We start from the raw sequence: 230,686 nt of genomic DNA, 5'->3' as shown, positions 1-230,686 counted from the left end.
TAGAAAAGCCGCAATAACAATACTAATGGTCATCATGCGTGCAGAGGCATAAGCTTCGTCTGATTGCGCATTAGTTTCTTCTGCCAGCTTCACATTAATATCTATCAGCTTCGTTAAACTCTCCCTGACCTTGCTTCCTGCAAGAACTAATTCCGAGCTTTGATACTTTATGTATTCGCTTTTATCCTCTTTGTCAGCCAACTGCATCGCTGTGTCCATACTTTTCAAATAGGCCGTAAATACGGTGTCAAAGGTTTTGAGCTGTTCTTTCTCCGGTTGAGAAAGCGTTGTGCCGCGATAAACATCCATCTGTTCCTGTATTTCTTTTATGTATGTCTGAATATCCTTCTGCTGTTTATCCCTGTCCGCCATTGTTGCTGCCAAGCTAATGTCCCGCGTTGCAACACGAGCATTCTGGTAGCTGTATAACCCGGCCGATAACCTTTGAATCGACGTAAGATTGTTGTCATACATGACTTGGATAAGATTGTTCATCATCTTCAAGTTTGAAATCGCATACATACCGACAATAGCTACAATTATTGCTACAGTTACAAATGCTGAAATTAATTTTACCGACGTCTTCAAGTTCATAAACCACTTCATAGTATCACCCTCTGTAAAATAGTTGTTTAGCCGCATATGATTTCTAAATACACCTTACTCATGAAATCCTCTGATCCGTTTCTATTTTTTGGCGTTGCTCGGACACCATCCTCTACTTCAGATCCACATTTCGACCATATTCGACATTATACTACAAATTTAGATAAATTTTATCATGGACAAACACCGTTTTCAAGTGCTTAAATAGTTATTTATACCTGATTTTTAAATAAAAATTTACAGTTTTTATTCACCTAAAACCTAAAACTAAGGCTGCGAATTCATCTATCCCTCCACAACAAATATACCCCTCTGCAGTTTGCAGAGGGGTATTTGCATTTCTATGGGCAATTTCAATGTTAGATGAAGCTTTTGCCAATGGATTCGGCAGAGCGGTTCTGTGAGGATGCGGATGCCGAAGTACTGTCATTCTCATCGGATCCGCTCCAATTAAAGCTGTTACCACCCCGTTCAGCCGTTGACGAACTATAGTTATCCTGTGCGTTTTTGGAGAAGGAAGTATCCACGCTGCTGCTGTATTTATTTGTGCTATAGTCTTGATTAGCCGCAGCTGACATGGATGCTTGGCCAATCCTGGCCGTTGATGAGCTGCTGAAATCCTGCCCTCCAGTAAAAGAGCCCCTGGTACCCGAATAATCATTAACCTCGCTTTGTGAGCCGGATGATTGATTCAGGCTATAACCCGTATTCGAATTTTGTGTAAAGCCAAGGCTGGTATTTTGGATAGCTTGATTAAAATTCTGACTGTAGCCTGGGGTGCTGCCGATGCTTTGTCCATAGCTATTTCCGTAGCTCTGTCCCTGTCCACCTTGAGAGTACTGCGGATAAGAAGGCGATTGAATCGACTGTTGATAGGGCTGCGAGGTCTGGTATGCCGTATTAGCATATTGCTGCTGCCCTGTTCCCGCCATATTGCTCTGCACTGCCTGTTGAACGAAGGATTGGAGCTGCTCCGCTTTTTGAATTTGCTGTTGAAGCTCTTGCCGAATTTCTTGCTGATCGGCTGCTTTAATCGAACCGTAACCACTCAGCTGGGACAGAACTGCGAATAGCTCCGCCTGATCCTGCATGGTGTGCTGTGCAATTGTTTGGAAGGTTTGGCGAATAGCCGGATGTTCTGCTTCTAAAGCCGCCGTAGTATATTCACGCGCCGTTCGCTTTAATTCACTCAGCACCAGATTACCCCAGTCCTGTTCTTTTAGCTGTGTATTCGAATTGCTTTGCTGGTTATATTGATTTGTAGATGTTTGCTGATACATAGTGCTGCACCTCCTGTGCGATTAATGAGTCAATTGTGATTGCTGCTGCAGAGTTCTAAGCAGTTGATCCGTATGCTGCAGACGGTCTTGAGCAAGTTGGACCAGTACACGCTTTAACTGCGGGGATTGGCTGTCTGCTGCGGATTGTACAGCTAGCTTGGCCAGCAGGTCCTCATTTTTCAAGCAGTCTGTTATGTATGCCAACTCCTTAGAGCTGACCGTGCTTCCTTGTTGTTGCTGTTGTTGTGTAAACATCGATTGGCCTCCTTTCATGTTGTCAAAAGTAGGTTGTCCAGTTTGTGGAAGCCCTATGCATAATTTCCTTTTCCTTCTGAGCGAGCCACGTCCCCTAGCTATCTAATAGTAATAAAGCAAGATAACATGGGTTAAGTTTGGCATGTAACATGTTAAATCAAGCACATTAAGTGTGATAAACCGCGCTGCTAGTGCATGGTCATTAAGAAGTTAAATCCAGTGTCTGGCTTGAAGCCGCAATAAGATGGATAATATGGCGAGTGACTAAGATAAAGAAAAATCATAGTTTAAACTAGAGAAAAAAGGTGGAGAAACTAATGAACAAACAAAAAACTCTGGCATCCTTAAGTGTACTTGCTATGGCCGGCTCGATAGTTGCAGGCTGCGGCGGTGGAAAAGAATCAGCAGGTAGTCCCATTTCAGATACAACTCCATTTCCAGTTTCAATAGCTTTGACGCAAGTAGGAGACATTCCGAATGATGGAAACGAAATCAGCCAAGCCATTGAAAAGTATACAAATACAAAGCTAAACATTCAGTGGATTCCTAACTCCGCCTATGATGATAAGGTTAACGTTATGATCGCATCAAGCGAAATGCCTAAGCTGCTTAAGGTCCAATATGTACCTAATATCATCAGTAACATGCAATCCGATTTGTTCTGGGAGGTTGGTCCTTATCTGAAGGATTACAAAAACCTATCCGCTCAAAACCAACAGTTTTATGACAACATTAAAGTAGATGGAAAAGTATACGGAGTTCCTATTTTCTCCGAAATTGCTCGTGCAGCGATCGTTTATCGTAAAGATTGGCTGGATAACCTGGGATTGAAGGTTCCGAAATCCATTGATGACTGGTACAATGTAGCGAAAGCGATGACGTTGAACGATCCCGATAAAAATGGCAAAAACGATACTTACGGGGTTGTCTTATTTAAAAGGTACAATGAAGGTCAAACTTCTTTGACAACTCGTTTTGCAGTAGGTATGGGTGCACCTAACAAGTGGGAAATTACTAAGGACGGAAATGTCATTCCAGAATTCATGTCTGCAGAGTATACCGACGTTATGAAAATGTACCGCAAGCTTTATGAAGAGAAACTGCTTAACCAAGACTTTGCTGTTCTGGACTCCACTGAAGCGGATAAAATGTTCGATTCCGGCCGTGTAGGCATCAAAATTGCGGTTGCCAATACAGCAAAAAGCCAACAGGATCGTCTAACCAAAGTAGACCCTAAAGCCGTGGTAGATGTAGCTCCTCTTGAAGGACCTAAGGGCATTCGTGTAGCAGGTCAAACAGGCAACTCCGGTATTTATGTAATCCCGAAATCCTCGGTAAAAACAGAAGCAGAAGTGAAACGCGTTCTTAAATTTCTAGATCAGCTTATGGATCCAGAAATGGCTACATTGCTAATGCGCGGAATTGAGAACAAGCACTATGTAAAAACATCAGATAACCGCACTGAATTTACAGACTTCACCGCTTTCCAACGTGAGGTTAAGCCTTACCGTGATAACTTCCCTTATATCGAAGGCTATAACGTTGCACCTCTTAAAGACGTAGCGATCGGGGAAAAAGGAAACAAAGTTACTCAAGAAAATATGAAAAACGCTATTCCTAACCCGGCCTTGACATTCATCTCAGCTACTTACAGCGAACGCGGCAAAGAGCTGGAGCAAATGATTTATGACGCTCAAACCAAGTACATCATGGGTAAACTAGATGACGCTGGGTATCAAGCTGAGATCGAGAAATGGAAAAAATCCGGTGGTCAAAAGCTGATGGACGAGTATAAAGAAGAGAACGCTAAACGGACGAAAAAATAAGAAAAATGTAGGATAAGAAGATAACAAGAGAGGGACACCGGATGACCGGTGTTCCTCTCTATCATTAGAAAGAGGCGAAAATATGCGGCAGTTAACAGTGGCCCTAGACGGCAGCGGCGATTTTATTAGTGTACAGGCAGCTATTGATGCCATTCGTGTGCATTGGCAAGAGGATACCCGTATTCTCATTAAAAATGGGGTCTATCATGAGAAAATCATCATCCCTGATAACAAAACGAGAATATGGCTGGTAGGAGAAAGCCGCGAAGGTACCATTCTCAGCAATAATGAATTCGCACGGATTGTCGGAGCAGATGGAGAAGAGATCGGAACCTTCCTGACACCTGTATTAACGATGGCTGGGGATGATTGCCGATTGGAAAACCTAACCGTCCAAAACACAGCCGGATACGGTCCCGAGATTGGTCAAGCGCTGGCGCTTTACGTTGCCGGTGACCGCATTACCGTTCGTAACGTCTCTCTGTTCGGTAATCAAGATACGCTGTATACGTGCAAAGGCCGGAACTATTTCCACGGCTGCTACATTGAAGGACATGTCGACTTTATCTTCGGAGGAGCTACTGTCGTGTTCGAAGAATGTGAAATTCACAGCCTGCGCGACGGTTACATTACTGCCGCTTCCACCGAGCATTACCAGCCTTACGGCTATGTGTTTCTTAACTGCCGTCTAACCGGAGCTGCAGATAATGGCACTGTATTCCTCGGACGGCCTTGGCGTCCGTTCGCTCACACAGCCTTCATTAATACCTGGATGGGAGCTCATATTCATGCGGAGGGATGGGATCATTGGAATGATCCCAATAATGAAGCAACCGTGCGATATTACGAGTACGGCAGCACAGGTCCCGGAGCTAATCAGCCCGCTCGGGTCGGCTGGTCTAAGCTGCTGACGCAGGAAGAAGCCGAGCAGATGACTCCTGCGCGTATTTTGGCAGGTAGGGATGGATGGAAACCGAGCGGAGAAGAAGCTCCGGAATAATTGACTTGCAATTAAGAAGAGCACCCCAACACTTTAGTTTACAGTTAAGGCATTAAACTCTCTCAAGTAAAAAAACATCCCGGCTCCAGAAGGAGAACGGGATGTTTGGTTTTGCCGAAAATGTTGATCAATATCGGATAACGCGTTACTACACCGCCACACCCTTAAATCGCTACTCACAAGAGCTAAACAGCTTCTTGGGTGCTGAGCCAAGCTTGCACCTTCCAACGGAATCCCAACTGCGTTACGTCAACTGTAACGCATCCAAGCTGCAGCATGCCTTACTTGGTCGGTGGCTGTGCGGGAATCCCTGTTGGCGGTTGCATCAGAGTACCAGGTGCAAGGCCCGCAGGAGGCGTCTCCGCCTGAGGCTGCGCCAGATCTTTATTGGCCAGCTCTTGGATGGAATCAGCTGGTACGGCGTACGCCCACTCTGTGCCTTCCTTCATGAACCATACATTATCCTGTTCGACTTTACCCAGATATACGGTCGTTATCTCCTTTTGGGAGGCATCTACAGATTTAACCTCTACCTTCAGCTCAGGCGAATTCATCTTGATGCCGCTTGCCGGACGGGCAGGCTGTTCCGTCGAGAGGAATTTCAGCCTGCTAAGATATTCGTTTGCATCTGGCCCCTTGACGACTTTCTCATCCAGTTTCCAGTCGGATTCATATGCCTTTTTATCGGTATCCGTTTTTGTAATCGCCCATTTCTGACCCTTCCATTCCACGCTCATGCTGCGGATCTGGTCATACTCCAGCTTAACCGGACTTTTCTCCATAAAATCAATCGGAGTCATGGCCAGCGGCTTGGACTGGGAATCGCTCAGCCGGAATACTTCCGGTGATCCGCTGAGGATCGCATAACTGAAGCCTTGAATGGCTACCGGAGCACCGATACTGATCGTATGGGAGGAACCATTATTTAAAGTCACCTTGAACTGCTGGCTTGGTTTATCCAAACCAAACTGCGCCAGATCAGCTGCATTAGCATCAACGGTCTTGTCTTTACTAAGCGAATTGAACGATTCTATCCAGCCATCGGCACTGTAATCATTAAGGGGCAGAGGAGATGGCTTACTCATCGTCCATTTGCCATCTTTGCGCTGCAGCTCGATTTCGCCATCGGCCACTTTAATCGTGAAGCTTGCTACCTCATCCTTGTTCACCTTCACAAGTGAAGCAGCAGGAGCCTTGCTTTCCTTGAAAAAGTCTTTGCTGGACGCGTACCAGAAGCCCCCGATACAAATAATGACCAACAAGAGTGTCGGAATCAGCCGTTTCATCCTCTCCTCCTCCTCCACCAAACCGTCCCTCCGACGATCAGGAAGAGCAGTGGGAATAACAGCACGGTACCATAAAAGATTGAACTCGCCTGACTACCGGTAATCATGGCTTGCTTAATCGCATCGCCCTCACGTGGACGAATCGTGACCTGATCCTTCTGTTCCTGCAGCCAACCGACGCTGTTAAGGGCGAAATCACGGTTGCCCTGCTGCTGAATCACATTGTCAACGAGGAAGGACGAGCCTCCTAGCACAACTGCTTTTGGCTTGTTTTCTTTTGTTTCTGCGACATAGCCCAGATTTAATGGCCCTTTGATATCCTTATCATCTTTAGCTGTACGGCTCTTCGTTAAGGTCTCAATGTCTGTTTCCCCATAAGCGTTAGCTGTAGTCTTCAAGATCACCGTAGTCGTATAATCAGCCACAGGTTGCTCCGTATTCAACGTAACGGCCAGGTTCATCATGGTCAATAAATTGTAATCCTGAAGCTTTTTCGTAATGGCATGGGAACCATACTCGGGAATAATGGTCAATGGATCGAATAATTGGCTCTGTTTGGGCTCAATCGCAATCGCGTGCTGATCCTTAATGCCATACTGCGCCAGCAGTCCGTCAATATTTTTCCATTGCTTCTCCATATCTTTGTTAAAGCCTAGCGCCGCATAAAGCTTACCTTTTCCTTTTAAATACTCCTTAATGACTTCATTTTCTTTATCGCTGATGTCATTCTGCGGGCCAATGATGAACAGGACCTCTGCATCATCAGGAATTTTACCTTCACGAAGCAAATTCAGTTCCTTCACTTCATAATTTTCGCCTTCCAACCCGCTGCGCCATAGATTCAGTTGATTCAATGGGATTTCGTTATGGCCGGATAGGAAGTAAAGCTTGCTTTTTTCCTTCACATTTAAATTAACCAGCGCTTGCGTCAGCTTCTCTTCCCCACTGAACCTGTACTCGCCCTGCTGCTGTCCCGGGATAAACATGTCGGCATAATACAAGGTCTTCTTCACGGTTCCACTTTCCACCACAAGCGTTCCCGACGGATCGACTTCATACTGCTTGGCTAATGCAGGCTGTTTGACAATATCGTATTCATCGAACACGATTTTGCCGTTGCGCTTCTTATATTCCTGCACCAGCTCATCCACTTGGCGTTTAATATAAGGGTCGGTCTGATCACTCGTTAAAGAAATGATATGTACATCCTTATCGAGCGCCTTCAAGGTTTCTGTTGTTTTGTCGGATAGCGTAAACTTTTTATTTTGTGTTAAATCGATCTGCAAACTTTTCGTGGAGTTTAGAAAAATCGTCAGAACGATAAAAATGCCGATAACCGCCAGTGACAATACAACGGCATTCGTACCGCGAATCCACTTATTCAATGTCCTTTCCCCCTTAGAGTTTTGCGTAAGCAAAACTTTCTTCGAAAGCATAGTCTGAGCTTTGCATCGCAAAGCTTACTTCGAAAGCGTGTACTGAGTTTTGCGTAGGCAAAACCTTTTTCGAAAGCATAATGTCTCGTAAAACTTAGATTGCTTATTTCCAGCGCTTTCTTTCGAGCACTTGTATGCTTAATATGATAAACACGATGGTCAAGGTCACATAAAACAGAACGTCGGAGAAATCCAGAACACCCTTTTGTAAGTCAGAGGTTCGGCTAATAAGGGAGAACGTACCTAGATAGTCCTTGATTTTACCGCCGACACTGTCGCCTAACCACTCAATAGTCCAGAACATCAACAATATCGCAAACGCTGTAATCCCCGACACCATCTGGTGTGCGGACAACGAGGATGCGAACAATCCGACGGCCATCATAGCTGCCCCTACTAAAAACATACTCAAGTAAGAAAGCCACAGCACCGGTTGATCCAAGGTTCCATAGGAGCTCATAATCCAAGGATACAGCAGGCAGCCTACCACGAGGAGGAATTGCACGACTAACGCAGCCAAATATTTACCAACAATAATTTCGGTGATACTGACTGGAGATGTTAATAGCAGCTCATCGGTCCCTTGACGCAGTTCGTCGGATACCAGGCGCATAGTCAGCAGCGGAATAATTAGCAAAAACACAAAGGTTACGTTGCCCACAATGGGCCGAACATCAATGATATTGGGCGGGTACAGAAAATAGGAGCTGAAAAAGTAGCCCGATATTAGGAAAAAGAAAGCAAATGCCGCGTAAGCGGTCGGTGAGTAGAAGTACATTTGCAGCTCTTTTTTGCAAATGGCCCAGGTTCTACGCATGTGGATTCACCCCCTTGTCATTGGTATCTGTTGAGTCGGGCGAATGGGAAGAATCGTCGGACGAGCTGGAATCCCCGCTTCCGATGCCAGCATCGATGGTTTCGTTCGTGGTCAGCTTGAGGAAGATGTCTTCCAGACTCAAGCTTTCCTTCTTCATCGCAAGGATCGGATACCGCAGCTCGGCCATGCGGTAGAAGATCGCTTCGCGAAGGTCCGCGCGATCCGCCGCGGACACGAGGACCTTCACGGTCGGCGGCTCGGCGCCGTCCGTGAAGGTCTCTGCAGGCCACGCCGCAGGCTCGGCCTGCTCCTGCGCGCCCACGCCTTGCTCGGGCGCGTCTTGCTCCGGCTGCTGCGCAAGCGCAGCCGTTGCACTTGCTGCCGCGCCAGCAGCGGCAGCGGGCTCTTCCGCCAGCGGCTTCACGCTGGCGACCTGCGGCAGGCCGCGAAGCTCGGCCAAAATGGCCTCGCGCGGCCCTTTCACCTCAAGCGAGACCTCGAATGTCTCGCCCATCGATTGCGCCAGCTGGTCAGGATGCCCGTCCAGCACGATTCGCCCTTGATTGATAATTAACACGCGGTTACACAACGTGTTAATCTCGGGCAAAATATGCGTGCTAAGCAGCACCGTATGGTTCTCCCCCAGCTCGCGAATGAGCTGGCGAATTTCAATGATTTGCTTCGGATCGAGACCTGAGGTCGGCTCGTCGAGCACTAGCAAATCGGGATTGTGCAGGATGGCCTGCGCTAGTCCCATCCGCTGCTTGTAGCCTTTGGATAATCCGCGGATCACTTGCCGCTCCCGTCCTTGCAGACCAAGCCGCTCGATAACTTCGCCAATGCGACGCTTCTGCTCCTTGGCCGGAATGTCGCGCAAGTCAGCGATAAACTGCAGATAGGACTGCACTGACATTTCAGGGTACAGCGGAGGTGTCTCCGGCAAGTAACCGATCTTCTGCCTTGCTTTCTTTGGATGGTCTGCCATTGATAACCCATCGATTGCAATAGAACCATGGGTCGGGTTCAAATAACCGGTAATCATCCGCATCGTAGTTGTTTTACCCGCGCCGTTAGGACCCAGAAATCCGACAATCTCGCCACGCTTCATGGAGAAGTCGATGCTGTGAACCCCTCTTTGGTTTTCGTACAATTTACTAACCTGTTTTACTTCAAGCACGTCTTACAACCTCCATTCGAAACAAAATGTTCTACTATAAGCCATGTCCATTTTGATAGCAGCTTAACCACCCACAAAATATACAAGAGAAACAATAATGTAAGATTAAGCCAATCTGAAAATTAGCTTAAAGTTTTGTGTCTGAATTGTGAACAAGCATTACCCTGCTGCTCAACAAAAAAAGACGCTACCTTTCCGGCAGCATCCTCTAAGCTCTTAGCCCTATCCTCTAGTTAGTCTTAATCTTAATTTAATCCGCCACTCCCTCAACCCTTTGCAAAATCGAATACTCATCGGGGTAAATCATCATAAATTGCGTTAATCCAAGCAGCCGAAACAGCTTTTGGTAATGCTCCGCAACCCCATGTCCAAAAGCTTGATAATTACCCTCTGCCCCCCAACAGGCGATTCGCATTAATAGAGTAATACCCCTGCTGCTGATGGAAGACACCTGTTGGAAATCAAAGATCAACACTCTGACATTCTCACCAAGGCCTTGCTTCCAATCCCGCAAGCTCATCAGTGGCTGCTCCGCATCTTTCGTGAATTCACCTTGTAGTTCAATAATAAAAGCACCGCCTGAAACTCTCACTTCTTTGATCAAAGAGGGCTTCATTCTGCGAAACACCATCCTTTTTCACGCCATATTGAATCAAAGGGTAACCTTATCATGAGATCCACTTATTACAAAAAACGCTCCTCCAGCTCAGTAAAATCGGTCGCTCCCTGCTCCTCACTGACTAGCTTATCCCATTTACGCTGAACACGCTTAGCCTCTTGCTTACGCCCCGTAGCTATCAAATGCACGACATATTCTTGAAAGCCTTCCTCATCAGTTGGATTAAGCTCAAGCCATCGGTTGAAATAAACCTCTGCCTGTTCATGCTGTCCGATACCCTTATAATAAGACGCCAATTTCCGTATGATGACTACTTGAGTATGCTGCAATGTTTCTCTATAAGCATCTACCCAATCTAGATATCGGATTTCCGACATAAATTCCCCATACATGACATAAGCCTGTTCATAATAGCTCACAGCAAGAGCTGGCTTCTCGCTCCAGTGCTGATCCCCTTCATGAATATAAGACTGGTATTGCTCTAAATCGAGAGACTTTATCTGTCCCTTATGTAATCGGATAATTCCGTCTTTAATGATAATAGCAGGGTCAATTTGTAATTCCTGTTTAAGGGTTTGCTTCAACTGGTGCAGAATCACATACAGCTGGTTATTCATTTTATCTGCATACCCTTGTCCCAGCAGCATTTCCATAATATGCTCCTTGGGAGCTGAGTAGTCAGGTTGGATGAGCAGATAGAGGAACAGCTCCAGTGACTTTTTCCTTTTCCATTTCAAACCCTTAAACTCAACGCCCACACGAGTAAATGTCATATTCCCAAAGCAGCGTATTTCCCATCCATCCCTTTGCTCATTCGCTACATTGTGCGCTTCCCTTTTCATGTGGATCTGCTTCAGCCATTCAGCCTGGTTGGGGCTTCGAGTCAGCTCCTGCCATGCCATCAATTTATAAAGCACAGCCTCAGCAAGCTCTGCTTGCCCCCTGCTTTCAGCTTGTGTATAATGCAGCATGCCCAACTGAAATTGTAGATTCAAATCGCAGCCAAACGTGAGCTGAGCACGATTTAACTCATCCCATAGTGCACGTTCATCCTTCCAATTTGCCTTCATGCGGACTTCAAAACGCTGGATTAAGCAAAGGACAGCATGATAATAAGACATTTGCGATGTATCCACACCATCTAAAATCGCTGTAGCATCTCCCCACCTTAATTGGTCAGCACTTAGTAGACCTAAGGCCATGTTATGAACGGGAAGATATAAGGGATCGAGATTCATTTTCTGTTCTGCATAGTAGTAGATCTTCCTGCGCTCCTGCTCGCTCATTTCGGATCTCCAAGACAGAAGAAGGTCCAAGCATAAGTCAACAACCCCTTGGCTGTCACCCTCTTGTTTAAATTGCTCCCAAGCCTCCCTGAAATAGGTTTCCTCATGCCCAGCCTCATTCAGCAAATAACTGCCCCAAGCCAATGCTTGCAGTACCCGTCCGCTTGTTGGGGATTCCTTTCTCAGCCATTCTTCCTTTAAAAATCGAAGGATCGTCTTCGCATCCTGCCATTCCGCCAAGCTCAAATTAACCATCGCCAGTTGAGCCAGCGCGTCCAGCATCTGACTCTGAAAGGTTTGCCTCGCAAAGCCCTGTACAGCAGACAGCAGCACTTCTTTCGCTTCAACCAGCGCTCCTCGGCGCATTAACAGCTCCCCCTGCAACTTCAATAGCAAGGGTGACTTTTGTGCAATAGCCGCCGGAATTTGAGCAAGCTCATCCCCACTCACTTTACTCCCAGCCATAATGACAGACTCTATATGGAAAACCATGTTTTCATAATTAGTGTCGTGCTTTTGTTCAATATCAATGAAATCTAGAGGCTTCACACAATCACCCTTTATTTTTGCTTAATCTATGGTGTTGTCATTATTCTCGCTCTAAATAGAAAAGGAGTCAACCCGAAGGTTGACTCAGAGGATAAGACTAGTCTTGGTATACGTATACAGCTACGGAAAATGGACTATTATCCGACTTTATCCCGTTGATATCAATTGTATGCGCTCCAACAGGTAAAGTGCTCGAATACTTAATTATAAGATACGTATCATCTCTAATCGTGAATGCCAAATCTAAATCAATTGGGCTGGTGCGCAGCACCATATCAGTAACATCTGCTAAGCTATGGCTAAATTGTATGATTAAGAAGTTTCCAGCATTTTCTGCGGGAATATGAAGGGGGTTCCCGGGCCCATTATTTGTTTGTCCAGCGTACACAGAGCTTGTAACACTAGAAGTATTATAAGTAACATACGTCACGCTAGTTACGGAACCCACAGGCGCATTAACCGTTATCGGTACATTTACAAACTGTCCTCCGTAAGTAGCTGTAACAACCGTTGACCCGTTAGCAACAGCTAAAACTTCACCACTGCTGCTTACTTTTGCTACGAACGGATTATTACCGCTGTAGCCTACTTCATTACTATTTACGATTGCTTGAGTATTGTCTGAATAATTGGCAGTAATCACCAACTGCTTTGTAGCGCCATAAGTACTGAGGGATACACTGTTCGGCTCACTTGTCAGTGATACTAAAGTTGGCGTTCCTGCAGTATTGCCTGGTGCAGTAATTACAACAGTAAATACCTGTGTAACAGTCAATCCGTTTTTCGTAATCGTTGCAGTCAATGTTACCGTTACATTCCCCTTGCCTTCTGCCGGACGAGTAACAACACCGTTATTGCTGACTACATCAACATTGGAGGAAACCCACGCAACGGATGTACCATTCCCGGCCGTTTCTGGAAGAGTAAGGTTGGATTTCGCCCCCGAAGCGGAGTCACCAGAAACATAACCGATTGCCAATACTGCTTTTGCTGAATTTAGTTCAGCAACAACAGATGATTTTAAGGAGTAAATTAATGAGTACAAGGAATCGAACACGTTTAAGTTAGAAATATCCATATCCACTAAACCTAAATCTCTAGCACTCTTAATTTTTTGACCCACTGCTTTTATCTCATCTTCTTTGCTTACTGAATATTCGCTGAAGCTTTGAATAGCTGCAATGGCATCCATAACGAACTTTTTAATACTATCCTTGGATATACCGGCTGTACCACCGTCTTCAATAATATGATCCTTAATTTTAACAATTGCTTCTGGATCACCTGTCAATGTTACATTCGTTTGTAATACAAGGCTGCTAATATCTGAACCTGCTGAAAGGTTCAATGTAGATCCGATTGCAGCCTCAGTAACTGTAACCGAGTTAATTTCACCTGTACCGCCAAATGTAACACTTGTGCCTGGACCCGTAATACTCACAGAACCCAATGTAGTGTTCTCATTTGCTGTAACTGTTGCATTAGCTCCCAATTCAAGAGACGCAATGGAAGTTGCTGCTGCATTAAGCTCTTTTGGAGCCGCAATTGTAATAGTTGCCCCAGCTGCATTAACGTACACATTACCTGTAATTGTTCCTCTAAGCTCAATACCTTTTCCTGACGCGCCGGAACCAATGTTAATATTTCCAAGACTTCCTGCACCAGATTCTAAAATAACTTGAGACTGGACATCCGTATTCGTTATTTCTGTGCCCAATAGGGACAAAATACGAACCTGGCTAGTCTGACCATTTGCTGCTACTTTCAGCGTTTTAACTTTGGTTTTTTGGAATTTGATCGAGTTTTCGCTACCTGAAGCTACAACGATATTAGCCGCTTCTACGTTTTGCAACGAAATTTCGCCGTCTTTACCAGGGTCTAAGGTTAATGTGCCGTTAATCTTGGTAGTACCGCTAGCGGGTCCAATAGGAGTAGGACCTCCAGATGTAATAGTCAGATTATCAAAAACACCACCGCTGTTGATCTTTTGCAGATCCGTGGTTCTAGTCTCAGAACGGGAACTGCCGCCAGCACCGCCGCCGCTAGTAACAATGAAGGCTACTCCCTTGATGGTCTTGCCTGTGTCTTTGCCTTTGTAGCTAAGCTTGTACACTTGATCGATCGTTTGAACACTCGTAGTCAATAAGACTACGGATTTGCTATCGGATTTGTATGTGGCACCCGTTACTGACAAACCATTGTCAAATGTAAAATCCGACGCATTAAGTGACGGAATTTCCTTATTAAAGGCGATTTCTACGATCGTGTTATTAACAGCAGATACTGAGCTAACTTCTAGCAATGCATCAACTTTGACGATTTCTTTAGCTTTATCAACAAATTTGGACTTGTTTGTTTTGAACTCATAAGCTAAACGAGCCAAAGCTTGCCTCTCAGCACTTTCTTTTGGACTGAATTTCAATGTGCCGTCCTTATTTTCGATCCCGTTTACGAAACCGATTTTATAAGCTAACGATACATGTGCTTGTGCCCAACTCGATACTTCTTTCAAATCGGACAATTTTGCATCAACCGCTAATTTACCGGCACCTTCCTCAAGACCCAAAGCGCGAACAAAGAAAACAACTAGCTCTTCTCTCGTCACTTTCGCATCCGGTGAGAAGGATGTTGTTGAAGTTCCTTGTGTAATCCCGGATTCAACCAACGCTCCGACAAAGCCTCTATACCAGCTATTTTTATCCACATCTGTGAACGCAGACGCTTTTTCTGCATTTTCTTTCAAGCCTTGAGATAACACAATAATTTTAGCCAACTCTGCACGGCTCATCGCTTTAGTCGGTTGGAAAGATCCATCCTCATATCCGCTGATAATACCTCCGTCGACCAAAGATTGAATTTCTTTTTGTGCGTAAGAATCTGCGATATCTTTCAATTGAACTACAGTAGCGCCGAATGCCATAGCGGGCATAAGCATGCTAAATAGCAGCACAAAAGTAAGAACCGCGCTGATCTTACTGCGGCCTTCTTTTGACAACATGGTTTCTCCTCCTCTATATACTTATCAATGAACATAAACCCCCCTGCAAAAACAACATAGAGAAGAAACCTCCATGATCGCTCCCAAGAGTTTTACTGATTTATATTACTACATGCCCCCTTACAAAAACCTTACAAAACATACGATAATTAGGCATAAAGGACCTATTTTATATATTAAAAGTAACATTTCAAAATGCCCACTTACTTCGTTCGAACTATGCGAATCATATCCTTGCGCTGGTATACACTGCAGATCATCCCAACCGCCGCCAGCTGAATGAGCAGATGACTGCCACCATAGCTGACAAATGGAAACGCAATTGAAACGATTGGCAGAACTCCTAAGGACATTCCGATGCTCCAACCGAATTGAATGGTGAATAGCAAGCCTAAGCCGCAGACCAGCATTTTGCCGTATGAATCCCTGACTTGTAAGGTCATCCTTACCAGCTGCACTACAAACGATAAAGCACTGAACAATACAAAAGCTCCGGCGAACCAGCCTAGGCTGTAAATAATATAGGTGAAGACGGTATCCGAATAGGCATAGGGCAGCCTCTGGTTAAAGGAAGCAAAGCCGTGTCCCCACCAGCCCGCCGAACGGATAGCATTATCGATTTGTATGTACACCCAGCCTGCATCCGCTGAAGCTTCTTGGCGGTGGAGAAAAGCATTCAAACGCTGCTTGCTCCATGGATGCACAATGATAAAGCATACTGCTATAGCAAGGAAAGTAAATGCTTGCGGTGCAATGAACCGCCAATTGCGGCCTGATGCAATTAATAATAGTAGATAAGCAGGAATATACATAAAAAGCGCAGCAGTTGCAGGTGCTTTTACATATAACAATACGGGTATTAGAATGAACAAAATAATTTGCAGCATGAAAACCTTTTTACCCGTTCCCATATGGTTCAACATTCCAGCCGCTGCTATTAGAAGCAAGTAAGGGCTCGTTCCAACCACATCGATAATGAAAGGACCTATTGACAAATAACTGCTGCCACCATTAACCTGCGGACCCCATCCGATGGCAAGAATCATAAGCAAGATAGTGCCACCATATAACATTGAGGAATAACCCAATAGCTTGCGGTAATCGATCCTTGTCAGCACAAACAGTATAAGCAATCCAATACCAGTAAAGATAGCTTTGCTAAAAAACATACGTTCGTTGCCCATAGAGGTAGATTGCGCTGTATAGCTTAGATCTAAGGCGTACATGGTTACTAAGGCAACTGCTATTAATATCATCAGCCAACTGAGCAATCCCCATGGGATGCTTGGTTTATGTACATGGTTAAGTCCTGCAGCGACATCGGAGGCTTGCCCCATTTGTTCAATAGCAAAGCCTGCAGCAGCTTTCTCATCCATCCCCTGCTCCCGCTTCTCCGACATTAGCTCCTCCAGGTGTCCCTCCAACTCCTGCCGTATTTCCTTGCGAAGCTCCCTGGCTTTTATTTGCCGACAAACCTCATCCAAATACTCTAGCACCAGAGGATGCTGATTCCTCATGCCTGTCCCTCCCCCAATACACGGTCTACGGCATTACGAAATAATTGCCATTCTTGCTTTTTCTCCTGAAGCTGACGTCTGCCCGATTCTGTGAGCCGATAATATTTACGTTTACGACCTTCGGCCTCCTGCCAGTAAGCTTCCACCCACTGCTCCGCCTCCATCCCGTGGAGTATCGGATATAACGTGCCTTCTTTCAAAACAAATGTTCCATCTGAGCTTCGCTCAAGCTCTTTGATCAACTCGTAGCCGTATAGATCCTGCTTGTTTAGCAGGGTTAGAATAAGTGTACCTGTACTTCCTTTGAGCAGTTCTTTATTCACTTTCATACTCAGTCACCGCCTTTTTATACATAGTAATCATATGCATCGTATATCTATGTATACAATTATAAATTAAATCATTGTTGTTGGCAAACCTTAGTTCTTTTATTTTACTTTCATCGCTTGCAAGTCCGTTCCGCTTATTCGAGTTAAGGAGAATATAAAAGAAGACCCCGTAGGGTCCTCTTTTTATAAATAAATTATAAGTTAATTACTACCTACTACCTAACAGATACTCCAATAGATGCAGAAACACCATTTGGTGCTATTACGTTAACTGTAAAACCAGACACAGAATTGCCTTTGTAAGTAATCTTGCCGTTGTTATCAATGCTTACAGCTTTATTAACATCGCCCCACCCAATAATATCTGAGAGGTAGAATTTTAGTTTCAACAAGTCATTCGTTTGTTGACCAACCACGCCATTCTTGATCAAAAATTGATCAGAAATGTTACGTTCTTCATTTATATCACCAGGGCTAAACTCAGAAACAATTTCATCACCGAATTGATCAACTACAGTGATTTTTTCAGCAAGTGCTCTACTCCAAAGGAAAGCACCATCGATACTTGCAGCAGAAACCGCTTTGTAGGTTCTGCCCAGAACCATCTTTGCTACTGCAGGAGCTTCATTCTTTGTAGTTACATCAATAGTTTTGGTCTCTAGCTCGCCTTTGGCGTTTCTGTATATTACACTAACCTTTGCTGCTCCGGCATCCAAACCAACAATAAAGTTTTTACCGCTTGGAGTACCCATATTAGGTACATCGACAACTAATGGATTATTAGAAGTAACAGCTACGATAGTGCTCGAATTTGAACCTGTGTACACTCCTGATGCAATTGCAACTTCTTCACCACTGGCTTTTCTAGCTCTTAGCTTAATTTCTTTAGCAACCTTCCTGTAATTATCGTATACATACGTTGCCCCAGTTACATTTGACTTGTTACTTACATCATAGAAATCGTCGACCGCAAGAATCATATTGTTGACACTCTTATCGAGGTAAAGCTCATAAGTCAATTTGCTTTCAGTCTTATTAGGATCAATACGCTCAATAGTGGTCGAAATAGCGTCAACTTCAATCGCCTGTCCTGCCAGGTATCCAGTATTAGGATATTTAATAAGCGTTGCCTTCAAATTCCAAATTCCTTCAGGCGAATTGCTCGTGGAATAAAATTTGAAGGACTTGTCAAAGAAATTATCCCACGGGTTGTAAATAAATTGAGCGTTTTTGATCAAAGTAAACTCGTGAGAAGTTTCTGGTGCCCCGTGAACGGTAGAAAGAACGATTGCTCTATTATTATACAGGTTTGTATACGGTGTAGAATAAGGTAGTGTTGACCTCTCTTTAGAAGCAAAGTAAACCTCTTCAGCAGGAACACCCGCTCCAGGTGCAGCGATACCTACACCTGTGTAAGACAATTTAACTTTGTACGTTGCATCCATGTCATTAACATATTTCATCTCTGTACCGAATTGATCGTAAACTTTAAATTTTACTTCTGTATCAGTTCCTCCAAGAATGTACTTCTTAGGCATAGTGGTAATTTTAATGGAATCAGGTTTACGAGCTTCATATACAGGAATGTTTAATGTTGAAGTAACTGTTGGGTAGTCTTCCAATCTAACCGTAATATACTGAGGGCCCTTTCTGTCTATGCTAGTAACTACAAGATATCCTTTATAAGCACCCGTTTTTACGACTTGTGAACTCCTATCTCTTCCAAAAGTAATTCCACTCGAATAACTAATTATAAACTTGCTGTCTTTATCGCCGTTGCTATATGCATTTACGATATCATCCGCATCCAACAGCTCACCTTTGGAATTTTTCAGGATCAAAGGAATATAAAATTTCTTATCCACATCCTCATCGCCGGTAATAACGTCATCCTCAGCCAATAAGTAGTCATATGGGCCAAACTCTATAGCAGCGGGCATATTAGCAGCGAAAATGTGGACTGTTTTAGTTGTAACGTAACCAAATCTAGTGTGAATAGTAATAGTAATATCTTTTTCTACGTTGCTTACAGAACGAATTTGCATATCAGCTGAATCATCTCCAACTACGTCGTCAACGAATGGATCCAGCGGCAGATGGCCGTAACCTGATCCTGCCTCAAGATCACTGTCTGAGAAGGTTACAGTAATATCATCATTCAACGTTCCCTTATCTTCCACACGGAAACCGTATTGGTCATAAGCTCTAACTAGCAAAAAATTGTTAGCGCTCGTTGCTGCAATATCGACGATTTTTGTGCCTGAAGAGTTCACTAGGTCGACGACCTCAACTTTGTCGACAATCGAGTAGTCGCCAACAGTAAAAATTTTGTTGAGTTGCACTCCGCTGTCTTTGTGCACAATAGTAATGGAGATTTTGTCGTTTCTTTCAGTTCCCTGATCTTCCATTAATTGAATGGCTTGTTCATTAAAGACTTTGCTGAATGTACCCCCACTCACATCAATATCAAAGCTGCTTGAATCTAATTTAGCCTTCACACCATATTGGTTAATAGCTTTGAAATCAACACGTACTTTTCTTATCGGAACTCCTGCTTTGTTTGTTGTCAAAGGGAGTGTACCTGATGTCGTCAGAAATTCAATTTTTATGATTTTCTCTACAGATGTAGTAACAGAAGCTGTTTTATTAATGTTATCGATGTTGCTAAGCCCACTAATAGAAACATCATATTTAGACTCTTGGAACTTTGAATCAAAAGTTAAAGTGGCCACTGTTTTCTTGTCATCCCACTTCATAATGTAGCCAGAAGTAATTACGTTACCATCCTTTTTAAGCTCAACTTTTAGGTTTGCAGCAGCTTCTTCAGTCAATGCACTGTTCAACTCAAGACTCAGCACGTTAGCATCCGTTGCTTTGAAGGACGCAATTGCATATTTGCCCGTTATCGGTCCTGTACCATCAGATGGTGCCGTCGTAACTGTCGCCAGGTATACCGCCGAACTTACATTACCAGCCGCATCATACGCTCTAACGCTAAATTTCCCATCGTAGTTAGTGTTAGGACTTAACCCTGTTACAGCATAAGTTGAACCAGTAACTGAACCATTTAATAGATTTTCTACCTGATAAACCTTATAGCCTGTTACAGCTTTGTTATCCGTGAATCCAGTCCAACTTAATGTAAATCCAGTTGTATGAATGGCTAATGCTGACACTGTCCCACCCAATGGAGCAGTTGTATCAGCAACAGCAGTAGTATAAGCAAACGTCGATACCACACTGTTTGTCATCCCTGCTTTTACAGCAATTGCCTTAATAGTCATTGCTGAACTAACCGTTATAGGACCATTTGAATCGTAAGCAATACTTGCAGTAGTTGGATTACTACCGTCTTTAGTAAAGTAAACTGCTGCCCCTACTGTTGCTGAGCTCAATTTCACTTTTATTCCTGCATCTACCACCCCAGCCGCTGGGTCAGCAGTTGGCGCTGATACTTGATTAGCTGCTGGGGTGGTGGTGTTACCCTTGCTTGAGCCACCTCCACCACCGCCGCCGCCTCCAGTAACACCAGAACCTGTTGTCGAACCAGGGGGAGTAGAAAACGTTGAACCCTCGGCTCCTTTTTCAACAGTCGCTTTTCCAACCTTACCTTCGCCTAGAACCTTCAGTATAGCTTTCAGAACTAAGTCTAAGACCTTAGCTTCTTTACCCAGGTTTAACTGTGTATCCCCTGCTTTTTCCCCAACATCTAAATTCTTAATCTCACCACTCGGAACTTCGACTACTATAGCTTTTGCTGCAATAGAGACATTATCGAAGTTACCTAAAAGGGATACCTTAGAGCCGGCAGGAAGCTTGTCTTCCAGTTTCACGTTGGAAAATCCACCGTTAGTTGCCTTGGAGTTATCGATTTTCACTCCAGTTTGTACCGTTACTTGCTTCACAGTAGTTGTACCTTCAGCCAAGATACGTACTTCGCCGGTTTTCTTATTAACAATAATAGTTACAAGCACACTGTTTCTGAAATGAATCGAGTTAGCACCCCCGCCATTAACGAAAGTATCACCGCTAACCTTAACATTATTAAGATTAACATCGCCTTCTCCAATACCTTCTCCCAATGTCAGGTTACCGGTAATGGTAACGTTCTGAAGAGTAACCCCGCCTGTATTAATAACCACGTTACCCTCTAGGTTTTGGTTGCCGGATTCAGGCCCGTATGTACCTGCTTTATCATAGGTAGCCACGGCGCCACCGCCTGCTGCACGATCAAGAATGACGATTGCTTCTGCTCTAGTAATGCTATTCTCGAAACGAAGCGTTCCATCCTCGTAACCATTAAGAACTCCTATTGCTACAGAAGCTCCAATAGCGCCTTTACTCCAGCTTGGAAGGTTTACTGCATCTTTAAATTTACTAAGATCACCGCCTTTAGCGGTATCCAGCTTAAGTAATGCAGCGATGATAACAGCTACTTCCTGACGGCTTATTTTGCTGCCAGGTTTTACAGTTCCATCTTCATAACCACTGATGTAACCTGATTTCAATGCTATAGCTACCTGCTCGTATTCCCATCCATTTGGGTCTACATCTTTCGCTTTAACTTCTTCTTTATCCTTAAACCCGAACGAACGATTCACTATAGTCATGAATTCGGCTCTTGTAATCGAATTGTCCGGTTTAACCGTCCCATCTGCATACCCTTGAATGTTGCCCTTAGCGGTCCAATCTTTCAGTTGGTTTTCCGCCCAATGCCCCTTGATGTCTTTCGCGTCATCTGAAGCAAAAGCCATGCTGAAAGATGAAAAGATCAGACAGATGCTTATGATGATAGCGAATATTCTTGTGGATCTTGTTGAAATACCCGTACTACGCATGATTTTTCCCCCATTATATAGTTTTCAAATAAACCCCATACTTAAAACCAATAGAATAGGCCACAGATAACGGCCTATTCTATTGGTCTATAGCATGGAGCTATTGTACTATACAATATCTGACAGAACGACAATTATTTTGTCGATTACGCCCTAAAAAATCAATTATAAGGATATTTTGTGAAATATTTACCATTTTATATTCATTTCTCGATTACTTGACCAGTTGTCCTCTTGTCACACCCAACTGATTGGTTGCTTTCAGCTTCTTCCAGACTTGCGTACCGCTAATTTCGCCACGCAGCGCACGCTGGTACAGCGAAATGACCTCATGCACCTTGTCAGCCGTTTCTTCCAGAAACTCTACCCGGAATGATGCCACTCCCAGATCCATAAAATTGCTAACATATTCGGCTCCGGATTGGTCGATAGCATTGTACACCGTGTTGCGGCAGCCTTCATCAACTCTTACAGGATGAGACATGCCTACCCGGTCTTGCAGAGATACACGGTGATCCTCACAAGGGCGACCACAGTTCGTAAAGTCCGTGCCTTCGCTTAAGAAGGTACAATAGACGCAGTGCTCGGTATGAAACATCGGCATATGCTGATGAATAACGACCTCCAATTGGGAGGTATCTGTTCTTCCTAACAGATCAACCATCTGCTGGATATTAAGATCGTACGAAGGCGTCACTTTATCCAAACCCGCATCGAGAAACAAGGCAGCGGTTTTATGGTTAGCCACGTTAAGCGAGAAGTCCCCAATCAGCTCCGGGTGTTTCTCCTGCGGATGCTCAAGCCGCTGCTTCAAATAGTAGTAGACAGCTCCAGTATTACGGACCAGAACGGCGTCCGGCTTCAGGTTCGTTATGTTTTTGAAATAGCCGGTTTCTCCAGGCATATGAATACGCGGCGTAGCCAGCGCAATACGCTTGCCAGCTTTCCGTGCGGCTTCGACTGCGGCAGGAAACTGCTTAATAAACTCAAAGTCAGCATAGATCATGTCGACTTCTGTCTCCAGCGCGGCGTGCACCTGCTCCAGCGTGCGGCACAGCACAGTCAGCTTCGCAGCTGGGTCTCCAGACTGCTGCGGCGACGAAGCCGTGCGCACAGGCGTATCGGCATATGCGTCAACGCTGTGCTTGACGTAGGCTCTAGGCTGCCGGCGCTTCAACTCCAGAAGCTCGACCGCGCGGCGGCGCATGCCGTTCAGCTCGCGCATCGGCACGATCAACTCGCCGCTCAATTGCACATCGAGCTGTGAAAGCTCGAACACCGTACCGCCCAAACGGCCAAACTGTTCCTCGAACAACGCCGCGTCCATCGGGCGTTTCTCTGCCTGCGCAAGTGGCAGCTCAGACTCAATAAGCTCAGTATGTCCCGTCTGATCATCGGTCCACCAGCTTTTAAGCGGCTGTCCCAGCGTTCCCGTCACACGAATCGACACAGGGAAAGTCCAGTAAGGCTTATCTGTCTCGAACGATTGGCGAAGCCTTTTATCCAAATGCGGATCATTTGTTTTCCAAATCCGGTCGCCTACATGCAGCCGTCCTAAATCAACATCGTTACGTCCAGGCACAATCTCAATCAAGCCACCAGGCGCCTCGCCCTCCAGCTTAACGCCTTTGCGGCGGATGTCATAGACACGGCCACCTTCTTCTTTTTTCGTTGGGTCGCCAGCATCAAAGCAGATACCGTCACCGCGCTTCAACGGCGCTTCCAGCTCACAAACTACACCGTCACGCAGAATTTGCTTTATACGTCCTATAAAAACGCCCCGGCTCTTGGGATACGTACCCTCAACCAGCTTCTTATTATCCGTTCCCTTCAGGAAACCATAAGTGAAGCCACGAGAGAAGCTTTGTTCGAGCTCACGCAGCTCCTCCTTTGTCGGCTTAGCATCCCCATCCTCAAAGTAGCGATCAATCGCACGGCGGTATTTGCTGACCACGTTAGCGACATATTCAGGACTTTTCAATCGTCCCTCGATTTTAAAGGAGGTTACTCCCGCTTCGATCAGCTCCGGCACAAGCTCTAAAGCTGCCAAATCCTTCGGCGACAGCAGATAGGCAATATCGCCCATAGGCTTCTGCACACCATCGATCATCAGATCGTACGGCAGACGACAGGCTTGTGCGCACTCACCGCGATTGGCGGAGCGTCCGCCCCACATTTCGGAGGTTAAGCATTGACCCGAGTAGGAAACGCATAGTGCTCCATGCACGAATACTTCCATCGGCAGCTTCGCTTGATCCCCGATTTGTTTGATTTGCTTAAGGTTATTTTCCCGACCTAGAACAACCCTCTCAATATCAAAAGGCTTAGTAAACTCCACCGCCTCCGGCGAGGTAATCGTCATCTGTGTAGAGCCGTGAATCGGAAAATCCGGCGAGATCTCACGGATCATACGGACCAACCCCAGATCTTGAACAATAACCGCATCTACCCCAGCTTCTATACAGGCTTCGATCAGCTCTTTGGCCTCCCGCAGCTCTTCCTCAAACACCAAAATATTAAACGTCAAAAAACCTTTCACCCCATACAAATGAAGGAAAGACATAATATCCGGCAGCTCATCTGTATGAAAATTATTGGCTCTAGCTCTCGCATTAAATTTTTCCACTCCAAAAAAAACGGCGTCAGCCCCATTAGCAACGGCAGCCCGCAAACAATCCCAATCTCCGGCCGGAGCCAAAAGCTCCACATCTGTTTTTAAAATTTTCGTCATGCTGATTCCTCCGAATACTCTTCCATATTGATTCTTATAGTTTAACAGAAACGAGAGCGTTAAAGCCAATGAAACCGGAATTTGGAAGCCGGCACCGTTATTTGAAACCCGTTCAATTGGCATTAGAATCTCATTTCAGTCAAATTTTGCTGAATCCTACGATTTCTTGTCTAATTAATAGGAATGGATTATAATTTTATCCACTTACTTGATTGTTGAAATTAAGAAGAGGAGCTCCTTACGATGGTAAATGATTTTGTAATAAACGCCGCCATATTAATAGCTTCTTTCTTCATTATCGGGCAATTATTTAGAAAGTATCCTCTGCACCGCACCTCATTACTAAATACTCAAATATGGATTGGGATTTGCTATGGTCTCCAAGGGATTCTGCTAATGGTATATACGATCCGCCTTGATGCTCTTACCATCATGGACCTGCGCCATATTCCCATCATGATAGCTGCCCTGCAAGGCGGGCTACCTGCGGCACTCATCAGCTCATTTATAGTTGCGCTCGCTCGAATCGGACTATTCGGTTTTAGCTTCTCCTCGGTTACAGCCGCTTCTTGCATGTTGTTAATCGGTACCGGATGCGGTCTGCTGCTGAATAGGGTTAAGCCTGTTAAGCTAAGCTTTCCTCTATTAAATGTAGCAAGCCTACTTGTCATCTCTTCTACTATCTTCATTAACAGAGCCCATGCTGGTCTAAGCTTATCCACGCTTCAATCGTTGTTACTATTTTATTGGCTGGTTGCACTCTTATGCGGACAATTAGCCTATTATCTCTACCTATATATATATCGAATGAACACTTTATTCTTCAAGCTTCAAGAAAGTGAACAGAGATACCGTTCGCTTATCGAAAAATCCCCTGACGCTACTATTGTACATGATAGCAACACGATTTTGTTCGTCAATGGAAAAGGATTACAGCTGTTACATGCTGCATCTCCTAAAGAAGTCATCGGAAGTTCCCTTCAGCAGTTCATCCATCCTCTGTATCATAAAGAACCACAACAGCAGCCCCATGAAAGACTCAACAAAACAGCTGAGACGGAACGAATAGAACAGAAATATATTCGGTTAGACGGTGTGGAGATTGATGTTGAAGTATCTATGTCATCTATTTCCTATAAAGAACAGCCTGCTTTTGTAACAACAATTAGAGATATAACCGACCGTAAAATTACCGAACAAAAGCTGCAGCAAGCTATAACCGCGTTACAACGGCTGTCCGATCTGGACGGATTGACCGGTATAGCTAACCGTCGATCCTTCGACTCGTTTCTTGACCAATCATGGAAAATCGCTATGAAGAAGGACGAGCCGCTCTCCCTGATTATGTTCGATGCAGATGAATTCAAGGCATACAACGATGCTTATGGACATCAGGGCGGAGATGACTGTCTGCGCATGTTGGCCAGCCATACGGAGCATGCACTCGCTCACAGCAATCATATGGTTGCGCGCTATGGAGGGGAGGAATTCGCCGTCATCCTCTGCAACACAGACTTAGACGTCGCCATCGGTATTGCTGAGCAAATTCGCAGCCTTATTGAAGCATTGGCGATTCCACACAGCAGCTCTAAAGTTTGCAACGTCGTGACGGTTAGTATTGGGGTAGCGACCATTATGCCTCCGTTCTATATATCTCCTAGGGAATTGATAGAACGAGCGGACTCTGCCCTTTACCGAGCCAAAATCGAAGGCAGAAACCGAGTGAAGGCATACGACGATTAACCTGAGAAGCTTGTAAGACCTTACTGCCTATTTGTAAGTCAATCGGCTCTGCTGCTCCTATTCCAGGCTCCCTGCCGGACCGACAAAAGTTAACAAAGCCCGACATCCGTGCTATAATGGCAGGGTAGTCAACCAAGCTATTTTATAAATTGAGGGGTTTCCTTGAAGATTTCTATGGTCCGAATTGCAGGCGGCATTATTGCCCTCCTGCTGATCTTTGTATGTGTGCTAACCCTGTTAGACAAAAAACTATCTGTACGCATGCTGTATGTCTCGAATGGCGACAGCTTCGATCCGGCAGCCTATGGCCAACTACATCAATCACTGGTCGCAAACCTAGAGCTGGAACGTCAGTCTATGGATAAGCTAACGCTCCGACAATTACAAAAATATCATTCTATCTATCTGGATCCCTCTCTTCACGAAGCACTGACTAAGCAGCAGCTGGACTTGCTGCAAAGCTATGTAGCAGACGGAGGGCATCTGTTTTTAGAAAATCGTCTGGCTGCAGACTTCCCGCTCGCCTTTATCGGCGCCAAACAGCTGGTCGATATCGTTCCGCCGACAGCCATGAGCGCAAGCAGCGGCAAGAAAGCTCAAGAAGGGGTACCTACCTTCACATATCCTGAGGTTGAGCTGAACCTGCAATCCCTGCAGCAGCTATTTAGACAGTTCATGGACAACTACATTTCCCATGACGGACTGGCTGATCTCAAGCAATATTCCTGGGGTATAGGAATCATTCCTTCGACTGCGGAACCGATTGTACTGTTGAATGATTCAGCGCTGTCCGCATTGAACCGTTATGGTAAAGGGACCGTGATGCTAAGCAGCGCTTTGCTCCCGAACCGGTATCATATTACCGGCTACGATATGAGCAGCGGCATGGACCCCAGCCTTGGCTTTGCCAAATTAGCGGAATCGACTAACAGTGCTAAGAAGCCTGCGACTGGCGCTCTTTATTTTGACCGCAGACAGCTGCCGCTAGAGCCCTACTTTGACTTTACATACGCAGCAGGAAGTGCGCTGTTCCGCAGCGAATACGCAGCATTCGTATCCAAAGAACTGCTGGGCTACAGCGTGAAGAAGGTACTGGGTCCTTATGGGCGACCGGCGATGGCCCATCAGAATCATTTTGAAGCGATAGAGGCGATTCGAGATGGCGAAGGCATCCAGTGGGCTGAGCTGCTGAAGAAATACAACCAGCTGCCTTCCTTCACACTCGTTCGCTCTTCATTTCATTGGGGCCGATGGCAGGAGTCGGTCTCCGTACATTTGAACATCGGCAGTAACGAGAAGCCGCTGTTTCACGGAGAAACTCCGAATTCCTTCTATTCCAGCGGCACCCGCATTATGAGCGGCGATAAGCCGGTTCAGTTGGCTCTGTATCCCGATTACCGTTCACTCGGTGATCCCATACTAGAGCCTCACCGCGCTTATCCGGCGCTGGCGGATCTGAATGGCGACGGCCGACCAGAGCTGCTGGTAGGGTCGGCCGACGGAAGCATCTACGCTTACCCTAATCTCGGGGCGCAGCCGGACGCTTATGCCGGGCAGATGCTGCCCAGCAGTGTCAATGCGCCCGATGCCTTCGGTAAGCGCGAGCCTTTGCGGCTGAGCGACGGCCAGCCGCTGCAGAGCGGAGCCTACGCCAGCGTAGCGGCGTATGACCTGAACGGCGACGGCTGGCCGGACCTTGTCCTTGGCCGCGCCGATGGCACGCTCGCCGTCGCCTACGGCCAGGCCGGCGGCACGTTCGCTGCGCCCGCCGCACTGCTGGCGGGCGGCAAGCCGTTGCACGCCGGAGCGCCGATGGCTCCGGCTGTGGGCGACGTCACCGCCGACGGCGTTCCCGACCTGGTGGTCGGGGATGCCGCAGGCGGTGTGACGCTTTACCGCGGCCACCGCGCAGCGGGCCACGGCAGCGCCGCAGGCGCGGGCTCTGGCTCCTCCGGCGGTGCTGCCGCGGAACCACTTGCCTTTGACGCGGGCAGCCTGCTGTTCACGCTGCCTGCCCCGTTCGCCGCGCCATCGATACGCGACGTAAACGGCGATGGCCGACCTGATCTTGTGGTCGGCAACAGCGAAGGCGACCTGCGCGTGTATCTGCAGCAGGCCGATGGCACATGGCAGCCTTCCGGTGTACTGGAAGGCGCCACGACGAACCAACTCGGCAATCGTGCTCTCGTTGGCGGACATAATTCCGTGCCCCTATGGTACGACTTGAACCATGACGGCAAAGACGATCTGATCGTCGGACAGTTGGAATTCGGCATGCCTACAACCGTAGACGATCCGAAATTCCCTTACGCCGAGCAGTTGAAGACGTTTGTTCAATATAATAAAGATAACTACCTGGAGCTGTTTCCGCATATTTTCGTCCATAACTTTACAAGCGAACAGCAAGAAAAGGACGAAATAGCCCTGCAGCAGCAGTCCTTCAACAAATTAGGTATCCCGTGGAACATGCCTGGAACCAATCAGCATACCTGGCGAATCAATAACCCGAATCGCACGCAAACATTGCGTAACGAGCAGGATGCCGGTATTTGGTATAACTTTGGCTTTAAGCCGTCCAATGCTCCCGACGACCCCCGGCTAGGCTTGGCCTACAATTGGGGCATGCCATTTCTTATGACGGACCCGGCAACTGGAAAGCCTTCCAGCCCGCCGATGCTGCTTGGCACTCCGGCACCAGTACTACGGCTTGATTCTACTTACTCGACCGAGGATTTGTTTCAATCGTACATCAACTTCGATATGCCGATTGATTACTTTGAGCATATAGAGTATCATTTCCCGACTCGTGTCGGAGATCTGCTCGAGTTCGTTAAGTACTTGGATCAAATTCGTAATAAGCAAAGCTATAATTTCATGACGGAACCACAGATGGCACGCTCGTTCTTAAATACATTAACAACCCGTGTCACAATATCCCGGCCATGGACTGACGTAGTGTTAGACCGATTAAAGAATATCGTTGGCATCCACACTGAGCCTTCGATTCACATCAAACCTATAACGGATTATGTACCGCAGCAAGCAGCGGAATATAAAGGGACGCTAGGTCTGTCCATCGAACGAGGACAAGCTTATGCACAACGTTCCCTGAAGACGGACTCTGATATTTCCGATTGGCGCAACAACAAACTTTATCTCGGCGTACCAGAGACCACACAAATCCGATTCTTAAACGAGAAGACAGCCGTAACTGATGTCTCAGCGAACCCTACTTTAAGTGTTCCAGCAGGAGCACCTATTGATACCGTTCTGTCGTCTAGTTCGGCCGAACCGCATATGCTTCGCTCTAATGTGCCTTACAAACTGCACAAAAACAAGGACAGCTGGACCTTAGAGCTGAACGCAAACGGCATGCAGCAAGTACAGCTTCAGAGCGCGAAACCGCTTGTGATCGAAGGTGAACAGCTGCAAATTAACCAGCAGGAAGCCGAACAAACGTATACTATTACGCACTTCGGCGCTGCAACAACAATCACGATCCGTTTTTAACTCAGCTATTATTTAAGGAGGCTTATCCCATGCAGGACCTGCTGGAACAGCTCGAACAACATATCCGCACACGTTATGAGATTGAGTCGGATGATGATGATTTTACTGTTGATGTACATTTGTTCGATTACGGTTATATTGATTCTATTGGCGCTACAGCTTTAATCGCCCACATCGAGAAAACCTATAGCATCCAGGTGACGAATCAAGACCTGATGCTGTATTCTATGAATACAGTGCGAGAAATCGCCGATTTCATCCACAAAAAGATTGCGAGGTAATTACCTATGGAATGCGTCGTATCCCTTGAGGGACTGGCATCCAGCCAGCATGGTCAGGTGAAGTACGCTGCCGCCTTCATTGACGAGAATATCCGGGACATCCGGCTTGACAATAATCATATTTATATCACTCACGAATCTGCCAAGAGCAATGAAGTCATCGAAGCGCAAGTGCACCGCCTGATAGAGCGTTTCTCCCATGGCGATTTCGGATTTAAAGAAAACATATTATTTGAGCACAAGGTCAATACTCCTTATGAAGGCGACATTATTTCTGAACTCGTTGACCGAAAAATCATTAAAATACTAGAGCCAGGTTTATTCATTTTCCGGGAGCCCTTCTCCAGCCTAATGCGCTTCTTGGATTATTCGTTCGTAACGAAAATCGCTAATCGCTTCACCGATGTGAAGGAAGAAGCTTACCCAGCTGTGATTCACTGCGATACACTCAACAAAACAAATCACTTCACATCGTTCCCTGAGCATATTCATTTCCTGACCCATCTTCGTGAGGATTTGGATATTATTGAATCATTCTCCCAGGCTATCCGTGATGCAGGCGGTTGGAAGCAGGATGCACCGCTAGATCTTAATGCGAATATGCCTACGCCCAAGTTCACCATGAATCCTTCTACATGCTATCATTGCTATGAAGGCTTACAGAATGAAACACTCGAAGGTGATGGCCTTGTAGTGACAGCGATCTCCAAATGTCACCGCTTTGAATCACGTAACCACAGTGACTTCGGCCGATTGCTTGATTTCAGCATGAGGGAGATTATCTTTGTCGGTAAACCTGAGTTTGTAAAGGAAAACCGTCTCCGCTCTATCGAGTATATTAAAGAGCTCGCCGTTGAGTGGAATGTGGACAGCTTATTCGAGATTGCCAACGATCCATTCTTCACGAACGATTTCCAAACAAAAGCTTCCTTCCAGCGCAATCAGGAAATGAAATACGAGCTGCGCTTGAACATTCCATATATTAACAAATCAATTGCCTGCAGTTCCGTTAATTTCCATAGCAATACATTCGGCACTGCCTTTAATATAAAAATGGGCAAACGTAACGCAGTTACTGGCTGTGTAGGCTTTGGTATCGAACGCTGGGCATTCGCTTTCCTTGCACAGTACAGCTTGGATGAAGCCGCTTGGCCTGCCGCTTTCCGCGAGCAATATCATGCTTGGCAGCAAAAATCTTTATAAGTGTTTGATCACAGAACAACCCTCTATAAGCAAATGAAATCTAAAAAAATGTAGGTTCCATTATGAAACTGATAGCTTTTTTTCGCAAAAACAGCTTTGTGCTGCTGCTACTAGCCGCGTTTGTACTGTCGGATCTTCTCATCACCGCATGGGATCCGATGGTTACATCGCGGCGCTTTTATAAGAACGACTTTACCAAAACACTCTACCACCATCAGTGGCAAGATCGCGGTTCCGTATTTTACGGCAACTCCTCGGTAACAGGTGCATTTGTGGAGAAGGACTCCAAGTCCGGACTTGTAGAAATGGGTCTCTCTTACGGGAAGCTCACTGACCTGAAAGCCATTTTGGAGCAGAAGCGCTACCATTTCGAAGGCCCTCTAGTTATCGGTATCGATGTACATACGATGCTCGACAGCCTGGAAACAGACCCGACCTACCAATGGTTCAAACCATGGTATCAGCCTTATGTATACACTTACCGCGATTATTTCCGCGATTCGGGAACAGAGCTTGTGCGTCAGCTATACAAAGGGACACTGGAACTGAACCGCTCACAGCTGCTTGCTTACGAGCCGCGCTGGATCGATAAAGAGCTCTATTTCGGTCATAAAACCGACGCAGAACTACGTACGAAATGGGACGACTACGAGCAACGCTTCGGCTGGATGTCGCAGCGCGACTACAAGGACAATCTGCAAGCCCTTGAGTGGATTTTACAGTATGCCAAGGATAATCAGCTGCCGCTGCGTGTAGTTTGGATGCCATGGAATAAAGGATACGCACTTCCTAAGTATATGCCTGGACTACAAGAAGACGTAAATCGCCGTCTTGCGGCTTATCAGGTGCCCGTACTGGACCTGCTGCAAAAGTATGATCCGAAATATTTTCATGATCTCGTCCATTTGAGCCGCCAAGAGGGTGCTCCCGTATTTACGAAGGAGGTAGACGCATGGCTCCTTTCGCTCGCAAAATCTTCGAAATAATCGTCTATACAGCGATGCTGATCATGGTTTTGATTTATTTTACTGGTAAGGGACTTTTTATTTACGAAGGATTCTAGAAGTAAGTTAGCTCGGTGAACAGTAACCCGCTGCGGGCGGCGGATCATTCTTACAATAAATGTTGTCGAATTCTGACGTTTCTTAGGAATGATTCCGCCCTCTCTGCTGCTTATTCGCCGCTCTCCTAGAAGCCGCCGATTTTTTCACTAAGGGAGTATCGCTATGTGGTATTTGAACATGAACGCGGTTGTAGCGATGATCGGCATGGTCCTTATTCTGGCACTGACCCGATGGTGGCCGCACAATAAGCGCATTTTGCTGCTCGCGTTCAATCTTTGTTTCTTGCTGGTGTTCAGTAAGAAGCTTTTTGTCTTTTATGTGGTCTATACTCTGCTTAACTATCTAGGCTTCCTCTTTTTATGTCATGTTACCTCTTGGCGCAAGGGGTGGTTTATTACACTCATCGCGCTGAATGTGGCAGGAGTTTGCTGTTTAAGGCTGTTCGGTATGAAGGTATTCGAGAACCCTCTCTTCGATGTGGTCATACTACTCGGACTTGTTTACAATGTGCTGAAAGTTATCGATGCCTATTATTTCGCCTATTTTTTCGGCAAGGAGGCTCGAACGCCTGCGCTCGATTACGCCAATTACATTTTGTTCGTGCCGACCTTTACCTCCGGTCCCATTCTAAAGTTCCGCGACTTTATGGCTGACACCAAGCAGCCCTATCAGCTAAACTCAGGACAGGTAGAGGCTGCAGTCAAACGAATCATTCTCGGAATGTTCAAGAAGATTGTACTCGTCACCTGGATGACTGATTTGTTTAACCAGATGCAGCAGCAGGAGCTGCACACCCATGAATCATTATTTCTGATGATTTGGTTTTATGCTCTTATTTTCTTCGACTTTTCCGGCTACTCAGATATTGCTATCGGCTTTGGCCGACTGATGGGCTATAACATTCCGGAAAATTTCAAAAAGCCCTTCCAATCACCCACACTTACCCAGTTTTGGCGTAATTGGCATGCAACACTTGGTGACTGGTTTCGCGATCACATTTTTATGTTCTTTTCCCGAAAAGCCCCTAGCAAAGCAACCGCAGCCTGCTTGTCCATCCTCATCATGGTGCTGATTGGACTGTGGCATGGCTTTAGCTGGCTTTACTTTTTGTACGGCTTGTACCATGGCATTGTGATGGCCCTTGAAAATCTATTGGGCAAATCTACAGTCAACAAGAAAAAGGTCACCAAAGCCTATTTCTTCGCTCGCTGCGCGTTTACTCAATTGATTGTTACCGTCTCTGTTATTATTTACAGTGGTAGTGAGGAAACCGTGTTTAAAATTTACCGCGGCCTATTTAATTGGCCCTTCTGATCGACAATAAAAAGAGGAAGAGCACTTTCCGTAAGTAACGGCAAGTGAACTTCCTCTTTTTTCAATTTTTAAGGGCTTTCATATTTCCCCAAGCCTAACTATGCCTAGCCATGCAGGGCCAAGCAAACCCTTCCTGAAGCTGGACCCGCCTTAGAATATAAATACGCCTCATTTCCAACCACCTCTATACGCTCCAATTGCTCTAAATCGAATAATGTGCCTGGCCCCCCGGTTACTTTCCTCGTCTGCAGCACTTGAATGAGCCTGGGAATCATTTTATGATCGCTTGATAAGAACGTTACTGGGATTTCCATATCCTCAAATTTGATTCTCATGCCGATTCTCCCTTCTCTACCGATTTTGCATTATCGATCATTGAAACCTGATGCGCTGCTGTGAACAACGATTCCGAACGGTCGCTTATATGGGCTTGCAAGGTGGAACAATGGATTTGATTATGGATGGCCGTTATGAACACTTCTCCGAGATATTGATATACCTGATCGTGATCCTTCTTGTGAACCTGGACCTTACCGGTTTTCGAATCAATATTGAGGGAAATATGACTAGAAACTTCGACCAAGCAGGAGGACCTTCTAAAGCCTTTAGGGAAACGAAGCCATTGGCCTAAAGCTGTTTCTACAATTTGAGTTTCCTTATTGTGCATGCTGGTTCGTCCTCTCATCCAAAATTATGTACCCATTTGCAAGACAGCCCTTTGACAAAGTTAAGTCTCGGATTCGTGAATGCACCTCATTTCATGAAAATATACTTCTTCATTATTGTAGCGCGTCTTGTCTGCAAAGAAATGGGAACCGTGTCGAGACAACTGTCGAAGCATTTAATTTAAAAATGAACTAAGCTAGTTTGTCCGCATCTTATACTTTGAGAAGTAACCAAACAATGCTATACTTTGGGAGAGTCGCGTACACGCGTACATTTTTATCGGAGGTGTCTTATGAAGTTAGGCGTATTTTCAGTATTATTTGGACAAAAATCATTGGAAGAATCGCTGGACTATATTGCTTCAAAAGGCTTGGAAGCGATTGAAATCGGCACAGGCGGTTACCCCGGCAATGCTCACTGCAACCCTGAAGTGCTGTTAGCTGATGAAGGGAAATTGAAAGCATTCAAAAAAGCGGTCGAGTCCCGCGGATTAATCATCAGTGCTTTGAGCTGCCATGGGAATCCTTTACACCCACAAAAACCGATTGCAAAAGAGCATCATGATGTTATCATCCAAACATTGGATCTCGCTGAAAAGCTCGAGGTTCCTGTTGTAAATACGTTCTCGGGTTGCCCAGGCGACCATGAAGGAGCAAAATATCCGAACTGGCCGGTTGCTCCTTGGCCAACTGATTATCAGGAAATTCTAGACTGGCAGTGGGCTAACAAGGTCATCCCTTACTGGACTGAGACAGGTAAATATGCTTCTGACCGCAATGTAAAGATCGGGTTAGAGCTTCATGGCGGCTTTTCCGTACATACTCCTGGAACACTATTGCGCCTTCGCGAAGCTGCAGGCGATGTCATTGGCGCGAACCTTGATCCTAGCCATATGTGGTGGCAAGGTATTGATCCGGTGCAAGCTGTACAAATTCTTGGACGTGCAGGCGCTATTCATCACTTCCATGCCAAAGATACTTCAATCGATCCGATCAACATCAATAAGCACGGTGTTACCGATATGCAATCCTATACCATGATGCTTGACCGTGCTTGGCAGTTCCGTACTGTAGGCTACGGCCATGATATGAAAACATGGGCGGATATCATTAGCGCGCTTCGATTGGTTGGCTACGATTATGTAGTGAGCATAGAGCATGAGGACGGCTTAATGTCCGTAGATGAAGGTTTTACTAAAGCTGTTGAAAACCTGCAGCAGGTGCTGATCAAGGAACCACTAGCCCAAATGTGGTGGGTGTAATACTTAAAAGCCGGGGAGCACGCTCCTCGGCTTTTTTATTGAAACAATTATAACCTCTGAACAAAAAAGCCCTAAGACCACCGTGAAGTGGTAAGGGCTTCATTTACGTGCGTCGAAGCTTGCGACGATCGCAAGGATTCGATCTTTACAGTTTATCCATCCAATTGAGTACCATAACGGTATCCATAATCAAAAACACCAACAAGCTAACGCCACCAAAACCGATAGCAAAAAGATTTTTCTTAGGAGCAATCAGCAACCGAACAACACCAATAGCAATAATAATCGTGAACAATAACACGAATGGATCAAAGCCGGTAAATTTGCTCGCTGCTTGCGCTGCCTCTTCAGCTAAAAACATCGAGAGACCTCCTCTAGTATACGAAAATGCTTAGTTTCTATCTTATCTTGACTGGCTTTGAAGTGCAAGTAATTCAGCAAAGTGTAACAAGTTTGTCAACATTTGCGTTTGTTTCATACTTTCTTTGCCTTATCTAATGATTCCCCAATTTTCTCATTATAAATCGTTATCCTATGTACCACATATCAAATACTAGCCATAACCCGATCTCCATCTGAGTTAAGGCTAGTATTTGATTCTATTTTTAAGGCATATTTACCCTACCCTACACTACCACATCTTCCATCTGTTTAAGCCGCTGTGCATAGTCCTCAGAGCGAGCTTTATCTCTTTCAAGTATTGGTTTCAAGTAGCGACCTGTGTAAGAGCCTTCCACCTTCACGACTTCCTCCGGTGTACCTGTAGCTACAATGGTACCGCCTTTGCTGCCGCCTTCCGGCCCTAGATCGATCATATAATCAGATGTCTTAATGACATCCAGATTATGCTCAATTACAAGTACGCTATCGCCATTATCAACCAATCGATGCAGCACTTTAAGCAGCCTGTCGATATCGTGGATATGCAGCCCTGTCGTTGGCTCATCGAGAATATATATCGTCTTGCCCGTGCTTCTGCGATAAAGCTCAGCAGCTAGCTTCACGCGCTGCGCTTCGCCGCCTGACAGCGTAGTTGCCGGTTGTCCCAGGTCCATGTAGCCTAAGCCTACATCAAGCAAAGTGCTAAGCTTACGATGAATACGCGGAATGTTTTTGAAAAACTCGCAAGAATCCTCAATCGTCATTCCAAGCACCTCGGAAATGTTCTTCCCTTTATACTGCACTTCTAAGGTTTCCCGATTGTACCTTTTTCCCTTACATATCTCGCATGGAACATAGACATCAGGCAAGAAATGCATTTCGATCTTAATAATTCCATCCCCGCGGCAAGCCTCACATCGTCCGCCCTTTACGTTAAAGCTGAAGCGGCCTTTTTTATAACCACGCACCTTAGCTTCATTCGTATTAGAGTATACGTCGCGAATATCATCAAACACTCCTGTATAGGTTGCAGGATTAGAACGCGGCGTCCGACCAATTGGCGACTGATCAATATCAATAACCTTGTCGACATGCTCCAACCCAATGAAATCTCGGTATTCACCGGGACGAACCTTGGCACCATTCAGTTGTTTGGCCAACGTTTTGTACAAGATCTCATTAATTAATGTACTTTTACCTGAACCCGATACCCCAGTTACACACGCAAATACACCTAAAGGAATCTTTATGTTAACATTGCGTAGATTGTTTTCCTTGGCGCCTTTAATTTCAAGCCATTTTCCATTCGGCTTCCGGCGTTCAGCTGCTATAGGAATGAATTTCTTCCCACTTAAATATTGCCCAGTTAAGGATCCTGGATCATCCATAATTTCTTGCGGTGTCCCTTGGGAAACCACTGTACCTCCATGGATACCCGCTCCAGGACCAATATCAATAATATAGTCAGCTGCAAGCATCGTATCTTCATCATGTTCAACGACAATCAACGTATTGCCCAAATCGCGCATATGCTCCAACGTTTTAATTAAACGATCATTGTCCCTTTGGTGTAAGCCGATGCTCGGCTCATCCAGGATGTATAACACGCCCATTAAGCTCGAGCCAATCTGCGTAGCCAATCGTATCCGCTGGGCCTCACCGCCTGATAAGGTTCCTGCTGCACGATGCATGGTTAGATAATCCAGACCTACATTGACGAGAAAGCCAAGACGAGCATTGATTTCCTTAAATATTAAATGCGCTATCTGTAGCTCTCTATCGGTCAGCGTCAGCCCCTCAAACCATTCCTGCGAATCACCAATGGAGAGGGAAGTTACATGGGCAATATTCTTCCCATTGATTGTAACTGCCAACGATTCAGCCTTCAAGCGCTGCCCTTTGCATTTGCCGCATGGCTTCGAGCTCATGTAGGCTTCTATATGCTCACGAATGCCGTCAGAGAACGTATCCCGATAACGACGCTCCAAATTATTTATAATGCCCTCAAAAGGTACTAGCGCTTCCTTCTTGTGCCCCATATCATTCTCATAACGGAAACGGACCTTCTCACCACCAGTGCCATTCAAAAGCTTCTTCAGTTGCTCTGGCAGCAGCTCCGCAACGGGCTTGTCCGTAGGAATGTTGTAATGCTCACATACAGCAGCCAAAAACTGCGGATAATAGTTCGAAGTGCTGCCAGCCCATGCCTCAAATGCACCTTCTTCAATGGAAAGCGTCGGATTAGGGACAAGCAGATCAGGATCAACTATCATCTTGCTGCCTAATCCATCGCAATCAGGACATGCGCCGAACGGACTGTTGAAGGAGAACATCCTTGGCGCTAGCTCCTCAATGCTGAATCCGCATTCGGGACATGCAAGGTTCTGACTGAACAGCAGTTCTTCTTTCTCCAAAATGTCTACGATAATTCTTCCGTTAGCCAGCTTTAACGCTGTTTCCAATGAGTCTGCCAAACGGCTGTGAATATCGTCTTTCACAACAATCCGGTCAACAACCACTTCGATCGAATGCTTCTTGTTCTTATCAAGCTCAATCTTATCCGATATATCCATAGTCTCGCCATTTACACGAACACGAACAAATCCTTGCTTCGAAATATCCGCCAGCAATTTGGAATGCTCACCTTTACGTCCCGAGATGATCGGCGCTAATATCTGAAGCCGTGTCCGCTCCGGGTATTCCATAATCCGGTCAACCATCTGCTCGACCGTCTGAGATGTGATCTCTAACTTATGATCTGGACAGTGGGGACGGCCGATTCGTGCAAACAACAAACGAAGATAATCGTAAATTTCCGTTACAGTACCCACGGTGGAACGTGGATTACGGCTTGTGGTCTTCTGGTCGATAGAAATGGCTGGCGACAATCCTTCAATTGAATCCACATCCGGTTTATCCATCTGTCCTAAAAACTGACGTGCGTATGCAGATAATGATTCGACATACCTACGCTGGCCCTCGGCATAAATCGTGTCGAAGGCGAGCGATGACTTTCCAGAGCCACTGAGCCCTGTGAGCACGACAAAACGATCCCTGGGGATCGTAACGTCTATATTTTTCAAATTATGCGCTCTCGCGCCTTTGATTACGATATTATCTCTGACCACTTGGTTCCCACCATCCTTTATATATCACAAGAGAATCCTTCTACGGTGGATTCTCTATCTCATTATGCTTTTACCCATTATATCCAACTACTGGCCTGCTTTTAACTTTTTCTACAGCTCCGTTTTTAACTCCATCACCGCATCACGCAGTTCAGCCGCCCGTTCAAACTGCAGATTTTTGGCTGCTTCTTTCATTTCCACTTCCAGACGCTCGATCAACGAAATTCGATCCTTCTTGGACATCTTAGACTGCTTCACATCCGTTAAGTAATCGGCCTTCTGTTCAGCCACCTTGACTGCCTCAATAACGTCCCGAACCTTCTTCTGTATCGTTTGTGGAGTGATCCCGTGATCCTCATTATAGGCAATTTGGATCTCACGGCGGCGACTCGTTTCACGAATCGCTTTCTCCATCGAATCCGTTATTTTGTCTCCATACATAATAACCCGACCATTCGAATTTCTCGCTGCCCGGCCAATCGTCTGTATCAGCGATCGTTCCGAACGCAAGAAACCTTCCTTGTCAGCATCCAGAATGGCAACAAGCGATACCTCCGGCAAGTCCAAGCCTTCCCGCAGCAAATTAATACCTATTAACACATGGAATACGCCCAATCGCAAATCACGCAAAATAGACATCCGTTCCAGTGTTTTAATATCCGAATGCAGGTAGCGAACCTTAATCCCGATCTCCTTCAGATAGTCCGTTAGGTCCTCTGACATCTTCTTCGTTAAAGTAGTTATAAGCACTCGCTCGTCCTTGCGAATTCGGTCATGGATCTCCGCCAGCAAATCATCGATCTGACCTTTCGTCGGCCTTACCTCAATAATCGGATCCAACAAACCGGTTGGCCGGATTATCTGCTCTGCCATCTCAGGACAATGCTCCAGCTCGAAAGGGCCTGGTGTAGCAGAGATAAACACAGCTTGCTTCACCTTACCCTCAAATTCCTCGAATCGAAGCGGCCTGTTATCCATGGCCGATGGTAAACGGAACCCATGCTCCACCAACACTTCCTTACGAGCCCGATCTCCGTTGTACATCCCCCTGATCTGTGGCAGAGATACGTGAGATTCGTCCACCATCACTAGCATATCCTCTGGGAAATAGTCGAACAATGTATACGGCGTTGCTCCCCGTTCACGGAACGTCAAAGGCCCCGAATAATTCTCGATCCCCGAACAAAAGCCCATTTCCTGCATCATCTCGATATCATACCGCGTCCGCTGCTCCAACCGCTGAGCCTCCAGCAGCTTGCCGTTCTCACGCAGCTCCGTCAGTCGTTCCTCCAGCTCCCGCTCGATGTTAATAAGCGCGCGCTTCATCGTATCTTCATGGGTAACGAAGTGAGATGCCGGAAAGATTGCGATATGATCGCGTTCGCCCAGAATTTCGCCGGTCAGAACATTAATCTCCGTAATGCGCTCAATTTCGTCTCCGAACAATTCTACCCTTACAGCCTGCTCGCCATGCGAAGCAGGGAAAATCTCTACAACATCACCACGGACGCGGAACGTACCGCGGACAAAGTTCATATCGTTGCGCTGATACTGGATATCGATCAGACTATGCAGGATATCATTGCGCGACCGCTCCATACCGACACGTAACGACAGCACCAGGTTGCCATATTCTATCGGTGAACCTAAGCCGTATATGCAGGATACGCTAGCTACAACAATTACGTCTCGTCGTTCGAACAACGAGCTGGTCGCTGAGTGACGCAGCTTATCGATTTCCTCATTGATGCTTGAATCTTTCTCTATGAATGTATCCGAAGATGGAATGTATGCTTCTGGTTGAAAGTAATCATAATAGCTGACGAAATATTCCACGGCATTATTCGGGAAAAATTCCTTCAATTCGCTGCACAGCTGTGCAGCCAATGTTTTGTTGTGTGCGATCAACAAGGTAGGTCGGTTCAGCTTCGATATCACCTGAGCCGCTGTGAACGTCTTACCTGTTCCTGTAGCGCCCAGCAATGTCTGATATCTCGTCCCCGCTTGAATACTTTCTAACAGCTTCTCAATTGCCATAGGCTGATCTCCCTGCGGAGAGAAATCCGATATCAGCTCAAATGGTTTATTCCTTATCGTTACCTCGCTCATTCTATCACCCGCCTATTGAAAAAAGTCATGTTCTATTAACTTTTAAACAATTGTTTCCGATAAATAATATGATCTATCGACGTGTATTGACTCCGTTCGACTTTTTTCCTTATAGGAATACTTGTTCCCATATATTATACCTTTTTTCATCTTTTGTTGCAAACGATTAAAGCTTTCCTCAATTAGTGGGTTACAGGAATTTTAATCATATAGATCCGTATGAAGAGAAATATTAATTTATTGAATCTAGGGGTGGTAGGAACGTGGATTTAACAACGATTATAGGTCTTGTAATAGGTCTGGGGGCTTTGCTAGGCGGTTATATGTGGGACGGCGGCCATATTGGAGCTCTTATTGTTCCCAGCGCGATGTTAATTATCTTCGGGGGAACAGCAGGTGCTATCGCAATTAGCTTCCCCATGTCACGCCTGAAGGATATCGGCAAGGCCCTTAGCATGGCATTCAAGGAAACCAAAAGAGAACCTGGGACTATCATTGAGGAGCTCGTAGATATGGCCACGGTTGCCCGCAGAGAAGGAGTACTTGCTCTTGAGCAACGTGCCGTGGAGCATCCCAACAGCTTCTTACGCGGTGGGCTTATGATGGTTGTTGATGGTACCGATCCTGAACTAACTCGTCAAATTCTGGAGCTCGAAATGGACGCGCTTGAGCATCATCATGAGGGCTGGGCCAAAATATTTGAAACTGCCGGTGGTTATGCGCCTGCTATGGGTATTATTGGTACAGTTATGGGGCTGATACACGTTCTGGGCAACTTGGCTGATCCGAGCAGTTTGGGACCCGCCATCGCTGTTGCTTTTACCGCTACATTATATGGTGTCGCTTCTGCGAATGTGGTGTATTTACCTATAGCAACCAAAATAAAAATTCGTAGCAAAGAACAAATTTCTGAAATGGAATTGATGCTTGAAGGAATCTTAGCTTTGCAAGCAGGCGAGAATCCTCAGTTAATTCAAAAGAAACTGAAGTCCTTCCTCCATCAAAACCATAAGAATACGGAAGGTGATATCAGTGGCGAGGAGAAATAAGAAGCATGCCGAGCATGAAAATCACGAGCGATGGTTGATTACCTATGCAGATTTAATCACGCTGCTTCTGATCTTCTTCGTTATCATGTATGCGATGAGCAAGATCGATACAGAGAAATATCAAATCCTATCGCAAGCACTTAATTTCGAATACAAAAAAGCCGATTCCGTGCTTCCGCAAGGGCAAGGAGTCCTCGGTCGTGTCAGTACGGCCAAGGCTAACGAAGGCGACAAGTCCGAAAACGCCGAGAAGGAGAAAAAAGAGAAGGAAGAGAAAGAACAAAAAGAAATTCGTGAGAAGCAGCTGGAAAACTTATTGGAGAAGATACAGCAGTACATTCAGCAGCAAAACCTGCAAGCTCAGGTGTTCGCAGCCAATACGCCGAAGGGCATTTCAGTCACTCTAAACGACCTATTCTTGTTCGATCTTGGTAAAGCCGAGCTAAAAAAAGAAGCATTCCCCATTTTAAACCAACTGGCCACTCTCTTCCCGACCTTGAATACAACGATCAGCATTGAAGGTCACACGGATAACCTACCTTTGGCAACGGGGTCCTTATACAGGGACAACTGGGGACTTTCAAACGAGCGTTCACTATCGGTGCTTCGCTACTTCATTAATACGGCTGGGCTAGATCCGAAAAAGTTCATGTCTTCTGGCTATGCAGATACACGCCCTGTTGCCGGAAACGATACTTTGGAAAACCGCGCCAAAAACCGACGCGTTGAAATCGTTGTGCTGCGTGAATCGAATTAATCAGCCCTTCACCTCACATATAGATGATTCGCTTTAATCTTCATAAAAAAGAACCGTCAATCCTGACGGTTCTTTTTGTGTGCAAGCTCATGCGTTTGAGCGGTAAAATAACTTAAGTGTTATTAAAGCTGTACCCCTGCCTACATAGGTCTGCTGCCAGATCGGTTGCTAAAAACCCCTACGAGCTTTCTACCAAAGTATGAAAATATGTGCGATTGCTTCTCTTCCGCATAATACATGGCATCTTGGTCAGGCGCTAATATAATGCCTAATTGATGATGCTCGTCGGAAAACAATGCACGCTTCAGAAACTTGCTTTCCCCCGCTAAATTAAGCACCTCAAGCTTGCAAAATGCCGGGTTCTGCTGCATCGCTTGAAACAGCTCCTGCTTCGTCATTACCGCAATCCCATTCACCTTGTGTATGACTTCCCCTGCAGTCAGTCCCATTTCAGCCGCTGCGCTGCCAGGCAAGATGCCCAGAATCCTCAGCCCACGCTGGTCGTGAACATAATAGGGGATTCGCTTCGACTCATCCCACCTGCTGTAAACCCGTAGACCCTCATGAAGCAGTATGCAGCCTAAGGAAGCAACCACGGTCAATACCGGCCACACATAGGCCAAGAAGGCCAACAGCAGTACGGAGCAGGCGTATAAAGCCAACAGCTTCGCGGAAAGGCGCGCCTTCTCCTGCGGCAACCGAGACATAGTCATCTCAGCGAAGCCGATCATGACAGGGAAGCTTATAATAGTCCAGCCACCGTTCCACAGCCCTCCACCCACTAGAGGTGTCCATGGCAACGGAATGCCACTTCCTCCCTGCAGCGGGACTAGCAAGAATAACACAACCGGCCAGAACCCTTGCATATTATAGCCGCCGACTATTTTCCCCCGCTTGCTTGCATAAAACATCGGCGTAGCTGTTTTAGCCCCCTGCTGCCTCACTAGCAACGCTTCAATAAGATGAAGGATTGCAATAAGCGCAAGTAAGGACGGCATATTCAAACTGAGCAGCGTGTTCATAAACCATGCCATTATCCCCGATGTCGGCTCCAGCCTTGAGGCAAACGCGCCGCATACCACTTGCAGGACACCAATAATCCCAATAGCATAAGCCCAGCATAAAAATCTCACACGAATGAAAAGCAGCAGCAGCGATAAGACCCATAGTAAGAGTACCGCATCAGCTTGAATGGTAGCTCCAACAGCAGCCATGGCTGCAGAAGCAGTTAACCCACCGATCCAACCCCATAATAACGCTCGCCACGTTTCGGTTAATAAGGAATGCAGCTTCGTATGAAATAATTTGCGTTCGAATAATATTTGCCTGCGATATTGCAAGATGACAAATAAAATGCCTACATAATAAAACGGATGCATGAACAATTGAAGCAGGGCCTGAAGCCCTCTTTGTGCCACTTCCATGAACACGATCATTGGACTGCTCCTTCTTTAGGTACATTAAGAAAAGCTCCAATTCGAAGCATTTTCGGTGAAGATACATTCGTGTCTTAGCGATAACAATATCAGAATTGTTCAGCTCCGCTGAAAACTTATAAATTCTAATATTAGAAAAAGAAGGCTGGATGAATCCAACCTTCTTACTCTTTCGACGCTGCTTATTCAATTTCCTGCTCTTTACAAACATTCCCATCCAACTATTGGATTATAAAATCCATTGTTCTCCCTGGTTGGGCTCTACTTAGGCATTACAGATTGCAGGTGCTGCGTCGCCGCTTTTAGCTGCAGATCATTTTTGGGATCTTTGATTTCATTCAGAATCGCTTTTTCAATCCGGTTGGCTGTCTCTACGTCAACCTCGCCTGTAATCGGCAGGCTTTGCATCCGTTGAAACGCCTTGACAGCTAATGCCGTTTTATCACTGAAATAACCGTCTGTACGATCAGGAGTTAGTCCTAGCCCCGTCAGCATGGTTTGTAAATTTTTAACGTCCTCACTATTGGTATCCGGCTTCAGAGTCGTTTTCTTACTCAAAGGCGCTACCTTGAAAAAAGCAGGTTGTTCGACCGCGATATCCGGTGAAATGCCTTTTTTATGAATCCAGGTACCATTTGGCGTCAGCCACTTGTACACGGTCATCTTAATATTGCTGCCATCGGCCATTTCCTTCTCGAAGGTTACTTGAACCGTACCCTTACCGAAGGTCGTTTCACCGATCAGCTTGCTGCCGCTAGAGTCATGCAAGGCTCCAGCCAGTATCTCTGAAGCGCTGGCGCTACCTTTGTTAATCAAAACGGTGACAGGGTAATTCTTACCCGTACCCTGAGATGGCGTATCTTCCTGTTCACCTTTGCGGTTCTCAATCTTCACAATGGGCTTGCCTTTAGGCACAAAAGGTTCGACGATTTCTACAACAGCGGACAGCAGACCGCCCGGATCGTTCCGAACATCGATGATTAACCCCTTCATCCCTTTGGCTTCAAGACCTTTTAGCTCGTCTTTGAATCGTTTGGACGTGTTGCTGGAGAACTGGCGAATCTCGATTTTACCGATATTACCCTGCATCATTTCCGCATAGACGGTCTCAACATCAATATCGTCTCGTACAACGATCATCTGAATAGGCTCGGGTGAGCCAGGCCGTACAATTTCAAGCTTCGCCTGCGTACCCTTCGGTCCGCGAATTTTCATGATCGCTTGGTTCAGCGTCAATCCATCGAGCTTCTCGCCATTTACCGAAAGGATCACATCATGCGTGTGCAATCCCGCTTTCTCAGCCGGAGAGCCTTTGATAGGCGCCATGATAGTTACCTTGCCGTCTTCCGAGGAAACCTCAGCCCCAATTCCCTGAAACGAAGAAGTGATGCTCTCGTCAAACTGCTTCGCTTCTTTCTGGTCCATATAGACTGTAAAAGGGTCATCCAACGCCGACAGCATACCGTTAATCGCTCCGTTAACTACCTTATCACGGTCGATTTGCGATAAAAACTTGCTGTCAATCAGCTGGTACGTGGTGGCGATTTTATTCAAATCCTTGGTACTCAAGCCGGACTTCACGGTCGCCGTGCTGCTCTCTCCACCTACTGAAGCAAAAATCGATGGATGCACAATCGTTAGCGTCATAATGCTGCTGGCGAACATAGCCAACAAAATAAATGCCAAAACCGTACGTCCTTTAAATGTCATTGCTTTGTATACACCGCCTTTGCTACTTACCTTATCGACTGGCCGTCCGTTTAGTATATGACAAGCTATTTGAAATTATTAACAGCCATTATTTCAAAGTTACTTCAAATACGGTTTAGGATCTACCGGATTTTCGTTAATCCGAACTTCAAAATGCAAGTGGTTACCGGTCGATTCACCAGTTGATCCGACCTCTGCTATTTTTTGTCCTCTTTTTACCGTATCGCCTTTTTCCACATCGGTTCCACCGTTGCGGATATGGCCGTACAAGCTCCATACACCGTTGCCATGATCAATAATAACACAATTCCCGTATCCGCCCCACCAGGAAGCAACGATCACTTCGCCATCAGCTGCAGCTAATATGGAGGTTCCGTTGGGCGCACCGAGGTCAATCCCTTTATGAGTCGCTTTCTTGCCGGTGAATGGATCAGAGCGCGTCCCGAAATCGGAGGTCATAGGCGAAACCTTCGCCAATGGGTAACCCATCCTGCCGCCTGTGAACGCAGGGGTCGAGCTCGCGGCTGGAGCCGTTCCGCCTTCCTTCTTGGCTTTTGCCGCAGCCGCCGCTCTAGCTGCTTCCTCACTAGCCTTGCGTTTCTCAGCAGCCAAGGCGGATGCTTTGCGCGCATACTCAAGCAATACTTTCTCCTGATCCTCGCTTATGTCCTCTAGTTCCTTCTCCTTTTTGGAGAGGCTAGCTATTTTAACTTCTCTTTCTTTCTCTTTCGTCACCAAGTCGGCCTTAACAACCGTTGTCTGACTATAAAGATCCTTAACCTGATCCAGTTGCTTCTGAACCTGCTCCTGCTTGTCCGCTATCATGATACGGTCCTTCTGATTGGACTCCAATATCTTCTTATCTTGATCTACAATAGCCCTTAAAGCATTCAAACGATCCAAGAAATCGCCAAAATTCGTTGAGCTGAGCAGGACGTCTGCATAAGAAACAACTCCGTTCATATACATGAGACGAACCCTTGATTTCAGCAACTTATCTCTTGTTTCAACGCGCGTTTCAGCTTCCTCCAGCTGTTGGCCTGTTTCTTGCAGCGTATCCTTTACCGTTTTAAGTTGGGTATTCAGCTCATTGAGCTTCAGGTTCGTTGCCTCAATTTGACTGAGCAATGAAGTAATATCTGAGGTTGCCTGCTGCTTTTCCTGGTGAACCTTGCTTATTTCGGATTGCGCTTCGTTAGCTTTTTGCTGAGCGGTTGTTTGCATTTTTTTCAGCTGGGTTATCTGCTGCTCGATCTTCTGCGTTGCAGTCAGAGCGAATGCAAACTGCGGTACAATAAGTGTTCCTACCAATCCTGATGTTACGATTAGAGACAGAAGAGACTTTTTCAACTTTTCATTTCCTCCCCGATCCGTTTATTACACCCGTAAAAACTTGCGAACCGACAATGTGCTTCCCCATATTCCAATCATAATTCCAATTCCGAGCAGCAGCCCTGATATCGTGTAGTTAACCTGTTCAAATGGCAGCAGCTTGATCATAAGCAAGTTCAAATCCAGCTGGGTAGACTCCATTAACTGCCAGTAGCCGTACAACAGAATAACCACGGGTATTACCGAACCGATAATCCCTAGCAGCGCTCCTTCAATAAAAAACGGCCAACGGATAAAAGAATTCGTAGCTCCAACCAGCTTCATTATCGAAATTTCGCGGCGTCTTGCGACAATTGTAAGCTTGATCGTATTGGAAATAAGGAACATCGCCGTCAAAGCCAGCCCCACTACTAGAATGAGACCCGTATAACGTACGATTTCGGTTACCTTGAACATGGTTTCTACCGTTCCTTGTCCATAGCTGACGCGATAAATAGGCTTGGTTGGGAAACTGTTATTCATAGCACTAATCTTCTCAGCAACGCTTGCAACCTCACGCGGTTCCGTAACTTCTATTGTGAATGAATCGTTCAAAGGATTGTTCTCTCCATCAAACCCTTCAAGCAGCTGTTTTCCGCTATCACCAAGCTTCTCTCTTAAATAGATTAGCCCTTCTTCCTTTGATACAAATTTCACTTTGTCTACCATGGATAAGGTCACAATCTGATTCTGTAAAAGCTGCACCTGCTCCTTCGGAGTGTTCACTTCCAGGTAGACACGAATTTCAACCTGCTGCTCAATTTGCTGAGCAAGATAGTTTACATTCAAGGTCAGCAGCAAAAAAACACCTAATACAAATAACGAGATGGCTATCGAGCTCATTGATGCGAATGACATCCAGCCATTACGGACCACATTCTTCCCGCCTTCGCGTAAGTGGCGGAACCCTGTGCTAATCCTCATAGCCGTATTCACCCCTTACTTCATCACGGGCTATTTGGCCCTGCTCAATGGCAAGCACCCGCTTGCGCATCGTATTGACAATTTCTTTGTTATGCGTTGCCATAATGATGGTTGTGCCGCGGAAGTTAATCTCCTCCATCAGCTTCATAATTCCCCATGATGTGTCGGGGTCTAGATTTCCTGTCGGTTCATCCGCAATGATCACGGCCGGATTGTTAACAATCGCACGTGCAATAGCTACGCGCTGCTGCTCCCCTCCGGATAGCTGGGTTGGCAGAGAGCCCGCCTTCTCCCTCAGCTTTACCAGCTCTAACACTTCAAGCACGCGCTTCTTAATAATTTTCTTGGGTGCCTCAATAGCTTCCATGGCAAAAGCGACATTTTCAAACACAGACATTTTCGGTAAAAGACGATAATCTTGAAAAATAACGCCGATATTGCGGCGTACATACGGAATTTTCCGCTGCTTCAATTTCTCCAGATTAAATCCATTGACGAAAATACTCCCCTTAGTTGGCCGTTCTTCTCTATAAATCAATTTCATGAATGTCGATTTTCCTGCGCCTGACGGCCCTACGACATACAAGAATTCATTGCGGTCCACTTTTACGTTGATCCCTCTCAGCGCATTGCTTCCATCGGGATACGTTTTCCATACATCGTTCATTTCGATCACAATATCACATCCTGATTTTTTGAACTAGCTTATAACCTTTCGACATAAATAGGTAAAATCCTTCGTTTCGAAAATATTTCAACATTTTTTCACATTTTGTGCGAATTTTAGAAGGCTTTTTTGGAACAACCCCTTCAATTATTTTTATATAGGAAACTTCCTTTAGGCACTGCATATACATAATTCGTACGGCATGGCTTGTCAATGACTCAGTTCGAAGAAAAAGGAGACGTATCCCATGGTGCGTTATCGTAATCCCCTTCGTTTTCTCCTACTTGGCTTGCTGCTCTTTGCTGCGTCCGCCTGCGCTTCAATGGCCTGGTATGGATTGCGCGACGAGCTTCCCAATGGGCTAACCATAAATAATTGGAATGTAGGCGGCACTCCTCTTCCTGAGTTTGAGCGTCAACTTTTGCATAAAAGAGAGCTGATGCTGAAGCAGACCGTTCGTCTGATCAGTGCGCAGCCTAATGTCACTTTGCAGCCTGCCGATTGGACGATGGAGCAGCTGGGATTGGATATCCCGCTTCAGCCTTTGATAGCTCGTCTCGAACCGCTGCGATCAGGCTCTCCTTTTCAACGGGCCGTATATCGATGGAAGCTGCGCGATCAAAAGTGGACGCTCCCCTTCAACATGAATGCATCCTTACTGCAGCAGACGCTGAAAAGGGGTTTTCCTGCCCTTTATGAGGCACAGCCCCTGGACGCTCAAAGAATCATAGGCCCCAATGATACTGTCAGCTACGTTCCTGAAATTCCGGTTATGCGAATCAATGAGCAAGAGCTATTGAAGCAGTTAGAGGGAGTTATCCTTCCTATAGAGGCGGTGACGGGGAAGGGAGAGGCACCCCCAGTAATCGCCTTGCCCTTTATTAAGGAGGAGCCTAAGATTACCGTCCGTACACTGCAATCTCAGAAGGTGGAGCGCAAAATCAGTGAATTTACTACCGCTTTTCTGCAAAATGCAGAAGGACGCATTCATAACATCCGTTCCACCGCATCTTCCATCCACGATCTGATCCTAAAGCCTGGTGATGTTTTCGACTATGCAACCTATATTGCAGAAACGGAACAAAAGTTTGGATTTAAGGAGGCCCCGGTTATTTTGAACGGCAAGCTTGTACCAGGTATAGGAGGCGGTATCTGCCAAGTTTCTACCACCCTCTATAACGCTGTGCTGCGCGCAGGTCTTGATATTGTTGAACGTCGTAATCATTCGCTGCCGGTCAGCTACGTACCATTAGGTCAAGATGCTACCTTTGCCAGTGGATATATTAATTTCAAGTTCCGCAACAGCACTCCCAACTACTTGCTAATCCGCACTTCGACAGATGAACAAAAGATCACCGTTAAGTTATTTGGGCAAATCCCATCCGATCTGACCTATACCATTGAGTCAAAAACAGTTCAAACCTTGCCCTCCCCGATCAAATACGTGGTGAACCCAACACTGCCTAACGGGAAGCAAGAGAAAATTAGCGAAGGCAAGCCCGGTTATATAGTGGAAACGTTCCGTTATAAGATGAAGGACGGCGTGACCGTAAGCCAAGAGCGCATCTCACGCGATACCTACTCAGCTCAGCCTACAGTGATTGCAAGGAATCACTCCGGAGTCCCTGAAGGGCAAGAGGCTCCAAGTCCTTCCCAGCAGCAACCGCAAGCCCCCTTACTTGAAGACGGGATTAAGGGACCTATTTTCAGGTAGGTGTGTAACCATTCTGTCCGCAACAGTAAAGATGGAAATAAACCAAACAATAATCAATCTGTGGGTAACAATGATTTCGAGGTCGACTTATCCACAGAGTTGTCCACAATCCACAGTGATATATCCACAAAATATCCACATTTCCCACATGCTATGAACGCCTAACCAACAACAAATAACCCAAGCCAAGGATGCTTCCCTGCTTGGGTTATTATTTGGAAGGATCCCGTTAGGGTACCTGTACCTTATCTGCTTTTGTTAAAAAATTGCTCAAACCACTCATTCGTCTGATCCTTAACGGCTTCAGCGCGAGCGATCGCTTCACTCACTTGGTTCGTCGCCGTACCACCATACACGTTACGTGCATTTACTACTTGCTCTGGTTGAAGCACATCATAAATGTCTTGTTCAAACAGCTTGGAGAACTGGTGGTACTCCTCGAGCTTCAAGTCCAGCAAGAACTTCTGGTTCTGGATACAATACAGCACTGTTTTTCCAATGACCTCATGCGCCTGACGGAACGGAAGTCCCTTATTCACCAAGTAATCGGCGATGTCTGTCGCGTTGGAGAAGTCTTGATTCACCGCTTGACGCATCCGGTCCTTGTTCACCTTCATCGTGCTAACCATCGGCGCAAACAATTGGAGTGCACCCTGCAAGGTACGAACGGTGTCGAACATGCCTTCTTTGTCTTCCTGCATATCTTTGTTGTACGCAAGCGGCAAAGATTTCAGCACCGTTAGGAGGCCGAATAGGTTACCGTAAACACGGCCGGTTTTACCACGGACAAGCTCGGGCACGTCCGGATTTTTCTTCTGCGGCATGATGCTGCTGCCGGTGCAGAAGGCGTCATCGAGTTCCACGAAGCGGAACTCCGTGCTTGACCACAGCACCATTTCCTCCGACAAGCGGGAAAGGTGCATCATAATCATCGAGGCATTCGACAGAAACTCGATGATGAAGTCGCGGTCGCTTACCGCATCAAGCGAGTTCTCGTACACGCCTTCGAAGCCAAGCTGCTGCGCTACGTAGTGGCGGTCAATCGGGAACGTCGTTCCCGCAAGCGCCCCTGCTCCAAGCGGCAGCACGTTGATGCGCTTGTAGCTATCCTGCAAGCGCTCGATATCGCGCTGGAACATGGACACGTACGCCATCAGATGATGGGCGAACAAGATGGGCTGTGCACGCTGCAAATGGGTGTAGCCCGGCACAATCGTGTCCAGGTTGCCTTTCGCCTGCTCGATCAACGCATCCTGCAGCTTGTTCAGCAAGCCTACGAATTCAACCACACGCTTGCGCAGGTACAAATGCATATCCGTTGCTACTTGATCGTTGCGGCTGCGTCCTGTATGCAGCTTGCCGCCTACTGGCCCAACCTCATCGATCAAAGCTTTCTCGATATTCATATGAATATCTTCATCACTGACGGAGAACTCCATTTCACCGCGGCGAATGACGTTTTGAACCTTGTGCAATCCGTCCTTAATCTTCTCCACATCATCCAGCGGCAAAATACCGCATTTGCCCAGCATGGTTACATGAGCCAAGCTGCCTTGAATATCTTCCTCAGCCAGCTCCTTATCGAATAAAATAGAGGCTGTATACTCCTCCACCAGCTGATCCGTTTTCTTCGTAAACCGTCCACCCCAAAGCTTTGACACTCTTATTGCCCCTTTCTAAGCGTCTTCCATCAGGAAAACTTTCTGTACTTACGTACCAGCGTACCTGCGTATATTCGTATACACAATGCAAGGCCTCCCTACTTGGAGTAGGAAAGCCTGCATCGCTAAACCACTGCATGTCGGCAGCGTCGCATTCATTGCTTATTTCGCGTTTTGCTGTACCCCGGAGGATACCTTAAGCCGCAGCGCGTTCAAACGGATGAACCCTGTAGCATCGCCTTGGTTGTAAGCTTGTGTCGGGTCTGCTTCCATTGTCGCAATGTTCGGATTGTACAAGCTTACAGGGCTTTGTACGCCTGCGCCGATTACATTACCTTTGTACAGCTTCAAACGCACCGTACCGCTAACATTTTTCTGGCTTTCAGTTACCAGGGCTTGAACAGCCAAACGCTCTGGCGCGAACCAGAAGCCATTGTATACCAAGGTTGCATAACGGGAGATCAACGAATCACGAAGACTCATAACCTCACGGTCCATAGTCAACGATTCCATTTTGCGGTGAGCTGTGAACAAAATCGTTCCACCTGGAGTCTCATACACACCGCGGCTCTTCATGCCAACAAAACGGTTCTCAACCATATCTACACGGCCTACACCGTGCTTACCGCCCAGCTCGTTCAAGCGGTCCATTACTTGCAGTGGCTCCATGCGATCACCGTTCAAGCCCACGCAGTTGCCTTGCTCAAAATTAAGCTCCACATATTCCGCTTGGTCGGGAGCATCCTCTGGATCAACGCTCAATACGAACATGTCCTTGTTATCCGTTGCGCTTGGATCAAACCACGGATCCTCTAGCATACCGCTCTCAAAGCTGATATGCAGCAGGTTGCGGTCTGTCGAATACGGCTTGGAAGCAGATGCTGTTACCGGAATGTTATGCTTTTCCGCGTAAGCGATCATTTCCGCACGTCCCGGGAACGTCTCGCGGAACTCATCCAAACGCCAAGGAGCAATAACCTCCAGCTCAGGAGCCAATGCCGCGGCTGTCAGCTCGAAGCGAACTTGGTCATTCCCTTTGCCTGTAGCGCCGTGAGCAATTGCCGTAGCGCCTTCCAAGCGAGCAATCTCAACCATACGCTTAGCAATAAGCGGACGTGCAATACTAGTGCCGAGCAAATATTGTCCTTCATAGAGAGCGCCTGCTTGAAACATCGGGTAGATGAAATCTTTTGCAAACTCCTCTTGAAGATCATCAATGTAAATTTTCGAAGCGCCGGTAGCTAGAGCTTTTTCTTCCAAGCCATCCAGCTCATCCCTTTGTCCGATATCGGCCGTGAAGGCGATGATTTCTGCATCATAGGTTTCTTTTAACCATTTTAAAATAACCGATGTATCCAAACCGCCTGAATAGGCGAGTACGATTTTTTGCTTTGCCATTTTACTGGTCTCCTTTTAGTCTAAAATAATCGGGGATAATTTACATAATAGCTGCCATGATAGCCTTTTGAGCATGCAAACGGTTCTCTGCTTGATCGAAAATAATGGAATTTGGACCGTCAATGACGCCCTCACTCACTTCTTCACCACGATGCGCAGGCAGACAATGCATGAACAGGTAGTCTTTCTTAGCCAGCTTCACCAGCTCTTCGTTCACCTGGAAGTTCTGGAATGCAAGCTCGCGATCCTTCTGCTCTTCTTCAAAGCCCATGCTGGCCCATACGTCGGTATAGACAACATCTGCACCTTCAATAGCTTCCTTAGGGTCATAGCCTACATAGAGCTTAGCCCCATTCTGATTCGCAACGTCCTGCGTCGATTGGATAATCCGCTTATCCGGCTCATAGCCTTGCGGCGATGCCACAGCAAAATCAATTCCAAGCTTCGCAGCGCCCATCATCAAAGAATGCACCATGTTGTTGCCATCCCCGATGTAAGCTACCTTCAAACCACGCAAACGTCCTTTGTGCTCCAGAATCGTCTGGTAGTCCGCTAATGCTTGGCATGGGTGGGAGCGCTCCGTCAGACCATTAATAACAGGAATCGTCGCCCCTCTAGCCAGGTCAATGACCTTGCGATGCGCATGTGTGCGGATCATGATGCCGTCCAAATAACGGGACATGGTTTGTGCTGTATCATAGACCGTCTCGCCTCGACCCAGCTGCAGATCGTTTTTGCTTAAAAATAAAGCCTGACCGCCAAGCTGGTACATTCCCACTTCGAACGAAACGCGCGTACGCGTTGATGATTTCTCAAAAATCATACCGAGCGTCTTCCCCTTAAGTGGGTGGTACGTCTCGCCTGCTTTCTGCTTGCTTTTCAGCTCAATGGCCAAATCGATCAAATACTGGAGCTCCTCTGTCGAAAAATCAGACATCCCGAGGAAGTCTCTGCCTTTAAGCTCAACAGCCAATTGCTGCTTTGTTTCTGTTTCTGCCACTAGTCTCGCTCCTTTCGCCTTACGTGAATATCTTTCTTGCTGCTTTCATGCCTCAATTTCTTACACTGCAGCTGCTGCTTGCTTGCTCAACACCGCGCAGATCACATCTAAGCCACGATCTATATCTTCCTTAGAAATTACTAAGCTAGGAGCCAAACGAATAACATTCGGGCCCGCTGATACAACGAGTACGGCCTGCTCTTGAATCACAGTAATCAGATCCGCTACAGGCTGGGTGCACTCAATACCGATCAACATCCCCAAGCCGCGTATTTCCTTAACCAACGGGTTACCCGCTAATTTATTTTTTAATGAGCTTACGATATATCCACCCAGCTCTTCAGCGCGCTGCGGCAGCTTCTCTTCAAGCATTGTCTCCATAGTAGCAATTCCAGCCGCTGTAGACAAATAGTTACCGCCAAAGGTAGAACCATGACTTCCTGCCGAAAACGCTTGACGCAGCTTTTCTTTACCCAGCATCGCGCCGATTGGCATCCCGCTGCCAAGACCTTTTGCCAATGTAAAAATGTCCGGCTCAATACCAAAATTCTCGTATGCGAACATTTTTCCGGTACGACCTACGCCTGTCTGAATTTCATCGACAATCAGCAGCAAACCGCGTTGCTCGCAAAGCTCCGCCACCTTCTGTATAAAAGCAGGCTCCGCTGGAATAACTCCACCCTCACCCTGCACCATTTCGATCATGATCGCACATGTTTTGGGGCCAATCATTTTCTCCAAAGCTTCTGCATCGTTATATGGCGCATATACAAAACCTTCCGGCAGAGGCGCAAAGCCTTCCTTCACCTTATCCTGCCCAGTTGCTGTCAATGTTGCCAAAGTACGTCCGTGAAAGGATTGGTGGAAAGTGATGATTTCGTATTGATCAGGCTTGCCAACAATTTTCTGAAAATAACGACGCGCCAGCTTGATAGCCGCTTCATTCGCTTCAGCTCCGCTATTGCAGAAAAATACCGCATCCCCACAGCTGTTATCTGTCAGAAGCTTGGCGAGCTTTTCCTGATTCGGGATATGAAAAAGATTGCTCGTATGCCAGAGCGTATCGACCTGCTCTTTCAAGCGTTCTGTCACCTGCTTAGGAGCATGGCCCAGATTGGTAACGGCTAGTCCGCACATGAGGTCTAAGTATTCTTTGCCATTCTCGTCCCACAATCGACTGCCTTCCCCTTTAACAAACGACAATGCATAACGACCATAATTCGGAAACAGTGAGCTAGCTCCCTCTCCCATGCTTGAATCACTCCTTATTAATTATTTCACAATGCGTGTGCCAATCGCTGCGCCTTTGATAACTCGACTCAGCACCTCCGGCTCGGCCCCGTTCACGATAATCACTTCGCGCACCTTGCCTTGAATACATTGTACAGCTGCACGAACCTTCGGTATCATTCCGCCGTAGATTTCGCCGCTTTCGATCATTTCATCAATTTCCTGAACCGTTACGGAGGATAAGACCTTTTTCTCGCCATTAACAGTTTTCATGATGCCTGGAACGTCCGTTACTACGATCATCCGCTCCACGCCCAATTGCGATGCAACCGCTCCGGCTGCCGTATCCGCATTAATGTTATAACGCTGCCCACCGTCGGCTCCCAAACCAACCGGTGCAATGACCGGCATATAACCCATCTTGATAATGCCCTGAATCAGCTCCGCATTCACTTCAGTCACATCGCCAACAAGACCAACCTCATGGGCATTCGGCACAGGCTCGACCTGAATCAGACTCCCATCCACACCGGATAGACCTATAGCCTTCGCACCCGACAGCTGGATTTTACGCACGATCTCTTTGTTAATCTGGCCCGAAAGCACCATTTCAACCACATCGAGCACCGCTTCATTCGTTTTACGCAGACCATTAACAAATTCTGTCTCAATCCCGAACTTAGCCAACGCCTCGGATATCGCCGGGCCGCCTCCATGCACAATAACTGGGATAATAGCTTCATCCTGCAGCCGTTTCATATCACTGAAAAAAGAATCCGGAAGCGCAGCCAGCGTACTGCCGCCGCACTTCATGACGAAACACATTGCACTCATAGGTTCCCCCACCCAAACCCTCCCCGCCGGGAGGGCCCCAAGGGCTCCGCCCTCTGGACACCCGCCATGTTGGGGAGGGAGATTTGTTTATTGCTGCTTGTTTTTCCCCCACCCAAACCCTCCCCGCCGGGAGGGCTCCAAGGGCTCCGCCCTCTGGACACCCGCTAGATTGGGGAGGGAGATTTGTTTGAGCTGCTTAGATACTTTAACAGCTAACAGCTGCTTTCGTCCCTACGGGACACGCTCTACATTAGGTGCTCTTGCTTTGAAATAATCGGTTTAACTGGAATTTCTGTAGCTAATTCAGCCTTAACATCATTAGTAAGAAGATTAACTGGAGGTTTTCCTGCTAAATATGCACCTCTATAGAAGCTTACCAACTACCATAAACACCAATCTTAAGTCCGGTAAGCGGCATTGATACGTACGTAATCATACGTTAAGTCGCAGCCCCAAGCGGTAGCCGACTCACTACCCATGTTAAGATTAACAACAATCTGAACCAGCTCACCCTTCAAATAGTCAGCTGCGCGTTCCTCGTCGAACTTCACAGGTCGCGATTGCTCGAGAACTACGTTATCGCCTAAGCGAATATCGACAGTCTCCGTGTTAACCGGCTGACCCGAACGGCCAACTGCCGCAATAATACGGCCCCAGTTCGCATCAGCACCGAAGCAAGCTGTCTTCACCAAGCTTGAGCCGATGACTGTCTTCGCGATAGCGCGAGCCGCTTCTTGTGAAGCCGCACCCAGCACGCTCACCTCGATCAGCTTCGTTGCCCCTTCACCATCACGAGCAATGGCTTTCGCCAAGTATTCGCCGACGTATTTGAAGCCCGCTTCGAATGCCTCCCAATCCGGATGCTCCGGAGTTAGGATATCATTGTCAGCCAAGCCGCTGGCCATCACTACAACCATATCGTTGGTGCTTGTGTCGCCATCGACTGTAATCATATTAAACGTTGAGTCCGTTACGCCGTTCAACAGCTTTTGCAGCTGTGCGCTCTCAATGTTCGCGTCCGTCGTCATAAAACCAAGCATCGTCGCCATGTTCGGATGAATCATGCCTGAGCCCTTTGCCGCCCCGGCAATATGTACGGTCTTCCCTCCAACGGTCAGACGCACACATGTCATCTTCTGCACGAGGTCGGTCGTCAAAATCGCTTGGCAGAAGTCTTCCCCGCCATCTGCTTTCACCTGCGTCGGCAGCTTCTCAATGCCACTCAACACCTTCGGCATCGGCAGCAGCTCGCCGATCACGCCCGTCGACGTCACGCCGACGAGGTGCTCGGCTACGCCGAAAGCTTTCGCTGCCGCGGAGCGCATGCCGCGCGCGTCGTCTTCGCCTTGCTGGCCGGTGCACGCGTTGGCGTTACCGCTGTTGACCAGCATCGCCTGCAGCTTGCCGTCTACAGCGACGCTCTCCTGCGTCACGCGCAGCGGTGCCGCCTGAAATGCATTCAGCGTGTACACACCCGCTGCCTGCGCTGGAACCTCACATACGATTACTCCGAGATCGAATCGATTCGTCTTCTTCAATCCGCAGTGTAGTCCCCCTGCACGAAAGCCTTTTGGCGTGGTGATTGTACCTTCTGGCACAACCGTAAATTGATCCTTCACCTTCATCTTCTCCTCACCCATTAGAAGTTGTTTAAAAGGTCTATTTCGCATTGGAAAGCTTCCTTTTAAAACCCACACTGTTGCATCTATATTTCTTAAGGATATACCGGGGTGAAAGCCAATCCGGCTCCTTCGTCCCAGCCCATCATCAAGTTCAAGTTTTGAACCGCTTGACCAGCAGCACCTTTTACTACATTGTCGATTACTGAAATTACAGTCAACCGTCCTGTACGTTCATCCAATGAAATGCCGATGTCGCAATAGTTGGAGCCCCATACCTCTTTCGTAGCCGGCCATTTGCCCTTAGAACGAATCCGCACAAAGCGGCGTCCTTCATAATATTGCTGGAACATCTCTATAATTTCATCCTCTGTATGCTTCCCTTTCAGATTAACATACATCGTTGATAAAATCCCCCGAGTCATAGGCACCAGATGTGTCGTAAAAGTGACTACAACTTCCTCCCCAGCTACACGGCTCAGCACTTGCTCAATTTCAGGTGTATGCTGGTGTTTATTTACTTTATAAGCCAAAAAGTTCTCGTTAATCTCCGAGTAGTGTGAAGTTAGACTTAAACCTCTGCCCGCACCGGATACTCCCGATTTCGAATCAATAATAATAGAAGATAAGTCCGCCCATCCCTTGCTCACCAATGGTACTAATCCTAGCAATGTTGCAGTCGGAAAGCAGCCAGGGTTTGAAACAAATTCAGTCCCCTTCACTTCATCAGCAAAAACCTCCGACAACCCATACACAGCTTTCTCCACGTACGTAGGATCTGCCGCTTTATGCTTATACCATTGCTCGTAAACCTCACCGGATTTCAATCGAAAATCCCCTGATATATCGATAACCTTCAACCCAGCATCCAACAGCTTCGGTGCCAGTTCAATAGCCACCCCATGAGGTGCCGCTATAAACACAACATCCGATTTCTGCTTAATCTCATCAATATCGATGCCATCCAGCTTATCGAGCATAATTTGATTCAAATGCGGGTATCCATCCGCTATAGGCGTTCCAGCACTTGACGAGGAAATCACCGAAGTAATCTCGACATTAGGGTGCGACAGCAGCAGCCGAATCAGTTCGACCCCACCATACCCCGTTGATCCTATAATAGCTGCTCTAAATTTCGTAGACATATCCGTTCCCTCCACATGCAAACTATGTATTATTATACATTTAAAAGCATAATAATTCAATCGAGTTTTAGCCATATTCAATGCTTCTTTTTGTCCAATTTCTTATAGTATATACAAAATAACCCTTGATAAGAAAACTTTTTAATTGAAGTTATTTCATTGAAATTACATTCATCTTTTAGAGGTTGCTTTTCTTACGCTTAACAAAGTAAAGAGCCCCGAGAAAGGGCCCCTTCATTGCATTTATTTACCGTATTTATTTAACAGCAACATATAAGCATCCGTTTGCATTTGTTCAAATTGGCTCTTATAGCCTTTTAAAACAGAATCACTTATATTCAAGCTTACTCCCTCGCTGATAATTGCATCGAATCGGCTCCTGCATCCAGCAGACATACTCTTAACTTCCTCTATTGCTGTCTTCCCATCTATAGCTTTACTATCATACTTGTCCACGATTGCCTGTAGTTCCGCTCGGCAGCTATTTTCCAAAGCTAGCAGCTTGCCCTCAATCTGAGCTTCTGCAGCTGGGTTGGACGAACCGCCTGATGAACTACCGCCTCGACCTCCGCCTCCGCCGCCGCCACCAGTTACTACAGGTGTAGTAACCGTCGTATCGGGTTTGGCCGGTTCCACTTCTGTCTTAGGAGCTTCCTGCGTTTTCGCTGACACTGTATATGTTTTCGCATCCCATTCTATCTTTTTCCCTACCGATTCAGAGAAAAAACGCAGCGGCACATACAACGAACCCTCGTAAATGAATCCAGGCAGATCAGCACCAATCTCTTTGCTGTTACCGTCAAATATGTAATTGACCTTCTCTTTGTAAGCCTCTATTTGGGTCGAGTTTAGGCTAGATGTATCCGCAGGCTGCTTAGAGACTCCGCTATGTATCTTGGTATTTACATTGTAATCATTGATTGAAACTAGATCTGTTGCACTCGGCTCCTCCACAGTCACCGTATAGGAATCTCCATCCCAACGAACCGCTTTTTTAAGAGAATACGAGATGAACCTTAATGGAACATAAGTACTTCCTTCATAAATAAAACCCTTTTGATCCGCATGCGGTGCAAACACATCATTATCAATCACGAATTGCAAAGGAGCATAATACACCTCTATCGGAGTTGGAGTTTGCTCTGCATAAACCGGACTTACCGCTCCTAATAACAGCATAGTTGATGCGCACCACAATTTCATTTTACGAAACATATTGATTCCCCCTAAAGAAATTTTAATATACAAAAAAACCATAAAATAACAAAATAGACCCATAAAATACAAATACATGCTATACTAGTACTATTAACCTATTTAAAAATGATCAATAAGGAGTTAGAACTATGCCATTACTCACACTTAAACGTATTTGGACTCCATTAGAACTGTTTGGCACCCAGCTATTATATGATCCTGAAGGAAAACAGTGGTATATCAAAAAACGGCGTAAGCCCCTAAAAAAGATAGGTTCTTGATTATTTTACCATGCTAACCACTTGATTCCAATCCACTGAGTCTGCATTGAGGAATCTCTTATTTCGCGAACTGGCCTTGGGCTTGATCTGTGAAGCTCTTTCTTACTCTATCAACCTCTGTATAAAAGGTAGCTCTGAATTCATTCACACTATCCGTAGGCAAATTTTGCTCAAGAAGCTCATTTTTCATTTGAAGCAGCAGCTGATTTAGCTTGGCCTGTGATTCTTCTTGTAAGGCTCCCGCTTTCTGAGAGTAGCTATTAAATATATCCGTATTGGATTGTCCACTTTTCTTCGCCTCTATAGCTTGATTCAATTGTGACTGCAATTTCCCCACATAATAATCCTTTTGCTGCAAAAGCTGACCATTATATTTGCCTTTAATAGTTTCGACAGTTATCGCGGCGTTATCTTCTTTCTTGTCCTCTTGCTTAGTAGGCTGACTTCCTTCGGACGGAACTTCAGCCATATTCCCGGTATTGCTATCTTCGGTCTTTCCAGCCTTCTTTTGCTCATCCTGCAGTTGTGCTACTGCTTCCTTCTGTTTACTGGCCTCCGTTGGAGGTGGAGTCTTTGACGCGTCTGCAGGCTTAACATTGTCAGCTGATTTATCCGTAGAAACAGGAGGAGATGCATCTGGCTGCTTCAACGCTGCTTGCGGATCTGTAACAGTAGCTGGTGCCACTGGTTCTACTTTTGCTTTGGACTCATTCACTGGTACTTGAGATAGTTCGGAAGGTTTGGTTTGATCATAGCATCCGGTAATAACCAAAAGGCCTGCAATTATCGCTGCTATACCGTATATACGTTTGCTCAAGATGTCCCCTCCCAACGTTTTTGTTCTGAAAAAACTACTTATGAAGCATAAGCTGTTACTCATATCTCAGAGCATCGATCGGTTTAATTCTCAATGCTTTAATTGCAGGCGAAATCCCGAATAGAACTCCTAGTACGACTGAGAACAACAAGCACCATAGAATCATTTCCAATGGAAACTGAGCCGATAGTACAGGGAAGAAGCTGTGAAGGAGTCGCAGCAGTCCATAGGAACCAGCTAAACCAAGGACGCATCCTAAGACACTGATATACGTCGCTTCCATAAGGAACTGCAGCAGGATATCCCACCATCTGGCGCCTACTGCTTTGCGAATGCCTATTTCACGGGTACGTTCCTTAACGGTTAGCAGCATTACGTTCATAATGCCTATGCCTCCGACCAGGAAGGAAACTCCTGTGATTCCTACTGCTATGGCTGTGACTAGGTCAGCTATGGTGTTGATCATGTTAATTGCTCCGTCCGGTGCTAACAATCCAAAATCTCGGATGCCCCCGTGGTTGGGTATCATGACTTTAGCTATTTTGTCCCTGACAATATCTAACGGTTCGTTCGATTGAAACTTGAAAAATATCATCGATGCATTCTTGAGGTTTGCTGAATTAGATACCATTGGATATCCTGTATAAACTCGTTCATCAAAGTTAAACCCTATCAGTTGTTTTTCCTTGAGCACTCCAATGATCTCAAATTCTATTCCCTTGATTTTGACCTTCTGGCCTAGAGCACTTCTTCCTTCAAATAGGAGTTGTTTAACAGCTTGTCCAAGAATAAGCACAGGAGCCTCTTTATTGGTTTCCTCTTCTGTAAAAAATCTCCCCTCCTCTAATTGAAGAGAGAACATATCAAGGTAATCTGGAGTGGTACCCGTATACATCGATTCGATAGTTTTACTAGATTCAGCCACATGAGTTACTGTCTCGATTTGTGGCGCAGCTGCAATAATTTCTGGAAGTTTATCCTTTACATCCATTGCATCCTTGTAGGTAAGTGTGCTTGTAACCGAAGCGTAAGATAATAAACTAGACAAATTAGCCTGACTAATAGACGACTCGCTATTCAGAATCCTTCCAGGAGCAGCAATAATTTGCTGGACACCCATACTTTCCACTTGGCCGACTAAGCTAGTCTTAAAATTGTAAAGCACTGACAATAGAAATACTATAAGCAAAGTACTAATCATAATGCCTAGAACAGCAAGCCATGTGCGAGTAGGATAACTCCATAAACCTCGCATGGATATGATTAAAGCTCGAAGGGGTCTCAATATACTTCAACTCCCTTCATGGGTTGCGCCCAAGAACCATTTTTTAAAATCAGAATCCGTTTGCCTACTTGTGCTACCTCAGGATCGTGGGTTACTAAGACGATAGTTTTGCCCTTAGCATTTAAAGATTTGAAGATGTCGAGTATCTCACCCTTAGAATCTGCATCCAAATTCCCGCTAGGTTCGTCAATCAATAGTAGGTCAGGATCATTAATAATAGCTCGGGCTATAGCAATCTTTTGCTTCTGCCCCCCCGATAGATTAATAATCGGTTCCTTAGCTTTGTGGATCATACCTACTTGCTCCAGAGCTTCTTTAATCCTACGTGTTCTTTCTTTTTTATTATATGTAGAATATAGGAGAGGAACCTCCACATTGTCTTTCACACTTAGTCGAGGGATCAGCATAAATGATTGAAATACAAACCCCAGCCTCTGATTTCGGAAATCTGCTAACTGCTTGCCACTCAATCGTTGTATATTTGTTCCTTCAAATAGATAGTCACCCGATGTTGGCAAATCTAACGAACCTAATATATTCATAAGTGATGACTTACCCGATCCTGAAGGACCCATAACTGATACAAATTCACCCTTGAGTATAGTTAAATCAATATTGCGAAGTATAGGAATTTTCACTCCCGCTTCTAGTACCTCTTTGGAAATATTTTTTAATTCAATCACCGGTCTCAATCCCTCACACTTATGATTGTATATGAAGCTATGAACCTTCTTACTTATAACGAGGTGGCCTCTTAAAATGTTGCCTTTTTATTGATCTCGAAATTTTAACGCCACCCTCTTACTAAGCAGCCTTCTTAATAAACAAAATGCAATCAGTGCAATGACTGCTCCGAACGAATCAATTCCAACATCCTGTAAAGCAGGAGTCCTCCCAGGCTCAAATATTTGATGAAATTCATCTGTTGCTCCATATATAGTTGCAAGGAACCAGGCTTTTAATGGTGCATTATTCCTTTCCCCAATTGCCAATAGTAACAAAATTGCGAGTACACCAAATAAAGTCACGTGTGCCGTTTTGCGAATTCCAAAGTTAATTTTACTAACCACATTCGAAGTTACATTAGTTTCTGCCTTTATTACCAAACCCGTATTTTCACTAGTGGCACCCGGCGACGAAGTCACACTAAAAATCACAACACACCAAAACAAGACTAAAATCCAATAAACCGAACCTTTGCGCATAAATCACCCCAAATACGATTCTAACTTATGCGTAAAGCATTTGTAAAATTTGGACTCCGTTACTATTTGTAAAACAAACACTAGGCAATGATGGCAAAGGGTTTATCTCAGGTGCGCATTAGATCAAAACATTATCAACAGATTCAAGAGGATAAAGAGAATCATGAAGCATATAAAGATAGCCGTCTAGTTGTGTGTTAAGAATTACCCCAAGAATGTGAATGAGAGTTTGGTGGTATAATTTACTTCAGGAATCACTATTAGTTTTTAATTTATACAATGGACATCGAACATTTCAAACAAAATGATCATCTATGTCTTCCATGGAAATAACTGTTTCTGCTGATTTTACTTTGATTTTTATCAAGAAGTAAAAAATGTTTGATAAACTGTATTTGATTATATGCTATATAGGAAACCAGAGTAACCATTGGAGTCCCTAGCAGTTGCCAAACAATGGTTTTAGTCATAAATTCAATATTTAACAACCCAATAGACAAATTGGTTATATTTATAAAAAATACATGAATTACATATATACCAACAGAATTCTCGCCAATCTTTACAATGGAAGAATTCTTCCCTATTTGGGAATTACTTAAAACAAGAAAAAATAAGCTTATTGTTAATAAAATAGTCGACAAGAAATAATCGCCTAAATTGCCCTTAAAGAATTTTACCAAGAGTGCCCTTTCAATAATTTGTAAAAATGAAAAAGCAAAGAATAAATAACCATACGTTATAGGCTTCCACTTTATTAGTACTAGTAAGGAATCTGCTCTATAAGCAAAGAAAAACCCAAATGTTGTATAAAATAAACCAAAAAATATGGCATCTCTTGTTTGAATAGATAAATTAAAAATCCCTGAGTAAGATTGTCCAAAAAGTCCTATTAAATATAATATTAGGCTTAAAATCAATAGGTGATTTATTTTATTCATTTTATAAAATAGAAATAAAACTAAGACGCACCAGATCAGAGAAATTAAATACCACAAGTGAGAACCACTTGTTCCCTCACCATAATAGAGCAATTTTACATAATTTAACGAACTTATGTAATTAAGTAATTCTGATTTTATGTTTAACCCCTTAACAATGCTTACTAAACTTTTTAATAATAAATCATAAAGTAGATAAAAAAGCTGCCAATAAATATACAGTTTAATAAGTTTAAGAATATATTTCTTAAAATAATTAAATTTTTTATCACTCTGTTTAACTTTTTGACCAAACAAATAACCTGCGATTAAAAAGAAAAAAGGTACTGCAAACCTCGCAAAAGTATTAAGTGTAAAATCGATATATAAATCATTAGTTCCTAAAATATTAGTATTACTAAAAGGCTTTGTATGGATAGTTACTACAAAAAAAATTGCAAAAAACTTAACAAAATCTATGGAATAGTTTCTCTCCATATAGCTCCCTCCTTAAACTAACACAATACAAATTTAATTTCAGGAAGATCTAATCTACATTTCCAATTTCTTAATTCTTTTTAATTTATTTAGTAATTTCATATTATTTAAATTTTTATTATTTATAATGTTTAACTTTTCTAAATTAGTAAGATATTCAATACCTGCTAAATTAGATATACCTTTGCCTTCCAGATTTAACTCTTTTATCTTTAATAAGTCTTTAATATAGATCCACTTTTCCTTGATATTCAATTGTTCTCTAATTGCACCCTCTAACCTGTGGTCTATAAATGTAGCTATACCCGCCGCTTCCGCCATTGTATAAAACTCCAGCCCTATTTTCTTAGCCTCATTGATTATATACTCAATATTCTCAGGTGAGATCCGATATTTGCCTGCCTCTTTTGAACCTTCCCCCCAGCCATAGTTATCCCAATTTATATTTTTCGGCAGTATAGAATGGCCCATTAAAACAAGATTCCTACCTGTTTCTTTTGCGTAAAATAATGCCGGCTTTAATAGTTTTATATTGGGAAATACATTTTCATCTATACATACTGATGGTGAAAAACCTGTATGTTGCATAGAAATTAGATTATCTTGCTTAAGATATCCCCTAGCTATTTTAAAGAATCTTGTAACTATTGCTTCACAGGTTTCTTCATTATACTTACTTCCTGGGAATGCGAAAGAAACGGGGCACTTAAATTGATCGCCACTAATAGAGTGCTTTTGTTTAGCCATCCATTCTATTAATAAAGAAATATCATCTTCTATCCAACTATTTAATCCATATGTTCTAGTATATTCAACAGAATTTCTATGCTTATAACCATGATGGGCAATTTCATGCCCATTCGCTTGTAGTTCCAATAACATATCTATCTCACTCTGAGTTAATTCTCTTTGATTTTCGAAAAGGTGATATGCATTAATATTAAAAGTTGCTTTAACATCAAAATAACCAAAAAGATCGTTATAATTCGATTTTTTACCAATTCCATAATCATACCAATGCCTAATTCTAAAACCATCATCAAAGGTGAAAATTATCCCAGGTTTATTTAGAAAGGGAATCGACTCTGCTTCTAAACTTATTTCATTATTTATTTCTCCCCTCATATCTCGAATAATTTTTTTTGAATTTCTGATTGTTTGAATTCTTTCAATTATTTTCTTCATTTTGCCCTTATCCTTTATTTATAATTTTGCTTCTGCGAAATAACACATTTGCCATTTTTGCTTACTTGACTGTTGCAAAAACTAAACTGTCGATTTAATCGAATTTATGTAAACTTGTTAGAACCTTCGTCGAATGTCTCAAATATAAAGTACATCGTACCTCGCCGGAAAAATTGATGATTACTACTTCTACACTTTCCATATAAAGAAGATGTCCCCCCTCTTGTGATATCACTCTACATGTCTATCGTCAAGTTCATTTTGGTGCTGAAGTTGGGATTATCTAAATCTCAACTCGGACATCTGTTCTCCCTCGTCCATGGTATCATATTCTGTGCCAGTCTAAAGAATATCACGTAGATTCATTACGCCGCCAGACAAGATCGCTATCTCAGCAGCGCGACAAATTCCTTGAACCACTCACCTTAATGTATCAACAGGATGCAACTTAGACTTATGCAATTTGTATTGGAAAAGATCCGAGCAAAACGTGTGAGATATGGAGATTTCAGCGCACCTTTGTTTCTTATCGTGGATAACAAATGCTGCAAGATAAACAAATCGACCGAAGATGGAGGCACTCAGCTTTCAGCATTCGCACGAAGAATCTAAGGATGAACTCGTCTACGTCCTCATGGATAGCTGGTATATGAGTGGGAAAAGTCATTAGTACCTGTAACCGTAAGGGTTTTATGTGATTGCAACTGTAAAAACAAATCGTTTATATGCCCTGCGGGCATTTGGATTCAAATCTGTGATATCGTTGCACAGCACATTGATAATACCGATCTACACTTTTGTTACCGTGGGGGGCAGGGAATTTACTTGATCTATTACTACGCATGTCCGTATAACCAAATCGAAAATCTCAAGCTATTGCTGTCGTGGAGATACGATTACACCGTCTTAAGCAAACCACAGGTTTATCTCCTTTGCACGGATTTGTCGCTGGATCTCGTTACCATTCAGCGGTACTATGAATATTGGAACGGGCAACTATTATTTCAAGGAACTGCTCAGCTTTGACCAATACCAGTTGCTTTTAGTTATCAGTTTCACCCATTTTGAGTCATTCAATTTCTGATGCAAAACTATCTGGAATATCAACGTTAGGAATGGATGAAAAACCGATCATCCATGACACTTGGAGATGTGGTGTATCGCGTTCGGGAAGAGTACTTCGAGAAGATCACGTCTATGTCTACCAACAGGTTCAAGATAAAATACGCTTTTCGACATCCTCAAACATTTCAAGTTGTCTGTTGCAAGTCTCAAATTACTTATTTGTAAAATAGCTTTATAGATTTTTTAATACAGGGATTATTATTTATATAATTATAAATTTTACTATATTTTCGTTTTATATAAAGCCATCGGAATTCACGTATTAATTTTTCGTAAATGTCAGGGCAATGTTCCTTCGTCCAAGCGTACATATTTTTAAAATCCTCAGAATGCTTTGCTGAGTTATACAGATAATAAGAAATAGTAGTATAGGCATTATGATTCCACCAGTTATCTATTTGCTTTCTATCGTATTGTTGAATTGCCATTTTACTTATTTCAATTTTTTCCAGCAAGTTTACAATTATAAAATCAAAACTACAATTAAAGGTTATATTTCCGCCATGTATCCGATAGACACCTGCTATAATATCAATAAACCCTGCATCTCCAACCAACAGTGCACGGAGAAAAATAGGTGTATCGTTTACCATTTTCATTTCTAATATATTCATTTTAGTTAGAGATTCTTTTTTAAATACAGTTGTAGTAGTACAAGGTTTAGGGTAACCCTTTGACATAAATTTCAGGAAATATTCTTGCCTATTAACAACTCCACTAAGATTTAAGAGTGAAGGGTTCAATTCACCTGTTTTGGTATATTCGTAAAATGTTCCAGCTCCAACAAATGCTACCTCAGGGTGATTAATATGGAATTTTATTGCCTTAGTTATATAATTCATGTCTATCAGATAATCATCATCATCAAAAAAAAGTATATACTCTCCGTCAGCATATGTTTCATAAGCATTTAATCGATTGATCCCTGGCCCTAAGTTTTTTTCATTCAGCTTATAAATTACCCTGTTTTCATTTCCATACAATTCTCTCATCATTAGGTCAGTTCCGTCAGACGAACAATCGTCAATAACTATAATTTCTATATTGGGATAGTCTTGTTGGAGAAAACTATTAATAGCTATTTCAAGAAACTTTCTTCTATTATATGTTGTCATTATGACGTTAACTTTTGGATAATTAGACTTACCATAAAAAAATGGTGTAATATTACTCGCATTAGAAGGATCAAAATAAAAATTTATGACATTCAGGAAACCAACGATTTCTTTTTTTTCTATCAAAAATTGTTTTTCTAAATAAAAACTAATGACTGACTCAGGTATCTTTCCCCTTAAATAAGCAAGTATTACGTCGACTAAAGTTTTTAAATACTGATTCCCAATATGTTCTTTATAAACAAGATCACTTATAAAACTAACTAAACCATTTCCATCAGAAACTTTATCAACCTTACAATATTTAGTAATACAATAAATTATTTTATAACATTCAACTTGTATATTCTTCTCTATATTCATATACTAGCCTCCCAATCGATGCCTTTTCCTAAGGTTTAAGAAACTAATTTTAAGTGATTTAATTAGACTTTTTTCATAATCATTAACTCCGAACTTATACAATAAACCACAATATATAATTGTATATACTAATCCCTCTAATATAAAAATGCCCCACGAGTTTATTGGATACTGTATGATAATAACAATACCAAAAAGTATTGAAATGGAAACATAGGGGAGAAAATCTAGTACTGTCTCTTTCCAGAAACGAAGCATATTTATTCTAAGTTGAACATGATAATATATACTCATTATTATTATCTCTGCTATTAACATTCCAAGACTAGTTCCTAGAGATGCGCCAAATGCCCCGTAAGTTCGAACCATAAAATATATGACAACTGCTATAATAGCAGCATTAATTATACTGACTAGTGCTTTGAAACCATGTCTATTTCTTGCAACTAACATAGCCCCGGGAATACTCAACAATAAAGTAAAGGTTTGGGGTATCATTAAAATCATAGCAATTACCCAAGCTGTACTATAATCTGGACCTAACCAAAGCACAAGAAACCCTTTTCCAAATAATGAAAAACCTATCATAATATAACATAAAACAATAAACTGCAGTCTAGCAGTACGTATAAGGAAATTAGTCATCACCGTTTCACTCACATTATTTGTAACCATCATTGTTATCCTAGGAATGAGAACTGAAGAAATAGAGCCTGCGACATTCATATAATAGATTGTAAATTGTAGACCTACAGCATATAATGCTACTGAGACAGCACCCGCAAAAATTCCAAGTAAAACATTACCTAATTGCCAGATTACTAAACTTGAAAAAGAGATGACAAATGATAGCGATGACTGTTGAAATATCTTGAGAACAAAAACAAATGGAGTTTTTGGCCTTACAATCCTTACTTTTATAATAAAAAATACATATAATGCATTAATAACACCTACAAGTAAATTTAGCATAGTATCAACGATAACCACTGTAACTGCTTTATATCCCAACGAAAGAAGTACAATTAATAAACAAATACGTATTAATGCTCGAACCATCGTAGTAAGGTTAAGAAACGTGAATTTTTCGTGTCCACGTATAACCCCAGAAAATGCGTTGAATGGAAAGGCTATAACTAAATTAATAATAAGAATCCCAAAAATAATCTTAGCCATTTCTAATTCGTGTGGCGAAAGTCCCTGATTAAATATAGAATCAAAATGCGAATATACTATAATACCTATTACTAATGATAAGACTGATATTCCTGAATATATAAGAAGACATAAAGAAAAAAATTTCGATTCACTACTACAATCTTCTTCAGCACGATATTTCGCAATATACCTGACTAGTGAATTGCCAATCCCAAAGTCAAGAAGTATCATATAGCCAATTAATGCGCCCATTAGGGCATAAATTCCATATTGGGATTTACCTAAGGAGTTGACGAGGAATGGTGTAAACAAAAAACTCAATATATTATTCAGGAACATAGCAAGATAAGATGTCAATGCTCCAAGCTTAAGTTTACTAATCATGATTTTAGGTCATTCCCTCTATAAAGTAATTAACTCACTTGTATTCTCGCTTAAATGTACTAATCAATTAGCCCCAGAAAGAATTACATCTGTTGATGAATTAAACATGTTTATACACATTAAAATCAATTGATCAAAATATCCTTAACTAATAAGCTTTTTCAAATTCTGCCCGTATTCGTATGAACTTTTATAGTACTAGCCAAATTATTCAAATTATCAAAGTGCTTTATTGCATCCGACTTTTCTTTGGAGAAATCATTAAATATTTCCTTATTTTCAATAATACACTTAATAATCTCGTCAACATTATATTTATCTACACTCATATCACTAAACGGAATACGCAAACCTTTGTAAAATTCGTCATTTAAGTAATTATGCATTTTATTTGAATAAACAACTGGTAAAAATGGGATATTAAGCATTTGACATAATATTGCACTATGAAATCTTATAGTAATAAATCTATCACATTGACTCATAGAATCTATTATGGATTTATGATCTCCCAAATAAGGAACAATTTTTATTTTTTCGGGATATTTTGAGATACCTTTTATGTGGTGGGCAGATGATAAATCATTTTCATTTTCAGAATCAAATGCGAACAAGCAAACTGTGTTTCCTGTTCTTTCAATAAATTTATCTGCGATTGCTGCTAAAAAAATATAGCTCGAATAATTAAATTCGCAATTTTGAATTGACCTATATGTTGATATACCTAAACATTTGGTATTGTTTCTTTTTTCAATATATATATATTCTGAGTAATTAAAGACAATATCAGAGGCTAGATGAAAATTATTTACACTTTTAAATTTTTTAATGATTTCATACGAATCTGAATCTCTGACCGTAACTAAATTATTTAATTGGAGTTCAATTTTCGTTAATAGCAAACCAATTTTATTTTTATATGGACCAAGGTTACACCCAATCGTCGCTAATTTTATTTTATTTCTCTTGAGTCGGTAAAGCATAATGATTCTACGAACTCTTAGTAGAATTCCCATAAAACTATTAATATTATTGAATAACGACCCTCCAATCGATAAATAGATTTGAAATTGTCTTAAATAATCATTACTCTTCTTAAATTTATGACAGATGATATTTTCATATTGATTAAATGTATTTATTACTGTACTTTTATTTGTGTCTAGGTAAAAAATAAATTCTGGGAATCTTTTCGCTAATAACTTAATCATTAAATCATCACCAATGTTATTATCTAAATAAGCTGAAATAAGTACTTTCAAACTTAATACGCCCCTTCATTTAAAAAAGTAAATTCATAGTTGCAGAGAATATAGGAATATGACATTCTGTATTGTTCGATAAAACGATATTTGTGCGCTAAACTTCCTCCAATAAATACTGGTTAAGCCGCCTTTAGTAGGTATAAGTGGTTTCAGGAAGAAATACAATCCAAAGAAATTTTTACTGAATTAAGGCATTATTTCGTTTGTTATACTTAGCTTCCTTTTTAATCAATTTTTCATTACAAGTCCGTTCTTTTGAAAAATTACTATCTCACAATAAACATTCCCTTTAGTAAGAAATATAATAGCAAAATTATTATAGTTATTATTTAATTCTAATATCTTTAAATTTCCCTTACTAATATTTCGCGGTAATTTTCAAAAAATTCTTGTGTACCTCTTGTTCATCACCATGAGTTCTCAAAGATACTAATACGTAGAATAATATATAATAAAAATTATAACTATATATAAAAGAATCGATCGCACAAATTATCACCATTATTCCCAAAAAAATCTTACCGCTACTTGTTGTTATTCTAAAAAGCCATATAATAAAAAAAATAAATGCTAAATATCCTATTAATCCATAATTGATCAAAACAATTACAAATGCATTACTGTAATTGTGAAGACCATATTCCCTGAAATAATTTGATAACTGCGAAAATCCAACCCCCAAAAATTGGTTTACCAATGGTAATTTCCAATAGTAGTCTAAGTAACCAATAAACCGTATTTGGCTATTTTCATTAGAACTAGCAATTTTATTTAAATTGTTTTTTAATAACCATTCAACATTTAAATTTTGCACAAAAAATACGATTAAAATCATCAAAACAGAGAATACAGCTATAATCTTATAATTTTTCTTTAATATTGCATACATAATAATTAAAATAATACTCCCAATAATCCCCAATGTTGATGTAGATATGAATAATAATAAACAACAAACAATTGCGTAAAAATATTTATCTTTTATTAACATAAAAGCCATTACAGGAAGAATAAAAATTGCAAAATATGAAGGCTCAGAAAAAAATGAATTCATTCGGAGATATGTAACTGAATCTGACCAAGTATAACCCTTAACTAATTCATTGAAAATTTTCCCATTAAAGGGTATCTTACCCTGATTAATAACTATAAATTGATATATAAGAAAGCCACCACAAATAGCAGACAACACAGTAATAACTCTAAAAAAAGACCTTTTTTCATAAAAAGGGACAATTTGCATGACAGCAAAACTACTAATTAACGCCATCGCAATACTCCAAAACATACTCATGATTCCTTCGTTGTAATCCAATGTGAAATAAGTTATAAAAGATAAAAAACAATGAACCATTAGAACAAAAAACAAAGGATAATTAATAGATATTGCCTTTTTATTTATAATAGATAACATAGCTATTAAGAGAAGGAAGATAATACCAATAGAAAAAGGACCTAAGAGCTTATACGGTCCTAAGATAGGCATTAAACATATAGCAAATGCAGCCAAATAATTTAATAGCTTTGGTTTTGTAGATATATAATCCACACCTTCTTCCCCCTTTTTATTTTAGCTTAACTTTTTTTCAACCTATTATTTAACATGTAAATAAACAAAATTATGGTTGATGGAAAATACTTGATTATTACAGCTTTTAACCTTATTGAGTTTGATGATTTAAACTTTATTTTCAAAACATACCTAGCATGAGGGCTTCTTTTAAGTTCACTTAACTTTTTCAACTTATTTAAAAAGCCGATTTTGGATTTAATAATATGAGATACTGATAGAAGTATGTCCGAATAATAGTAGCTTTGTAATAATAAATCATAATAGGACTTAGAATTTGCTATTTCGAAGACCTTATCTAATCTTTGAGCTAGCATTTGTATACGCATATACTGATTTGGATTCATTATTCTAATTGCAGAACCAGAGCGATTTTCAACCACATAGTACTCATGTGGAACTATTCCGACATTAATTTCGGTTAATAAAAGAGCTTTTATAGTAAACAGCATATCTTCACCATAACTCATATCGACGTCATAAATTAAAGAGTTTTTTTTTATAAATTCCGAATTAAACAGAACTCCACATGCTGTTCTTTGTACTTTCCCCTCCAACATCTTTTTGATATATTCACTAGACAAAATTTTCTGGGCTTTATCTGACGATTTGTAATGTTCACTATTTGCGAACAAACAAAACGTTATATCAAGTTTTTGATTCTCAGCAAAAGAACACATATTTTCTAGCATGTCGCATGTAATATAATCATCCCCATCAATAAAAGTAACGAAACTGCCTTTTGCCATTTCAATACCTTTGTTTCTCGCTGAACTGACACCTAAATTCTGTTGCTTAACATATTTTATTCGTGTATCAATTGAAGCGTGTTCTTTGATGATTTTATATGATTGATCAGTTGATCCGTCATCTATCAGTATTATTTCTATATCCTCAAGTGTTTGATTTTTTATATAATTAAGGCACCTATCAATATAATTTTCTAAGTTATATACTGGCACAATAACACTAACTTTTATCTCATTATTCATATTGTTATATCTCAATTTTACGAAGCAAGTCTGCTGCGATTGTAGCAGGTGATAGTTCATCCACAATACGAGTTTCTTTAATACTATATTTTGAAAGGCGAATTCTATTTATTGCACTTAATATGTCCTCTTTTTTGTTTTCACAAAAAATATAACGATCAAATTGCTTATAAAATTGCTTTATCTTTTCCGTATCACCATCTAATATGAACAATATTGGTTTTTTTGTTCCTGAATAATAATATACTTTTGCTGGTATTTGAGATCCTTTGGAATTGCATAAATGAATAAACACATCCGTGTTCTTCTCTACTTTTTCTAGTTCTTTTATTTGAACCCTACTTTTCACATCAATTAACCCAGTACTTCTTAGAGGTTTGTCGGAGTTTCCCCGAATTAACAATTTTAATTTGGATTCTAAAGCCGCGTTAAATAATGGTTCTAAATTTCTTGTTTCGGAATTATAATCGCCATAATATCCAAAGACCATATTATCGCCAAGAGTTTGATTAGGTAATGACTCATCTCTTTTAAAATAGGGTATAAGTACGTAATTAATCTTTCCAGAATATTTAGGAAAGATATATTTTTGTTCACTTGCCGTAAACGGAGAGACATAAATAACTTTATCAGCTACACTTATCAACCGTTCTTCTTCTTTCAGTAGTCTTTTTTTAAACAAAAATCCTTTTCTTGTTATATCAAGGAACATCGGATCCCCCCAAAGCTGCACCCACTTACGGAAATTTAACTTATTACTCTTTATTAATTCCTCAGCAAATATGTGTGAATGTTTTGGGTCTGATGATGAAATAATTAGATCATAATATACCTCCTTATTCACATCAAACTTTTCAACATTCTGCACCCAACTTTTTTGACTATCATAAATTGAATATTTGTAATATATATTTCTTGCTAATCCCTTTATTGCAGAAATAGCCGAGTGTTTTAATCCTTTCTTTTTTTGTTTATTACTCATCATATTAAAAGCAGATCCAATAGCATATTCAAATACTTTTATTCCTTTTGGTACCTTGAACCCAGTATCTATCGCCACATGCTCATTTGGTAATTTAGCGGTGATTACATTAACCTCATTTCCTAATTCTACTAACCCATTTATAAATGCTAAATTCATCATTGTTGCTGATGAATTTGATCTTATTGCTTGACCAGCAATAAATAAAATTTTCATATTTACACCTCATGATTAAATGTTAATAATAGAATGGTTTCTATTGAACTTCCCAATAGTTTGATTATTAATCCACTGAAATTAACCTATAAAGCTCCTCGAGGCGTGTATTCATAATTTCCCAAGCGTAGTGCTTATTATAAAGAATTTGAGTGCGATGCTTCATGCATCTCCAATTGTCTCTTTCTTCAAACATTTCAGTTATAGCTTGCTCAAAGGACTCACCATTATAGTCAATAGCTTTACCTATTTCAAAATTTTGCACAGTCTCATCTATCCCTGTTCCCTTTGCTACGATTATCGGCTTTCCTAACATCATTGCTTCGTATAATTTATTAGGTGATGAATATTTGTGATTGGGTACATCAGGATCATATATCGCAAATAAAATATCACATTTCCTTTCTATTTCTATCACTTTTTCATAAGGAATTCTTCCATAGTAAAAAATATTATCATTACTATCTGCTATAGACTTTATATGTTGTTCATATGGTCCAAATCCACCTATATGCAGTTCCCATTCTTGATGCTCTTGAAATATCTCGAGTATCTCTTTAAGTAGACGACCAGCACATAATATTCCTATATAGGCAAATTTCAGCTTTTGAGTATTAGAGAACATTACTCCATGTTCTTTATTATCAATTACGTCTGAAATATCAGGTGAATTATGAATAATGTATAATTTCTTTGGTCTACTTTTTGATATCTGTTCTTTACGACTCTCATTTGCTATAATTACAGCATCAGCTGAATTTATCATGAATATATCTATCTTTTCAACTTTCGATTTTAAAAAATTCGGCACATGAAATGCATCTACATAATAATCAAAAATATCATATACATACTTTTTGTTAAAAAGCTTTGAACAAAACCAAGCAGGAATTACTGTATCAAAATCACAAGCGTGTATGAAATCATAATCTTTTCGATGTTTAATAAGCCATCCTATCAAAAATATTTGAAAAAATAATAGGGGCAAAAAATTTTTCATACCATTCCCAAAAGAGGCATTGACATTAAACCATCTTATTGGCAACGTTCCATTCTTCACCTTTATTTCACCATAAATTTCTCTATTGTTTAAAGAGCGCCTATTCCATGCTAATATTTTAACTTTGTACCCAAGCCCTAGTAATGTATTGGCTTCTTTTTCAACTCGAGGATCTGGTAAAATAGGATTAGAACGTAAAATAATAATATTCATATATCTTCTCCTCGGTTTTTCATCGGATCAATTCCACCTTTTTTAAAAAGACGAAGGTACTTAGAAATATTAAAGAGATTTACGATATCTTTTTGCTTATATTTTTTATATTACTTTCTTAATTTTAAATTAACTTTTCCAATCAGCCCAAATTTTAATTTCCCAGTTCCTTCTCAATAAATAAGATCTTTTATAAATCAACACTTTAAACGTTCTATTTTATAAAACAAGGGGCTACTCTGAATTAAAAGCACTATACTTTTAAGATCTTATTTCCTTTGTATTTTTATTATTTACCCCCTATTGAGAACACTTTTATATACAGAAAAGGTTTTATCTAGCATCTTTTCTAAGGTAAACATCTCAGTAAATCTACCATAACTAGCCATCCCCATTTCTTCTCGTAACGATTTATTATTTATTAGTTTCTGTAAGCTATTAGCGACAGCACCGACATCACCACGTTCAACTAAAAACCCATTCATCCCATCTACAACTAGTTCATTAACCCCCCCAACATTAGAGGCAATTACCGGTAATTTAGATTCCATAGCTTCGATAATACTGATTGGCAAACCTTCATAATTGGAGGTCAAAACAAAAATATCAGAATTTATTAATAATTGTTTTACATCATTTCTCTTTCCTAAAAATTCAACAAAGTTTTCTATATTTAAATCTAATACTAATTTCTTTGATTCTTCTAACAACTCCCCAGTCCCAACCAAATATACTTTAATGGGCCCACTTAATTTTTGCAATGCTAATAATAAGGTCTTATAATCTTTCTGTGCTGAAAACCTTGCAACCATAATAATTTTGATAATGTTCCCTTTGTTTTTTTTCATTAATGAAATATCTCCCTGTTTTACTCCATTATGAATTGTTATAAGTTGCCCTTTATTCCCCACCTTATTGCTTAAGGCTAGGTTTCGATCAAAGTCTGAAACACAAATGATCTTGTTACTAATAATTGCTACAAGTTTTTCAATAATTGTAAATAAAAATGTTCCTGACTTGGATACTCCTTCTGTAAAAGCCCACCCGTGAGCAGTAAAAATTACGGGTATTTTAGCTATTCTACAAGCCACTCTTCCAATTATTCCAACTTTTGATGAATGCACGTGAACTAATTGCGGCTTTTCATTTTTTAAAATTTGCACAAATCCCATTATTGCTTTAAAGTCTTTTGCAACCCGAATCTTCCGTGTTAATGTATGCAGTATTATAACTTTTACCCCAATTTCTCTAACTCGGGCTGTTAAGTCTCCTTCTTCTCCTGATACCAATATACATTCATATTTTTTCTCCACTGCATGTCTAATTAAATCAAACACATGAACTTGTGCTCCGCCCCATTCAGCTCTGGTTATAGCAAATAATATTCTCATAAAGCTCCTTTTATTTATTTTGAGATTTTTCTTAATATAATAGATATATTATATCGCCAACGGAACTTTACTTATCGCTTCTACAAATTTTAGAATCGTTCGAAGCACCTTCTTTTACTCCATCGGCCAGTAGTACACTAAAAATTGTTAAGAAAAAAATCTTGGAATCTAGTACAAAATTCATATTTCGGCGATAATACTCATCTAATTTGGCCTTTTCTGATATTGGTAATTCATCTCGTCCATTGATCTGCGCCCAACCAGTAAGACCAGGGAGTATATCATTAGCATGAAATTGTTCTCTTTCAGATATTAAATCATATTGGTTCCAAAGCGCTGGTCGTGGACCAATTATACTCATTTCACCTTTCAAAATATTTATTATTTGTGGTAATTCATCTAAACTTGTTTTTCTAAGGAATCTACCGATTTTCGTAATAAACAAATCAGGATTGTGTAGAATATGGGTTGGCATATCCTTTGGTGTATCAATTTTCATAGTTCTAAACTTCAAGATATAGAAGTAATCCTTATTTTTTCCAATACGTTTTTGCTTAAAAAACACAGGTCCTTTAGAATCTAATTTAAGAAATATTGCTATTATCAAAAACACTGGCCAAAGTGTAAAAATTGCTATAAGAGATAATACAAAATCTAATATGCGTTTAATTGAAAGATACAATTGCACACAACCACCCTCTCCATTGATACAATTACACTTGTATAACTTAAACATTCTGTAAGCCTCGATAACCGTTTAAATAATATAATAGTCTTCTCTATGGTATTGTAGATTGAATAAATTTGAATTACTTACAGAATTACCAGTAATAAAAAAATGGGATGCAACAACAATCATTTATATTTGTTTCCAAAAGTAACCATCAGAAGTAGAGTTGTCCAATATTTTATTAAATTGTCAAATTAATATAATCCAGATCTGTATTAATTACTCGTTTTGTTTGACAACATCAAGTAAATACTTAATTAAATCATTTATTAAATCTTTACGCCTCAACGTAAAATAAATTGTTGTCTTGAAAAGCCCAGTTTTTCACCAACATCATTTCGATTACCTTAAAAATTATTTGCATACAAGGCCTCATACCGATATAGCATGGCAATGGCATCTGTAGGTTGAATTTCTCAATGCACTAGGTATCTTACTATTTAAAACTCAAATATTTTGGATTAAGAATAACGTCCCATTTTTACAAGATTAAAAGGAGCCCCCTTCTCTTTTTAATTCTTGATTCCGTTTACCGATCATCATAAGAACCAAACACTCCATACTGTAACTGTTCAAACATCGCTTCTTGCTTGATAAAGCATTCCTTTTTTTTGATGGATATAGGAGAACTATCGAACCTCTTCATCAACTCAAACCTTTTAACTCTATATATATTTCTGTAACATTATTTTTGTGTACGGTTTCTTTATCTTTATTAATTTCTGCAGATACGATAAACCTTTGCAGGGCTTCTCGTAATCGGAATAGATCATTAATCTTTTCCTTCATCTTGCTTAACAAATATTCAAGTGTACGACCTATATTACTGAGAACCTATTTACTTCTCTGCTCGTCTCTATTTTGGGCCTTGCCAGGTGGAACCAGTTCTTTCTGTGATTCTTGATAACCTTTACCTTGACTCAATCCGTACTTAGCTGCAATTGATATTAGTTGGTTATATTCCTCTTCAGTTAACCTTTGTAAAATGACTTTCTTAGCCTCTTTTTTTTCCTCGATAGATAATCCTTTTCCGACTAAGTTAAGAAACATTTGAAGCTCACTGGCGCTTAATTTTTTCAGAAGTACTGAAACTACTTGGGCTTTCTCTCTTACAGTGATTGACTGTTCAACTTCCTTGGCCTTATCAGGAGATACCTCCGCAGCATATTTTAGCTCTTCTTTAGGCTTCAATGCTTCTATATCTTTGGAAGTATCTTTTGCATCCAATTTACCATAGAAATTTGGCGCGGATTGGCTTCCAGTAATTTCAAGCTTATTCGTTTCATTTAACCCACTATTAGGCTTACTATCGCCAGCCTTTACAGATGAACTTGGTAATCCCTTATCGTTTTTAGAGACCTCATTGGTTGAACTTTGGTGATTTCGATCTTCATCAACACCATTGTTTCCGGCCGTATTTTCTTTTGTACTAATTAGTTCATAAGGCCCCATACTTCTCAAAAAATAACTTACTGCATAATTGGAAACAAATAATCCACCGATAGTAATAATAACAATAATCAAACCCGCTACATAAAGGGCCCTCTTCATTATAGTCACCCCTCTATTCCAACAGATTATCCTCTCCAGCTATTACGAAACAGAAACATACAAATATGTAGGAACAATTCGCTTTAATTCATCTACCAAATTTCCCCGATCCTCTGACAAAACTCTTTCCAACTTCTTAATCTCGAACTCCAACTCAGTTCTATTAATTATCGTTGGTTTACCAATAAATATTCGATCATGCTTGGTAGAACTTAATCCCTCTTCATTGGTCAATAACTCTTCAAACATCTTCTCACCTGGACGAATTCCACTAAATTCAATATCTATATCTTCGTAAGGTTCAAATCCTGAGAATCGAATTAAATCTTCTGCTAATTGAAGTATTCTGACTGGGGCACCCATATCGAGAATAAATATCTCCCCGCCTTCTGCATATGCACCTGCTTGAATAACCAACTGCACCGCCTCAGGAATTGTCATGAAATAGCGAATCATGTCTGGGTGGGTTACCGTAACCGGACCACCCATGGAAATTTGTTCCTTGAAGTGAGGAATGACACTACCGCGACTTCCTAGCACGTTTCCAAATCTTACAGCAACAAATTTCGTGCGGCTAGCTTTATCAAGTGATTGAATCAACATTTCTGCTATTCGCTTAGTTGTACCCATGATACTCGTTGGGTTAACTGCTTTATCGGAAGAAATTAGCACGAATCTTTCACTACCGAATCGATCCGCTGCTTCGGCCACATTCTTCGTACCAAACACATTATTCTTAACCGCTTCGGCTGGATTACGCTCCATAAGCGGAACATGCTTGTGCGCCGCTGCATGGAAGACAACCTGAGGTCGATATGTAGAAAAAACGTCAGTTATTCGTTCACTATCTTGTATATCAGCTATGATGGTTTCTAACTTCAAATCAGGAAATGTTCTTCTCATCTCCATCTCAATCGTATATATACTGTTCTCGCCATGACCTAGCAGTAGAAGCCGCTTAGGATGAAATGGCGCAATTTGTCGACATAACTCGGAACCGATGGATCCACCCGCACCCGTGATTAATACGGTTTTATTTTCAACATAAGTGGCTATTCCCTCAAGATCTAGACTTACTTGATCCCGACCAAGCAAATCCTCTACATCCACATCTCTTATTTCATTCACCGTTATTTTCCCATCAATCAGATCATTGATTCTTGGTATGATTTTTAGCTTAGCCTTTGTCATTTTACAGACATCAATAATTTCTGATACTTCTTTTCTGGAAAGGGATGGTATAGTAATAATTATTTCTTCAATATCTAGCTTTTCAACTGCATCAACAATACTCGATCTAGATCCGATTACTGGAAGATCCATAATGCGCTGCTTATGTTTACGCGGATCATCATCGATGAATGCTACTGGACGCAGCTCTGCATCCTGCTTGTTGAGCATTTCTTTTGCAATAAGAGCTCCACAGTCACCCGCTCCATAAATGAGCGTCTTCCGCTGATACTCCCCCTTCGATATAAATAGTCTGTCCCTAACTATTCTCCAAGCAAATCGGGAGCCAGCTATAAATAACAGTAGCGTCTCGTAATTCCGAAGCAGAACGGCAATAGGTACTCTAGTAGAAGTTACAGCATACACGATCATATAAGATACAACTACGCCAATGGTTACTGCTTTAAATATGGCTACCATTTCACCTATGCTTGCATACTGCCATATCCGATTATAGAGTTTAAAAAAACGCATACTAATCATACAGGTTAATGTTGATATGATCCCATACAATAACAACTGACTTACATAGTTGGGATGGATATGGCCATCGAAACGAAGTAAATAAGATGTGTATATACTAATCCAAACAATCAACATATCCATAAATATTAGCAGCGAAATTCGCTTCTCGTAACTCATATCCATCCCCCGTATTCAGCCTCTACTACTCCTTGGTCCCGTAGTAGTAATAATAATAGGATTCCGCATTTTTACGGTCCATATTGTTAAGAACTACACCAAGAATCCTTGCCTTTACATACTCCAAATTGGCTTTTGCTTTCAAAGCCATTTCACGTTTTACCTTACCAGAGTCCATAACTAGAACGACTCCATCACACTTGGAAGCAACGATCTGGGCATCTGTAACAGCTAATGCTGGCGGTGTATCAATCAGAATAATATCAAACTGTTCCTTAAGTTCCTCCAGCGTAGCAATCATTCTCTTAGAAGCAAGCATTTCAGAAGGGTTAGGCGGTATAGGCCCTGAAGTAATAATAGACAAGTTAGGAATATCCGTAGTCCTAACTACCTCAGGTAGTTTGGCTTGTCCGGAAAGAACACTCGTTATTCCCCAACGGTTCGTGCAATTGAATGTATGATGCATAGTTGGCTTGCGCAAATCTGCATCTATGAGAACAACCTTCTTGTCAGATTGAGCATATACAACAGCTAAGTTGGTGATAGTAGTAGATTTCCCTTCTCCAGGACCTGCAGAGGTAACCATAAGGACTCGGAGCTCTTCATCTATAGCCGAAAACTGGATATTAGTTCTGAGTGTGCGGTACGCCTCTGATATGGGTGATTTAGGGTTGTCATGAGTTATAAGTGGGCGGCTATTCGTTGACTGTAACACGAGATGCTTCACCTGCCTGTATTTTGGTTAATGATGAGGATGATCTTTCATTAATCATGTCTTCTTCTTTAATTCGAGCGATGATGGCTAGAGTCGGAAGCTCCAATACCTTTGTAATATCATCTTCCGTTTTAATCGTATCGTCTAAATACTCAATCAAAAAGGCCACACCAACTGCAAGCATTAAGGATACAACGAAACTGACAGCAACATTCAGTAGTTTATTCGGTTTAACGGGCACTGCGCGTTCCTCAATATCTGCCTCATTCAATAAGGATACGTTATCCACTTTCATAATTAACGGTATCTCATTTTGAAAAACCCGTGAAACGGCATTAACAATACTCGCAGCCTTTTCATACGAAGGATCCTGCACAGCCAATGTCATCACTTGCGTGTTATTCACCGAGCTTACCTGTACCTTGCGGATCAATTCCCTCGCTGTAATCCCAAACTGTGGGTAATCTTTTTCCACCTTATCCATAATTCGTGGTGTCTTAATAACTTCTTTGTATGTATCGATTAATCGAAGGTTCAAGTTGATCGAGTTAATATCTACCTGCTCTAACCCTTGGCGTTCGTTCGATTTATTGACTATTAACTTCGTCGAAGCCTCATAGACAGGTGTCAAGAAGAAGAAGCTGACAACCCCTGTTGATAAGGTTGCTACCAATACAAATATGATAACTAGCCAGATCCTTTTCCTGATGATCCGAATATAGTCCCTCAGATCCAGTTCCATTATTATCCCCCATTCACAACTAACGAATATGCACACTATCTCTTGAAGTAAGAAGAGGGCATACCTCCCCTTTAAGTATTAAGCAGAGGAGGTATCCCACATTAATTGTTTGAATTTATTTGTTTATTTGTTTATTTGTTTATTTATTGAGTAGACGATAGATGATAACAGCAGCCTGAGCACGAGTCGAATCGGAGTTAGGGTTGAATGTACCGTCCGCTTCGCCAACGATAATTCCTTGAGCTGCCGAAAGAGCAACTCCCGCTTTCAACGAATCATTAATGGAGCTTGCATCGCTAAATCCTTTTAATGCTCCGTTCACGTCACTGACAGGATTTAATTGGTTAACTGTTGTTAGAGCACGTGCGGCGATTGTTGCCATTTCTGCACGAGTTATTTTCCCATTCGGGTCAAACTTCGTATCAGTACGGCCATTGACTAAACCGCTCTTCACAGCTGCAGCAACATAAGGTTTGAACCAATCTGAATCATTCACATCATCAAAGCTTTCCGTTGCAGATGCGTTCTCCAAGCCAAACGTGTTCACGATAAGCTTAGCGAACTCAGCACGAGTTACAGTGCCGTTAGGTACGAATTCACCCGCAGCTCGTCCTTCCAAAATCCCTTTAGCAGCAGCTACTTCAATCTGGCGCCCTGCCCATTCTTTAACCGAGGCAGTATCTTTAAACACTACATTGTTTTCTACAACTGTGTATGTCGAGAAACTGCTGCGTTTAGCCTCAAGCTTATTAGTCTCAGCGTTATATTTACCAACGAAGATTTGTAGCTTACCGTCAATAATTTTGGCTAGTGTAAGCTTTTCTACATCAAACTTCGAAGCATCTCCAACAGGAAGGCTCAACTCAACAGGAACAGAGAGATTATTCAATGGTGCACCATTTGAAGTAAAGTTAATTTCATATACTTCAGATGCGACAGGCAGTTTCGTAACATCTGTAGCTTCCGATACAGCCTTCTTCTCTATATTCAATGATGTAGTTGCTGTAAATGCACTTGGAGCTAACGATACAGTCACACCATTAAACTTCAATGCAATTCTATCGGCACCATTAGATTTAGCAGCATCAAGGACTTCCTTAGCCACCGGCAGTTCTATCTTACTCGCACTAATCGATCCAAAATCAAATGCCAACTCAACTTTTGCTTTTGGTGCGTTCGGATCCAGATCACTTAAGGCATCTGTCAGCTTCTTAACTTCTGCGTTGATATCATTGATCTGTTTCACCAAAGCAGCTACATCTAGCTTCGCAACAGCCTTATCACCCGTCGTTGAAACAACAGAAGCTAAGTCGATTTTAGTAATCGAGGAGATAGCTTGCTCTGCAACAGCCTTGGCCTGCTGCAGCAATTGATCCTTAGCAGCTCCGGTTGCATTTTCTATAGCGCTCTTCAGATCACTAACTGCTTTCTGACCTTCAGAAGCAGAACCCGTATTAGTAGTGCCACCGCCAGTACCACCGCCGCTTCCACTGCCACCGGACGGTTTGTTTCCACCATTACTTACAACATAACTCAAGGATACATCCTTCTTGAACAGCAGCTTACCATCCAGAAGAGTTCCAGGAGCGTTGATTGTACCGTAAACTTTTCCTGTTTGTGTACCATTCGAAGTCATTGTAAGGGCAATTTTTCCACCTTCACTTTTAACTGTGCCCGTTGGAACGTCAGTAGTTAGTGTTAAAAGGCCAAGTGTTAGAATTTCTGGCAGTGCTTTATCCAAGATAGAAACTGTATACGCTTGTGTTCTGGAATTTAAAGGGTAATCCGCCGTTTGTGCAACTGTAACTTTAGTACGAAGGAGTGCAAGAGCTATCACGGATGATCCTGAATGCTTGGCATCATCCACTTTGTCTATAATTTTATTAGCAACTGCTGAAACATCCCCCGCTTGAATATCCAATGTGCGAAGAACGACGCTTAACTTATTAGCCCCTGCAATTACAGTAGTGATGGCTGTCTTGATCTCTGCCTTCATCAACTGTTGATCATTGGCGATTAGGGCTAGCTCCGCAAAGTCTTTTTTCCCAAGCTGTGCAGATACAGCTGCATTAACAGCTAGTGCGAATTCTGCCGCATCCTGTACGCTCAATGAATCCAAACTAGTTCCGGATAATTCAGCCAATTGGCCTAGAATCGAACGCATTTCAGGGTCATTTAGTGCGTTATTTAACTCAGTATCGGAAGTATTGAAGAACAATCCCAAGCTGCTGAAAAGCTTCAATATATTTTTATCCGTCAATTTATCGTATGTACTTCCACTGGAAATTACTTTGGCATTCACTTTGGAAGCCACTTCAGACACAAGTGAAACATTAGCATCAGACTTAGTCAACCCAAGTAGATTATCACGTACAGCACGAAGTGAAGACTTTTCTTCCTCACTCCACAAGAAACTATGTATCTTGACTAATTCATTCGTGATACTCTCCATACCCGGAGTAGCAGCATAAGCCTTGCTTATACCAACCTTCTCCAAAACTCCTGAACTGCTAAGCGGTAACCCCATAATAGAACCAAGAACCAAACTAGCTGATAAGGTTGACGCAAGTACTTTCTTCTTCATAAGTGTCATTCCTCTCTCATTTTCATTATACTAATCATCTGCATTTGCTAGATTAATCGACAGGTTATCCCGTAACCGACGTCAATTATCCCATCTCACAAAATACCCATGATTTTACAACTTTTAAAATATATCATAATAAAACGGAAACTGTCGAATCGATTTTACAAGCTTTTTAATAGTTTCGACAAAAATATACCACTATATTTGGTAAAAATATAGCAAATTTTTCTTTATGTACCAATTTCCTTATTAAAAAAACCACCACTTCTTTGGCTGCTTCCATGCCGGAACTGCCGCTTCTACTATCTCATTACGAACCAGCTTTTCTGCATTCATTTGATAGTAAGCCACTTGCTGCTTGCCGATTTGAGAATTAATACTGGAATAAGCTGCTCGTAATCCAAAAGCACGTCTTGTCGAATTGTGGGCATCTGAAGATACAAAATGAACCAACTGCTGCTTGCACATATTAATGCTTAGCTTCTGGATCTTGGGACCAAACATCCCATTAATGGAGTGACTCGTTACTTGAGCGAGCGCCCCCAGTTGGATTAACCGGACGAGCTTGGACGGATCAGAAGCAATCTCTGAATTTCGTTCAGGATGAGCAATTATAGGCGTCATTCCTAGAACACGTAATTCATGGAATAATTCCTCAGTGTACTTAGGTATCTCTCTTGCAGGAAATTCCACCAGAATATAGTTGGATGCATACAACGGGATGATATCCTTTGCGCTAAAAGAATCCATAAATTCCAAGTTTGTACGAATCTCTTGCCCTGGATAGATCGTCAGAGGAATATCGTGCTCATTAAGGACAATTTGGACCTCGTTCACCAATCGAATAACCCCATCGCCAGGATTCATAAATTGGCCATTTGCATGGTGTGGGGTACAAATTACGGTATGAATCCCCTCCTCCACAGCCATTTTCGCCATACGAACGGTTTCATCCATATCAGACGCTCCGTCATCAATGCCCGGGAGAAGATGTGAATGAATATCAATCATAATTTACTGCTCCTTTTACCTAATCACAAAAGCTTAAAATATTACCAAATACTATCATACTACAAAAAAAACGATAATTCTGTGAAATTTGACATATTCTTGACTATATTATGATAATAAAGCACAAAACTACTCATAAAGGCGCATAAAATCCTCTTGTATTATATCGAACATTAGAATAAAAGATTGAAGTGGTATTTTTTCATACAACTCAACTGTGAATTTTAAAACCTTCTCCAAGCACCTCATTGGTATCGCTCAAAATGACAAAAGCTCCCGGGTCCGTCGCCTTTACAAGCTCCTTCAACCGACTTACCTCTGTCTGCTTGACCACAACCATCAGCACCATTCTAGCTTCTCCCGTATATCCGCCTTTCGCTTGCAGCATTGTTAACCCTCGATCCAGCTCATTTAGAACGACTAGCCTGATAGCTTCTGTCTGCTCTGAGATAATAAAAGCAACCTTGGAATAATTGAAGCCAATTTGTACCACATTAATAGTTTTACTCGTTACGAACAAACCAATTAGTGCGTATAAAGCTTTCTCAGGGGACAACACTATTCCCGCCGTCAAAATAACCATGCCGTCCAGCATCGCCACAGCGAGGCCAAGACTCATACCTGTAAATTTATGCACCAATTGCGCAGCCAAGTCTAAACCGCCCGTTGAACCTTTCCCCCGAAAAACAAACCCAAGCCCAGTTCCAATCAAAATACCGCCGTAAATACTAGCCAACAACAAATTATCTGTTAAAGGAGGAAGCCCTCTAGTAAGCAGCACTAATAACGGCAGAAACACGGATCCAACCGCTGCCTTTGCCCCGAATTTCCCGCCAAGCACCCGCAAACCAAGTAAGAACAAAGGGATATTTAATGCCCATTGAGTAATGGCCGGCTCTATCCCTAAGACTTGTCGAATAATAATACTTATTCCTGTTATTCCCCCAGATGCGATCTCATTCGGATTTAGAAACATATTAAAGCTTATGGCAATTATTAAAGATCCCAGCAACAATAATAGATATTCACTGTACCATTGGGTGGTGTGATGTCTCTTCAAGCCTTGGTTACGCTTCTTTTTACCGGTCATAAGCGTTCGCTCTCCCTTCATTTAGGTCCAACCAATCCCAATGGCGCACAAAAAATCCTACATGCGGGTGCCCATTTTACAAAACGCAGCAGACTAAGGAGATTTATTCCTTTATTCTGATTTTCGTTATGTATTTTGGCATTACATGTAGGATTTGCTTGAATCGCTATAATTATGAACCAAAGATAATTGGTTGAGCCATCCCTCAAGGGCGGACATTTCGAACTGTAAAGTATTCTAACATATGCTTTATATTCAACACACCCGAAAGGTCTACTTAGGATTCCGAAGGATCGGATTTAATTTGCAATCGCAAGTAAGCGTCAATGAATGTATCTAAATCACCGTCCATAACAGCGCCGACATTGCCGGTTTCCGCTAAAGTGCGATGATCCTTAACCATGCTGTACGGGTGGAAAACGTAGGAGCGAATTTGACTGCCCCACGCGATATCCGAAACCTCGCCGCGAATCTCAGCAAGATGCTTCAGATTTTCTTCGATTTTCCTCTCATAAAGCTTGGAGCGAAGCATCTTCATCGCACGTTCGCGGTTCTTGATCTGCGAACGCTCCGTCTGACAGCTTACCACAACCCCCGTGGGCATGTGTGTAATCCGTACCGCAGAATCCGTGGTATTGATGTGCTGTCCGCCGGCGCCGCTAGCTCGGTACGTGTCTACCTTCAAATCCTCCGTACGAATATCCACTTCGACGTCATCGTCGATCTCGGGCATAATATCGCAAGAAACGAAGGAGGTGTGGCGGCGACCTGACGCATCGAAGGGAGATATCCGTACCAAGCGATGTACACCTTTCTCCGCTTTCAGGTAGCCGTAAGCATTATACCCCTTGATTAGCAAGGTCACACTTTTCACACCGGCTTCATCACCTGGCAAATAGTCGAGCACCTCGACTTTAAAGTCCCGTTTCTCCGCCCAGCGCCGATACATACGAAGTAGCATCTCCGCCCAGTCCTGAGACTCGGTGCCACCCGCTCCTGGATGCAGCTCCAGGATAGCATTCAGCTTATCGTAAGGCTGACTAAGCAACAGCTGCAGCTCGAAGTTTTCGAGCTTGGCTACAAGGGCCCTGATGCCCTGCTTAATGTCTGCAGCAACGCTCTCGTCAAACTCCTCTTGAACGAGCTCAGCCATCATCTCCAAATCCTCGTATTCTACCGTGAACGCCTGAATTTGATCGACTCCACCTTTGACCGCATTCATGTCTGCAATCAGCTTTTGCGCTTCTTCATTATCATCCCAGAAATCCGGCGCCGCCATCTTTTCTTCAAAGTTAGCGATTTGCTCCAGCTTCAGATCTAAGTCAAAGTGACCCCCTAAGCTCAGCTAACCGTTTAGCCGTTTCTCGTAAATCATGCTTCACATCCGGATCCAACATTCCGATCACTCCCTAATTATTCACAAGTTCGGTTATACGAAAAGGGGCCGGCAACACTTCACCGGCTACCCCAGACTCATCTATACATGATTGAGCTTAAGCTTCACCATGGCATTGCTTGTATTTCTTGCCGCTACCGCATGGACATAAATCGTTGCGTCCAATTCGATCTTCATTTACTACCGGTTTTTTCGGGGCAGGTTCACCGCCATCCGTAACGGTCATCTCAGCTTCAATCACTGGCTGACGCTCCAAATTGGCTTCTACGTGAGCTTTCATAATATACGTAGCAACTTCCTCCTGAATGCTCTGAATCATTTCCTGGAACATCTCAAAGCCCTCAAACTGGTATTCCCGCAAAGGATCGGTACCACCGTAAGCGCGCAAGTGAATCCCTTGACGAAGCTGGTCCATAGCATCGATATGATCCATCCATTTGGAATCGACCGCACGAAGCACTACAACCTTTTCAAATTCACGCATAAATTCTTCGCTGATCGCTTGCTCCCGCTCTTCATACGTGCGCATTACAAGGTCTTTGATCTGCTGGACGATCTCTTCCTTCTCCTTGCCCCATAGCTCTTCAGCAGTTAGTTGGCCTTCATGAAGGAAAGTTCCGTTAGCATAATCAATAATCGCTTGCAAATCCCATTCTTCCGGTACTAAATCATTCGGACAGTGTGCTTCTACAATCCGTTCTACTACAGGCAGTATCATACCTAGTGTAATATCGCGGATATTTGCCGATTCCATAACCTCGCGGCGCTGCTTATAAATAATTTCACGCTGCTGGTTCATCACGTCATCATACTGAAGAACAATTTTCCGAACATCAAAGTTGTTGCCTTCCACACGTTTCTGTGCCGATTCAACAGCCTTGGAGATCAGCTTGCTCTCAATGGGTTGATCTTCCTCGAAACCTAGACGGTCCATCATGCCCATGATATTCTCAGCACCGAAACGGCGCATCAATTCATCCTCCATCGACAGATAGAACTGAGAGGAGCCTGGGTCTCCTTGACGGCCTGCACGACCGCGCAGCTGATTATCGATCCGGCGGCTCTCATGGCGCTCCGTACCTATAATATGCAGCCCGCCAGCTTCATGTACACCTTCACCCAAAACAATATCCGTACCGCGGCCCGCCATGTTCGTAGCAATTGTAACTGCTCCTGGCTGACCAGCTCGTGAAACAATTTCTGCCTCTTCAGCATGGTACTTGGCATTCAATACTTTATGCTGCACGCCTTTACGCTTCAGCATTTCAGATAGACGCTCGGAATTCTCAATGGATACTGTACCCACCAGCACCGGCTGGTTCTTCTGATGGCGTTTTACGATTTCCTCTACTACAGAACGAAATTTGCTATTGATTGATTTGTAAACAACATCTGGGTTGTCCTGACGGATCATTGCGCGGTTCGTAGGTACAACGATAACTTCAAGTCCGTAAATCTTCTTGAACTCTTCTTCCTCAGTCTTCGCGGTTCCCGTCATACCGGAAAGCTTGCGATACATCCGGAAGTAATTCTGGAACGTGATTGTTGCCAGTGTCATCGATTCATTCTGTACCTGCAGGCGCTCTTTCGCTTCAATCGCTTGATGCAAGCCCTCGCTGTAGCGACGGCCGGTCATCAATCGTCCTGTAAATTCGTCGACAATGACAACCTCTTCATCTTGAACCACATAATCCACATCACGCTTCATAATGACATGCGCTTTTAATGCTTGTGTAATATGATGGTTTATCGTCACATTAGCATGATCAAACAAGTTTTCGATGCCGAATACTTCCTCTGCTTTTGTAACACCTGCTTCTGTTAGTGTGGTAGATCTCATTTTGATATCGATGGTGTAATCTTCTTCATCCTTCAATCGGCTTACAAAACGATCCGCCTGATAATACATATCTGTTGATTTGGCAGCTTGTCCCGAAATAATAAGAGGAGTCCTCGCTTCATCGACCAAGATGGAATCCACCTCATCAATAACCGCGAAATACAAAGGACGCTGTACCATTTGCTCTTTATACATAACCATGTTGTCACGCAAATAATCGAAGCCAAATTCGTTATTGGTCCCATAAGTAACATCACGAGAGTAGGCTTCCTGCTTCTCTGTATGCTCCAAATTATTCAGGTTAACGCCTACGGTCATCCCTAGAAACTCATAGATTCTTCCCATCTCCGCGCTATCCCGTTGGGCCAAGTAATCATTGACCGTAACTACATGGACCCCTCTGCCTAACAGTGCGTTTAAATAAACTGGCAGAGTTCCGACCAAAGTCTTTCCTTCACCGGTTCTCATCTCTGCGATTCGGCCTTCATGAAGCACCATACCGCCGACCAGCTGTACATCATAGTGACGCTTACCTAAAACCCGCTTGGAAGCTTCACGCACTACTGCAAATGCTTCTGGCAGCAGATCATCCAGCGTCTCACCCTTCTCTAAACGCTCACGAAACTCAACAGTTTTATTACGCAGCTCATCATCCGATAACCCTGTAACAGATGACTCTAGCTCATTGATAGCTTCGACGGTTCTCATCAGGCGTTTTATTTCACGCTCGTTGGAATCTCCGAATATTTTCTTAACGAGTCCTAACATGGGCTCATCTCCCTTTTATAAGAACGGTTTGCCTTAAATTGTAGCAGTTTGCGACAAGAGTCGCAAGAACTGTGAACCTGTATGTTTTATCTTTCTGCCATTTGCCTTGGTTTATACCTAAAAAGGAGCCTGCCGGTTAGGCAAGCTCCTGTGTGTCCTAATTTATCTGGCGGGTTCTATAAGGCCGTATTTGCCATCTTGTCTTTTATAAACTACATTAACCTGCTCGGTCAACATATTCGAAAATACGAAGAAGCTATGTCCCACCATGTTCATTTGCAGAATCGCTTCTTCTATGTCCATGGGTTTGAGTGTAAAGCTTTTGGTTCTCACCAGCTCAAAGTCTTCATCTTCATCCAATTGGACCGATGTGTCCACTTTCAATATATCACGAATACCGCCTTCTTGGCGTATCTTCCGATTTACTTTGGTCTTATGCTTTCTTATTTGCCTTTCTAGTTTGTCGCATACCAGATCAATTGATGCATACATATCCGCATTCTTCTCTTCCGCGCGGAGCATAACTCCTGTTAACGGAATCGTCACCTCGACGGTTTGCAATCCTTTAATTACACTTAACGTTACATACACTTCAGAAGTGGGGGGAGCTTCAAAGTACCTTTCCAGCTTAGTCAGCTTTTTCTCAACATAATCTCTTAATGCCTCTGTAACCTCGATATTTTCTCCGCGAATGTTGAATTTCATTGTACTTCTCCTCCTTTCATGTACCTAGTATACTATATTCCCCAAGCACCTTCAAAAATCCTCTATTATTTTCTGTCATATTTCAGAATTTTCTATCAATTTAGTGAACAAAAAAAACACCCCAGAGTTTCAGGGTGCTGTAGCTGTTCAATTTTCTATTCCCATAGGCAAAATATTGCCTAAATTACCGAATGATTATAATTTGGTAACGTTAGCAGCTTGTGGTCCGCGTGCGCCTTCTACGATATCAAACTCAACGGATTGGCCTTCATCCAATGTCTTAAAGCCCTCTGTTTGAATCGCTGAGAAATGTACAAATACATCCCCACCGTCCTCGCGCTCAATGAAACCGTAACCTTTTTCTGCGTTAAACCATTTCACTTTACCTTGCATGCCAAACATTCCCTTCATTATCAAATAAAATCAATTAGAATAAGGGCTGCGCCCACATTTTGAATATATCATCCCCAAATTGAGAATGTCAATTACCTCCACCATTTGTTGGCCAAATATTTAGAAAATTCAAGTATTAACATCATCTTAATAACTAATTCACAGGTAAAAACACCCTTATATCAAGCTTACATTGCCATTTTCAAAAAAGTTGTGCACAGAGTTATCCACATTGTCCACAGGGCAAACAAGTTTTATACACATAAATGGTGGCTAGTAAGTGATGGACTTGGGTATCTGTCCCAAATAATACAGCAGTAATTTTCAACCTGAACATAGCAAAAAACCGTACAAACCTGTTTGTACGGTGTTGTCGAGGAACATATTATACTTTAATATCCATAAAAGAACTTAAGCCTGAGGGCTGCTGCATATCGCGGGTATTTTTGGCAGGTCGTTCAAGACTAAGACTCATATTAACTCCTCCACCGCATATTTTCTTTCCTTGAAATCAAGGTAATCCTACATTTATTTACGTCTATCCATGTAGACACCATCAAAAGTATAAGCGGCTTCGTATGCGGACTTTTGCTTCTTGCTGGTTGAAAACTTGTTAGTATGGGAAGCTGCTTCATCCTGGTACGCCTGCATCTTTGCAAGGATGACTGCATCATGCTGTAATATACGCTTGGATATTGCGCTATAACGATCCTTTTCGTCCCCTTGAAGATTTGCTTGCCGCAGTTGATCAACAAGCAAATCACGTTCCTCCACAAATTCAACGAGGCTCTCAAAAGTAACATTTTCTATATTCTGGACCATCTCGATAGCTGCATTCTCCAATTGCTCGAATACCTTAAACATGTTGAACTCCAGGTGTATTTCCTTGTCTAATAACCAATGCAGCACTCATCCAGGTTTCCTTCAATTCTACTAAGAATTGTGTAACCTCTTCTACGATAGCAATATCCTTTTTGATATTACTTTCTATTAACCTGTGCAGAAGATAGTCATACAGCTTTAACAGCCCTTCCGATACTGGAGCTTTCAAATCCAGCGTGAGTACCAACTCATTAATGATGTTTTGAACTTTTCCAATATAGGTCCCTGCCTCTATGTAGTCCTTCTTCTTGATTGCTTCCATTCCTAGCTTGCAGAAACGGATCGCTCCATCGCATAACATGATCAATAATTGTGTAGGCGAAGCGGTACGAATGGAGTTTTCCATATACTTATTCTGATTTAAATTCATCATGATGAGACGACCCCCTTCAAGTAATAAGGTTAGCTGTTTGTACCAAAATTTTGTGAGATATACGATGACTGTTGGTTGTATTTATTAATGGCTGATTCCATTGCAGAAAACTGATTATAGTAACGGTTCTCAACGATTTTTAAGCGATCATTGTTGGAAGTTATTTCCCTATTCAACCTATATAGCTGTGCACCTAACAAGCTGTTGTCCAAATCTGAAGAATCATAAGCGCTTGGGAACCCTGCTTTTTGCTTGAAGCTGCTGATGGTCTTTTCCAAGTCCGAATACAGCCGTTGGGCTACTCCCATAGTTGATTTTTTGGTACGATCACCAACAGATGTAAAGATGTTTTTTACACTCTCTGGGTCAGCTTCCAATGCTGCACGCAGTTTATTTTCATCATCCAAGTACAATTTACCTTGTTCATTGTAGGCTCCCGTTGAGATACCAAGAGAGGTCAATGAATTGTATTTGCTACCGGTAGATACAGGAGTACTGGTGTCAAACCTCATACTAGTGGATGCTGCAGTTAGTATCGAGTCACTTTTTAGTAATCCACTCTTCGCCTTGGTCTCCCACAGTGTAATATCGGCTTCCTTCATATCAGCCTTTTGCTCAGTGGTTAAAGGAGTATAGTCACGATAGCGCGCTTCACTATTCTTATCGTTGACTGCCTTTAGAATCTCATTGTAATCGGTTATGAAGCTTTTAACATTCTCAACAATCTTATCTACGTCAGTTTGCACACTAATAAGAGCGCCTGCTTCAGTCGTTGGTGACTTCAACGTAAGCTTAAGCCCGTTAACTGTGAAGGTGTTGCTGTCTCGGGTAGTTTCTAAACCATTAATACTAAATACGGCTTTGTCCGCTGCTTTTCCATCTTCCTTTTTTACCTTAAATATGTTTGATAAGAAATCGCCCTTGACATCATCCAATTGAATTTTGTCCATGTTGGTTATTTTCCCATCCGCACTGATATTTGTAGCCCCCGTGTTCTTAGCACTCAACGAGACTTTACCAGACACCGAATCAAACAGGGCTGTGACATTAGTTTTGGAATTAATTCGTTTGATTACATCGTTAAATGAATCAACTGAAGGATCTACGGTTATTTCAGTCCCGTTGATTTTAAAGGACATCTTGTCAAAGACACCATTCGTTTTCGTAAAGTCGCCTGCCAAATTGATGTCTTGCATACCCAAGGTAGCGTCAATATCCAAAGTTGCATCAGCAACCTTGATATTTGACGAACTTGAATTAGAAGCAGATGTAGCCAATTTAGTCACCTTAATTGTGGTAGCTCCAACTTCTGCATCCCCTGTTGGAGTCGCACTTAGTGAATCTGTACTTCCGGATACCTCTGCCTTTTTCACTGAAAAGGTAGATTCCAGCCTATAATTGGATAGCTTGTTGGTCCGATAAGCTGATATTTTGGTATTCATCTCACGATAATCATCGCGCTGCCATTGCAAAATCTGCTTTTGCTGAAGCATCTTATCAACAGGCTTACGCTGTGCAGACATCATGTTCTTAACCATAGTGTCAATATCCATACCCGACGCTAAACCTGACATACGACTTACTGCCATTTTCATCACCTGCTTAATCTATATTAGTTTACTCTATCTGCGTTGATCTACAAATAAGCCTGCTTTTTCCATCAATTTAGATATAAAGTCAAGATTCTTTTCAGGGGGAATTTCTCTAATGAGTTCTCCTGATTCCTTGTCCAGTACTTTTATGACAATTTGCTGCGTTTGTTTATGAACTAAATATTCGAATGTTGTATTCCTGCCTTGAATAGCCTTCAAGGCCTTATCAATTGCCTTGATAAAATTCTCATCACTGATCGGAAGAAGCTCTCCATGTGATTGAGCTTGCTTCAACTCGGAAGCTGACTGAATAGTCAGAACAGCAGCCTCTGAATCCTTAATAGGATTCGTTGTGGATTCTATGGTAGTTGGTGCTGCACTTGCTGGAATAATTCGATCTGCTCCGCTGGATGTGTTGGTAATACCGTTCGTTAAACTCATACTTGAACCTCCATCCCATTTATACAACTACCTTATTTATCGGAATAAGGCTGCGGATTGTTTAGAAAAAAGCTGGGCAAATAATTAATCACAGTCGGGTGCATGATTCATTGGGAGGCGATCGATGAAAATACTTCCAAATTCATCCGTTCCTTCCACTCTATAAAGACAGGCCGTAATTGGACCTGAATGGTCGTCTGAACGGTATTCCAATCGGATGTTTCATAAGCCTCAACAACGGGTCTAATGGAATCATTAAGCATATTTACAAGGCCTTCAACCAAGTTCTCCGGAAGATCGTTTTCCATATTTAATAAAGCATTCTCGATTTCACAAAAGGCATTGACCACATCGGTAAACAGCATAATGGATTGTTCGAATAATCCTTGTTCAATCAGCTTGGAAATATGGTCAATTCCTTCTGAACATGTGACTATCAACGGCTCCATTTGTTTGATTACATCTGCATAACGTTCCATTATATCTCTTCTTCCTATGTGTAGTAGTAAAAAGAGACCTTAGTCAAACTAAGGTCTCTTTCTTCATGATGATAAAGATTAACGAAGCAATTGAAGAACGCCTTGAGGCTGTTGGTTAGCTTGCGCAAGCATGGATTGAGCTGCTTGAGACAAGATATTGTTCTTCGTGAATTCCATCATTTCCTTCGCCATATCTACATCGCGGATACGGGACTCGGAGGAAGTCAGGTTTTCTGCGGAAGTTCCCAAGTTGTTGATTGTGTGTTCCAAACGGTTTTGGAAAGCACCAAGCTTAGCACGCTCAGCGGAAACGGACTCAATAGCATTGTTCACAACGCTGATAGCTGTTTGTGCACCAGCAGCAGTGGAAACATCAACATCTTGAATGCGAAGTGCTTCTGTACCAATATCATTGATGTCAACTTTCAATGTTTGACCTTGGTTAGCGCCGATTTGCATAAACAAGGATTTGTCGGAGCTAGCATTTTGAGCTTGTTGAGTTGTAGTAAAGCTGCCGAATACAGTGTTAAAGCTAGCTACACCTGTAGTATCTACAGCTGATTTTTGAGCAGTGAAGTTCAGGTTAGAGATGTCGTTAGTTGCTCCGTCTTTACCTGTAACTTGGATTTTACCTGAAGTAGCATCCAAGGAAATAGTAGAACCTTGGAATTGGTCCAAACCACGCATTGCATTCATGATATCAGCAACAGTTGAAGTAGCTCCCACAGTTACAGAAGTTGCAAAGCCTTTACCATTCTGAGTTCCGGAGATGTTGATAACATTACCCGCAGTAATTCCTAGGTTGTTACCATCTGCATCAGCCAAAGCTTTAAGAGCCGTATTTGTTGAAAGATTACCTTTCACTGCGTCAGTACCGAATGATGTTTGGTTAACACCAGAGGAATTTACTGTAGCAGAAACGTCAGCACCGAACAATGCAGCTGCTCCTGTTTGACCAGTTCCATCAGTAACGCTAAACGCGCTTGCGCGAGAGTTCGTTGTTAAAGTCAAGTAATCAGCGCCGCCAGTAGCTTTAGTAGTATTAACTGTAATAGCTCCATCGCCAAATGCTTTGTTCAAAGCAGCTTGCAAGCCTCTAACAATGGCATCACGAGAGCTTTCTTTGGTAGTTAAAGAGCTATCTGTGTTGATTCCTGGTTGGCCAGCCAAATCGATTGAAACAGCTTTGTTGCCAAGAGTAACTGTAAATTTGGTGTCAGTAGCAGCCGCAGTCAAATCAACACCTGGTGCAAGATCTGTTCCACCTACTGTATCACTAATTGTTCCTACCGAACCTGCAAATCCAATAGCAGCTGCAGCAGAAGAGGAACTGCCGATTACTACGCTGGAGGTAGAACCTGTTGAAGCCGAAACAAATTGAAGTTTACCCGTGCTGCTATCAACCTGTGCACTAACTTTACCCACTAAAGCACTGTTGCTGTTAATTTGGTTGTTAACTTCATTTGCCAATGCTTTGGCATCTTTATAATTACCAGCTGTCAATGTGATGCTGGAAGCTGTAGCGCCATCTACGCTGATGCTAAGCTGATCATTAGCTCCTGCGGAAATGAATGTTCCTGCTTCCACACCTATTACTGCGTCGGTTCCTTTTGTACTAACTGCTGTAGGAATAGTAGGTTGTGTTGTTGTAGTTGTTGTTCCAAACAGAGCTGCTGACTTACCTCCCCCAATTGTCAAGGTGTTACTCGCGATGTTAGAGGTCAGTTTAAGATGCCCGTTGCCGTCATCTCCAACTGTTACAATACCCTCTCCATATTGAGCATTAATTTCTGTTTGCAAGGATGATTTCAGGTCGTCAAATGTGTGAGTGCCTAAATAAGTAGCAGCTAAAGCAATTGTTTTTGCCGCTCCGCCACCAATTGTTAGATCAAAATCCAAATCATTGGCTGCAGCCACAGTAACACCATTTTTATGATCTACTGTACCAACAGATGTATTGGAGTTACCTTTAAAGCCCAAAGCAGATAGAGCGGAAGTTGCCCCTGTAGTAGGATCAGCAACTGCTACGCTAATAGTTGAACTGCTGCCGGTTGCTACTGTCGAAAATTGGAGATGGTTATCTGCAGTCAAGCTGGCTACTGCTTGGTTGAACTCATTATTAGCTTCTTTGCCACCCGCAACGTTGTTATTGACTGCATTCTTAATTGCCGTATTAATTGCATCGACAAATTGCGAACGTGTATAGCCGCTACCTGTGCTTGCTGCAATTGTTACTTCAGCTGCGGTAGCAACGCCATTAATGGTAAGTGCAAACGTGTCATTTACGCCTGTTTGAATGATGGTATTCTGAGCTACTGCTGCTTGTCCTGTTTGGGTAGCACCTGTTCCTGCTTTTCCTGCAGAAGCACTGCTTGTCGCAGCTGCAAGACCTGCTGCAGCCGTTCCGCCCGTTGCAGCAATATCAGCCGCTTTGAAGCTGCTGGATACATCAATAGAGCCTTGAGCAGTTTTAGCGCCGCTCAAGCTACCGTTCAACAATTTCTTAGTATTGAACTCTGTTGTGCTAGCAATACGGTCAACCTCGGATTTCAACTGGGAAACCTCTTTTTGAAGTGAAGCACGGTCAGAATCTGTTGACGTATCGTTGGATGCTTGAACAGCTAGTTCGCGCATACGTTGAAGGATGGAGTGAGTTTCATTCATCGCACCCTCAGCCGTTTGAATCAAGGAAATGCTATCTTGAGCGTTGCTGCTAGCCTGAGTCAATCCGCGAATTTGTCCGCGCATTTTTTCGGAAATTGCAAGACCTGCTGCATCGTCAGCCGCTTTGTTGATACGAAGACCGGAAGATAATTTCTCAAGTGCTTTGTTCGTTGCACCGCTGTTGTTAGTTAATTGACGGTGAGTGTTCAATGCTGCAATGTTGTGATTAATTCTCATTTGTTCTTCCTCCTTGAAGTTATAACCACATCCATGTGGTTAGTTAGTTTGGACTATTCTATATAGGTCGGCCGTACCTATTAGAACCACCTATATTATATATCGAATTTCGACACCGAATTGTTTAGAGCATTTTTTCGTTTTTTAAAATAATTTGTATTTCGTCATTATTCGGTTTTCTTTTTGAACATTTTACCTAAGTCACTTGCTTTATTCCAGCTTATTGTCGATTCCTGATTCATTTGCTTGATTTGTTCATATACTTCTTTTCGATACACTTCGACAGACTTGGGTGCTTGAATTCCTATCTTAACAACATCGCCTTCACTGTCCAGTATGATAATCTCAACATGCTCCCCAATGATGATGGACTCGCCTTTCTTTCTTGACAGTACTAGCATGTCGAACTCTCCTTCCCAGGTTGGGAATCTTCCTTGTGGTTATTAGGAAATAGCTTGTGCTTAATACTATAAGGTGATCCATGCAAAATAATTTGACGAGCAAGCTTATGCTTAATATTAATAATAATAGGAGCCAACAAGTTCACTGTTGCCTCTTGAATATGATCCTGAACCGAAACCATACTCAGAACGATAACATCTGTATCTTTAACAATCTGCAATTCATCTCTAACCGCTTCCGATAGGTCAAATTCATAATCAGAGAAAAACTCAAACGGATTCGTAACAATGAAAGCCAAATCCCCCTGATCTACCGATTGCATAAACAGAAAGTGCGAATCTTCTTGTATGGGTAAGAAAGCAAATTGTTGTAACTCCTCGAAGCCCGGCAATCCATGTGAAAAAATATAGGTACTCTCTTTATCAATCTCAACCTCACCAAATCTTGATGTTAACAACCTCATCCATCTCCATCCTCTCAACCTTCGAATAAAAAACAAAAAGCTATAGATCGGCTTCAATCCATAGCATGTGAACATTCACATTAACGTATCAATTTGTGGTGGTGTAATCTCGACCTTGCCCCATCGCAGCATCGAATACTCAAGCTTGCCGCGGTGATATTCGATTTCAGGACGATTGACTTGGGTATTAATCTGTACGCCGCCTCGCTCTGCTTGTATTTCTGGGGCCCTACGGTTGAAGTGGATATCCACATTGTCGTATGCCGCTTCTCCAACAAAGTCAAGCTCGGAAAACCCGCTGATCTGGCTGCGCTCCACCGCTATATCAGCAATAGGGTTTCCCCCCTTATGGATGGCGTACATGCGATTGCCGTCTTCTACCCTTCTGGCAATACCTTGCAAGGCAATATCGCGAGACTGGCTGTAGATCCGATTCATAACCTCTAGCGTACCAGGCAAGCCCAATGCGTCCCAAGCTTTACTCTGATCTATTTCTAGTTCACCATTCGGTTGATGCATTTCCAGCTTCGTTGAAGTTTGCTGCATCTCCATCGTTGGACGCGGCTGTCTCATTTCATATTGACCTAGATCAGCATCAATACCAATCTGAGCATATTCCTGACGAATTTGGATCGAGGGTAGTGGAAACATTTAATCAATCTCCTTTTACCTGAGAAAATCGACCAAGCTAGGCTGGATGATCTTGGCCCCAGTGGAAAGAGAGGCTTGATATACATTCTCTGCAACCTTCATGTTGGTAATAACAACTGCCATATCCGCATCCTCTGTTTTGGATTGAAGGCTCGCAACGTTAATAGCGACATCCTTCAATCGATCCTCTGACAGTTCGATTCTATTCATCTTAGCTCCTGTATCCGAACGCATATCGAGAACCTTGTTCATCCGTAAATCGAAATCCTCGATCGCTTTATTAATTCCGGTGAAATCTCCCTTGCCTAATGCAGTCACAAAATCCTTAGTAATTTTAAAAACATTATCCGGATCTGTCGGTGTTCCAAAAATTTTGCCAGCTGATGCATTTACTCCGATTTTCACACCCACACCGATCTCGAATTGAATAACCCCTTCATCTGGTTGCTCATTTTGAGCATTTTCTAGAGTGTACGGCTGCACATCCGTAAGTTCTCCATTAAACACATACTTTCCATTAAACTGACTGTTACCGATGTCAACCATCTGCTCATAAAGCTGTGAAGCCTCCGACTTAATGGTATCCAATGCCTCTTGCGGATTGGTTCCATTAGAAGCCTTAACCGCTGATTCTCTCAGCTTCTGAAGCACATCGCCTGCTTGACCCAGAATCGTGTCCGTATATGACAACCAAGATGTAGCGGCGCTCGCATTCGATTGGTACTGATCATTGGCAGATAATTCGCTACGGTAGCGCATTGAAAAGCTTATGCCAACCGGATCATCCGAGGGTTTATTAATTCTACGTCCTGTTGACAGCTGATTTTGCAGGTTGTCCATTTGGTTCATGTTGGTATTCAAATTCCGTAGAAATTGGCTGCTCATTATGGATTGAGTCACTCTTTGCAATCCGCTCACCTCAAACTTCACTTAGTTTTATAAATTATCTTCCTACTATCCCCATACTATTGATAACTTTATCCAGTATCTCATCATATGAGGTCATAGCTCTCGCCGCTGCATTGTAAGCATGCTGGAACTTGATCATATTGGCCATTTCTTCATCCATAGAAACACCGCTAACCGACTGCCTTCGTGCTTCCACCTGCTCCACCAAAACCTGCTGATTCGTAGCTTGTCTCTGCGCCTCTTGGCCTTGAACACCTAATTGTCCAACTACAGCACGGAAGAACTCATCAATCGTTCCATCCTTCAACACAACAGCACCAGAACCTGTGGGATCAAAACTAAATGGCTTATCTCTTAACCCTGCAATAAGTAAGGACATGTCATTATTACCCCGTACCACTTTCTCCACGTTATCTGCTGGATCGACGTAGGTTCTCAGTGATGCTGCAATCTTGGAAACATCGTTCTCTATTATAGGGTTAACCTTAAGCGTTGCTGCCGATAGGGTTGCTCCATCACTAATGAAAAAGTCTGATCCCACAGCAGCCTTTCCATTATCAAGAACATAACCAAGCTTATGCAGTCCATTAAAGCCCTTGACCGTAATTTCTTTGGTATCGGTATCTTGCAAGGTTCTATCCGCAATCGACCCCGAAAATGTTTTGCTTCCAACAACAGTTCCTTCTGGCAAAACAGAACCAACAGGCAATGTAATCTTAATATCGCCTTCAACCATTGTTTTAACCATGGTATCGATCTCATTGCGATACGACGCAACTAATTTATCCCGTGAGTAAATCATACCGTATACTTCGCCACTGGCAAGATCTCCCCCGAAGCTGCCCTCAAGCGATTCAGGGGTTACGGTTGATGCGACATTAAAGCCATCTACCAGCACCTGGCCTCCCATAGAAACTCTATATCCATTGGCATCTTCTTGAACCGTAATATTAACGGTTTTCGACAAGTCGTCCAGTAGAACGTTACGCTGATCGCGAAGGTCATTAGCGTTATTCCCAAAGCCTTCTATCCTATAAATTTCGTTATTTAAAGCTGCAACCTGTTGTGTGGTAGAATTAATGTAAGTTGACTTGACCCTGATATTATCCGTTAAATCACTGGTTAGATCGCTTAATTGCTTCGAGGTATGATTAAATGCATCAGCCATCGCAAGTGCGCTTTCTTTAACAACAGCCCGCGCTGTTAGATTGTCCGGAGCCTTGCTAAGCTCCTGCCATGCATTCCAGAAGTTCTGAATAACTTGTCTAACACCTGTGTCTGACGGCTCATTGATAATTGCCTCTAGCTTATCAAGCGTATCCTGCCGAATATTCCATTCACCAGAAGATTTGTTTTCGTTATAAAACTGTGAATCCAAGAAATTCTCACGAACTCGTGTAATTGAAGTAAACTCAACACCCTGCCCCATCTGTCCTGGAACCGTACTTCTCTGTAGTCCCAAGGCTTCTGTTGGCTTTGCCGCAACCATGTTCACTACCTGACGGGAATACCCCCTAGTGTTGGCATTAGCCACGTTATGCCCGGTTGTGTTCAGCGCTTCCTGTTGTGTAAATAAGGCCCGCTTCGATATTTCAATACCACTAAATGTGGAACGCATATATAAAGTCCCCTCCTCTAATCTGCTTGTTCACATCGCCTATGCTCTGGTGTCAAATATGCCCAACCGTTTGTTCCCGTTAGAACTTTGTCGAGGCTTTTGATAAATGATGTCATCATCTGGAGGTCCGACAAAAAGATCCAATGAATAATCGATAAATGATAAAGAATGCTCAATAAGCTGTTGATTCAATTGATTCAATTCTCTTAATTTCCGAATTGTTCCAAGAAGCTGCTTCTGTAGCCCTAACAACGCTTTCTTATCATCAATGTTAAAAATAATCTTAGTCAAATCACTTACCGTTACTTTGGGATTGGGCTTGTAGCCCTTCTCAATTAAAAACTGTCCGATCACTTCAATCCGCTGCCGATCCAACTCGCCGATTTGTTTCACCAACTTATTTTCTTTGGTAACGATCTGCGTCAGTTGCTCCACATCATTGCGGATGAGCACCTGCTTCTTCAGCTCAGCTAATTCGAACAAAGTGTCATGGATCTCGTTTAGTGCCGTCATCGTTTGAATCAAAGCTTGGAATGCCATGCTCATCCACCTAATTATCCAGATTGAGTATTACTTTATGAAAGGAAACAGCTTATCTGCGAGCGACCTGGCATCAACCTTGTAGGTGCCTGCTGCAACCGATGATTTTAGCGAATCTATCTGTTCTTTTGAATGCTCTGCCGCCGTCGAGTTGGACGAGCCTAGAAGCTCTTTGGCTTCACTCGAAATTTCGACTTGATCTTTCTTCTTACCGGTCTTTCCAGCTGTCGAAGTAGACATCGCATCGTGATTCTTCTGATATTGGTTCACCGCACCGACTCTGTTAGTTCCATTTATCTTCATAACCTACACCTCATTTTCACCTAAAAATAACTCCACCGTAAAAGCGTTATTACTTTTATCGGTGAAGTTATGGGAAAAGTTTATATTAAATTTTGTCAGAGCTTTAATTAATGGCGATCGTTCAAGCGATCCCGTATGTTATAGGTAGCTTTATGGCTCTGTACTTCTTGTATCTTTTTACGGGTCTCATCCTCACGCATTTGATTTGTTTCCTTGGCCAATCTAGACCTACACGGCTCGCACATCGTATGTTCACGAATTTGTGTGCCACATACTTCACAGTCATAGCTCATATTCGCATTTCCCTTAATAGAAATTCGGCCTTCGCGGATAAACTTCGTAATCTGGCCGACCGAAACCTCAGTTGCTTCGCTTAATTCATTAATGGTGCAAGAGCGATATTCACGTAAATATTTTAAACATTTCTCATACTGCAAATCTATACTCTTAATACAATTTCCACAAATTCCATAAGTATTCTTTATATAGACTTTACCGCAGCGCTGACAATTATCCACATTTAAACTCATAATGCTTCCCCCTTACATAAATGAAAAAATGATCATTGGATGACACAAGAAAAAGTGCTGAATGCGTGATGAGCTACCTACTTTTTAATTTGCTTATCTCTGTCTCAAGCTTCAACTGATTCTTGTTCAAAATTTCAATATTATGCTCATGTGTATTCAGTTCGTCCATTATTTTAACATGATGCTTGTTGTTTTCTCCTACCATTTTGACAAGCTGATGAATAACATCCCCTTGCTGCTGCTGTTCTCTTTTTATAACCTGCATATCTGATTTCAGACCCTGCATACCCATTTTCAGACCCTCTACATCTGTCTTCAATCCTACAAGCATGTCCATTATCAGATCCAGCTTCTTATCACTCATTAATGATCCCCCTCTCTTTTAAAAACTGCTCATTAATCCGTCCTCAAGTTGTTTCTCTCATTATAGTATCTTAACGCATCTGGTACAATGAAAATAACAATTTGGCTATCTAGCCCAGCTTATTCCACATATATCGACAGAATGAAACTCCTTCTTAATAGCTTTAGCACACTCGTTCAAAGTGCTGCCTGTCGTGTAGACATCATCTACCACATACAGAGTAACCTTAGAGCTTGAAAATAGAGCTTTATGCTTGTCCTTGGCCGAAGGATCTACTGCAAAAACACCCTGCAAATCCTCTATCCGGTCCACTCTGGTCTTAAAGCTCTGCTTGTCCGTATGACGCGTTCTTTGAAGCAGTGGTATAACCGGAAGCCCCGTCTTGCGCCCCAATTCCTCGGCAAGCTGCTGCGATTGATTGAAGCCGCGTTCCGTGAGCCTTTTGTCACTTAGTGGAACGTAGGTGATCATTTCTGAGCAGTCAGCAGAACCGACTACTGCTTCATGTTTATGTAGATTATAGGCATGCAGCAGCATCGAACCAATCAATCGCCGCATCTCCTCGTGACCTCGGTATTTGTAAATCCCCAACCATCCTTTCATTTGAGGATTGTAGCTAACCGCACTGCGATTCCGCTCGAAATAAGAGTCTTTTCGTCGAACGCAATCCATACACGTTTCTGGGCGACCGCATGTTGCACAACGAGGCTGTAGGATCCAAGGGATCTTATCTGCACAATTACGGCATAATGGGAGCTCCCCTGGGCTTGTATAAGCTGCATGGCAGGCTAGGCAGGTCAGACGATTAGGAGCAAGCATGGACTCTGCTTTTGTTACTATTTGTCGTAACCACTGTCGAAAAGAGAACCGTTGGCGACTAGCTGATGAGTATTTTACGATTTCGTCACTTCCTTCGTACGTAAATATCCTTTCTTTCTAGCCAGAGCGTTCATTCCCTTAATCTGACGGGTAGCTTCGACTTGTGCGCGTGTCCTTTCTTTTGCTACAAAAAACACACTGCCTGCAGGGTCATCCGCTGAACGTCCTGCTCTCCCCGCCATTTGAACCAATGCAGCTGAATCAAAGATTGGCGCGTCCGCATCCAAAATAAACACATCGGATTTCGGAATCGTAACTCCACGCTCCAGAATCGTTGTCGTAATCAGCATACGCACTTGCTTGTTGCGGAAATCTCCTACTTTTTGCGTACGGTTATCGTCCTTTGACGAGGTCCCTTGCACCACAATTTCGGGAAATAACCGACTTAACAGCTGCGTTAAAGGTTCAACCATATATATTTTCGGTACAAATACAAAAACCTGTGCGCCTCTTTCTAAAGAGGTCATCATTCTATGCTTTAGCTTGATGGGTAGGGATGACTGTTTGAGCTGCTGCGCTAGTGGCGCACTGCTCATGAGGATAGGTACAGGCAGCGGATGGCGATGAAACCTTGCTGCTACCTTTACGTGGGGTAAATGACGGCGCTTGGCCGCCTTCTGAAGATGTTTAGGAGGTGTTGCTGATAATAATACGGTAGCGCCAGTTGTTTTGCATACCTTCTGTGCAGCGTATTCCAGCATTGGATTGTTATGATAAGGAAAAGCATCGAGTTCATCAATTATGACGAGGTCAAAGGCATGATGAAACCGCAGAAGCTGGTGTGTTGTCGCAATCGTAATCGTTCCTGAGTCCCATCGCTGCTCGCTTCCCCCATATAAAGTAACGACCGGTGTTGGTGCGAAGGCCTTCTCCAAGCGCGGTTTCAGCTCCAGCACCACATCCCGCCTCGGCGTAGCCACGACAACCTTGCCTCCTTGGGCAACGGTGTACTGGATCAATGGAAAGATCATTTCGGTTTTACCCGCTCCTGTCACAGCCCAGATCAGAAACCTCCGTTGTTCCCGTACAGGATTGGCACCCGCCATTTGTAAATCATTTGCTTTCAAAAAAGCCAATGCCTCCAAAGATGCTTCAGCTTGGATCTCACTGAGTCCCCAAGGCTGTATATATGAATCTAATGAGAGCGATAGCTTCGATTCCAAGTCATCATGATAATAAGCTTCCGACTTACTCAACATCCCCGGCTCTAATGAAGCGCTGACCATGATGGCGCAATAACGCGATCTTCCCATCGTTAAGCACTGCTCACAGTACGGACATGCCGTCCCGCAAAATATACAATCCGTATAGACCAGCTGCTCGTCCTCACCACCACATCGATGGCACTTAGAGGCCGTTTCTTTACGTAAGAAGGGCAGCTTGCGCTGCAGCTTCTGAACTAGAACTCCTTGATTGAGATGCAGGGCACCTTGTAAGCATGCAGTTTGCACATAAGCCATTGGTTCAGTTGCTGCTCCAATAAGACCGTAGTGCTCCATGAGCTGGGTGACCTCGTCCATAAGCAAGCTTCGACCCTGCATGCCCGCAATAAGCACTGACAGTTGGTCCTCCTCGATTCGCAGCAGACCGTTAGTCTGGCTCATCCGGTAAGCTTCCCACTGCTCAAGATCGCATTCCACTATACGTGGATCATCACTCCCATGACCATTAGTCAGAGGGATTCCCAAAGCTGCCGCTTGCTGTGTTATTGCTCGAAGTAATGATTCAGGCCGAGGTAATAGCTCCCTACTGTGCTCCAATAAACTCAATTTTTCACACAAACCAACAGCTTGTCCATACGAAATGGACGGTTCCAGCATCCAGATCCGTAACGAATCTTTATGCTGACCGAACCAATAGATCAAATCCGCCCTTATATCCAAAGAGATATGCCACGAGCTTGTGTGATCCTTCCTAACTGAATACAACACAACCTTCATCGCTCACCGCCCAGCACCCATTTTCAAAACATTTTGTAAGCGGTTACTAATCCATCTTGCTGTCCGAGTCGCACAACAATAACCTGCTTATCCTCATGCTGCTCAATCCATTCCTCCAAAGAACCAACAGCTTCAAAGCTGCTAATATCTACTTGATATTCTCGCCGTATTCGGTCAACTATCGCCAACGTATCATCAGTCGAGCCTTCATCCGCTAAAGTTACTTGAATTTCCCTGCCTTTCAGCCGCGAGAAAAAAAATAAGGATCGGATATACCACTCAACCTGCATTTGACTGTTACAGGTAAGCAATAAGAAATGCGTCGCCTCTCTAGCCTCATTCCGGTGACGCCGGTAAAACCAATGCACCAAGGCGATACTCGCAGCATAGCTGCCAAAGATCCACAACAATCCTAACACCATCGCGGCTCCCTCCCTTAAACCCATTATATGCGGCTACAGGTTGGTCGGTTCCTCTCTCGGTGTAAAATAGATCTTTGACCACTCGCGCGGGTAAGCTAGGTACGTTTCTTACAATGTTACCCAGCCATTCTTAATAGCAACAATAACAGCTTGTGTACGGTCATCCACTTCCATTTTTTGAAGGATGCTGCTCACATGATTTTTGACCGTTTTCTCACTAATAAACAAAAATTCGCCAATCATCTTATTACTTTTCCCCTCGGCCATCAAACGGAGCACCTCGGCTTCCCGTCTTGTTAGCGGACTGCTATCGGTATGGATATACTTAACTCCAGCTTCTTTCGGAACAGCACCTGACCCAGCAGCTCCCACTTCATCTAAATAGGTCATCCGGCGCAGCTGGTTTATCAGCTTACCCGTTACTTTAGGATGTATGTATGCATGTCCTGCTACTACTGAACGAATCGCATTAATGAGTGACTCCGCCTCCATATCCTTCAACAAATATCCGGAAGCACCTTTACGTAGCGTTTCAAACACATAGCTCTCGTCATCATGAATCGATAAAATAATTACTTTTATATCAGGAAATATTTCTTTAAGCTTTTCCGTTGCCACAACGCCATTTTCTACAGGCATATTAATATCCATCAACACGATGTCAGGATTCAATGTATTGCAGAGCTCAATAACTTGGATACCGTCTCCGCATTCCCCTACTACTTCCAGGTCATTCTCCATATTGAGAATACGTTTAACCCCTTCGCGAAACAATTGATGATCATCGGCAAGAACTAGCTTTATGTTGCGCTTTGAGGTTCCTATTATGTCCATAATTAATCCTCCTTCGACTCTAGTTTTATTGGAATGAGAAGTGATACCTTCGTACCTACGTCTTTTGTTGACTGGATTTCCATTCTTCCTTCCAACAGCTCCACACGCTCTCTCATACCCATTAATCCGTAATGGCTGCCTTTTTCAATCTTCTTGTCAATCATTTCTACAACAAAGCCGATCCCGTTATCCGTTACGACTATCTTAACCATTTGCTGTTGAAAAGTTACTTCTAAAGTAATATTCGATGCATGAGCATGCTTTAGAACATTTGAGAACGCTTCTTGCACCAGTCGATATATAGCAACTTCCATTCCAGAAGGAAGCCGGGTGTCTTTACCTACTAATTCGAACTTCGTCCAAATTTTCGTTTTTTCTTCATAGTCCTGAACAAACTTACGTAAGGCGGGAATAAGACCGAGGTCATCAAGAGCCATTGGTCTCAGATTAAATATAATCTTACGAACCTCTTCAATGCCGCTCCTTACCTGCCCTTTTAAATCAATAAGCTCCTCCTTAACCGAAGAAAAGGCTTGCTTGGAAAGCATCCGTTCTGCAATCTCCGTACGAAGCACTACATTAGCCATGGTTTGCGCTAAGCCATCGTGTATTTCCCGGGCAATCCGTTTGCGTTCTTCTTCCTGGGCCAAAATAATTTTCAAACCCAAAAGCTGTCGATTCTTGGCAGACTCCAGCAAGCGTGTAACTTGGTTCAAGTCTCCCGTTAAATACTCAAGTACTACATTGACTTGGGATACAACGGACTCCGCTCTTTCCAATTGCTTGTCTACATTCTTGATCCGCTTCTGCAAATCATCCCGTCTTGCTTTCAGGTGAACTTCTTTCTCCCTAAGCATGGCAAGCTGGGTTTGCAAATGCGTAGCCAGCTCATAGGCTGTCCGAATGTCTTCCTCTGTAAATCGCTTGAAGTCGCGACTTACTTCCGTTAAACGCACACGTGCCCTGCGGTATTCCAATTCAACCCGGTCAACCTGTTCAATGGTTTGCGAGGTTGAATCAATAACTTGCTGCAATTCTTTGTTCAGAGCATTGCGTTCTGACCGAACACTCTCACAGATTTCGAAAATCTGATATTTGCTACTCTCCATGACGTCAATCGCATTTTTGATAATGCGGTCTAAAGCATCCACTTGCATTCAGGTCAGGCTCCTTCACGAACGATTCAACCAGGGAGAGCCTACCCAGTCTTTATTCCTACTGGAATAGGCTCTTATGCAATATAGTAACATATTTCGCCACGTTTGTAAGAGGCGATTAGGACTAATTATTGTAGAGTAATCTGCTGGGTCTTCCCATCCCAAGTCACTTTCCAGCCCAAATTCTCTGAAAGAATACGAAGCGGTACTACCGTAAGATTGTTCATGATTTTAGGTGCAACCTCTGCTGTTATCCGTTGACCGTTAACAATGACATCTGGATTATCGATGTAGAGGTCTACCATTTTATCACCACGAATGACCGTGACTTTACGCTCCTTATCATCCCAACGAACCGTACCACCCAATGCATCCGTTACAAAACGAATCGGAATCAAAGTATTTCCTTTTTCAATAACTGGAGCCTGCTCTAATGTCATGCTCTTTCCGTTTACAGCTACCGCTGTCTTATTAACCGTCAGATTGACTGTGCTTTTTGCAGGAGCTGTTACCTGACCTTTATAACTAAAGGTAATATCGTCAATCTCGATTTTCCCTTTTGCCGCGCGCTCATCTTGTCCTATTTCCTCATTTACCACATAAACACTTTTCACCGCTATAGGGTATTTAAGATTGTACTCGGATAGGTCTGCAGATACCAGCTTCCAGCCCTTCCAATTAATACTTGGCACAATTTCAACATAATACACTTTGCCACTGTTATCCTTTATCTCCGTTTTTAAAGCATTTAAGCTCTCGTCTCCGTTAACCTTAAGCTTAATAAGCTGCGGCTCATCATCGATTAGAATACTTGTATCCAAATCAGCATAAGCCCACTTGGTACCAGTACCTTTTGTGAAATCATAGTTCAACTCTAAGTATTTATTTTTGATTTCATTCTCTTTTATATACACAGATGCTGAAACCGCTTCAGGCAGCCCTCGAGACATTGTCATCACAGCAAAATTGTCCAAGTCATACCATACCTTGTCTTTTCCAACAGCAATCGTCAGCATGGTACTGTAGCCATCATAACGTGCGATAAGTTGAGCTTGAGAAGTCCCTTGTAAGCTGTTAACTGACAGGATGCCGTCCTTGACCTCAGCCTTCATACCAATAACTTCCCATTGAATCAGCCCTGCCGGAACTTCTCTTGTTTTACCCGACTTCGTTGTTGCGATAACGGGCAGCTTATAGCTTTCCCCTTCCGTTAAAGCGATGTTGGCAGCATTAATCTTCAGTCCGGTAATTTGGTCTCTACCCGCTACTTCCACCTCTGCCGATTGGCTTCCTTTTCCCGAAGCTGCAGTTACTTTCGCGATACCTGGCTTGATAGGGGTAAATATGTTTTCTTTAAAAGAACCCGATTGACTATCAACCGTCCAATTAGCAGCAACTTTATCTGTCACCACAGGATTGTAGAATTCATCATAGGCTTTAAATTGCAAAGGAGCCTGTTCATTAACGAACAATACATTCGGAGTTTGGATGAAAAGTCCCTTTACCTCGCCTTGTGGCGCTGTAGAGAACACTCCTACTCCATTAACCACCTTACGTTGAATGCCCGTTTCCGTTTTGTTGATCAACACAGGATTAAATTCACCCAGGGGACGCGCAACCATCTGTGTCGAACCGCCTCCATCCAGATTTAACCCTTTCCATACACCCACTTTAATCATGAATTGCTGTAGCTCAGCCATGGTTAAACCCTTACTGTCTCCGCTATTATCAGCGGTAATGACATAGGCTGTCTTCAAATCCTTCGAGTATCCGAGGGCTGTTCTAGAGCGGGTGCAGCACAAGCTGCCTACTTCTCTGGAAAACTCCGTAGGCTGTCCCTCATCCACCAGAATCGTATGGCCGCCTATCATCATTTTAAAATTTTTCGCATCATACGTTTTGCTAGAATCCTGGGGAAGGATTTGATAATCCGCCACTAGCGGGTCGCCAACCTTTAGATGCTGTTTGACAAAATCCGCAGCTAGCCCTGAAGTACGCAGTATATAACCATCCTTCGGAGCAATCATATCAATAATAGTATTTTCGGCTATTTTCGTAATAATACCCTTTTGAACCAGCACTTCAGTTGGAACCGTCACGCCGTCGTTAGAGCGATCCACTTGTCCCCACGCATTCGTGTACATAAACATAGCATCAATATGACTATGCTCTCCACCCGGCTCAAACCAATAGTAGGTCTTGTTAATTCCGCCCAGCGTAAATTTCGCACCATCCTTAGCTGTTACCGAACCTGCAAAAGTAAATAAATCTACAATAGGAACATTGTTTTGAGATATAGCGAATGAATAAAAGCCTGGTAAATACGGCGGTGTTGCCATAAGCTGCCCGTTAGCAATCTCTGGTCCCATAGGTACGCCTTCAGCTTGGGTATTGTAAAAGTCACCATTGACCCCTGCCACAGCTTTAGTTTCTGTAGCCATGCCCAATACGCTTTGTTTCTTTGTGAACTGATTATCAGTTCCCGACATTACGTCCAATTTAACATTCGGATTGGTAAGATCCACTTCTACCACATTTGCATTAGTTGTAATTTCTTTTTTACTGCGTATGGACTTCCAAACATATTTTTTCAAAATCGCGCCTGATGTTAGTATATCTTGACTTACCATCGTAACTGATGGCTCTGCTGTTTCAGCGTAAACGTTAGCTGTCGACAATAACGGTGAAAAACCGATCATAGCTGACAACACCAAAGATGACACCGAAACCCATACTTTATGTTTACTCACGTTGTGTTTCTCCCTTCTTATCCCACTCTCCTCTATTATAGACTCTATTACTATTGAAAAAGTTACGATAATATGGCGAAAATTAATAGAGTAGCGAAATAGACCAACCTACACACAGGAGGATCTACCATTCAAAGAATACCGCGACCCTTTAATGAACACAAAAAACAAGCTCAGTTCAATTGAACCGAGCTTGTCCTTTTAAGTCTTATGCTAGAGCATCACGTTTCAGCAGCTCTGCCTTATCTGTACGCTCCCATGGAAGATCTACATCGGTACGACCGAAATGTCCATAAGCAGCAGTTTGTCTGTAGATTGGTTTGCGAAGATCCAATGCCTTAATAATGCCTGCAGGACGTAGATCAAAATGCTTACGAACTACTTCTACCAGCTTATCTTCGCTTACTTTACCTGTTCCAAATGTATCAACAGCAACCGAAACCGGTTGAGCAACACCAATTGCATAGGCAAGCTGTACTTCACATTTGTCAGCCAAGCCTGCAGCTACAATGTTCTTAGCTACATATCTTGCTGCGTATGCGCCGGATCTGTCAACTTTTGTAGGATCCTTACCGGAGAAAGCTCCGCCGCCATGACGAGCATAACCGCCATACGTATCTACAATAATTTTACGGCCTGTTAAACCAGCGTCACCTTGAGGACCGCCGATAACAAAACGACCTGTAGGGTTAATGAAATATTTAGTATCCTCACCTAAGAATTTCTCAGGAACGATTGGTTTGATGACATGTTCTTTAATGTCCGCTTGAATTTGTTCTAAAGTAACATCTTCACTGTGCTGAGTCGATACAACGATTGTATCAACACGTACAGGAATATCTCCTTCGTATTCAACCGTTACTTGTGTTTTACCATCTGGACGAAGGTAAGGAAGAGTACCGTTTTTACGAACTTCAGTCAAACGACGGGATAATTGGTGAGCTATCGAAATAGGCAATGGCATAAGTTCTGGAGTCTCGTTAACCGCGAAACCAAACATCATCCCTTGGTCACCTGCACCAATTGCTTCAATCTCTTCGTCAGTCATTAGGCCTTCTCTAGCTTCAAGAGCCTTGTCCACACCTTGTGCGATATCAGCGGATTGCTCATTCAAAGAAACCAACACTGCGCATGTTTGGGAGTCAAAACCAAACTTCGCACGAGTATATCCTATTTCCTTAATGGTCTGACGAGCAATAGATTGAATATCAACATATTCGGATTGGCTTGAGATTTCACCAATAACTAGAACCAAGCCAGTAGCAACCGAAACTTCGCATGCAACACGAGCATTTGGATCATTAGCAAGAAACGCATCAAGAACGGAGTCAGAAATCTGATCACAAATCTTATCAGGATGCCCCTCAGTTACGGACTCAGATGTAAATAAGCGTCGACCGCGTGGTATTGTCATACTATCGACCTCCTAAAAAGTAGTTGAATTTTATTAAGAAAAGCTTCAAAACGAAGCACTTTCGTTGAAGTTATGGCCATGACTTTCGTATCGAAAAGCTCCTATACAAAAAAATCAACCTTTTCCCATGGGAAAAGGTTTAGCATGACCTTCTTTTAAATATGTTACTGGATTTGTCTAGGGCTGTCAATAAAATTGCACAAGTTCCCATAAAATTAATAATGCCTTAATTATAAGTTCAACAGTATTTCTTCCGCCTTACGAATGAGACGACTTGAGATCGCCCCGCCTACTGCACCTGCATCACGTGAAGTTATATGCCCCCAGTAATCTTCCTTAATGGATTGAGCTGGAAGAGACCCTAACTCTGTTGCAAATTCAACATTGGAATGTGCTAATGACTTTCCGACTGGCAATCCCATCTCTGCTGCAATTTCATACTTTAGAGCATCCAAAGCTTGATGACTTTCCGGCACTACTTTTTTCCCTTTTGCCATGAAATCCACCTCCATATGTGATGTAACCATAGTATGTCCGCGTCTGATAGGACAAGTCGTATAAACTGTTGTCAAGATGGGTAAAATTTATGGAGTCACCTTAGAACCATCTGCATTAATTTGTAGAAAAGATCCGCGAACCATCACATAAATGTCTTGCTTCAATTTTGGATCGGCCTTAATACCACGGCCTTCACGTGGAATTATAAGTAAATGATTAAGTTCAACCGTCGCACCAGCTACTATATCTTTTCCTGATGTTACATCTGGAACTCCATTCTCATCCGAACTGATGATAGTAACTTTACCACTTCGAACAATCATTTCAGTACCAGGTCCACCGTACAAGGTCTGTCCTGGTTCGAGCTTAAGTACAGTAAGACTAGTATTTCCCGAATCTGGTACCACTACAGAAGGCTGTTGCGGATTAGTGGATCCATTGGAATTACCTTTGTTATTTCCTAATTCTGCAGCTATGATTTGTTTTACTTTATCTTCAGTGATCGTCTGTTTGTTCATCTCTTCGGCTACCTTTAAGCTAATGTTCTGCTCAAAATAGCTCTTAGTAATAACCGGATCATCAATCGTACCGGCCTGAGTATTATTAGTAGCACCATCTGCATCAGCTATGATGATGGTTGATGACCATAGTAGGCAGGCACTAATAACAATTTTTGCTGCTGTTTTCATGAATTCACCTCGTATGTACATTTAAATTTGGATTCTATATTTTAAGGTTATCGGTTAAGTATAGCTTTATTAGACAAAAAAAAGAAGACCCCGTAGGGCCTTCTTTCTTTTAAGGATTATTACTTAACAGTTACTCCGAAGGATGCAGTTGCACCGCTTGAAGCCATTACGTTAACTGTGAAGCCAGTAATTGTAGTACCAGTGTAGCTGATTTTACCATTAGGATCGATACTTACTGCATTAGCAGCATCTTGTGTACCTACTACATCAGAGATGTAGAAGCTTAGGTTCAACAATTTGTTTGTATCTTGGCCAACTCCACCATTTTGAGTCAAGAATTGATCTGGAACGTTGCCTTCTTCATTTGGTTCGTTAGTTGGGTTGAACTCAGACACGATTTCATCACCAAATTGATCTTTTACAGTGATTTTTTCAGCAAGTTTTTTACCCCATAGGAATCCACCATTGATATCAGAAGCAGCAACTGCTTTGTCTGTTTTACGTAGAACGATACTTGCTACTACTGGAGCTTCGTTCTTAGTAGTTACATCAATTGATTTGGACTCTTGATCACCTTTAGCGTTTCTGAATACTACGTTAACTTTTGCAGTACCAGCATCCAAACCAGCAACAAAGTTCTTACCAGTAGTCGGTACATTTACAACTAATGGGTTGTTGGAAGTAACGGATACGATAGTGTTAGCATTTGAACCATTATACAAGCCTGAAGCAATTGCTACTTCTTCACCGCTTGATTTTTTAGCTCTTAGCTTAACTTCTTTTGTAACCTTTTTGAAGTTGTCATAAACATAAGTTGCGCCTTTAACTGTATCCCCACCAGCTTTGTTAACTACGTCGTAGTAGTCGTCAGCAGCAAGAATTGTGTTGTTGTTGACAGATTTGTCAAGGTAAACTTCATAAGTCAATTTATTCTCGGACTTATTAGGATCGATTTTTTCAATTGTAGTGGAAATGCTGTCTAGATCAACTTCTTTACCAGCATCTCTACCTGTTGTAGGTGTTTTGATCAATGTTGCTTTCAAAGTCCATGTTCCTTCAGTTGCGTTCGCTGTCGAATAGAACTTAAAGGACTTATCATAGAAGTTATCCCATGAATTAACATACAAGTGATCGTCAGTAATTACTTTTTGATCGTCTGGAGGCAACAAGTCGAAAGTTGCACTTGATTTTGCGCCATAAACAGCGGATAGAACTGTTTCTCTCTTACCATATTGGTTCTTGTATGGGTTAGCAATTGAAGCAGTATCGTAGCTAGTTGCAGCATTTTCCTTAGAAGCCAAGTAAACTTCTTCAACTGCAGCTCCAGTAAGACCTGGATTTTTAATTCCTGTTCCTGTGTAATCCAATCTTACTTTGTAAGTTGCTTCTGGATCATTAACATACTTCAATTCCGTACCGTTTTGGTCGTAAATTTTGTATTTAACTTCTGTGTCTGTTCCACCAAGAATATATTTCTTAGGTACAGTAGAGAATTTGATCGAATCAGCCTTACGTGCTTCACTTACAGAAATGTTCAATGTTTGAGTAACTGTTCTGTAATCTTCCAAGCTAACAGTTACGTACTGGGAACCTTTTCTGTCTACGCTAGTAACTGCTAGGTATCCTTTATAAGCACCCGTTTTAACGATTTCTGAAGTTTTGTCTTTACCAAGTGTGATTCCACTCGAAGTACGAATGTTGAACTTGCTATCTTTGTCGCCATTGCTATAAGCGTCTACGATATCATCTGGATCCAACAAATCACCTTTAGAATCTTTTACAATCAAAGGAATGTAGAACTTTTTATCCACATCTTGGTCGCCAGTAAGTCTATCGCCTTCAGCCAATGTGTAGTTATATGAACCAAACTCAACAGTAGCAGGAATTTTAGAAGCACTTACTTTGATTGTTTTACTTGCGGAGTTACCACCACGAGCATATACAGTTACAGTAATATCTTTTTCTTCATTGTTAGTCGAACGAATTTGCAAGTCAGCAGCGTCATCAAGAACAACATCATCTACAAACGGATCATTCGGACGTTCGCCAGTACCTGAACCTTCTTCAAGATCATTGTCTGAGAAGTTTACGGAAACATCATCATTCAATGCGTCTTTTTCTTCTACACGGAAGCCATATTGGTCATAAGCTTTAACATCCAAGTAGTTGTTAGAGCTTTTTGCTTCGATTTTGTCGATTTTCGTACCAGCAGCGTTCACCAAGTCTCCAAGTTCCACTTTGCTGACAAGAGCTTCGTCGCCAACTGCAAAGATTTTGTTTACTTGTGTACCACTGTCAGTGTGCATAACACTGATAGAGATTCTGTCATTTCTTTCTGTATCCAAATCTTGGCTCAATTGAATAGCTTGTTCGCCAGCAACATTACTGAATGTACCACCGTTTACACGGATGTCAAAGTTGCTTGCGCTCAATTTGGATTTTGCACCATATTGGTTAGTAGCTTTGAACTCAATGCGTACTTTACCAAGAAGTTTAGTGCCGCCTTTGTTTACTTTCAAAGGAATAGTATCAGAAGCTGTCAAGAAATCAATTTTCGTGATTTTCTCTACAGATGTAGTAGTTGAAGCTGTTTTATTAGTCTCATCGATGTTGCTCAGACCGCTAATTGTAGCTTCGTATTTGGATTCTTGGAATTTGGAATCAAAAGTCAAAGTAGCAACAGTTTTCTTGTCATCCCACTTAGTAGTGAAGCCGGAAGTGATTACTGAGCCGTCTTTTTTGATTTCAACTTTCAAGTTTTTAGCAGCATCTTCAGTCAATGCGCCGTTAAGTGTAAGAGTCAACACGTTAGCGTCAGTTGCTTTGAACTGAGAAATTGCATATTTACCATTGAAAGCTGGTCCTTTGTACTGAGCTTTCGCTTCGTAAGCACCAAGAACTAGAATATCACGAGTTGCATTTACGTTACCGCCGAATTTACCGTCAGCGCCATTGGACAACACTTTCAAGTTAAGAGCCAATGCTACATAACCTTTAGCCCAATCAGTAACAGTTGCATCATTAACACCTGGAGTAGCTTTAGCGTCAGCGTCTTTTCCAAGACCGCGGATCAAGAAAGTTGCCAATTGTTCTTTAGTTACTTTACCCGCTGGGTTGTATTGACCAGGAGCGTAACCATCAGTGATACCTGCTGCTTTAACTGCTTCGATGTAAGCAAGAGCATAACCATTAGCTGGATCGTCAGCTTTAACATCGGAGAAGCTTGAAGTTTTCAAAGAAGTGTCAACTTTCAATCCGAAGATCAAAGCTGCTACTTTAGCGAATTGAGCGCGGTTCATTTCGTCTTTAAGACCAAATGTACCTTCTTTAACGCCATCAAATACGCCAGCAGAGATCAAAGCGTCAAACTTTGCTTTTGTTGCTGCATCAAGATCTTTCAAGTCGCTGAAATCAGCGGACGTTTTAGCTGCATCTGCATCAGCAGCTAGTGCTACGGAAGAAAACATTGAGAATGCCATAGCAAGGGATAAAATCGTAGATAAACTTTTTTTCATAACCTTTTTTTCTCCTCCTCGAATATCTTTCGGTTGTTGAGAGTTTTGTTTAGATAAATTATAGCTCGATTCCCTCATTAGCCGATTCACCCCCTTCCCAGAGTTGAGCGAAATGATTAATTATTTAAGGTCTGCGATGTATAAGATCACAGAAACTAGTAAACAATAGGAATGATAGGCTAGGCACTAGCGCGCCCTCATACATTATACACTGCGAAACTAGTAAGGTAAAGAGGTTATTTTGTGAAATTTATCCAACAATAACTGGTCTTTAGCCTTTTGTTTGTGTTTCACTGTATTAAACGCAGTGTCGTTTGAAAAGTTGCGCTCTTTGAAAAAAACTTTTTAATTTTCTTCAAAGCGCCGTTTGTGAGCCAGTGCTCCTTCTTGTCTATCACTTCATTTGTCTCACTCACTTACAGGACTTAGTATACACCCGATCTATCACTTTCGTCATCACTCACTATTTTCCATCGCGTATAAATAGTTAAACCCCCATTGCATAAGCGTTTTAACGCACTGAAGAAGTTAATTAGTAAGTAGTTTATAATGGTTTCCTTCTATATATAACCGCTAAATAAATGAATGAACCCCAAACCAAGTAGGTTTGGGGTTCATTCATTTATTTAGTTAATTCATTTATTTCGTCATACGAGAACGCGCGCCGAGCATAACCCGAACCTTTTGCAAGAACCTTAGCACCGGCTTTTTTGTTTGACTGATGATGCCAATAGCCTCTGCGCCCAAAACCAGAATAGCAACCAGAACAACGATCAAAAGCACTACGCCCCAAATGGCTTCTTTATCTGACATATAAGACAAGAGTACCGCTGAAACACCGAAAACAGAAGCAATACCATATATAATTAACACGGTCAGTCGATGGCTGAAGCCCAACTGCAGTAAACAATGATGTAGATGGCTCTTATCCGGCTTAGAAATAGGCAGCTTGTTAACCCAACGTCGCAGAATAGCAAAGAATGTATCTGATAGAGGGACACCTAGAATCATGATTGGAACCAATAAGGACAATACGGTAGCTTGTTTAAAACCAAGAATCGATAACGTTGCTAAGCTAAATCCAAGGAACAGAGATCCGGAATCCCCCATAAAAATCTTGGCTGGATGAAAATTATAAAATAAGAAGCCAACGATGCTCCCAAGTAATATAACACTCAACAGCACTACGGTAACATTGCCCATCATTAAGGCCAAGATAAGAATGGTTGTAGTAGCTATACCAGACACACCAGCCGATAAACCATCCAGTCCGTCAATTAAATTAATTGCATTGGTCACTCCTACAATCCAGAAAATTGTAAGCGGAATGGCCAGCCAGGTCAAAGAAATTGTCGTGTTGCCGAATGGGACATTAACCAGATCTATAACTACACCCGAATATACAACAACACATGCCGCAACGATTTGTCCAAGCAGCTTTACTTTGGGGGACAGATCAAACCGGTCATCCAAAGCACCCAAAATTACAATAATCGTTCCTCCGACCAATAAACCTAATGCTACGTCCGTATTAATTGAGCTCATAGCTGGTGAAACAACAAAATAGGCTCCTACAAATGCCATAAAAATAGCGAGCCCACCCAGTCTAGGCATAATCCGGCTATGTACCTTCCTATGATTAGGTGCGTCAACCGCTCCTACCCAGAATGCAAAACGCTTAACTAAAGGCGTCATCAGGAGGGCAATCAAGCAAGCGGCGACAAAGCCAACTCCGTACAATACATTCATTTTTATTAACACAGCCCCTTTTTCTATAAAAAGCCCCAAACAACTCAAATTATACTCGCTTTAAGCCCGTAATACCACTATCATTTTGAGTAAAAAAATGGGCTTTTGGGTTGTTTTCATAGTAAATTTCAAGGTTTCTGCAAGTTTTCTTTCTGTAGCTAATCTTAGAGTGCCGGATTAAGGTCTTGTTTATTCTTAGGCAGCATTATTTGAAGAAAGACGCAATTTGCTCAGCCGGCCTCTGGGCTTCACTTTTCAAGCGATCGATAAGCGGCTTTTTCAGCCTCTGCCATGCTTCTCGTTCCCTCAGCAACTGCAATGCTTCCGACGCTACTACCTCTGCATGAATCAACTTAGTATCAGCAGCAGCGGCCATATCGAGTCGGTTTAAAAATTGATCAATCTTCGGATCATAAGAAATACCGATCATCGGCACCTGCTGAGAAGCGCCATAAATCAGAGAGTGCAGCCGCATTCCGATCAACAGGTGGCAGCGGCTAACTTCTGAAAGCATGTGCTGTGGATGAGTCACATTATCGGCAATCGTTATGCGTGCGTGGTACTTAGGGTCCAAAAGCCCGATGACATACTCCGAAGCCGCTGTATCTGAAGGAAGATGAAATGGCAAAAACCGAACGTGAACATCGCTCTGCTCCAAAATCAACGCTATTGCTTCTGAAATTGCCTTCAACTCTGAACGGTCCTGATTCCAAAAGCGTAAGGAGACTCCAACTACGGAAGTTGCACCTTTGGGCAAATCCTCTACTTGATGTCCAGTTGATGCTAACGGCATGCCCATTACAGGATCAGGTACAACCATTACTTCTTTGGTGACATTCATTTTCTGTAGCAGCTGTTTTGATTCCTGATCACGAACGGACACAAACCGACACTTATTAAAAACCCCTCGGATCCAACTGAAAAACATCGGTCGATGAACCGGTCCAATCCCCTGTGAGTATATAAATGTCGGTTTTCCCAGCCACTGCGCGAGTTTGAGCACGGCTAAGTAATAAGGGATGGTTTTGAAGCCCGTTTCATCTTGGAGAAGACTTCCGCCACCGCTAATTAGCCCATCTGCACCCCGAATCGCCCGAACTAGCTCTCCAAGCTTCATTCTGTGCACAGCTTCGACGCCGTAGGTTTTCTGCGTTTTGGCTGGGTCAATGGACAGAACCACAGGAATTAATCGAATTCCCTGGGCCCGTCCTTGTTCCTCCAATGCTAGCAGGATCGATTGAAGAACGGCTTCATCACCGCTGTTGTCGAAACCGTAGTAGCCGGACAATACTATCCTTTTTGTAGCAATGGTGTCCAACGACGCCAACTCCTTGTAACAATCTCCCACGCGATAATAACAACAATTCCAATAGGTATCCCGAACAATAAACCATAAATATCACGTATAAAAGAAATATGCAGCGGTGTGTGAAGATGGGCAAATGTATCAACCATAGAGGCTTGTCCAATAACGCCGATCAATATTAGAAGCACAGCACTGCGGTATTTTACACATAAGTAAGCACCAAGTAAAAATAACGGGTGCGCGATCAAGAACTCCTTGGTACGCGGACGTATGCCAAGCGTATTCTCCAAAAACGAGCGGAACAGCTTTTCAAATGTAGAAGCTTGTCCCTCATTGCCTGTTCGGGATAAGTAATAAAAGCCTACAGCAGCTATTACAATAGCACCGATCATCCAGAGCACGCTAATATAAGAAGAAAGAAGCTTTCTGCCTTTGGCAAGCTTATCTTTATGCGACAGCTCATCGCTAAACAGCAGCCAATAAATAGCGGCTAGCACGATTGGAACCAAATGAAGAGCACTAACGCCCCTAAATTGCTCCAGAACAAGCAAATAGGTAATCTGATTGAGCAAGGCCACGATAAAGCAGGCCCCAATTACCGAAATTAGGGCAGTTCGTAGTAAAAGCAGGATCGCAAACCCTAAATGAGCACCAGCTGAGCTTACTTTCTTAGCTTGAGCCCTTTGCCGCGCTGTTCGAATGGCAAGCATCGTTGCTAATGTAGGGGCACACGTCCCCGCGGCAAGAGCAAGGCCTTGCGCAAACAAACTGGGTGAGAGCACATACAAGCCTGCAGATCCAATCAAGCCTAAGATGAAGGCAAGCAGCGTGATTTCGGAGATGAAATACGAAATTGTCAGCGCAATTATAGCAACTGCTCCTAGCCATACGAAGCCTTTGGCTGCTTGCAGCCAACCTGGATACATCGGCTGGAATTTCTCCGCAATTCCTATCGTAAATCCAGCTTCCTTGATCCGCGGAATAGCTCCATCTTGTCCATCAAGGCTGTCATAAAGAGCATCCATAGGGTGAAGGATTTTCCCTTTATCCAAATTTTTTACTGCTCTTGCATTCAGAAACACAATTCGGATGTTACGGTCTTTCACCGCCAGCACAAACCGGTCAGCAACACCTTGAACGCGCTCCTTCAATTCTTGCTCGGTCAGGTTCTCCGTAAGCTTTTCTCCATCTCTTTCGGTAAACGAATGCAGACGGACCACATTATAGCCCAGCATCTTCGAAAGTCGGTTAAAGCCCTTTTGCTGCGTTTTCTGCAACTCAATGTTGGCTAATCCCATATTATGCTTCTTCATTAGATCAGCCATTGTATCGATATTTTCTAGGCGCGTATCGTTAATATAACCAGGAACCGTTTCACCATCAATAATAAATCTTTTGATTCCATACTGCTGCAGCTGTGCTAACAGATTATCCATCCGTACTGCATCGAAAGGTCTGCGGTTGGATAACCGAACGATAATCTGGAAGCCTTGCTGCTTCAACAATTGAAGCGAAATAGGATCAGGATCCATGGTTTGGAGCATGGCTTCCTCCTGCCCCATTTCAATAATCATACCTGCTTGGTTCTTAAAGCTCCACGGACGTGTTTTTACTTTTAAACTAGAAAAGGTGTCCAGTATCAACGGCTGCAGCTTATCCTGTGCTTCTTTTTCAGCAAATAAGATATAAGTAAAATTCTCATTTGGTGAAATTGGAGTTTGTGTTAACGCCATTGCTTCATGAGAGGAGAACACCTCAATACGGCGGGAAAGTCTCAATTCAGAGAGCGTAGTTTCATATACCGCCATGGAATGTACGCCTGCTTTTTGCAGCTGTTTTAAATGATCTGTAACAAACGCTCTCGGATCCGTCTGAAAATTGGAGATTTCGAGCAAGTCACGATAGTCGAATGCGAACTCTACTTTACGTGCAGTGTCTTCTTCTGTTTGATTTCTGTTATAAGCTAAAGGAAGGGAGGCCAACACCCCGAGGATTACCAGCCACCACAACCATTTTAAGCCTAACCGGTTCCATTGTAAGTAACGCCCGCTCAACATGCCCACTCCTAATTAATAATTATTATTGGTCTACCCGGCTCATTACTGCAGTTACCAATCCGCGAACCGTATCTTCTGCTGCTTGGGCAGAGTCACCTCTCACAGCAAAATACACTTTAATTTTGGGCTCTGTACCCGAAGGACGCAAGCAAAACCACGAATTATCTGCCAGTGTATATTTCAATACATTTTCAATCGGTAATCCGTAAAGGCCTAGTGAGAAATCTTCCACTTTGGCAACTTGCTGCCCATTGATTTCAACGGGTGGCTCGCTGCGCCAATCTTCCATAATCGCTTGGATCTGCTCTACACCGTCTTTACCTTTTAAAGTCCGTGACTCCAGCTTTTCCAAGAAATATCCATGACGCTCATACAACTCCTGCAATACCTCATACAAGGTTTTACCTTGGTTTTTATAATAGGCAGCAGCTTCACAAATCAACATGGATGCAATGACAGCATCCTTATCTCTCGCGTAATTACCTGCCAAATAACCGTAGCTTTCCTCATATCCGAACAAAAATTCCGCTTCCTTCGTTGCTTCGAATTGCGTCATTTTCTCTCCGATATACTTGAAGCCTGTCAGAGTGTTTAAGGTCTCAACTCCGTAATGCTCCGCTACCGCAGCACCCATTTCACTTGTTACTATGGTTTTGATAACAACACCATTCTGCGGCAAGGCTTGGCGCTGCTTCAAACTGCTTAGCAAATAGTCGACCATAATGGCACCCGACTGGTTACCGGTCAACACAAAGTACTCCCCATCCGCGTCCTTCACAACAGCGCCCATCCGGTCACAGTCAGGATCTGTCCCAATAATAATATCAGCGTCAACCTGCTTAGCTAGACGAATAGCAAGTGAAAAAGCATCCTTTTCCTCTGGGTTCGGCGATTTTACTGTGCTAAATTTAGCATCAGGCAGCTCCTGCTCTGCTACCACGCTCACCTGCTCAAAACCAATCGCTTGCAGCACAGCCCTTACCGATAAATTCCCTGCTCCATGTAAAGGAGTAAACACAATACGGAAATTATCGCTCATCTGTTTTACGATATCCGAATTAAGGCTAACCGCTGTAACAGCTTGAGTGTAGGATTCATCCAGATCTTGACCGACCCACTGAAGAAGACCTTTGGTCTCTGCTTGTAGCCGCGTTTCCCGCTGCACATCAGAGAAGGACTGTACCTTCTGTATTTCAGCAATGACCTGCTCTGCTTGCTCTGGCACCAATTGTCCGCCATCCGCCCCATATACCTTATAACCGTTATATTCCGGAGGATTATGGCTTGCTGTAACAACAATGCCTGCATCGGCCTTCAAAGCTCTTACGGCATAAGACAACTCTGGTGTAGGACGCAATGATTCGAAAACATAGGCTTTAATACCGTTGCCTGCCAATACTTTGGCTGCTTCTAAAGCGAATTCTGGAGATTGATTGCGGGAATCATAAGCTATAACAGCAGATGGGCTAGATTTTTGTGACTTCTTAATAAATTGCGCTAGACCTTGTGTCGCTCTTCCAACGGTATATAAATTAATTCGATTCGTACCTGCACCAATAACCCCACGGAGGCCTCCTGTACCAAACTCAAGGTCACGATAGAAACGATCCTCAATTTCTTTCGGCTCATTGGCAATACCTTTTAACTCCAACTTGGTGTTGTCATCGATAGCTGGGTCGTTCATCCATAGCTGATATTGTTCTTGAATACGAAGCTCTATAGTCATGATCTAACTCCCTTATCTCAATTAGATTATTTTGTTTTTCCAAACATGGCTATTTACTGAAGCCCAACAAATATTGCAACTTATTTATTTGGGATCCGATAGAGCAAACATTAATTCACCTTCTGCAACTACTTTATCTCCGACTTTGGCTACAGCCTGACCTTTACCAATCGGACCTTTTAAGCGGGTAATAGTTACTTCAAGAATTAATGTGTCTCCTGGAACAACCTGTCCCCTGAAGCGAAAATCATTAATTCCTGCAAAAAAGCCCAATTTCCCGCGATTTGCTTCCAGAGATAGCATGGCAACGCTGCCGACTTGAGCCAAGGCCTCAACTATAAGAACTCCTGGCATAACTGGATAGGATGGAAAATGCCCCGCAAAAAACGGCTCGTTAATGGTTACATTCTTCAAGCCTGTTGCTCTTACCCCTGGCTCCATCTCTAAAATTCGATCAACTAGCAAAAAAGGGTGACGATGCGGTATTATCTCTTGAATTTGTGTGGCATCTAACATTGTTAAATGCTCCTTTCACGATTTAGTATAAAATCTGTCCATTCAACTTACACTAGGGTTATCCCTTCTGATCTGCAGTAATGAAGGTTGATATAAGGGAGCTTATGTACAGATTGCCATGGAGTGGCGAGCTGGACCTAAGCTCTTTTTAAATTACCGCCCGATTCACATCAAAATCACAAGAACAGCGCTGTTTGAAACGCATAGCTCTCGTGTCACGGCAGTTGACTGCCTTAGCAGGCTTTAGGTCGAAGCCCAGCTATCCTAATATGAAGCCTAGGAATTTTCACTCTCATTCTTGTTAAGGCTTTTAAATTGAAAAATATAAATAAACGAAGTTAGAAAAGAAATAATGATTACGATCCATAAACACGCTATTGCATAGGGAAATTCGAAGATAATTAGAAGAATAGCCAGGTAATACAGCACCGTAGTCAACTTGCCCATAACATTAGCAGGAACCGTCTGCTTGCCACGAAAATGAAAGAAGGCCGAACCGACTATCATCCCCGCATCGCGAAGAAACATGGCCGCTGCCGCTTCCCAAGGTATCATCTTGGAAAAAACAAGCGAGAGGATGACTGCAATCATCATAGATTTATCAGCCAGGGGGTCAAGCATGCTGCCTAGTTGCGTTATCTGTCTCCGCTTACGTGCAAGATACCCGTCTAACACATCTGTCAACCCAGCCAACAACAGAATGAAAAAAGCTGTTTTAATATAACCGGCTTCAAATACAAGCAAATACATGGGAATGAGGAAAAACCGGCATAGTGTTAATAAATTGGGTAGGTTCCACATCTATTCTTGTCTCCCCCCATATCAATTGGGTATACATCCCATCCTTACATTATAGCGTTGTTAGGGCAAAAATAAAACTCCCTGCCTAGGGAGTTCGAGTCCTTCTATTCTACTGTGCAAATACCAAGTCATACAAGTGGCGCCACGTTTCAATTTCATATACATCTTCCAACGGACGCTTACCTAAGTAGACATAACCGATTACTAAGCCGACCGCAAGTGCCGCTATAGACAAAACGGGAATACCTACCCATTGGGTTACCAACCAGATCGTTCGTCTCCGCTTTTTTGAAGACGGGTTCTTAGCCTTTTTCTGTTCCGTTTCCGCCATGCGTACCTACCTCACTTCAATCGTTCCGTTAGCCGTTGCGTAAGTTGTTCGCAATGCCCATCATCGTATCCGAAGAAGTAACGGCTCGTGAATTTAATTGAAATGCGCGCTGCACTTGCAGCAAATCCGTCATTTCATCGGCCAGTGTAACATTGGAATTCTCCAAAAAGCCCTGTCTCACCCTTATCGGGTCAACTATGTTATTGTTAGCGTCAAGAGTCTGCAGCACATCTTCACGGTTAGCAATACCATTCGGTAAATCATATAAATTATCACCTAGCTGCTGCAAGACCTGCGGACGAATAACACGCACCAGCTTAATTTGGCCTACATCTATAGGAGGTGCTAGCTTATCGATTTCACTATAGGCAACAACTTTGCCATCTGTTTGAAATTGTACACGGTGATCTACAGGGACGCGAATGGGGTTGTTATCTGTACCCACTACATATTGACCATCCTTTGTAGTTAAAAACATATCACGATTGGCCGGATCCGTCGAAGGAGTCAGTTCAAACGAGCCATTACGTGACCAAATCGTACGCGGCACCAAGTTGTTATTGGCATCACGTGTGAAACTATTAATTTCAAACAAACCATTGCCTTCAATGGCAAGATCCAAGGAACTATTCGTTGCTTGAAGAGAACCCTGCGCCATGTTCAATTGAGCTTGCACGAGCCTCGATCCCCAGCCTTGGTTATACCCTAATGGAGATAACCGGCCTTCCTTCTCAAAACCCTTCGGCTGCTGTTTTACGCTAGTTAGTACGTCTTGAAACGATGCTTCCTTGCGCTTGTAGCCCGTTGTGTTAATGTTAGCAATGTTATTGGATAACATATCCAGCTTTTGCTGTAACGCATGCATGGATACGGATGAATTAATCATCGAATGATTCATAATAGCCTCCTGAGAGCTTAGGGTTTTACCGTGCAAAACCAACTCATAAGATTATACCGTTATTATTAAACGCGGCCTACATCGTTAGCGACCTTGTCCATGCTTCGGTCATAAAATTGTACAACCTTCTGGTTCGCTTCATAAGCTCTCACAGCAGACATCATATCTACCATCGATTGGCTCGAGTCTACATTCGACCGTTCCACAAATCCTTGTCTAACTTCTACTTGATCCGTACCGTTAATCGCACGAGCCAAGCCCTCTTCACCTGCATTGAGGCGGTAAAGCCCATTGCCTTCGCGTACTAGATGATTCGGGTCTTCAATACGGCTGACGAGTAAGCTCATCGGTTGATTGTTGCCATTCTGTATAAAAATTCCGTCTGAATTTGTAAACTGTCCTTGCTTGGTTATGTGAAAATTACTGATGGGCGTCTGAGTCGTCGGATCCAACAGCAAGATCGGCTGTCCATCCCTACCTATTACCCGATAGCCGTCAGCAGTAGTTAACTCACCGTTTGAATCGACTGAAAACTTGCCATTCAGCGAGTAACGCTGTTCGCCATTCGCATTCTCAACTGTAAAAAAGGCTTGCGGCTGACTAATCCGCTGGCCGTTGACATCGATATACTTACCTGAAGCATCAAATGTCGCACCCGGCACTTGAATGTTAGAAACGAGTGCGAAGTCAAATGGGTTATACGTTTCTTGAATATCACCTTGTGCTTGGACAGATACATTCTCTTCTGCCATAACACCCGTGTTCAGACGACCGACGGGAATGGATCCGGCCTCACCTTGGCCACTGCGAACCCGTGAAATAAGCATTTCCGGAAATGAACGGTTAAGTGCATTCCCTTGCTTAAATCCCGGCGTATTCACGTTAGCAATGTTGTTCGTTACAATATCATGCTTGCGCTGTTGTGAAATCATTCCTGATGCAGCTGTGTATAGGCCTCTTAACATATAGTATAGAATCCTCCCCGACGGTCGGCGGTTAATTGTATTGTAGTTAAATTAAAACTTGCGTTTCGATACCTTATCCAGGTTGTCCAACATAATTCCAGTTCCTTTAACTACACAATGCATCGGATCCTCTGCGATCAGAACAGGCACCTTAAGCTCGTCCGCCAATAGTTGATCAATGCCATGCAGTAATGCTCCACCACCGGTAAGAATAACTCCGCGATCAATGATATCCGCAGATAATTCTGGAGGTGTACGCTCCAGTACCGTTTTGGCCGAAGCTACGATCGAAGAAACGGGATCCCACAACGCTTCGTAAATCTCTTCCGAGTTGATGCTTATCGTCAACGGCAATCCGCTCACCATGTCTCTGCCGCGAATATCCATTGTCTCTCTGCGTCCGTTCGGATAAACAGTTCCGATTCTGACCTTAATATCTTCCGAGGTCCGTTCGCCTATCAATAATTTATATTTGCTCTTAATGAATTTCATAATGGCCGAGTCGAACTTGTCCCCCGCGACTTTAATAGAAGAGGAGGTGACGATATCGCCCATTGACAAAACGGCTACATCCGTCGTCCCTCCACCTATATCCACAACCATATTACCGCTAGGCTGGAAAATATCCATACCTGCGCCAATAGCAGCAGCCTTAGGCTCCTCTTCCAGAAAAACCTCGCGCGCCCCGCTCCGTTCCGCCGCTTCACGAATCGCCTTCTGCTCTACGGACGTAATGTTAGTTGGAGCGCAGATCAAAATTCTCGGGTGACTGTACCACCTCTTGCCTCCTACCTTGTTTATGAAATGCTTAAGCATAATTTCTGTAATTTCAAAATCTGCGATCACGCCATCTCTCAGCGGGCGAGTAGCTATGATATTCCCAGGCGTTCTTCCCACCATGCGGAACGCTTCCTCGCCCACAGCCAGCACTCGCTTCGTGTCGCTTTCAATAGCGACGACAGACGGCTCATCCAGAACAACTCCGCGCCCCTTCACATGAATCAGGACGTTCGCTGTCCCCAGATCGATGCCTATATCCTTGCTTAACATTGAAAAGTTCCTCCCTAAACAAAACCGTCCATTCCTAAAAAAAGAAGCGGTACTCCAGTTATTATCGTGTTTAAAGTAAATTCGCTATAAATTTGCAAAATCCTCTTTTTTCATCCTTTTTTTTCGACAAATATCGCTTCCTCATGTCGGATCGGATCGGCAAGGGGGGAATAACATCAGAACATCTGCCTTACTTAGCCGTCACCAACTTCTCTTGTGCTTTAGGATTGCGTGTCTTCCGATACTTAATCTTGGTGGCTTCCCCGCCCCGCAGGTGGCGAATCGATTTGTGATACTCCAAAATGTGCTTCACTTGATTAGCCAAATCCGGATTTATCTCAGGCAATCTTTCGGTCAAGTCCTTGTGCACCGTACTTTTGGAAACACCGAATTCTTTCGCGATTGTGCGAACCGTATGCTTCGTTTCCACCAGGCAACGTCCGATTTTAATGGTTCGCTCTTTGATGTAATCGTGCACTCCCCTCGCCTCCCTACTCGAGTTAGTTTGGTACATTATATGAGGGGCGTTTACTTATATTCTTTGTTTCCAAGCGTGACAAGCTTTATAAGCCACAATTATTTTCAGGGACAAGCGATAAATGTACGGATTTATACAAAAAAAGAAGGAGCGCGTTTACGCTCCCGCTTATGATTCAGCTTAATCTTAATGCTCGGCGAAGAACTGCTCTGGGTTAACGGATGTTCCGTTCTCCCCTTGCCTCACTTCAAAATGCAGGTGCACGCCTTGATCTTTTTCCAATTCGTTGCGGCCTGCCTTGGCGATAACATCGCCCTTCTTCACATCAGCGTCTTTGACAACCTTCATTTCCGCCAAGCTCTGATAAACAGTCACCAATCCGTTACTGTGAGTAATTTCAATTAAATTACCAACCACCGGATTTTTTTCCACCGTCGTAACTTTACCACTCATGGCAGCCTGTACATCAAACACAGAATTGTCATGCTTTGCAAAATCCATTCCCATGTGCGGTGTAAAGGTATCACCATACTCAACCATTGCGGCTTGGCGTACTTCATTGGAGGCTTTACTATCAAAGAACGGCAGAATCACATCCAGCTCACCTTTTTCCTTATACGGCAGTTGCATTGTCTCTGTAACCGTATTAACGGCCATAGCTTCCGGCTTCATAACATTGTTCGTTACTGTGGTAGACTTGCCATCCAAGCCCAGTTCACCGTTGAGAGCCGACTTGCCGGCATCCTGGTATACCCACATTAACGTTAAGATAATTGCCGCAGCTGCCATGTACGTTGCTGGAAAAACCCATTTCTTTGCCAAAAACCTTTTCCAAGAAAAAGCTGGACTACTTTGCACTCCCTCGTTAGATTTAGGAGTCTCTTCATTGTTCTGTAAATCTCTTTTTTGATCATTCATAGATTATCACCTCGCTAACCATTGTTGCCACGGTTACGAGTTTTATACGCATAACAAGCTTATTTTTTTAGAAACTTTTATTTTTTTACTAGGTTTGATGCTCTATCTATTTCGATGCCGGTATAATAGTACTTCACAATCTCCTCTGCCATTCTCCCTTCCTTCGCCATACCATTAGCTCCCCATTGACTCATCCCAACTCCATGTCCATAGCCGAAGGTGGTAATTTGAAGGTCTGAGCCCTTCCAGTTCCATTGGAACTGAGAGGAGTTCAAGCCAAGACGCTCGCGAACCTCTCGACCTGTAAACGTTTTGCCTCCAACAACCATTTTCTTAATACGGTGGCCCTGGGTCGTCTCCAGTACCTTTAATCCGTTGCTGCTGTTCGTGGAGACAGGAATGACCCCTGTGGTCCCCAGCTTACGCTGCAGATCCTTAAACGAAACCGTGACAGTCTCCTTATACCTTGGAGAAAGCTTGATATCCCAAGGACTCGGGACACTTCGCAAATAGGGGATGTAATCGTTCCAATAATCCTCGGAATTTTCCGTATATCCATTGCTCGTTGAAAAAAAGTTGGCTTGAATCGGCTTATCCTTGTAGGTCAGTATCAAGTCTTTCGTTTCGTTCACTGCACGGTCCAGCTTGTCCGAGTTCACCTTATACGCCTCAGGTCCCCAGCGCTTCTTCAGATCCTCATTTGTCACATACGCCTGATGGGCTACGGTATCGGTAACCCAAGCGCCTACGACTGGTACATTGCTGGAATCCTGCTCTATCATTCGACGAATGATATAAGTCCTTGCTGCTATTGCCTGGGCTTTCATCGCTTCTAACTCAAACTCTATCGGCATTTCCGCCGCGAGTACACCTCGGACATATTGCTCCAGCAGGAGCATCTCTACCTTCTTCTGCTTGGACATATAAACCGGGATTTCAAAAACGGGCTGCTCGGCTAGTTGGTTTTGCTGCAAGCTCGGCGAGGGTAGTGTACCTGCTGTTGAAGGGTCAGGTATATGACTTTTTACAAGAATGGAAGGAACGATCACTACTACGGCAACAAAACTGGACAGGCATATTGCTGCCCATCGAATCACTTTCTTTTTGTCCATTTGGTTCCTCCGTCTTTCTGTCGGCGCTAGATTCCATAATGACAGGTCACCTCATCATATGAGCCAAAAAGATAGAATAGAACCCGGACATAGAAAAGAGGAGACTCTCTGCCGTGCAGAGAATCCCCTCTTAATTTCAGTGATCAAAGCTCTAAGCCATGCTTGGACTTACAGCAAAAATAGAAATAGTTGCTTCCTCTTCTTTTTCCTCGGAAACTACCTCCATAGACAACCGCTGTATATCCGCTCCTAGCAGCCTAAGCTTATTCGTAATATCCACATAACCTCGGTCGATATGATGGGTACCTGTGACCTCGGTTTCACCTTCAGCTGCAAGTGCCGCTAAAATCAACGCTGCTCCTGCACGCAGATCGGTGGCGCATACTTTGGCCCCGCGCAGTCTGTTGCCTCCGCTTATAACAGCCGTTCGGCCGTCAACCTTGATCTGAGCATTCATGTTGACCAATTGCTCAACATGCATAAACCGATTTTCAAATACGGTCTCTGTTACAATACCCGTGCCATCCGCAGTTAACAGCAGAGCCATCATCTGAGACTGCATGTCGGTAGGAAATCCCGGATAAGGCAATGTCTTCACATCGACTGTACGCAGCGGTTTATCTGTATATACGCGCAATCCATTCTCGTCTTCTTCGATTTGCACGCCCATTTCCTGCATTTTGGAAATAATCGGCCGCAAATGATCGCCAATGGCACCTTCAATATATACATCACTATTAGTAATTGCAGCAGCAATCATGTAAGTACCTGCTTCGATCCGATCCGGTATAACCGTATGTACAGTTCCGCCCAGCTTTTCAACACCTTCGATACGAATCAATCCGGTTCCTGCACCGCGAACTTTGGCGCCCATGGCATTCAAATAGTTCGCTAAATCGACAATTTCCGGCTCTTTTGCCGCATTTTCGATCGTCGTAGTACCTTCAGCTAATGACGCTGCCATCATAATATTTTCCGTTGCGCCAACACTAGCAACATCTAAATAGATTTTGGCGCCTTTGAGCCTGCCGTTGATCCTGGCCTCAATGTAACCATGGCCCAACTCGATTTCGGCACCCATGGCTTCAAAGCCTTTGAGATGCTGATCGATAGGACGAGTTCCAATGGCGCATCCGCCCGGCAGCGAAATTCTAGCCTGACCCATACGGGTCAATAAAGGTCCCATAACAAGAAAGGAAGCCCTCATTTTGCGGACTAATTCGTAGGACGCCTCGCATGTACGGATGTTCTGCGCGTTAACGCGTATCGTTTCATTCTTATATTCAACTTCAATGCCTAAACTCTCCAAAACTTTATTAATTACAATGACGTCATCCAATGGAGGTGCATCATAAATCACGCTTTCTCCATCTGAACCCAATATAGATGCAGCAATAATTGGAAGCACCGCATTTTTTGCGCCATGTATTTTAACTCTGCCTGACAACCTTTGGCCGCCGCGGACGATAATTTTGCTCATCATGGTCCCCCTCCGCGCTGTTTTCTTTGCACACTGTAACAGTTTAGCATTGAACCTTCAGCATGTAAATTTTCATTTTGTGAAAAACCGGTCACGATAGTATTCGGAGCTAACACAAGGATTTACAACGGTCGTACTATCCATTGTTGACAATATTCACCTTGGTTATTCGGAAACTACGTTAAAACATCCCTGGAAGCCAAGTTGACCAATGAAAGTAATCAATAACAAACCGGGCAACCTGATAGCCCAAGGCAATGGAAAGCAAGATTTGAAGCAGCTTGCTTTGCACGCTTCTTGGGCGCTTCACGATTTTATCCAGATGGAGCTCTTGAAGAGCCCACCAGGAACAACCGATGCATATTAACACGATGACTATATTCAACAATCCGTTCATGCCCATGGAGGTACTCATTTGCTCTGCATAATCCATCTATTCATCCTTCTTTCTGCATTTACAAGTTATGGCTTCATTTTGGCAAGCATTGTCACAAACTCAGCCCTAGAGGCTTGCTGATCGGGACGAAAGGAACCATCCGCATAGCCCCCAATCCAGCCTTCCGCCTTCAGCTGCTTCAAAATACCAACGCCCCAGTAATCGTTGTCGACATCCGTAAACGGCACGTCGCCTCGTTGTTTCCCTGTTTTATTCAAGCTGCGCGCAAACATGGAGACCATTTCCATCCGGCTAACCGGCTGATCAGGTGCAAAAGAACGATCTGGGTATCCGTCTATAATAGCGCTTTGTGCGGCCCGGGCAATGTGGACGAAAGCCCAATGGCTTGGTGAAAGATCGGTATAAGCGATTGTCTTTTGCTTAGAGAGATTAAAAGCCCGGCTCAAGATGGTAGTGGCTTCAGCCCGGGTAATCGTCTGATTAGGACGAAACGTATAGTCAGCGTACCCATCTATGGCTTGATTCCTGCTCATTTCTAGAATGCTGTCCTGCGCCCAGTGTCCCCTAATATCCGTAAAGTTACCCACCAGCGTTTTGGCGTTCACTTTAAATTGATACAAGTTTCGATCAAAAGCTTCATTCGCACTTACCTTTACGTAATAAGTGCCCGCTGGCAACCGTTGTTGTAGCTGTAGCGCATTCGATCCATCTGTGTTCGCCATAGGCCTCATACTACCATCATACAAGTACATGTACATCACAATGTCACTCGGTATGTCGGTCAGGTTTATTTGAACCAAACTGTCCTCCTGGACTCGGAATTGAAACCAGTCCAGGTCATCAGGTTTATCTATGAGGCCATAATACGATGTTTCGAGCGAAACCGTTGTAGCTTGATAGGAGCGATTATTGGGTTCATTCGGGTCTATTTGTTTAGCGTCATAGTCGATTGTCAATGTGTATTCCCCCATTACCGGGAACAGATACTCTTTCACATTCGACACGCGAATGTAATAGCTTCCGGGAAACACTTCAGGCAATAACAAAGATTCTGTAACACCATCTTCTCCATCGTCAACGGTATACGATTTCTCCCCTTGCTTTTGTACAAATAGAACAGGGTCGATCCTGGCCGTGTCCGTACTCAACCGAATGCTAAGAGTTCCGGATTGCTCTATCGGCAGTTCAAACCAATCCTGATCACTTATTTGATGAAAGGTGCCCTTAATGGTCTGGCTCCGAGGCGGTAATACAGAAGCACTATACTGCCTGTCATTATCCTCGAATTGATCCCTATAGATTTCAAAAGCCGTGGTCAGCTTGTAGAGCACTTCTTGCTTTAAATTCCTGTTGACTAGCTGCAGTTGCACATAGCTTCGGCCTTTGCTCACCTGAACAGACACAGGCTGCCCGGGTTTTGCGGTTACACTGGAAAAGCTCCCATTCGCATCGGTATGCTGGACAGCTACTTGCTGCCCGTCTGGAATGTCGAACGTTAAGTTGAGCTTACCATTGTACGGAGCATCGAGGTAGTACCAATCTTGATCCGAGCCATTCGTGAACGATGCAGCAATCATTTTGCTGACAGAGATAGATTTAGCTTGATCCTTACGGTTATTGGGCTCATACATATCAGCTAGAGGCATTTCCTTTAAAGCACGGTCTGCACGCAGCATCCCGTAGCCGGTAGAGCTATCCCAGCCGGTCTCTTCCAAATCATCAGCTGTTTGCCTCAACAGTTGACGTATTTGATAAGCCTTCATGCCTGGATTTCGACCCCAAGCCAAAGCAGCGACAGCCGCAACCTGCGGTGCAGCCATGGAGGTACCGTCCTTATATTCATAGGAACCTCCTCTTGCAGTGGTAAATACATCCCATGGTGCAACAAGGTCAATCTCTGGTCCTGTATTGGAACGCGAATCCGCGGTATTTCCTGTCGTCATACCTCCCACGGCAAGCACGGTAGGGTAGGCTGCAGGATATTTAACCCTGTTCCCCTCATTCCCGGTTGCTGCAACCAGCAATACATCTTGCTCTTCTGCGTACTGCACCACATCGTTCATGTAGTTGGAATATTTGTTTAATCCGAGTGACAAAACAACAATTTTGGCGCCGTGGTCAACGGCATACCTAATACCTTCACCCAGCTTAGCTTCTCCACCGGAACCATCTGCTTCCAACGCTTTAATAGGCATAATTTGGGCTTTCCACAAGATTCCTGAAACACCTCTGTCATTATTTCCGACTGCAGCAACGACACCTGCAACATTCGTCCCGTGACCGTTATCATCTTGAGGAGGGCGGTTTGGATTAATTAAGTTAACCCCGCTCACCAAGTTCGGCTTAAGATCGGGATGGTTTAAATCAACCCCTGTATCTACTATAGCTATCGTTATATTAGTGTTAGCTGTCGCAACTTCCCAAGCTTCATTCACATGAATTTGATCCAAGTACGTTTGCTTTGGGACAAACGGATCGTCTGCAGCCGCTGCTACATACACGTTTGGACTCTTTGCGTAAATAGACTCTGTCAATACCATGAAAACAATAATTAATACGACCCCATATCGTACAAAGTGATGAATGATTTTATTATATCGCATTGTCCATGATCCTTTACGCTGATTTAGGAGTAGCCTAATACTGTTCGATAAAACCTTACCATTTCCCTGCTAAAGATAGATAGTAAGAACGTAGTAAAAAGTGGAAGTTTTATGAACAAACGCTAATGGACTGTAGTTATTTTCTATTTTCTCCCTATCTATTACCCATTTACCAGATCATTACTCACGACTCTGGAATTTATTGTTTTTTCCTGCCCTACTTACCTTCTTTTAAATTTTCCATACAAAAAAAAGCCCAGCGAATCTGCAACTCTGCAGACCGCTGAACTTTTAGTTCATAACTGACTCTACCGCCTAGCCAAAAAAGAACAAATCCTGCGTCAGGGAGAAAATACGATCAATCCAATTCAGCACCAACTGTGGTACGATGCCCAACAGTACGCTGATTCCCGCACACAACCATAGTGTTATTCCCAGTGGCAGCGGCACAATAATCTCATGCGATTCAAAATCGCTGCGCATAAACATTTGTCTAATAAAGCCAAAGTAGAAATAGAAGGAAACCACGCTCGTTCCGATCATAACGGCTGCTAACCAGTAATTCTGAGTTTGCAGAGTACCGAGCATGATGTACAATTTCCCAAAAAATCCTCCCGATAAGGGTAATCCCGCAAGCGACAGAATCAGTAATACCGCAGCTACCGCCGTACCTGGAGCGCGATAATAAAGGCCTGCCAGCCCACTTATCTGCTCGTCCCCTGTAGAACGCTCAATAATCATTAGCACCGCAAAAATCCCGATGTTCATGAATAAGTAAGCAATTAGATAAAAGGCAAACTCCGAGAAGTTGGAGAAATGAACCATGGAGAATTGGGTAGCGATAGGTACAAGTAAATATCCAGAGTTGGCTATACCTGAGTATGCCAACAGTCTCTTCAGGTTCGTTTGACGTAGAGCTATAAAATTGCCAAGCACCATAGCCAAAGCAGCAACTACCATTAGAGAAAGCAATACATCCTTATGAACTGGCAGCTCCATTAATTGTCCGATTCCAAATACACCATAAAGAATACGGAACATAACGGCGAACGCCGCAGCCTTAGAAACAACAGCCAGAAACGCAGTAACCGGTGTTGCTGCCCCTTGATACACATCCGGTGCCCACATGTGAAACGGTGCTGCTGCTATTTTGAAGCTGAAGCCCGCTAACAATAGGAAAAAGGACAAGTAGATGAACGGCAAAATCGCTTCTGCATTTTGGCCTATAACCGTATTGATTTCTGAGATGTTAGTGGAGCCGGAAATACCGTAGAGAAAAGACATCCCGTATAAAATTATTGCCGAGGAAATACCTCCCAGTACAATGTACTTGAATGCTCCCTCGTTTGACCGCAGATCTTTCTTACGCATAGCCACTAGGATGTAGGAGGTAATACTTAAGAGCTCCAAACCAACGAAGAGCGTAATCAAGTCTCCTGAGGAGGCCATGATCATTCCGCCTAATGTGGCCGGAAGCAGCAGGTAATAAAATTCCCCAATATGCGGAATCTCGTCTTTCTTCAAGGAACCAATGCTCATAAAAGTAACGAAGCCTGCACCTGTCAATAAAACCAGCTTAATAATATTTCCAAAATCATCAATTCGATAGCTTAAATTAAGCAGCTGCTTCGTCTCAACAGGATTGAGATAGCTTACCACAAAAAGCCCCGATACTATAATACTAACCAGTGACAGCCATCCTAGCAGAGTACGGTTTGTTTGCTTTGGCAGCAGCAGGTCTAGCAATGATAACACCACAGCAGCTATAACCAGAGTCAGCTCCGGCGCCATATATCCGAGATCGCTCCATTGGAGACGTAGTTGTTCCACCGGTCTAACCTCCTATTTTAGCGACGCTTTTGATGAATTGATCAAAGCTGCTTACAGTTTGATGTAAGGGATCCGTCAATACTGCCGGATAAATCCCAAGTACTACAATAAAGGCTACTAACGTTATCATAGGTATAGCTTCCATTAGCCTAGCATCCTTCATAACTTCTGTCGGTGCTTTAAGCGGCCCATAGGTTATGCTGAGTACCCCGCGCAATACATATACCGCTGTTAATATTACACCTAAGGTACCGATGATCGTTATCACCTTGGCCGTTTCGAACAAACCGACGAAGGCTAGAAATTCACTGACAAAACCAGACAAACCTGGAAGCCCTAAAGATGCCATCCCTGATACGAGTAGAATGCCCGAGATAAACGGAATGCTTTTGGCCAAACCACCAATTTCGTCCAACATACTCGTCTGTGTCCGTTCGTAAATGGCTCCCACCAACAAGAACATAAGTGCTGAGATAAGCCCATGAGATACCAATTGGAAGATAGCGCCCTCCATACCAATTGTGTTAAAGGCAGCAAGCCCCAACAAAACAATTCCCATATGACTGATACTGGAGTAAGCCAACACCAGCTTGAAGTCCTTCTGCACGAAGGCAAGTATAGCTCCGTACAAAATATTAATAACTCCCAATATTGCAAGCACCGTAGCCCACTGTGTGGCCTGCTGAGGAAAGAGTAGTATACCGAACCGAATCATTCCGTACGCACCCATTTTCAGCAAAATCCCCGAATGGATCATAACAACGGAAGTTGGAGCCTCCGTATGTACTTTAAGCATCCAAGTATGAAAGGGGAAGATCGGCAGCTTAATGCCGAAGGCAACGAGCAACATAATGAACAGAGTCCATTTCATCGCATCGCTAAGATAGAAAGGACTAGGGCCCTCTCCCAATGTGCTCTGATTAACGAAGGAAGCTTGACCCTGGAATAAGTTCTCCATAATCAAATGCAAGTTACCACTATAATAAAGTGATGTCCCTGCATCATTGGAAATCTGTCCAAACCCTGCAGTGCTGATGAGAATTAAGAAAGCAACCAACATAATAGCAGAACCGATCCCGTTATAAATCAAGAATTTGTTTGCCGCACGTTCCCGCTCTATGAAGCCCCAAATTCCAATTAGGAAGAACATCGGAATCAGTGTCACCTCGAAGAAAACGAAGAACAAGAACAAATCCTGGGCCATAAACACGCCGAACATTCCCGTTTCTAACAGCAAGAACAAGATATAATAGGACTTCCACCTTTTCTTGATGTAGACAGACGCTAGAGCAGCCATTGTGCTGACCAGTGCGGTTAGAAACACCAGCGGTAAGGATAGACCGTCCACTGACATCACATATTTAAATTCAAAAAAGAATGAGGTTAATTGATTCAACCCACCGGCTTCATGATTGAGCGGTATTTGAATCCAGCCCATTTCCTCGGAAAACTGCGGCCCTGGAAGCTGATGATTGAATGAAGCATACAGCCATGCCGATAATGCCAATGGAATCAGTGTTGCGATGATAGCAATAGTTTTAATCCATTGTCCTTTATGCTTTGGCATAAACATCAGGACCAGCACACCCAGCAGAGGAGAGAAGGTAATCAGTGACAAAATGTGTATGTTATCCGGCATTGATAAATCTCCTTCCCGCTAAAGCCAACACCAATATGAGCAGCCCCAGCAGCATGGCTAATCCATACGTTTGCACTTGGCCATTCTGCATTCTTGAGCCCAGGCGTCCAATCCCTACTACGGAATAGCTGATCAGCCGGACGATCCCATCTACAACGAAAGTATCAAACAAGTGAAGCACTTCGCCAATTCCCTTTAATGGTTTTACAATTACAGCTTCATAAAACTCGTCTATATAATATTTGCGATTAAGCAAGCGGTACAACCATGGAGCAGGACCTGATACCAAATCGCTCGGAATGGTTCGCTTGATGTAAACCAAATAACCAAGTCCTATGCCCAGTATGCCTGCAAGTGTCGATAGTATCATAACGACTATATTCGCATGCTCCTCTTGCGTTTGCCCTGACAGCCAAGTACCCAGCCATGGACTAAACGGTGTAAACACAAAGCCCGCAACTACTGCAAGCACGGCTAAAACTACAAGCGGAATCGTCATCGAAGCTGGTGATTCATGAACATGTGCTTGGTGGCGAGGTTTTCCGAAGAAAACCAGAAAAAACAGCCTCGACATATAGAAAGCGGTGAAAAAAGCAGCTATTAGCCCCACCCAGAACAATAACTGGTTATGTGTATAAGCCTCTGCTAAAATCGCATCCTTGGACCAAAATCCGGAAAACGGCGGAATACCGGATAATGCCAAGGCCCCAATTCCAAACGTCCACGCCGTAATCTTCATTTTACGGCCGACTCCACCCATTTCGTGGATATTCTGAGTGTGTACAGCATGAATTACGCTGCCTGCCCCCAAGAACAGCAGTGCTTTAAAGAACGCATGGGTAAACAGGTGGAAAATACCTGCTGTATAAGCAACTGTCGTACCAATCCCCAAAGCCATCATCATATACCCAAGCTGGCTTACGGTAGAATAAGCGAGAATCCGCTTAATATCATTCTGTGACGTACCTATTGTTGCCGCGAAGATCGCGGTGAAGCCACCAATACAAGCTACAACAGTAAGCGCCGTTGGGGATGCTTGAAAAATATCGAACGTACGCGCCACCAAGTACACACCAGCCGCAACCATCGTAGCTGCGTGGATTAGAGCACTGATCGGCGTCGGGCCTTCCATTGCATCCGGCAACCATGTGTGCAGCGGGAATTGACCCGATTTACCTGCAGCACCGACGAAAATTAGGATAGCAATTAAGGTAGCAAGGCCCCCTGAGATTTTGCCGGTTGTAAACGCATTGTGAATCGAGCTGAAGTCCATCGCATGATTAGGCATTGCCCAGAACAGCAGCAAGATGGCGATTAGCAGTCCAACATCTCCAATTCTCGTTACAATAAAAGCTTTCTTGGCAGCGGCTCGCGCCTCTGGCTTCGCGTACCAGAAACCCACCAATAGAAAGGAGCACACACCAACTAGCTCCCAAAATATGTACAGCTCCACCAGGTTTTCTGATATTACCAAGCCTAGCATCGAGAAGGTAAACAAAGCTATGTAGGCAAAAAATACATTAATGCGCTCATCATGCTGCATGTAACCCTTGGAATACAGATTCACAAGCAAGCTAACCAGCGTAACAATTACGAGCATTAAGGCGTTCAAATTGGTAATCTCAAAGCCCAAGTTCAAGGAAGCCGAGCCCAGCTTGAGCCAAGTGAGCTTATTCCAAGTATAATCTTCGATATGCCCGCCCAACCGCTCTATAAAAATGAGCATAGCAACAATAAAAGAAGCAAGCATAGCGATAATGCTGATGTAGGAACCTGCTTCTTTTAATTGACGCCCCACGGCCATCAGAATCAAGAAAGATAGCAATGGAAATAAAGGTATAAGCCAGGCATACTGCGAGTAGGCCGATATCATGAATTTATGTCCTCCTTCAAGCTTGCGTATGCAAGCTGACTTCGAGAGCGTTACTGAATTTGCCTTGGCAAACTTACATCAAAAGAAGCACTACCTGGCTTGCGTAAGCAAGCTAATTTCAAGAGCTTACTAAGCTGGCCTATCGTTTTAACGAATCCATTTCATTCACGTCAGTCGTTCCTTTATTCCGGTACAGCGTAATCAGAACCGCTATGCCGACAGCCACTTCAGCAGCAGCAACCGTAATGTTGAATAAGGAGAAAATCTGACCTGTTAGACCCGGGTTAACACCGAGCTTGGAGAACGCGACAAGATTCAAGTTCACCGCGTTAAGCATCAATTCGATAGACAGAAGCACAATAACCGCATTTTTTTTGGATAATGCTCCATACAGCCCAATGCAGAACAATATAGCAGCAAGCGTTAAATAGGGAGTTGCTAATCCGGTCAAGGTCAATCCTCCTCTCTCTTCGCGACAACAATTGCACCTATGAAGGCTACTGTTAGCAGAACGGACATGAGTTCAAACGGGATAACATGCTGGTTAAAAAGCAGCTTACCGATTTCCATCGTGTTATCTTCCGGTGCTTTAAACTCCCCCGTAGGCAGAGTAGCCGTCTGAATCACGTAGAAGATAATCCCGAACAACCCAGCCGCACCAATAAAAAGCAGTGTATTGTGCACAGGACGCTTCGGTTCCTCATCCTCCCCTTGATGCTTCGTCATCATAATCCCGAAGATCATCAGGATCGAAATCGCACCGGCATAAATCAGGACCTGAACAAACGCCACAAATTCAGCCTCTAATATGACGTACAGGCCAGCCATACTTATAAACGTCAACGCTAAAGCTACTACCATATGCACCACTTTAGTAAAGCTCAGCATGAATATAGCGCCGCCGATGGCCAGTAATGCAAATACGAAAAACGCGATATTTTCTCCGTTGGACATGAAAGCCCCAATATTAGCTAACATCTTTCTTAGCCCCACCTTTCGGAAGCGCTGAGTTATTTTCCTTCCGGATATTCGCAGTATTTTCGCTAAGCCACTCCATATTCTTGAACAAATCATCACGGCTGTACGTGCTCAACTCGAAATTATTGGTCATTACTATAGCTTCTGTAGGACAAACCTCCGTGCACAGATCGCATAAAATGCATAATTCGAAGTTGATATCATACGTGTCGATAACCTTACCCTTTTTCTCAGGATCGGGATTGGCCTTCCCTGTTAAGGTAATACATTCCGTCGGGCAAATACGCGCACATTGGTTACACACAATGCACTTATCCGGGTCAAAGTACTGAATACCTCGGAATCGGTCCGGCATCTGTATAGGTACGTCTGGATAAGCGTAGGTCACTTTTTTCTGGGTCATGCTTTTGAGGGTAACGCCGAGACCTTTGACTATACCTTTCATGTTTTCTCTCCCTTTCCCAAGCATTATTTACAGTGGAACCATGACTTCAGGTGAGGCGAAGCAATTGTCATTTAAAAAAGTAAACGGACAACATCGGCCCAACGCTCATATAAATCGCTGTAACAAAAATGTTGATCAACGATAACGGAAGCAAAACCTTCCATCCAAAACCCATCAGCTGGTCAACACGTATTCTCGGTAGCGTGGCACGAATCCAGAACAAGAAAAATACAATCGCTGAAAATTTGAGTAGGAACCAGATTAGCCCCGGAATAAAATCAAGGAAGGGAAACGGCGAATGCCAGCTGCCCAAAAATAATGTGGTCGTCAAACCAGCAATCGCAAACACATACACATACTCGGCTAGCATGAAGAAGGCAAAGCGAAAACCGCTATACTCTACGTGATAACCTGCAACCAGCTCTGATTCGGCCTCTGGCAAGTCAAATGGCGTCCGATTAAGCTCGGATACCCCTGCTATTACAAATACAAAAAATCCAATGATCTGAGGGAGGAAATTCCAATGCCAGAATCCTCCTGCTTGTGCGTTCGCAATGACGTTAAGATTCAGACTCCCCGTCGTCATAATAACCCCAATAACCGAAATGACCAGTGGAATTTCATAGCTGATCATCTGTGCGGCTGAACGCATTCCACCTAATAACGCGTACTTATTATTAGATGCCCATCCACCCAACACAATACCTATCGTTGAAATTCCGGATAAAGCAACATAATACAGCAAGCCTGCATTCATATTCGTACTGATTAGGCTTTGGCTAAAAGGTATTACAGCAATAACAGCAAAAGCCGGAATAAACGTAATAATCGGAGCCAGCATGAACAGCTCTCTTTCCGCCTTCTTAGGAATTGTATCCTCTTTAATTAGAAGCTTGGTTACGTCCGCCACACTCTGCAGCAGTCCAAACGGTCCAACCCGGTTCGGTCCAATACGCATTTGCATCCACCCGATGACTTTACGCTCGAAATAGATGGCGTACGTAACAAAGCCTAATACCACCAATAGCATTACAACGCCCCAAGCAAAAAATATGCCAAAATTCATCCATGTTAACTGCTCCTGCAAAAAGCCACCCATCAGCAGTCCACCTCCCCGACGACTATATCAATGCCTCCGAGTATAGTAATCATATTCGTCATCGTTTCTCCGACCAGCAGCTTCGGTAGAATCTGTAAGTTGACAAAAGAAGGTCTGCGGAACTTCAAGCGATACGGCTTATCCTTCCCTTTGGAAACGATATAACAGCCGATCTCGCCGCGTGGCGATTCAATACGCGCATAAACCTCGCCTTCCGGCGCCCGCAGCACACGAGGCACCTTGCCCATCGTCTCTCCCTCAGCCGGGAACTGCTCCACGGCTTGCTCTAGAATACGCAAGGATTGTCTCATTTCTTCGAAGCGAAGCAAGTACCGCTCATAGCAGTCACCGTTAACTCCTACAGGGACATCAAAATCGAAGCGGCTGTACAAGCTATAAGGCTGATCTTTACGGATATCCCAATTGACCCCGGTACAGCGTAGATTAGCACCACTTAGACCGTAAGCAATTGCCGTTTCCGCGTCGTACTTCCCGATCCCTTTAATCCGTGCCAGAAATATTTCATTTCCGCCCACCAAATCGTTATACTCATCTAATTTGCCACGCATATACGGTATGAATTTGCGAACTTTCTCAATCCAGCCTTCGGGTGCATCCCATTTCACTCCGCCTACCCGCATATAATTGTAAGTTAAGCGTGCGCCACACAGCTCATTGAATAGATCAATGATAATTTCCCTGTCACGAAAGGCAAACAGAAACGGGCTCATTGCACCGATATCTAATAAATATGTGCCCCACCATACCAAATGACTAGCGACTCGTTGCAGTTCCATGACAATTAAACGCAGAAAGTCAGCACGTTCTGGTATTTCCAAGCCCATCAGCTTCTCAACAGCATGGACGAGCACATAATTATTCGTCATAGCAGACACATAATCCATCCGGTCTGTGTAAGGAATAATTTGAGTATAACTAAGATTTTCCGCTAACTTTTCCGTGCCTCTGTGCAAATAGCCCATGACTGGATCCGCATGTGTAATGATTTCTCCATCCAGCTTGACTACAATCCGAAATACTCCATGAGTACTAGGATGCTGAGGCCCTACGTTCAATAACAGTTCTTCAGTTCTTATCAAGAGACTCTACACCTCCGGGTCAAGCGGTTCATAGTCTTTGCGCAAAGGATGGCCGACCCAATCGTCAGACATCATTATTCTTCTCATGTCCGGATGTCCCGGGAAATCAATGCCCAGTAAATCGTAAATCTCCCGCTCATTCCAATTGGCTGTAGGCCAAACCGTTGTCACTGATGGAACGCTTGGAGCCTCACGATCGGTTTTAACTTTGATGCAATATTCATGCTTGGTTTCTAAGGATAGTAAATGGTAGACGACTTCCATATAGGTTTCATAATCCACACCTGATACATTTCGCAAGTAATTTAACTTTAGTTCACTATGGCTATGAAGAAGCTCGGCTGTTTCAAACCAATTGGCATTCTTCAGCACAACACAAGGAAGATGAGCATCCTTCTCATTGATAAAAGCTTCCTGAACCGTGTCGTCGCCCATAGCTTCTTTAATAAGCTTCACAAAATAATCAAGCCTCGGCTGAAGAGGTGAAGGTTCCTTCGGAGCCGCATTCTCTTCGTCTTCAGGCTTTTTCGCTCTTGCACTCGCCCGGGCCGCACGCGCTTCCGCAGCTGCTTTCGCCTTGGCTTCCTTCTCTTCATCTGTAGGCGCTGCTTTATCGGCAGCAGGCGCCGCAGGCTTTTCCGTTTCAGCGGCAGCAGATTTCGTTTCTGCTGGCTGCGCAGCTGACGGTTCTGCTACAGCAGCGGATTCAGCAGCTGAAGGCTTGTAATCTGCTTCAGTCGCCTTACTGGCCTCAGGTGCTGCAGCATTGGACACTTTCGCTTCCGCTGATGCAGACTCAGTTACATCCTCAGTCGGCTGCTGAGGATCATCCTTCTTTTGCTCATCGCTCATCGACTCGTCACCTGCTTACCTGTTTTCGCCTCGTAACGAATTTTTTCCTGAAGCTTATTAATCCCATAGATCAGCGCGGCCGGATTAGGCGGGCAGCCTGGAATATAGACATCGACCGGCACAACTTGATCGACTCCCTTAACTACTGCATAAGATTTTACATAAGGGCCACCCGCAGTAGCACAGGATCCCATAGCTATGACCCATTTGGGCTCAGGCATCTGATCATACAGACGTCGCAGCAGTGGTGCCATCTTCTTCGTTACGGTACCAGCAACAATCATAACGTCTGATTGCCGCGGCGAAGTCCGGAATATGACCCCAAACCTGTCCAAATCATAATGGGAGCCTCCGGTTCCCATCATCTCTATAGCACAGCAAGCCAATCCAAACGTTAACGGCCACAGGGAGTTGCTTCTTGCCCATGCTTTAACCTGCTCCAACGTGGTCATAAATACATTTCGCTCGAGTTCTCTTCTTTCTTCAGGGGAGATCGACTCTAGATTGAAGTCCATTGCAGCACCTTCTTTTTCCAAGCATAGATTAGTCCAACCACTAATAGTCCTACAAAAATACACATTTCAACAAGCGCAAACAAGCCGAGTTGCTTATATGCAACGGCCCACGGATACAAAAACACAGTTTCAACATCAAATATTACAAACATCAACGCAAATAAATAATAACGGATATTGAACCGTACATGGCTCTCGCCAACGGGTTCATTTCCGCTTTCATAGGTGGTGTATTTCTCTTCCACAGGCTTATGAGGTCGCAATAAACGGCCAAATGTAAGCGCTACGATGGGAAGCAATACGCCCAAGATGAGAAAAATGGATACGACCACGTAATTGTTCATGTACATCGTGAACGAATCTCCTCCCATAATATTGAAGAATATGTTCTGAACTTGAGATGTGATGATGGGTTTGGGTAAGGAGCAGGCCATATCGGTAACCTTGTAAGCGTGCCCAAGTTACATTTTCTGATATTTCCTATAGCTGTTAAACCTTATCGATCACATAACTTAAGTTATTTATACCTCCACAATTATATCAAAAGGCCGTTGGAGTGTCTAATATTTCCTTTAATAACAAATGCCTCAAACGCTACGTCCTTACTCGTAATAGTATAACCTCGTTTTTAAACACAAAAAAGACGAAGGAACTTGGGGTTCCCTCGCCTTTTTTGCATTCCAAAGCTTATTTTCTCGCAGAAACGTCAATCCGATTAACAGCTTTTAGTAAAGCTAGTTCGGCGCGTTTGAGATCTGTTTCGCTCTGTTTCGATGCAATCCGCTTTTCAGCACGAGATTTCGCTTCTTTGGCGCGATCAACATCTATTTGTTCCGGTAGCTCGGCGCTTTCCGCCAGAATAACCACTTTATCCTTGCGGACCTCCATAAAACCACCGTTCACCGCGATATAATGTGACTGACCGTTCTGTTTCACGATAACCGGTGCGATTTTTAATGGAGTAACTAAAGGAATGTGGTTCGGCAGAATACCAAGCTCTCCTTCTGATCCCTTAACACTAATCATGTCCACCTGTTCGGCGTACACTTTACGTTCAGGGGTAACAATCTCCAGTAGGAAAGTACTCACTTGGACTCCTCCTAAGAGCTTTCCGTAAGGAAAGCTTAACTTCGTAAGCATTTGCTGAGCTTCCCGTTAAGAAAGCCTGCATTGTAGGCATAACTTCGCCGGACATTCGCACAGAACGGCCGGCGACCTGATTCTATATTACATTGTTTTTGCTTTCTCAATTGCTTGTTCAATTGCACCCACGTTATGGAATGCTGGTTCTGGAAGGTTGTCATGCTTACCTTCAAGAATTTCCTTGAAGCTACGAACGGTTTCTTTGATTGGAACGAATAGACCTGGAATACCGTTAAACGCCTCTGCCACGTGAAGCGGTTGGGCAAAGAACAATTGAATACGTCTAGCGCGGTAAACCGTTTGTTTGTCTTCCTCAGACAACTCGTCCATACCAAGGATCGCGATAATATCAAGCAACTCTTTATAGCGCTGCAAAGTTTTCTTAACGCCTTGTGCTACTGCATAGTGCTCTTCGCCAACAACTTCTGGAGTCAGAATCCGGGAAGAGGAAGCAAGTGGATCAACCGCTGGGAAAATACCCATAGCTGCGATACCACGCTCCAAGTTCGTCGTTGCATCCAAGTGGGCAAACGCCGTTGCAGGAGCCGGATCCGTATAGTCATCCGCAGGAACGTAGATCGCTTGAATCGACGTTACAGAACCTTTTTTCGTTGATGTGATACGCTCTTGCAATTGACCCATTTCAGTTGCCAACGTCGGCTGGTAACCTACCGCGGATGGCATACGGCCAAGAAGTGCCGATACCTCAGAACCCGCTTGTGTAAAGCGGAAGATGTTATCGATAAACAGAAGCACGTCACGGCCTTCTTCATCACGGAAATATTCCGCCATAGTCAGACCCGACAAAGCTACGCGAAGACGAGCGCCCGGAGGTTCGTTCATTTGTCCGAAAACCATCGCTGTTTTCTCAATAACGCCGGATTCTTTCATCTCATGATACAAGTCATTACCTTCACGCGTTCTCTCACCAACACCGGCAAATACGGAAATACCACCGTGCTCGGAAGCGATATTGTGAATCAATTCTTGCATCGTTACGGTTTTACCTACACCGGCACCACCGAACAAACCAATTTTACCGCCTTTAACATAAGGAGCCATCAAGTCGATAACCTTGATACCCGTTTCCAAAATTTCCGCTTGCGTCGACAAGTTCTCGAACGCAGGTGCACTTTTGTGAATTGGGCTCGTCAACGTGCGATCCACTTCGGTATTACCGTCAATTGGATTACCCAATACGTTAAATACACGTCCAAGTGTAGCTGCACCTACAGGAACTGAAATAGCTGCTCCTGTATCAACGGCTTCCGTACCACGAACTAAACCGTCAGTTGTCGACATAGCTACACAACGAACTAGATTGTCGCCCAAATGCACAGCTGCTTCAACCGTTAATTGAATGTCTTGTTCGCCAGCTTTTTCGGCTTTTCTTTCAATTTTAATCGCATTTAAAATCTCAGGTAGCTGTCCACGTTCGAACTCAATGTCGACAACCGGACCTGTTATATTAACAACGCGTCCTTTGTTCACTGTTTTCTCCTCCTTCGAGTTTTGCTTTAGCAAAACTACCTTCGTAAGCAGGCTATACTCAAATATTGAATATATCAGCCTCGTAAGCGATTATCAGTTCTTAGCTTTGTGCGTTCGCGCCAGCAACAATCTCCGAAATTTCCTGTGTGATGGAAGCCTGACGAGCTCGGTTATAAACCAGAGTCAATGAGCTTATCATCTTCGTCGCATTTTTCGTAGCATTGTTCATAGCAGTCATTCTCGCACCGAACTCACTAGCTTTGCCTTCCAATACCGCGCTATAGATCAATGTTTCTGCATATTTAGGCAGCAGCACCTCAAGTACTCCTTCTGCTGAAGGCTCATACTCGTAATTAGATACCGCTGTTCCACCCATATCTGCCATTGGCAAAAGCTGCTTTAACGTCGGTTCTTGGGTGATCGCATTAACAAATCTGTTATAAACCAGATACAGCTTGTCATAAGATCCATCCTCGAACCTTTTCACTGCAGAAACAGCTATTGCTTTAATATCCGCGAAACTTGGAGAGTCCGGAATCCCAGTTACATCTTCAACAATTGCAATATTACGATTGCGGAAGTAGTCTCTGCCTTTACGCCCGATTACAAAAATCGCATATTCACTAGGTGATTTGTGATTTTCTTTGATCTCCTGCATTACTCTGCGCAATACGTTGGCATTGTAGCCACCAGCTAAACCACGATCTGAAGTTACGACTAGATATCCCGTCTTCTTAACTTCACGAGTTTGCAGCATCGGATGCTTAACACCCTTAGTTCCTGCTGCAATGCTGCCTACCACTTCCTTCAGCTTATCAGCGTAAGGACGTGCAGCCTCAGCGGATGCTTGGGCTCTTCTTAACCTCGATGCAGCCACCATTTCCATTGCTTTGGTGATTTGCTTCGTGTTCTGTACAGACTTAATTTGGCGCTTAATTTCGCGCATCCCTTTTGCCATGCTTGCTCACCTCTCTCTCGAAGCTTTTCTGCTTAGAAAAGCCTTCACTCGAAAAGCCTGATAAATAAATTAATTCTTATATTCCACTATTTGAACCTCGAGCTCCTAAAGAAAGAAGCTCGAGGTCTTTAATTAGAACTATTAGCTTATTCTGCTGATGTTGCGAAGCTCTTTTGGAATTGTGCAATCGCGTCTTTCAATGCTTTCTCATTATCCGCAGTCAAATCTTTCGTGTCGCGGATGCTTTGGAAAATTTCAGGACGGTTGGAATCCAAGAAAGCCAAGAATTCAGCTTCGAAACGACGAATGTCCTGTACAGGAGTTTCGTCCAGATGTCCTCTTACAACCGTATAGATGGAAACAACTTGTCTCTCAACGGATAGCGGTTGGTGAACACCTTGTTTCAAAATTTCCAATGTACGCAAACCACGGTTCAAACGAGTTTGCGTAGCTTTATCCAAATCAGAACCGAACGCTGCGAAAGCGGCCAACTCGCGGTATTGAGCGAGGTCAGTCTTGAGCGTACCGGCAACTTTTTTCATAGCTTTAATTTGAGCGGAGCTACCAACCCGGGATACAGAGATACCGACGTTAACAGCCGGACGCTGACCGGAATAGAATAGGTCGGACTCCAAGAAGATTTGACCATCCGTAATCGAGATTACGTTCGTCGGAATATAAGCGGATACGTCCCCAGCTTGTGTTTCGATGAAAGGAAGGGCTGTGATTGAACCGCCACCTAGCTCATCGCTCAACTTAGCTGAACGCTCCAGCAAACGGGAATGCAAGTAGAAAACATCCCCTGGATATGCTTCCCGACCCGGAGGGCGACGAAGCAACAAGGACAACTCACGGTATGCAGCTGCTTGTTTGGACAAGTCATCGTAGATGATTAGAACGTGCTCGCCTTTGTACATGAAGTATTCACCCATTGCGCAACCTGCATAAGGAGCAAGCCATAGCATTGGAGCAGGCTCGGAAGCACTCGCCGTTACGACGATAGTGTAATCCATTGCTCCTGCACGACGCAAGGTTTCAACTACGTTAACTACAGTGGATTGCTTTTGACCGATAGCAACGTAAATACATTTTACGCCATTACCTTTTTGGTTGATGATGGTGTCGATAGCAATCGCTGTTTTACCCGTTTGACGGTCACCGATGATCAACTCACGTTGTCCACGACCAACTGGAATCATAGCGTCAATCGCTTTGATACCTGTTTGCATAGGTTCAAAAACGGATTTACGAGCCATAACGCCCGGTGCCGGTGATTCAACAGGACGTGAATTCGTCGTGTTAAGCGGACCGTTGCCGTCAACCGGTTGACCAAGCGCGTTAACAACGCGACCGATCAATTCCTCACCTACAGGAACCTCCATGATGCGGCCAGTACGTTTTACTTGGTCGCCTTCACGAATATCCGTGAAAGGTCCCAAAATAACGATACCTACGTTACTTTCTTCCAAGTTAAAGGCGTATCCCAATACGCCGTTCGGAAACTCAAGTAGTTCCCCTGCCATAACATTCTCAAGGCCATGTGCACGGGCAACCCCGTCACCGACTGTAATGACCGTACCAACGTCCACTACTTGAATGTCCGATTTATATTGTTCAATCTGCTGTTTAATCAGCGTGCTGATTTCTTCCGGTCTAATACTCAACTTTCCTCACCCCTATCTACAGTGCTTGAGTTTGATTCAACGTTTTTTCTAACCGCTCAAGCTTGCCGGACAAGCTACCATCGTACAGACGGTCGCCGATGCGGACTTTAATTCCGCCGAGCAAGCTTTTATCGAGAACCGATACAACACGGATTTGTTTACCTGTTAGATTGCTGAACGTTGCGGAAATATGACTCAGATCCGCTTCGGACAATTCTACCGGTGTGTAAACAGTTGCTTGTGCTTGACCAAGAGCTTCACTAGCAATCGTAACATAGTAATTCACGAGCGCTTCCAGTAAATCTTCTCTGCCCTTATCAACAAGAAGCAGCAAGGTGTTGAAGGTAATTTCCGAAAGCTGACTTTCGAAAACATTTTTCAACAACGTTGTTTTGGATTCCGCACCAAGACCCGGATGTTTGATTAGTTTCTCAAAGTCCGTATTATCCTGCATTACAGTAACCACGGTTTTCAGTTCTTCTTCGACCGCAGCGATTTTATTTTGTTCCTTAGCGAGCTCGAACAGAGCTCTCGCATATCTTTTGGCTACAACGGTATCCTGGCTCATTGCTTGCCTCCTACCTCTTTCAGGTAATGCTCAACCAACTGTTCCTGGGACTTCTCATCAATTTGCTTCTCAATAATTTTGGAAGCAATCAGCACGGACATCGCGCTGACTTGACTGCGAAGGGCGGCAACCGCCTTGTTTTTCTCATTTTCGATATCACGAATCGCTTCTTCTTTCACGCGAGTCGCTTCTACGCGAGCTGCGGCAATAATGTCATCAGCTTGTTTGGAGCTTGTTTGTTTAGCTTGTTCAATAATATCATGTGCTTCTTTGCGAGTTTCCTGAAGAGCTTGTTTTTGCTCCTCTAACAGTTGCTCGGATTGTTTACGGTTATTTTCAGCTGTTTGAATTTGATCCTTAACTAGCTGTCTGCGTTTTTCCATCATTCCAAACAAAGGACCGAACGCAAATTTTTGCAGCAAAAGGTACAAAATCAAGAAGGCTATAATTTGAATAAAAAACGTTGTCCATTCAATATGCAAGTAACGTCACTCCCTTCTGATAACGTGGGCAAAACGAAGGCGTGGAGGCTACTGTGCCATCCCCGCCAAACGGATTATTCTTAAGCTTGGCCCATCAAGATGAACGCAAGAACCAAAGCTACAACCGGCATTGCCTCAACCAAACCTACACCGATAAACATTGTTGTTTGCAAAGTACCACGAAGTTCTGGCTGACGGGAAATACCTTCCAAAGCGCGACCTACGATTAAACCGTTACCAATACCTGCACCAAGTGCTCCCAAACCAAATACGATTGCTGCTGCTACTAATGCTAAAGCTCCCATTGAGAAAATCCTCCCTTAATTTCGTAAAGTTTTTTTGTTTTTTATAAAATGACTCGAGACTACCCGAGGTAAGTCTTACTTGTTAGTGACCCTCTTCGTGGATCAATGTTTGCGAGATATAAACCATCGTTAACATTGTAAATACGAATGCTTGAATCGCACCTACGAACACACTGAAGCCCTGCCATACAAACAGAGGCGCAATTCCAAACCAGCTTGCCCCTAATATGACAGAAATCATTATTTCACCTGCGTAAATGTTACCGTATAGACGAAAAGCAAGCGTCAGCGGCTTAGATACCACTTCAATTAAATGCAGTGGAAGCATAGCCCCTTTATACTCGAAGTAATGAGCAAAATAATGCTTGGTATTTCGAGTTATACCTAAGTAATGGCTGAGACCGATAACAATAACAGTAAGACCAGCCGTTACAGCAATATCCGCTGTTGGTGATTTCCACCAGGAAACGTGTTCTGAAGTAACAATTGAGAACGGAAGTCCTAGCATATTCCCAATAAAAATGTACATAATGAGCGTTAGCCCTAACGCGATAAACGGTTTTCCATGCTTTGAACCAATAGTACTGCCGACGATTCCTTCGACAAATTCCACTACCCATTCCATAAAGTTTTGCAGCTTTGATGGATTTGTAACAGATCCTTTACTGGCTCCAGATATGGCAAGTATTAATACGAAAATACTGGTCACTGCGATCATAAGAAGTGCTGACAGATCGAAGTGTAAACCTAATAATTCTATCCCCGGTACCTTATGTTCCATGTTTTCCCTTTTCACCCCTTTCCACGAATGGATTTACTTCTTGGATCTTTTAATAGAAAGAATACCCAATACGAGTGTTGCCAATTGAGCAAAAAAGTATCCAGCAATGGTTGTAGGTAAAGCAATGTGCTCCGGATACCGGACCGCTATAAGTCCAGCCAAGCCCGCTATTGCCGCCCTAGTTAAAAAACCTATGGATGACTTTCGAGGAACCTGTTGCTCAAGTGAAGCTTTGATAACTTTTTCAGAAAGCTTAAGAATTTTCCAAGCAAGATATCTTGCATTAATCATGCTGGCAATTGCACCTAGCATTAACCCAGCAGAATAGGGTCGAAAATCCTCGAAAATTGCCCAAGACACCAAACAAAAGGATAAGAAGAAAAGAAAGACATTTTGAACCTTTTTCAGATGGGCCGCAAAATCATCCATCATAGCCCTCCGTATTGCTTGATCATAAAATAAATACTAATAATAGCTGACACAAGCCCCAACAGAAAGCCTCCCAGCAGCCACAACTGCCCGCCTAGCGTATGACTTAACCATTCTCCGAGCCAATACCCGGCTAGCAAGCATACGACAAGATCGATACCGATAGCGCTCGTTAATGCAGCGGCTTTCCATGGATTATCATTGCGGTTTGGCTGTTTCATAGACACCCTCCTGATAATCCTCACTTATTGTAACGAAGCAACGCGATGTTTGTCAATTGTGGTTCTCTCCAAACAACTGTGTGTAAATTCTCAAAAAACGCTGTCACATCAACGTTTTTTTTACTTTCAAACCAAACAGTTCAACTGTACACTGTGACGTTTGTCATAGGATTGTCACGGTTGGAATGGTTCCGGTCTGGAAGCAACCATTCCGAAATGGAAAAGGATGGCTTGAACGATACGTTCAGACGCTTTTCCGTCCCCGTATGGGTTGGCTGATTGGCTCATTTTTTCATACATGGAGGCATCGGTTAGCAAAGCATGGGCGCGTTGATACACGTGGTCTTCGTCGGTACCCACAAGCTCAAGCGTTCCTGCATCAATACCTTCAGGCCGCTCCGTTGTTTCCCGCAGCACCAGCACAGGGACTCCGAACGAAGGCGCTTCTTCTTGCAATCCTCCAGAATCGGTCAAGATCATATGCGTATGCGGGTACAGATTGTGCAAATCAACAACGTCCAGAGGATCAATCAATTTAATACGTGGGTGTCCATCCAAATATTCATAAGCCGGACCTTTCACAGCTGGGCTTGGATGTACAGGATATACAATAGCAATGTCTTCAAACTCATCAGCCAAGCGCTTGACGGCACGGAAAATTTGACGGTGTGGTTCTCCCTGAGATTCTCGACGATGCGCCGTCATCAGAATCAGACGTTTGCCCTTCGCCCACTCGAGCACAGGGTGCGAGTAGTTATCTCGAACTGTATAAGAAAGCAAATCAACAGCCGTATTTCCCGTAATAAAGATGCCTTCCTCCGACTTATTCTCTCTGCGCAGGTTATCAGCCGATAATGAAGTTGGCGAGAAATGCAAATCGCTCATGACTCCAGTCAATTGACGGTTCATTTCTTCCGGGTAGGGGGACATCTTGTTCCATGTGCGCAGCCCCGCTTCCACATGTCCTATTTTTATTTGTAAAATAAAGGCAGCGTAGCTGGCGAGAAATGTCGTGGAGGTGTCTCCATGAACCAGAATCAAATCCGGCTTAGCTTCTTTCAATACGGGATCAAGGCCCTGTAAAACGCGAACCGAAACCTCGCTTAATGTTTGCCCATCTTTCATAACGTCCAGATCATAGTTGGGTTTAATCTTGAAAAATTCGAGCACCTGATCGAGCAGCTGCCTATGCTGTGCCGTCACGCAAACGATCGATTCGATCTGATCGGAGTGCTTCTCCAGCTCTTTAACAAGCGGAGCCATCTTGGTTGCTTCTGGCCGTGTGCCAAAAATCGTTAAAACCTTAATTTTGTTTGTATTCAAAGTGCCTCTTCCCCCTGTTTCATAATCACTTGAACAGTAACTTATACGGCACTTATACTATTTGGTTCCGAACAAGCGGTCTCCCGCATCACCCAAACCAGGTATAATGTAACCGTGGTCATCCAAATAATCGTCTATCGCTGCCACATAGATATCTACATCAGGGTGCTCTTTCTGTACGGATTGAATGCCTTCCGGCGCTGCAATCAGACACATCAGCTTCAACTGCGTACAGTTTCTTGCTTTTAATGCAGCGATTGCCGCATTAGCCGATCCGCCTGTGGCAAGCATCGGATCAATAACAATTAATTCTCGCTCCTGTACATCCGTAGGAAGCTTCGCATAATATTCTACAGGCTGCAAAGTTTCTGGATCGCGATACAGTCCAATATGTCCTACCTTAGCCGCTGGTACGAGTTTCAATATGCCGTCTACCATGCCAAGTCCAGCACGCAGAATGGGGATCAGCCCAAGCATTCTTCCAGAAATCACCTTACACTCCGCCGTTGCGACAGGAGTTTTAACTTGTACCTTCTGCAAGGGTATATCTCTTGTAATCTCATATGCCATTAGAGTTGCTACTTCATCAACAAGCTCACGAAAATCCTTGGTCGTTGTGGCTTCATCCCGTATGTAAGTAAGCTTGTGCTGAATAAGCGGATGGTCACACACATATACTTTTCCCATTATTCATTCCCCTTTACGCCAAATCTTATGTATTATACCACAATTGTCCGTGGTTATCCTAGCAAGTTTCAATTACGTATTAATCGAATAGTTCCAGTTGACGCGGCGCAAGCGCTTCAGGCTTCATCCCAAGAAGCTTCATAAGCTCCTTAGCATTCTCAGCTGCATCGCCACCCGAATTATTGTTAAAGATAACGGAAACTTCTTCGGTCTGCTCGCTAAGGCGATACAGGTTATCCCTCCATTCTGAAAGCTCCTGTTGGTTATATCGATACAAGTACCGCGTCTCTCTCCAATTGGGATTGCCATTCTGGTTCCATCCGGATACGTTCCTGCCATGCATACGTACTAGGGTCTGCTTGGGGCTTGTTGGTGTCAGCACCGCTGGCACTGACCCCATACCGGCTTGAGGCTCGTCACAAATACTGTGAATCCATTGCTCACGCGCCATAAATGCTAATGTCTTCTCTCTCGTATCTTCGGCGAACCAGCTTTGATTACGAAATTCTAGAGCAACAGGATAACTCCGCATACGTTCCCTTACACCTCGAAGTATATCCACATTGCCTCGTGAGCAATCAAACCAAGGCGGATATTGAAATAGCACCGCTTTCAACTTCCCGCTCTCCAGAACGGGACGAATCGACTCACAGAAAGCCTTGTACATCGAATCATCATCAGGGAACGGATTCTTCCCTCTCAGATGCCCCGTCATCCCTTGGTACGCCTTAACGATAAAGGAAAAATTCTGCGTTGTTTCATTCACCCAACGGCTGAAGGTCTTCTCCTGCAGCACCGCATAAAAGGAACTATCCACTTCAACTATGGAAAAATGCCTGCTATATATCTTCAATTTATCCTCTGGCTTGACGGAACCCTTCTCATATAGCCCATCATGATCTCCCCATCCTGCTAAACCGATATATATCATAGTCACACCCTCCTTAGCTGAGTATACCTTCTGTCGCTTACTTCATACATTTCGAAAAAAAGCCGACGCAAATGCGCCGGCCACTATTAATAGCTATTAGCTCTCCTTAGAGAACTCATGAAAAACAACCTTATTAATAACTCAAACCTGGATATAGAGGGAATTGAGCTGTTAGATCTTTAACCATGCCGCGAACTTTTTCATGTACAGCTTCATCGGATGGATTCTTCAGCGTCAAAGCAATAATTTTAGCAATAACTTTCATCGCTTCTTGATCCATGCCGCGGGAAGTTGCCGCAGGCGTACCAATACGAACACCGCTTGTAATCATCGGCTTAGCCGGATCAAAAGGAATCGCGTTTTTGTTCACAGTCACGCCTACTTCATCCAGCAAATGCTCTGCGTCTTTACCGCTGATGTTCAGGTTGCGAAGGTCAATCAGCATCAAATGGTTGTCAGTACCGCCGGAAACCAGATCAATACCTTCAGCTGTTAGAGCCTCGGATAAAGTCTTAGCGTTATTTACAACATTTTGCGCGTAAGTTTTAAATTCCGGTTGCAGCGCTTCTCCGAAGGCAACAGCCTTGGCAGCAATAACGTGCATCAAAGGACCGCCTTGTGTACCAGGGAATACAGCTTTATCAATTGCAGCAGCCCATGGTTTGCGGCACAGGATCATACCGCCGCGAGGACCGCGAAGCGTTTTGTGTGTAGTTGTTGTAACAAAATGTGCGTGTGGAACTGGACTCGGATGCAGACCTGCTGCAACAAGTCCTGCAATGTGGGCCATATCTACAAACAACAATGCGCCTACGTCATTGGCAATGGAAGCCAATGCTTCAAAATCGATAGTACGCGGATAAGCGCTAGCGCCTGCTACGATCATACGAGGCTTGTGCTTAAAAGCCAATTTACGGACTTCATTATAGTCGATATGAGCGTCGCTTTCTCTAACGCCGTATGCAACAAAGTTATACAAAATACCGGATGCATTCACTGGACTTCCGTGAGTCAAGTGACCGCCATGTGCCAGGTTCATACCCAGCACGGTGTCGCCAGGCTGCAGCGCTGCAAGATATACCGCCATGTTTGCTTGTGCGCCGGAATGCGGCTGTACGTTCGCGTGCTCAGCACCGAACAATTCTTTAGCACGGTCACGTGCAATATCCTCAACGATATCAACATGCTCACAACCACCATAGTAACGTTTGCCTGGGTAGCCTTCTGCATATTTATTAGTTAAAACCGTACCCATTGCTTGCAGTACAGCTTCACTCACAAAATTTTCAGAAGCGATTAATTCGATTTTGTCGCGTTGACGGCCAATCTCCAAATTCATAGCCTCAACAATTTTAGGATCTTGTTTACGTAATTGTTCCACAATAAATTCCTCCTTAGGATGTGCTTGATTGTATTATTTGAATTTGTATAAGAAACATATTAGGATAATAAATTCGCAAATCTATCATTCAACTGCATGTATCGATGTCTGAAGCGCGATCCGTATGGATCTTAGAATCCTCTGCCACTGAAGCATATACAGCTCGCGCGCCGCCAATCAGCTTCGGCCTGGTATAAGCCATCTGTACAGTTGCATGGCCTATCATACGGATGGAAGGACGGAGCGGAACCGCTACAGGCTTCAAATGCATACCGATCAGTGTGCCGCCGATATCGATACCGGCATGCGCCTGTATCGATTCTACCACGCAAGCCTGCTGAAGGTTTTTATAGGCATAGGATGCCATTGAACCGCCAGCTCGCGGCACCGGAACAACAGCTACCTGTTCCAGCCGATACTCCCGCATAGCTTCCCGCTCTATAACCAATGCCCGATTCAGATGCTCACAGCATTGATAGACGGGATAGAACCCAATCTCGGCCCGCACAGCTTCGACTGCAGCGAACAAATGCGCAGCTACCTCTTCCGTACCGAAGGTGCCAATGTGATGCCCTAGCACTTCACTGGTGCTTGTCCCAATAACAACAAGCTGGCCTGCTTCGAGCTTTCCCGCTTGGGCCAATTCGCGAAGTACTTGCTCTGCCAAAGGTCGGATCTGACCCAAATCCAATTCGCTTTCCTGATCAGCAGTGCTGCCTGAATGATCTGTTTGGCTCATTGCTTCCACCTCTTTCATCGGGCTGCCGATTACGGATGAATCGCGAATTTATCTTCTAACGCTTTTACCTTGTTAATTCGGTTAAGGTGACGCTCCCCATTAGAGAACTCTGTTTCTAACCATATTTTCACGATTTCCTGAGCAACCCCGGGTCCAACTACGCGTTCCCCCATCGCCAACACATTCGTATCGTTATGCTCTCTGGTAGCTTTTGCGGAAAATAAATCATGAACCAACGCACAGCGGATACCAGGCACTTTATTAGCAGCGATCGTCATCCCAATGCCCGTGCCGCAAATAAGAAATCCCTTGTCTGCTGCACCGGATACAACCTGATCGCACACCGCAATTGCATAGTCCGGATAATCAACGGAATCTGTACAATTACAGCCAAGATCCGATACTTGATGACCCAATGACTCAATAAATCCAATCAACTCATCTTTTAAACGAACTCCTGCGTGATCTGCTCCAATTGCAATTTTCAAAGCGATTCGCCTCCTGATTGTTGTTGATTTCATTATAACCGAAAGCTGTCGAAAAAACGAAAAAAGAGCATACTGCGTGCTATTTACAGCACAACAATGCTCTTTGCCCAGGCGACCGGCCGTATGTCCCGATGCTCCACTGTGGTTAATCCCACTCGTCGCCAGTTACATCGGGTCCCTCTATATAAGCTATATCATAGCGGAAATAACCTTCCCTGTAAAGCCCAAAAATAGCCATGAAACCATCCATAGAATAGGTCAAAAATCATCAAATCATTTGGGCATACAGAGCCTATTCACCCTTCACACAGCATAGAATCATGCTTAAATCTGACCACTCACCACATCAGCAGCGCCTTAATCTTACTTAGCCTAACCTATTTTACGAATCAACTTAATCAAACAGCTTTCAATCTCTTCGGCGCACTGGCGATACAGAATCACAGAGCCCCCAAAAGGATCCGCAATATCATAATCGGGAAGCCCTCGCTCCAGCAGCTGTATCCTTGCACGCTCTTCCCCTGTCACCGGCTGGGACAATGCGCGCTTAACCTCAAGCTCAGCAACCAGACGCTCCAGCTCGGCAAGCTGATCTGCTGCTTCCGAGTCATCGACGAATTCTTTTAACGTGTAAATTTTATCGATGTACTCAGGAAAACGCTGAATAGCATGATGTTTATGCCCCGATGTCATTGTAAGCACCAAATCTGCCCAATTGAGCAGCTCTCCCTTTAAAGAGGAAGAAGTTAATGCTTCCTTAAATCCTTTTTCCTTCAAAATGGCTGCCGCATTCCCGGATACGGGTGAGCCGTCATATGCCGCTACTCCCGCCGAACGGACTTCTATATGCTGCAAACCGTGTTCTTCTAACATTCGGCGCAGTATTCCTTCCGCCATCGGACTACGGCAGGTGTTGCCGGTACAAACGAACAAAATTCGATTCATCGGAAATCCCTGCCTTCTTCATCAAGATGGGCTGCTATGAGCCTCACCCTTATTGTACCTCAAAAGAATGGTTTTATGGAATCCGCTATGACTATTATAGGTGATTTCCTTAATGTGGATGTTAAAAATTCAGCTTTTTAATGCAAGAGTCGATACGAAACAGCTTTCTGAGCTACTTCTCGATCAAAAGATGACCTTTTAAACAACCCTCTTATAGCAGAAAGTTGATTCCAAATGCCAGCAGAATGACGCCACCCATAGCTTCTCCATATTCACCAATCCAGCGACCTAATCTGCGGCCCAGCATCAATCCGATTATCGACATTAACCCTCCAACCGCCCCAAACAATACTACGGTCAAAAACCTATCCCCCGCAAACATACCTAACGATACTCCGACGGAAAATGAGTCGATGCTAACGCTGAGTGCAAATAAAACCATTCCCCACGTCGTATTGTGATCTATGGAACGCGCAGCTTCGCCTTTTAAGGAGCTGTACACCATATGCACCCCAAGAAGTACAAGCAGGATACCGCCAGCTTTCGTAGCTACTCCTCCTAGGAGCGAACCTACATAGCCCCCTGTAAACATACCCACCAAGGGCATGAGCATATGAAATAATGCGATCAGGAGGCTCAACTGGATAATATGCAGCTTGCGGATTCCCCTCATCCCGATCCCAATCCCGAGCGATAGCGCGTCCAACCCCAAGGCGACAGCCATTATCAATAAAGTAATCAGCTGGCCTATCATCAGCGGTGATGCCCACTCCATCTTCCCCTCTACCCCCCGTCCCATTCCTAACCAACATATGCGGACAAGGAGGTAAACATACCTGAGATGGGAATGAGGGACAGTGACATCCTATAGAACTAGCTAATCAGGGATGAGAATATATATCTTAAGCTCTCACCTTAAGATGTGGGCTTATACACGAATGACACGGTCACCGGCTGCTTTGCGAAGCCGGTTCATAATGGCGACCCCGAGGCCTACTTCGGGGCATGCCTCAGCCACGATGAAGCCAACATCAGCTTCATCGAAACCGCGCAGCGCGGCGTACAGCTCGTGCGCTACGCTTTCCAGGTCGCCAAGGCTACCGCAGGCGACGACGTGGTCCGCGCGCAGCGCATCGGCGTGCTCGCGATACGTGAGCACGCCTGTGCGTTCGCCACGCGCGCGGGCTTCATCGAGCTCGCGCTGCAAGCGAGCGAGCACCCGTTCAGGGGCATCGCCCTGAACGAGGGTCATTACGCCGCGCGGCGCGTAATGCGTGTACTTCATGCCCGGCGCCCGCGGCGCCTGAGCTTGTTCATGGTGCGCAGAGGCTTCGCGCACCTCTGCTTCAGGCAGCACCCGGCGCAGCTGGGCTGCCGTGACGCCTCCGGGCCGCAGGATGTGGAGCACGCCTCCACCGCCGCTACCAGCGGCTGCAGGGGTGTACTCCACGACCGTCGACTCGAGCCCGACGCCTGTCGGGCCTCCGTCGACGATGCCGTCGATGCGGCCGGCCAGATCCTCCAACACATGCGCAGCAAGTGTTGGGCTGGGCCTGCCCGAGCGGTTAGCGCTCGGGGCAGCCACGGGGCAGCCAGCAGCGGCAAGAAGCTGCAGCGCCACGGGATGGTCGGGCATACGCAGCCCGACTGTGCTGAGCCCCGCGGTCACCAGCGGGGAGAGGGCCCCAGGCAAGACTGGCAACACGACAGTCAACGGGCCCGGCCAGAAGGCATCCAGCAAACGCGAAACGGCCTCATCGGGAGGAGCGGCCAGCTCTTCGATTTGAGACCGATTGGCTATATGTACAATTAGCGGATTATCTGATGGTCTACCTTTTGCTGAAAAAATTTTCATTACTGCATCCGTTTGCCGTGCATCCGCACCAAGTCCATATACGGTTTCAGTAGGAAAAGCGACAACGCCGCCTTCACGAAGCACTCTAGCTGCTTCCGCTAATTCCTCCGCCTGCGGCGAGACCGCAGAAACTTTCCAATTCGCTGTCATCTTCAATGCCCCATCCTTGTCTTGAATTAGACGGCTTATTGTTGCCTAATTTACTTTTATCTTAATAGATTATTAGAGGTTGTTCAAAAAGTCCTCATTGATCACGTAGTACCTCAGGACGCTTACTCGACATCGGATCTTGCATTCACTAGTCGACTTTTTGAATTCTCCCTATCAGGCAAACAAAGAACCTAGTTTTTTCAACATGTCCCAAAGGAAGAAACGGATCTCCGGCTGCTCAGCTGACGCCTGTGTTCCATTAGCAGTTTGAACTTGACCGTCTTTCCCGCTTACTTTGGCAGTTCCCTCGGGTTTCTTCTTATCTGCAGCACCATCTGCTGCCTGTGCTTTATTTCCCTTATCCGTTTGCATTTTTTTATCCTGCGATGGACTATTTTCTTTATTAACAGAAGCATCGGGCTCTGCATTTGCAACATTCGTTTTCTTAACAATTACTTCTGAATTCACAAAGCACAACGGCGGGAACAACACGCACCACCAATTTTGCCCCTCAGCCGTTCCGATAGATACTCGAAGAGCCTCATAATCGCCTGCAGGGTATATTTGATTGCCGTACATTTTGGCAGGAAAAGGAACAACTCCTAGCTCCGCCTCGTACGTGTAGGAAAATCCATTCTGTCGCAGCGTCTCTCCTACCAATTCGTTTAACTCCGGCAAATGCTTACGGACTATCGTTCTCGCTTCCTCTATACCTTGAGGCTCTCCAACCCATTCATTCATCTGCCTAACGATAGCATCGCGCACCTCGCGCTTAATCCATTGATCGGCAGGCGAATCGGAATTAGCTAAAATACGCAAGCGAATCGATTCCTGTGGTATAGCTTCGCCGGAGCTTTCTTTATTTACAGTCGAAGCAAGCACTACGCCCTGCTCACGGTTCGCTTCCCAACAAGTAATTAATAGTATAAGTGCAAAAATAATATAAACATAACGTTTCCACGAAGTCCGTTTCACCATGGTTAAGCCGCCTCTCCCGCATCGCTGCTTCTCGATTTCATAGTCCTAGTATGGTCCTATGCGAGAGAGTTTAAACCTAGTAATCTATTAAATTTGATAGTTAATAGTATTCAACAGCAAAGCCCTGTACTTAATGAAAAAGCGATAGGCCATGTGAGTTCATCGCCGCAAATAACGGGAAAATCCCCAGCAAATTCAGCTCCTCACGGCCTATCCCCCTATAAACGCTACCGAAGATGGAGCTTTTCCAGTTAGTCTGCTTATGGAGGAAGTGATGGGCTAATTAGCTGGAGAAATTCCAGGCAAACTATTTGCTACTGATTTGGGGAACACTAGTTTTGGCTATGAAGCTAATAAGTTAATAGATTTACTTGCTGTAACGAACAGCAATAACATGACGCTCAATACCAGCCAAATCCGGTACGATCCGGACTTCATCCCATTCTGCGACATCGCTGAGCAGCTTCGCCACCGCTTGGGCTTGACCAAGACCAACCTCAAGCCCCACCAGCGCCGGCATCACCGCCAGCTCTTTGAGCTGCGCAGCCAACCGCCGGTACAGCACAAGCCCGTCCGCCCCGCCATACAGCGCGGTGCGAGGCTCATGCAGCCGTACCTCGGGCTGCAGCCCAGCTTCATCCGCCTCCGGAATGTACGGCGGATTGGATACCACTGCATCGAGTCTCAAGCCGCGCTCGATATAAGGCATGAGCAAGTCACCTTCTATGAAGGTGACCCGCTCACTAACCCCATGGCGCTCCGCGTTCGCTTCAGCTACCGCCAGCGCAGCTGGCGAGATGTCAGAGCTCACGATGCACCACCGCGGGCACTGCATGGCAAGGCTCACCGCGATTGCCCCGCTTCCTGCGCCGATGTCCGCAATCAGCGGCCCCACTCCTGCTTCCCGCTCCTGCTCTGGTTCGCCACAGTCTTGTCCGATTCCCGATTGATCCGTCGCTCGCCTCGCTTCGAGTCCTGCTTCACCGCTCTCATTCGCTCCCGACGTGACCTCTAAACTCTCTGCCCCCGCTCCACTCGCTCGGCTCTCTGCTTCCGCTCCCGGCCACAGCTGTTTCCCAAGCAGCACCACCTGCTCAACCAGCAGCTCCGTCTCCGGCCGAGGGATCAGAACCGCTGGATTCACTGTAAAAGGAAGACCATAAAACTCCTGCTCCCCGATAATATATTGGACCGGCTCCCCAGACGCTTTACGCTCCAGCAGCTCCTGCCACAGCTCCAATTGTTCTACGGGGAACATTTCCTGCCAGCGCAAAAGCAGCTCACTGCGCGTATAGCCAAGCACATGCTGAAGGAGCAAATCCGCGCAGTTAGCCGCTTCCTGCACTTGATGCCCCAGCAAAAAAGAAGAAGCCTCAACATAGGCTTCACGTATCGTCAACTGCTGTTCAGCGGTCATCGGTTTATTCTTGATCTCCTTTATCCATCAAATCCGATTGCGCAGCAATCGTAAGTGCGGAAACAATCTCTCCCATATCGCCGTTCAAAACTGCATCCAAACGGTGCAGCGTCAGCCCTATCCTGTGATCCGTTACTCGGCTTTGCGGGAAGTTGTACGTCCGAATTCGTTCGCTTCGGTCGCCCGTACCCACCTTGCTTTTCCGATCACCAGCATATTTGGACATTTCCTCCTGCTGGAACTTATCAAAAATCCGTGCCCGAAGCACCTGCAGCGCTTTGTCCTTATTAGAGTTTTGCGATTTGCCATCCTGACAGGTAGCAACAATCCCCGTAGGCACATGTGTTACACGAACTGCTGATTTAGTCGTGTTAACCGACTGCCCACCTGCTCCACTGGAACAGAATGTATCCACGCGAATATCGCTATCGTGAATTTCAATATCGAACTCTTCCATCTCCGGCATTACTGCAACCGTGGAGGTTGAAGTATGAATCCGGCCTCCCGATTCCGTTGTAGGAATTCGTTGTACCCGATGCGCGCCGCTTTCGTATTTCAGCTTACTGTACGCGCCTTTTCCGTTAACCATAAAAATAATCTCTTTAAAACCACCCAAATCATTCATGTTAACATCCATGATTTCGGTCCGCCAGCCTTGTACATCAGCATATTTGGTATACATCCGGTAAAGGTCAGAGGCGAACAAAGCAGCTTCATCTCCGCCTGCCGCGCCGCGAATTTCCACGATCACGTTCTTGTCATCATTCGGATCCTTCGGCAGCATTAAAACATTAATAAGAGCCTCAAGCTCTTCCTTACGCTGAGAAAGCTCATCGAGCTCCATTTTAACTAGCTCGCGCATTTCATCGTCCAACTTCTCATTTTGCATAGCCCGTGCCGCATCATGCTGCTCCACAACGCTCTTATATTCCGTGTAAGCTTCATAGGATTCCTGCAAATCCGATTGCTCCTTGGAATATTCCCGAAGCTTCTTCGTATCGCTTGTAACATCGGGATCGCAAAGAAGCTCGCTTAATTTATCATAGCGATCAGCCAGTGATTGTAATCTGTCTAACACAATAATTCACCCCTTGTACTGAAATTTGTTTAATCACATCTCGCCGAGAAAGGCCGAGGCACCACCTGCGGGAATCGTGCCGACCCTGCCGGAGCATCTCCGCCCTACACTTGTAACTGCTTGCTTATGATTAAATCGTCCGCTCACTTACCTGTACTTTTATTTTTATCCGATTGCAACGCTAAACGTTGAATCGGAAATGCATGACATCGCCATCTTTTACAACGTATTCTTTACCTTCCAAACGAACCTGACCCTTTTCCTTCGCCGCGTTCATGGACCCCGCATTAACCAAGTCATCGTAGGCAACCACTTCCGCGCGGATAAAGCCACGTTCAAAATCAGTATGAATAACTCCAGCAGCTTGAGGCGCTTTCGTACCCATGCGAATTGTCCATGCACGAACCTCCTGCACGCCTGCAGTAAAGTAGGTGTACAATCCAAGCAGCTTATATGCCGCTTTTATCAGACGATTCAAACCGGATTCCTGCAAGCCAAGCTCCTCGAGGAACATTGCTTTATCTTCGCCTTCCAGCTCAGCTATCTCCGACTCCACCTTCGCACTGATTGGCACTACTTCCGCACCCTCTAGAGCCGCGTACTCACGCACCTTCTGCACAAACGGATTATCATCGGCAGATGCCACTTCTTCTTCGCTTACATTGGCCGCATACAGCATCGGCTTCATGGTCAACAGATGCAGATCGCGGATCAGCAGCTTCTCATCTTCGCTCATTTCAACGCTGCGCGCTGGCTTGTCGTTATACAAAGCGTCTTTTATGCGCTCAAGGCACTCGACTTCCGCCGCATACTTCTTGTCGCCGCCCTTCATGTTTTTACGGGAACGGTCAATCCGCTTCTCAACAGACTCCACATCAGCCAAAATAAGCTCCAGGTTGATCGTCTCAATATCACTAAGTGGGTTAACCCCGCCGGATACATGCGTAATATTCTCATCTTGAAAACACCGAACAACATGCACGATAGCGTCTACTTCTCTAATATGGGCAAGAAACTTGTTACCAAGCCCTTCCCCCTTGCTCGCGCCCTTAACAATACCTGCAATATCAATGAACTCAAATGCAGTAGGTACTACACTTTTCGGAACTACAAGCTCAGTTAGCTTAACAAGTCGCTCGTCCGGAACCTCTACTACACCTACATTCGGATCTATCGTGCAAAAAGGGTAGTTCGCCGACTCGGCGCCCGCTTGCGTAATCGCATTAAATAAAGTGGATTTTCCCACGTTCGGCAAACCCACGATCCCTGCTTTTAAAGCCATGTATAGGACAACTCCTTAGTAATCATTATTAAACATTCCTAAATAGACATTATATCGCAAAAACAGGCCCGTTGTCACCTTAATGTCTATTTTTCACAACATTTACAAATCATTGTACCGTACATCCATCTGTCGCCCTTTTATAGGTTATGCAAAAAAACGTATATCGCACGCGGCTATCTATCCAAAGTACAGGAAAATTTGTTATATCTATGATAACCATTCTTCTGCTTCGTCAAGCACTCCTCTCTACTTGCAATCCATATCTTTGTCTTCCGCGCCACAGGAAAATAAAACAAACCACGACAAAAAAACCGTTCCTTCCCTGGCCAAGACGGTACGAGGGACGAGAAACGATCTTTTTGGGGATCAAACCAGCTCAATCCCTGCTTGTTTATTTTTGTTTCGCCAACTCGGCGGCAACGTCGACAATCATATCTTCTTGGCCACCGACCGCTTTACGGCGTCCGAGCTCAATTAGAATGTTGCGCGGATCGACGCCAAATCGTTTTCCAGCTCGCTCTGCGTGAAGCAGAAAGCTGGAATAAACGCCGGCAAAGCCCATTGCCAAGCTGCCTTTATTAACCTCCGGTACGCGGTGCATAATCGGGGCGACGATGTCTTCGGCGAGATCCATCATTTTAAACAAATCAATGCCAAGATCGACACCGCGCCGCTCGAGCACTGCGAGCAATGCCTCCGTTTGCGTATTGCCTGAACCTGCGCCAAGGCACCTGACGCTGCTGTCGATTCGGGTGGCTCCTTCTTGAATAGCAATAAGCGTATTCGCCACGGCTAGCGAAAGATTGTTATGAGCATGAAAGCCGATTTCGCAGGAGACGGCATTGCGCAGTGCGCGAACGCGCTCTTGGACTTGTTCAGGCAGCAAAGTGCCGGCCGAGTCGGTTACATAAACAGCCTGAGCGCCGTAGCTCTCCATCAGCTTCGCTTGCTCCACCAACACATCGACAGGCGCGGAATGCGCCATCATCAAAAAGCCAAGCGCCTCCATGCCAAGCTCACGGGCAACTTGAAGGTGCTGTGCCGATACGTCCGCTTCCGTGACGTGCGTCGCTACTCGCACCAGCTTGGCCCCTAGCGAATGTGCCTGCTTCAGCTCATGTACGGTGCCGATGCCAGGGATGAGCAGCACAGCGACTTTCGACTGCTTGCACTGCTCCACCGCGGCTTCTATCAGCTTCATCTCGTCGACGAGTGACCGACCGTACTGAAGTGTAGAGCCGCCTAATCCATCGCCGTGGCTGACCTCAATATAATGCATACCCGCATCGTCCAGTGCGCGGGTCACTTCGCGAACCTGCTCCACCGTAAATTGGTGGGCGACAGCATGGCTGCCGTCCCTGAGACATACTTCCGTTATACGTACCGGTACAGTACTAGTTGGAATCACTTCGCATTCACTCCTTCCCCGTTGGATGCCAATGAGAGCTTATGCCGCGCGAATTGCTCTCCGATCCGCACTGCGGCAGCGGTCATGATATCGAGATTGCCCGCATACGGCTCGAAATAATCGCCGGCTCCTTCAACCTCCAGGAGAATCGTTACCTTTTCTTCATCGAATAAAACATCCTGCTTCAGCCGGTAACCCGGCACATATTGCTTCACTTGATTTACCATGTTGTGTACAGCTTGGGTAATCGCGTCCTGATTCATATTCCGTACTTCGCAGTACACCGTATTTCTCATCATAATCGGCGGGTTTGCCGGATTTAATATAATCAGAGCCTTTCCGCAATCCGCGCCCCCTACTTCCTCCAAGCCGCGACGGGTCGTTGTCGTAAATTCGTCGATGTTCGCCCGGGTGCCGGGTCCGGCGCTTCTGCTGGAAATAGTGGCAACAATTTCTGCATAAGCCACATCTGCCACCTGATTAATCGCATACACGATCGGAATCGTCGCTTGGCCGCCGCATGTGATCATATTAACGTTCGGAGCGTCCAAATGATCCATAAAATTAACGGCAGGACTCAAAAATGGCCCGCGGGCGGCTGGGGTCAGGTCAATCGCCATTTTGCCTAATTCCTTTAAAACCTTTGCATGCCGCACATGCGCTTTGGCGGAAGTCGCATCAAATACAATATCGGCTATGCTCGGATTTTCGACTACAGCCTGAATTCCGTTAGCGAAGGTCGCATACCCTCTGGAAGCGGCTCTTTTCAAGCCGTCCGATTCTGGATCAATGCCAATAACGGCGGTCAGCTCCAGAAAGTCGCTGCGCTCCAGCTTGTACATTAAATCTGTACCTATATTTCCTGAGCCCAATATGGCTGCTTTAATCTTATTCATGTACACCCTCCTTTTTGCAGCAATCTTTAGAACGTAGGGCCGATCCGATTAATTCCGAAGTCGTATTGCTTCAATATTTCCGCTTTCGTCATTTTACCGGTCGCTACCTGCAGTACTTCGTCGTAAATGCGCTGTCCTACGTCCTGCACCGATTCCTTGCCTTCAATGATTGTTCCCGCGTTCATGTCCATGTTGTCAGACATATTTTCGAACATCCGGGTATTGGTCGCAATTTTGATAACCGGAGCGATCGGTGATCCTGTCGGCGTTCCGCGTCCGCTAGTAAACAACACAACCTGCGCCCCACCCGCAACCATGCCGGTGAGCTGCTCGATGTCTTGCCCAGGCGTGTCCATCCAGACTAAACCTTTCTTCGTCGGATTTTCCGCGTAATTGATCAGCTCCTGCAGAGGACGGGAGCCTGCTTTCGCCGCCGCTCCGAGCGATTTTTCCTCGAGCGAGCTTAACCCGCCTTTAATGTTGCCTGGAGTCGGATTGCCGGTGCGGATGTCGACCCCCATGAAAATAGCTTTCTGCTCCATCGCTTCAATAACCTCATAAACACGCTTGGCTACCTTGTCGTCTACCGCACGGTCCGCAAGCAAATGCTCCGCACCGATAATTTCCGACGTTTCCGCCAAAATCGCCGTACCGCCACCATCTACGATCATATCGCTGACAACGCCAACCGCGGGGTTCGCCGACAGACCGGAGCAGGCGTCCGAACCGCCGCATTCCGTAGCGACGATCAATTCGCTGATATCGCACTCTTCCCGGCGCTGCATCGATGCGTCCTGCACCATTCGTGCCGCTACTTGCGCACCTTTGGCAATCGTCATTAATGTACCGCCATGGTCCTGAATCGAAACAAGCTCAACCGGCTTTCCTGTCCGTTTGGCAATTTCATTTGCCACGCTCCGCCCTTGATGCGTTTCGCAGCCAAGACCAAGCACAACGACTCCATACACGTTCGGATTACATCCGATGCCGACATATGTGCGGAATGTTTGATCGTAGTCGACGCCAACCTGAGCGCAGCCATGCTGGTGAACAAATGATACCGTCCCCTGCACGAGCTCCGTGATGCGCATAGCGGATTGCGTAGCGCAAACGATCGTAGGTAAAATCAATACATGATTACGTACACCAACAGCCCCGTCTTTACGGCGATATCCCCAAAATTTCGTGTTAAGCTCCAACTTGATCACCTCTGCCTCTTTTTCCGTCTAAGTTATGAACGTGCACATGCTCACCCAGCTTGATGATGCGATTTGCCATACCGATCACTTCACCGTATTTGAGAATATCCTCCCTTTCGGCAATCGGCCTGACTGCAAACTTATGGCCAAATGGGATCGGCTCCAGCAAAGCAACGCTTAAGCTGACACCCTCAACCAGCAGCTTCACATCAATGCCTGCCGGAATATCTTCTAAAGCTGTAGCGACGTTATCCATCTTTTTCATCATGATGGCCCGGTACGCGTTGTCTGAAGTCGTCAATTTATTACCCTCCTGAACTAAATGCCCTGAATGGAATGAATTCTCCCCCGGGGCAGTTGTATGTTTAGCGGCTATTTATCTGGCCCAATACATTTCTCCCGAATCCTCGGTGATCAACACGTCTTTTAAAAAGTGAACTGCTTTGCTGAATCCTTCCTGCGTCGACATCAGACCATCCTCGTGCTCGATACTGATGGCACCGTCATAGCCTACCGTGCGTAACGCGCTGACGATTTCTTTCCACAATTCCGCCCCGTGGCCGTATCCGACTGTCCGGAACGCCCATGAACGGTTCGCGATATCTCGGTATGATTTGGTATCCAGCACGCCGTTCAGCTCGTTATTATGCTTGTAAATCGACGTATCTTTAGCGTGAAAATGATAAATGCGGCTACCCAGATGCAAGATCGATAGCACCGGATCCATGCCTTGCCAGAACAGATGACTCGGATCGAAATTCACTCCGACATTATCCCCTGCAGCCTCGCAAAGCCTGACCGCCGTCTCCGTATTGTAAACAACGAAACCCGGATGAGGCTCTACCGCGATTTTAATGCCATGCTCTCTGGCGAATTGCCCCATCTTCTCCCAATAAGGAATCACCTTCTGCTCCCACTGCCAGGTTAATGTTTCCAGAAAGTCGGTAGGCCAAGGACATGTAATCCAGACGGAACGCTGCGATGTTTCGGATTCACCGGGACAACCTGAAAAATTGACTACCGTGTCCACACCGAGCTCCTTAGCTAAGAGAATCGAGTTGATAAAGTCCTCATGATGCTCCTGCGCGATAGCCGAATTCGGATGCAGCGGATTGCCATGACAGCTTAATGCGCTGATCGTAAGCCGGTTCTGCTCGACCGCGCGTTTGATTTTATCGATCTCCTGCTGATTTCCAAGCACTTCCTTCGGCTTCAAATGATGGTTGCCTACATAGCCGCCCGTAGCGATCTCCACGGATTGGATGCCCTGACTGGCTACATGCGCCAGTGCGTCTTCCAACGAACGGGTACGGAATAATTTTAAAAATACGCCTAATTGCACAGCTCTCACTCTCCCCTATCACTATTTGCTTTACGATGCTAAAGCTCGCTCACCTTCACCCACCTGCGTTCGGCTACGGACAGCTCCACGGCTTCCAGCACTTGCTGGCATTTAACACCCTCCGAGAAATTCGGCTCCGGTTGACGGTCCTCGTGAATGGCCTGCATCAATTCCAGCATCTCATGCACAAACGTATGCTCGTAGCCGATCGTATGACCCGGAGGCCACCATGCATCCATGTAAGCATGAGCAGGATCGGTTGCCAGCACCCTACGAAAGCCTTGAACGTCGGCGGCATCGTCCGTAAAATAAACCTCCAGCTCGTTTAACCGTTCAAAATCGAATTTAATGCTGCCTTTGCTGCCGTTGATTTCGAAAGCGTTCATACAGCGGTGGCCTGCCGCAAATCGGCTCGCCTCGAAGCTGCCCAAAGCGCCATTCGCAAATCGCGCCAAAAACAATGTCGCATCGTCAACATCAACCGTCCCTCTAGGGGCGTTTGCGCTTCCTTTTGCACTTAAGCCGGTCATCGAGGCTGGCATCGGCCGATCCTTGATGAAGGTCTCGCTCATCCCCACCACTTCTGTCATATCGCCTACCAAATAGTGTGCCAAATCAATCAGATGAGCGCCCAAATCGCCGTGCGAACCGGACCCCGCAACATCCTTCTGCAATCTCCACACCAAAGGGAATTCCGGATCGATAATCCAATCCTGTAAAAACCATGCGCGGAAATGATAAATGGTACCCAGTCTGCCTTCACGAATGATTTTTTTGGCTAATTGAACGGCAGGGGCAAAGCGATAATTAAAGCCAACCATATGTTTAATTCCGGCTTCTTCCGCTGCTTTCAGCATTTCACGGGAATCGGCCAAGTTTAACGCCAATGGCTTTTCACAAAAAATATGCTTGCCAGCCTTGGCTGCGGCAATCGCAATTTCTTTATGCGCGTTACTCGGAGCATTAATATCGACAAGATCGATGTCATCGTCGCTGAGCAGCTCACGCCAATCCGTAACACAGCCTCCCCAGCCAAATTGCTTTGCAGCTTGCTCGACACCGTCCCGATCTCTACCGCAAATCAGCTTCATGACCGGCGCTGCGGGGACATTAGGAAAAAACATGTTTACCCGGCTGTAAGCATTGCTGTGCGCTTTACCCATAAATTTATATCCGACCATGCCGACGTTAACGTGTTTTTTATTTATTTCTACCATTGGGCACCGTTCACTTTATAAAAATCATCCAGCTTCACTTTTTGCTGCTGCTCTGTCGATTGAATCGCTGCACACGTAAGCGCAAAGCTTCTAATGTTATCTGTAATGGAAGTGAGTGGAGCTGTATTCGTGCGAATCGATTGAACAAAGTTATGAAGCGAAGACATTCTGTCGCCATACTCCGCTTCGTCCAGCTCCACGACAGCAGGCTCAGTACTCTCGCCTTCCTTCCAGATCAAGATTTGGTCATCGATCATTTCGATAGCGCCTTGATCGCCGCACACTCGGATGTTCCCGTTCCACGTTGTTTCTCTCCCCCGGTTGACCCAGCTGCCGAAATAATTAACGCGTACATCGTCTTCGAATTGAATCATCGCTCCAGCCGTCGGATTTCCGTTAAACCAGCTCCAATGCGGCTTGAAGCTTTGCGCGTACACTTCCATAGGCTCTTTGCCTAGTACGTATCTCATAATGTCAAAATGATGCAAGGACATGTCTTCCAGCAATATCTCATTCATCTCGTTACGCCATCCGCCTACGTTGATCGCCTTTCTGAAATCATATTCCATGTATCCCACACGGCCGACTGCTTCTTCCCGCAGCAATCTTCTTAGCGTTTGGATGCACGGTCTCCAACGATAGTTTTGGCTGATCATGACATGTTTGTCGTATTTCTTACTCTCCTCATACAGCTCGACAGCTTCATCGAACGTATGCGTCAAAGGCTTCTCCAGCACAACATGCAAGCCGACCTGCAGTGCCTCCATCGCGATTTTTTTATGTGTTTGGGGAGGTGTCACGATCAGCGCCATATCCGCTTTCACCGCTTGAACGGCACTTTCCAAACCGCTAAACAATCGGGAGTCCGGCAGGTTGGTAATCGACTTCGCTGTGGCGAGATTATCCGGTACGACATCAACGACAGCCACCAATTCCACTTGTTCGTATTCACACAGTACCTTCATCCACGATTGTCCGAACCTTCCGGCTCCAATTTGTATGACCCGAATTTTATCCATTATTATGCCTCCTGCGCGCTTTCAACTAAATTGCCAATTCAATCTATTTAAACTATTTAAAAAATCCGTGTGCATCAAACTGCATTTCCTTTAACTCGCCAACGACTTCGACATGGTCCAACGAATCGATTTCGGGAAGCAGCGCTTCCGATACATACAGATGCTCCAAATGCAGCGTATTGGATATGCGCATCACGCGAGCCTGCTCAGGATTGATCCCCCAACTGCATCGTAGTGCTGTACTCATCGCTTCCCGGTCGTTTTCCAAGATGATCGGAATCATCGCACGGTGAAGAAATGTGCTCGTGATGACATTTTCATTTGTTTTAACATAATCAATTTTTTCAAATAGCCTGCGGGTCGTTAAATCGGCAAGGCCGATACCGAGCGCGTTGCCTCCGCATTCGTCGCTCAAGTCTCCGGCAATGACGTATTTGATGATCGGGGACTCCGGTTCTTCAACTCCCGAGATACGCATTCTGCCTATGATGTTCGTATCCATGCCGGTTCCGCTGAAATTTTTGCCGATTTGGTCAACATGCAGCACATCCAGTCGATCGACAGGCAGCTTAGGCATTAACGATGCGGAAAACTTAAGAATTTCGCGTTCCCGCTCTTCGATCCGATCCGTAGGGATAGCCTCAATCTTCGCCGTATGCTCATAAGCGTTTTCGACGATTGCAAGTCCGCATAGGATGTTTGCCTTTTGCAGCACGACACGCGCTACCTCCGGCATAAAATCACGGATACCTTCCACGCCGTAATTGTGAATGGCAAGCGCCTGCTTATGTTTGCCAAGGCCAATCGCCGACATTTTCATAATCCCACTTTCGATGCCGATAGGAGATTTAAAGTCCGTATGGACCTTCACCCGTCCGATCAAAATAATGCCATCCCCTTCAGAAGCATGACGATCCACATAAACGGGAATGCCCCGCTCCGTTTCCCCGATCTGCACGACTTCCATTGACGAAAGAATCGGCGCGCCGCAGTAAGCTTCAGTGACTCCCAAACTTGAGAGCACCTTTACTTGACCTTCCGCCGTCGCCCCGCCGTGGCTGCCCATAGCGGGGATGATGAACGGATCGGCGCCAAGCGATTTTAACTTCGACACCGTTGCTTTAATGATCGTGGCAATATTGGCTATACCCCGGCTTCCAGCGGTTAAGGCGATTCTCATACCAGGAAACACCTTCGCCTCCAGACCGATAAGAGACAGCTGTTTCCAAACTTCATCTTCGATATCTTCAACCGTTGGTCCGGTAAAATGCTGTCTGACCTGAACCATCCGTGGCAGTTTCATGCTGAAGGCCCCTTTCGGATCAATATCCCGCTAATTTAACAGCCAATTTCATTGCATGCTCCATCGCGCCCGGGTTAGCCTGTCCTTGACCGGCTATATCAAAAGCGGTTCCGTGTGCTGGCGTCGTAATAACAACAGGCAGCCCTCCGCTGACGGTAACGCCTTTGTTAAAACCGAGCAGCTTCATCCCCGTCTGCGCTTGGTCATGGTACATACTAACCAAGCTATCAAAAGGCTGTTTATTTAACCGTAAAAAGATCGTGTCCGCCGGATAAGGCCCTTCCACATTAATGCCTTGCATCTGAGCTTCCTTAATCGCCGGTGTAATTTCTTCGATTTCTTCCATTCCAAGCAGACCGCTGTCGCCAGCATGCGGATTTAGAGCGGCTACGACAATGCGCGGATTTTCAAAGCCTACCTTCGTTAAAGTATCGTGAGCAAATCGGATGATGCGGCCGACACGTTCTTTTTTAACGAAGTCGCTGACCTGCTTCAGCGGTATGTGGGACGTTACTCGAGTAAACCACAGATCGTCCATTACATTAATTTCGCTAAAGCCTTCCTTGCAGTTTAGAAGCGATGCGAAGAAGTGCAGCTCATCCTGGAAATGATAGCCGCCGTTGTGTAATGCTCCCTTGTTGATCGGTGCAAAGACGAAGCCGTCCAAATGCTTATCTTGTGCCAGCTTGACGACGTACTCCAGCGTTTCACCGGTCGCTTTGCCTGATACGCTGGATAACTGACCTAGTGTATATTCATCCGGGGACAAATTTTTCAAATCGATAAAATAGACGTCGTCCACATTGTCGATTTGCTCCGTGCTTTCAATTTTGCGATAAGGGACGACTTCACCTGTTATAGATTGCCCTTGGCCAAAAACCCGTTCGTCGCCAATAATGACCCATGTTGCCAGCTTGCGAATGTCAGCCAATTGCAGCGCCTTGACGGCTAATTCCGAGCCGATGCCCGTTGCATCCCCTAAAGTTAAACCAAGAACCGGTTTTGTTTTCATCGTTTTCAAGCTCCTTTATACTAGTTTCAATTTATACCCGTACGATTTGCCCGGTTTCCGCCGATTTCAGTGCCGCAAGAATGACCTTGAGCGATTTCAACCCTTCTTCTCCGGAAATGGAAGGTTTAGTGTCCGACGATATATGCCCGACAAATTCGCGAACGATGCCGCTATCATTCTGCTTTTCGTTTGTAGCGACTTTCCCCATCTGGTGAAGCGTTCTTTCGCCGTTATTATGATCAACAATGACGTTGTAGGCGGTGTCTTCGATCAGCCGCAAAATGCCATTTTCACAATAGAATGTGGTGCTGTTGTCTTCCTTCGCCTTGTAAGTCCAGCTGGCTGCCAGCGTGCCGATCACGCCGCTCTCGGTTTTGAGCACGCACACCGCGTTGTCGTCAACGTCGGTGTTTTGCTTGTGCAGTGTGCCAACAAATCCGCCGACCTCAGTAATTTCCTCACCAAGTAAATACCGGAGCAGGTCTGCCTTGTGTACGCCGAGGTCGCCCATAGCGCCGATAAAGGCATACTCTTTTTTGAAAAACCAGCCTTCCGCGCCTTCGATGCTCCATGTCTCTGGACCACCGTGGCCGAACGCGGTGCGGAATGTAAGAATACGTCCGAGGGCGCCGCTTGCCAAAATTTCTTTTGCTTTTTTGTGAGGCAGCATAAGTCGCTGATTATGTCCGATCATGAGCCATTTGCCGGCTTTCTCCGCAGCTGCAATCATCGCTTCCCCTTCCTCAACCGATACCGCCATCGGCTTTTCGCACAATACGTGCTTACCCGCCTCCAATGCGGCAATGCTGATTGGAGCATGCAGCGCATTAGGCGTACACACACTCACGGCGTCCAAGCCCTCGTGCCGTAACAGCTCGTGGTAATCCGTATAGGCGACAGCTCCGTACAGGGTTGCCATTTCGTTTACTCTATCTTCATTCGGGTCGCAGACAGCCGTAATTTCCACATTCGGAAGCAGGGCATATTCCGGCAAATGTCTTTTTCTCGCAATCGAACCGCAGCCGATTACACCTATTTTCAAAGCAGTCATGTGGGTTGCCTCCATCTGTTTTTATCTATTCAGCCTTACTCCTTACCCTTTTACAGCCCCGGCCGTAATGCCTTGAATAATGTACCTTTGCATCATTAAGAAAAAAGCAATAACCGGAATGATCGCCATCGTCAAAGCCGCCAGCGCCAGATTCCATTGGTTCGCATATTCCCCGAAATAAACGTAGGTCGCGAGAGGAATGGTTCGGTTCGCTTTAGACGTCAGCATAATAAACGGCAGAAGGAAGTCATTCCAGATCCATAATGTATGCAATATAGCAATCGTCGTCGTAATCGGGGCGAGCAGCGGCAGTAAAATCCGGAAGTACACGCCGACCGTCCCGCAGCCGTCAATCGTAGCCGCTTCTTCCAATTCAACGGGAATTCCTTTCACGAAGCCATGATATAAAAACAAAGCGAGCGGTACACCGAACCCGAGATACATGATAATCATGCCGTGCAGTGAGTTAATCAGATGGAAGTCTTTTGCCACCTTTACAAGCGGGATCATCATCGTTTGAAATGGAATAACCAGAGACGATAAGATGATCATAAAAATGATGTTGCTCCATATCCCCGGATTGCGCACGAGCTGATAAGCGGCTGCCGAACTAATCAGTAATATGCCGACGACGCTGCCTACCGTAATAATGAGCGAGTTCATAAAGACACCCGGAAATTGAATTTGACTCCAAACTGTCGTGAAATTGCTGAACTGCCAGACGTCTGGCAGTGAAGATGTTGAAGCGAGCACCTCGTCATACCTCTTAAAGGCATTGATGAAGGTCAAATACAGCGGAACAAAAAATAGAATGCCAAACATAATCATCACTAGCTCAATAACGAACTTACCGGTATCGTAACGATCTTTCATTACATTTCCACCTCCTTGCGCTTCAGCAAGAACACTTGAATGACTGTAACCGTGGCCAATACGAGGAAAAACACAACGGACTTGGCCGATGCATACGTATATTCATTTTTCGTAAAAGCATCCAAATATATATGCAGCGCAAGCGATTCCGTCGATCCGAATGGTCCGCCGTGGGTCAGCACAAAGTTCAAATCGAATACTTTAAAGCCATGAGAGATGGCAAGGAACAAACAAACGGTAATCGCCGGCATAATCAGCGGAATAATAACGGCCCTCAGTCTGTGCCAACGGTTGGCGCCATCGATTTGCGCCGCTTCCAATAAATCACTTGGAATACCTTGAAGCGCCGCAAGATAAATAATCATCAAATACCCTGCATAGTGCCATACGTTCACCAGAACAAGCGCCCAGAACGCATAATCCGGCAAGCTAAGCCAGTTTTTCTCAAAAATCGAAATGCCCGTTATACTGGCGATTTGCGGAAAGCCCCGCGTAATAATAAACTGCCAAATAAAACCAATGATGAGCGATCCGATAACATGGGGTAAAAAGAAGACAGTTCTTAGCGCGTTTTTCGTCTTGAGCGCCATATTGAGCACAAATGCTAGGGCAAACCCAACCAAATTGACTAAAATCGTACTGACCACAACGTATTTAATCGTAAACACAAATGATTTTATATGATCCGCGTCATGCAGCAGACGCTTGTAGTTACTTAATCCAGCCCACTTGATATCACGGCTGATTCCGTTCCAATCCTGGAACGAGAAGATGATGGCCCTAAAAAAAGGCAACATGATAAACAGGGCGAAAAAAAGGACAGCCGGAGAAACGAAGGCGATATATATCCATATTTTTCTTGTTTTGCTTCGTGACATGTCGGTACTCCTTTCTTATCGTTACAGACAATCAGCCAATACACCGTTTCCGGAACAGTCGGGAAGCGACGCATTGGCTGATCCATTAAATGGCAATTATTTTTTTACAGCGTTATTCCACATTTTTTGTACTTCTTCGAGCGCTTGGTCTTTATTCAGCTGGCCGCCTACGTAAGCTTGCAGCGGTTTAGTGAATTGTGCATCCATTCCAGCCGGCCATAGCAAGTAGGACCATGGAATCGTCTGTTTTTTCTCCAAATAAACATTCATATCAGCAGCCAGTGGTCCTAGTTCGTTCGTTGCTTTCAAATCTGTGAAGCCCGGAATGAAATGCATTTGATCAACTAGATATTTCTGACCGTTTTTGTGCAGCCAAATGAGGAATTTCTTTGCTTCCTCTACTTGCTTGGAGTCTTTGTTGATGACATAGTAAGCCGGGATGCCTACCGGAAGCTTCGTATCGCTCGGATTGTCGGTAAGCGGAACCGCGAACAACCCAATGTTCAGATTCGGATTGACCTTTTTGATCAAATCGATTGTCCAAACCCCTTGCTGCATCATCGCCGTTTTACCAGATGAAAAGTCCGCAACCTGATTATCGTAGCTGACGCCTACCGATTCGACACCTTTACCATATTTGACCGTCATATCGAGCACTTCAAAAAAGTTTTTCATTAAAGGAACATCTTGTACCTTAGCCGTTCCGCTGCTAATTTTGGCGATCATTTCCGTTGAATCCGGCATATAGGCGAACGGCAAATTAAACAAGTTGCGGCCTAATATGAAATTTTCTTTATAGCCTTCCGCATAAGACGCAATTCCCGCTGCTTTTAGCTTCTCATTTGCCTGCCTCAGCTCGGTGATCGTCACAGGAATCTTGTCAATGCCTGCTTTCTTGAACAGGTCCTTATTGTAAACAAATCCGTATCCCTCCATCGCAGAAGGGAAGCCTAGTTTTTTCCCTTTCACTGTCATGCCCGGCAATGCCGATGGATCTACTTTGCTCATCCAAGGCTCGTTCGACATATCAAGCAGCCTGTCGCTCCAATCTTGAACGCCGCTGTGGCTTTTGGCGAAAAAGATATCCGGCTCGTCCCCGGAAGCAAATCTTGTTTTTAGCATCGTATCCAAATCACGTACAACTTGAGCATCAATCGTGACATTCGGATTTTCCTTGGTGTAATCGGCTGCCATCTGCTTGACTTGCTCGGTAACCTCTACTTTATTTTGAATCAGCTTTAACGTAACTTTCGGCGCATCTTTCCCACCTTGCGGCGCTGGTGCTGGCGCGTTTGATTTGGGCGCTTCCTGCCCCCCGGCACAACCTGCCAGGATGGAAACCGTCAATACCGCCACGCTCGCCATCGACATCCACTTTTTCATTTACGACTCCTCCTAAAGTGTTTGTAATTGTTGCTATACCTGTATTGTAGATAATTAAACCGCTTTCACATATGGAATATCTTCGCTTAAAAAGGGAATTATTTAATCTCATGATTAAAAACAAAAAAAACCGCCCTTAAGCGGATATACTTACTACTCTCTATTTGAACGCTCTCTTAAGTTCCCTCAATTCCTTCTCTTTAAAATACGACTCCACTTGCATTTTCAACACAAATGCACGTATGGAGGTGACTCTCTCTATTTCCATATCCACGTATCTGGCTCCATAATAATAACCCTCAAATAAACTTTCTCGCCGGATGATTTCAGCAACGATGGGCAGTTTAAATCCCAGATCCAACTCTGCTTCAATTACAGATGCACTACCAAGGTCAAATCCCTCGTCGCTTAAGACGAATCCAATTCCGCTGACGCTTATATTTTGGACTGTTAAGCCTATGGTATCCGTTAGTTTTTGCTTTTCATCTAGATGAAGCCAAGATACCGCATGCAAGGAGCCCTTTTGGTTAACCCGAACTCTCGGACTCTCCCGCTTCTCCACAAACCGATTTTGGTTCAGCGGTGGGTTAATGATGATCAAAGCCCCCTGATGCTTGGCCACAACTGAGGATAAGAACGTATAAATGCCGCCAGGGGAGTAAACCGTAATTTTCACAGAGTCTCCAAGATTAAAAACCTTGTATTCCGGTATTTCCACCTCGATTATGTCGCCTTCAGCATAAGTAAGAAGTCCAGTTGAAACAAAACCATCTTTTTCAACAACAGTCCGGCTATGGAGCAATATTCCTGCAGGACTCTTGTATTTCTCGTCTTTATAATCATAGTTTGAGCTTGCAGCTGCTGCTTTAGTCATCTATTCATCACTCCCGCCGATTATTTTATCTATGTTACAATTGAAATCATAGGATCAACATTTCTATTCAATCTTAAAAGACTGCCCCTCCGTGGGGAAACAGCCTCAGCACACCGTTGTATGATAAAATAATCGGCGGCTAGGCTATCATAGTCCTTAAGTAGCGGACCTTAGACCCTAAGCTTTGCGTCCTTGCTTTTCAGCAAGTTTGCCTTGGACGATCTAGTCAAAAAGCACCATTACGTGTTAGGTAAGTTGACCTAAAGGTTTCATATCTTTATTATACGCTCTTTGAGCAATAACAATCAATAATCTACTTCGTTATTTAAGTTACATTCATCTATTAAATTACAGTAAACCATGGAGAATATTGGCGAAAACCCAATCATCAAAGAAGGTGATCTCATGATCGAAAAAAAAATCCGTAAATGCGAGTATTCTGATACTAACAGCTACTCTATTGTTCTTTTTGATGGCGTATGTCGATTTTGTAACGGTTGGGTGCAATTTCTGATTCGGCAAGATAAAGCCGATGCTTTTCGGTTCTCTCCTATTCAATCCGACTATGCGCAATCCCTACTCGATTCAAACAGCTCGGCAGTTGCTGGAATTGATTCTGTTATTTTGGTTGAAAAAGGGGTTGTTTATACTCATTCCTCGGCTGTTCTGCACATATTCAAACGCTTGGGCCGCGGATGGACGCTCTTGTATTTGTTTATTATTATACCCAGACCGCTGCGTGACATTGTATACCGATGGATTGCGAAGCATCGCTACAAGCTGTTCGGTAAGTATGACAGCTGTATGATTCCAACCGAGAACGCAAAACGCAAATTTATCGGTTAGCAGCAAGTCTGGTGCTGGAGTCCTTTAACGATATCCCCAGATGGGGATATCTAATGGTATAAACCAAGGGCTTTTGCTCATTTATCCCCAGAGCATTATAATGAAATGTGAACAATATTCGCGTTATCCACAATGTTATCCACAGCATGTTAACAAAACGAATACTTGTTCGTTTTCTATCCCATTATTGGAACAAAAGAGGTGTACCTTGCAGGAATATATTCCTTATATGAATGAAGCCATCGCCGAAGCACGGAAAGCGGAAGCTCTGCTGGAAGTGCCTATCGGTGCAGTAGTCGTTTGGAACCAACAAATTATTGGACGCGGCCATAATCTTCGTGAAACAACCATGGATCCGCTGGCTCATGCCGAGCTTATTGCTATTAAACAGGCAAGCGATTACCTACAAGCTTGGCGTTTACTAGACTGTCAGCTGTATGTGACGCTGGAACCCTGCCCGATGTGCGCTGGAGCGATAGTTCAATCGCGAATTCCGCAGGTGATCTACGGCACGACTGACCCAAAAGCGGGCTGTGCGGGGACGCTGATGAATCTGCTTCAAGAGGAGCGCTTCAATCACAGAGTGGATGTAATCAGCGGCGTGCTCCAAGAGGAATGCAGCTCGATGCTAACGCAGTTTTTTCGCAAACTTCGGGGGAAATCATAAAAAGCAATAGCATGAGCAACCGATTAGTTGCCACCTTGACACAAAAAAGCGAACACCCCAGGGTGCCGCTTAAGGACCGAATGTTCCATCCCCTTTGAGGGGTAGGACGCAACTAAAAATGTTGGCTTTGGGGCTCAGCTTCAAAATCAGTGCTTGACGCCTCCTCTGATCATCAGCCTGCATCAATTCCTGCAAACCTGCAGTTTTTTTCTGCCGATATATGCTATTGAGAGGAAATAACTACGAAAGTGCAGCCATTTCCATTCAAAAGGCTCCAGTCTCAGCTAAGAATCAAAAAGAGATGCACTTTTGCATGAATTTACGAAGACTGCGATAAACCAGCTAAAAGGCTGTATAGATGCAGTTTTTTTTGGGGTAGGCAATTTAGCTACATAGAAGAGACTATTCCTTTTTCCTGACACTAATAGTCTCCTCTTTACCATTCCATTTGATAATAAGCTTAAAATTGTCTTCATTTACATACGGCGTATCCATGGTAGAACTCCCGCTTATTTTCAGATTTGCCGAAGAGTTTTTATTCTCTCCATTGTTTTTAAAATTTTCACTATCCACAAAAGAATAACTAAGGTTGTTAATCTTTTGACTTTTTTCACCGGTATATTGTATTAGGAATGATTTCTCATTAGCTGACTGGTCAACGGAACAGGTGACGCTCCAGGTATCGCTTTTACCCTTAAACTCTATAGGACTGGAGCACCCCATCAACCCCAAAAGGCTTGCTATTATCACACCTACTATGAACTTTCTCATAGGTATGTCCTCCTTAGTTTTCTGGATTATAAACCCTGCGCTTTTCCGCTTGCTCGCTTATTCAATCATCTGGTTATTTGCTCCGCGTACCTCAATCTGCACATCCTGCGGGAGAACTACGGTAGCCGTCATCCACGGGTAAAAGGAATCGAAGCCTCTTCTCTCCGGCAAACGTTTCACCTGCACATACATCGTATCCCCGATAGTACGTACAGCTACGAACTGCTCCTTCTCCAAGGGCTGGCTCTGCTCTCCCTGCTTAACACGGCTTCGGTATGTACCAAACACTTGAACCGACCGCTCCTGCGACTTATCCACTTTTACAGATTGATCCTGCGATTGTACGATAACCTTTTTCACTCCATCAGCTACCGTTTCTTTCACGGCAGGCAGATCTTTAGTTTCATCAATCGCCCCCATCATCGACCTCACTTCACCTAATAATCCAACCGAAGCCAGCATAGTGAACCCAAGACAGCCGATACAAAGTACACCTACGAACAAAATGCTCATCATATCGTAGGAGACGATGCTGTTTTCTTTTTTCGAAAAGGATAAATAGAGTACGATCTCCAAACCTAGTAATACAAAAATAATCGGCCACCAGGTAATAAAAGCATCAAAAGCCTGCAGCCCCTTCCACTGAGAAATAAACAAGACAGCCCCCAGCAGCACCAAAGTTATTCCCATCGAGAGCGTACCAACGCGCCACTTTTTCATCCTTCATCCTTCTTTCTTTTACTTCCTAAAAGCAGTCGTATACCGCCCCCTATGAGGATGACCGAAACGATGAATGTTTGGAAATATTGGTGGAATAGCATCGAAATGCGTTCTTTCGGAAATAATCGATCAAGCGCACTTAGCACAACCTCATCCGTTATATAGTAGAGACCTAAGCCGAGCAAAACGATTCCAACCCATTTTTGATGATTAATCAACCAATCTACAAACGGAGTGTCCTTCAGCTCTTCCTCTCGGTCTTTCCTTGAAATTTGCTGCAGGGCATCGAAGAAGCTGTAGAACCACAGAATGGGAATCAAAAATAAGAAAAAGGAGAGTCTCAGCACATCCATAATGTAGATGCAGAACAGGAAGGCAGCCATCAGCTGCAAGCCTCTTTTTTGTAAGCCAAGGTACATGTGCCCCGCTCCGGGAACAACAGATAAGAAGGTAGCGATCATCTTATTTTTTTTGCCGTCCTCGCGGTTTTCTTGAAAGTCCTCAAAGATCGTTCGATCCGTTAGCGCTTCTCCCCGCTGCTTACGATTTAACTGCTGAATGCAGTCGAATAAGCAATAAATCCATATGATAGGCAACACTCCGAAGAAAACTAAAAATCCTTCTTGGCGCGTCAGCATGGCGACAAAGAATATCATCACAGCCGATCCGAAAAAAGCGATCATAAAGGTCAAGCCCCGTTGCATTAAGCCCAGCTGTAAATGACCAAGACCAGGTATAAACGACAGCAATACGGTAAAAACCCTTTCGCTGTCTCCGCTGCGATGATACGGTTCATAAGGCCCTGCCTCCCGTGGATGTGAAGTCGACTGTGATGCGAACTCAGCCGCAGGCTCCCGCCTTTTTACAAGTCCGAACACCATATCAATCAGATTAATCACGGCCATGGCAAAAGCTATAAACAACAGGAAAATTACAAAAGGCTCCATACGATTTATTTTGCCTGATATCCCTATCAAAAACACCAGCGCTAAAGGTCCGAAAAATCCGGCTCCATATAGGAAAGCTTTGATCTTGCGGTTCAAATACAGATGACCTAAGCCTGGAATAAAGGATAACAACAGTGCTGTTATCGGGTTCTTGGGTTGCATTAACGGGCCCCTCCTTTTGCTTGTTTAGGTTGAATGGAATCTAACATGACAATTGTTTTTTCCATGATTTTATATGAAACGGATGTGCGCTCATTTACTTTGGGTGTTTCTCCTTGCGCCTGACTCTGATCCATAGCTTCTGCTGCTGTTTCCAAGTGCCCTATACGTTCCGTCAAGGACTGAAAGGCGCCTGAGCCCATCAAAATGATAGTAATAGCAGCGGCAACCGTATAGTGAAACAGGGGATGCCTTGTAAATGCCGGTGTCCTGCGGACTGTACTGGATTTAATCAATTCCAGCGGAATGGAAGCAGGGGATGCCATTGATTCTTCCCGGCTTATCCGACCCATTACAGCTTCGGCGAATTCAGCATCAGCTTGAAGCATTGGATACGAATCAGCAGCACATTCCAAGCTTTGCATATACAATTCAAGACATGAATCACACGAGCTGAGATGCGTTTCATAAGCTAAACTCTCCTCTTCTGAGAGCCGTTCCCCTGCATATAGATCCCATTGCTCTAACGTATAATGTTTCATCCCCATTCTTCCTCCTTCCAATGTCTGCGAATCCATTGCTTGGCACGATACAGCTTAGACTCTACGGTTTTCAGAGTTACTCCTTGCTCCGCCGCTATCTCTAAATAGCTTTTTTCCTCAATATAGTAAGCAACTACAACTTCACGGTAATTTGCAGGGATATCGTCTAAATATTGCCTGAGCTGCTGCTTTCTCTGCTTATCGAATACTTCCTCTTCCACGGTATGGATTCCGTCAGCCGGAAGAAGCTCCTCAATATCTGGAGTCAGCTGCTCCCGCTTCCGCTCCAGCGCCCGTTTATGATCAATCGCTTTGTTAACAGCGATACGAGTCATCCAGGTTTTCAAACCCTGATGCTGGTACTGGGGGAGCGACGCATAGATTTTCAGCAGCGCTTCCTGTGTTACATCCTCGGCATCTTTCGTTGACCGCAACACCGAGAAAACGGCATGAAACAAATAAGAATTGTACTTTTCCATCAGCAAGCGGAACACTTGCTTATCGCCGGCGATAATTCGTTCGATCCACTCTGATTCCTCTGTAATCGTCCTCCCCCTCCTCTCCGTAACAATAGACGAACCACCCACGTACAAACACTGCACTTTATGAAAAAAAAGTTTATTATCAAAAAAAGCCCGGCTTCTATTAAGAAGGCCCGGCTTTTGACGGATATAGGTTGTTAGCTGCATTTTTTCAAAATGCCACTACGTTATAACTGTTGCCTGGCGCACATTTTTTTACGGTGTAAACGTTCGTTCCAGAGCATCTTGAATGGTTCTAATCTACATCGAAACTTTTGCCGCTTGCAGTTGTTTAGCCGCTTTCGACTTTTTAAAAGTCACATAGGAATACAGGATTAACGCACCCCAAATAAACGAAAAGCTTATCAGCTGTCCCTCTGTAAAGGGTTCGTGGAAAACAAAAATGGCCAAGAGCAAGCTAGTTGTAGGAGCAATGTATTGAATAAACCCTACCATTGATAGAGGTAGCCGTTTAGCCGCTTGGGCAAACCAGAATAAAGGCAACGCGGTAGCCGCGCCGGATAGCAAGAGAAGAATAACGGAGCTGCCTGATAATGAAGAAAACGTACTTGTTCCCTGAGCCTGAATAAAAAGTAAATAAAGAAGTGCAATAGGACTTACAATAAGCGTTTCCCACGTAAGCCCTAATAAGACGTCTAAATTGGCTATTTTCTTAGCAAGCCCGTACAAAGCGAAAGAAATAGCTAAAAACACGGCTATCCACGGGATGTGTCCGTATTGTATCGCCATAATTAAAACACCAGCACCCGCAAGTCCAATAGCAATCCATTGTCCTGCCCCCAGTCTTTCCTTTAGAAACATCACGGCGAACACAACGCTAATAAGCGGGTTCATATAGTAACCCAAGCTCGTTTCAATTACATGGCCGTTATTAACAGCCCAAATGAACAGAAACCAATTGATACTAATGAAAATAGAGCAAAGTAAAACCGCGGCTTTGCTTTTTTTACTAGAAATCACGCCTTTTAGTTGCTTCCACTTCTTGGCTACGGTAACGAGAACAGCTACAAAAACAAATGACCATACGATGCGGTGCGATAAAATTTCCCATGCCGGCATCGTTTCAAAGAGACGCCAGTATAACGGCAGCAGTCCCCAGGATAAGTAAGATAAGATGCCAAAGATGATTCCCTGTTTCATAATGTATGACTCCTTTGCTCTGGGGTGATGCGTATGGGATTCGAATTAAAAAGCCACCCCGAGGAGTGGCTTGTATTTAATGGCGCGCCCGATACAATTCGAACGTATGATCTGCAGTTAGGAAACTGTCGATTACGATTCACAAGTGGTGTAATCATTATATACATATAGCATATTTTTTGGCAAACACCATGGTTGTGTAAATACTTCCAATAACAGCGGTATACAAACATTTGTTTACTGTCTATTCGTTCCCTCTGCTGACAAGAACCGGAGGCTAAAACACTTAACCTGCATTAGTCATATGAACAATCCGATCACATATAGCAACCGCATCTTCATTATCATGGGTTACGAGAATCGAGGTGATGTTAGCAATTCGCAGCAATTGACGCAGATCCTCCCGAATTTTCCCCTTCAGTCCGGCATCTAAATTGCTGAAGGGCTCATCCATGAGCAGTATAGCCGGTTCCGGTGCCAGAGCACGGGCAAAAGCAACACGCTGCTGCTGCCCTCCACTAAGCTCATGCGGATACCGTTTCCCATAGCTCTCCAGTTGTACAAGCTCTAACATCGCCTGCAGCCGCTGCTTACGTTCAGCTCTAGGTAACCGGTGTAACCCGAACATAATATTTTGCGCTACAGTTAGATGAGGAAATAGGGCATATTCCTGAAAAACCATCCCAACTCCGCGGGCTTCAGGCTGAACGAATGATCGTTCGCTTACCATTGTTGTACCATTGATCACAATGCTTCCTGAGGAAGGTACTTCCAGCCCGGATATAAGCCGCAGCAGGGTGCTTTTCCCGCAACCGCTTTGACCGAGAATACCAACCACTTCCCCCTGATCCAACTGCATAGAGAAGTCGTGAAGAACACTATCATTGCCTTTGGCATAGTGAAAAGAGACACGGTTCATTTCAAAAAAAGTCATTCTGAATTTCTCTCTCCTAACCAGTAATAGAAATAAACCGAGATCATTCCGACGGCTATAATGAATAAGGAGGGGATGGAGGCTTGGTGAATTTGTTCGTCACTAGCGTATTGGTAGGCTTTTGTGGCTAATGTGTCAAAATTAAAAGGCCGCAGAAGCAGAGTGAGCGGCAGCTCTTTGACAATTTCCATAAAAGCCAAAATACAGCCTGTGGACACAGCTCCCTTGATCAAAGGCAAATCGACCTTGAAAAAGGTTTTCGTAATCCCCAATCCCAGCAGCCTGGATGCTTCCGTGTAGCGGTTTCCGATCTTTTCGAACCCCGCCTCCACAGAGTTAAAGCCTACGGCCAAAAACCGGATCACATAAGCGAAGATGAGCATGAGCAAGGACATACTGAGCACCAGCTTGTTCGCCCCCCAACCGAGCTTCTCATAAACCCCGCTGAGCTGGTTATCCAATGAGATGAACACAGCAAGCACCCCTATCGAGAGAACGGCACCTGGAATCGCGTACCCCGAGGAAATAAGTTTGGACAAAATAAGCGTAAAAGCAGAGCGCTGATAACGGCATACGTTAGCCACAATAACAGCAAAAAGCATCAACATAACGATCGAAACCAGCGATATAAAAAGTGTATTGAAGAGAAGCCCCATGAATTGGGCACTCATAACCTCCTTGTACGTCCATGTCGCCCATACCATCAGCTGAAGGACTGGTACCAAAAAAGAGAACGAAACAATAAGGCCGCTGAAGACAACAGCTATAACTGCCGGAATACCGTGCAGCCGCCTCCGGCTTAGAGGACGAGTCCTGCTTGTTGAAGCATGATACCGCCTCCGTCTGCGGAGAACTCTTTCAATTATGAATAAGCCGACAATAAAGCTCATAAGCAGTGCAGCCAACCGCATCGCCGATTCTACGTCATACATGCCAAACCAGGTTTGAAATATGGCGGTAGTAAACGACTGAATCCCGAAGTACTTCGTAACCCCAAAATCATTCAATACTTCAAAGGCGATCAGGCTTACTCCCCCGATAATCGCGGCCTGCGATAGTGGCAATACAACCCTAAAAAAGATATACAGCGGATTTTTGCCTAACAATCTAGCATTTTCGATGAAAGAGGCACTTTGCCTCTCCAGGAACGTTTTCGTAATCAGATACACATAAGGAAATAAAAACAAGCTGAAAATAAAAATGGCACCCTTCATCGACATGATATCGAAATAGGCTTGATTCAGATTCCAGCCCAGAACATTGCGCATAAAAATTTGAACACTGCCTGTATAACCCAACATGTTGGCATAGGTGTAAGCTGCAATGTACGGTGGTATAGCCAGCGGCAGCACAAAAGCCCAAGTAAAAAAACGTCTGAGCGGGAACTCATAAGCAGCTATAAGCCAGGCAAGAGCTACACCAATCAACACGGTACAGATTCCTGTACCGAGCACAAGCCATAAAGATTGCAGAGCATAATCCAGCAGTAAATAGTCCTTAATATGCTGCCAATTCTCGTTGGGGGAACGAAAAAGACCAGTCACAATATATAAAGACGGAAGAAGGGCCGCGAAGGCCCCGATTACGCTTAATAAATTCCATCCGTTACTATATTTCTTCAGGTTACGCTGCCAAGCGGAAACAATCATGCTTACTTCCAACCTGCCTTGTTAAGAAGTTCAGTCGCTTTTTTATTGTGATCTCCAAGCTTCGCAAAATCGATTTGTTGGGATTTGAATGTTCCCCAAGTTTTCAATAGCTCCGGTTTATCCGCCGCTTCATTAACCGGGAACTCAAAGCTGCCTTGCGTCAGAAGCGTTTGGCCTTCTTTTGATGTCATGTATTCAATAAGCTTGATCGCATTGTCTTTATTTTTGGCATTCTTGGTCAGACCTACGCCGCTGATATTAAGATGCGTGCCTGTTGTGCTTTGGTTCGGGAAAAAGACGCCGATGTTTTGGGCTACTTTGACTTCTTCCGCATCCTTGGACGCCAGCATTTGACCTACATAATAGGTGTTCATAATCGCGACATCGCCGACTTTGGCAGCAATAGCCTTGGCTTGGTCACGGTCTCCACCTTCCGGCTTACGAGCCAGATTAGCGGCAATACCTTTGGCCCATGCTTCAGCCTTTGCTTCTCCATCAAGTTCAACGAATGAAGCTACTAGTGACTGGTTGTACAAGCTGGTTGAAGAGCGGGCCAACACCTTCCCTTTCCACTTATCCGTGGCCAGATCCTCATATGTAGACAATTGCTCCGGTTTAATCCGGTCCTTGGCATACACAATAACCCGAGCTCGGGTTGCTATACCAATCCAGTTGTTATCCTTGTCGCGCCACTGCTTGGGTACGTTCTTGTCAATAGCGGGAGACTGGATCACCTGCAGTACACCGTTCTGCTTGGCGTAGTTCAACACACCTCCGTCTACAGTAATAAACAAGTCAGCCTCTGAACTTGTACCTTCACGCTTCAACCGTTCAACCAGCTCTTCGGCCGTGCCTTTGATTTCATTGACTTTAATCCCCGTTTGCTTCGTAAAAGCATTGAATAATACGCTATCTACCTCGTAGTGTCTGGCCGTAAAAATGTTAACAGCCTGGTCCTTGCCGGCAGTCGGACTTGCTGCCGGAGCTTGAGAGGACTTCGCCGGGTCGGCGCTCTCTACCTTAGGCTGTGGCGTGGAAGACGTTCCGCCCGTTGAAGGGCTTGAACCGCATGCGGCTACGATAAGTGACAGAATGATCAGCAGCATAGTGCTGAACAAGGTTTGTTTTCTCATTTGAAATCTACATCTCCATTCGTTAATTAATATTTGATATTAATACTCATTCTCAATACAACCCCAAAAAAGTTGTCTCCCCCTCGCCTTTATACGGTAAATCAGTTGAAAATTATTTGGTGATAATGAATATCATTACCAATTGGACTTAACTAGTTAACAGTATAACTTACAATAATGAGAATTTGATGTGAAAAAAAAATTTCTTTACCTTTTCGGTAAAGAAATACACACAGTAGTCCCTTCATGTTCTATACTTTGCAAAGTGATCGTTCCGTTATATGTTTCTACTAGACGTTTAGCAATCGCTAAACCTAGCCCGTGCCCTGCCTGTTCACCATTGCGCGCCTTGTCAGCGCGATAGAAACGATCCATGACATACGGCATATCGGAACCTGAAATACCTATTCCCGAATCGATTACTTCTATGCGGGCTGCTTCTTCGTTCACGGTAGCCCGTATGCAAATAACTTTGTGCTGCTCCGAATACTTGACTGCATTATCCAGCACAATGAGCAAAATCTGTTCCAGATGTTGGGCTGATATTACCAAGACTACGGACTTGAGTGCTTCCAGTTCTGCTTTTATATTAAATGTCGGTTGAAGCACAGTCATGTTCTTAATTATAGTCCGAATCACTTGCTCTGGATCTGTTACTTCAGAGTTATCCGCCGGATCCAGCTTCTCGGCACGACTGAGCGCCAACAGCTCCTGCACAAGCATTTTCAAACGCGCAACCTCTTGGATTGAAGCGTCTAACGATTCTTCCAATATGGCAGGATCATGTTTTCCCCACCGCTGTAGTAAGGACAGATGTCCTTCTACAATAGCTACTGGTGTTCTTAGCTCATGAGAAGCATCCTCAACAAACTGCCTTTGCTGTTGAAAGGAGCGCTCCACCTGATCCATCATGGTATTAAACATGATCATCAAGGTAGCGATCTCGTCCTTATTATCGTTCAACTGCATACGCTCATGCAGTCCTTTTTGCTTAATGTTTCTGATCGTTTCGGCCATTGCTTGCAGTGGCTTGAGCAGTTGTCCTGCCAACAGCCGTCCACCAAGACCGCTGATGACCACAGCTCCCAGACCACATATGACCATTACGTAGAAGAGGGCATCCGTTAGCTTCTCGAAATTCACAATATTTTTTACGATTTCTACAGTCCCATTGAATTTGAAAATCGTAAGTGGACTTCTCATAATAACTAAACGATCATTTGTGTGTTTTATCCCAACCAGTTCCTTTGTGCTCACAGATTTAGCTTCCACCCACTGCTCCGGAATATCATCGGATACCGTAAGAATAGGCTCCCCCTTCTCATTTAGAACACGAATAAGTTGATCGGGACGGTTGATTCTTTCGAGAAAATTACGCGATTGCAAGAATTCGGCTTCCTCGAAGGAAACCTCGTTCTCCAGAAAGTAATTCAAGATCTCTCTCATATCCTGCTGTGTGTTCGCTTCTTCCTGCTTAATCATCCATCTTTCCACAAAAACATACTGTACTATATTGTAAACCGCGAATAGCAAAACGAGCAGCAAGGTAGACCATATCGTCAGCTTCCACTTCATTGGGACTTGGGCGAATCGTAAGGGTAACCGCTTCATTGTCTCATCACATAACCAATGCCGCGTACGGTCTGTATACAGCTATCCTCATTGGGGTTATCCATTTTATTTCGCAAGTAACGTACATACACATCCACCACATTCGTTTCCACCCCAGCCTCAAAGCCCCATACCATATCCAGCAAAGTTTCTCGGCCCAGCACCCGATTCGTATTCCTCATGAAGGCTAGAAGCAGGTCGTATTCTCTCTTTGTCAGATCGATGGTCTTGCCGCCCCTGGTAACATTCCTTGAATCCAGATTCACTCTGATGTCCTGAAAAGTAAGAAGCTGCATCGCCGCTTCCGAGGTGTCTTCCTGTCTTCTGAATACTACCCGTATGCGTGCCAGCAGTTCCTCAATGGCAAAAGGCTTAGGTATGTAGTCATCCGCCCCACTATCCAATCCGGATATCCGATCCTTGAGACTGTCTCTGGCTGTTAGCATAATAATCGGAGTTCTCTTCACCTCACGTATACGGCGACACACTTCAATTCCATCCATACCAGGAAGCATAAGGTCTAATAAGATAACCCCCCACTCCTGCTGCAAAGCCAGCTCCAATCCCCTCTTTCCATCATAAGCAACTGTCACCTCAAACGATTCGTGCCGAAGCTCCAATTCAATAAAGCGCGATAAATTTCTCTCGTCTTCAATGAGCAAAATGGTTTTCATCGGCTCCCCCTTTTATTTGAGAATTATTATCAACTGAGGTAATTATAAAAGAAAATGGAGAGTTCCACAATCAAATGAAGCCTCCTGCCCTCATATATCAAGCAGAACTCCTTCCTATATGCTATTCAGCTGGGCGTAGTTCGAAGGGCCTTGAAAGCTTGTCTTGAATGTAAAACACACAAAAAGCCACCCCGAAGGGTGGCTTGTAAATTCAATAAGAATAGTTAATGGCGCGCCCGATACGATTCGAACGTACGACCTGCAGTTTAGGAAACTGACGCTCTATCCTGCTGAGCTACGGGCGCGCGGTAAGCATTAGTTTACCACAAAACTACCTGAGAAAAAAGTGTTTACGATTTTTTCAGATAACCCCATATGATCTTTTGTATTTCTGTTGCAACACTTCAGCCCTACTGCCCTTACGAACGAAGCCTCCTGCACGATTGGCAGCAATTGCTCCAATCTGTAAGACCCCGGAAACCTCACAGTCACTTCTGCGAACATATTAATCATATAATTGACACAAGTCCCTTATAAAAGGTTTACTTTCTTTATACCCATTATTGAAGTCCTCTCGAAAGGAATTGAATATGAGAAAATCCTTCATCCGACATTTGAAACCGGTTTCATTCCAAAGCAAGCTGTTGATGTCCTATATCATGATTATTATGATTTCCGTGCTAGCGGCTCTACTTATCTACGGGGTCAATTTGTACAATCAAACAAAAGGCTATTATGAAGATTTGCTGAACGAATTCAGCAATAGGACTAACGTGATTATTAGTGACTTTATTTCTAATGTTTCGCTGAACTCCTTCTTTTATTTAACGGATCCCAAGCTGCAGTCCATTTTGAACAAACGGTATCAGTTGGAAAGCAGAGAGCATGTGGAGGATACCCTCTACGTTCAGAGAGCGATGGATCAATTGGTGCTGATGAACGGAAATATTTCAACAATCTCAGTCATGGCTCCCAATGGACGCGTCTACACCAGCATGTCGGCCTTCGAGCCTGGAATGAAGCAAACTATTGATAGAATGAACAAGCAAGAGCTGCTTAATGGCAACATCGTCATTTCCCCTCCCTACGAAAACAATACGAAAGGGAATAAGGATAAACAACTTTCTATAGTCCGATATCTAACGGATATAAATATGAATAAGGCTTTTGAAAGCTATGTAAAAATAGATATCCGATTTAGAGCTCTCCAAAACATCCTTGGGGGTATTGCCAATTCAAACAATGAGCTGGGGACCATAGTGATTATGGACGGCAAGGTCATTTATCATTCCAATCTTCCATCCGAGGCTTTAGACAGCAAAGAAACGCAGGATATTGCAGCCTTTTTTGACAATCAACTGAGTGACGGGAAAAAATTTCAGAAGCTGTACATGAATCAAGAATCCTATTTGTTTAGTGCCAGAGTCAACGATATGACCAAATGGAAGGTCATCCATTACATCCCGACAAGGCTGATCGACCAAGCATTCCTGAATAATACGCGAAATTACATCCTGCTAAGCTTAATTTCTTTGATTGCTGCTTTTATTCTCGCTTTATTTTTCTCCAAACGTTTTATTAAACCGATACATAAATTGAACAGCGAAATGAAGCTGGTTGACTCCGGTTATTTGGACAGAGTACCCATCCACGAGAACCGTGTAGACGAAATCAGCCGCTTGGTAGCCAGCTACAACGAAATGATTCACCGCCTCAAGGAAAGCCGAGAGCTCGAGATTGTTTCTGGACAGCTTCAAAAGCGCGCGGAGATGAACATGCTTCAAGCGCAAATTAATCCGCATTTTCTGTACAATACATTAAACGTCATTCATTCCGTAGCGGAGTTAAATAGAGTCAGTGATATTTCAACTATGGCAAGGTCTTTATCCGATATGTATCGATATAACATAAAAACAGGTGACGAAGCGACGATACACAATGAACTGGAACAAATCAAAAATTATATCGGTATTCAGCAAATCCGTTTTTTGGGCAAATTTCAAGTGGTGTATGAGATAGAGGAGGATCTGCTCCCTTATAAAATATTGAAGTTTTTGCTGCAGCCGCTAGTTGAAAACTCCTTCTATCATGGGCTGGAGCCCAAAGGCGGTAAAGGAACTTTAATCATATCCATCACCAAAAAAGGACATCTACTCCATATTAGAGTTGAGGATGACGGAGTCGGAATGAATGAACAGAAGCTGGCTGAGCTAAACGTTATCTTCTCCAATCCTTTTCAAACTGCGAGCTTGGATTCTAAGGATAACTTTGGTTTGCGTAATGTGCATGCCCGAATTAAAAACTTCTACGGTGAAGACTATTGGATCAAGCTGAGCAGTGCGCTTCAAACAGGAACTTGTATCGAAATGACCATTCCGGGAGTGAAGGAGATGAACGCTGATGAAAATACTGGTGGTCGATGACGAATTTTTTGCTAGAAAAGCGATGGTACAAATGATTCAGGATTGGAATGCACAAGTAATTGTGTATGAAGCGGAGAATGGCCGGGAAGCGATGGAGCAGCTTAATTTCGCTATGCCCAACCTCGTGTTATCGGATATCCGCATGCCTATCCTGGACGGGATCGAGCTGGCCGCTTTCATTTACGAGCACCACCCGGATACGGCCAACATTATTATTAGCGGGTACGATGATTTTAAATATGCGCAGCAGGCTATTCGTTTCAAGGTAGAACATTATTTATTGAAGCCAGTGGATAAGGAGCATATATGGACGTTATTGGAGCAATACAGGGATAAAGTCGTGATGTCCACTGAAAAAAGATTGGAGGACAGCTTTGCTGCATTATTATACGAGGGGGCACCACGCAAGTCCCTACCTTTGGATATAGAGGGTGTCGATCGTTACGCTATTGCGGTCCTCCGAATGAATGCTAATTATAAAGATCATGTGAAACAGGCTGTAAAAAGGCTGCTGTCAGCCGCCCAGCTACGAGCTATTATCATTGGAGATAGACGGTATGCAGACATGATCGTCATGTGGCTGTATGATTCGGGAGGAATTTCACCAACTACAGAATGGATAGGAGAGCATCGGGACTGTTTAAAGCAAATGATTAGAAACTGGTCTCAATCAAGTGACTACAGCTTATCTGTAGGGATGAGCAGCATTCATACGGATATTACCGGACTTGCAGCATCCTATAAAGAGGCCAAAAGCGCCCTCCTCTACAGACTGATCTCAGGGGAAAATCAAGTTTATGACGCCGCATTTGCAGGTATAAACCGTCCGTATAACTATGTAGCTATGGATGAGTGGATTTCATGCCTGTACCAGAAGCTGATGAAGGGTCAGACCACTGAAGCTGTTGATACAATGCGCCATTTTATGACGGAAGCTGCCCAGCACCATTTATCTGTGAACGTGCTTCATGATATGTGTGCCAAAGTCACAGCTATGTTAAATTCGGTAATTGAGCTAATGAATACACGGAATGATGCAGCCGAAGTTTTCCTACAGCCACTAGATCTGCATGAATATCATTCCGTGGGTGGAATAACCGAGGAGTTTACCCAAGTGATAATGAAGCTCGGCGAGCGCCTATTGCTGAACAGAATTAAAACGGACATGATCGAGGACATCAAAAATTATATGCTGCACAACTACAAGCAAGATATCCTGCTCGAAGATCTAGCCAAAAATATGTATTTCACAGACCCAGCTTATTTAAGTCGTCTATTTAAGAAAAAAACCGGGATGGGATTTTCTCAATTTCTTCTCTCTGTGCGAATGCTGAAGGCTAGATCCATGCTTGAAAATGATACATCCTTGACCATATCAGAGGTGTCGAGTGCGGTGGGCTTTAATGATTACTCCTACTTTATTCAAATGTACAAGAAAAGCTTTGGCGAGACACCTGGAAAGTATAAAAGCGGTAATAAGCAATCAGATGCTTGATGGGATAACAAAGTCATTTTTCTCATATTCATAAAGTCATCTATCTCATATTTCATGAGGACGTCCTTAAGTATACTTGGAATATCAGCAAACGAAAGGGGTCAAAAGATAATGAGAGTAGCCGGAAAATGGACTTCTGTTCTATTAGCTTCAACCTTAGTAATTGTAACCGCTTGCACTAATGAAAGCTCTAGCGGGGCTGGCACGAATAAGGACGGAAAAGCTGAAAGCCCCAGTGCAGCACCTGCAGCAAGCGGCCAGAAAGTAAAAATCGAGTACTTCCAAATGAAGTCCGAAATGGTCGATGTGGTCAATGAATTAATTAAAGATTTCCAGACTAAAAATCCTAACATCACCGTTGAGCAAAACAATGTACCTAATCCAGAAAACGTATGGACCATGCGCGTCTCGACTGATGATGCCCCCGCCGCGTTTACCCATTTCCCACACAATGCAGTGTTTCAACAGCTTTCCAAGGAAGGCAGAGTTGTTGACTTGACCGGCGGACCACTAATGGCTAACGTCTCTCCTGCGCTCGCTGACCTCAGTAAAATTGATGGAAAGAACTACCTGGTACCCATTGCCGTAGCTACTCTCGGCGTATACTACAACATCGATATGTTTAATGAAATGGGTTTGCAAATTCCTAAAACCTATGACGAGCTTCTTGCAACCGCTGACAAAATCAAAGCAGCAGGCAAAACACCATTCTATTTCCATGATAAAGATTGGAATGGCATTCGACAGGAAGTCGTATCCAGGATGGGGCTTCAAATACCTGATGTTCAGAATTTTCTCGATAGCGTCATGAAAGGTAAAGCTCATATTACCGATAACGCAGAATTCAAGCCTTTTGCCGAAAAGCTATACAATCTTAGGAAATACTCTCAGAAGGATGCGCTAGGTACAGGATATGATGATGCCCTTCGTGAATTTGCCAACGGTAAATCAGCTATGTGGTATACAGGAATTTGGGCCATTCAACCAATCAAAAAGTCCAACCCTAACTTGAAATTCTCGATGTTCCCTATGCCAGCGGCTACGGCGGACAATACTAAGGTCCAAGTATCTGTTGACACAGCAATCGGCATTCCAGCCAAAGGTAAAAATCAACCGGAAGCCAAGAAGTTTATCGAATACATGTCATCGAAGGAAGTTGTCCAGAAGTATGTGGATTTGAGCGGTTATCCGGCAGCGATTAATGGAGTTACAAACAATAATAAGGAAATTACGAGTTTGAGTAGTCTGATTACCGCAGGTAAAGTATATCCGACCATTGAGCGGGTATGGCCTCCGGGTGTGAATGGCGATGTAGGTAAGGCAACCCAGGAAATGTTCGCCACAGGCGATATTGACGGATACCTGAAAGCTTTGGATAAGATCTTTTACAATAAGCTAAATCAATAATAATAGGAATGTTAAACATAGCCCCCGAGGCAAGCAGATCCGTGTCCAGGGGGTTTTTCTATGATTCGAATTAATTAGAAAGCATGGAGGTGGACTATGGAGGTTGTACACAATGCAGGGCTCTCTGTAAAAAAGAAAAAATCGATAACTGCAAGCAAAGCAGGGCTGATTTTCTTTTTGCTCACATTGCCCACCCTGTTGTTATATATCGTTTTTTTTCTATTCCCAGTAGGGATGGGATTTTTCTACAGCATGACGAATTGGGACGGTTTTTCCAAATCGTTTCGTTTCGTTGGTTTGAATAACTACATCAACATTATGAAAGACAGCCGGTTTATCGATTCCATGCAATTTACGTTCCTCTATACATTTTTGGTCGTTGTCATTAAGCTGCTGATTGCGTTATTATTGGCCATTTTATTAAGCGGCAGCTTGAAGCTTCGTAGTTTTTTCCGGTCCGTATTTTTCTTTCCAGCCGTATTAAGCATGCTTACAGTCGGACTTATTTTTAATCAAGTCTTTTATTCCGTACTTCCTCATTTAGGCGAGGCTCTTTCCCTGGAGTGGCTGTCCAAAAACATTCTGGGAAATAAAAATACGGCCATGTATGGAATTGCCCTTACGAATATATGGCATGGGATTGCAACGCCAATGGTTATCTTTATTGCAGGACTTTCGAGCGTTCCCAAAGATCTAAAGGAAGCCGCTGTCATTGATGGGGCAACCCCGATACAACGATTTTTCTCAGTCACGGTCCCCTTCCTGATTCCAATGCTAACTGTTAATTTGGTCATTGCTATCAAGGGAGCACTCACTGTATTCGATTATATCGTAGCTATGACGGATGGGGGGCCTGCTAAAGCGACGGAATCGATGGGTTTTCTGATTTACAAGCATGGTATGACGGAGATGAAATTCGGTTATGGTACAGCTGAGGCCATCTACGTGTTCTTGATGATCGCTACTATCTCCTTCATCCAAATCAAATTGCTGAACCGGAAGGAGGCCGGACAGCTATGAGAACTAGCCCTATTTCTCGGATAATATCCTACCTCATACTCGTAATTGGTATGTGCTTTGTGCTCGCACCCTTGTATTTGACGCTAACCATTGCTATGAAAACAACGGCTGAAACAACAAAAAGCTTCTTTGCTCTGCCTTCCAGCTTCTATATGGGCAATTTCGTCGAAGTCATTCATAAAGCCAATTTTTTTAAGTTTGTAGGAAATTCTGTCTATGTAACTATACTTTCTATCTTACTTATGCTGCTGTTGATTCCAATGGTCTCTTACGCCATATCACGGAATTTTTCCAAACGATACTATAGATTCTTATATTTATTTGTGATGTCCGGCATATTCGTCCCGTTCCAAGCCATTATGCTTCCTATATACAGACATATGAGCAATCTAAAGCTGTTGGATCAAAATGGCCTCATCGTAATGTACGTTACATTAGCCTTCGCACAAGGCATATTTCTATGTGTTGGATTTCTCAAAAATATACCATTGGAGCTTGACGAAGCTTCCAAAATAGACGGCAGTGGAGTATGGACGACTTTTACACGAATAATATATCCGCTTATGCTGCCGATCATCGCAACCGTTCTGATCTTGAACAGCTTGTGGATCTGGAACGACTTTCAGCTCCCTTTAATCATTCTGAACCGCCATCCGGATTATTGGACACTTCCGCTTTTCATTTATAATTTCAAAAGCGAATATGCCTTCAATTACAATTTGGCGTTTGCCGGTTTCTTCATTTCGATGCTCCCGATTATTATTTTATATGGCTTCACTCAAAAGTACATTATTGGGGGGCTTACGGAAGGGGCGCTTAAATAGGGCCCCCGCTGGAATTAAAAGTAGACGGAATCATAACTGATTATCCGGATTATATGCCCCTATCTTAAAGACAGTACGTGGGCATAACAAGTGAAGTGTACTTTTGTAGCCATGAAATTGCGGAACCTCACCGTTTGCTATAAACTTGTTTGCCGCGTTTAATGACAGCTCGTACGCTGATGCTGCCGTCACTCTTATCCCATGCAAACAAGATCAGGTCAGCCCAATAGCCTGCCTCAACGACCCCAATCTGCTGTACTCCAAGCAGTTTTGCAGGTTTTATAGTAGCCATGCCAATGGCCTCGCTCAGCTCGGTGCCGGTAAACCGAATAAAGCATTGGACGCACTCCGATAACGATACCGCTGCACCGCCAAGCATGAGCGGGTTAGCGACTAACTGCAACCGTCCCGATGGCAGTAACTCAACTTCACCCCCCACATGTGTCCTGTAGATACCTGGCTCCATCCCGGCAAGGTGAACAGCATCGCTAACCAGAACAAGCTGGTCTTGCTTGACTCGCGCTATCACCTTTATAACGGATGGATGCAGATGATGGCCATCCGCAATAATGCTTGCGGAGAGTCGATCCTCTGACAATTGAGACCAAATATAATTCGGATGCCGGGGCAACTGAAGGTGGGCTGCATTACCTAAATGCGTTGACATGCGGGCTCCTGCATCAACAGCTGCTGCAATCTCCTCATGAGTGGCAGCTGTATGCCCTATGCACACCAATACCCCAGCCCTTGCCAACTCTCGGATCATGGCAATGGCCCCACTTCGTTCCGGAGCAATAGTGACCATTCGTATACGGCCACCAGAGACATACTGCCACTTCGCAAATTCCGTCCATTCCGGGTCACGGATATGCTCCTTCGGGTGTGCTCCCCTTGGACCATCCTGATCTGATAAATACGGGCCCTCCAAATGAATGCCGAGAATAGTTTCGTCAACCACTGAATATCGTTCGCAGGCTAGTCGCAGTGCTGTCATAGAATCATAGATTTGTTCATATCCCGCCGTAATAATGGTTGGGCAAAAAGAAGTCACTCCACTTTCCAGCACCTTATCGACCATTAGCCGGATAGTTTCAATGCGTTCCTCCATAGAGGAGTCGGAAAGATTAAGATCGTAACCTGCATATCCATTGATCTGCAAGTCGATCAAGCCCGGTGCGATCCATAGCTCCTCATCGTTCGATTCTTGGTGATCGAATGGAGATATCTTTGCAATTCGTTTCCCTTCCAGTTCTATTAGAACAGATGCTCCTGTTGTTACTAATTTCCCCCTAATTTCTGTTACCACTGTCTCACTTGACATGCTGCACCTCCTTCAATCTGTTTGCCTATTCTTATCGATAACGAAACTGCTTTATGGCCTCATAAATCAATGGTTCCACCTCATGGGCAAACGGTGCTGGCAGACCAAAATAATAAGTCGAGTCCCGCGCTTCGTATCCTCCTTCATCAATTTGGGCAGAGGTTGGTACGTAACCGATCATCCCATTGCTGTACCCTACCGGCATCACTCCATCACCCAAAAGCTGTTTAACGCATAGTCCGTAATGAACGGACATTTCGGCGTTTACAGCAAGGATGGAGCAGCCATCTGCAATGGTAAGCAAGGTCATCTCCAAAGCGGCTGCCCCACGCAGCCGTTCCGGTTCACTGAGCAGCAGTTGGCTCCACTCGATAACAATTTCCGGCTGCAGCCTCAGAAGCTGTGGAGGGGCATCGGTTTTGTCAAAATGCTGCGAAAGGGAGGTCTCAGCAGACAGAGTCGAATCTGTATCGGCCACCAACTCCATATCCGGGTCTTCTGTGACTCTCCCGATTGATTCAAAAGCCACTCGTGCCATTTCTTTAAGCTCATTCGCGGTTGGTACCGTTTGAAACGGCAATGGGATCGTCAAGCATCGGCCACCCAGCACTGCAGAGGGAAGCAGCGTCATAGGCCTCCCCAATACAGCCAGCACCTCATCTGCCAGCATTCTTCCCAGCTTCACTACATCCTTGTCACCTCCGCGGAAGAAACTCTCTCCTTCAACTAAGGCAGGCCGTACATCGGCACAAAATCCCTGCACAAAAGCGGCGATTGCACTCCCCCCAAAGGCATTCTCAAGAAGATCCATCGCAATCCCCGGATATTCCGAAGAAACGTCGTTATCTCCTGTTGTCGTCGGATGGCAGGTATAGTGAACCAACAGAGCTTTCGTCTCACCGCCTATAAGCTTATTAAACCGTGTAACTGTAACAGCAGGGTCTGTAGGTCCACTTGCATTAGGAGCCATGATGATCTGACCATCAGTCCACTTCCTACGGTTGATACCCATAGGACAGGCCCCTTGGCCGGTCTCCACCGTTACAGGCTCTAATGCGGAAGCTGCCTCCTTAACGGCAGCCAGTATGGTTTCTTCCAAGAAGGAAATATAGGCTGGGTCAGGCTTGCCGATCGATGAAGTGAAAGCACCACTCGTCTGTGGACCTGAATGATTATGTGTAGCGTGGAATACCATCTCTTCATTCTTGAACCCCCATTGTTGGCTCAATTGCTGCCTCAAGCTCTCAAGCCGTTCACTACCCCACCAGATCAAATCAGCGGATACAAGCAGCACTTGTGCTAAGCCGGTTACCCTATGGGATTCATCCTGTTCCGGATCCAATCGTATAGGAGGGCTGCCTACTTCCTCTTGTTTAAAGAAAAAAACCCGCGCATGAAGCGGGTGTTTAACAGTTTCGAATGCCCCTTGGCGATGGGCAAAACCTGCCAAAGGTATAGGCCTTTCCGGAGTAATGTCCGCCTTGGCGGAGCCGAGCAGCAAACGCGCTTCCATGGGATTTCGCTCCTGTCGATTGTGTTAGGAGTCTCGGATTTTCCGTGCCCCTTTTCGCTTTTATAATTAAGCGTTGGTTATTCAGATAGTAATTCAATGGTGAGCAAAGCATTTCGCATGATGTGATACGGATCCTTGACAGGCAGTGCCACTGTCTTGTGCACCGGATCTCCTCTACGATTGCGAATCTGGACCCATTCCCCGATGGAAGTATCTAAATTAGGGAAAGTACTGAACACATAATCATGCATCTGCTCATATTTTTGGAGACACTCGGTATCCCCTGTCAGCTTGTATGCAAGCAGCAGCACGTACAAAGCTTCCGAGTGGGGCCACCAAATTTTCATATCCCAGGTGTCGCACACCAAACCTTCATAACGCCCACCTGCCTTGCGTCCCTTTGGTTCTCCGCCATTCCGGTCGACATAGCGAAACAATCCTCCAAACTCGGAGTCCCAGCCTATCTGAACGGCCCGCTTCACAGCCTGTAAAGCTTTGGGAATCAGCTCAGTACGGCCTAATTTACCCGCTTCGTGCATGACGAACCACATACATTCTAGGGAGTGCCCAGGTGTGATATGCGTACTGAGCAACGTATCTGTATCGATTGGATTGGCTGGAAGCATTTCTCGTATCAAATCATCCGAGTCAAGAAAACGTTCCATAATCTCATCCATATAGGCGTTGCTTTTCCTGCGTACCTCTGATGCTTGTTCGTGACCAAACATCTCCAACCCATCGGCAAGCTCTTGCGAAACATTCAACATAATCATGGATACTGAATGCGCCTTATATCCATCTGGAATGGGATAGGGCTCGCTCCGCATGTCTCCATTGGCCAGCCTTTCATCAATACGTTGATACAGCTGCAGGGCTGTTTCAAGCACCTCTTCATCTCGAGCTGTTACAGCATATTGGGCAAAGCCCAGAACTACAAAGCAATCCGCATAAAAGCTCGTGTCGTAGCCTTCCCCCGCTGCCAATTCCTTCTTTTCTCCCGACTCGGACAATACATAGGCACAGTTTCCATTCTCCAGAAACACATACTGCTGTAAAAAATCGACTGTTTTCCTTGCATGCTGCAGGTAAAAATCAGCGTCTCCATGTAACAATCCTTGGGTGCACAAATTGGATACTTTCGCCAGCAGCCATATAAACCGGCCTTGCGACCATGTATATTTGTCCGTGCTTATCAATTCACTCCCTAAATTGTTAAAGCAGGTGTAAACACCCCCATGCTTGTTATCAAGCGCCCTCATCCAAAAGGGAAGCAGTACATTATGTACATGATCTTGATAAAATGGTAACAATTTGTCCATTGTTCACCTCATTTAATTACTTGCTTCCCGTCATACTAACGCTTTGAATAATATATTTACGCAGGAAAATAAACACAATCATAATTGGAATAATAGAGATGACCGACCCTGCTGACATCACCGTCATGTCAATAGAGAACGTCGATTGGAACATGGCCAAACCAAGCTCCATTGTAAACAACGACTTATCCCCAACGACAAGCAAAGGCCATACGAATGAATTCCACGCCTCTATAAATGCAAATATACTGAGTGCACTAATGGGAGCCGTCATTAACGGAAATACGATCTGGAAGAAAATTCTCCATTCAGAAGCACCTTCAACTCTTGCAGATTCAATAATTTCATCGGGTATTTGTTGAATGATGTTCTGTCTCATAAAAAAGATCCCGAAACTCATTACCAGATATGGCATCACCATGCCCATGAACTTGTTGAGCAAATCTAACTGCTGCATTTGTAGATATAAGGGTATCATGTAGATTTCAAAAGGTATGATGGCCGTTGATAAAAAGATAGAAAACAGAAAGGCCAATCCGAAATAACGAAACTTGGCGAAAATATAGCCAGCCAGCATAGAGGTGAATACAATCGCAGCCGCGGAAAAGGTCGCCATCTTCAGACTGTTTAGAAAGTATAGATGAAAGGGAGCAGCCTGGAACACCGCAGCAAAATTACTGAAATTAAACTGGTTAGGAATGAAGGTAGGTGGCCAAACATTTAATTCCGGGGATGTCTTGAACGCAGTCGATATCATCCATAAGAAGGGGATTATCATAATAACGGCACCGACCGTTAATATAAAGAGACTGACTAAGGATGCTATCCTATTTCGCTGTCTCATAATTTCAACCCCTTTTTAGACGAATTTTTCTCACGTGCAAGCCAAAGCTGAATCAATGTAAGAATAAGCACAATGAAAAACAGTATGAATGCTTCAGCAGATGCGTAGCCCATTTTGTAATACCGGAATGCATTTTCGATCATATCGTACACCAGCACCCTGACCACATATCCCGGTGAACCTTGAATATCCGATGCTAGAATGTAGATTTGGCTGAAAACATTATAGCCGTGGATAATAGTTATAATGGAGACGAAAGCCGTAATCGGTTTAAGGAGCGGAAGTGTAATATACCAGAATGCTTTTGCTCCCGTCGCCCCATCTATCGAAGCCGCTTCATAATTATCCTTTGGGATTCCGGTTATCCCAACCAGGAAGATGATCATATTATATCCGATCGTTTTCCATACGGTCAGCATAATGACGGAAACGATGGCCAGCTTAGGATCGAATAGCCACGCTTGCTTGGGTATCCCGATAAACGATAAAAAATAGTTAAGCAATCCATGATTGGAATCGAGTATCCACTTCCAGGTTACAGCTACAGGAACCATTGGCGTTATTACAGGTAAAAAATAGAACGCCTCGTACCAGGCTTTAAACCGCACTCCTTTACTAAGGAGGTAAGCAATTAAAAGAGCACTCGGTACACTAAAAATTAAAATACCGAAGGCAATAATGGAAGTATTTTTAAGTGAAATTAGAAAAGCCTCACTTTGAAATAACGTGATAAAGTTTTCAAATCCTACAAAAGGCTTTTTATCAGATACTAAATCCCATTCAAAAAAGCTGATATACATAGTTTTAATTATGGGTATAAACCGCAAGTATCCGTACAGGATCAAGATCGGCACCAAACCCGCTATGCAGAACCAATGGGCGGGCTTCAGCCGAAACTTATTTTTCCTATTTACCGCCATATTCCATCCCCCTCTATGCCAAGCCATATCGCTCTTTATGGAAAATCTTCTATTCGAAGCCTGTTCGATAAAGATACATTCGTGTTTTAGGGATAGCTTCTCTTGCGAGCGGAAAGTTTAACACATGCTTTAGTCAGGTTAAACTTTCTTAGCTCTTTAGAAGCGCAGCGCTCTCTTTATCCAGGTACATATAGGCTGCGGTTGCGTTTCTTAATGCTGAGGCGGGGCAACTGATGTCTATAGGTCCTTGAACTGCGTCTCTTACTGCCATGCTTTTACGCTCACCTGGAACGGTGCAGAAAATCGAAGCCGCTGACATGATAGTTGGGATCGTCAGTGTTATTGCTTCCAGAGGAACCTCACCTAGTGATGCAAAACAGCCATCGTTTACCTGCTGCTGTCGGCATATCTCATCCAGCAAGACGACCTTGACGGCTTTAGGGTCATCAAAATCGGCAACATGAGGATCGTTAAAAGCGATGTGTCCATTTTCTCCGATTCCAAGACAAGCGATATCAATGGGTTGGGCAGCAAGCAACGCCGAATAACGTGCAGATTCAACAACAGGGTCATTCAATCCATCAATAGCGTGAAATTGCTTCGGCTTGCGGCGGTTAAACAATGTTTCCATTAAGTAACGAGAGAAGCTTTGTGGAGCTTCGGCGGATAGGCTAACGTATTCATCCAGATGAAAGCAGATGACACGTTCCCACGGTATTTCGTCAATAGATTGCAACGCTTCGAGAAATTCATTCTGCGAAGGTGCAGAAGCAAAGATCACAGCGATTGTCTCTTTTACGGCAAGAAGCTCTATCATTTTATTCGCTAATCCAGCGGCTACGGCTTCTCCCATTTCCTTGCGTGTCTCATATCGACGAATTTGTAAACGATCTACCTGTTCTATGTTATCCATGACTAATCACCCAGTCCTTATTTTTTTGTATTAAAGCTGCTTTACTGAAGCTCGGGGAATTAACTTTTGCTCAAACACGATATGCTTACTCTTGGAGACACGCTCCTGCATAATACGATCGATCAATGTTCGTGCCAATGCCTTCCCTGCCTCTAGAGTTGGTATTGAAACAGTCGTTAACGGAAAAATGGCGAGCTCAATATCATCGAAGCCAGTTACGGACAGATTCTCAGGTACCTTTAAGCCTGCATTTTCAAAGGCTTTTATTACCCCCATAGCTATAACATCATCGAAGCAAACGAGTGCTGTCGGTCTCTCTTCCATCGCAATTAATTGGTTTCCAATGGCAAAACCATCGGATAACGACTTCGCCTCTTTAAATATATACTTGGGATCCGTAGTGATACTATGGGCCAAAAGCGTATCCTGAAAAGCTGCGAATCTTAGCTTCCCCGCCTTTGAAGTATTGAGACCTTTAATGAAGCCGATTTGCGTATGGCCTTTTTGCAGCAAATACTCCGTCACTTGTTTGCCTCCACTGTAATCGTCAAATTCCACAGTATCGCAATCGAGCCCGGGAATGTTCCCGAGCAGTACAAACGGAAGCTTTTTCCTTTTTAAAGCATAAATATGGTCAAAGCTGACTTCTTCGAGCAACGGAGCAATAATAAGACCGTCGACCCTTTTGCCAACCATAGCCTGAATTTGCTCTACTTCCATCTTATGATCCTCGCCACTACTGCACAAAAATACAGTATATCCATGCTCTGCGGCCACTTCCTGAACGCCCTTGGTAATATGGTTGTAAAATGGGTTCGTAATATCTTTGATTAACAAGCCAATTGTTTTGGTGAATCTTGAGGTTAGGCCTCTAGCAATCTCGTTAGGAACATAGCCATATTGAGCTGCGGTTTGCAGCACCTTCTGTCTGGTTTTCTCTGAAAAGCCATCTTTGTTGTTAAGTACGCCAGAGATTGTGCTTTTGGCGAGTCCCGTCATTTTAGAGAGGTCGGATATAGTAATATTCATTTATGGAAATCCTCCGAAGCAAGTAACTTGTATAGTCCTTCAATCGTACGCTGAGTGCCATCCATGGGTGTTCCACCCTCAGGAATATAGTGTGTTTCTATCGTATATAAGCCAGAATATCCGTCCTGTTCAAGAGTATTTATTTGTTCTAAATAAGGTACATCCCCCTCGCCGATTGGGACACAGAGCGGACTGCCGTTGGCTTGGATCATAGCGTCCTTCAAGTGCACATGTCCAAGGGTATCCTTCACGAACTCATACCCTTGGGGAAATGCCTGTCGGCCGCCATAAGCCTCGTTCCCGGGATCCCATAATACTTTTAGCGAAGGATGATCTACCATTCTTACCAACGCTCCCACTTCCTCTGCATAGCCCCCATTGCAGGAAGGCTCGTTCTCCAGTAATAGGACAACATTAGCTGCCTCTGCTTTTAACGCTGCTGTATGCAAATGGGCGACAATATCATTTGTATACTCATCCGGCTCCTGCTCTCGCCAAAAAGAAAAGATACGAATCCGTGATACCCCAAGCAGTTTGGCAATGTCTATGGATCTTTCCAGCTTGGCAAAATGGGCTGTTATATCTTCATCCCTTTGACCGAATGCATCCCCTCCTGCAACAGGGCGATCCGAATCCAGAGCGCATTTGAAAATTGGAGACGCGACAGCAGAAATGAATAAACCGCGTTGTTCCACCTTGTTGCGAACATCGATTAATTGATCGTCAGTCAAGTTCATAACGTTGACCCCACCCACTGTACGAATCTCTACATGTCTTAATTTTTGTTGGACAGCCCAATCCAACGCTATCGTTAAGGATGGAGAAATTTCATCAGTCAGCACACCTAAGCGGTCCCATATCATGTTTATCTTCCTTTCCTATCAACGGCCTAGTAGGTCGGAGTAAGATAACAGTCCTATGAATAGGATTGCAATACCTTGGTGATTGCCTGTGCAATATCATACATATCCTGTTCATCGCCTAATAGAACGTTTTGATGCATCCACAACGCTTCTTTGAGGCACGCCCGTTCACTAACCGGGCACGAATAAGTGCGGGTTTCACCTGTCCACTCGCGGATTCCCTCGATAATCGCCGGATTCAAATTTAATGATACGTATCCTTCATGAACAGGAATACCTTCTGCTCCTATGGTACTGCACACCTCTCGCTTGGAGACTCGTTCCGCAAGCTCCGGCACCAGTTTGAATAAGAATAAATGATTGGCATGGCGGGTGATCCGAGGGTCTCTGTCCAGAACTCGAATGCCCTCAATATTTCGCATCAACTCTTCAAGCAGTTTCGCATTCTTCTCACGGGTTACCATTTGTTGCTCTAATCTGCTTAACTGGCCGATCAGAATGGCTGCCTGAAATTCCGTCATTCGTAGATTCCAGCCCACATTTTCATGCTGGTACCACTCACCGCTGCGAACGCGTCCGGCGTTAATAAGGGACCATGCCAGATCCGCCATCTCATCACTCTGGGTAAGGATCATTCCACCCTCGCCAGAATTTATATTCTTCGTTGATTGGAAGCTGAACGTGCCAAGATCGCCAATCGTCCCAGCCCCCAAACCGTTCCATCGCGCCCCTACCGCCTGCGCTGAATCCTCAATAATGCGCAGCTTATATTTATCAGCAATGGCTTTTAGTTGTGTCATATCAGCCATAGCTCCCCCAATATGAACGGGAATAATCGCTTTAGTTTTAGGTGTGATGGCGGCCTCAACCTTATTCGCATCGAGTAGAAGCGTGTTTTCCTCCACATCTACGAATACCGGTATAGCACCGAACATCAGTGCAGCCGATGCGGTTGCAAAAAAAGTGTACGGAGGCATAATAACCTCATCACCAGGCTGAACACCCGCCGCTTGCAGCGCAATAGTAATAGCTACAGTTCCGTTGACTACCGTAATTGCGTGCTTGGCATCATGGACTGCTGCAAATTGCCTCTCCGCTTCCGGGAGCTGGATACGTCCTGTCCCCCCCCATTTACCGGAATGCAGCACTTCGAGAAGGAGATGCTCCTCCATCTCTCCAAATATCGGCCACTCAGGGAATGACTTGGTTCTCGTCGGCACTCCCCCATCTTTTGCTAATTTTATCATAGGATTACCCTCCAAGTTGGTCGTATTACAACATGATCTCTTTGCCGGAACGTGACGATTCATAAATCGCCAGGATTAAATCAACTGATTTTCTTGCTTCTTCTCCATTGATATGCGGTTCTTTATCCTCACGAATGGCACGAATCATATCATCAATATAAAAGCAGTGCCCCTCGATTGAAATTTGCTGCGGATTGCTGCTGGAGCCAAGTCCAAGCGTGTCATGAATTACTGGGGCTTCTTCCTCATGATCCATGAAACTCCACTGTTTAATGCCATTATCACCAAACTCAATTGTTCCTTTATCTCCATGCAGCTCGAAGCGCGTTTCCTGGCCTGGATAAATGGAAGTGCTCCCCTGAATAACGCCAAATGCCCCATTCTTGAATTTTATGGCGACTACTGCGGTATCTTCAACTTCAATGCTGCGGACAAGTGGGGCGGTATAAGCAAATACGGATGAGACGTCTCCCATTAAAAATTGAATTAAATCCACTCCATGCACACCTTGATTCATTAAGGCTCCCCCGCCATCGAGATTCCAAGTGCCTCGCCATCCTCCGCTTCCATAGTACTCAGGGCTGCGGTAATATTTTAAATACGCATTTCCCATAACAAGCTTTCCGAGCTTGCCATCTTGAATTGCTTGGCGAGCATGCAGCGCCGCTGGCATGAGCCGTCTTTGAAATACGCAGCCCAGCTTAACCCGCTGCTTTCGGCATTCCTCAATCATCGCGGTCATTTTATCGGCGTTAATCTCCAATGGCTTCTCACATAACACGTGCTTCCCGGCTTGTGCCGCCGCTATGCTTACTTCGCTGTGCATACCGCTTGGCGTGCATATGCATACGACATCGATTTCCGGAAGCTTAAGGAGCGTCTCATAGTCATCGAATATGTGACGAACATTAAACTCATCACCCAACGTACGTGCCTTTTCAATACTTGGGTCGGCGATGGCAATCAATTCCGCATCCGCATGCTTCTGAAGAATAGATTCCGCATGAAACCTTGCTATAACACCAGCCCCAACAATAGCAAATCTCAGTTTGCTTGGCATGTTTCACCCCTTAGATAGGCGAGCCTAATCTTCAATTAGACTCGCTTTTACTGGCTATTCCGCTAATACTCCGGCTTTTTTCAGAATATCGTTCGTTTCTTTTGCTGCTTCATCCAGAAAGGCCTTCATCTTTTCAGGATTGTCAACAAAAGATGCGTCAGTGAAGCCCTTTGTAGCTAAACGGTCGGCAAACTTGGTTAGGATTTCATCGAATTCAGCAACCGGTGGGTATGCCTGTAAATCTTGCTTAGTGAAGAATGCCTTATACTGCGGGTAATCTTTATATAGATTGCTCAGATCCAAGTCATCACGTGCAGGCAACCACCCAGTCATTGCAATCATTTGTGCATGATTCTCCGGCTTTGTTATGAAGCGGATGAAATTCCATGCTGCTTCAGCCTTTTCTTTTTGCGCGCTAGATACATAGAAATTGACTATACTTACAACATTAGCCTTCAGTGGTGCCGCATCATAGTTTAAATCAGGAGCCTTTTTCTTAGTATCGATGATGACGTTTGATTCCCGGACATAAAATGCTGCAAGCTTAGTTTGAAACGCCTCAGTATCATGCTTAACCTTGGGATCATCCGTTTTGTACTTATGCACCATATCTACATACATTTTTAATGTTTGAAGCCCCGCGTCCGTGTTGTAATCCGCTTTATATTTTCCGGGAGAAGCTTCTTTGATAATGCTGCCGCCCCTTTGTGCAAGCAGATTCCAGAATTTTTCTCCGACCCCGCTGCCACCTCCACTTAACCGAAGACTCATTCCCGCACGCTCCAGATTACCGGAGGCATCCCTTTTGGCCAATTTCTGTGCATACTCCAGCAGTTGATCTGCAGTTGGAGGCGCGGTAAGCCCGGCTTCTTTCAGCATGTCTTTGTTATAGTAAATAGCTCCCGCCCCCATCAGAGCAGGTACGCCATAGGTCTTATCCTTCACTTTCGTGTTATCGACAACCAATTTTTGATGAATACCGGAATTCACTTGTTTGACTAAATCCTCAGGAGTTGCTTGCAGCATATTGCCTTGAATATAGCGAAGTGCCAGATTCGGATTTAAGGGAAGGATATCTGCTCCACTTTTTGAAGGAAGTGCTGCTGCAACCTTCTTCTCGTAGTCGCGAAGCGGGAATGAAGAAATCGATACCGTTACATTCGGATTAGTTTTCTTGAACTCATCGGCCATTTTTTGGAACCATGGATCCAGCTCCGGCCAGCCGCCCCAGATGGAAATTTCCACAGGCTTAGTCGATTTTTCCCCTGCTGGTGCCTTCGCGCCCTCTGTCGATTTTCCGCTTTCACTAGAACAGCCTGTCAAAACCATGGATAGCGAAAGAGCGCTTGTCAGTGCGGTTGTCAATAAACGGTTTGATTTCATTAGTTGATTCCCCCTGAAAATGAATTTGGTAGAAAATTTCCATAAGCATTCACTTGGTTGACTTCCGTAATCATGAAAATTCTGCAACCACCTCCTTAAATAATAATTTGAACCGGTTCAAATTTAATTCAAAAAAATATTTTTACATCCTCTCAATACATATGTTATATAACATAACACAAATCATCAAAGTGCTGTATTTATGTAGTGACAATTTTTTAACCAATAGTACTGAGTTTCTTATAAAACTACTACATTCAAGTGAAATTCATCTTTTCATAAGAAAAAATGGTTGTATGGGATTTGAACCGGTTCAATTTTTAATCAAAATTAATTAACTTTAGTATAATTTCACGCAACATTAATGTCAATTAAATTATCATAACAATAACATATAAGTGTCATTTGGGGTTTTTGTAGAAAAAATTCTACAATAGTCTAAATGCACAATAATAGATATTAGAACCTTTTCAATGGTTTGAACCGTTTCAAAAATAATTATAAAGCGCTTACATAATTAATTCAACCCTCTTTTCTGATTTTATCTAAATTTAATAATTTCATTTCTAAAAAAACAGGCAAACATTACAGTCTTATTGAACTGTATGCATGCCTGTTGGCTATCTTGTTACCCTCTTTTCTTTTCTACGAAACCTTGAACTGCGATAGAAGACGATGCAACTCTTCTGTCATCTCAGAGAGGGATTTTACGGAGGATTGGACCTCACCCGTCGTTTTCAGCTGGTTGCTTGCGGTCAATGCTACATTCTGAGATGCCGAAGATGATTTATGAGCAATCGCCGTAACATGTTGAACAGCTGCTGTAATTTGCTGCGCGCCAGCGGACATTTCTTCCGAAGTAGCAGCCATTTCCTGAATCTGAGAAGCAATTTCGGTTGTCGACTGTATGATATTGTCGAAGTTAAGCTCTGTCTCACGAACCATTTCAATTCCCGTTTGAACTTCTTCCTTAACCCTGCTCATGGATTCGCCGGATTGGTGAATACTCGCTTGAATTTCATTCAGCAGCTGAGCTATTTCTCCTGATGAGCTGCTGGATTGCTCCGCTAGCTTGCGTACTTCTGCTGCAACTACAGCGAATCCCGCTCCATGCTCATGGGCTCTTGCGGCCTCTATCGCTGCATTCAAGGCGAGCAGATTGGTTTGCTGGGCGATATCTTGAATGGCTTGCAGGATACTGCCTATCTGCTGCGATTTATGGTCGAGCAGCTTGATAACAAGATCCGTTTGGTGAACGGATTCACTTATGGAGCTCATCTGCTGCACGGTAATCTGAATAGAGTTGCCGCCATTCTCAGCTTGCTGCCTGGATGACTCCACCGTTTCAGAAATAGACGCGGCATTCTCAGCAAGTCTTCCAATTCCTGCGCCAACTTCCTCCATAGAACGTGATGTCTCTTCCATACTTACAGTTTGTCTATTTGCACCGTCAGCCACATCTTTAACCGTTTCCGCAATTTGGCGTGAGGAGACCTGCATTTCATCCGAACTAGTATTAAGCTGGTCCGCCGAAGCGGCCACTAGCTGAGCATGCTCGTTAATTTTTAGAATCATTTGACGCATATGGTCGGTCATTTGTCCGAAAGCCTCATTGAGCTCTCCAATCTCATCCTGACGAGATAGAATGGAATTGGTAACGGATAAATCCCCTGAAGACACACGCTTTGCAATACCACTCATCTCTTGTATCGGTTTAGATACGTGCTTTGCAATTAAGTACGATACGGCAAGGCCAGCCGCTATAGCAAGTAAGCTTAAACCTATAACCCAAGCAACGCCAGACTCATACGAGGCAGTGAGCTCAGCTGCCCACCCATTGGCATATCCCTGGTTATTTTCACTAAGTATACCGATAATTGCGCTGCAGCTGCTTAAAAAGGTATTTCCCTGGCGAATAAGATCCATCCCTTCAGGTCCGCGTTTTTCTACACCCTTCAAGATCGTTGGAAACTTCTCAGCATATGCTGCCCAGTTTTGTTTAAAGAACTTGATCAAGGAAGCATCCTTTTCAGTTATGGCGATTCCATCAAGCTTATTTACTTTTCCTTCAATATCTCTGAAAAGGCGGTTTGCTTTATCCGTCTGGGTTTCGGCCTCCATACCCAACCCTTCCTGTGCACCTTGATCCTCAAGCTTCAATAGAATGCGAAGCATCAGATCGTCAAGCTCAATAAGATTATGATTTAAATTTCCAAGCAGCATAACATTCGTTAAACCCATTTCAGTCGTTTGCTTTGATTTTTTCCCCATAGTACCCATGTTCGTTATCGCCGTAATACTTATGGTAGACAACAGCAGTAAAACAACAACAAAGCTAAATAAAAGTTTTTTGAACAGTGTCAGTTTCATCTTCACAGCCTCCGAATATCTATATCTTTATATGTATTTTTTGGTGTTAATTTTTACTGTGAATATTTCCCGCAAAGTCAAATTAACCCCTTGATAATTTCGGTGCCAAGTTTGCATTTATGTATAGGTATATGGACCCAATAAAAAAAGATACTAAGTAAATATCACCCTACTCGACCTTTGAGCTGCGCCAAATATTTCATTTATTACAAATAAAAAGAGCCCTATTCTAAGAGCTCCCCTCCATCTCTTTGCTAACAAATGTACGTAACGGAAACCAACCTCGCTCATATTTCGCCGCTTAGTCTTCCATTTAAGCTTTCTGCAATACGCTTCACACCGAGGTCAAAATTTGAGGGCCGTCCTTTGTTATGGCCACGGTATGCTCAAATTGAGCAGACAAGCTTCCGTCCCAGGTCCGCGCTGTCCAGCCGTCTGAATCAATGAACATCTCATAGTCCCCCGCATTAATCATCGGTTCTATTGTAATGACCATGCCCTCTCTCAGCTTGAAGCCCTTCCCCGGCTTTCCGATGTGCTCGAAGGTAGGAGCCTCATGCATAGATTGACCAATTCCATGTCCAACCAAATCTCGAACAACCGAGTATCCCGCATCCTCCGCATGCTTCTGAACTACATGCATCACATCACCAATTCGTTGGCCGACAACTGCTTGCGCAATACCAAGCTCCAAGCATTCCTTTGTCACTTTGACCAACATCTTTGCCTCAGGGGAAACCGTTCCAATCATATAAGTCCAAGCAGAATCCGCCATCCATCCGTTATAGCTGCACACGATATCTATTTTGGCGATGTCGCCATTCTCCAGCGGTGTATCGTTCGGGAAGCCATGAGCGATCACATCGTTAACCGATGCGCAGGTCGCAAATGGAAATCCCTTATACCCTTTAGTTACCTGCTGAGCGCCGTGCCGTGTAATAAACTGCTCTGCAAAGTCATTGATCTCTAAAGTTGTAACGCCCGGTCCGATTCGTTTGCCTATTTCCTGATGGCATAGAGCGAGAATTCTTCCTGCTTCCCGCATCTTTGCGATTTCTTGCGCTGACTTTAAAATTATCATGGCTGAGCCTCCTAATGTAAATACTATCTGTGCTGCCTATCTATACTAGCTTACGCAATTGCATGAAAAAGTGACTATATGTTACATTAGCTTCAGACTGTACGCATACATTTTCCACAACTGTACACTCTGTGTTGAAGGAGGCTGATATAGGCATGACAATGCATGACCCCGCATGGAACGAAGAAGAGCAGCGGCTCCGCCGCGTAGCTCTATTGATCAAAACCCGTGTCAATGAAGTCGGGCAGCTCGCTGAACAACGATTAGAAACCGCTATCGATACCAACCGTGATTTTTGGGCCGATATTACCGTTAATATGAATAATCCGGATGAAATCATGGAGACCTATACAAGCATTAACCAGCAATCTATGGTTATGGTCAACCAAGAGAGAGATCTGCTTCATGCCGAGGATACGTTAAAACAACTGCTTCGTTTACATGATACTCCCTATTTTGGCCGAATAGACTTTACAGAAAGCGGCTACCCGGATACGGAGAGCATTTACATAGGAACCTCATCATTCTTTGACGATGCTACGCAACAGTATTGGATTTATGACTGGCGTGCGCCCATTTCCAACTTATTTTATGATTATCCGCCAGGACCCGCTTCTTATAAAACGCCCACCGGACAAATCGACGGAACTGTTGAGCTGAAACGGCAGTACGTCATTCGTCAAGGCGAGATGAAGGCCATGTTTGATACAGGCATCACTATTGGCGATGAGATCCTGCAAACGATGCTTGGACAAAGCGCCGATGATCGGATGAAAAGCATAGTCGCCACCATTCAAAAAGAGCAAAACCAGATCATTAGGGATGACCGGCATCAGGTTCTAATCGTTCAAGGTGCAGCCGGGAGCGGTAAAACCTCAGTTGCCCTGCAGCGAGTTGCCTACCTTATGTACAAGCACCGAAATACGCTCAATGCTGATAATATGGTGCTTTTCTCTCCAAATGATTTATTTAACAGCTATATTTCTACGGTACTCCCCGAACTAGGGGAAACCAATATGCAGCAAACGACCTACCAACAGTATCTACAATTCCGTTTAGGCAGCCGCTATAATGTCGAAGATCAATATACTCAGATGGAGTATAGGCTAACAGCCGGAAACGATCCTTCTTATTTCATTCGTCAAAGCAGTATCCGGTTCAAGTCCTCACATGCTTTTATTCGCATTATGGACGGCTATGCGCATCATTTGGAGCAAGCGAATATGATCTTCAAGGATCTTAGGTTTCGCGGTAAAGTATTGATTTCCCAACAGCAATTGAGCGACTTTTTTTACCATATAGATCCGTCCATTAAGCTGAGCAACCGGGTACAACTAATGAAAGACTGGCTGCTTAAGGAGCTCAAAACTTTGGCCAAAGCCGAACGAACCGAACCGTGGGTGAAAGAAGCCATGGAGCTGCTCGACAAAGACGAGTATCAAAAGGCTTTCAGCACAATGGAGGAGCGTAACACAGATCAAGAACAGCTGTTCTATGATGCAAAACAGGAAGCATTTCTGTTAAGCAGATATGTCGTTAACCAGAACTTCCAACCGCTCCGCCATAAAATAAAAAAGCTGAAATTCATTAATATTCACGCACTCTACAAACAGCTGTTCCAAGAGCACAGCCGCTGCCTTCTGGAGTCCATAGAAGCCACTGCACTACCTGAAGATTGGGATGCTATATGCCTTCAAACCCTTACGCAACTCGACAACCAACAGCTCGCTTTTGAGGATGCCACTCCCTTACTCTATTTGAATGAACTAATAGAAGGGTTTCAATCGTACAACACAGTTCGTCACGTCATCATTGATGAGGCGCAGGACTACTCGGCCTTTCAATTCACCTTTATGAAAAGGTTATTCCCCCGCAGCAAAATGACTTTGTTGGGTGATATGAATCAAGCCATCTATACAAGCACAGACAGCAGCGGACCCGTTGAACAAAATAATCAAGGTACAACAGGCAATCAACACGGATACAACCATGTTATCGAACTGTTCGGCGCTGGACAAACGAATATCATTCGCCTGATACGCAGCTACAGATCTACCCGTGAAATCGTGGAGTTCACTAAAGCTATGCTGCCGAACGGTGAAGCTATTGAACCTTTCAATCGCAATGGTGAAAAACCGTTAGTCCACAGAGCCGATGATCTAAATAGCCTCACAGCAAGCGTGATTGCCGATTTGAATGCCTTACAAGCAGAAGGAATACAATCCATTGCTATTCTTACCAAAACAGCGGAGGAGAGCTTTCTAGCTTATGAGCGGCTGTATCCTTCGATCCCTGTATCACTAATTACCAAGAACGATCATTCTTTTGAAAAAGGTATTCTGATTATGCCTGCTTATTTGGCCAAGGGTCTAGAATTTGACGCCGTACTCTTATGGGATGCTTCACATAATCAATATGATCAAGAGAGCGAACGCAAGCTGTTCTATACAGCTTGTACCCGAGCCATGCACCGACTGCATATCTTCTATACAGGCGAACTGACCCGTTTTATTTCATCTCTTGATACTCATACTTATAAACATTTGAAGTCATATTAAATAAAAGATGAGCCGATTCGTCGGTTCTCTTTTTTTATACTTCATGGTAGAATGAGGAAACTATGGAAAGGGGTGTCCGAAGGGTTGCTTAAAAATGGTAGGTTCTACATCATATATAATGAACTATCTATCACGATCTGCTCCGAATTGGATGATGTTTGCGAGGAACTAGCTCAAGGCGGAATGCTATACAGCTATGCTGATGATGAAGAACTGGCACACTCCATGATGATGGAATGTTTTCATTTCCTGACCTCGAAAAACTTATAATCTCGAAATCTTCGTAGTAAACGCCTTTTAGGAATCCCTGAAAATTACATTCATTTCAACGAACAAAGAACCCTCGAAAGGGCTCTTTCTGTTGTTCATACTTCGCTTGTCTATCCTTCACCGTTATTGTGGCGGGAATGATTCTGTTGCTTGACCTTCTTAGACCCCGAAAGCGGTTCTGTAACCTGGTTATGTTCATCCTGATTCTGTTTACCGCTTGGTTGATTCACAGGTTGAGGAATATCTTTTGGCATAATCGAGTGCTCCTTTCTGTCTATTAATCTTTATCTGTTAGAACAGAGCCACCTATCGGCTTATCGTGATTTAGCGCGTCCTGATGTCGGTGGTCATTCGTTTGCTGCTGGACTTGCTGAGCCTGATGACTGTTAACTACTTGCTTATCAAAATCCTTAACTACATTTTGTAGGTTTTTATCTACATCACTTTTGTTCTTTGTCATTATGCCCTCCGCTAGTTAGATGTCAGAGCATGCAGCTGCTGCGCACACTCATGAATATGCCGTACATAGTCATCGATTAACGTTTGGATTACTGTTGTTCGCTCATCCGCATTCCGTCCTTCAACCTCTACATCGACAAATTCCACTTTAACCTCTCTAGAATCTACGTACGTGCACTTAAAATCAAAACTGTACCCATTACGCCCTTCTGTAACAATATGCACCCAAAGGGTCTTAGGATCGGCTGCATCCGCCTTAATCTCAGCCTTGTCGGATGCATTAAGCACCGTTGGAATCGTTCTTTGCCACGCTTCAACAAGCTGCTGCTGATCGATTGTCAAGCTATCGGTCTTTGCCATTTTATCAACACCTCCACTTCTATAAGGTGCGGAACCCTAAACGACTTTATACCCAACAAGCAACAGTAAAAAAAGGAACATGGATAAATACCGCTGGAGTCATCCTAATAACGAGAAAAAAAGCCGCACAACCCACGTTTACATGGATTCCACAGCTTTTGGTTTAATTTATGTAGTGTTATACTTTATCATCTCACAAGAGTGACCACTTAAAAAATAAATGGCGGAGAGGGTGGGATTCGAACCCACGGAGACCTTACGACCTCGGCGGTTTTCAAGACCGCTGCCTTAAACCACTCGACCACCTCTCCAGGTGACAAAAAGCATTGTATCATACTTGTACATCAAATATCAAGTTCTATTTTTTAGAGATCTTGGTTGCATGGTTCATGTACGGTTGCAGCACCTCAGGAATCAGAACGCTGCCGTCTTCCTGCTGATAATTTTCCAATATAGCAGCCACCGTACGACCAAGCGCTAATCCGGAGCCATTCAGGGTGTGAACGAATTCTGGCTTCGCCTTGGCATCGCGACGGAAGCGAATGTTTGCGCGGCGCGCTTGGAAATCTTCAAAGTTACTGCATGAAGAAATTTCTCGGTACGTATTGCTGTTAGGCAGCCATACTTCCAAGTCATATGTTTTAGCAGAAGAAAACCCGATATCCCCAGTACACAACGTAAGCACACGGTACGGCAGCTTCAACAGCTGCAATACCTTCTCAGCATCCGCTGTAAGCTTCTCCAGCTCCTCGTACGACTTCTCAGGCGCTGTCAGCTTCACCAGCTCAATCTTATTGAACTGATGCTGGCGAATCAAGCCACGGGTATCTCTGCCTGCAGAACCAGCCTCAGAACGGAAGCAGGCACTGAAAGCAACGAAGTACTTCGGAAGCTCTTCCAGCGTCAAAATATCATCCCGGTAATAATTCGTTACTGGAACCTCTGCTGTAGGTATCAAAAATAAATCGCTATCCGCTATTTTAAACACATCTTCTTCAAACTTCGGAAGCTGTCCTGTACCGGTTAAGCTGTCGCGGTTGACGATATAAGGTGGCAGCATTTCTTCATAACCATGCTTATCGCTGTGCAAATCCATCATAAAGCTAATTAAAGCCCTTTCCAGACGCGCACCCAACCCTTTATAGAAAACAAACCGTGAGCCCGTTACCTTCCCGGCAGCCTCAAAATCAAGAATACCGAGATCATGTCCAATATCAAAATGTGCCTTAGGCTCAAAAGAGAATACAGCGGGTTCGCCTACACGGCGAATTTCAATGTTATCCTCTTCTGAACGGCCAACAGGTACACTATCATTAGGGACATTAGGCAAAGCCATTATAATACCGTTCAGATCGGTTTCCAGAACACGAATTTCGTCGTCCAGCTCCTTGATCCGATCGCCAACGCCTTTCATTTCCTCAATCAGCGCTTCAGCATCTTGCTTCGCTTTTTTCAAAGCGGCAACTTCCTGAGAAACGACGTTCCGGCGGTTTTTCAATTGCTCCACTTCTTGAAGAAGCTCTCTTCGCTTCGTATCAAGGCTAGTGAAGCGACTTATATCTTCCAGCGTTTTGCCACGGTTTTTCATTCCCTGCTCCACGCGTCCTATGTCACTACGCAATAACTTTACATCCAACAAGGAGACCCCTCCTACCTCGTTTCACGTACCATGTCCAGAAAATATGCATGCATCCGTTCATCATCAGTCAGTTCCGGATGGAACGAAGCAGCGAGCAAGTGTCCTTGACGCGCCGCTACTATTTGATCACGGTATGTTGCTAAAACATCGACGCCTGTGCCTACTTCCTCGATCAATGGCGCTCGAATAAATACCGCTCGAACATCGTCAGCAATTCCCTTAATAGCCAAATCTGTTTCAAAGCTTTCCCGCTGACGACCGAACGCATTACGGGCTACCTTGATATCCATCAACCCAAGATGGGCCTCCGGCTGTCCTGCGATATCCTTGGCAATCACAATAAGACCGGCGCAGGTACCGAAGATCGGCTTCCCTTGCTGCGAGAACGACTGCAGCTCCGTTATGAAGTTGTAGGTACGCATCAGCTTCCCGATGGTGGTGCTTTCTCCTCCGGGTATAATGATGCCCTCAACTTCAGCTAGCTGCTCCGTTCTTTTAACAACAACACCTTCGCCGCCTGCCTTATTAATAAGCCCGATATGCTCGGCTACAGCCCCTTGCAAAGCTAAAACCCCTATTTTCATAGCTGCTCCATCCTCTCAGCTGATAATTACCAGCCGCGATCCTGCATGCGCTGTGTAGCATCAAGCTTGGAGATTTCGATACCCTTCATCGGTGCTCCCAAGTTTTTGGAAATCTCCGCAATCAAGGCATAATCTGTGTAGTGCGTTGTCGCTTCTACTATTGCTTTGGCAAATTTCTCAGGGTTTTCCGATTTGAAAATACCGGATCCTACGAATACGCCATCCGAACCCAAATGCATCATCAAAGCAGCATCAGCTGGAGTTGAAACCCCACCAGCAGCAAAGTTAACTACAGGTAATTTACCCGTTTCGTGAACTTGCAGCAGCAGCTCATAAGGAGCTCCCAGGTTTTTGGCTTCTGCCATCAGCTCGTCTCTCGACATAGCTTGTACTCTTTTAATTTGACCCACCATTGTACGCATATGACGCACAGCTTCAACAATGTTACCCGTTCCTGGCTCACCCTTGGTACGGATCATCGATGCGCCTTCGCCGATTCTGCGCAATGCTTCGCCCAGATCTCTTGCTCCGCATACAAAAGGAACCGTGAAATCTTTTTTATAAATATGAAACACTTCATCTGCAGGTGTTAGCACTTCACTCTCATCTATATAATCGACGCCCATAGATTCAAGAATTTTTGCTTCAACAAAATGCCCAATCCGAGCTTTAGCCATAACAGGAACTGTTACAACTTTCATTACCTCTTCCATAACCGTAGGATCAGCCATACGAGCTACCCCGCCTGCTGCACGGATATCAGAAGGTACGCGCTCTAAAGCCATAACAGCGGAAGCTCCTGCTGCTTCTGCAATCTTTGCTTGCTCTGCGTTCATGACGTCCATGATGACGCCACCTTTTTGCATTTCGGCCATACCTTTTTTAACACGCGATGTTCCAGTTTCCATTTTCCTACTCCTCCAAACATATATCAATAAATTTCTTAATCCACAAACTACTAAACAATTATTTTACAGGATTACCTTTAAATACACAACCGCTTTGCAGGGTTTCTTATTTCTTTGTTCCCGAGATCATATCTACAAAAAAGTTGCCAATAGCTCGGAAGAACAACCTGAACCAGCTTCCCTTTTCAACATCGTCTACAGCTATTAAATTAGCCGTTTTTTCTGTACCAGCATATGTCACCTTAACGGTTCCCAGCACATCGCCTTTAGCTATAGGGGCTACAAGCTTACTCTCATCAGCCGGTGAAGCCGTTACTACGAATTGATCTGGTGTGGCACCTTTTTTCGCAACGAATGTAACACCTGTTTGTGTCACTACTGGAACTTGAGTAGCAACGCCCTTCTTAATATTTACTACCTTCAAGGAATCTATTTCTAACTTGGCAGTGAGCACTTGTTTCATTTCAAAATTATTAAAGCCATAATCGAGCACTTTTCTCGTTTCTTCAAAACGCTGAGGCTCTTTCTTCGTCCCCATAACCACACTAATTAAGCGAATTCCATCCCGTTCAGCCGTACCAGTAAAGCAATAGCCTGCATCATCCGTAGATCCTGTCTTTAGGCCATCCAATCCTGGATATGCGTACTTCTTAAAGTTAACATTATCCTTATTTCCTTCTAACATCCAGTTCCAGTTGATCATAGGTGCTTTATCTTTCTCTCGGAACTTCTTGGATGTAATTTTCGTGTATTCAAGAATTTCTTTATGATCTTTGATGATATTATAAGCTATCAGAGCAGCATCTTTTGCGGTAAGAAGAGTTTCCCCTTGAAGCTCCTTAGGAGCATATTTGCCTAGGTCAGCCCTTGATAACCCCGTTGCATTAATAAAATGCGCCTGATCTGACAGTCCTAATTGCTTAGCCTTCTCATTCATCAGCTTGGCAAAGTTTTCTTCCGTATCCCCTATCTTTTCTGCAAGTGCGACTGAAGCATCATTCGCCGAATAGATGGACATTGCTGCAAACAAGTCTTTTACCGAAGCCTGTTCTTTATACGCTAGTAGCCCACCAGAACCGATGACATCCGCAGCGTACTGGCTCGTTGTCACCATGTCATCCCACTTGATTTTGCCACTCTTTACGGCCTCCATAACCAAATATTCTGTCATCATCTTAGCCATACTTGCTGGAGGTAATGCTGTATCCGCATCTTTTTCAAACAAAACTTGCCCGGTACTGGCCTCTATCAAAATGGCAGATTTCACATCCAGCTTTAAATCGGGCGTATCTGCCGCCATAGCACTCTTAGGTTGAATCACGAACGTACATAATTGAATTAGCATTGCGACAGTAATTAGGACAGATATACGCCTTACAGACAGCAACAAAGCTCTCACTCCTCCTAGTAAAATGATATAAACGCGTATTTACTATTGTACCATAGCACTAGAGGCATGTTCAAAAAAAGAAACGGCAGCCCAATCAGGCCCCGTTTCTCTTCTTATTTTATAAAACATTCCCTCTAGCTTACAAAGAATAGTTTGGAGCTTCCTTCGTAATTTGAACATCATGCGGATGGCTCTCACGTAGTCCTGCTCCGGTTATACGGATAAAAGAGGTTTCGTTGATAAGCTCGGGAATAGTACTTGCCCCACAATAGCCCATACCCGAACGCAAACCGCCGATCAATTGATATACGGTATCAGCCAATGGCCCTTTATAAGCAACGCGTCCTTCAATACCTTCTGGAACCAGCTTGCTTTCATTTTCTTGGAAATAGCGGTCTTTACTGCCTTCCTTCATGGCACCAAGAGAACCCATACCGCGGTAAACTTTAAACTTCCTACCTTGGTAAATTTCTGAATCACCTGGGCTTTCATCTGTTCCAGCAAACAAACTTCCGATCATAACTGCACTTGCTCCAGCTGCAATAGCCTTTGTAACGTCCCCAGAGTACTTAATCCCGCCATCTGCGATAATCGGAACATTATATTGCTTGGCAACCGACGCACAGTCGTAGATAGCTGTAATTTGCGGTACACCGATACCCGCAATAATACGAGTTGTGCAGATTGAACCTGGACCAATGCCAACCTTAACCATCGACGCGCCTGCTTCGATTAGATCTCTCGTTCCATCACCAGTAGCAACGTTACCCGCACAGATCGGAAGATCAGGGTACTGTTCACGAAGCTTCTTCACCGTCTTCAGAATATTAATATGATGACCGTGCGCAGAGTCCACAACAATCATATCAATTCCTGCTTCAACCAAAGCAGCTGCACGCTCCATTACATCCTTGGAAACACCCACCGCAGCACCTACTGCTAAACGACCCTGCTTGTCCTTTGCCGAGTTAGGGAACTGAATAGCTTTCTCAATATCCTTAATCGTTATGAGACCCTTCAGCGTGTTATGCTCGTCAACAATAGGAAGCTTTTCAATCTTATGCTTTTGCAAAATGCCTTCTGCTTGCTGTAACGTCGTTCCTACAGGAGCTGTAACTAGATTTTCACGTGTCATGACATCCTTGATCTTGATGGAATAATCATGAACAAAACGAAGATCCCTATTTGTCAGTATACCTACTAGCTTTTTATTCTCATCACAAATCGGTACACCTGAAATACGGTATTTAGCCATCAGCTCTTCTGCATCATATACGTGATGTTCAGCAGTAAGTGAGAATGGATTTGTTATTACACCGCTCTCTGAACGCTTAACGCGATCAACCTCTTCAGCTTGTTGGGCGATAGGCATATTCTTATGAATAATCCCTATACCCCCTTCTCTAGCGATTGAGATAGCCAAAGCCGATTCCGTAACAGTATCCATTGCAGAGCTTAGCAAAGGAATGTTTAATTTAATATTATCCGTCAACTGCGTTGAAATATCGATTTCCTTACCAAAAACCTCCGACTTTCGCGGCACCAATAAAACATCATCGAATGTTAAACCTTCTTTAGCAAACTTATTTTCCCACACGGAACTAAATCCTCCCTCATTTTCATACTTGCCGGTAGATATTATTGCAATAGTATCAAAAGGCCATTTTTAATGTCAAGTATATCTTCTTCTACGCTTGGAAGAGTTGGAAATGGTTGTAAATATCGTCCTGAAAGATCGATTTTAACGACTCCCAACTCTTCCTTATCTTAGTATACCCCTTTATAATTCAAAGCTTCATAAAACAAAAAAGAGTCTTTTTGGATATAAACCAAAAAGACTCTTTTC

199 protein-coding genes, 2 tRNA genes, 2 pseudogenes and 2 riboswitches (1 of these 205 cut by a window edge) are annotated in these 230,686 nt (G+C 44.2%); of the genes and pseudogenes, 21 read left to right on the top strand and 182 right to left on the bottom strand.

Annotated features, from left to right (window positions below; all coding sequences use genetic code 11):
• From GC093_RS18505 to GC093_RS18495, 3 genes are all read right to left on the bottom strand, one after another.
• Positions 1 to 606 carry the 5' end (the start) of a methyl-accepting chemotaxis protein gene (locus GC093_RS18505; RefSeq protein ID WP_171653367.1) on the bottom strand. Its footprint begins 981 nt before the window's first position, so 606 of the gene's 1,587 nt are visible here — the first part of the coding sequence; its start codon is at positions 604 to 606; the stop codon falls past the left edge of the window.
• Between the two features lie 359 nt (positions 607 to 965).
• Positions 966 to 1,886, bottom strand: a complete 921-nt coding sequence (locus GC093_RS18500) for a spore coat protein (RefSeq protein WP_171653366.1) — start codon at positions 1,884 to 1,886, stop codon at positions 966 to 968.
• Between the two features lie 21 nt (positions 1,887 to 1,907).
• Positions 1,908 to 2,141: a hypothetical protein gene (locus GC093_RS18495; protein WP_171653365.1), complete on the bottom strand. Its 234-nt coding sequence runs from the start codon at positions 2,139 to 2,141 to the stop codon at positions 1,908 to 1,910.
• A 317-nt stretch (positions 2,142 to 2,458) separates the two neighbouring features.
• On the opposite strand from GC093_RS18495, the gene GC093_RS18490 reads away from it, so the two are divergent.
• Positions 2,459 to 3,967 (top strand): extracellular solute-binding protein, encoded by a 1,509-nt coding sequence (locus tag GC093_RS18490; RefSeq protein WP_171653364.1) that lies wholly within the window; start codon positions 2,459 to 2,461, stop codon positions 3,965 to 3,967.
• Between the two features lie 82 nt (positions 3,968 to 4,049).
• Complete coding sequence (locus GC093_RS18485; protein ID WP_171653363.1) at positions 4,050 to 4,967, top strand: pectinesterase family protein; 918 nt, start codon at positions 4,050 to 4,052, stop codon at positions 4,965 to 4,967.
• Between the two features lie 281 nt (positions 4,968 to 5,248).
• Here GC093_RS18485 and GC093_RS18480 read toward each other — a convergent pair whose 3' ends face one another.
• The 11 genes from GC093_RS18480 to GC093_RS18430 form a co-directional block, all read right to left on the bottom strand.
• Complete coding sequence (locus GC093_RS18480; RefSeq protein ID WP_171653362.1) at positions 5,249 to 6,253, bottom strand: DUF4340 domain-containing protein; 1,005 nt, start codon at positions 6,251 to 6,253, stop codon at positions 5,249 to 5,251.
• Positions 6,250 to 7,638, bottom strand: coding sequence for a GldG family protein (locus tag GC093_RS18475; RefSeq protein WP_171653361.1), 1,389 nt, complete (start codon positions 7,636 to 7,638; stop codon positions 6,250 to 6,252). The genes GC093_RS18480 and GC093_RS18475 overlap by 4 nt, the downstream gene beginning before the upstream one ends.
• A 154-nt stretch (positions 7,639 to 7,792) precedes the next feature.
• Positions 7,793 to 8,506, bottom strand: coding sequence for an ABC transporter permease subunit (locus tag GC093_RS18470; RefSeq protein ID WP_171653360.1), 714 nt, complete (start codon positions 8,504 to 8,506; stop codon positions 7,793 to 7,795).
• A complete protein-coding gene (locus tag GC093_RS18465) occupies positions 8,499 to 9,683 on the bottom strand; it encodes an ABC transporter ATP-binding protein (RefSeq protein WP_171653359.1) in 1,185 nt (394 codons plus the stop codon). Before GC093_RS18465 ends, GC093_RS18470 begins: the two co-directional genes overlap by 8 nt.
• A 250-nt stretch (positions 9,684 to 9,933) precedes the next feature.
• Positions 9,934 to 10,299 (bottom strand): STAS domain-containing protein, encoded by a 366-nt coding sequence (locus GC093_RS18460; protein ID WP_216624689.1) that lies wholly within the window; start codon positions 10,297 to 10,299, stop codon positions 9,934 to 9,936.
• A 68-nt stretch (positions 10,300 to 10,367) separates the two neighbouring features.
• Complete coding sequence (locus GC093_RS36650) at positions 10,368 to 12,137, bottom strand: bacterial transcriptional activator domain-containing protein (RefSeq protein ID WP_171653357.1); 1,770 nt, start codon at positions 12,135 to 12,137, stop codon at positions 10,368 to 10,370.
• Between the two features lie 97 nt (positions 12,138 to 12,234).
• A complete protein-coding gene (locus tag GC093_RS18450; RefSeq protein ID WP_171653356.1) occupies positions 12,235 to 15,135 on the bottom strand; it encodes an S-layer homology domain-containing protein in 2,901 nt (966 codons plus the stop codon).
• 203 nt (positions 15,136 to 15,338) lie between these two features.
• Positions 15,339 to 16,652, bottom strand: a complete 1,314-nt coding sequence (locus GC093_RS18445; RefSeq protein WP_171653355.1) for an FtsW/RodA/SpoVE family cell cycle protein — start codon at positions 16,650 to 16,652, stop codon at positions 15,339 to 15,341.
• Positions 16,649 to 16,981, bottom strand: coding sequence for a PadR family transcriptional regulator (locus tag GC093_RS18440; RefSeq protein WP_171653354.1), 333 nt, complete (start codon positions 16,979 to 16,981; stop codon positions 16,649 to 16,651). Before GC093_RS18440 ends, GC093_RS18445 begins: the two co-directional genes overlap by 4 nt.
• Positions 16,982 to 17,196: 215 nt before the next feature.
• Positions 17,197 to 21,819: an S-layer homology domain-containing protein gene (locus tag GC093_RS18435; protein WP_171653352.1), complete on the bottom strand. Its 4,623-nt coding sequence runs from the start codon at positions 21,817 to 21,819 to the stop codon at positions 17,197 to 17,199.
• Between the two features lie 214 nt (positions 21,820 to 22,033).
• Positions 22,034 to 24,550, bottom strand: coding sequence for a U32 family peptidase (locus GC093_RS18430; RefSeq protein WP_171653351.1), 2,517 nt, complete (start codon positions 24,548 to 24,550; stop codon positions 22,034 to 22,036).
• Between the two features lie 243 nt (positions 24,551 to 24,793).
• Between GC093_RS18430 and GC093_RS18425 the strand changes: the two genes are divergently transcribed.
• The 6 genes from GC093_RS18425 (at position 24,794) to GC093_RS18400 (ending at position 33,665) form a co-directional block, all read left to right on the top strand.
• Positions 24,794 to 26,293 (top strand): diguanylate cyclase, encoded by a 1,500-nt coding sequence (locus GC093_RS18425; protein ID WP_171653350.1) that lies wholly within the window; start codon positions 24,794 to 24,796, stop codon positions 26,291 to 26,293.
• Between the two features lie 162 nt (positions 26,294 to 26,455).
• The gene (locus GC093_RS18420; protein ID WP_246314730.1) at positions 26,456 to 29,803 is read left to right on the top strand and encodes an FG-GAP repeat domain-containing protein; all 3,348 of its coding nucleotides are present in this window, start codon (positions 26,456 to 26,458) and stop codon (positions 29,801 to 29,803) included.
• 29 nt (positions 29,804 to 29,832) lie between these two features.
• Positions 29,833 to 30,084, top strand: a complete 252-nt coding sequence (locus tag GC093_RS18415) for an acyl carrier protein (RefSeq protein WP_171653349.1) — start codon at positions 29,833 to 29,835, stop codon at positions 30,082 to 30,084.
• 6 nt (positions 30,085 to 30,090) lie between these two features.
• Positions 30,091 to 31,287 carry a class-II aminoacyl-tRNA synthetase family protein gene (locus GC093_RS18410; RefSeq protein ID WP_171653348.1) on the top strand — a complete coding sequence of 399 codons (1,197 nt, stop codon included), beginning with the start codon at positions 30,091 to 30,093 and terminating at the stop codon, positions 31,285 to 31,287.
• Positions 31,288 to 31,355: 68 nt separating this feature from the next.
• Positions 31,356 to 32,273, top strand: coding sequence for a hypothetical protein (locus GC093_RS18405; RefSeq protein ID WP_171653390.1), 918 nt, complete (start codon positions 31,356 to 31,358; stop codon positions 32,271 to 32,273).
• Positions 32,274 to 32,513: 240 nt separating this feature from the next.
• Complete coding sequence (locus GC093_RS18400) at positions 32,514 to 33,665, top strand: MBOAT family O-acyltransferase (protein ID WP_171653347.1); 1,152 nt, start codon at positions 32,514 to 32,516, stop codon at positions 33,663 to 33,665.
• 104 nt (positions 33,666 to 33,769) lie between these two features.
• On the opposite strand, the gene GC093_RS18395 is transcribed toward GC093_RS18400, so the two are convergent.
• Positions 33,770 to 34,000, bottom strand: a complete 231-nt coding sequence (locus GC093_RS18395; RefSeq protein WP_171653345.1) for a hypothetical protein — start codon at positions 33,998 to 34,000, stop codon at positions 33,770 to 33,772.
• Positions 33,997 to 34,332, bottom strand: coding sequence for a hypothetical protein (locus GC093_RS18390; RefSeq protein ID WP_216624688.1), 336 nt, complete (start codon positions 34,330 to 34,332; stop codon positions 33,997 to 33,999). The genes GC093_RS18395 and GC093_RS18390 overlap by 4 nt, the downstream gene beginning before the upstream one ends.
• A 291-nt stretch (positions 34,333 to 34,623) precedes the next feature.
• Between GC093_RS18390 and GC093_RS18385 the strand changes: the two genes are divergently transcribed.
• Entirely contained in the window at positions 34,624 to 35,592 is a 969-nt protein-coding gene (locus GC093_RS18385) for a sugar phosphate isomerase/epimerase family protein (protein WP_171653344.1), read from the top strand.
• A 145-nt stretch (positions 35,593 to 35,737) separates the two neighbouring features.
• On the opposite strand, the gene GC093_RS18380 is transcribed toward GC093_RS18385, so the two are convergent.
• From GC093_RS18380 to uvrB, 3 genes are all read right to left on the bottom strand, one after another.
• Positions 35,738 to 35,953, bottom strand: a complete 216-nt coding sequence (locus GC093_RS18380; protein WP_171653343.1) for a hypothetical protein — start codon at positions 35,951 to 35,953, stop codon at positions 35,738 to 35,740.
• 265 nt (positions 35,954 to 36,218) lie between these two features.
• Positions 36,219 to 39,101, bottom strand: a complete 2,883-nt coding sequence (gene uvrA, locus GC093_RS18375; protein WP_171653342.1) for an excinuclease ABC subunit UvrA — start codon at positions 39,099 to 39,101, stop codon at positions 36,219 to 36,221.
• Between the two features lie 111 nt (positions 39,102 to 39,212).
• Positions 39,213 to 41,210, bottom strand: a complete 1,998-nt coding sequence (uvrB, locus tag GC093_RS18370) for an excinuclease ABC subunit UvrB (protein WP_171653341.1) — start codon at positions 41,208 to 41,210, stop codon at positions 39,213 to 39,215.
• A 263-nt stretch (positions 41,211 to 41,473) separates the two neighbouring features.
• On the opposite strand from uvrB, the gene GC093_RS18365 reads away from it, so the two are divergent.
• Complete coding sequence (locus GC093_RS18365; RefSeq protein ID WP_171653340.1) at positions 41,474 to 42,259, top strand: flagellar motor protein; 786 nt, start codon at positions 41,474 to 41,476, stop codon at positions 42,257 to 42,259.
• Positions 42,243 to 43,016, top strand: coding sequence for a flagellar motor protein MotB (locus tag GC093_RS18360; RefSeq protein ID WP_171653339.1), 774 nt, complete (start codon positions 42,243 to 42,245; stop codon positions 43,014 to 43,016). Before GC093_RS18365 ends, GC093_RS18360 begins: the two co-directional genes overlap by 17 nt.
• Positions 43,017 to 43,156: 140 nt before the next feature.
• Here GC093_RS18360 and GC093_RS18355 read toward each other — a convergent pair whose 3' ends face one another.
• The 5 genes from GC093_RS18355 to ftsE all read right to left on the bottom strand — a co-directional run bounded on the left by GC093_RS18355 (position 43,157) and on the right by ftsE (position 49,133).
• A complete protein-coding gene (locus GC093_RS18355; protein ID WP_171653338.1) occupies positions 43,157 to 44,452 on the bottom strand; it encodes a PDZ domain-containing protein in 1,296 nt (431 codons plus the stop codon).
• Between the two features lie 261 nt (positions 44,453 to 44,713).
• Positions 44,714 to 46,162, bottom strand: coding sequence for a S41 family peptidase (locus tag GC093_RS18350; RefSeq protein WP_171653337.1), 1,449 nt, complete (start codon positions 46,160 to 46,162; stop codon positions 44,714 to 44,716).
• Positions 46,163 to 46,261: 99 nt separating this feature from the next.
• Positions 46,262 to 47,512 (bottom strand): murein hydrolase activator EnvC family protein, encoded by a 1,251-nt coding sequence (locus GC093_RS18345; protein WP_171653336.1) that lies wholly within the window; start codon positions 47,510 to 47,512, stop codon positions 46,262 to 46,264.
• Positions 47,513 to 47,539: 27 nt separating this feature from the next.
• Positions 47,540 to 48,457, bottom strand: a complete 918-nt coding sequence (gene ftsX / locus GC093_RS18340; RefSeq protein WP_171653335.1) for a permease-like cell division protein FtsX — start codon at positions 48,455 to 48,457, stop codon at positions 47,540 to 47,542.
• Entirely contained in the window at positions 48,447 to 49,133 is a 687-nt protein-coding gene (ftsE, locus tag GC093_RS18335; protein WP_171653334.1) for a cell division ATP-binding protein FtsE, read from the bottom strand. The genes ftsX and ftsE overlap by 11 nt, the downstream gene beginning before the upstream one ends.
• A gap of 238 nt (positions 49,134 to 49,371) precedes the next feature.
• Between ftsE and GC093_RS18330 the strand changes: the two genes are divergently transcribed.
• Positions 49,372 to 50,838: a VanW family protein gene (locus GC093_RS18330; protein WP_171653333.1), complete on the top strand. Its 1,467-nt coding sequence runs from the start codon at positions 49,372 to 49,374 to the stop codon at positions 50,836 to 50,838.
• 245 nt (positions 50,839 to 51,083) lie between these two features.
• Here the strand turns inward: GC093_RS18330 and argH are convergent, their stop codons facing one another.
• The 14 genes from argH to GC093_RS18260 form a co-directional block, all read right to left on the bottom strand.
• Positions 51,084 to 52,499, bottom strand: coding sequence for an argininosuccinate lyase (argH, locus tag GC093_RS18325; protein ID WP_171653332.1), 1,416 nt, complete (start codon positions 52,497 to 52,499; stop codon positions 51,084 to 51,086).
• Between the two features lie 162 nt (positions 52,500 to 52,661).
• A complete protein-coding gene (locus GC093_RS18320) occupies positions 52,662 to 53,897 on the bottom strand; it encodes an argininosuccinate synthase (protein ID WP_171653331.1) in 1,236 nt (411 codons plus the stop codon).
• A gap of 40 nt (positions 53,898 to 53,937) precedes the next feature.
• Positions 53,938 to 54,897 carry an ornithine carbamoyltransferase gene (gene argF / locus GC093_RS18315; protein WP_171653330.1) on the bottom strand — a complete coding sequence of 320 codons (960 nt, stop codon included), beginning with the start codon at positions 54,895 to 54,897 and terminating at the stop codon, positions 53,938 to 53,940.
• 60 nt (positions 54,898 to 54,957) lie between these two features.
• Positions 54,958 to 56,148, bottom strand: a complete 1,191-nt coding sequence (argD, locus tag GC093_RS18310; RefSeq protein ID WP_171653329.1) for an acetylornithine transaminase — start codon at positions 56,146 to 56,148, stop codon at positions 54,958 to 54,960.
• Positions 56,149 to 56,169: 21 nt separating this feature from the next.
• On the bottom strand, positions 56,170 to 56,961 hold the full coding sequence (argB, locus tag GC093_RS18305) for an acetylglutamate kinase (RefSeq protein ID WP_171653328.1): 792 nt from the start codon (positions 56,959 to 56,961) through the stop codon (positions 56,170 to 56,172).
• Positions 56,962 to 57,359: 398 nt separating this feature from the next.
• Positions 57,360 to 58,586, bottom strand: a complete 1,227-nt coding sequence (gene argJ, locus GC093_RS18300; protein ID WP_171653389.1) for a bifunctional glutamate N-acetyltransferase/amino-acid acetyltransferase ArgJ — start codon at positions 58,584 to 58,586, stop codon at positions 57,360 to 57,362.
• Positions 58,587 to 58,675: 89 nt separating this feature from the next.
• Positions 58,676 to 59,725 (bottom strand): N-acetyl-gamma-glutamyl-phosphate reductase, encoded by a 1,050-nt coding sequence (argC, locus tag GC093_RS18295; protein WP_171653327.1) that lies wholly within the window; start codon positions 59,723 to 59,725, stop codon positions 58,676 to 58,678.
• Between the two features lie 243 nt (positions 59,726 to 59,968).
• Positions 59,969 to 60,940, bottom strand: a complete 972-nt coding sequence (locus GC093_RS18290) for a copper amine oxidase N-terminal domain-containing protein (protein ID WP_171653326.1) — start codon at positions 60,938 to 60,940, stop codon at positions 59,969 to 59,971.
• Between the two features lie 321 nt (positions 60,941 to 61,261).
• A complete protein-coding gene (locus GC093_RS18285) occupies positions 61,262 to 62,020 on the bottom strand; it encodes a hypothetical protein (RefSeq protein WP_171653325.1) in 759 nt (252 codons plus the stop codon).
• A 55-nt stretch (positions 62,021 to 62,075) separates the two neighbouring features.
• Positions 62,076 to 63,305: an ABC transporter permease gene (locus GC093_RS18280; protein ID WP_171653324.1), complete on the bottom strand. Its 1,230-nt coding sequence runs from the start codon at positions 63,303 to 63,305 to the stop codon at positions 62,076 to 62,078.
• On the bottom strand, positions 63,302 to 63,988 hold the full coding sequence (locus tag GC093_RS18275) for an ABC transporter ATP-binding protein (RefSeq protein WP_171653323.1): 687 nt from the start codon (positions 63,986 to 63,988) through the stop codon (positions 63,302 to 63,304). The genes GC093_RS18280 and GC093_RS18275 overlap by 4 nt, the downstream gene beginning before the upstream one ends.
• Positions 63,989 to 64,075: 87 nt before the next feature.
• Positions 64,076 to 64,510: a VanZ family protein gene (locus GC093_RS18270; protein ID WP_171653322.1), complete on the bottom strand. Its 435-nt coding sequence runs from the start codon at positions 64,508 to 64,510 to the stop codon at positions 64,076 to 64,078.
• Positions 64,511 to 64,818: 308 nt separating this feature from the next.
• On the bottom strand, positions 64,819 to 65,928 hold the full coding sequence (locus GC093_RS18265; RefSeq protein ID WP_171653321.1) for an acyltransferase family protein: 1,110 nt from the start codon (positions 65,926 to 65,928) through the stop codon (positions 64,819 to 64,821).
• 54 nt (positions 65,929 to 65,982) lie between these two features.
• Positions 65,983 to 67,113, bottom strand: a complete 1,131-nt coding sequence (locus tag GC093_RS18260) for a polysaccharide deacetylase family protein (RefSeq protein ID WP_171653320.1) — start codon at positions 67,111 to 67,113, stop codon at positions 65,983 to 65,985.
• Between the two features lie 825 nt (positions 67,114 to 67,938).
• Between GC093_RS18260 and GC093_RS18255 the strand changes: the two genes are divergently transcribed.
• Positions 67,939 to 68,139, top strand: a complete 201-nt coding sequence (locus GC093_RS18255) for a hypothetical protein (protein ID WP_171653319.1) — start codon at positions 67,939 to 67,941, stop codon at positions 68,137 to 68,139.
• 254 nt (positions 68,140 to 68,393) lie between these two features.
• Here the strand turns inward: GC093_RS18255 and GC093_RS18250 are convergent, their stop codons facing one another.
• From GC093_RS18250 to GC093_RS17705, 110 genes and pseudogenes are all read right to left on the bottom strand, one after another.
• Positions 68,394 to 69,716: a glycosyltransferase family 2 protein gene (locus tag GC093_RS18250; RefSeq protein WP_171653318.1), complete on the bottom strand. Its 1,323-nt coding sequence runs from the start codon at positions 69,714 to 69,716 to the stop codon at positions 68,394 to 68,396.
• A gap of 3 nt (positions 69,717 to 69,719) precedes the next feature.
• Positions 69,720 to 71,258: an oligosaccharide flippase family protein gene (locus GC093_RS18245; protein WP_171653317.1), complete on the bottom strand. Its 1,539-nt coding sequence runs from the start codon at positions 71,256 to 71,258 to the stop codon at positions 69,720 to 69,722.
• Positions 71,259 to 71,419: 161 nt separating this feature from the next.
• Positions 71,420 to 72,520: a polysaccharide pyruvyl transferase family protein gene (locus GC093_RS18240; RefSeq protein ID WP_171653316.1), complete on the bottom strand. Its 1,101-nt coding sequence runs from the start codon at positions 72,518 to 72,520 to the stop codon at positions 71,420 to 71,422.
• 361 nt (positions 72,521 to 72,881) lie between these two features.
• On the bottom strand, positions 72,882 to 74,072 hold the full coding sequence (locus GC093_RS18235; RefSeq protein WP_171653315.1) for a hypothetical protein: 1,191 nt from the start codon (positions 74,070 to 74,072) through the stop codon (positions 72,882 to 72,884).
• Positions 74,073 to 74,098: 26 nt separating this feature from the next.
• Positions 74,099 to 75,085 (bottom strand): glycosyltransferase family 2 protein, encoded by a 987-nt coding sequence (locus tag GC093_RS18230; RefSeq protein WP_171653314.1) that lies wholly within the window; start codon positions 75,083 to 75,085, stop codon positions 74,099 to 74,101.
• A 4-nt stretch (positions 75,086 to 75,089) separates the two neighbouring features.
• Positions 75,090 to 76,283, bottom strand: a complete 1,194-nt coding sequence (locus GC093_RS18225) for a glycosyltransferase family protein (RefSeq protein WP_171653313.1) — start codon at positions 76,281 to 76,283, stop codon at positions 75,090 to 75,092.
• 67 nt (positions 76,284 to 76,350) lie between these two features.
• Positions 76,351 to 77,496, bottom strand: coding sequence for a glycosyltransferase family 4 protein (locus GC093_RS18220; RefSeq protein WP_171653312.1), 1,146 nt, complete (start codon positions 77,494 to 77,496; stop codon positions 76,351 to 76,353).
• Positions 77,497 to 77,789: 293 nt separating this feature from the next.
• Complete coding sequence (locus GC093_RS18215; protein ID WP_171653311.1) at positions 77,790 to 78,887, bottom strand: glycosyltransferase family 4 protein; 1,098 nt, start codon at positions 78,885 to 78,887, stop codon at positions 77,790 to 77,792.
• A 67-nt stretch (positions 78,888 to 78,954) separates the two neighbouring features.
• A complete protein-coding gene (locus GC093_RS18210; protein ID WP_246314734.1) occupies positions 78,955 to 79,569 on the bottom strand; it encodes a sugar transferase in 615 nt (204 codons plus the stop codon).
• 882 nt (positions 79,570 to 80,451) lie between these two features.
• Positions 80,452 to 81,168 (bottom strand): hypothetical protein, encoded by a 717-nt coding sequence (locus GC093_RS18205; protein ID WP_171653309.1) that lies wholly within the window; start codon positions 81,166 to 81,168, stop codon positions 80,452 to 80,454.
• Positions 81,169 to 81,210: 42 nt separating this feature from the next.
• Positions 81,211 to 83,040 (bottom strand): polysaccharide biosynthesis protein, encoded by a 1,830-nt coding sequence (locus tag GC093_RS18200; RefSeq protein WP_171653308.1) that lies wholly within the window; start codon positions 83,038 to 83,040, stop codon positions 81,211 to 81,213.
• Positions 83,041 to 83,065: 25 nt separating this feature from the next.
• Positions 83,066 to 83,755, bottom strand: a complete 690-nt coding sequence (locus GC093_RS18195; protein ID WP_171653307.1) for a CpsD/CapB family tyrosine-protein kinase — start codon at positions 83,753 to 83,755, stop codon at positions 83,066 to 83,068.
• A complete protein-coding gene (locus GC093_RS18190; protein ID WP_171653306.1) occupies positions 83,736 to 84,497 on the bottom strand; it encodes a YveK family protein in 762 nt (253 codons plus the stop codon). The genes GC093_RS18195 and GC093_RS18190 overlap by 20 nt, the downstream gene beginning before the upstream one ends.
• Positions 84,498 to 84,636: 139 nt before the next feature.
• Positions 84,637 to 87,081: an S-layer homology domain-containing protein gene (locus GC093_RS18185; RefSeq protein ID WP_171653305.1), complete on the bottom strand. Its 2,445-nt coding sequence runs from the start codon at positions 87,079 to 87,081 to the stop codon at positions 84,637 to 84,639.
• A gap of 252 nt (positions 87,082 to 87,333) precedes the next feature.
• A complete protein-coding gene (locus GC093_RS18180) occupies positions 87,334 to 88,095 on the bottom strand; it encodes a tyrosine-protein phosphatase (protein WP_171653304.1) in 762 nt (253 codons plus the stop codon).
• Between the two features lie 211 nt (positions 88,096 to 88,306).
• Positions 88,307 to 89,185, bottom strand: a complete 879-nt coding sequence (locus GC093_RS18175; RefSeq protein ID WP_171653303.1) for a YitT family protein — start codon at positions 89,183 to 89,185, stop codon at positions 88,307 to 88,309.
• A gap of 277 nt (positions 89,186 to 89,462) precedes the next feature.
• Positions 89,463 to 90,582, bottom strand: a protein-coding gene (prfB, locus tag GC093_RS18170) for a peptide chain release factor 2 (RefSeq protein WP_171653302.1) whose coding sequence is annotated in 2 segments (ribosomal slippage) — positions 89,463 to 90,509 and positions 90,511 to 90,582 — 1,119 coding nt in all. Because the reading frame shifts where the segments join, the coding sequence is not laid out codon by codon here.
• 96 nt (positions 90,583 to 90,678) lie between these two features.
• The gene (gene secA, locus GC093_RS18165) at positions 90,679 to 93,189 is read right to left on the bottom strand and encodes a preprotein translocase subunit SecA (protein WP_171653301.1); all 2,511 of its coding nucleotides are present in this window, start codon (positions 93,187 to 93,189) and stop codon (positions 90,679 to 90,681) included.
• A gap of 162 nt (positions 93,190 to 93,351) precedes the next feature.
• The gene (gene hpf, locus GC093_RS18160; protein ID WP_171653300.1) at positions 93,352 to 93,894 is read right to left on the bottom strand and encodes a ribosome hibernation-promoting factor, HPF/YfiA family; all 543 of its coding nucleotides are present in this window, start codon (positions 93,892 to 93,894) and stop codon (positions 93,352 to 93,354) included.
• Between the two features lie 195 nt (positions 93,895 to 94,089).
• Complete coding sequence (locus tag GC093_RS18155) at positions 94,090 to 94,287, bottom strand: cold shock domain-containing protein (RefSeq protein ID WP_089201641.1); 198 nt, start codon at positions 94,285 to 94,287, stop codon at positions 94,090 to 94,092.
• A 528-nt stretch (positions 94,288 to 94,815) separates the two neighbouring features.
• Positions 94,816 to 95,151 carry a flagellar protein FliT gene (locus GC093_RS18150; protein ID WP_171653299.1) on the bottom strand — a complete coding sequence of 112 codons (336 nt, stop codon included), beginning with the start codon at positions 95,149 to 95,151 and terminating at the stop codon, positions 94,816 to 94,818.
• Positions 95,144 to 95,542, bottom strand: a complete 399-nt coding sequence (gene fliS, locus GC093_RS18145; RefSeq protein ID WP_171653298.1) for a flagellar export chaperone FliS — start codon at positions 95,540 to 95,542, stop codon at positions 95,144 to 95,146. Before fliS ends, GC093_RS18150 begins: the two co-directional genes overlap by 8 nt.
• 29 nt (positions 95,543 to 95,571) lie before the next feature.
• The gene (gene fliD, locus GC093_RS18140) at positions 95,572 to 97,131 is read right to left on the bottom strand and encodes a flagellar filament capping protein FliD (RefSeq protein ID WP_171653297.1); all 1,560 of its coding nucleotides are present in this window, start codon (positions 97,129 to 97,131) and stop codon (positions 95,572 to 95,574) included.
• 33 nt (positions 97,132 to 97,164) lie between these two features.
• A complete protein-coding gene (locus GC093_RS18135; RefSeq protein WP_171653296.1) occupies positions 97,165 to 97,575 on the bottom strand; it encodes a flagellar protein FlaG in 411 nt (136 codons plus the stop codon).
• A 107-nt stretch (positions 97,576 to 97,682) separates the two neighbouring features.
• Positions 97,683 to 98,054 (bottom strand): DUF8042 domain-containing protein, encoded by a 372-nt coding sequence (locus GC093_RS18130; protein WP_171653295.1) that lies wholly within the window; start codon positions 98,052 to 98,054, stop codon positions 97,683 to 97,685.
• Positions 98,055 to 98,132: 78 nt separating this feature from the next.
• Positions 98,133 to 98,402 (bottom strand): annotated as a pseudogene (locus GC093_RS18125) (flagellin); the annotation flags it as partial.
• A gap of 2,196 nt (positions 98,403 to 100,598) precedes the next feature.
• Positions 100,599 to 100,955, bottom strand: a pseudogene (locus tag GC093_RS18120) (flagellin N-terminal helical domain-containing protein); the annotation flags it as partial.
• Between the two features lie 167 nt (positions 100,956 to 101,122).
• A complete protein-coding gene (gene csrA / locus GC093_RS18115) occupies positions 101,123 to 101,356 on the bottom strand; it encodes a carbon storage regulator CsrA (RefSeq protein WP_171653294.1) in 234 nt (77 codons plus the stop codon).
• The gene (fliW, locus tag GC093_RS18110) at positions 101,350 to 101,820 is read right to left on the bottom strand and encodes a flagellar assembly protein FliW (RefSeq protein ID WP_171653293.1); all 471 of its coding nucleotides are present in this window, start codon (positions 101,818 to 101,820) and stop codon (positions 101,350 to 101,352) included. The genes csrA and fliW overlap by 7 nt, the downstream gene beginning before the upstream one ends.
• Before the next feature lie 75 nt (positions 101,821 to 101,895).
• Positions 101,896 to 102,471 (bottom strand): DUF6470 family protein, encoded by a 576-nt coding sequence (locus GC093_RS18105; protein ID WP_246314727.1) that lies wholly within the window; start codon positions 102,469 to 102,471, stop codon positions 101,896 to 101,898.
• Positions 102,472 to 102,486: 15 nt separating this feature from the next.
• Positions 102,487 to 103,371 carry a flagellar hook-associated protein FlgL gene (gene flgL, locus GC093_RS18100; RefSeq protein WP_312886560.1) on the bottom strand — a complete coding sequence of 295 codons (885 nt, stop codon included), beginning with the start codon at positions 103,369 to 103,371 and terminating at the stop codon, positions 102,487 to 102,489.
• A 43-nt stretch (positions 103,372 to 103,414) separates the two neighbouring features.
• On the bottom strand, positions 103,415 to 104,998 hold the full coding sequence (gene flgK, locus GC093_RS18095; protein WP_171653292.1) for a flagellar hook-associated protein FlgK: 1,584 nt from the start codon (positions 104,996 to 104,998) through the stop codon (positions 103,415 to 103,417).
• 39 nt (positions 104,999 to 105,037) lie between these two features.
• Positions 105,038 to 105,538, bottom strand: a complete 501-nt coding sequence (locus GC093_RS18090; RefSeq protein ID WP_171653291.1) for a flagellar protein FlgN — start codon at positions 105,536 to 105,538, stop codon at positions 105,038 to 105,040.
• Between the two features lie 30 nt (positions 105,539 to 105,568).
• Positions 105,569 to 105,841: a flagellar biosynthesis anti-sigma factor FlgM gene (gene flgM / locus GC093_RS18085; RefSeq protein WP_171653290.1), complete on the bottom strand. Its 273-nt coding sequence runs from the start codon at positions 105,839 to 105,841 to the stop codon at positions 105,569 to 105,571.
• A 107-nt stretch (positions 105,842 to 105,948) separates the two neighbouring features.
• Positions 105,949 to 106,371 (bottom strand): flagellar protein, encoded by a 423-nt coding sequence (locus GC093_RS18080; RefSeq protein WP_171653289.1) that lies wholly within the window; start codon positions 106,369 to 106,371, stop codon positions 105,949 to 105,951.
• A gap of 73 nt (positions 106,372 to 106,444) precedes the next feature.
• The gene (locus GC093_RS18075) at positions 106,445 to 106,735 is read right to left on the bottom strand and encodes a hypothetical protein (RefSeq protein ID WP_171653288.1); all 291 of its coding nucleotides are present in this window, start codon (positions 106,733 to 106,735) and stop codon (positions 106,445 to 106,447) included.
• Positions 106,736 to 106,840: 105 nt separating this feature from the next.
• The gene (locus tag GC093_RS18070) at positions 106,841 to 107,338 is read right to left on the bottom strand and encodes a ComF family protein (RefSeq protein WP_246314717.1); all 498 of its coding nucleotides are present in this window, start codon (positions 107,336 to 107,338) and stop codon (positions 106,841 to 106,843) included.
• Positions 107,339 to 107,628: 290 nt separating this feature from the next.
• The gene (locus tag GC093_RS18065) at positions 107,629 to 109,554 is read right to left on the bottom strand and encodes an ATP-dependent helicase ComFA (protein ID WP_171653286.1); all 1,926 of its coding nucleotides are present in this window, start codon (positions 109,552 to 109,554) and stop codon (positions 107,629 to 107,631) included.
• Positions 109,555 to 109,577: 23 nt separating this feature from the next.
• The gene (locus tag GC093_RS18060; protein WP_171653285.1) at positions 109,578 to 109,976 is read right to left on the bottom strand and encodes a hypothetical protein; all 399 of its coding nucleotides are present in this window, start codon (positions 109,974 to 109,976) and stop codon (positions 109,578 to 109,580) included.
• A gap of 108 nt (positions 109,977 to 110,084) precedes the next feature.
• Positions 110,085 to 110,810 (bottom strand): response regulator, encoded by a 726-nt coding sequence (locus GC093_RS18055; protein ID WP_171653284.1) that lies wholly within the window; start codon positions 110,808 to 110,810, stop codon positions 110,085 to 110,087.
• 2 nt (positions 110,811 to 110,812) lie between these two features.
• The gene (locus GC093_RS18050; RefSeq protein WP_171653283.1) at positions 110,813 to 111,967 is read right to left on the bottom strand and encodes a sensor histidine kinase; all 1,155 of its coding nucleotides are present in this window, start codon (positions 111,965 to 111,967) and stop codon (positions 110,813 to 110,815) included.
• Positions 111,968 to 112,095: 128 nt separating this feature from the next.
• The gene (locus GC093_RS18045; protein ID WP_312886556.1) at positions 112,096 to 114,717 is read right to left on the bottom strand and encodes a stalk domain-containing protein; all 2,622 of its coding nucleotides are present in this window, start codon (positions 114,715 to 114,717) and stop codon (positions 112,096 to 112,098) included.
• Between the two features lie 208 nt (positions 114,718 to 114,925).
• Positions 114,926 to 116,131 (bottom strand): methionine adenosyltransferase, encoded by a 1,206-nt coding sequence (gene metK / locus GC093_RS18040; protein ID WP_216624686.1) that lies wholly within the window; start codon positions 116,129 to 116,131, stop codon positions 114,926 to 114,928.
• Between the two features lie 230 nt (positions 116,132 to 116,361).
• Positions 116,362 to 116,628: an alpha/beta-type small acid-soluble spore protein gene (locus GC093_RS18035; protein WP_171653282.1), complete on the bottom strand. Its 267-nt coding sequence runs from the start codon at positions 116,626 to 116,628 to the stop codon at positions 116,362 to 116,364.
• 87 nt (positions 116,629 to 116,715) lie between these two features.
• The gene (locus GC093_RS18030; protein ID WP_171653281.1) at positions 116,716 to 117,318 is read right to left on the bottom strand and encodes a hypothetical protein; all 603 of its coding nucleotides are present in this window, start codon (positions 117,316 to 117,318) and stop codon (positions 116,716 to 116,718) included.
• A gap of 119 nt (positions 117,319 to 117,437) precedes the next feature.
• Complete coding sequence (locus GC093_RS18025; protein ID WP_171653280.1) at positions 117,438 to 120,911, bottom strand: S-layer homology domain-containing protein; 3,474 nt, start codon at positions 120,909 to 120,911, stop codon at positions 117,438 to 117,440.
• 561 nt (positions 120,912 to 121,472) lie between these two features.
• Positions 121,473 to 122,582 carry an MraY family glycosyltransferase gene (locus GC093_RS18020; RefSeq protein WP_171653279.1) on the bottom strand — a complete coding sequence of 370 codons (1,110 nt, stop codon included), beginning with the start codon at positions 122,580 to 122,582 and terminating at the stop codon, positions 121,473 to 121,475.
• 205 nt (positions 122,583 to 122,787) lie between these two features.
• A complete protein-coding gene (gene csaB, locus GC093_RS18015) occupies positions 122,788 to 123,900 on the bottom strand; it encodes a polysaccharide pyruvyl transferase CsaB (protein WP_246314715.1) in 1,113 nt (370 codons plus the stop codon).
• The gene (locus GC093_RS18010; protein WP_171653278.1) at positions 123,873 to 125,942 is read right to left on the bottom strand and encodes a DUF5693 family protein; all 2,070 of its coding nucleotides are present in this window, start codon (positions 125,940 to 125,942) and stop codon (positions 123,873 to 123,875) included. The genes csaB and GC093_RS18010 overlap by 28 nt, the downstream gene beginning before the upstream one ends.
• Before the next feature lie 25 nt (positions 125,943 to 125,967).
• Positions 125,968 to 127,671 carry a phospho-sugar mutase gene (locus GC093_RS18005; protein ID WP_171653277.1) on the bottom strand — a complete coding sequence of 568 codons (1,704 nt, stop codon included), beginning with the start codon at positions 127,669 to 127,671 and terminating at the stop codon, positions 125,968 to 125,970.
• A gap of 84 nt (positions 127,672 to 127,755) precedes the next feature.
• Positions 127,756 to 128,187, bottom strand: coding sequence for a 3-hydroxyacyl-ACP dehydratase FabZ (gene fabZ / locus GC093_RS18000; RefSeq protein ID WP_171653276.1), 432 nt, complete (start codon positions 128,185 to 128,187; stop codon positions 127,756 to 127,758).
• 276 nt (positions 128,188 to 128,463) lie between these two features.
• Positions 128,464 to 128,988 carry a CDP-alcohol phosphatidyltransferase family protein gene (locus GC093_RS17995; RefSeq protein ID WP_171653275.1) on the bottom strand — a complete coding sequence of 175 codons (525 nt, stop codon included), beginning with the start codon at positions 128,986 to 128,988 and terminating at the stop codon, positions 128,464 to 128,466.
• Positions 128,989 to 129,097: 109 nt separating this feature from the next.
• Positions 129,098 to 129,319 (bottom strand): DNA-directed RNA polymerase subunit beta, encoded by a 222-nt coding sequence (locus GC093_RS17990; RefSeq protein ID WP_171653274.1) that lies wholly within the window; start codon positions 129,317 to 129,319, stop codon positions 129,098 to 129,100.
• Positions 129,320 to 129,347: 28 nt separating this feature from the next.
• The gene (locus tag GC093_RS17985) at positions 129,348 to 130,217 is read right to left on the bottom strand and encodes a flagellar hook-basal body protein (RefSeq protein ID WP_171653273.1); all 870 of its coding nucleotides are present in this window, start codon (positions 130,215 to 130,217) and stop codon (positions 129,348 to 129,350) included.
• A gap of 65 nt (positions 130,218 to 130,282) precedes the next feature.
• Positions 130,283 to 131,182: a flagellar hook-basal body protein gene (locus GC093_RS17980; protein ID WP_171653272.1), complete on the bottom strand. Its 900-nt coding sequence runs from the start codon at positions 131,180 to 131,182 to the stop codon at positions 130,283 to 130,285.
• Positions 131,183 to 131,233: 51 nt separating this feature from the next.
• A complete protein-coding gene (locus GC093_RS17975; protein WP_171653271.1) occupies positions 131,234 to 132,232 on the bottom strand; it encodes a rod shape-determining protein in 999 nt (332 codons plus the stop codon).
• A gap of 190 nt (positions 132,233 to 132,422) precedes the next feature.
• Positions 132,423 to 132,710, bottom strand: a complete 288-nt coding sequence (gene spoIIID, locus GC093_RS17970; protein WP_133233977.1) for a sporulation transcriptional regulator SpoIIID — start codon at positions 132,708 to 132,710, stop codon at positions 132,423 to 132,425.
• A gap of 186 nt (positions 132,711 to 132,896) precedes the next feature.
• A complete protein-coding gene (locus GC093_RS17965) occupies positions 132,897 to 133,628 on the bottom strand; it encodes a M23 family metallopeptidase (RefSeq protein ID WP_171653270.1) in 732 nt (243 codons plus the stop codon).
• Between the two features lie 77 nt (positions 133,629 to 133,705).
• Positions 133,706 to 134,740 carry a stage II sporulation protein D gene (gene spoIID / locus GC093_RS17960; protein WP_171653269.1) on the bottom strand — a complete coding sequence of 345 codons (1,035 nt, stop codon included), beginning with the start codon at positions 134,738 to 134,740 and terminating at the stop codon, positions 133,706 to 133,708.
• A 151-nt stretch (positions 134,741 to 134,891) separates the two neighbouring features.
• Positions 134,892 to 136,220: a UDP-N-acetylglucosamine 1-carboxyvinyltransferase gene (murA, locus tag GC093_RS17955; protein WP_171653268.1), complete on the bottom strand. Its 1,329-nt coding sequence runs from the start codon at positions 136,218 to 136,220 to the stop codon at positions 134,892 to 134,894.
• A 181-nt stretch (positions 136,221 to 136,401) separates the two neighbouring features.
• Positions 136,402 to 136,653, bottom strand: a complete 252-nt coding sequence (locus tag GC093_RS17950) for a DUF1146 family protein (RefSeq protein WP_171653267.1) — start codon at positions 136,651 to 136,653, stop codon at positions 136,402 to 136,404.
• A 29-nt stretch (positions 136,654 to 136,682) separates the two neighbouring features.
• A complete protein-coding gene (locus GC093_RS17945) occupies positions 136,683 to 139,220 on the bottom strand; it encodes a S8 family peptidase (RefSeq protein ID WP_246314713.1) in 2,538 nt (845 codons plus the stop codon).
• Between the two features lie 315 nt (positions 139,221 to 139,535).
• Positions 139,536 to 141,011, bottom strand: coding sequence for an NADH-quinone oxidoreductase subunit N (locus GC093_RS17940; protein ID WP_171653381.1), 1,476 nt, complete (start codon positions 141,009 to 141,011; stop codon positions 139,536 to 139,538).
• 43 nt (positions 141,012 to 141,054) lie between these two features.
• On the bottom strand, positions 141,055 to 142,689 hold the full coding sequence (locus tag GC093_RS17935; protein WP_171653266.1) for a complex I subunit 4 family protein: 1,635 nt from the start codon (positions 142,687 to 142,689) through the stop codon (positions 141,055 to 141,057).
• A complete protein-coding gene (gene nuoL / locus GC093_RS17930) occupies positions 142,679 to 144,562 on the bottom strand; it encodes an NADH-quinone oxidoreductase subunit L (protein ID WP_171653265.1) in 1,884 nt (627 codons plus the stop codon). The genes GC093_RS17935 and nuoL overlap by 11 nt, the downstream gene beginning before the upstream one ends.
• 139 nt (positions 144,563 to 144,701) lie before the next feature.
• On the bottom strand, positions 144,702 to 145,019 hold the full coding sequence (nuoK, locus tag GC093_RS17925; RefSeq protein WP_171653264.1) for an NADH-quinone oxidoreductase subunit NuoK: 318 nt from the start codon (positions 145,017 to 145,019) through the stop codon (positions 144,702 to 144,704).
• Positions 145,016 to 145,540: an NADH-quinone oxidoreductase subunit J gene (locus tag GC093_RS17920; RefSeq protein ID WP_171653263.1), complete on the bottom strand. Its 525-nt coding sequence runs from the start codon at positions 145,538 to 145,540 to the stop codon at positions 145,016 to 145,018. The genes nuoK and GC093_RS17920 overlap by 4 nt, the downstream gene beginning before the upstream one ends.
• Entirely contained in the window at positions 145,530 to 145,985 is a 456-nt protein-coding gene (gene nuoI / locus GC093_RS17915) for an NADH-quinone oxidoreductase subunit NuoI (RefSeq protein WP_171653262.1), read from the bottom strand. Before nuoI ends, GC093_RS17920 begins: the two co-directional genes overlap by 11 nt.
• Positions 145,986 to 146,052: 67 nt before the next feature.
• Positions 146,053 to 147,084 (bottom strand): NADH-quinone oxidoreductase subunit NuoH, encoded by a 1,032-nt coding sequence (gene nuoH / locus GC093_RS17910; RefSeq protein WP_171653261.1) that lies wholly within the window; start codon positions 147,082 to 147,084, stop codon positions 146,053 to 146,055.
• Positions 147,084 to 148,184, bottom strand: coding sequence for an NADH-quinone oxidoreductase subunit D (locus GC093_RS17905; protein WP_171653260.1), 1,101 nt, complete (start codon positions 148,182 to 148,184; stop codon positions 147,084 to 147,086). The genes nuoH and GC093_RS17905 overlap by 1 nt, the downstream gene beginning before the upstream one ends.
• 6 nt (positions 148,185 to 148,190) lie before the next feature.
• Complete coding sequence (locus GC093_RS17900; protein ID WP_171653259.1) at positions 148,191 to 149,036, bottom strand: NADH-quinone oxidoreductase subunit C; 846 nt, start codon at positions 149,034 to 149,036, stop codon at positions 148,191 to 148,193.
• Positions 149,033 to 149,551, bottom strand: a complete 519-nt coding sequence (locus GC093_RS17895; RefSeq protein WP_171653258.1) for a NuoB/complex I 20 kDa subunit family protein — start codon at positions 149,549 to 149,551, stop codon at positions 149,033 to 149,035. Before GC093_RS17895 ends, GC093_RS17900 begins: the two co-directional genes overlap by 4 nt.
• Positions 149,536 to 149,901, bottom strand: coding sequence for an NADH-quinone oxidoreductase subunit A (locus GC093_RS17890; protein ID WP_171653257.1), 366 nt, complete (start codon positions 149,899 to 149,901; stop codon positions 149,536 to 149,538). Before GC093_RS17890 ends, GC093_RS17895 begins: the two co-directional genes overlap by 16 nt.
• Before the next feature lie 337 nt (positions 149,902 to 150,238).
• Positions 150,239 to 150,640 (bottom strand): F0F1 ATP synthase subunit epsilon, encoded by a 402-nt coding sequence (locus tag GC093_RS17885; protein WP_171653380.1) that lies wholly within the window; start codon positions 150,638 to 150,640, stop codon positions 150,239 to 150,241.
• Between the two features lie 138 nt (positions 150,641 to 150,778).
• Positions 150,779 to 152,185, bottom strand: a complete 1,407-nt coding sequence (atpD, locus tag GC093_RS17880) for a F0F1 ATP synthase subunit beta (RefSeq protein ID WP_171653256.1) — start codon at positions 152,183 to 152,185, stop codon at positions 150,779 to 150,781.
• A gap of 100 nt (positions 152,186 to 152,285) precedes the next feature.
• Positions 152,286 to 153,143, bottom strand: a complete 858-nt coding sequence (atpG, locus tag GC093_RS17875) for an ATP synthase F1 subunit gamma (RefSeq protein WP_171653255.1) — start codon at positions 153,141 to 153,143, stop codon at positions 152,286 to 152,288.
• A gap of 146 nt (positions 153,144 to 153,289) precedes the next feature.
• Positions 153,290 to 154,807: a F0F1 ATP synthase subunit alpha gene (gene atpA, locus GC093_RS17870; RefSeq protein ID WP_171653254.1), complete on the bottom strand. Its 1,518-nt coding sequence runs from the start codon at positions 154,805 to 154,807 to the stop codon at positions 153,290 to 153,292.
• 16 nt (positions 154,808 to 154,823) lie between these two features.
• Positions 154,824 to 155,375 (bottom strand): F0F1 ATP synthase subunit delta, encoded by a 552-nt coding sequence (locus GC093_RS17865; protein WP_171653253.1) that lies wholly within the window; start codon positions 155,373 to 155,375, stop codon positions 154,824 to 154,826.
• The gene (gene atpF / locus GC093_RS17860) at positions 155,372 to 155,857 is read right to left on the bottom strand and encodes a F0F1 ATP synthase subunit B (protein ID WP_171653252.1); all 486 of its coding nucleotides are present in this window, start codon (positions 155,855 to 155,857) and stop codon (positions 155,372 to 155,374) included. Before atpF ends, GC093_RS17865 begins: the two co-directional genes overlap by 4 nt.
• Before the next feature lie 80 nt (positions 155,858 to 155,937).
• A complete protein-coding gene (atpE, locus tag GC093_RS17855) occupies positions 155,938 to 156,162 on the bottom strand; it encodes a F0F1 ATP synthase subunit C (protein WP_028550954.1) in 225 nt (74 codons plus the stop codon).
• 82 nt (positions 156,163 to 156,244) lie between these two features.
• Complete coding sequence (gene atpB, locus GC093_RS17850; RefSeq protein ID WP_171653251.1) at positions 156,245 to 156,943, bottom strand: F0F1 ATP synthase subunit A; 699 nt, start codon at positions 156,941 to 156,943, stop codon at positions 156,245 to 156,247.
• 33 nt (positions 156,944 to 156,976) lie between these two features.
• Entirely contained in the window at positions 156,977 to 157,372 is a 396-nt protein-coding gene (locus tag GC093_RS17845) for an ATP synthase subunit I (protein WP_171653250.1), read from the bottom strand.
• Positions 157,372 to 157,593 (bottom strand): AtpZ/AtpI family protein, encoded by a 222-nt coding sequence (locus GC093_RS17840; protein ID WP_171653249.1) that lies wholly within the window; start codon positions 157,591 to 157,593, stop codon positions 157,372 to 157,374. Before GC093_RS17840 ends, GC093_RS17845 begins: the two co-directional genes overlap by 1 nt.
• Before the next feature lie 174 nt (positions 157,594 to 157,767).
• On the bottom strand, positions 157,768 to 158,916 hold the full coding sequence (gene wecB / locus GC093_RS17835) for a non-hydrolyzing UDP-N-acetylglucosamine 2-epimerase (protein ID WP_281365266.1): 1,149 nt from the start codon (positions 158,914 to 158,916) through the stop codon (positions 157,768 to 157,770).
• Positions 158,917 to 158,973: 57 nt separating this feature from the next.
• Positions 158,974 to 159,603 carry a uracil phosphoribosyltransferase gene (gene upp, locus GC093_RS17830; RefSeq protein ID WP_171653248.1) on the bottom strand — a complete coding sequence of 210 codons (630 nt, stop codon included), beginning with the start codon at positions 159,601 to 159,603 and terminating at the stop codon, positions 158,974 to 158,976.
• A 79-nt stretch (positions 159,604 to 159,682) separates the two neighbouring features.
• A complete protein-coding gene (locus GC093_RS17825; RefSeq protein WP_171653247.1) occupies positions 159,683 to 160,534 on the bottom strand; it encodes a DUF72 domain-containing protein in 852 nt (283 codons plus the stop codon).
• Positions 160,535 to 160,667: 133 nt separating this feature from the next.
• Positions 160,668 to 161,915 (bottom strand): serine hydroxymethyltransferase, encoded by a 1,248-nt coding sequence (gene glyA, locus GC093_RS17820; protein ID WP_171653246.1) that lies wholly within the window; start codon positions 161,913 to 161,915, stop codon positions 160,668 to 160,670.
• 88 nt (positions 161,916 to 162,003) lie between these two features.
• The gene (locus GC093_RS17815) at positions 162,004 to 162,654 is read right to left on the bottom strand and encodes a TIGR01440 family protein (protein ID WP_171653245.1); all 651 of its coding nucleotides are present in this window, start codon (positions 162,652 to 162,654) and stop codon (positions 162,004 to 162,006) included.
• A gap of 29 nt (positions 162,655 to 162,683) precedes the next feature.
• Positions 162,684 to 163,142, bottom strand: coding sequence for a ribose 5-phosphate isomerase B (gene rpiB / locus GC093_RS17810; RefSeq protein WP_171653244.1), 459 nt, complete (start codon positions 163,140 to 163,142; stop codon positions 162,684 to 162,686).
• Positions 163,143 to 163,240: 98 nt separating this feature from the next.
• Positions 163,241 to 163,321: riboswitch (ZMP/ZTP riboswitch) on the bottom strand.
• 193 nt (positions 163,322 to 163,514) lie between these two features.
• Positions 163,515 to 164,087, bottom strand: a complete 573-nt coding sequence (locus tag GC093_RS17805) for a low molecular weight protein arginine phosphatase (protein ID WP_171653243.1) — start codon at positions 164,085 to 164,087, stop codon at positions 163,515 to 163,517.
• 211 nt (positions 164,088 to 164,298) lie between these two features.
• Positions 164,299 to 164,862 carry a manganese efflux pump MntP gene (locus GC093_RS17800; RefSeq protein WP_171653242.1) on the bottom strand — a complete coding sequence of 188 codons (564 nt, stop codon included), beginning with the start codon at positions 164,860 to 164,862 and terminating at the stop codon, positions 164,299 to 164,301.
• Positions 164,863 to 165,015: 153 nt separating this feature from the next.
• Complete coding sequence (locus tag GC093_RS17795; RefSeq protein ID WP_171653378.1) at positions 165,016 to 166,092, bottom strand: L-threonylcarbamoyladenylate synthase; 1,077 nt, start codon at positions 166,090 to 166,092, stop codon at positions 165,016 to 165,018.
• Positions 166,093 to 166,266: 174 nt separating this feature from the next.
• Positions 166,267 to 167,070: a stage II sporulation protein R gene (gene spoIIR, locus GC093_RS17790; RefSeq protein WP_171653241.1), complete on the bottom strand. Its 804-nt coding sequence runs from the start codon at positions 167,068 to 167,070 to the stop codon at positions 166,267 to 166,269.
• A 367-nt stretch (positions 167,071 to 167,437) separates the two neighbouring features.
• Positions 167,438 to 168,487 carry a N5-glutamine methyltransferase family protein gene (locus GC093_RS17785; RefSeq protein ID WP_171653240.1) on the bottom strand — a complete coding sequence of 350 codons (1,050 nt, stop codon included), beginning with the start codon at positions 168,485 to 168,487 and terminating at the stop codon, positions 167,438 to 167,440.
• 4 nt (positions 168,488 to 168,491) lie between these two features.
• Complete coding sequence (prfA, locus tag GC093_RS17780) at positions 168,492 to 169,565, bottom strand: peptide chain release factor 1 (RefSeq protein ID WP_171653239.1); 1,074 nt, start codon at positions 169,563 to 169,565, stop codon at positions 168,492 to 168,494.
• Between the two features lie 181 nt (positions 169,566 to 169,746).
• Positions 169,747 to 170,847, bottom strand: coding sequence for a redox-regulated ATPase YchF (ychF, locus tag GC093_RS17775; RefSeq protein WP_171653238.1), 1,101 nt, complete (start codon positions 170,845 to 170,847; stop codon positions 169,747 to 169,749).
• A 394-nt stretch (positions 170,848 to 171,241) separates the two neighbouring features.
• Complete coding sequence (dmpG, locus tag GC093_RS17770) at positions 171,242 to 172,258, bottom strand: 4-hydroxy-2-oxovalerate aldolase (RefSeq protein ID WP_171653237.1); 1,017 nt, start codon at positions 172,256 to 172,258, stop codon at positions 171,242 to 171,244.
• Complete coding sequence (locus tag GC093_RS17765; RefSeq protein ID WP_171653236.1) at positions 172,255 to 173,154, bottom strand: acetaldehyde dehydrogenase (acetylating); 900 nt, start codon at positions 173,152 to 173,154, stop codon at positions 172,255 to 172,257. The genes dmpG and GC093_RS17765 overlap by 4 nt, the downstream gene beginning before the upstream one ends.
• A gap of 26 nt (positions 173,155 to 173,180) precedes the next feature.
• Positions 173,181 to 174,359, bottom strand: coding sequence for a UxaA family hydrolase (locus tag GC093_RS17760; RefSeq protein ID WP_376768661.1), 1,179 nt, complete (start codon positions 174,357 to 174,359; stop codon positions 173,181 to 173,183).
• Positions 174,343 to 174,621, bottom strand: a complete 279-nt coding sequence (locus GC093_RS17755) for a UxaA family hydrolase (protein WP_171653377.1) — start codon at positions 174,619 to 174,621, stop codon at positions 174,343 to 174,345. Before GC093_RS17755 ends, GC093_RS17760 begins: the two co-directional genes overlap by 17 nt.
• Before the next feature lie 108 nt (positions 174,622 to 174,729).
• Complete coding sequence (locus tag GC093_RS17750; protein ID WP_171653235.1) at positions 174,730 to 175,695, bottom strand: sugar phosphate isomerase/epimerase family protein; 966 nt, start codon at positions 175,693 to 175,695, stop codon at positions 174,730 to 174,732.
• 38 nt (positions 175,696 to 175,733) lie between these two features.
• Complete coding sequence (locus GC093_RS17745; RefSeq protein ID WP_171653234.1) at positions 175,734 to 176,912, bottom strand: Gfo/Idh/MocA family protein; 1,179 nt, start codon at positions 176,910 to 176,912, stop codon at positions 175,734 to 175,736.
• Positions 176,906 to 177,931 carry a Gfo/Idh/MocA family protein gene (locus GC093_RS17740; protein ID WP_171653233.1) on the bottom strand — a complete coding sequence of 342 codons (1,026 nt, stop codon included), beginning with the start codon at positions 177,929 to 177,931 and terminating at the stop codon, positions 176,906 to 176,908. The genes GC093_RS17745 and GC093_RS17740 overlap by 7 nt, the downstream gene beginning before the upstream one ends.
• Before the next feature lie 52 nt (positions 177,932 to 177,983).
• Complete coding sequence (locus GC093_RS17735) at positions 177,984 to 179,234, bottom strand: nickel pincer cofactor-dependent isomerase, group 22 (protein WP_171653232.1); 1,251 nt, start codon at positions 179,232 to 179,234, stop codon at positions 177,984 to 177,986.
• Positions 179,235 to 179,253: 19 nt separating this feature from the next.
• Entirely contained in the window at positions 179,254 to 180,246 is a 993-nt protein-coding gene (locus tag GC093_RS17730) for a PdxA family dehydrogenase (RefSeq protein ID WP_171653231.1), read from the bottom strand.
• Between the two features lie 31 nt (positions 180,247 to 180,277).
• Complete coding sequence (locus GC093_RS17725; protein WP_171653230.1) at positions 180,278 to 181,297, bottom strand: Gfo/Idh/MocA family protein; 1,020 nt, start codon at positions 181,295 to 181,297, stop codon at positions 180,278 to 180,280.
• A 42-nt stretch (positions 181,298 to 181,339) separates the two neighbouring features.
• A complete protein-coding gene (locus GC093_RS17720) occupies positions 181,340 to 182,170 on the bottom strand; it encodes a carbohydrate ABC transporter permease (RefSeq protein WP_171653229.1) in 831 nt (276 codons plus the stop codon).
• Positions 182,170 to 183,048, bottom strand: a complete 879-nt coding sequence (locus tag GC093_RS17715) for a carbohydrate ABC transporter permease (RefSeq protein WP_171653228.1) — start codon at positions 183,046 to 183,048, stop codon at positions 182,170 to 182,172. The genes GC093_RS17720 and GC093_RS17715 overlap by 1 nt, the downstream gene beginning before the upstream one ends.
• A 96-nt stretch (positions 183,049 to 183,144) precedes the next feature.
• Positions 183,145 to 184,431 (bottom strand): ABC transporter substrate-binding protein, encoded by a 1,287-nt coding sequence (locus GC093_RS17710; RefSeq protein ID WP_171653227.1) that lies wholly within the window; start codon positions 184,429 to 184,431, stop codon positions 183,145 to 183,147.
• Between the two features lie 160 nt (positions 184,432 to 184,591).
• A complete protein-coding gene (locus GC093_RS17705) occupies positions 184,592 to 185,305 on the bottom strand; it encodes a PilZ domain-containing protein (protein WP_171653226.1) in 714 nt (237 codons plus the stop codon).
• A 131-nt stretch (positions 185,306 to 185,436) separates the two neighbouring features.
• A riboswitch (cyclic di-GMP riboswitch) is annotated at positions 185,437 to 185,528 on the bottom strand.
• Positions 185,529 to 185,710: 182 nt separating this feature from the next.
• On the opposite strand from GC093_RS17705, the gene GC093_RS17700 reads away from it, so the two are divergent.
• Together GC093_RS17700 and tadA are read left to right on the top strand one after the other, a co-directional pair.
• Complete coding sequence (locus GC093_RS17700) at positions 185,711 to 186,151, top strand: thiol-disulfide oxidoreductase DCC family protein (protein WP_171653225.1); 441 nt, start codon at positions 185,711 to 185,713, stop codon at positions 186,149 to 186,151.
• A gap of 229 nt (positions 186,152 to 186,380) precedes the next feature.
• Positions 186,381 to 186,818, top strand: coding sequence for a tRNA adenosine(34) deaminase TadA (gene tadA, locus GC093_RS17695; protein ID WP_171653375.1), 438 nt, complete (start codon positions 186,381 to 186,383; stop codon positions 186,816 to 186,818).
• A gap of 402 nt (positions 186,819 to 187,220) precedes the next feature.
• On the opposite strand, the gene GC093_RS17690 is transcribed toward tadA, so the two are convergent.
• The 12 genes from GC093_RS17690 to GC093_RS17635 all read right to left on the bottom strand — a co-directional run bounded on the left by GC093_RS17690 (position 187,221) and on the right by GC093_RS17635 (position 197,945).
• On the bottom strand, positions 187,221 to 187,589 hold the full coding sequence (locus tag GC093_RS17690) for a hypothetical protein (RefSeq protein ID WP_171653224.1): 369 nt from the start codon (positions 187,587 to 187,589) through the stop codon (positions 187,221 to 187,223).
• Between the two features lie 57 nt (positions 187,590 to 187,646).
• The gene (locus tag GC093_RS17685; RefSeq protein WP_171653223.1) at positions 187,647 to 188,309 is read right to left on the bottom strand and encodes a LiaF transmembrane domain-containing protein; all 663 of its coding nucleotides are present in this window, start codon (positions 188,307 to 188,309) and stop codon (positions 187,647 to 187,649) included.
• Positions 188,306 to 189,418, bottom strand: a complete 1,113-nt coding sequence (locus tag GC093_RS17680; protein WP_171653222.1) for a hypothetical protein — start codon at positions 189,416 to 189,418, stop codon at positions 188,306 to 188,308. Before GC093_RS17680 ends, GC093_RS17685 begins: the two co-directional genes overlap by 4 nt.
• A complete protein-coding gene (locus GC093_RS17675; protein WP_171653221.1) occupies positions 189,418 to 189,957 on the bottom strand; it encodes an anti-sigma factor in 540 nt (179 codons plus the stop codon). The genes GC093_RS17680 and GC093_RS17675 overlap by 1 nt, the downstream gene beginning before the upstream one ends.
• Positions 189,954 to 190,646, bottom strand: a complete 693-nt coding sequence (locus GC093_RS17670) for an RNA polymerase sigma factor (RefSeq protein ID WP_246314711.1) — start codon at positions 190,644 to 190,646, stop codon at positions 189,954 to 189,956. Before GC093_RS17670 ends, GC093_RS17675 begins: the two co-directional genes overlap by 4 nt.
• A gap of 93 nt (positions 190,647 to 190,739) precedes the next feature.
• Positions 190,740 to 191,639: an EamA family transporter RarD gene (rarD, locus tag GC093_RS17665; RefSeq protein ID WP_171653220.1), complete on the bottom strand. Its 900-nt coding sequence runs from the start codon at positions 191,637 to 191,639 to the stop codon at positions 190,740 to 190,742.
• Between the two features lie 286 nt (positions 191,640 to 191,925).
• Positions 191,926 to 192,573 carry an ABC transporter ATP-binding protein gene (locus GC093_RS17660; RefSeq protein WP_171653219.1) on the bottom strand — a complete coding sequence of 216 codons (648 nt, stop codon included), beginning with the start codon at positions 192,571 to 192,573 and terminating at the stop codon, positions 191,926 to 191,928.
• Positions 192,570 to 194,222, bottom strand: coding sequence for an ABC transporter permease (locus tag GC093_RS17655; protein WP_171653373.1), 1,653 nt, complete (start codon positions 194,220 to 194,222; stop codon positions 192,570 to 192,572). Before GC093_RS17655 ends, GC093_RS17660 begins: the two co-directional genes overlap by 4 nt.
• A gap of 2 nt (positions 194,223 to 194,224) precedes the next feature.
• Complete coding sequence (locus GC093_RS17650) at positions 194,225 to 195,355, bottom strand: Fe(3+) ABC transporter substrate-binding protein (protein WP_171653218.1); 1,131 nt, start codon at positions 195,353 to 195,355, stop codon at positions 194,225 to 194,227.
• A 207-nt stretch (positions 195,356 to 195,562) separates the two neighbouring features.
• Positions 195,563 to 196,930 carry a HAMP domain-containing sensor histidine kinase gene (locus tag GC093_RS17645; protein ID WP_246314708.1) on the bottom strand — a complete coding sequence of 456 codons (1,368 nt, stop codon included), beginning with the start codon at positions 196,928 to 196,930 and terminating at the stop codon, positions 195,563 to 195,565.
• Positions 196,931 to 196,962: 32 nt separating this feature from the next.
• Entirely contained in the window at positions 196,963 to 197,640 is a 678-nt protein-coding gene (locus GC093_RS17640; protein WP_171653216.1) for a response regulator transcription factor, read from the bottom strand.
• Positions 197,641 to 197,868: 228 nt separating this feature from the next.
• Positions 197,869 to 197,945, bottom strand: a tRNA-Arg gene (locus GC093_RS17635).
• A 285-nt stretch (positions 197,946 to 198,230) separates the two neighbouring features.
• Here GC093_RS17635 and GC093_RS17630 point away from each other — a divergent pair.
• The 5 genes from GC093_RS17630 to GC093_RS17610 all read left to right on the top strand — a co-directional run bounded on the left by GC093_RS17630 (position 198,231) and on the right by GC093_RS17610 (position 204,809).
• Entirely contained in the window at positions 198,231 to 200,063 is a 1,833-nt protein-coding gene (locus GC093_RS17630) for a sensor histidine kinase (RefSeq protein WP_171653215.1), read from the top strand.
• Positions 200,041 to 201,558 (top strand): response regulator, encoded by a 1,518-nt coding sequence (locus GC093_RS17625; RefSeq protein WP_171653214.1) that lies wholly within the window; start codon positions 200,041 to 200,043, stop codon positions 201,556 to 201,558. The genes GC093_RS17630 and GC093_RS17625 overlap by 23 nt, the downstream gene beginning before the upstream one ends.
• Before the next feature lie 111 nt (positions 201,559 to 201,669).
• On the top strand, positions 201,670 to 202,965 hold the full coding sequence (locus tag GC093_RS17620) for an ABC transporter substrate-binding protein (protein WP_171653213.1): 1,296 nt from the start codon (positions 201,670 to 201,672) through the stop codon (positions 202,963 to 202,965).
• 96 nt (positions 202,966 to 203,061) lie between these two features.
• Positions 203,062 to 203,985: a carbohydrate ABC transporter permease gene (locus GC093_RS17615; protein WP_171653212.1), complete on the top strand. Its 924-nt coding sequence runs from the start codon at positions 203,062 to 203,064 to the stop codon at positions 203,983 to 203,985.
• Positions 203,982 to 204,809, top strand: coding sequence for a carbohydrate ABC transporter permease (locus GC093_RS17610; protein WP_171653211.1), 828 nt, complete (start codon positions 203,982 to 203,984; stop codon positions 204,807 to 204,809). The genes GC093_RS17615 and GC093_RS17610 overlap by 4 nt, the downstream gene beginning before the upstream one ends.
• 127 nt (positions 204,810 to 204,936) lie before the next feature.
• Here GC093_RS17610 and nagA read toward each other — a convergent pair whose 3' ends face one another.
• From nagA to map, 13 genes are all read right to left on the bottom strand, one after another.
• The gene (gene nagA / locus GC093_RS17605) at positions 204,937 to 206,130 is read right to left on the bottom strand and encodes an N-acetylglucosamine-6-phosphate deacetylase (RefSeq protein ID WP_171653210.1); all 1,194 of its coding nucleotides are present in this window, start codon (positions 206,128 to 206,130) and stop codon (positions 204,937 to 204,939) included.
• A gap of 31 nt (positions 206,131 to 206,161) precedes the next feature.
• Complete coding sequence (locus GC093_RS17600) at positions 206,162 to 207,643, bottom strand: neutral/alkaline non-lysosomal ceramidase N-terminal domain-containing protein (RefSeq protein WP_171653209.1); 1,482 nt, start codon at positions 207,641 to 207,643, stop codon at positions 206,162 to 206,164.
• Positions 207,644 to 207,720: 77 nt separating this feature from the next.
• The gene (locus GC093_RS17595) at positions 207,721 to 208,962 is read right to left on the bottom strand and encodes an AGE family epimerase/isomerase (RefSeq protein WP_171653208.1); all 1,242 of its coding nucleotides are present in this window, start codon (positions 208,960 to 208,962) and stop codon (positions 207,721 to 207,723) included.
• A 16-nt stretch (positions 208,963 to 208,978) separates the two neighbouring features.
• Positions 208,979 to 209,806: a carbohydrate ABC transporter permease gene (locus tag GC093_RS17590; protein WP_171653207.1), complete on the bottom strand. Its 828-nt coding sequence runs from the start codon at positions 209,804 to 209,806 to the stop codon at positions 208,979 to 208,981.
• Positions 209,803 to 210,726 carry a carbohydrate ABC transporter permease gene (locus GC093_RS17585; RefSeq protein WP_171653206.1) on the bottom strand — a complete coding sequence of 308 codons (924 nt, stop codon included), beginning with the start codon at positions 210,724 to 210,726 and terminating at the stop codon, positions 209,803 to 209,805. The genes GC093_RS17590 and GC093_RS17585 overlap by 4 nt, the downstream gene beginning before the upstream one ends.
• 148 nt (positions 210,727 to 210,874) lie before the next feature.
• Positions 210,875 to 211,639 carry a glucosamine-6-phosphate deaminase gene (locus GC093_RS17580; protein ID WP_171653205.1) on the bottom strand — a complete coding sequence of 255 codons (765 nt, stop codon included), beginning with the start codon at positions 211,637 to 211,639 and terminating at the stop codon, positions 210,875 to 210,877.
• Positions 211,640 to 211,669: 30 nt separating this feature from the next.
• Positions 211,670 to 212,668 (bottom strand): LacI family DNA-binding transcriptional regulator, encoded by a 999-nt coding sequence (locus GC093_RS17575; RefSeq protein WP_171653204.1) that lies wholly within the window; start codon positions 212,666 to 212,668, stop codon positions 211,670 to 211,672.
• Positions 212,665 to 213,531 (bottom strand): sugar phosphate isomerase/epimerase family protein, encoded by an 867-nt coding sequence (locus GC093_RS17570; RefSeq protein WP_171653203.1) that lies wholly within the window; start codon positions 213,529 to 213,531, stop codon positions 212,665 to 212,667. Before GC093_RS17570 ends, GC093_RS17575 begins: the two co-directional genes overlap by 4 nt.
• Before the next feature lie 53 nt (positions 213,532 to 213,584).
• Positions 213,585 to 214,778, bottom strand: a complete 1,194-nt coding sequence (locus GC093_RS17565; protein WP_171653202.1) for a DegT/DnrJ/EryC1/StrS family aminotransferase — start codon at positions 214,776 to 214,778, stop codon at positions 213,585 to 213,587.
• A gap of 25 nt (positions 214,779 to 214,803) precedes the next feature.
• Positions 214,804 to 215,838, bottom strand: coding sequence for a Gfo/Idh/MocA family protein (locus GC093_RS17560; RefSeq protein ID WP_171653201.1), 1,035 nt, complete (start codon positions 215,836 to 215,838; stop codon positions 214,804 to 214,806).
• Positions 215,839 to 215,892: 54 nt separating this feature from the next.
• Positions 215,893 to 217,221 carry an extracellular solute-binding protein gene (locus GC093_RS17555; RefSeq protein ID WP_171653200.1) on the bottom strand — a complete coding sequence of 443 codons (1,329 nt, stop codon included), beginning with the start codon at positions 217,219 to 217,221 and terminating at the stop codon, positions 215,893 to 215,895.
• A 645-nt stretch (positions 217,222 to 217,866) separates the two neighbouring features.
• Positions 217,867 to 219,591 carry a methyl-accepting chemotaxis protein gene (locus GC093_RS17550; protein ID WP_171653199.1) on the bottom strand — a complete coding sequence of 575 codons (1,725 nt, stop codon included), beginning with the start codon at positions 219,589 to 219,591 and terminating at the stop codon, positions 217,867 to 217,869.
• A gap of 334 nt (positions 219,592 to 219,925) precedes the next feature.
• Positions 219,926 to 220,672 carry a type I methionyl aminopeptidase gene (gene map / locus GC093_RS17545; protein ID WP_171653198.1) on the bottom strand — a complete coding sequence of 249 codons (747 nt, stop codon included), beginning with the start codon at positions 220,670 to 220,672 and terminating at the stop codon, positions 219,926 to 219,928.
• Positions 220,673 to 220,827: 155 nt separating this feature from the next.
• Between map and helD the strand changes: the two genes are divergently transcribed.
• On the top strand, positions 220,828 to 223,230 hold the full coding sequence (gene helD, locus GC093_RS17540; RefSeq protein WP_171653197.1) for an RNA polymerase recycling motor HelD: 2,403 nt from the start codon (positions 220,828 to 220,830) through the stop codon (positions 223,228 to 223,230).
• A gap of 380 nt (positions 223,231 to 223,610) precedes the next feature.
• Here the strand turns inward: helD and GC093_RS17535 are convergent, their stop codons facing one another.
• The 9 genes from GC093_RS17535 to guaB form a co-directional block, all read right to left on the bottom strand.
• A complete protein-coding gene (locus GC093_RS17535) occupies positions 223,611 to 223,754 on the bottom strand; it encodes a small acid-soluble spore protein P (protein WP_171653196.1) in 144 nt (47 codons plus the stop codon).
• Positions 223,755 to 223,777: 23 nt separating this feature from the next.
• The gene (locus tag GC093_RS17530; protein WP_171653195.1) at positions 223,778 to 223,960 is read right to left on the bottom strand and encodes a hypothetical protein; all 183 of its coding nucleotides are present in this window, start codon (positions 223,958 to 223,960) and stop codon (positions 223,778 to 223,780) included.
• A gap of 11 nt (positions 223,961 to 223,971) precedes the next feature.
• Positions 223,972 to 224,319 carry a hypothetical protein gene (locus tag GC093_RS17525; RefSeq protein WP_171653194.1) on the bottom strand — a complete coding sequence of 116 codons (348 nt, stop codon included), beginning with the start codon at positions 224,317 to 224,319 and terminating at the stop codon, positions 223,972 to 223,974.
• A gap of 221 nt (positions 224,320 to 224,540) precedes the next feature.
• Positions 224,541 to 224,630 (bottom strand) — tRNA-Ser (locus GC093_RS17520).
• A gap of 47 nt (positions 224,631 to 224,677) precedes the next feature.
• A complete protein-coding gene (serS, locus tag GC093_RS17515) occupies positions 224,678 to 225,958 on the bottom strand; it encodes a serine--tRNA ligase (protein WP_171653193.1) in 1,281 nt (426 codons plus the stop codon).
• Positions 225,959 to 225,969: 11 nt separating this feature from the next.
• On the bottom strand, positions 225,970 to 226,542 hold the full coding sequence (gene pdxT, locus GC093_RS17510) for a pyridoxal 5'-phosphate synthase glutaminase subunit PdxT (RefSeq protein ID WP_171653192.1): 573 nt from the start codon (positions 226,540 to 226,542) through the stop codon (positions 225,970 to 225,972).
• Positions 226,543 to 226,568: 26 nt separating this feature from the next.
• Positions 226,569 to 227,450, bottom strand: a complete 882-nt coding sequence (gene pdxS / locus GC093_RS17505) for a pyridoxal 5'-phosphate synthase lyase subunit PdxS (RefSeq protein WP_171653191.1) — start codon at positions 227,448 to 227,450, stop codon at positions 226,569 to 226,571.
• A 106-nt stretch (positions 227,451 to 227,556) separates the two neighbouring features.
• Complete coding sequence (locus tag GC093_RS17500) at positions 227,557 to 228,840, bottom strand: D-alanyl-D-alanine carboxypeptidase family protein (protein WP_246314706.1); 1,284 nt, start codon at positions 228,838 to 228,840, stop codon at positions 227,557 to 227,559.
• Between the two features lie 139 nt (positions 228,841 to 228,979).
• Positions 228,980 to 230,437 (bottom strand): IMP dehydrogenase, encoded by a 1,458-nt coding sequence (guaB, locus tag GC093_RS17495; protein ID WP_171653190.1) that lies wholly within the window; start codon positions 230,435 to 230,437, stop codon positions 228,980 to 228,982.
• Positions 230,438 to 230,686 lie beyond the last annotated feature (249 nt).

The organism is Paenibacillus foliorum (genome assembly GCF_013141765.1).
Classification (GTDB): Bacteria; Bacillota; Bacilli; order Paenibacillales; family NBRC-103111; genus Paenibacillus_S; species Paenibacillus_S foliorum.
Note: the sequence above shows the minus strand (reverse complement) of the source record. Positions and strands in the feature narration are given on the sequence as shown.

Bases quoted from the DNA above. Each gene is read 5' to 3' on its own strand.
- GC093_RS18500 (WP_171653366.1), bottom strand. From the start codon at position 1,886: ATGTATCAGCAAACATCTACAAATCAATATAACCAGCAAAGCAATTCG.
- GC093_RS18495 (WP_171653365.1), bottom strand. From the start codon at position 2,141: ATGTTTACACAACAACAGCAACAACAAGGAAGCACGGTCAGCTCTAAG.
- GC093_RS18490 (WP_171653364.1), top strand. From the start codon at position 2,459: ATGAACAAACAAAAAACTCTGGCATCCTTAAGTGTACTTGCTATGGCC.
- GC093_RS18485 (WP_171653363.1), top strand. From the start codon at position 4,050: ATGCGGCAGTTAACAGTGGCCCTAGACGGCAGCGGCGATTTTATTAGT.
- GC093_RS18480 (WP_171653362.1), bottom strand. From the start codon at position 6,253: ATGAAACGGCTGATTCCGACACTCTTGTTGGTCATTATTTGTATCGGG.
- GC093_RS18470 (WP_171653360.1), bottom strand. From the start codon at position 8,506: ATGCGTAGAACCTGGGCCATTTGCAAAAAAGAGCTGCAAATGTACTTC.
- GC093_RS18460 (WP_216624689.1), bottom strand. From the start codon at position 10,299: ATGAAGCCCTCTTTGATCAAAGAAGTGAGAGTTTCAGGCGGTGCTTTT.
- GC093_RS18450 (WP_171653356.1), bottom strand. From the start codon at position 15,135: ATGTTGTCAAAAGAAGGCCGCAGTAAGATCAGCGCGGTTCTTACTTTT.
- GC093_RS18445 (WP_171653355.1), bottom strand. From the start codon at position 16,652: ATGAGGAATCAGCATCCTCTGGTGCTAGAGTATTTGGATGAGGTTTGT.
- GC093_RS18440 (WP_171653354.1), bottom strand. From the start codon at position 16,981: ATGAAAGTGAATAAAGAACTGCTCAAAGGAAGTACAGGTACACTTATT.
- GC093_RS18435 (WP_171653352.1), bottom strand. From the start codon at position 21,819: ATGCGTAGTACGGGTATTTCAACAAGATCCACAAGAATATTCGCTATC.
- GC093_RS18430 (WP_171653351.1), bottom strand. From the start codon at position 24,550: ATGACGAAAATTTTAAAAACAGATGTGGAGCTTTTGGCTCCGGCCGGA.
- GC093_RS18425 (WP_171653350.1), top strand. From the start codon at position 24,794: ATGGTAAATGATTTTGTAATAAACGCCGCCATATTAATAGCTTCTTTC.
- GC093_RS18415 (WP_171653349.1), top strand. From the start codon at position 29,833: ATGCAGGACCTGCTGGAACAGCTCGAACAACATATCCGCACACGTTAT.
- GC093_RS18410 (WP_171653348.1), top strand. From the start codon at position 30,091: ATGGAATGCGTCGTATCCCTTGAGGGACTGGCATCCAGCCAGCATGGT.
- GC093_RS18400 (WP_171653347.1), top strand. From the start codon at position 32,514: ATGTGGTATTTGAACATGAACGCGGTTGTAGCGATGATCGGCATGGTC.
- GC093_RS18395 (WP_171653345.1), bottom strand. From the start codon at position 34,000: ATGAGAATCAAATTTGAGGATATGGAAATCCCAGTAACGTTCTTATCA.
- GC093_RS18390 (WP_216624688.1), bottom strand. From the start codon at position 34,332: ATGCACAATAAGGAAACTCAAATTGTAGAAACAGCTTTAGGCCAATGG.
- GC093_RS18385 (WP_171653344.1), top strand. From the start codon at position 34,624: ATGAAGTTAGGCGTATTTTCAGTATTATTTGGACAAAAATCATTGGAA.
- GC093_RS18380 (WP_171653343.1), bottom strand. From the start codon at position 35,953: ATGTTTTTAGCTGAAGAGGCAGCGCAAGCAGCGAGCAAATTTACCGGC.
- uvrB (WP_171653341.1), bottom strand. From the start codon at position 41,210: ATGAGCGAGGTAACGATAAGGAATAAACCATTTGAGCTGATATCGGAT.
- GC093_RS18355 (WP_171653338.1), bottom strand. From the start codon at position 44,452: ATGATCGTGTTCATGGAAGTGGCACAAAGAGGGCTTCAGGCCCTGCTT.
- GC093_RS18350 (WP_171653337.1), bottom strand. From the start codon at position 46,162: ATGACATTTAAAGGACGTACGGTTTTGGCATTTATTTTGTTGGCTATG.
- ftsX (WP_171653335.1), bottom strand. From the start codon at position 48,457: ATGAGGATTAGCACAGGGTTCCGCCACTTACGCGAAGGCGGGAAGAAT.
- GC093_RS18330 (WP_171653333.1), top strand. From the start codon at position 49,372: ATGGTGCGTTATCGTAATCCCCTTCGTTTTCTCCTACTTGGCTTGCTG.
- GC093_RS18320 (WP_171653331.1), bottom strand. From the start codon at position 53,897: ATGGCAAAGCAAAAAATCGTACTCGCCTATTCAGGCGGTTTGGATACA.
- argD (WP_171653329.1), bottom strand. From the start codon at position 56,148: ATGGGAGAGGGAGCTAGCTCACTGTTTCCGAATTATGGTCGTTATGCA.
- argB (WP_171653328.1), bottom strand. From the start codon at position 56,961: ATGAGTGCAATGTGTTTCGTCATGAAGTGCGGCGGCAGTACGCTGGCT.
- argJ (WP_171653389.1), bottom strand. From the start codon at position 58,586: ATGAAGGTGAAGGATCAATTTACGGTTGTGCCAGAAGGTACAATCACC.
- argC (WP_171653327.1), bottom strand. From the start codon at position 59,725: ATGTCTACGAAATTTAGAGCAGCTATTATAGGATCAACGGGGTATGGT.
- GC093_RS18290 (WP_171653326.1), bottom strand. From the start codon at position 60,940: ATGTTTCGTAAAATGAAATTGTGGTGCGCATCAACTATGCTGTTATTA.
- GC093_RS18270 (WP_171653322.1), bottom strand. From the start codon at position 64,510: ATGCGCAAAGGTTCGGTTTATTGGATTTTAGTCTTGTTTTGGTGTGTT.
- GC093_RS18265 (WP_171653321.1), bottom strand. From the start codon at position 65,928: ATGGAGAGAAACTATTCCATAGATTTTGTTAAGTTTTTTGCAATTTTT.
- GC093_RS18260 (WP_171653320.1), bottom strand. From the start codon at position 67,113: ATGAAGAAAATAATTGAAAGAATTCAAACAATCAGAAATTCAAAAAAA.
- GC093_RS18250 (WP_171653318.1), bottom strand. From the start codon at position 69,716: ATGAATATAGAGAAGAATATACAAGTTGAATGTTATAAAATAATTTAT.
- GC093_RS18245 (WP_171653317.1), bottom strand. From the start codon at position 71,258: ATGATTAGTAAACTTAAGCTTGGAGCATTGACATCTTATCTTGCTATG.
- GC093_RS18230 (WP_171653314.1), bottom strand. From the start codon at position 75,085: ATGAATAATGAGATAAAAGTTAGTGTTATTGTGCCAGTATATAACTTA.
- GC093_RS18225 (WP_171653313.1), bottom strand. From the start codon at position 76,283: ATGAAAATTTTATTTATTGCTGGTCAAGCAATAAGATCAAATTCATCA.
- GC093_RS18220 (WP_171653312.1), bottom strand. From the start codon at position 77,496: ATGAATATTATTATTTTACGTTCTAATCCTATTTTACCAGATCCTCGA.
- GC093_RS18215 (WP_171653311.1), bottom strand. From the start codon at position 78,887: ATGAGAATATTATTTGCTATAACCAGAGCTGAATGGGGCGGAGCACAA.
- GC093_RS18205 (WP_171653309.1), bottom strand. From the start codon at position 81,168: ATGAAGAGGGCCCTTTATGTAGCGGGTTTGATTATTGTTATTATTACT.
- GC093_RS18200 (WP_171653308.1), bottom strand. From the start codon at position 83,040: ATGAGTTACGAGAAGCGAATTTCGCTGCTAATATTTATGGATATGTTG.
- GC093_RS18190 (WP_171653306.1), bottom strand. From the start codon at position 84,497: ATGGAACTGGATCTGAGGGACTATATTCGGATCATCAGGAAAAGGATC.
- GC093_RS18185 (WP_171653305.1), bottom strand. From the start codon at position 87,081: ATGAAGAAGAAAGTACTTGCGTCAACCTTATCAGCTAGTTTGGTTCTT.
- GC093_RS18180 (WP_171653304.1), bottom strand. From the start codon at position 88,095: ATGATTGATATTCATTCACATCTTCTCCCGGGCATTGATGACGGAGCG.
- GC093_RS18175 (WP_171653303.1), bottom strand. From the start codon at position 89,185: ATGACCGGTAAAAAGAAGCGTAACCAAGGCTTGAAGAGACATCACACC.
- secA (WP_171653301.1), bottom strand. From the start codon at position 93,189: ATGTTAGGACTCGTTAAGAAAATATTCGGAGATTCCAACGAGCGTGAA.
- hpf (WP_171653300.1), bottom strand. From the start codon at position 93,894: ATGAAATTCAACATTCGCGGAGAAAATATCGAGGTTACAGAGGCATTA.
- GC093_RS18155 (WP_089201641.1), bottom strand. From the start codon at position 94,287: ATGCAAGGTAAAGTGAAATGGTTTAACGCAGAAAAAGGTTACGGTTTC.
- GC093_RS18150 (WP_171653299.1), bottom strand. From the start codon at position 95,151: ATGTTTAAGGTATTCGAGCAATTGGAGAATGCAGCTATCGAGATGGTC.
- fliS (WP_171653298.1), bottom strand. From the start codon at position 95,542: ATGATGAATTTAAATCAGAATAAGTATATGGAAAACTCCATTCGTACC.
- fliD (WP_171653297.1), bottom strand. From the start codon at position 97,131: ATGGCAGTAAGTCGTATGTCAGGTTTAGCGTCGGGTATGGATATTGAC.
- GC093_RS18135 (WP_171653296.1), bottom strand. From the start codon at position 97,575: ATGAGTTTAACGAACGGTATTACCAACACATCCAGCGGAGCAGATCGA.
- GC093_RS18130 (WP_171653295.1), bottom strand. From the start codon at position 98,054: ATGGAACGTTATGCAGATGTAATCAAACAAATGGAGCCGTTGATAGTC.
- csrA (WP_171653294.1), bottom strand. From the start codon at position 101,356: ATGCTAGTACTGTCAAGAAAGAAAGGCGAGTCCATCATCATTGGGGAG.
- fliW (WP_171653293.1), bottom strand. From the start codon at position 101,820: ATGAGGTTGTTAACATCAAGATTTGGTGAGGTTGAGATTGATAAAGAG.
- GC093_RS18105 (WP_246314727.1), bottom strand. From the start codon at position 102,471: ATGTTTCCACTACCCTCGATCCAAATTCGTCAGGAATATGCTCAGATT.
- flgK (WP_171653292.1), bottom strand. From the start codon at position 104,998: ATGCGTTCCACATTTAGTGGTATTGAAATATCGAAGCGGGCCTTATTT.
- GC093_RS18090 (WP_171653291.1), bottom strand. From the start codon at position 105,538: ATGGCATTCCAAGCTTTGATTCAAACGATGACGGCACTAAACGAGATC.
- flgM (WP_171653290.1), bottom strand. From the start codon at position 105,841: ATGAAGATAAATGGAACTAACAGAGTCGGTGCGGTGAACCAATATCAG.
- GC093_RS18080 (WP_171653289.1), bottom strand. From the start codon at position 106,371: ATGAGTTTAAATGTGGATAATTGTCAGCGCTGCGGTAAAGTCTATATA.
- GC093_RS18075 (WP_171653288.1), bottom strand. From the start codon at position 106,735: ATGAGTGATAAGAAGCTGGATCTGATAATGGACATGCTTGTAGGATTG.
- GC093_RS18070 (WP_246314717.1), bottom strand. From the start codon at position 107,338: ATGAAAGGATGGTTGGGGATTTACAAATACCGAGGTCACGAGGAGATG.
- GC093_RS18065 (WP_171653286.1), bottom strand. From the start codon at position 109,554: ATGAAGGTTGTGTTGTATTCAGTTAGGAAGGATCACACAAGCTCGTGG.
- GC093_RS18060 (WP_171653285.1), bottom strand. From the start codon at position 109,976: ATGGTGTTAGGATTGTTGTGGATCTTTGGCAGCTATGCTGCGAGTATC.
- GC093_RS18055 (WP_171653284.1), bottom strand. From the start codon at position 110,810: ATGGACATAATAGGAACCTCAAAGCGCAACATAAAGCTAGTTCTTGCC.
- GC093_RS18050 (WP_171653283.1), bottom strand. From the start codon at position 111,967: ATGCAAGTGGATGCTTTAGACCGCATTATCAAAAATGCGATTGACGTC.
- metK (WP_216624686.1), bottom strand. From the start codon at position 116,131: ATGACAATACCACGCGGTCGACGCTTATTTACATCTGAGTCCGTAACT.
- GC093_RS18035 (WP_171653282.1), bottom strand. From the start codon at position 116,628: ATGGCAAAAGGGAAAAAAGTAGTGCCGGAAAGTCATCAAGCTTTGGAT.
- GC093_RS18030 (WP_171653281.1), bottom strand. From the start codon at position 117,318: ATGAAAACAGCAGCAAAAATTGTTATTAGTGCCTGCCTACTATGGTCA.
- GC093_RS18025 (WP_171653280.1), bottom strand. From the start codon at position 120,911: ATGAGGGAATCGAGCTATAATTTATCTAAACAAAACTCTCAACAACCG.
- GC093_RS18020 (WP_171653279.1), bottom strand. From the start codon at position 122,582: ATGAATGTATTGTACGGAGTTGGCTTTGTCGCCGCTTGCTTGATTGCC.
- GC093_RS18005 (WP_171653277.1), bottom strand. From the start codon at position 127,671: ATGACTATAGAGCTTCGTATTCAAGAACAATATCAGCTATGGATGAAC.
- fabZ (WP_171653276.1), bottom strand. From the start codon at position 128,187: ATGTTAGATGCCACACAAATTCAAGAGATAATACCGCATCGTCACCCT.
- GC093_RS17995 (WP_171653275.1), bottom strand. From the start codon at position 128,988: ATGTGGAACCTACCCAATTTATTAACACTATGCCGGTTTTTCCTCATT.
- GC093_RS17990 (WP_171653274.1), bottom strand. From the start codon at position 129,319: ATGGCGGAAACGGAACAGAAAAAGGCTAAGAACCCGTCTTCAAAAAAG.
- GC093_RS17985 (WP_171653273.1), bottom strand. From the start codon at position 130,217: ATGAATCATTCGATGATTAATTCATCCGTATCCATGCATGCGTTACAG.
- GC093_RS17980 (WP_171653272.1), bottom strand. From the start codon at position 131,182: ATGTTAAGAGGCCTATACACAGCTGCATCAGGAATGATTTCACAACAG.
- GC093_RS17975 (WP_171653271.1), bottom strand. From the start codon at position 132,232: ATGTTAAGCAAGGATATAGGCATCGATCTGGGGACAGCGAACGTCCTG.
- GC093_RS17965 (WP_171653270.1), bottom strand. From the start codon at position 133,628: ATGAATGATCAAAAAAGAGATTTACAGAACAATGAAGAGACTCCTAAA.
- spoIID (WP_171653269.1), bottom strand. From the start codon at position 134,740: ATGGACAAAAAGAAAGTGATTCGATGGGCAGCAATATGCCTGTCCAGT.
- murA (WP_171653268.1), bottom strand. From the start codon at position 136,220: ATGAGCAAAATTATCGTCCGCGGCGGCCAAAGGTTGTCAGGCAGAGTT.
- GC093_RS17950 (WP_171653267.1), bottom strand. From the start codon at position 136,653: ATGGATTATGCAGAGCAAATGAGTACCTCCATGGGCATGAACGGATTG.
- GC093_RS17945 (WP_246314713.1), bottom strand. From the start codon at position 139,220: ATGCGATATAATAAAATCATTCATCACTTTGTACGATATGGGGTCGTA.
- GC093_RS17940 (WP_171653381.1), bottom strand. From the start codon at position 141,011: ATGGCGCCGGAGCTGACTCTGGTTATAGCTGCTGTGGTGTTATCATTG.
- GC093_RS17935 (WP_171653266.1), bottom strand. From the start codon at position 142,689: ATGCCGGATAACATACACATTTTGTCACTGATTACCTTCTCTCCTCTG.
- nuoL (WP_171653265.1), bottom strand. From the start codon at position 144,562: ATGATATCGGCCTACTCGCAGTATGCCTGGCTTATACCTTTATTTCCA.
- GC093_RS17920 (WP_171653263.1), bottom strand. From the start codon at position 145,540: ATGTTAGCTAATATTGGGGCTTTCATGTCCAACGGAGAAAATATCGCG.
- nuoI (WP_171653262.1), bottom strand. From the start codon at position 145,985: ATGAAAGGTATAGTCAAAGGTCTCGGCGTTACCCTCAAAAGCATGACC.
- nuoH (WP_171653261.1), bottom strand. From the start codon at position 147,084: ATGGGTGGCTTTTTGCAGGAGCAGTTAACATGGATGAATTTTGGCATA.
- GC093_RS17900 (WP_171653259.1), bottom strand. From the start codon at position 149,036: ATGAGCGATGAGCAAAAGAAGGATGATCCTCAGCAGCCGACTGAGGAT.
- GC093_RS17895 (WP_171653258.1), bottom strand. From the start codon at position 149,551: ATGGACTTCAATCTAGAGTCGATCTCCCCTGAAGAAAGAAGAGAACTC.
- GC093_RS17890 (WP_171653257.1), bottom strand. From the start codon at position 149,901: ATGTACATGAACAATTACGTGGTCGTATCCATTTTTCTCATCTTGGGC.
- atpG (WP_171653255.1), bottom strand. From the start codon at position 153,143: ATGGCAAAAGGGATGCGCGAAATTAAGCGCCAAATTAAGTCTGTACAG.
- GC093_RS17865 (WP_171653253.1), bottom strand. From the start codon at position 155,375: ATGAGCCAGGATACCGTTGTAGCCAAAAGATATGCGAGAGCTCTGTTC.
- atpE (WP_028550954.1), bottom strand. From the start codon at position 156,162: ATGGGAGCTTTAGCATTAGTAGCAGCAGCAATCGTATTTGGTTTGGGA.
- atpB (WP_171653251.1), bottom strand. From the start codon at position 156,943: ATGGAACATAAGGTACCGGGGATAGAATTATTAGGTTTACACTTCGAT.
- GC093_RS17845 (WP_171653250.1), bottom strand. From the start codon at position 157,372: ATGGATGATTTTGCGGCCCATCTGAAAAAGGTTCAAAATGTCTTTCTT.
- GC093_RS17840 (WP_171653249.1), bottom strand. From the start codon at position 157,593: ATGAAACAGCCAAACCGCAATGATAATCCATGGAAAGCCGCTGCATTA.
- upp (WP_171653248.1), bottom strand. From the start codon at position 159,603: ATGGGAAAAGTATATGTGTGTGACCATCCGCTTATTCAGCACAAGCTT.
- GC093_RS17825 (WP_171653247.1), bottom strand. From the start codon at position 160,534: ATGATATATATCGGTTTAGCAGGATGGGGAGATCATGATGGGCTATAT.
- GC093_RS17815 (WP_171653245.1), bottom strand. From the start codon at position 162,654: ATGAGCCAAACAGATCATTCAGGCAGCACTGCTGATCAGGAAAGCGAA.
- GC093_RS17805 (WP_171653243.1), bottom strand. From the start codon at position 164,087: ATGAATCGAATTTTGTTCGTTTGTACCGGCAACACCTGCCGTAGTCCG.
- GC093_RS17800 (WP_171653242.1), bottom strand. From the start codon at position 164,862: ATGGAGTGGGCATCACCGCTGATGATAGGCCAGCTGATTACTTTATTG.
- GC093_RS17795 (WP_171653378.1), bottom strand. From the start codon at position 166,092: ATGACAGCGAATTGGAAAGTTTCTGCGGTCTCGCCGCAGGCGGAGGAA.
- spoIIR (WP_171653241.1), bottom strand. From the start codon at position 167,070: ATGGTGAAACGGACTTCGTGGAAACGTTATGTTTATATTATTTTTGCA.
- GC093_RS17785 (WP_171653240.1), bottom strand. From the start codon at position 168,487: ATGACCGCTGAACAGCAGTTGACGATACGTGAAGCCTATGTTGAGGCT.
- ychF (WP_171653238.1), bottom strand. From the start codon at position 170,847: ATGGCTTTAAAAGCAGGGATCGTGGGTTTGCCGAACGTGGGAAAATCC.
- GC093_RS17765 (WP_171653236.1), bottom strand. From the start codon at position 173,154: ATGAATAAGATTAAAGCAGCCATATTGGGCTCAGGAAATATAGGTACA.
- GC093_RS17755 (WP_171653377.1), bottom strand. From the start codon at position 174,621: ATGATGAAAAAGATGGATAACGTCGCTACAGCTTTAGAAGATATTCCG.
- GC093_RS17745 (WP_171653234.1), bottom strand. From the start codon at position 176,912: ATGGTAGAAATAAATAAAAAACACGTTAACGTCGGCATGGTCGGATAT.
- GC093_RS17740 (WP_171653233.1), bottom strand. From the start codon at position 177,931: ATGGATAAAATTCGGGTCATACAAATTGGAGCCGGAAGGTTCGGACAA.
- GC093_RS17735 (WP_171653232.1), bottom strand. From the start codon at position 179,234: ATGAAACTGCCACGGATGGTTCAGGTCAGACAGCATTTTACCGGACCA.
- GC093_RS17730 (WP_171653231.1), bottom strand. From the start codon at position 180,246: ATGAAAACAAAACCGGTTCTTGGTTTAACTTTAGGGGATGCAACGGGC.
- GC093_RS17725 (WP_171653230.1), bottom strand. From the start codon at position 181,297: ATGACTGCTTTGAAAATAGGTGTAATCGGCTGCGGTTCGATTGCGAGA.
- GC093_RS17720 (WP_171653229.1), bottom strand. From the start codon at position 182,170: ATGAAAGATCGTTACGATACCGGTAAGTTCGTTATTGAGCTAGTGATG.
- GC093_RS17715 (WP_171653228.1), bottom strand. From the start codon at position 183,048: ATGTCACGAAGCAAAACAAGAAAAATATGGATATATATCGCCTTCGTT.
- GC093_RS17710 (WP_171653227.1), bottom strand. From the start codon at position 184,431: ATGAAAAAGTGGATGTCGATGGCGAGCGTGGCGGTATTGACGGTTTCC.
- GC093_RS17705 (WP_171653226.1), bottom strand. From the start codon at position 185,305: ATGACTAAAGCAGCAGCTGCAAGCTCAAACTATGATTATAAAGACGAG.
- GC093_RS17700 (WP_171653225.1), top strand. From the start codon at position 185,711: ATGATCGAAAAAAAAATCCGTAAATGCGAGTATTCTGATACTAACAGC.
- tadA (WP_171653375.1), top strand. From the start codon at position 186,381: ATGAATGAAGCCATCGCCGAAGCACGGAAAGCGGAAGCTCTGCTGGAA.
- GC093_RS17690 (WP_171653224.1), bottom strand. From the start codon at position 187,589: ATGAGAAAGTTCATAGTAGGTGTGATAATAGCAAGCCTTTTGGGGTTG.
- GC093_RS17685 (WP_171653223.1), bottom strand. From the start codon at position 188,309: ATGAAAAAGTGGCGCGTTGGTACGCTCTCGATGGGAATAACTTTGGTG.
- GC093_RS17680 (WP_171653222.1), bottom strand. From the start codon at position 189,418: ATGCAACCCAAGAACCCGATAACAGCACTGTTGTTATCCTTTATTCCA.
- GC093_RS17675 (WP_171653221.1), bottom strand. From the start codon at position 189,957: ATGAAACATTATACGTTAGAGCAATGGGATCTATATGCAGGGGAACGG.
- GC093_RS17670 (WP_246314711.1), bottom strand. From the start codon at position 190,646: ATGCAGCTAACAACCTATATCCGTCAAAAGCCGGGCCTTCTTAATAGA.
- rarD (WP_171653220.1), bottom strand. From the start codon at position 191,639: ATGAAACAGGGAATCATCTTTGGCATCTTATCTTACTTATCCTGGGGA.
- GC093_RS17660 (WP_171653219.1), bottom strand. From the start codon at position 192,573: ATGACTTTTTTTGAAATGAACCGTGTCTCTTTTCACTATGCCAAAGGC.
- GC093_RS17655 (WP_171653373.1), bottom strand. From the start codon at position 194,222: ATGATTGTTTCCGCTTGGCAGCGTAACCTGAAGAAATATAGTAACGGA.
- GC093_RS17650 (WP_171653218.1), bottom strand. From the start codon at position 195,355: ATGAGAAAACAAACCTTGTTCAGCACTATGCTGCTGATCATTCTGTCA.
- GC093_RS17645 (WP_246314708.1), bottom strand. From the start codon at position 196,930: ATGAAGTGGAAGCTGACGATATGGTCTACCTTGCTGCTCGTTTTGCTA.
- GC093_RS17640 (WP_171653216.1), bottom strand. From the start codon at position 197,640: ATGAAAACCATTTTGCTCATTGAAGACGAGAGAAATTTATCGCGCTTT.
- GC093_RS17630 (WP_171653215.1), top strand. From the start codon at position 198,231: ATGAGAAAATCCTTCATCCGACATTTGAAACCGGTTTCATTCCAAAGC.
- GC093_RS17625 (WP_171653214.1), top strand. From the start codon at position 200,041: ATGAAAATACTGGTGGTCGATGACGAATTTTTTGCTAGAAAAGCGATG.
- GC093_RS17620 (WP_171653213.1), top strand. From the start codon at position 201,670: ATGAGAGTAGCCGGAAAATGGACTTCTGTTCTATTAGCTTCAACCTTA.
- GC093_RS17615 (WP_171653212.1), top strand. From the start codon at position 203,062: ATGGAGGTTGTACACAATGCAGGGCTCTCTGTAAAAAAGAAAAAATCG.
- GC093_RS17610 (WP_171653211.1), top strand. From the start codon at position 203,982: ATGAGAACTAGCCCTATTTCTCGGATAATATCCTACCTCATACTCGTA.
- nagA (WP_171653210.1), bottom strand. From the start codon at position 206,130: ATGTCAAGTGAGACAGTGGTAACAGAAATTAGGGGGAAATTAGTAACA.
- GC093_RS17600 (WP_171653209.1), bottom strand. From the start codon at position 207,643: ATGGAAGCGCGTTTGCTGCTCGGCTCCGCCAAGGCGGACATTACTCCG.
- GC093_RS17595 (WP_171653208.1), bottom strand. From the start codon at position 208,962: ATGGACAAATTGTTACCATTTTATCAAGATCATGTACATAATGTACTG.
- GC093_RS17590 (WP_171653207.1), bottom strand. From the start codon at position 209,806: ATGAGACAGCGAAATAGGATAGCATCCTTAGTCAGTCTCTTTATATTA.
- GC093_RS17585 (WP_171653206.1), bottom strand. From the start codon at position 210,726: ATGGCGGTAAATAGGAAAAATAAGTTTCGGCTGAAGCCCGCCCATTGG.
- GC093_RS17580 (WP_171653205.1), bottom strand. From the start codon at position 211,639: ATGGATAACATAGAACAGGTAGATCGTTTACAAATTCGTCGATATGAG.
- GC093_RS17575 (WP_171653204.1), bottom strand. From the start codon at position 212,668: ATGAATATTACTATATCCGACCTCTCTAAAATGACGGGACTCGCCAAA.
- GC093_RS17570 (WP_171653203.1), bottom strand. From the start codon at position 213,531: ATGATATGGGACCGCTTAGGTGTGCTGACTGATGAAATTTCTCCATCC.
- GC093_RS17565 (WP_171653202.1), bottom strand. From the start codon at position 214,778: ATGATAAAATTAGCAAAAGATGGGGGAGTGCCGACGAGAACCAAGTCA.
- GC093_RS17560 (WP_171653201.1), bottom strand. From the start codon at position 215,838: ATGCCAAGCAAACTGAGATTTGCTATTGTTGGGGCTGGTGTTATAGCA.
- GC093_RS17555 (WP_171653200.1), bottom strand. From the start codon at position 217,221: ATGAAATCAAACCGTTTATTGACAACCGCACTGACAAGCGCTCTTTCG.
- GC093_RS17550 (WP_171653199.1), bottom strand. From the start codon at position 219,591: ATGAAACTGACACTGTTCAAAAAACTTTTATTTAGCTTTGTTGTTGTT.
- map (WP_171653198.1), bottom strand. From the start codon at position 220,672: ATGATAATTTTAAAGTCAGCGCAAGAAATCGCAAAGATGCGGGAAGCA.
- helD (WP_171653197.1), top strand. From the start codon at position 220,828: ATGACAATGCATGACCCCGCATGGAACGAAGAAGAGCAGCGGCTCCGC.
- GC093_RS17535 (WP_171653196.1), bottom strand. From the start codon at position 223,754: ATGCCAAAAGATATTCCTCAACCTGTGAATCAACCAAGCGGTAAACAG.
- GC093_RS17530 (WP_171653195.1), bottom strand. From the start codon at position 223,960: ATGACAAAGAACAAAAGTGATGTAGATAAAAACCTACAAAATGTAGTT.
- GC093_RS17525 (WP_171653194.1), bottom strand. From the start codon at position 224,319: ATGGCAAAGACCGATAGCTTGACAATCGATCAGCAGCAGCTTGTTGAA.
- pdxT (WP_171653192.1), bottom strand. From the start codon at position 226,542: ATGAAAATAGGGGTTTTAGCTTTGCAAGGGGCTGTAGCCGAGCATATC.
- pdxS (WP_171653191.1), bottom strand. From the start codon at position 227,450: ATGGAAACTGGAACATCGCGTGTTAAAAAAGGTATGGCCGAAATGCAA.